This is a genomic window from Bradyrhizobium sp. CCBAU 51765, from assembly GCF_015291725.1.
In the GTDB taxonomy this organism is placed as follows: domain Bacteria; phylum Pseudomonadota; class Alphaproteobacteria; order Rhizobiales; family Xanthobacteraceae; genus Bradyrhizobium; species Bradyrhizobium liaoningense.
Window position 1 is genome coordinate 6,888,435 of record NZ_CP030038.1, and the last position, 230,686, is coordinate 7,119,120.

General features: G+C 58.3%; 133 protein-coding genes, 52 pseudogenes, 2 riboswitches and 1 other annotated feature (2 of these 188 only partly in view). Of the genes and pseudogenes, 91 read left to right on the plus strand and 94 right to left on the minus strand.

The features are described from left to right. The 4 genes in view from XH96_RS32290 to XH96_RS32305 are tightly spaced (at most 2 nt apart) and all read right to left on the minus strand, a layout consistent with a single transcriptional unit that may run on beyond the window. Positions 1-40: the beginning of a Wadjet anti-phage system protein JetD domain-containing protein gene (locus XH96_RS32290; RefSeq protein WP_092217742.1), read on the minus strand. The gene continues 1,130 nt to the left of window position 1, outside the view; only the first 40 of its 1,170 coding nucleotides appear in the window; its start codon is at positions 38-40; its stop codon lies off the left edge, out of view. Positions 41-42: 2 nt separating this feature from the next. Beyond that, complete coding sequence (locus tag XH96_RS32295; RefSeq protein WP_194389527.1) at positions 43-3,477, minus strand: SbcC/MukB-like Walker B domain-containing protein; 3,435 nt, start codon at positions 3,475-3,477, stop codon at positions 43-45. Then, positions 3,474-4,112, minus strand: a complete 639-nt coding sequence (locus XH96_RS32300; protein WP_194389528.1) for a DUF4194 domain-containing protein — start codon at positions 4,110-4,112, stop codon at positions 3,474-3,476. The genes XH96_RS32295 and XH96_RS32300 overlap by 4 nt, the downstream gene beginning before the upstream one ends. Continuing rightward, positions 4,102-5,631 (minus strand): Wadjet anti-phage system protein JetA family protein, encoded by a 1,530-nt coding sequence (locus XH96_RS32305; protein WP_194389529.1) that lies wholly within the window; start codon positions 5,629-5,631, stop codon positions 4,102-4,104. Before XH96_RS32305 ends, XH96_RS32300 begins: the two co-directional genes overlap by 11 nt. A 931-nt stretch (positions 5,632-6,562) precedes the next feature. On the opposite strand from XH96_RS32305, the gene XH96_RS32315 reads away from it, so the two are divergent. Next, complete coding sequence (locus tag XH96_RS32315) at positions 6,563-7,159, plus strand: hypothetical protein (RefSeq protein WP_194389531.1); 597 nt, start codon at positions 6,563-6,565, stop codon at positions 7,157-7,159. Here the strand turns inward: XH96_RS32315 and XH96_RS32320 are convergent, their stop codons facing one another. The 7 genes and pseudogenes from XH96_RS32320 to XH96_RS32350 all read right to left on the minus strand — a co-directional run bounded on the left by XH96_RS32320 (position 7,160) and on the right by XH96_RS32350 (position 13,614). Next, complete coding sequence (locus XH96_RS32320) at positions 7,160-7,450, minus strand: hypothetical protein (protein WP_194389532.1); 291 nt, start codon at positions 7,448-7,450, stop codon at positions 7,160-7,162. It lies immediately after the preceding gene. A gap of 486 nt (positions 7,451-7,936) precedes the next feature. Next, positions 7,937-8,185, minus strand: coding sequence for a HipA domain-containing protein (locus XH96_RS32325; RefSeq protein WP_194389533.1), 249 nt, complete (start codon positions 8,183-8,185; stop codon positions 7,937-7,939). Positions 8,186-8,251: 66 nt separating this feature from the next. After that, positions 8,252-8,416, minus strand: coding sequence for a hypothetical protein (locus XH96_RS32330; RefSeq protein ID WP_194389534.1), 165 nt, complete (start codon positions 8,414-8,416; stop codon positions 8,252-8,254). A 369-nt stretch (positions 8,417-8,785) separates the two neighbouring features. Next, entirely contained in the window at positions 8,786-9,010 is a 225-nt protein-coding gene (locus XH96_RS32335) for a hypothetical protein (RefSeq protein ID WP_194389535.1), read from the minus strand. After that, on the minus strand, positions 9,003-9,209 hold the full coding sequence (locus XH96_RS32340; protein WP_305853281.1) for a cold-shock protein: 207 nt from the start codon (positions 9,207-9,209) through the stop codon (positions 9,003-9,005). The genes XH96_RS32335 and XH96_RS32340 overlap by 8 nt, the downstream gene beginning before the upstream one ends. A gap of 771 nt (positions 9,210-9,980) precedes the next feature. Next, positions 9,981-11,845: pseudogene (locus XH96_RS32345) on the minus strand (trehalose-6-phosphate synthase). A gap of 1,556 nt (positions 11,846-13,401) precedes the next feature. Then, entirely contained in the window at positions 13,402-13,614 is a 213-nt protein-coding gene (locus tag XH96_RS32350; RefSeq protein WP_027562785.1) for a response regulator transcription factor, read from the minus strand. 594 nt (positions 13,615-14,208) lie between these two features. Between XH96_RS32350 and aepX the strand changes: the two genes are divergently transcribed. Beyond that, positions 14,209-15,066 (plus strand): phosphoenolpyruvate mutase, encoded by an 858-nt coding sequence (aepX, locus tag XH96_RS32355; RefSeq protein WP_194394347.1) that lies wholly within the window; start codon positions 14,209-14,211, stop codon positions 15,064-15,066. 1,246 nt (positions 15,067-16,312) lie between these two features. Here aepX and XH96_RS32360 read toward each other — a convergent pair. Next, positions 16,313-16,765: a DNA -binding domain-containing protein gene (locus tag XH96_RS32360; protein ID WP_246790207.1), complete on the minus strand. Its 453-nt coding sequence runs from the start codon at positions 16,763-16,765 to the stop codon at positions 16,313-16,315. A gap of 273 nt (positions 16,766-17,038) precedes the next feature. On the opposite strand from XH96_RS32360, the pseudogene XH96_RS32365 reads away from it, so the two are divergent. The 8 genes and pseudogenes from XH96_RS32365 (at position 17,039) to XH96_RS32400 (ending at position 24,910) form a co-directional block, all read left to right on the plus strand. Beyond that, positions 17,039-17,926, plus strand: a pseudogene (locus XH96_RS32365) (isocitrate lyase/phosphoenolpyruvate mutase family protein). A gap of 67 nt (positions 17,927-17,993) precedes the next feature. Continuing rightward, the gene (locus XH96_RS32370; RefSeq protein ID WP_246789826.1) at positions 17,994-19,166 is read left to right on the plus strand and encodes a pyridoxal phosphate-dependent aminotransferase; all 1,173 of its coding nucleotides are present in this window, start codon (positions 17,994-17,996) and stop codon (positions 19,164-19,166) included. A gap of 46 nt (positions 19,167-19,212) precedes the next feature. Then, positions 19,213-20,007, plus strand: coding sequence for a phosphocholine cytidylyltransferase family protein (locus tag XH96_RS32375; RefSeq protein WP_194389538.1), 795 nt, complete (start codon positions 19,213-19,215; stop codon positions 20,005-20,007). After that, positions 19,970-20,620: a CDP-alcohol phosphatidyltransferase family protein gene (locus XH96_RS32380; protein ID WP_246789827.1), complete on the plus strand. Its 651-nt coding sequence runs from the start codon at positions 19,970-19,972 to the stop codon at positions 20,618-20,620. The genes XH96_RS32375 and XH96_RS32380 overlap by 38 nt, the downstream gene beginning before the upstream one ends. A gap of 211 nt (positions 20,621-20,831) precedes the next feature. Then, complete coding sequence (locus XH96_RS32385; RefSeq protein ID WP_194389539.1) at positions 20,832-22,379, plus strand: hypothetical protein; 1,548 nt, start codon at positions 20,832-20,834, stop codon at positions 22,377-22,379. 37 nt (positions 22,380-22,416) lie between these two features. Further along, entirely contained in the window at positions 22,417-23,217 is an 801-nt protein-coding gene (locus XH96_RS32390) for an SDR family NAD(P)-dependent oxidoreductase (RefSeq protein ID WP_194389540.1), read from the plus strand. A 26-nt stretch (positions 23,218-23,243) separates the two neighbouring features. Then, positions 23,244-24,377, plus strand: coding sequence for an FAD-binding oxidoreductase (locus tag XH96_RS32395; protein WP_194389541.1), 1,134 nt, complete (start codon positions 23,244-23,246; stop codon positions 24,375-24,377). Positions 24,378-24,754: 377 nt separating this feature from the next. Next, the gene (locus tag XH96_RS32400) at positions 24,755-24,910 is read left to right on the plus strand and encodes a hypothetical protein (protein WP_194389542.1); all 156 of its coding nucleotides are present in this window, start codon (positions 24,755-24,757) and stop codon (positions 24,908-24,910) included. 60 nt (positions 24,911-24,970) lie between these two features. On the opposite strand, the gene XH96_RS32405 is transcribed toward XH96_RS32400, so the two are convergent. The 5 genes and pseudogenes from XH96_RS32405 to XH96_RS32425 form a co-directional block, all read right to left on the minus strand. Beyond that, positions 24,971-25,207: a hypothetical protein gene (locus XH96_RS32405; RefSeq protein WP_194389543.1), complete on the minus strand. Its 237-nt coding sequence runs from the start codon at positions 25,205-25,207 to the stop codon at positions 24,971-24,973. A 391-nt stretch (positions 25,208-25,598) separates the two neighbouring features. Next, complete coding sequence (locus tag XH96_RS32410) at positions 25,599-25,973, minus strand: hypothetical protein (RefSeq protein ID WP_194389544.1); 375 nt, start codon at positions 25,971-25,973, stop codon at positions 25,599-25,601. Positions 25,974-26,296: 323 nt separating this feature from the next. After that, a pseudogene (gene istB, locus XH96_RS32415) lies at positions 26,297-26,963 on the minus strand (IS21-like element helper ATPase IstB). A 65-nt stretch (positions 26,964-27,028) separates the two neighbouring features. Continuing rightward, positions 27,029-28,560 (minus strand): annotated as a pseudogene (gene istA / locus XH96_RS32420) (IS21 family transposase). Positions 28,561-28,912: 352 nt separating this feature from the next. After that, on the minus strand, positions 28,913-29,143 hold the full coding sequence (locus XH96_RS32425) for a hypothetical protein (RefSeq protein WP_194389545.1): 231 nt from the start codon (positions 29,141-29,143) through the stop codon (positions 28,913-28,915). Positions 29,144-29,251: 108 nt separating this feature from the next. Here XH96_RS32425 and XH96_RS32430 point away from each other — a divergent pair. Then, a pseudogene (locus XH96_RS32430) lies at positions 29,252-29,383 on the plus strand (transposase); the annotation flags it as partial. 500 nt (positions 29,384-29,883) lie between these two features. On the opposite strand, the gene XH96_RS32435 reads toward XH96_RS32430, so the two are convergent. Then, positions 29,884-31,005, minus strand: a complete 1,122-nt coding sequence (locus XH96_RS32435; protein WP_194389546.1) for a PLP-dependent aminotransferase family protein — start codon at positions 31,003-31,005, stop codon at positions 29,884-29,886. Positions 31,006-31,778: 773 nt separating this feature from the next. Here XH96_RS32435 and XH96_RS32440 point away from each other — a divergent pair. Beyond that, positions 31,779-32,603 carry a class I SAM-dependent methyltransferase gene (locus XH96_RS32440; RefSeq protein ID WP_194389547.1) on the plus strand — a complete coding sequence of 275 codons (825 nt, stop codon included), beginning with the start codon at positions 31,779-31,781 and terminating at the stop codon, positions 32,601-32,603. Between the two features lie 450 nt (positions 32,604-33,053). Here the strand turns inward: XH96_RS32440 and XH96_RS32445 are convergent, their stop codons facing one another. From XH96_RS32445 to XH96_RS32475, 7 genes are all read right to left on the minus strand, one after another. Next, the gene (locus XH96_RS32445; RefSeq protein WP_194389549.1) at positions 33,054-34,019 is read right to left on the minus strand and encodes a hypothetical protein; all 966 of its coding nucleotides are present in this window, start codon (positions 34,017-34,019) and stop codon (positions 33,054-33,056) included. Between the two features lie 126 nt (positions 34,020-34,145). After that, on the minus strand, positions 34,146-35,423 hold the full coding sequence (locus XH96_RS32450) for an extracellular solute-binding protein (RefSeq protein ID WP_194389550.1): 1,278 nt from the start codon (positions 35,421-35,423) through the stop codon (positions 34,146-34,148). A 108-nt stretch (positions 35,424-35,531) separates the two neighbouring features. Then, a complete protein-coding gene (locus XH96_RS32455; RefSeq protein ID WP_194389551.1) occupies positions 35,532-36,383 on the minus strand; it encodes a carbohydrate ABC transporter permease in 852 nt (283 codons plus the stop codon). Then, positions 36,380-37,192, minus strand: a complete 813-nt coding sequence (locus XH96_RS32460; RefSeq protein WP_371740185.1) for a carbohydrate ABC transporter permease — start codon at positions 37,190-37,192, stop codon at positions 36,380-36,382. Before XH96_RS32460 ends, XH96_RS32455 begins: the two co-directional genes overlap by 4 nt. Before the next feature lie 158 nt (positions 37,193-37,350). Further along, positions 37,351-38,529 (minus strand): ABC transporter ATP-binding protein, encoded by a 1,179-nt coding sequence (locus XH96_RS32465; RefSeq protein WP_194389553.1) that lies wholly within the window; start codon positions 38,527-38,529, stop codon positions 37,351-37,353. Positions 38,530-39,427: 898 nt separating this feature from the next. Then, the gene (locus XH96_RS32470) at positions 39,428-40,912 is read right to left on the minus strand and encodes an alkaline phosphatase family protein (protein WP_194389554.1); all 1,485 of its coding nucleotides are present in this window, start codon (positions 40,910-40,912) and stop codon (positions 39,428-39,430) included. Next, positions 40,912-42,054 (minus strand): PLP-dependent aminotransferase family protein, encoded by a 1,143-nt coding sequence (locus XH96_RS32475; RefSeq protein WP_194389555.1) that lies wholly within the window; start codon positions 42,052-42,054, stop codon positions 40,912-40,914. The genes XH96_RS32470 and XH96_RS32475 overlap by 1 nt, the downstream gene beginning before the upstream one ends. Positions 42,055-43,419: 1,365 nt before the next feature. Between XH96_RS32475 and XH96_RS32480 the strand changes: the two genes are divergently transcribed. Next, positions 43,420-44,619: a pyridoxal phosphate-dependent aminotransferase gene (locus tag XH96_RS32480; protein ID WP_210337796.1), complete on the plus strand. Its 1,200-nt coding sequence runs from the start codon at positions 43,420-43,422 to the stop codon at positions 44,617-44,619. A 68-nt stretch (positions 44,620-44,687) separates the two neighbouring features. Continuing rightward, a complete protein-coding gene (locus XH96_RS32485) occupies positions 44,688-45,503 on the plus strand; it encodes an isocitrate lyase/phosphoenolpyruvate mutase family protein (protein ID WP_246789829.1) in 816 nt (271 codons plus the stop codon). Positions 45,504-46,524: 1,021 nt separating this feature from the next. On the opposite strand, the gene XH96_RS32490 is transcribed toward XH96_RS32485, so the two are convergent. Further along, positions 46,525-47,724 carry an IS256 family transposase gene (locus XH96_RS32490; RefSeq protein WP_194389558.1) on the minus strand — a complete coding sequence of 400 codons (1,200 nt, stop codon included), beginning with the start codon at positions 47,722-47,724 and terminating at the stop codon, positions 46,525-46,527. Positions 47,725-48,318: 594 nt separating this feature from the next. After that, complete coding sequence (locus XH96_RS32495) at positions 48,319-49,821, minus strand: porin (RefSeq protein WP_246790210.1); 1,503 nt, start codon at positions 49,819-49,821, stop codon at positions 48,319-48,321. A gap of 905 nt (positions 49,822-50,726) precedes the next feature. Between XH96_RS32495 and XH96_RS32500 the strand changes: the two genes are divergently transcribed. Further along, positions 50,727-51,011: a helix-turn-helix domain-containing protein gene (locus XH96_RS32500; RefSeq protein ID WP_194389559.1), complete on the plus strand. Its 285-nt coding sequence runs from the start codon at positions 50,727-50,729 to the stop codon at positions 51,009-51,011. Positions 51,012-51,028: 17 nt separating this feature from the next. On the opposite strand, the pseudogene XH96_RS32505 reads toward XH96_RS32500, so the two are convergent. Further along, positions 51,029-51,224 (minus strand): annotated as a pseudogene (locus tag XH96_RS32505) (transposase); the annotation flags it as partial. A gap of 510 nt (positions 51,225-51,734) precedes the next feature. On the opposite strand from XH96_RS32505, the gene XH96_RS32510 reads away from it, so the two are divergent. Together XH96_RS32510 and XH96_RS39375 are read left to right on the plus strand one after the other, a co-directional pair. After that, positions 51,735-52,490 carry a toll/interleukin-1 receptor domain-containing protein gene (locus XH96_RS32510; protein WP_246790211.1) on the plus strand — a complete coding sequence of 252 codons (756 nt, stop codon included), beginning with the start codon at positions 51,735-51,737 and terminating at the stop codon, positions 52,488-52,490. Further along, the gene (locus XH96_RS39375) at positions 52,468-52,623 is read left to right on the plus strand and encodes a hypothetical protein (RefSeq protein ID WP_246789830.1); all 156 of its coding nucleotides are present in this window, start codon (positions 52,468-52,470) and stop codon (positions 52,621-52,623) included. Before XH96_RS32510 ends, XH96_RS39375 begins: the two co-directional genes overlap by 23 nt. Positions 52,624-52,653: 30 nt before the next feature. On the opposite strand, the gene XH96_RS39700 is transcribed toward XH96_RS39375, so the two are convergent. Beyond that, a complete protein-coding gene (locus XH96_RS39700; protein WP_256439324.1) occupies positions 52,654-52,779 on the minus strand; it encodes a hypothetical protein in 126 nt (41 codons plus the stop codon). 542 nt (positions 52,780-53,321) lie between these two features. Here XH96_RS39700 and istA (XH96_RS32515) point away from each other — a divergent pair. From istA (XH96_RS32515) to XH96_RS32545, 6 genes and pseudogenes are all read left to right on the plus strand, one after another. Further along, a pseudogene (gene istA, locus XH96_RS32515) lies at positions 53,322-54,848 on the plus strand (IS21 family transposase). Between the two features lie 11 nt (positions 54,849-54,859). Beyond that, positions 54,860-55,601 (plus strand): annotated as a pseudogene (gene istB, locus XH96_RS32520) (IS21-like element helper ATPase IstB). 2,078 nt (positions 55,602-57,679) lie between these two features. Further along, complete coding sequence (locus XH96_RS32525; RefSeq protein WP_194389560.1) at positions 57,680-57,913, plus strand: hypothetical protein; 234 nt, start codon at positions 57,680-57,682, stop codon at positions 57,911-57,913. A gap of 1,083 nt (positions 57,914-58,996) precedes the next feature. After that, positions 58,997-59,269, plus strand: a complete 273-nt coding sequence (locus tag XH96_RS32535) for a hypothetical protein (RefSeq protein WP_194389561.1) — start codon at positions 58,997-58,999, stop codon at positions 59,267-59,269. 52 nt (positions 59,270-59,321) lie between these two features. Then, positions 59,322-60,680, plus strand: a pseudogene (locus XH96_RS39920) (IS110 family transposase). A gap of 50 nt (positions 60,681-60,730) precedes the next feature. Continuing rightward, a pseudogene (locus XH96_RS32545) lies at positions 60,731-61,551 on the plus strand (IS3 family transposase); the annotation flags it as partial. Between the two features lie 61 nt (positions 61,552-61,612). Here XH96_RS32545 and XH96_RS32550 read toward each other — a convergent pair. After that, positions 61,613-62,305, minus strand: coding sequence for a hypothetical protein (locus XH96_RS32550; RefSeq protein WP_194389563.1), 693 nt, complete (start codon positions 62,303-62,305; stop codon positions 61,613-61,615). Positions 62,306-63,395: 1,090 nt separating this feature from the next. Here XH96_RS32550 and XH96_RS39925 point away from each other — a divergent pair. Beyond that, positions 63,396-63,656: pseudogene (locus XH96_RS39925) on the plus strand (SET domain-containing protein); the annotation flags it as partial. A gap of 63 nt (positions 63,657-63,719) precedes the next feature. Here XH96_RS39925 and XH96_RS39395 read toward each other — a convergent pair. Further along, entirely contained in the window at positions 63,720-63,896 is a 177-nt protein-coding gene (locus XH96_RS39395) for a hypothetical protein (RefSeq protein ID WP_246789834.1), read from the minus strand. A gap of 1,342 nt (positions 63,897-65,238) precedes the next feature. Continuing rightward, positions 65,239-65,489, minus strand: a pseudogene (locus XH96_RS32565) (transposase domain-containing protein); the annotation flags it as partial. Positions 65,490-65,721: 232 nt separating this feature from the next. On the opposite strand from XH96_RS32565, the pseudogene XH96_RS32570 reads away from it, so the two are divergent. Beyond that, positions 65,722-66,912, plus strand: a pseudogene (locus tag XH96_RS32570) (IS110 family transposase). Here the strand turns inward: XH96_RS32570 and XH96_RS32575 are convergent. Then, positions 66,912-67,525: pseudogene (locus XH96_RS32575) on the minus strand (transposase); the annotation flags it as partial. The pseudogenes XH96_RS32570 and XH96_RS32575 sit on opposite strands and share 1 nt — an antisense overlap. A gap of 275 nt (positions 67,526-67,800) precedes the next feature. Between XH96_RS32575 and XH96_RS39930 the strand changes: the two are divergent. Next, positions 67,801-67,914 (plus strand): annotated as a pseudogene (locus XH96_RS39930) (IS3 family transposase); the annotation flags it as partial. A 1,696-nt stretch (positions 67,915-69,610) separates the two neighbouring features. Here XH96_RS39930 and XH96_RS32580 read toward each other — a convergent pair. Then, positions 69,611-70,885, minus strand: coding sequence for an aminotransferase class III-fold pyridoxal phosphate-dependent enzyme (locus XH96_RS32580; protein WP_194389565.1), 1,275 nt, complete (start codon positions 70,883-70,885; stop codon positions 69,611-69,613). Positions 70,886-73,521: 2,636 nt separating this feature from the next. Here XH96_RS32580 and XH96_RS32585 point away from each other — a divergent pair. The 7 genes and pseudogenes from XH96_RS32585 to XH96_RS39415 form a co-directional block, all read left to right on the plus strand. Then, entirely contained in the window at positions 73,522-74,325 is an 804-nt protein-coding gene (locus XH96_RS32585) for a kinase (protein ID WP_194389566.1), read from the plus strand. Positions 74,326-74,334: 9 nt separating this feature from the next. Next, entirely contained in the window at positions 74,335-75,387 is a 1,053-nt protein-coding gene (locus XH96_RS32590; protein WP_194389567.1) for a pyridoxal-phosphate dependent enzyme, read from the plus strand. Then, positions 75,384-76,592, plus strand: a complete 1,209-nt coding sequence (locus tag XH96_RS32595) for an ATP-grasp domain-containing protein (RefSeq protein ID WP_194389568.1) — start codon at positions 75,384-75,386, stop codon at positions 76,590-76,592. Before XH96_RS32590 ends, XH96_RS32595 begins: the two co-directional genes overlap by 4 nt. Next, entirely contained in the window at positions 76,525-78,090 is a 1,566-nt protein-coding gene (locus tag XH96_RS32600) for a lyase family protein (protein ID WP_194389569.1), read from the plus strand. The genes XH96_RS32595 and XH96_RS32600 overlap by 68 nt, the downstream gene beginning before the upstream one ends. Before the next feature lie 1,299 nt (positions 78,091-79,389). Continuing rightward, positions 79,390-80,333: pseudogene (locus XH96_RS32605) on the plus strand (IS630 family transposase). Between the two features lie 921 nt (positions 80,334-81,254). Next, on the plus strand, positions 81,255-82,535 hold the full coding sequence (locus XH96_RS32610; protein ID WP_194389570.1) for an acetyl-CoA carboxylase biotin carboxylase subunit family protein: 1,281 nt from the start codon (positions 81,255-81,257) through the stop codon (positions 82,533-82,535). Between the two features lie 527 nt (positions 82,536-83,062). After that, positions 83,063-83,526 (plus strand): annotated as a pseudogene (locus XH96_RS39415) (ISL3 family transposase); the annotation flags it as partial. 780 nt (positions 83,527-84,306) lie between these two features. Here XH96_RS39415 and XH96_RS32615 read toward each other — a convergent pair. Both XH96_RS32615 and XH96_RS32620 read right to left on the minus strand, forming a co-directional pair. After that, complete coding sequence (locus XH96_RS32615) at positions 84,307-84,780, minus strand: DDE-type integrase/transposase/recombinase (RefSeq protein WP_194389571.1); 474 nt, start codon at positions 84,778-84,780, stop codon at positions 84,307-84,309. Beyond that, positions 84,764-85,231, minus strand: a complete 468-nt coding sequence (locus XH96_RS32620; RefSeq protein ID WP_194389572.1) for a hypothetical protein — start codon at positions 85,229-85,231, stop codon at positions 84,764-84,766. The genes XH96_RS32615 and XH96_RS32620 overlap by 17 nt, the downstream gene beginning before the upstream one ends. 121 nt (positions 85,232-85,352) lie before the next feature. Between XH96_RS32620 and XH96_RS39420 the strand changes: the two are divergent. After that, positions 85,353-86,236, plus strand: a pseudogene (locus tag XH96_RS39420) (hypothetical protein); the annotation flags it as partial. Here XH96_RS39420 and XH96_RS39425 read toward each other — a convergent pair. The 8 genes and pseudogenes from XH96_RS39425 to XH96_RS32650 form a co-directional block, all read right to left on the minus strand. Then, on the minus strand, positions 86,233-86,574 hold the full coding sequence (locus XH96_RS39425) for a M20/M25/M40 family metallo-hydrolase (protein ID WP_246789835.1): 342 nt from the start codon (positions 86,572-86,574) through the stop codon (positions 86,233-86,235). The pseudogene XH96_RS39420 and the gene XH96_RS39425 sit on opposite strands and share 4 nt — an antisense overlap. Before the next feature lie 21 nt (positions 86,575-86,595). Beyond that, positions 86,596-86,643: pseudogene (locus XH96_RS39935) on the minus strand (hypothetical protein); the annotation flags it as partial. Between the two features lie 7 nt (positions 86,644-86,650). Next, on the minus strand, positions 86,651-87,520 hold the full coding sequence (locus tag XH96_RS32625) for a M20/M25/M40 family metallo-hydrolase (protein WP_246789836.1): 870 nt from the start codon (positions 87,518-87,520) through the stop codon (positions 86,651-86,653). Positions 87,521-87,596: 76 nt separating this feature from the next. Continuing rightward, positions 87,597-88,742: an imidazolonepropionase gene (gene hutI / locus XH96_RS32630; protein ID WP_246789837.1), complete on the minus strand. Its 1,146-nt coding sequence runs from the start codon at positions 88,740-88,742 to the stop codon at positions 87,597-87,599. A 158-nt stretch (positions 88,743-88,900) separates the two neighbouring features. Next, positions 88,901-89,986, minus strand: coding sequence for an FAD-dependent monooxygenase (locus tag XH96_RS32635; protein ID WP_194389573.1), 1,086 nt, complete (start codon positions 89,984-89,986; stop codon positions 88,901-88,903). A gap of 356 nt (positions 89,987-90,342) precedes the next feature. Next, the gene (locus tag XH96_RS32640) at positions 90,343-91,161 is read right to left on the minus strand and encodes an ABC transporter permease (RefSeq protein WP_194389574.1); all 819 of its coding nucleotides are present in this window, start codon (positions 91,159-91,161) and stop codon (positions 90,343-90,345) included. Beyond that, positions 91,158-91,958 carry an ABC transporter ATP-binding protein gene (locus XH96_RS32645; protein ID WP_246790212.1) on the minus strand — a complete coding sequence of 267 codons (801 nt, stop codon included), beginning with the start codon at positions 91,956-91,958 and terminating at the stop codon, positions 91,158-91,160. The genes XH96_RS32640 and XH96_RS32645 overlap by 4 nt, the downstream gene beginning before the upstream one ends. A 1,022-nt stretch (positions 91,959-92,980) precedes the next feature. Continuing rightward, a pseudogene (locus tag XH96_RS32650) lies at positions 92,981-93,293 on the minus strand (transposase); the annotation flags it as partial. A gap of 205 nt (positions 93,294-93,498) precedes the next feature. Between XH96_RS32650 and XH96_RS32655 the strand changes: the two are divergent. From XH96_RS32655 to XH96_RS32670, 4 genes and pseudogenes are all read left to right on the plus strand, one after another. After that, positions 93,499-93,921, plus strand: a complete 423-nt coding sequence (locus XH96_RS32655; protein WP_194389576.1) for a transposase — start codon at positions 93,499-93,501, stop codon at positions 93,919-93,921. Next, positions 93,915-94,268, plus strand: coding sequence for an IS66 family insertion sequence element accessory protein TnpB (gene tnpB, locus XH96_RS32660; RefSeq protein ID WP_194389577.1), 354 nt, complete (start codon positions 93,915-93,917; stop codon positions 94,266-94,268). The genes XH96_RS32655 and tnpB (XH96_RS32660) overlap by 7 nt, the downstream gene beginning before the upstream one ends. A 55-nt stretch (positions 94,269-94,323) precedes the next feature. Continuing rightward, a pseudogene (locus tag XH96_RS32665) lies at positions 94,324-95,890 on the plus strand (IS66 family transposase). After that, complete coding sequence (locus tag XH96_RS32670) at positions 95,887-96,549, plus strand: plasmid pRiA4b ORF-3 family protein (RefSeq protein ID WP_194389578.1); 663 nt, start codon at positions 95,887-95,889, stop codon at positions 96,547-96,549. The pseudogene XH96_RS32665 and the gene XH96_RS32670 overlap by 4 nt, the downstream one beginning before the upstream one ends. Positions 96,550-97,416: 867 nt before the next feature. On the opposite strand, the gene XH96_RS32675 is transcribed toward XH96_RS32670, so the two are convergent. From XH96_RS32675 to XH96_RS32685, 3 genes are all read right to left on the minus strand, one after another. Continuing rightward, complete coding sequence (locus XH96_RS32675; protein ID WP_194389579.1) at positions 97,417-97,758, minus strand: hypothetical protein; 342 nt, start codon at positions 97,756-97,758, stop codon at positions 97,417-97,419. Between the two features lie 356 nt (positions 97,759-98,114). Further along, positions 98,115-99,365 carry an aminotransferase class III-fold pyridoxal phosphate-dependent enzyme gene (locus tag XH96_RS32680; protein WP_246789838.1) on the minus strand — a complete coding sequence of 417 codons (1,251 nt, stop codon included), beginning with the start codon at positions 99,363-99,365 and terminating at the stop codon, positions 98,115-98,117. A gap of 500 nt (positions 99,366-99,865) precedes the next feature. Next, positions 99,866-101,025, minus strand: a protein-coding gene (locus XH96_RS32685; protein WP_246790213.1) for an IS3 family transposase whose coding sequence is annotated in 2 segments (ribosomal slippage) — positions 99,866-100,743 and positions 100,743-101,025 — 1,161 coding nt in all. Because the reading frame shifts where the segments join, the coding sequence is not laid out codon by codon here. Between the two features lie 468 nt (positions 101,026-101,493). Here XH96_RS32685 and XH96_RS32690 point away from each other — a divergent pair. Together XH96_RS32690 and XH96_RS32695 are read left to right on the plus strand one after the other, a co-directional pair. Continuing rightward, a complete protein-coding gene (locus XH96_RS32690; protein WP_194389580.1) occupies positions 101,494-102,432 on the plus strand; it encodes an ATP-grasp domain-containing protein in 939 nt (312 codons plus the stop codon). A 142-nt stretch (positions 102,433-102,574) separates the two neighbouring features. After that, a complete protein-coding gene (locus tag XH96_RS32695) occupies positions 102,575-103,267 on the plus strand; it encodes a lyase family protein (RefSeq protein WP_371740187.1) in 693 nt (230 codons plus the stop codon). On the opposite strand, the pseudogene XH96_RS32700 reads toward XH96_RS32695, so the two are convergent. Further along, positions 103,256-104,213 (minus strand): annotated as a pseudogene (locus XH96_RS32700) (IS481 family transposase). The gene XH96_RS32695 and the pseudogene XH96_RS32700 sit on opposite strands and share 12 nt — an antisense overlap. 279 nt (positions 104,214-104,492) lie before the next feature. Between XH96_RS32700 and XH96_RS32705 the strand changes: the two are divergent. Next, positions 104,493-104,936: a hypothetical protein gene (locus tag XH96_RS32705; RefSeq protein WP_194389582.1), complete on the plus strand. Its 444-nt coding sequence runs from the start codon at positions 104,493-104,495 to the stop codon at positions 104,934-104,936. Positions 104,937-105,058: 122 nt separating this feature from the next. On the opposite strand, the pseudogene XH96_RS32710 reads toward XH96_RS32705, so the two are convergent. Continuing rightward, a pseudogene (locus XH96_RS32710) lies at positions 105,059-106,260 on the minus strand (IS256 family transposase). A 1,334-nt stretch (positions 106,261-107,594) separates the two neighbouring features. On the opposite strand from XH96_RS32710, the gene XH96_RS32715 reads away from it, so the two are divergent. The 6 genes and pseudogenes from XH96_RS32715 to XH96_RS32740 all read left to right on the plus strand — a co-directional run bounded on the left by XH96_RS32715 (position 107,595) and on the right by XH96_RS32740 (position 117,110). Next, complete coding sequence (locus XH96_RS32715; protein WP_061882735.1) at positions 107,595-108,701, plus strand: IS110 family transposase; 1,107 nt, start codon at positions 107,595-107,597, stop codon at positions 108,699-108,701. 598 nt (positions 108,702-109,299) lie between these two features. Then, a pseudogene (locus XH96_RS32720) lies at positions 109,300-109,842 on the plus strand (IS110 family transposase); the annotation flags it as partial. A gap of 1,682 nt (positions 109,843-111,524) precedes the next feature. Next, positions 111,525-112,812, plus strand: a pseudogene (locus tag XH96_RS32725) (IS256 family transposase); the annotation flags it as partial. 13 nt (positions 112,813-112,825) lie between these two features. Then, a pseudogene (locus XH96_RS32730) lies at positions 112,826-113,154 on the plus strand (IS3 family transposase); the annotation flags it as partial. Positions 113,155-114,276: 1,122 nt separating this feature from the next. After that, positions 114,277-115,317, plus strand: a complete 1,041-nt coding sequence (locus tag XH96_RS32735; RefSeq protein WP_246790214.1) for an ABC transporter ATP-binding protein — start codon at positions 114,277-114,279, stop codon at positions 115,315-115,317. A 20-nt stretch (positions 115,318-115,337) separates the two neighbouring features. Beyond that, positions 115,338-117,110, plus strand: coding sequence for an ABC transporter permease subunit (locus XH96_RS32740; protein WP_194389584.1), 1,773 nt, complete (start codon positions 115,338-115,340; stop codon positions 117,108-117,110). Between the two features lie 75 nt (positions 117,111-117,185). Here XH96_RS32740 and XH96_RS39705 read toward each other — a convergent pair whose 3' ends face one another. Further along, a complete protein-coding gene (locus XH96_RS39705; RefSeq protein WP_256439325.1) occupies positions 117,186-117,320 on the minus strand; it encodes a hypothetical protein in 135 nt (44 codons plus the stop codon). Between the two features lie 546 nt (positions 117,321-117,866). Beyond that, positions 117,867-118,971, minus strand: a pseudogene (locus tag XH96_RS32745) (IS630 family transposase). Between the two features lie 874 nt (positions 118,972-119,845). Between XH96_RS32745 and XH96_RS32750 the strand changes: the two are divergent. Both XH96_RS32750 and XH96_RS32755 read left to right on the plus strand, forming a co-directional pair. After that, entirely contained in the window at positions 119,846-120,952 is a 1,107-nt protein-coding gene (locus tag XH96_RS32750; RefSeq protein ID WP_194389585.1) for an ABC transporter substrate-binding protein, read from the plus strand. A 183-nt stretch (positions 120,953-121,135) separates the two neighbouring features. After that, complete coding sequence (locus XH96_RS32755; RefSeq protein WP_194389586.1) at positions 121,136-122,275, plus strand: serine hydrolase; 1,140 nt, start codon at positions 121,136-121,138, stop codon at positions 122,273-122,275. Positions 122,276-122,424: 149 nt separating this feature from the next. Here XH96_RS32755 and XH96_RS39430 read toward each other — a convergent pair. Next, positions 122,425-122,567, minus strand: a pseudogene (locus XH96_RS39430) (ATP-binding protein); the annotation flags it as partial. A 900-nt stretch (positions 122,568-123,467) separates the two neighbouring features. Between XH96_RS39430 and XH96_RS32760 the strand changes: the two are divergent. After that, a pseudogene (locus XH96_RS32760) lies at positions 123,468-123,832 on the plus strand (transposase); the annotation flags it as partial. Then, positions 123,743-123,849: a sequence feature (AL1L pseudoknot), on the plus strand. Its footprint overlaps the pseudogene before it by 90 nt. 206 nt (positions 123,850-124,055) lie before the next feature. Here XH96_RS32760 and XH96_RS32765 read toward each other — a convergent pair. Then, positions 124,056-124,961 (minus strand): annotated as a pseudogene (locus XH96_RS32765) (IS630 family transposase). A gap of 521 nt (positions 124,962-125,482) precedes the next feature. On the opposite strand from XH96_RS32765, the pseudogene XH96_RS32770 reads away from it, so the two are divergent. The 7 genes and pseudogenes from XH96_RS32770 to XH96_RS39950 form a co-directional block, all read left to right on the plus strand. Next, positions 125,483-126,507: pseudogene (locus XH96_RS32770) on the plus strand (IS110 family transposase). A gap of 280 nt (positions 126,508-126,787) precedes the next feature. Continuing rightward, the gene (gene istA, locus XH96_RS32775; RefSeq protein WP_194394351.1) at positions 126,788-128,260 is read left to right on the plus strand and encodes an IS21 family transposase; all 1,473 of its coding nucleotides are present in this window, start codon (positions 126,788-126,790) and stop codon (positions 128,258-128,260) included. Next, positions 128,257-129,069 carry an IS21-like element helper ATPase IstB gene (gene istB / locus XH96_RS32780; protein ID WP_210337802.1) on the plus strand — a complete coding sequence of 271 codons (813 nt, stop codon included), beginning with the start codon at positions 128,257-128,259 and terminating at the stop codon, positions 129,067-129,069. The genes istA (XH96_RS32775) and istB (XH96_RS32780) overlap by 4 nt, the downstream gene beginning before the upstream one ends. Before the next feature lie 109 nt (positions 129,070-129,178). Next, positions 129,179-130,173: pseudogene (locus XH96_RS32785) on the plus strand (IS3 family transposase); the annotation flags it as partial. A gap of 660 nt (positions 130,174-130,833) precedes the next feature. Next, positions 130,834-132,340: pseudogene (gene ltrA, locus XH96_RS39940) on the plus strand (group II intron reverse transcriptase/maturase). 67 nt (positions 132,341-132,407) lie between these two features. Next, positions 132,408-132,597: pseudogene (locus XH96_RS39945) on the plus strand (DDE-type integrase/transposase/recombinase); the annotation flags it as partial. Between the two features lie 119 nt (positions 132,598-132,716). Further along, a pseudogene (locus XH96_RS39950) lies at positions 132,717-132,875 on the plus strand (IS3 family transposase); the annotation flags it as partial. Positions 132,876-133,096: 221 nt separating this feature from the next. Here the strand turns inward: XH96_RS39950 and XH96_RS32800 are convergent. Both XH96_RS32800 and XH96_RS32805 read right to left on the minus strand, forming a co-directional pair. Continuing rightward, positions 133,097-134,179 (minus strand): D-alanine--D-alanine ligase, encoded by a 1,083-nt coding sequence (locus tag XH96_RS32800; RefSeq protein ID WP_194389589.1) that lies wholly within the window; start codon positions 134,177-134,179, stop codon positions 133,097-133,099. Between the two features lie 366 nt (positions 134,180-134,545). Then, positions 134,546-135,648 (minus strand): IS3 family transposase gene (locus XH96_RS32805; RefSeq protein WP_194389433.1). Its coding sequence is split into 2 segments (ribosomal slippage): positions 134,546-135,387 and positions 135,387-135,648, totalling 1,104 coding nucleotides; the frame shifts between segments, so codons are not numbered across the junction. Positions 135,649-135,724: 76 nt separating this feature from the next. Between XH96_RS32805 and XH96_RS32810 the strand changes: the two are divergent. After that, positions 135,725-135,994 (plus strand): annotated as a pseudogene (locus XH96_RS32810) (transposase); the annotation flags it as partial. Positions 135,995-136,004: 10 nt separating this feature from the next. Then, positions 136,005-136,287, plus strand: a pseudogene (locus XH96_RS39445) (thiamine pyrophosphate-binding protein); the annotation flags it as partial. Between the two features lie 257 nt (positions 136,288-136,544). Here XH96_RS39445 and XH96_RS32815 read toward each other — a convergent pair. Beyond that, positions 136,545-137,656 (minus strand): annotated as a pseudogene (locus XH96_RS32815) (IS110 family transposase). Between the two features lie 264 nt (positions 137,657-137,920). On the opposite strand from XH96_RS32815, the pseudogene XH96_RS32820 reads away from it, so the two are divergent. Beyond that, positions 137,921-138,633, plus strand: a pseudogene (locus XH96_RS32820) (IS630 family transposase); the annotation flags it as partial. Between the two features lie 126 nt (positions 138,634-138,759). On the opposite strand, the pseudogene XH96_RS32825 reads toward XH96_RS32820, so the two are convergent. Continuing rightward, positions 138,760-139,029, minus strand: a pseudogene (locus tag XH96_RS32825) (transposase); the annotation flags it as partial. Between the two features lie 80 nt (positions 139,030-139,109). On the opposite strand from XH96_RS32825, the pseudogene XH96_RS39450 reads away from it, so the two are divergent. Then, positions 139,110-139,462, plus strand: a pseudogene (locus XH96_RS39450) (transposase); the annotation flags it as partial. Between the two features lie 98 nt (positions 139,463-139,560). Here the strand turns inward: XH96_RS39450 and tnpB (XH96_RS39955) are convergent. The 5 genes from tnpB (XH96_RS39955) to ectB all read right to left on the minus strand — a co-directional run bounded on the left by tnpB (XH96_RS39955) (position 139,561) and on the right by ectB (position 146,832). Beyond that, entirely contained in the window at positions 139,561-139,815 is a 255-nt protein-coding gene (gene tnpB, locus XH96_RS39955) for an IS66 family insertion sequence element accessory protein TnpB (protein ID WP_194389591.1), read from the minus strand. 723 nt (positions 139,816-140,538) lie between these two features. Then, a complete protein-coding gene (locus XH96_RS32835; RefSeq protein WP_194389592.1) occupies positions 140,539-141,708 on the minus strand; it encodes a M20 aminoacylase family protein in 1,170 nt (389 codons plus the stop codon). 383 nt (positions 141,709-142,091) lie between these two features. After that, positions 142,092-143,315, minus strand: a complete 1,224-nt coding sequence (locus XH96_RS32840) for a Xaa-Pro peptidase family protein (RefSeq protein WP_194389593.1) — start codon at positions 143,313-143,315, stop codon at positions 142,092-142,094. 85 nt (positions 143,316-143,400) lie between these two features. Further along, a complete protein-coding gene (locus XH96_RS32845) occupies positions 143,401-144,339 on the minus strand; it encodes a D-aminoacyl-tRNA deacylase (RefSeq protein WP_194389594.1) in 939 nt (312 codons plus the stop codon). A gap of 1,200 nt (positions 144,340-145,539) precedes the next feature. After that, a complete protein-coding gene (gene ectB, locus XH96_RS32850; RefSeq protein WP_246789841.1) occupies positions 145,540-146,832 on the minus strand; it encodes a diaminobutyrate--2-oxoglutarate transaminase in 1,293 nt (430 codons plus the stop codon). Positions 146,833-147,239: 407 nt separating this feature from the next. Here ectB and XH96_RS39455 point away from each other — a divergent pair, with 407 nt between their 5' ends. From XH96_RS39455 to XH96_RS39475, 5 genes and pseudogenes are all read left to right on the plus strand, one after another. Further along, the gene (locus XH96_RS39455) at positions 147,240-147,680 is read left to right on the plus strand and encodes a hypothetical protein (protein ID WP_246789842.1); all 441 of its coding nucleotides are present in this window, start codon (positions 147,240-147,242) and stop codon (positions 147,678-147,680) included. A gap of 482 nt (positions 147,681-148,162) precedes the next feature. Then, positions 148,163-148,258 carry a hypothetical protein gene (locus XH96_RS39460; protein ID WP_246790215.1) on the plus strand — a complete coding sequence of 32 codons (96 nt, stop codon included), beginning with the start codon at positions 148,163-148,165 and terminating at the stop codon, positions 148,256-148,258. Between the two features lie 189 nt (positions 148,259-148,447). Next, positions 148,448-148,594 (plus strand): hypothetical protein, encoded by a 147-nt coding sequence (locus XH96_RS39465; RefSeq protein ID WP_246789843.1) that lies wholly within the window; start codon positions 148,448-148,450, stop codon positions 148,592-148,594. Between the two features lie 260 nt (positions 148,595-148,854). After that, on the plus strand, positions 148,855-149,079 hold the full coding sequence (locus tag XH96_RS39470; protein WP_246789844.1) for a hypothetical protein: 225 nt from the start codon (positions 148,855-148,857) through the stop codon (positions 149,077-149,079). Beyond that, positions 149,052-149,291: pseudogene (locus tag XH96_RS39475) on the plus strand (glycine cleavage T C-terminal barrel domain-containing protein); the annotation flags it as partial. The gene XH96_RS39470 and the pseudogene XH96_RS39475, both read left to right, overlap by 28 nt. Positions 149,292-149,355: 64 nt before the next feature. Here the strand turns inward: XH96_RS39475 and XH96_RS39480 are convergent. The 5 genes and pseudogenes from XH96_RS39480 to XH96_RS39495 form a co-directional block, all read right to left on the minus strand. After that, positions 149,356-149,523, minus strand: coding sequence for a hypothetical protein (locus XH96_RS39480; RefSeq protein WP_246790236.1), 168 nt, complete (start codon positions 149,521-149,523; stop codon positions 149,356-149,358). A gap of 34 nt (positions 149,524-149,557) precedes the next feature. Continuing rightward, positions 149,558-149,773 carry a transposase domain-containing protein gene (locus XH96_RS39960; protein WP_371740190.1) on the minus strand — a complete coding sequence of 72 codons (216 nt, stop codon included), beginning with the start codon at positions 149,771-149,773 and terminating at the stop codon, positions 149,558-149,560. 12 nt (positions 149,774-149,785) lie between these two features. Next, positions 149,786-150,222: pseudogene (locus XH96_RS39965) on the minus strand (transposase); the annotation flags it as partial. Further along, complete coding sequence (locus tag XH96_RS39490; protein ID WP_371739904.1) at positions 150,162-150,404, minus strand: transposase; 243 nt, start codon at positions 150,402-150,404, stop codon at positions 150,162-150,164. The pseudogene XH96_RS39965 and the gene XH96_RS39490, both read right to left, overlap by 61 nt. After that, entirely contained in the window at positions 150,358-150,750 is a 393-nt protein-coding gene (locus XH96_RS39495) for a transposase (protein ID WP_246789847.1), read from the minus strand. Before XH96_RS39495 ends, XH96_RS39490 begins: the two co-directional genes overlap by 47 nt. A 118-nt stretch (positions 150,751-150,868) precedes the next feature. Here XH96_RS39495 and XH96_RS32865 point away from each other — a divergent pair. After that, a pseudogene (locus tag XH96_RS32865) lies at positions 150,869-151,234 on the plus strand (formyltransferase family protein); the annotation flags it as partial. A gap of 344 nt (positions 151,235-151,578) precedes the next feature. On the opposite strand, the gene XH96_RS32870 reads toward XH96_RS32865, so the two are convergent. Further along, positions 151,579-152,712, minus strand: coding sequence for a M20 family metallopeptidase (locus tag XH96_RS32870; protein WP_246789848.1), 1,134 nt, complete (start codon positions 152,710-152,712; stop codon positions 151,579-151,581). 483 nt (positions 152,713-153,195) lie between these two features. Between XH96_RS32870 and XH96_RS32875 the strand changes: the two are divergent. Continuing rightward, positions 153,196-154,306: pseudogene (locus XH96_RS32875) on the plus strand (IS630 family transposase). Here XH96_RS32875 and XH96_RS32880 read toward each other — a convergent pair. The 3 genes from XH96_RS32880 to XH96_RS32890 all read right to left on the minus strand — a co-directional run bounded on the left by XH96_RS32880 (position 154,303) and on the right by XH96_RS32890 (position 159,211). Next, positions 154,303-155,676 (minus strand): CapA family protein, encoded by a 1,374-nt coding sequence (locus tag XH96_RS32880; RefSeq protein WP_194394353.1) that lies wholly within the window; start codon positions 155,674-155,676, stop codon positions 154,303-154,305. The pseudogene XH96_RS32875 and the gene XH96_RS32880 overlap by 4 nt on opposite strands. Before the next feature lie 622 nt (positions 155,677-156,298). Beyond that, a complete protein-coding gene (locus XH96_RS32885) occupies positions 156,299-157,687 on the minus strand; it encodes an aminotransferase (RefSeq protein ID WP_194389596.1) in 1,389 nt (462 codons plus the stop codon). Between the two features lie 9 nt (positions 157,688-157,696). Further along, positions 157,697-159,211: an NAD-dependent succinate-semialdehyde dehydrogenase gene (locus tag XH96_RS32890; protein ID WP_194389597.1), complete on the minus strand. Its 1,515-nt coding sequence runs from the start codon at positions 159,209-159,211 to the stop codon at positions 157,697-157,699. A gap of 812 nt (positions 159,212-160,023) precedes the next feature. Here XH96_RS32890 and XH96_RS32895 point away from each other — a divergent pair. Both XH96_RS32895 and XH96_RS32900 read left to right on the plus strand, forming a co-directional pair. Beyond that, complete coding sequence (locus XH96_RS32895) at positions 160,024-161,043, plus strand: IS110 family transposase (protein WP_194389599.1); 1,020 nt, start codon at positions 160,024-160,026, stop codon at positions 161,041-161,043. 201 nt (positions 161,044-161,244) lie between these two features. Next, positions 161,245-162,161 (plus strand): annotated as a pseudogene (locus XH96_RS32900) (IS3 family transposase); the annotation flags it as partial. A gap of 259 nt (positions 162,162-162,420) precedes the next feature. Here the strand turns inward: XH96_RS32900 and XH96_RS32905 are convergent. The 4 genes and pseudogenes from XH96_RS32905 to XH96_RS32920 all read right to left on the minus strand — a co-directional run. Further along, a pseudogene (locus tag XH96_RS32905) lies at positions 162,421-162,687 on the minus strand (transposase); the annotation flags it as partial. Between the two features lie 192 nt (positions 162,688-162,879). After that, positions 162,880-163,974: pseudogene (locus tag XH96_RS32910) on the minus strand (IS5 family transposase). Between the two features lie 353 nt (positions 163,975-164,327). After that, positions 164,328-165,439: pseudogene (locus XH96_RS32915) on the minus strand (IS110 family transposase). A gap of 85 nt (positions 165,440-165,524) precedes the next feature. Then, complete coding sequence (locus XH96_RS32920) at positions 165,525-166,307, minus strand: IS110 family transposase (protein WP_194389600.1); 783 nt, start codon at positions 166,305-166,307, stop codon at positions 165,525-165,527. Between the two features lie 80 nt (positions 166,308-166,387). Between XH96_RS32920 and XH96_RS32925 the strand changes: the two are divergent. After that, a pseudogene (locus tag XH96_RS32925) lies at positions 166,388-166,657 on the plus strand (transposase); the annotation flags it as partial. Positions 166,658-166,880: 223 nt separating this feature from the next. Here XH96_RS32925 and XH96_RS32930 read toward each other — a convergent pair. Next, a complete protein-coding gene (locus XH96_RS32930; RefSeq protein WP_194389601.1) occupies positions 166,881-167,918 on the minus strand; it encodes a RimK family alpha-L-glutamate ligase in 1,038 nt (345 codons plus the stop codon). 1,451 nt (positions 167,919-169,369) lie between these two features. Then, a pseudogene (locus XH96_RS32935) lies at positions 169,370-170,310 on the minus strand (IS630 family transposase). A gap of 361 nt (positions 170,311-170,671) precedes the next feature. Beyond that, positions 170,672-170,770, plus strand: a riboswitch (glycine riboswitch). Positions 170,771-170,773: 3 nt separating this feature from the next. Further along, a riboswitch (glycine riboswitch) is annotated at positions 170,774-170,861 on the plus strand. A 63-nt stretch (positions 170,862-170,924) separates the two neighbouring features. Between XH96_RS32935 and XH96_RS32940 the strand changes: the two are divergent. The 4 genes and pseudogenes from XH96_RS32940 (at position 170,925) to XH96_RS32955 (ending at position 177,243) form a co-directional block, all read left to right on the plus strand. Further along, positions 170,925-172,174, plus strand: a pseudogene (locus XH96_RS32940) (D-amino acid dehydrogenase). A gap of 708 nt (positions 172,175-172,882) precedes the next feature. Beyond that, the gene (locus XH96_RS32945) at positions 172,883-173,359 is read left to right on the plus strand and encodes an Lrp/AsnC family transcriptional regulator (RefSeq protein WP_194389602.1); all 477 of its coding nucleotides are present in this window, start codon (positions 172,883-172,885) and stop codon (positions 173,357-173,359) included. An 801-nt stretch (positions 173,360-174,160) separates the two neighbouring features. Continuing rightward, positions 174,161-175,840: an MFS transporter gene (locus XH96_RS32950; protein WP_194389604.1), complete on the plus strand. Its 1,680-nt coding sequence runs from the start codon at positions 174,161-174,163 to the stop codon at positions 175,838-175,840. Between the two features lie 173 nt (positions 175,841-176,013). After that, the gene (locus XH96_RS32955; protein ID WP_194389605.1) at positions 176,014-177,243 is read left to right on the plus strand and encodes a diaminopropionate ammonia-lyase; all 1,230 of its coding nucleotides are present in this window, start codon (positions 176,014-176,016) and stop codon (positions 177,241-177,243) included. 966 nt (positions 177,244-178,209) lie between these two features. Here XH96_RS32955 and XH96_RS32960 read toward each other — a convergent pair. Continuing rightward, a complete protein-coding gene (locus XH96_RS32960) occupies positions 178,210-184,659 on the minus strand; it encodes a non-ribosomal peptide synthetase (protein ID WP_194389607.1) in 6,450 nt (2,149 codons plus the stop codon). 4,439 nt (positions 184,660-189,098) lie between these two features. Between XH96_RS32960 and XH96_RS32965 the strand changes: the two genes are divergently transcribed. Beyond that, complete coding sequence (locus XH96_RS32965) at positions 189,099-189,380, plus strand: helix-turn-helix domain-containing protein (RefSeq protein WP_035730210.1); 282 nt, start codon at positions 189,099-189,101, stop codon at positions 189,378-189,380. A gap of 161 nt (positions 189,381-189,541) precedes the next feature. After that, the gene (locus XH96_RS32970; RefSeq protein ID WP_246789849.1) at positions 189,542-190,450 is read left to right on the plus strand and encodes a LysR family transcriptional regulator; all 909 of its coding nucleotides are present in this window, start codon (positions 189,542-189,544) and stop codon (positions 190,448-190,450) included. A gap of 242 nt (positions 190,451-190,692) precedes the next feature. Here the strand turns inward: XH96_RS32970 and XH96_RS32975 are convergent, their stop codons facing one another. From XH96_RS32975 to XH96_RS32980, 3 genes are all read right to left on the minus strand, one after another. Then, positions 190,693-191,229 (minus strand): DUF2285 domain-containing protein, encoded by a 537-nt coding sequence (locus tag XH96_RS32975; protein ID WP_194394354.1) that lies wholly within the window; start codon positions 191,227-191,229, stop codon positions 190,693-190,695. Positions 191,230-191,275: 46 nt separating this feature from the next. Then, a complete protein-coding gene (locus tag XH96_RS39500) occupies positions 191,276-191,470 on the minus strand; it encodes a transcriptional regulator domain-containing protein (RefSeq protein ID WP_092218206.1) in 195 nt (64 codons plus the stop codon). 163 nt (positions 191,471-191,633) lie between these two features. Further along, a complete protein-coding gene (locus XH96_RS32980; protein ID WP_347710921.1) occupies positions 191,634-191,822 on the minus strand; it encodes a DNA -binding domain-containing protein in 189 nt (62 codons plus the stop codon). A 706-nt stretch (positions 191,823-192,528) separates the two neighbouring features. Here XH96_RS32980 and XH96_RS32985 point away from each other — a divergent pair. Continuing rightward, complete coding sequence (locus XH96_RS32985; RefSeq protein ID WP_092218203.1) at positions 192,529-192,816, plus strand: helix-turn-helix domain-containing protein; 288 nt, start codon at positions 192,529-192,531, stop codon at positions 192,814-192,816. A gap of 1,128 nt (positions 192,817-193,944) precedes the next feature. Here the strand turns inward: XH96_RS32985 and XH96_RS32990 are convergent. Then, on the minus strand, positions 193,945-194,832 hold the full coding sequence (locus XH96_RS32990; protein WP_194389610.1) for a TauD/TfdA family dioxygenase: 888 nt from the start codon (positions 194,830-194,832) through the stop codon (positions 193,945-193,947). 957 nt (positions 194,833-195,789) lie between these two features. Between XH96_RS32990 and XH96_RS32995 the strand changes: the two genes are divergently transcribed. Continuing rightward, positions 195,790-196,323, plus strand: a complete 534-nt coding sequence (locus tag XH96_RS32995) for a hypothetical protein (protein ID WP_194389611.1) — start codon at positions 195,790-195,792, stop codon at positions 196,321-196,323. Positions 196,324-196,433: 110 nt separating this feature from the next. Here the strand turns inward: XH96_RS32995 and XH96_RS33000 are convergent, their stop codons facing one another. Next, positions 196,434-197,240: a hypothetical protein gene (locus XH96_RS33000; protein WP_194389612.1), complete on the minus strand. Its 807-nt coding sequence runs from the start codon at positions 197,238-197,240 to the stop codon at positions 196,434-196,436. Positions 197,241-198,108: 868 nt separating this feature from the next. Next, the gene (locus XH96_RS33005; RefSeq protein ID WP_246789850.1) at positions 198,109-199,188 is read right to left on the minus strand and encodes a Fic family protein; all 1,080 of its coding nucleotides are present in this window, start codon (positions 199,186-199,188) and stop codon (positions 198,109-198,111) included. 202 nt (positions 199,189-199,390) lie between these two features. Here XH96_RS33005 and XH96_RS33010 point away from each other — a divergent pair, with 202 nt between their 5' ends. Then, positions 199,391-199,615 carry a hypothetical protein gene (locus XH96_RS33010; protein WP_027564838.1) on the plus strand — a complete coding sequence of 75 codons (225 nt, stop codon included), beginning with the start codon at positions 199,391-199,393 and terminating at the stop codon, positions 199,613-199,615. Positions 199,616-199,898: 283 nt separating this feature from the next. Here XH96_RS33010 and XH96_RS33015 read toward each other — a convergent pair whose 3' ends face one another. From XH96_RS33015 to XH96_RS33030, 4 genes are all read right to left on the minus strand, one after another. Next, the gene (locus XH96_RS33015; protein ID WP_194389613.1) at positions 199,899-200,114 is read right to left on the minus strand and encodes a hypothetical protein; all 216 of its coding nucleotides are present in this window, start codon (positions 200,112-200,114) and stop codon (positions 199,899-199,901) included. A gap of 1,068 nt (positions 200,115-201,182) precedes the next feature. Beyond that, the gene (locus XH96_RS33020; protein WP_194389614.1) at positions 201,183-202,118 is read right to left on the minus strand and encodes a hypothetical protein; all 936 of its coding nucleotides are present in this window, start codon (positions 202,116-202,118) and stop codon (positions 201,183-201,185) included. Between the two features lie 131 nt (positions 202,119-202,249). After that, positions 202,250-203,038, minus strand: a complete 789-nt coding sequence (locus tag XH96_RS33025) for a hypothetical protein (RefSeq protein WP_194389615.1) — start codon at positions 203,036-203,038, stop codon at positions 202,250-202,252. Between the two features lie 1,508 nt (positions 203,039-204,546). After that, the gene (locus tag XH96_RS33030; protein WP_194389616.1) at positions 204,547-205,260 is read right to left on the minus strand and encodes a hypothetical protein; all 714 of its coding nucleotides are present in this window, start codon (positions 205,258-205,260) and stop codon (positions 204,547-204,549) included. A 684-nt stretch (positions 205,261-205,944) separates the two neighbouring features. Here XH96_RS33030 and XH96_RS33035 point away from each other — a divergent pair. Further along, the gene (locus XH96_RS33035; RefSeq protein ID WP_194389617.1) at positions 205,945-206,139 is read left to right on the plus strand and encodes a hypothetical protein; all 195 of its coding nucleotides are present in this window, start codon (positions 205,945-205,947) and stop codon (positions 206,137-206,139) included. A gap of 51 nt (positions 206,140-206,190) precedes the next feature. Here XH96_RS33035 and XH96_RS33040 read toward each other — a convergent pair whose 3' ends face one another. After that, positions 206,191-206,496 (minus strand): hypothetical protein, encoded by a 306-nt coding sequence (locus XH96_RS33040; RefSeq protein ID WP_027564842.1) that lies wholly within the window; start codon positions 206,494-206,496, stop codon positions 206,191-206,193. 1,111 nt (positions 206,497-207,607) lie between these two features. Here XH96_RS33040 and XH96_RS33045 point away from each other — a divergent pair. Together XH96_RS33045 and XH96_RS33050 are read left to right on the plus strand one after the other, a co-directional pair. After that, entirely contained in the window at positions 207,608-209,059 is a 1,452-nt protein-coding gene (locus XH96_RS33045) for a hypothetical protein (protein ID WP_194389618.1), read from the plus strand. Between the two features lie 17 nt (positions 209,060-209,076). After that, positions 209,077-209,397, plus strand: a complete 321-nt coding sequence (locus XH96_RS33050) for a hypothetical protein (RefSeq protein WP_194389619.1) — start codon at positions 209,077-209,079, stop codon at positions 209,395-209,397. Positions 209,398-210,052: 655 nt separating this feature from the next. Here the strand turns inward: XH96_RS33050 and XH96_RS33055 are convergent. Further along, on the minus strand, positions 210,053-210,235 hold the full coding sequence (locus XH96_RS33055) for a hypothetical protein (protein ID WP_194389620.1): 183 nt from the start codon (positions 210,233-210,235) through the stop codon (positions 210,053-210,055). 388 nt (positions 210,236-210,623) lie between these two features. On the opposite strand from XH96_RS33055, the gene XH96_RS33060 reads away from it, so the two are divergent. The 4 genes from XH96_RS33060 to XH96_RS33075 all read left to right on the plus strand — a co-directional run bounded on the left by XH96_RS33060 (position 210,624) and on the right by XH96_RS33075 (position 217,086). Beyond that, a complete protein-coding gene (locus XH96_RS33060) occupies positions 210,624-211,256 on the plus strand; it encodes a hypothetical protein (RefSeq protein ID WP_194389621.1) in 633 nt (210 codons plus the stop codon). Positions 211,257-211,949: 693 nt separating this feature from the next. After that, positions 211,950-213,587, plus strand: coding sequence for a protease pro-enzyme activation domain-containing protein (locus XH96_RS33065; RefSeq protein ID WP_194389622.1), 1,638 nt, complete (start codon positions 211,950-211,952; stop codon positions 213,585-213,587). Between the two features lie 568 nt (positions 213,588-214,155). Beyond that, entirely contained in the window at positions 214,156-215,709 is a 1,554-nt protein-coding gene (locus tag XH96_RS33070; RefSeq protein WP_194389623.1) for a metallophosphoesterase, read from the plus strand. 1,128 nt (positions 215,710-216,837) lie between these two features. Further along, the gene (locus tag XH96_RS33075; protein WP_194389624.1) at positions 216,838-217,086 is read left to right on the plus strand and encodes a hypothetical protein; all 249 of its coding nucleotides are present in this window, start codon (positions 216,838-216,840) and stop codon (positions 217,084-217,086) included. A gap of 178 nt (positions 217,087-217,264) precedes the next feature. Here XH96_RS33075 and XH96_RS39505 read toward each other — a convergent pair whose 3' ends face one another. The 4 genes from XH96_RS39505 to XH96_RS33090 form a co-directional block, all read right to left on the minus strand. Then, positions 217,265-217,723 (minus strand): DUF6527 family protein, encoded by a 459-nt coding sequence (locus XH96_RS39505; protein WP_246789851.1) that lies wholly within the window; start codon positions 217,721-217,723, stop codon positions 217,265-217,267. Next, positions 217,704-218,900, minus strand: coding sequence for a ThiF family adenylyltransferase (locus XH96_RS33080; RefSeq protein ID WP_194389626.1), 1,197 nt, complete (start codon positions 218,898-218,900; stop codon positions 217,704-217,706). The genes XH96_RS39505 and XH96_RS33080 overlap by 20 nt, the downstream gene beginning before the upstream one ends. Beyond that, the gene (locus tag XH96_RS33085) at positions 218,875-219,168 is read right to left on the minus strand and encodes a multiubiquitin domain-containing protein (RefSeq protein WP_194389627.1); all 294 of its coding nucleotides are present in this window, start codon (positions 219,166-219,168) and stop codon (positions 218,875-218,877) included. Before XH96_RS33085 ends, XH96_RS33080 begins: the two co-directional genes overlap by 26 nt. Positions 219,169-219,608: 440 nt before the next feature. Continuing rightward, complete coding sequence (locus XH96_RS33090) at positions 219,609-220,439, minus strand: hypothetical protein (protein ID WP_194389629.1); 831 nt, start codon at positions 220,437-220,439, stop codon at positions 219,609-219,611. Positions 220,440-221,301: 862 nt separating this feature from the next. Here XH96_RS33090 and XH96_RS33095 point away from each other — a divergent pair. From XH96_RS33095 to XH96_RS39510, 4 genes are all read left to right on the plus strand, one after another. Beyond that, positions 221,302-224,523, plus strand: a complete 3,222-nt coding sequence (locus XH96_RS33095) for a hypothetical protein (protein ID WP_246789852.1) — start codon at positions 221,302-221,304, stop codon at positions 224,521-224,523. A 178-nt stretch (positions 224,524-224,701) separates the two neighbouring features. Next, on the plus strand, positions 224,702-226,003 hold the full coding sequence (locus tag XH96_RS33100) for a hypothetical protein (protein ID WP_246789853.1): 1,302 nt from the start codon (positions 224,702-224,704) through the stop codon (positions 226,001-226,003). Positions 226,004-226,049: 46 nt separating this feature from the next. Continuing rightward, positions 226,050-228,332: a di-heme-cytochrome C peroxidase gene (locus XH96_RS33105; RefSeq protein ID WP_305853283.1), complete on the plus strand. Its 2,283-nt coding sequence runs from the start codon at positions 226,050-226,052 to the stop codon at positions 228,330-228,332. A gap of 1,434 nt (positions 228,333-229,766) precedes the next feature. Further along, positions 229,767-230,686: the start of a DUF4011 domain-containing protein gene (locus XH96_RS39510; protein WP_246789854.1), read on the plus strand. Its footprint extends 1,360 nt past the window's final position; 920 of the gene's 2,280 nt are visible here — the first part of the coding sequence; its start codon is at positions 229,767-229,769; the stop codon falls past the right edge of the window.

Consider the following 230,686-nt stretch of genomic DNA (forward strand, 5'->3'; position numbering starts at 1 on the left):
CGTTCAGCAGGCCGATCGCGTCCGTGAAACGTCGCGCCATGACTACTCGGCGGCCAGACGGGTGCCGAGCTCATCTTCGGACATCAGGTCCGGATCGATGGCCATTAGTTCGCGCTTGGCCTTCTCTTTCAGTTCCACCACAGTGGCCCTGGACTGTTCGCCGATGCGGTCCACCTCCACGATGGTGTCCATGTGCTCGAGCACGGCGACCCGCTTCTCGAACGGCGCCGCGATCACGAACTGGAGCCCCAGGTTCTTGTAGAAGCTCATCATCTGCCGCTGGTTCTTGCCGTCCATCTTGGAGAAGGCCTCGTCGAACATGGCGAGGGCGAAGCCGGAGGGCTTGCCCGTGCGACGCTCGGCGCTGCCGTAGACGGCGGCTAGCGAAGCGCCGATGGCGACGTAGATGGGCACCTGCTGTTCGGCGCCGGATCCGGTGCCGCGCCGCTGCTCCCAGCGGGTTGAACGGCCCGTAGCGACATCCTCCATGTGAATCTCGAAGGTGTAGAAGTTGCGGTAGTCCTCGAACTGGGTGAAGTCCTTATCTGGATCCTCGAGCAATGCCTCGAGCGCACGGATCGTATCTTTGTGCGGGAAGTCATCGGGCACGTCGCCCCGGAACAGCATATCCAGCGCCTCTGGAGAGGTTTTGGCAATTTCGATGATCTTCAGGATGGGCTGGAATTCCACGACCTGGGTGCGGTGGAATGAATAGCGCTCGTTGTGGAAGGGATGTGCGTAGAGACTGCGGTTCAACGACTGCAGCTCCCGCTCCATCTTGCCGATCCGGGCCGTGAGTGCGTTGATGAACTCGCCGCGCAGCAGGGTGGAGGCCTTTTCCGCCGCTTCCCGCGCCTGCCGTTCGTACTGGCGCAGCTCGTTGGATTCGATATCCGCGATGAGCTGGTCCATCCAGGGCTTCACCTCCCGCAGCGGCTCGCTCTCCGCGCCGACTTGCGAGCTCATTCCGAACTGGTCGAAATAATCGTAGAGGAGCTCGCGGACCCGCCGCTCGATGCGGGCGCGCTCTGCGTCCGAGGCGTCCGCATCCTTCAGCGCCCTGTCAGCGATGGCGCGGTGCTTCTCCGCGAACCCTTTCTGGGCCGCGGCATTGAGGCGCTCGCGGTACACGATCCTGCCCTTCGAGGCGGAGTAGAGCGGGAAGGTCTTGCGATAGATCGACCGAGCCACCCGCAGGTTAAGCTCGGAGCCGGGCACGTTTTCGCCTTCTCCGAGTCTCCTCTCTGCCGATCTGACCTCACCGTCATGCTCGCCGAACGCCTTCTGCTGGATCTTTCGTTCGTCGAGCCTCTTCTCCTTCAGCTTCTGCTGCGCTCGTTTCTTGTCGCGAAGTCCGCCGTCGCCCGCCCCGTCCAGCGCTTCGAGCCTCGCCTGGGCTTCGGCGATCTCGGTCTGCGCGGCTGCTAAGGCTGCCGCGCAAGCCTTCAGATCGTCACGTGCCTCGCAGATGTTCTTCAGAGCGGCAAAGGCCTGCTCTGCCGCCTGGGCCTCCTTGCTCTTTTCCGTTTGGAGCCGATCCAGTTCCTCGGCCTGATCCTGCAGCGAGCGCAGGGCGTTCGCCTGGGCCGCCTTTCCAATCTTATGCTGCGAGGCTTCGATCCAGCGATGGGTCCTTACGAGTCCGTCGTCGTATAAGCCGTCCTTCATGATAGCCCGACCGGGCCTGTTGAACTGGTCGAGCGTGTCCGCGAGGCGGACCGTGCCGTAGCGGCGCATGATGAAGGCCATCGCGTCCGGATCCTGGCTCCGGAAGATCGAGGGGAAAGTACCGCGCTCCGGCTTGGCCCTGAACTGCTCGAGTTTGTTTAGGCTCACGAGCGATGCATGGCGAAACTCGCGGCGACCTTCCTTGAAGATTGACGTGGCGGCGCTGATATCCGTTCTGTCGACGAACACGGCTTCCCGGTCGCGGCCGAGGAGCGCCTCGGCGGCTCCTACCCACTCGGGTTCGGCGACTTCGATGATGTCGCAGAGCACGCGCGGGACCATTCCGCTCTGCCGCAGCCTGCGGCAGAGGAGTTCAGTGTCGTCGCCGAGATAGGCCCGCGCCCCTCCGGCGGCGTGCTGTCGGATCCGTTCGAGCACCTCGTCGCGCCGGCCTCGGAGCCCGGAAAGCTCCGCGATGATCGTTTGACGCGCTTCGTCGATCTTCGGCAGCCATTTCGTGCCGCTTGCGGCGAAGGACTTCTCGGCCGCGGAGAGTTCGTCGGAGACGTGCCCGATGTCGGCCCCGGCGGTGGCAGTCAGAAGACGCTCAAGCGCAGGAACGAAGTCCTCGAAACCGTCCGCGCACATCGCGCGGAGCGGCTCCAGGCGACGGATGTTCTCCATACGAGCCTTGAAGTCCGCCGAGGCGCGGTGCGCCGCCTGCCCGGCCACATCGGCGGTCTGCTGCAGGGACTTTCTGCCCGTCTTGGCATCGTGCTCGGCGATTGCGGCCGTGAGGCGTTCGATCTCGTTATCGATGGCCTTGACGTCGTCGTCGATGAATTCGAGTTGTTTTGCTGCGGCGTCCCGGCGCGCCATCTCGGTACGCCGCTTGGTCTTGAAGTCCAGGTTTGTCGCGCGTGCCGCGAGCCAAGTCGCGCGTTTTGCGATCCACTCCTCCCTGAACTTGGTCTCGAGCGCTTCTTCAAGCGTGCCGAGGACGACCCGAAGCGCCCTCAGGGCTTCGAGCCTGAGGCGCATCTTTCTAATGGTTTCGCTGATGTTGCGGTATGTCTGGATCGACTCGCGCAGCTCCTTGATGCCGATCGGACTGTCCTCGAGGATGTAGTTCCGCACGAACTGTGTGGCCGTTTGGTTGTGGTCGAGCGTCATCGCGTTGACGATTGATTTCTGCAGGGCGCTGGCGTTCTGCTCGCCATAGGGCGAATGCGGCAGAAGATGGCGCATGTACTCGCGGACGTAGTCGCTCGCCCGGTCGCGATGATTGACGAAGTTGCCCTCGCCGACCGCCGCGACGATCCGGGCGCGCACGTCCTCCCACGGCGCCGGGAATTGCGACTTTCCTCGCTGCTCGATGAAGTCCTTGGAGCTCAAAACGGTCCCGACGGCGACGAACAGTGCCAGCACGGTCTCCCTGCTGTCGGACTTGCGCGCCTCAAGCGCCATGCCGATCGTGACTGGCGGTCGATCGCCTTCCTTGTCTTCGAACCCTAGCGCCACGTAGGTGCGCGCCTCGTCGCGCCGGCGCTGGTCTTCGCCGAGCGTCCCAAGGCAGTAATCGACGACGCTGCGCTTGGAGCCGCTGCGCGATTTTCCGCTGTCGCCGGCGACCGCGTTCAGGCGCAAGAACCGCCGGCTCCCGCCGGTGAGAACGACCTGTGCCATGTCGAGGATTGTCGATTTGCCGGACCGGTTCTCGCCCAAGACCCCGACGTGTCCTGTCACGTCGATGTCGGCCACGTCGAACAGGTGCCAGTTCACCATCGTCAGGTGGCGTAGCTCCATCATGCCTCGTCTCCTGCCGGCTGCGGAAACCGCGCCTCCTCACTACGGACGTAGCGCTCAAGCCGTTGGAGGGCATCGCCGCCACTGATCAGCTTGACCATCGGGCGGATCCTGATCTCGCAGTCCTGCTGCTCGTCGTCAAAATCACCGATCTCGACCAAACTGCGTTGGGCGGCCTCGCGCAGGATGTCGCGAAAGCGGGCGGCCGAGATCGCGCCGCCGCCGCCGTGTTGCGCCATCTCGCGGTAGCGATCGAACAGGTCGTTCAAAGTGGCCACTACCACGGCCCGGTCCTCGACCGCTCCGACGTTCACCTCCTGCTGCCAGTATGCCGCCAGCACCAGCACAACAATGGTTTCGTCGAGCTTCATTCGAGGCAGCGGCACGTCCTCATCCATGGCGACGATGCCGGCCCATTGCGCCTCCGGATCGCGATGGAGGCGGTATCCGCAACTATCGAAAAAGCCGTCGACCAGGTCGCGGAAGCGGCCATCCATGATCGTGTTGTAGACTGTCCCAGTCCGGGGATCTCCCGCGAACACGAACTGCCGCCGTAGCAGGAAGTGCAGCGCTTTGCGGAGGTCGGCTGCCTTTTCCGTGCCGAAGGAGCGCTCGACGTTTTCGAACTCACTGAGCACGGGCTGCCTCTGCTTTCCGGAAGTGGCCGGCTCGCCTGACCACGAAGTTCGCACACCGAAGCCATTCGCTGTCGTGGGGCGGCGTGTCTTGGCGCGGCTCCAGATCGAACCCCGCCGCGACCTGCGCCGGAACTTCGCCCGTCAACGCATATCGGCGGGCGCAATCGAAGGCGAGAAAGTCGTCCACGGTATCGATTTCCATGAAGCGGGCTTCCCTGGTTGCGAATGGCGGCACCTGGCCCTCGAGGAACCGTCTGACATCTTCGGGGCGGGGCGCGATACGAGCGATGTACTCGAGGCGGAGCTTCTTGCGCAGTTCGTACAGCGGGTCCGATGGCGGCTCGGCGAGCTCCCTTGCTTCGACCGGACGGCGCGGCTGCCTGGCCGGCGCCTGATGGTGCTCCGACCATGAGGACCGCAGCGGCTCGATGCTCCATTCGATAGTGGCCTTGTGGTGTCTGTCGTCCCGCAGTAGGGCATCCAGGCGCCGCACCAGGTCGCCGGCCCGGCCGACGAGTCCCTGCCCGCCCCGCTCCGCGTACTTAATGGTGTTGCGGACCCGGGCTTCGAGTTGCCTGCGGAAGGCCTCGATCCTATCGAACATCTCCCCGATCTGATCGAAGATGCTTTCGATAGCCAGCAGGTCGTCGGCCGCGGCCATTCGACCGTCCTCGATGTCGGCTGCCATGCTGGAAGCTGTGTACTCCTCGGCGAGGACCTGCATGGTTTCTGGGGTGTAGGATATCCTCCGTGCGAGATCGACAATGGCGTCTCGGAAGCGGTACGGATGGTTGACCGTGAGGATGGACTCGAAATCCTTCAGCAGGAGCTGCTCGACGAACTCCTCGAAAAAGGCTTCCAGCCGGGTGGCGATGGTTTTCGACTCCATGACTGTCCGTCGGACGCGCTTCAGGTCGGCGAGAATGGCTCGCAGGCTCCTCGTGAAATGGTCGGCCTGATTGCGCGCCTCGCGGACGGCGAGCGCGGCTTCGCGCTGCTTGCGGTCGGTGATCTCGGGCCTCAGTTTTTCGACGGCCTCCAGGTTGAGGCGTATTTGTACGATCAAGCCGCCGAATGTTTGCGAGAGATCCTTATTGAGGCTCGCGAGCCGCTGGATCACGAGCAGCGGTCCCATAGCCATGTCCACGGTAACGCGAAGCCCGTATTCCTCCTCTTCAAGCCATCCCCAGGCGAGCAGCCGGGCGTACAGTTGTCGGGCAAGACCGAGCGCCTTGTCGCCCTTCTCGGAAGTGAGCGCGACGTCGGCCTTCCGGATCCGGCGGCGTCCCGCGGAGATCATTTCCGGCAGGCTGCCGAAATCATCGCCTTCATTCCAGAGGGCGGGGTTGGCGCGCATGACGTCGTAGATGGCATGGACGACCTGCTGGGGGGTCGGAAACGACGGTGCGCCTGAAAAGAAGCGTTCATGGAGGTCGAGCAGACAGGCCGCGTACAGGTGCTTGTGATCGCGCGAGAAGGCTAAAAACGCGTCGTCATGCAAATGGCGGAACAAGGACAATCGCTATCACTCCCTGAATCGGCATCATCCAAAAAGGGATGCAGCTTGCCGCCCGCACTCAGAATCTGCCTAGGGGATACCTGGGTCGAGGTGTATCGAAAGGCTGCTGCAACTGGAAGGGTGCGTTCACTGTATGTTCGTGTATAGCTTGGCAAAGAGCTGTTGTCGAGCTGTAGCTCTCGCCATCACCAGTGCGAGATGGGGCGTCTTGGTCTCCCTGTTGTTCCTCAAGGGCTCGTCGATCGCGTCCGCAGCGCCTTGACAAGAAGCAAAAGAACGTGCAGGGCCACGACCGAAAGCACCATGGACTTCCTGCGTGACGTCCGCAGCCGCGTCATCGGCCAGGCTGAGATTTCAACGGACGGCTTCCATCCCCTACGGCGGAGCGATCCGCAATGCCTTCGGCCCGGACGCCTCTCATGGCGGGACCGTAAAGACCTACTCGGTAACGCATCTGGTGAAGGAGCGCAGGGCCGCCACTCGCCCGCCGCCGCAGTGGTGGTAAGCCGTGACGTAGTATCTGGCGATCCCGATCAGTACGTTTCGGCCAGCTATGTTGAGCGTCAGAGCCTTTCGCTGCGCATGGCTTCGCGCCGGTTCACCCTCCTCATCAACGGCTTTAGCGAGAAGCTGGACAACCACGTTGCGTGCGGTCGCGCTGTACGTCGCGCACTACAATCTGTGCCGCGTCCATGAGGCCCTGCGCACGACGCCAGCTAAGGCCCTAGGCGTGGCTGACAGGCGTGGAGAGTTACTCAGCTTGTTGACGCCGCACCCTCCGTGGCGCCTGCACTGCCCACTAAGACGCCGCCAGATCGTCGCCGGAAGTTCACGGTAATTCAGCGAGGGAGGCAGGGGTGAGTCACAATGACTCACTAAAAACCCTTGCTGAATCAATGATTCTGATACTCTGCCATCCAAGGAGATTCGGATGGCAGACCCAACTTACAATTTGAACGGCGGCTTTAAGCCGACAATGAAAAGGTTCGCTGATCTCAGCGGGCCTGATTTTTTCCCGACCCCACCGTGGGCAACGTTTGCTCTGATCGACAATGAAAAATTCACCGGCGAGATTTGGGAAAGCGCGTGTGGTGATGGAACGATGTCCCGGGTGCTAGAGCAGACCGGGCAGCCCGTTCGCAGTTCTGATTTATACGATCGCGGCTATGGCGAGATCGGCTTTGACTTTCTTGAGCCGAAATGGTCAGCCGACAACATCGTAACCAATCCGCCTTACAACTGCGCTGAGGGCTTTGTCGCCAGCGGCGTCAAGCATTCGAACCGTAAGTTCGCACTGCTGTTGCGGCTTGCCTTCTTAGAGGGCGCGAACCGCGCAAATACGATCTTCGCAAAGATACCGCCCGCTCGGGTCTGGGTTTTCAGTGAACGTATTACTTTCTATCCTAGCGGCGTGGAGCCCAAGGGCAGCGGAACGACGGCTTATGCATGGTTTGTTTGGGATAAAGAAGCGCCGGGCAGAACCGAACTGAATTGGTTCAAACCCGGCTATAAGGCGAAGTTCTCCTAGCTAGGCTGCAACCTCGCGCCCCGGCAGCGCCAAGCCGCCGGGGATGGCGACAAGCTTGCCCTCGTAGATGGCGTTTCCGGGCGACGCTTTATGCGAGGTGATGTTGCGCACCTGCTGCTCCCATAACGCCTCGCCTGGCCGCGTCGGTGATGGCGCTAGGTCTTCGGCTGAAAGCGTTAGGTAGTTCGAAATTTCTTCAATCAACTCTCTAATGGTCGCACGACCTGTAGCTCGATCGGTAAGAACTTTGATGGCCGCTTCGGCAACTTCAGCTTCCGTAACTCGGGACATATTCCCTAACTCCATTCTGGTGGAGTCCAGAGATAGGTTCGCGCAATGGTAGTTGGAGTCGGTATAACTACGGTAATTTCAGTGGCCTACTTTGAAATCCCGAGTGGCCTATTTCGGCCAGTATCCTAGCCCTGTGCCATGAGCCTTGAGCACGATGTGCAGCCATGTTTCAGGCGGTGAGGCAGGAAGGCTCGGCTTTCGTGCGACTTACGTCTATTGCTAGGGGCGATGGGGCTGCTGCGCCTTCTGGCGCAGGATCCGCTTGCTTCAGGTGCTCTAGCTAGCCGCGAGCGCGCGAAATCACCGCCTCGACCACGGTGTCCAGGACGAGATCGCCGCGGGCAGGCATGCCTTCGACCTCGGCCTTGGCCGACATTGCATGGTGCGTCACGGACCTGAGCAATCTCGGAGACGCGCCGGATCGTCTGCGCTGGAGAGAGCTTGCAGTCGATGGCGAAGCGTTCCTAGTGGTTGCGTCCGAGCTGGTCAGCCTGCTTCTGCCCGCCGATCTTCTGCGTCATGTTGGCGGGCGATCTTCGGATATGGCGCCGCACAGACGACGTCGTGACCTGGCGCCATGGCGGCGCGGCGCGCCGATAGCATCAGCGAGTAATTTTTGGCGTGAGAATCCGTGTTCCAAACCATCGGATTGAAGATCGCAAGATCGACGAAGCGGTCGGTCTGCTGTGCTGACATGTGGCGCTGGGTCACGCCGAGCATGTCCGCCTTGGTCACGTAGGTCGTCCAACCCGACATCACATGCTTGGATAGCCCCCATCCGAGTGCGGGTGCCCATAGACATTACGATATCCGCAGGAAATCACCAGTTGACAGCGGCCGGTATTTGGCTTTGGCGCCGACGGCGCCTGCATTGAAGCGGGCGCCATGATGAGTTGCGACCAGGTGATCTACTTGCTTGGCATTGGCATGGATGAGGTGCGCATAGTCTCTATCTCCGGTCAGCAAGGCCGATCCTCCGCTCGTGAGAGTCGCAAGGAGGTCAATCCGCTGTCGTTGAGATCAGAGAGCCGCGCACCGCCTCTTAACAATTCACCAAAAGCAAAACAGATGCTTGCGTTGGCGGGGCGTACGACCAGATTGCCCTTTTGGAGCAGCATATGTGCTAGACGCGGCACCAGGTCCAGCCGCTGATCCGGGACGATCCAAAGGCAGTCGAGCAGATGCGGGAGCATGAGCGCGCCATGAAGATGGTCCCAATCCCAATGCGAGAGCACTATCGGCGGCTTCTCTGCTCGATCGTCTTGCGTATTTCCAGCCCAGAGCATCGCGAAACACAAAGCCCGCCGAGATCCGGCCCGTGTTCTGCCAACGGCTTCATGCGCTCGAGGCCTGCGCGACGTGCCAGCTGTAACTGTGGCTGCAGCGATTGATCAACAGCTTCAGGCGATCGAGGCTCTCAAGCGGTTTGCGAGACAGGCCCATGCCTTGAAGGGACGGTCGAAAGGCCGAACGCCCGGCGCGCCGTGACAAGGCATCGCCGGACAGGTGCGAGAACACGCTTTCCAGAGAGAAGTTTCCGGAGTGGGTCAGATCAGCCAACCCTCAGATCCTCAGCTGACATCTTTCCCGAACGCCCGGACTTGAGCTGATAACTCACCCGGGCCCCCTCTTCGAGGGTGGTGTAACCGGCCTTTTCCACGGCACTGATATGCACGAAGACATCAGGACTTCCGTCCTCAGGTCTGATGAACCCATAGCCTTTTGCCGAGTTGAACCACTTCACAATACCCATTGCCACGGCGGCATCTCCATAGTGAACCATTGTGATCTAGCGAAGAGTCTCCCGGCCATCAAGACGGTCGGCAAGAGATGCCCAGCGTCGCTGCGCTGGTCACGTGCTCGTTTTTTTATCGCGTGGTCTAGCTGCGGCCGCATCACGCAACGACAAAAATCCTGACGTCGACGACATTTCGCTTCAACGCTTCAGCCCACAGATGACGTTTTGACCTTCTTCACTCGTCGCGCGCACCGGCTTACAGAACAGTTGCGGAGCCTCGACCCGCGCCCTGGGTCTTTGCTAGTGAAGATCAAAAAACGCTGGCGCTGTCTGGCAGGCGGCCTCAGACACTCTTTGATGTTCGCTCGCTTGGCAACCCAATGTCGGTAACCGAACATGGTCGTGCAGCCCCGAATGGCTGACACTTACGACCCTTTAGCCGGCACGCAGCTTGCATTGAACGGCCCGCGACATAGCGCAAGCCGCGCTATGTCATGCGCTTGCGTGCTTGCCGCCGCTTCTGCTTGACGCGCCAGGCCCCGCAAGCCTGGGCGGAGCGATCAACGGGCAGCACCGCGCCGAGTGGCGCCGCCATCACTCATCAGCCTCGGTTAGAGATAGAACATGAGTTGACTGTATCGCCCCATTCTGGTCTTGGCCCACTCGCATGATGTCTTGACTTCGTGCGGGGCCTGCGCCGCCCGCAAGAACCGCGTCAGCGCCAAAGACCTGGACTGCTCCTCTGTCCTGCTACAGAAGCCTGTCATCCGCCGTGCTATGCTTTTCGCCCGGTCAGTGCTCGCGGGCACCGAGCTCTTGTCCGCGATGACCATCGCTGGAAGCTGTCGCCACCGGCAGATCCCACAGTCTGTCCTGTGTATGCTTCAGTGGGGCCGCTAAAGCCTCAAAGGCCGACTTCACGTCTCCATAGGCAGCGTCCTTCAAAGCGGCATCAGCGGAATCGATCTCATCATAGGAGGTCAGCGCCGATGCATAATCTTGATAGAGCGGCATCTCGGCCTCGTTGGTCCAGCCGAGACCGAGATGGTGGAACTGATCAGCCGGAACGGTGATGCTGCCTTTGTCCAGCTCCCGGAGGTAGTCCGCCGACCAGTGGTGGATGGTATAGGATTCAATCTTATCCATCATCGATCGCCAGCGCTTGACACGCTCCTCAAGCGGCATGTTGGCCGCTTTCGAAATAGCGTCTGCAGTCTCTTCGGGATTGTTTGGGTCAATCAGCAGTGCCTCGTCTTCGTTGAAATCTTCAGCCGCCCCCGCAAACTTCGATAGTACAAGATCCCCGGGATTATTCGGGTCTTGGGCCGCGACATATTCTTTCGCCACGAGATTCATGCCATCACGCAGCGGCGTGACAAGACCTACATTTGCGGCGCGGTAAAGACGGGCGAGTGCAGCCTGGCTGAACGAGTCATTCGTGTAGTGGATCGCCTTCCACTCGTCCGTCCCATGCTCAGCATTGACTTGACTGATCGCATTCTCCACGTCCTCCTTGTACTTCTGATATTCGCCGACGTCCGCACGAGAGGACGGCGCGATCTGCAGCAACGACATGCTGCCAGGCTCCGCGGCTAAAAGGTGGTTGAACGCTTCGACCCTCTTATCGATACCCTTTGTGTAGTCGAGCCGGTCTACGCCGACCGCAAACTTGGTGCCTTCGAACTTCTGCAATAATGACGAGAGTTCTTTTTCCTCAGCGGGTGAAAGCTCTGCCGCAAGATACTCTGCAAACTGCTTGGGATCGATGCCGATCGGGAACTTTTGGAGCCGCGTCTGGCCACGCTCCGTTATCACGATGCCATCCTTGCTCTTCAGCCCGAAATATACCTGCAGGCAGGCGAGAAAATTGTTGAGATCTCGGTTTGTCTGAAAGCCGAGCAGATCGTACTCCAGCATCAACTTCATAAGTTCGCGATGGTGGGTACGCGCTCGATCATGTCGGGTGACGGCCATGGCGTGTGCAGAAAAAAGCCGGTCGGCCGGTCGATGCCGAGCCTATGCAGTTCAGCCGCGAGCGGAAGTAAATGATAATCATGGACCCAGAATGCGTCCCGATCCCGTACGTCGAAGGCTGCTCGCGCTATAAACGCGTTCACATTTCGATAGCTCTCATAATCGCCTTCGGAGCCCGACATCCGTTCAAGCAGGGAGTGCAGTGCCGGCCACAGGGTCGAATTCGAAAAACCTCGATAATAGCCGGCATAGTCCGCCTCTAGCAGGTCAAGCCTCGCCACGTCGCCTGCACCGGTCTTCACCAGCGGCAAGGGCTGGTCGGTACCATCTCCTTGGGTGTCCGAGGAACCCACCCAGAGTGCACCGGAATGTTGAACGACCGGTTCGAGGCCTGCCGCAAGCCCGCCGGTCTGGGGCTTGTTAGGGTCGAAGGGGGCAACCCGGTTCGAGATGACAACCAGCTTCATTTCGGGATTCTGGTTGACCGTATCGAAGCCGTCCTCCATGTCGGCCGAAACAACAGCATCGGAAGGACCTGCACCTCCTTGCTCCTGTTCCAACGGCATGTCGTGCAGCTGCAGGTCAAAGGCCGCTTGGCCTAAGGTTTCATCTTGCTGGGTCGCGCCTGATGTGCTGCTGGAAGCCAACGTTGCGGTGTCGATCGCGTCATGGATCCGAGCCATCTCGTAACTCCCTTTGACGATGCTTGCGTTTGATGCAGTCGCAGATCAGCCCCGAGATATCTCCGTTACGCACGATGGCAGGTCCAGCTTTCCGAAAGCTGACCACTCGACAAATGATCGGATTGCTGTATCCAACCGGGACTTCAAGTCGGTGGTGGCAGATGAGGCGTAAAAGCAAGATGACGTTTGGCTTCATTGAGTTGATGAGTGCAAGCAGAGCGTTGTCGTCGTTGCCGGCGACGTGTAATGAGGCTCGATGCGAGGGAGACCCTGGCGCTCTGGCGAGGTCACCGTCCTGATCGGCGCCATTTGAATGGCGCGAGCGCGCATTGAAAGTCTATGGAGTCGTCAATCGTCTGGCTGTCGGAGATCTTTTGCCAACATGGCCCGCGCGCTCCGGCACCCCGACGGTAGACGGGCATCATAGGGCTGCTGGCGCGGTCCCGCGCGGCGCCTCATCGGGCATCCGAACACGAGGTAGACACCTGCAGAGAAGCTTCCTTCAAGCTGCCGCGGCCCAGTACCCTGGCTCTATGAGATTGTGCCCCTACGCGGTGATACGATCCGCTTCCATGACATGGCCCTGTTCGTACCCTGAGGAGGATACCTCCGATGTAGTCGGCTTGATGCTCTGCCGGCGGCACAAACAATGCGGACTCCCCACTATGCGAGAGCAAACGAAATTGCAGCTCGAAGGCTTGACCAGGATGGCAGGAGCGTGCGTCGCGAACGGCCCCGTACTTGTCGTCCCCACCACGCGGAGAATGCTTATGAGCTCAACATTGCGCACCGATTCGTAGTCGCGTTGCACGCCTCGAATCCTCCTCAACGCCGTTCTCGGTACTGCCAAGTTTCCAAATCATGAATGACGCCCTCTAGTCGTGGCCCAACTCAGCAATCGACTTCGGAGGCGCCCGCCTGTCCGGAAAACACCGGGATCGCGCCGTCCGCCGCAAACAACTTCAGCTTATCTCGAATCCGCCACATCATCTGAAGAACGCAACAGTCGCACCGGGTGTCCGCGGAAAGGTCGTTCATCAAGCTAGCTACGCTTCGTGAGGATCGCGCGCACATCGTTGACCGCACAGAGCGCTAGAATATGATGAAACGTCTACCAGCAGCACGTTTTCGGAAATGGGTTCACGGACTATGAATGCCCTCTTCGTGTCCGGCCCAACCGGCTACGCCGCCTTTCCAAACGACCACGACTTCAGTACGTAAGCCGCTACGATCACCTCTCTTCAATTCGCGCCACGCATACGACCGCCGCAGCCGCTGCAGGGGGCCGGACCGATCACATCGTTAACATAGACATCCGACCGGCCGTCGAGCTTACAAGGGGGTCATGAGCCTGTGATCTGACCTCCCCTAATGGTCCACGCAGCCCCGTGACAATCGGCGACAAAATGAAAGCACGTCCCGGTTCATAGTAACAGCGCCTTTATTATGGCTCTACGGCCGCGGCCGCGTCATTCGCTTCGCATTCCGTTGGAGCAAGCCACAGTCGCCCCTTACATTTGGCTAGATCTGTATGAGCGGCAACAGAACCGCGACCGTTACTCAATAAGACGGTAACGTCGCGCCTTGACGACGCACTGAGTCCGGCTGGACGTTTCCAGCTTTCGCATCGCATTCTTGATATGAAAGTTGACGGTGTTCTCGCTCACTTTCAGAATGACGCCGATAGCCCAGGATGACTTCCCTTCCTCGACCCATCGCAAACACTGTCTTTCCCGTTCCGACAGCACAACCTCTTTCTCATCCGCCATGAATTTCTCCTGGACTCGAGAGAACAGGAGAGGCATCAGCAAGTGCCATGCCACTCAGTGGCGGCCAGCAACATGGGCGAGGCAGGACGGATCTTCTGCGATTGCCGCGACATTCGCGGGAAACCGCCATCCCACTACAGCCCTGTCGATGGGATTGCGACATGTGTCGTAAACACGACATCAGCATTACGACAACCGTGGCTGTCGATATAGTGTCCAACTCCATGTAAGGCGGATATCACCCTTTCGCTAAGCACTTGTCCCCGTCATGGAGTGGGAGAGTTCTCCCTGGGGGCTGTAGGACCAGGCTCGCGAACCCAGGTCATCCATTCGTACCAAGGCTCCTCTTTAAGGATCCCAATCAACCCATAGCGAAAAGCTTTGCGTTCGGCGCCATTCCTACGCAATTATGCAAATCTGCGCGTCTCAAAAAACTACCAATGCTGGTCATTGATCGGCATTCCCCCGAAAAGATATGAACGGTGACGTTGGCGCCAATCGAGGATCGGCTGGCAGGATCTAGGCATGCAGAATCATCCACAAGCTGTTCGGGCTACGGCAGGTCGTCAATGCGCACGGCCGTCGCCCGTCGAAATGCTTCGCGGCCAGGTCTGCTCGAATGATGAGCTCTCGTTTCTGATGGAAGCGCATGATGGCCTGTCTGCCACGATCGCCCAGCGCTCAGGATTCAAGGGGCTCTGGGCCTCTGGTTTGTCGATTGCCAGCTCGCTCGGCTACCGCGATGCCAATGAAGCCTCATGGACCCAGCTCGTCCAGAGCGTCGAACGCATCGTGGACTCGACAGAGCTTCCTGTGCTCGTTGACGGGGATGGCGGCTTCGGTAATTTCAACAATGCTCGGCTACTCGCACGCAAACTTCATCAGGCTGGCGCGGCGGGCGTCTCGCTTGAGGACAGCTGTTTCCCGAAGCTGAACTCGCTCATTGGTGAACGGCATCCGCTCGCCGATATCGATGAATTCTCAGGTCGTCTGCGGGCTGTGAAGGATACGGTGGCTGAACACCTTGTTCTCGTGGCCAGGATCGAAGCGCTGATCGCCGGGCGCGGACTGAACGAAGCTATCTTGCGTGCTCACGCTTATGCCGACGCGGGAGCCGATGCAATCTTGATTCACTCGCGAAAGAGCACCGCGGACGAGATACTTTCGTTCGTCACCGAGTGGCGGCACCGGCTCCCTGTCGTGATCGTTCCGACAACGTACTTTCGAGCGCCAGTCTCTGCCTACCGCGATGCGCGCATCTCCACGGTCATCTGGGCCAATCACTCCATGCGAGCTGCCGCAGCTGCAATGCGGCGGGTCTGTGATAGTATCGCAGCTCACGAGAGCGTTGCGAGCATTGAATCTCATATTGCCCCGGTCAGCGAGATCTTCGAGCTTCTGAGGTATGACGAACTTACATTGGCCGAAAAGCGATATCTGCAGCCCCGCTAATCTATGGTGACAGGTTGTCACCTAACGTTGCACTCTCGAAAGCCCGCGCGATGCGAATACCCCTCGCCTCTCGTCAGTATCGATGCTCAGGTGGCAGGGCTGATCGTACCGGCGCGCGATCAAAGCGGGGACGTGCCCTTCTTGAGAACGGACGCTCCAGGAACGACCTAACTCCGGTATTTCGCCGCATTCGAGGAAGAAGTCTCTTTAGTCAATCAATAAAAGACCGGCGAACGCCTAGAGGAGACCGGGACAAAGTGAAGTTTTTCGCAGCGATCGACGTCCTCCGTTGCGACACCGACTTCCTACTGGCCAAAAATAGGCCGTGCGTCGCGTTTGACCGTCAGCGCGCTCTGGCTACGCATTACCGCGGCTCTCCCATTTGCTAGAACTGATAGGAGAAACCGGTTCGCAATTGAAGTACCCTACACCAGCCCTACTTGGCACGACCTAATCGCAATAGCCTATGCGGGCCGCGACGAAGATGATCCTTGATGTCATTCCATCATGCGCAGTATAAGTCGCCTGTTGAGCCCCGTTCGCGTGATTCCGCCCCACGCATTGCTCTCGTTGGCCGAGATCGGGCCGGTAACTGGGCGGCCCGCGAACGACGCGGCGCCTTTGGCGGCTTGTTTATCAGCCGCACCCAAGCTCTGAGATATGCTCTCTTCGAGAACGGCAGCCATCCAGAGAGCATCATCGCGTTAACGCGCGCAAATTGAACTCGATTTTCGGACCGATCCATGAGCACCACAGCCCCGAATAGTAGGAAGCTCCGCTTCGTGATGCGCTCCGCTACGGGCGAACTCGTATAGTATTATCAGAAGAGGTTTCAGGACGCTCCTGATGCTTTGCTCCCGAACCGCTTCCGCACATGAGCACGATGTTGAGCTAAAGCGCAGATCGGCTTCGCCGGCTCAACTCCCGACCCGGAGATGCTCCGCTTTTCTCTTAGTGTCTCCTACCATTTCGGGCAATTGATCGAGATGACAGAGGCACATCATTTGTCGAGCGATGAACGTTGATTTATCGCCGGCGGCAGTCTGCACGGGCGCCTGTCCGGCGTGGTCTCGCGTTGCTGCCTCAGCACGCATCCGCACCGAACGCAAAAAACCCAATCGCCGATCTTTTGGCGATCAACTGCCACGGCCTTTGATCTTCTTCTATAGACTGTAGCCGCCGACGGGAGCAGCTTCACGACATGAGCCTTCATGGTACGGCAGGGCGACAGGGCAACATTGATCACTCAGCTGTCAGTCCATGCTTTACGATCCGACCCACTATTGATGTCGAGAGCTTGCTTCAACTTTGATTCGACTGAATCCATGTGCACGCGTGATGTGGGCGAGCGCTCATGATTTCGCGCGCTTGTCTTTGCTCTTGTAACGGAGCAACTCACGATAGCCGCTCGCATGAGGCGCAGCCACATCTTAACCAGGCGAATGGTCCGGCTGTGCAGATCATGTCGGTCCGGAATACGGGTCTCGCAAAAAAGGCCTTCCGCGATGTTGCGATAGCTGTTGCCTTCCAGCCACCCATCCACTGCACGCAAAGCGAGAATGCGCCGGTGTCTCCTTCCGATTGATCGACTAAGAGGGGACGATCCGGGACGTCTGTTCGAGTGCCAACCAGAAACGATGTGCAGCTTGTAAACGGATGGCGAAGTTGCGGTCGCTCTGAGGGACCTACACTTCCACATTCCCAAAGCGCGCCGAACGTCCGGTAGCGCAGAGGTCCAGAGCGCGCAAACGACACCATTGCGCACACATGCGGCGGCGGAAACATGCACCCTTAGTCTCAGCCCTGCGAATCCAGTCAACTACCAAATCACGTAATTGATTGACATGATAGATGGATGTCATCTTCGCTGCACGAACCTCGGCCGATTAAGCGAGGAATTGGCATGCAAGATCAATCCCAATCTGTTCTCGCCAATCGACCAGATCATTCCGCTAATTCTCCAGCTGCAGAAATGTTGCGGGTCGACGCCTGCTCCAGCAGCCAACTCTCGTTCCTTATGGAAGCACATGACGGGCTCTCCGCCGCGATCGCCGAGCGCGCAGGCTTCAAAGGGGTCTGGGCATCTGGTCTGCCGATCGCGCGCTCGCTCGGTTACCGCGACGCGAACGAAGCGTCTGGGAGCCAACTCCCCGACGTAGTCGAGCGGATCGTGGACTCGACCCGACTACCCGTTCTCGTCGACGGTGATGGCGGTTTTGGTAACTTAAATGGTCGTCTGCTGGCACGCACACTCCATCAACGGGACATAGCCGGTGTCGCGCTGGATGACGACTGCTTTCCCAAGATGAACTCGTTTGTTGGCGATCGACGTCCGCTCGCTGAAGTCAAGGAATTCTCCGGCCCTCTGCGCGCGGAAGGATGCAGCATTGGCCGAAGACGTCGTTCCTGAACCGGATCGAGGCACTGATTGGTGGTAAAGGGATGGACGAGGCAATTATGCGCGCTCACGCTTACGCGGACGCCGGACCCGACGCGATCCTCATCACTCGCGAAGGAGTGCCGCAGAGATCGTTGCGCTTGGACGCGCTTGGCAGAACAAGTTTCCTGTCATGATCGTTCCTGCGAAATATTATCGAACACCAGCCCCTGTGTATCGCAAAGCTTACATCTCCACAGTGATCTGGGCCGATCACTCGATGCGAGCGGCAATAGCGGCAATGCGGCAAGTCTGTCGACGTATTATGACCGAGATAACACTGCGAGCATTGAGCTTAGTATCGCGACGCTTGATGAGGTCTTTGAATTGCTAAGATATGACAAATTGGCGCGAGCGGAAGTTCGATATCTGACTGGTCAGCGATGCGGGGCTTTCATTCAGACGGCGGCATCGATTTTGTAGGGCGGCTGATGTGAAAGGTTCGCCTCGCAGCGCCATTCGTGACATGCGGGGTCAATGGAGAGCGCACATGCTGGCGGAGCGAACAGGCTTGTTCAAATACTCGGACACCGTTGCGGCATGGAGCGCCGCCAAAGCAGCAGCCGTGAGCGCCGAGCAGGTCATTGATCTGACCGCCGAAGAGATCCGGAGCGATCTAGCGCCGATGGCGCGCGAGGGCACAATCATCGCGATCAATCGTAGTGTCAACCGCAACACTGAGACAGGCGCCCCGACGAAGCTGCGAGAGGCGATCGCTCGCAGAATTTCCTCCGAGACTGGTCAACAATGGTCGATGGATGAAGTCGCAGTTACGAGCGGCTCCAAGCACGCTCTCTTCAACGCAGCTATGGTGCTTCTGAATCCGGGGGATGAGGTGCTCATCCCCGTTCCGCATTGGACTTTCCCCGCGCAGGTTCTCTTGGCAGGCGGAGTCCCGATTTTCATCGAGACAAGGGATAGCAATTACGTGCCGAAGCCTTCAGATCTAGCTGCGGCAGTTACGTCAAAGACTAAAGCCATCGTTGTCAACCCCCCGAACAATCCTACAGGTACGATTTACGACTGCGAGACTCTTACTGAAATTGCGCAGCTTGCGGCTCAGCGGGATCTCTGGATTGTGTTCGATGAATCCTATGGGACTTTCGCCCATGCTCCACACACCCATTATGCGATTGTGTCGGCCGCTCCTGCGGCTCGTCACCGCACTCTAATCGCTAATTCGTTCTCTAAATCCCTCGCGCTGACCGGCTGGCAGATTGGTTATCTCGCCGCCCCACAATCCGTTATAAACGCCGCGCTGGCGCTACAACGCGATACGGGATGCAATCCAGATGTCAATTCCCAGCATGCATTGCTTCATCATTTGGAGTCCAGTGATGATGTCTTCGAACAAACACTTCAACGTCATGTCAGCGAGGCGCAAACGCTTGGGCTCTCGATTCTTTCGACCCTGAAGTCGATCCCGAAACCTGCAGCTCAAGGCGGATTCCAACACTATCTAGATATCAAAGGATGGCGGCAAAGCACCAAGGGGCCACGCCCCGAATTCAACGCCGATGACGTCGTTAACGTATTGCTGATGGACGCGGGCTCGCGGCAGCTTCGGGCACGATCTTTGGCGATCCAGACGGGATCCGGCTCTCCTATGGGATTGACCTTGGCTCGCTCGACGGGCTTGCGGCTTTCAAACACATGGCACTGAAGGCCTGGTGGTTTCGGCATGCTTAGCGTTGCGGAAGGTTAGCACTATGACTGAAGTTCCTCGCCGCGCTATCGTGCTTGCAGCCGGCCTCGGCTCGCGCCTGCGGCCGCTGACGGATCTGCGGCCAAAAACACTGGTCGAGGTAAACGGCATGCCGATCCTGCACAACGCCCTGCGGAATCTGGAGGCAATCGGCGTCGGTGAGGTGACGGTTGTCGTGGGCTACCGCAAGGACGCCATCCAGTATGCCTGCGGCAGCCGCTTCGGGGGGGTTGATATCAACTATATCGAATCGACGGCTTTCGATCGCACCGGGAGCGCCTATTCCCTGTGGTTGGCGCGTGATGTACTGCTTTCGGGAGACTGCCTCCTCCTCGAGGGAGACGTGTTCTTCGAGCAAGATGCATTGCGCCGCCTGATCGGCCCAGCGAGCGATGTGGCAGCAGTCGCTCCCTTCGACAAATCGATGGAAGGCTCTGCAGCTCTTTTATCCGACGACGGCTTCATCACAGGTTTCCGCATGAAGCAAACGGCGGCCAACATTATCACAGCCGGCCCGCAGCTTTTCAAAACTATGAACCTGCTACGATTTTCGGGCTCGACTCTCAAGGCAACGATCGTTCCTGCACTGGACGATGTTATCGGGTCCGGAGCCAGGCAGGCCTACACCGAGGAGCTTCTTGGCTATCTGGTGGAGAGGCGTGGCCTGCAGCTTGCCGCCGCGCGATGCGATGGTCTCAAGTGGTGCGAAATCGATACCGCCGAAGATCTGCGTCTAGCAGAGCGCATTTTCTCACGAGCGCATGGCGCTCGCCAATCGTATGACCAGCGTGATCAGTGAGGTGCCAATGCTAAGATACCTTTGGGATCCCGCAAATGCCATCACTGCGGGGGGACTTGTTTTTTCTTCCGCTAGTCTATTCCTCGCTCTATCCGGAAAGCTTGAGCTATCGGTGGCAGTGGCTCTTTGGGCTGTCCTGGCAGATCACATCGACGGAATCGTGGCCAAATGGACGCCGAACCGTGACCCGGAAGTTGCAAAAATGGGCAAGAGCCTGGACGGATTCGGGGACATTATCTATGGAGCCGTCTTGCCTACCGCAATTGTGATTCAGCTCAGCCACGCCTCCATTCTTTCCCTCGCGACGGCCACTGCTCTGCTCGTGGCGGGAGCCATCAGGCTTAGCTATTTTGCAAATTTCGGCCGATCGTCCGACGGGCGCTTCTTGGGTGTGCCTTTGTCGTACGACGTGCCGCTAATGGCTCTCTTGATCCTTTTACAGCCGTTCATCGGAGCGGAACTATTTGAGTGGCTCATCAACGTCTGTTTCCTGCTGCTTGCCGCCGCTCACGTGGCGTCTATTCGCGTGCCATCACCCAGCCCGGCAATGTATGCGGCAATTAGCATCTTCGTCGTGGTGTGTTCGGCCGCCTTAGCCAGCCGTTCTCTTTGACAGCCATGGGCGGATTATCGAGCTATGTGCAGGCAGGCATGATCAGAGCAGCTGATAGGGTTCCTGGCCGTACGACCTGCTATATTCGGGTCCGTAGCCATTTGCCTGAACGTTGTATCTCTCTGAGCTCCGAAACAGCTCGGCACCACGTACTTGGTCGTGAGATACTTGTTGTCGGGGCGTTCATCGTACCTGCATCGAGGTGGCTGGCATGACCATCCGGCCTGAACTTTTGCAGCGTCCCGATCTGCGTCAACGAGAGCACGAGCGAGGCTGGATCTTTCGGGAAATCGGCGTCGAGCCGTTCATTCAATGCGCCGGTGTGCGCACATTATATGGAGCAAGCAATCCGAGTGACGAAGTCATGGCAGCAATGAACGCGGCTGCAGAGGCTTTCGTCGACATGGATGAATTGGCTGAGGCTGCAGGCCGACGGCTCGCTGAACTCACGGGCGCCGAATGGGGTGTGATTACCGCCGGCACTGCGGCGACACTGGCACTAGCCACAGCGGCATGCATCGCCGGAAACAATCCGGAATTGATGTTGCGATTGCCGCAAACATCGGGGCTACCCAACAAGGTCTTGATCCCCTCTGACCAACGGTTTTCCTATGAACAGGCAATCCGTATCGCGGGCGGCGAGATTGTGAGTGTTGCCACTGTAGAAGGGCTTGCGGAGGCATTGGACGGAAGCGCCGCGATGATCTGTCTGCTCGGCCGCATGGATTCAGCGTCCGTTTTGCCGTTGAGCGCAGTTGTCCCTCTCGCCCGTGCTAACGGCGTGCCCATTCTTGTCGAGGCTGCCGGGCTGTCGCCAGAAAAGCCTGATCGCTGGGTCAAATGCGGCGCCGACCTGGTGGTTTATGCCGGCGGCAAATACCTCCGGGCCCCACAATCCACTGCGATCGTGCTTGGTAGTCAACGGCTATGCAAGGCAATCTGGTGGAACGGAGCGCCTCACCAGGCCTTCGGCCGGGCAATGAAGTTGGGTAAAGAGGAGATTGTGGGTGCAGTCGTGGCACTCGACCGCTGGATCAATTTTCCAACTGCCAAACACGACCGTGACCAATGGCTTCCGCGCTTAAAGCTGATTGCGGCGGAGCTCAATACCCAGCCTGGCGTCAGAACTGAGGTGCTGTCCTGGCCTGGTTCTGTCACGGCAGTTCGCCTCAAGGTGAGCTGGGACGAGAAAGTCGTTCCATTCAGCGCGGAAGATCTACGGCTCGCGCTCTTACGGCAGCGCCCACGAATTCTCATCCACGATTTTTGGTCGACGCCGACCTCGATCGTGCTTGACCCCGTCAATCTCGGCGATGACGAGGCGGAGATCGTCGGACGTGCTTTGGGCCGCGCATTTCAAGAGCCCCGGTGCATTGCTGAACGACCGTCAACGCTTCATGCCGAAGCTGACGTCTCAGGAGGTTGGCGCCTCGAAATTCAATTTCTTCATGGCTCGGCGACACATCATCTCGATCTTGAGCAGAATGAGATGCTCATATCAGGATTCCATCACACCGGATCATCTTCCGGCAAGCTGTCCGGTGAGATTTACGGCGACCACATCCGCTTCGAGGCTGCACACGAGCAGATACCGATGTCCCTATTCTATGGCTTCGAGGGCAAAGTTGCCAAAGGGGGCACTATCAGTGGAACGGTCCAGCTCGGTGGTAGCGCAAAAGAACATCTCGGACCGGTTTTCAAGGGCCAATACGGTTCGGCGGAATTTCATGCATTGCAGAGTTCGCGCAACTCTAGATAGCTCCACCACTATCGCGCCGAATCCAAGAGAGATTCAAATGAACGTTCAAACGATCGAAGCAGTATCCCAGCATCCGATGAGCTTGCATGGCAAGGTCGCGTTGATCGTTGGCGGCTACGGGGCAATCGGCACAACAATCTCGGAAGTGCTGACCCTTGCGGGTGCGACCAGCATTATTGCGGGACGAACCGGCGACCAGGCGTTGGCTCTTGCCGCTGACCTGGCCGCGCAAGGCTTCTCTGCCCATGGTATTGAGCTAGACGCGTGCGACGCCAACGCTGTGCATGCGGTCTCTGCGTGCCTGAAACAACAACATGGTTCTATAGATATTTTGGTGAACTGCACTGGCTTCAACAAGGAGCAGATGCTGTTCGAGGTAACGCCGGAAGCCTTCGATGAGGTTTATTCCAGGACATTGCGTGCCGGAATGTTTCTCTCCCAGGCGGTCGCCGCTCAGCAATTATCTGCCGAAAGAGGCGGGAGTCATATTCATCTTCTTTCCGTGCGCTCATCGTTTGGCTTCCGAAACCGCGGCTATAGCGCCTTTTGCGCCGCCAAAGGCGGGCTCGCGGTATTGTTGAAGCAACTGGCAACGGAATTGGGGCCGTACGGCATCACCGTAAATGGTGTCGCGCCTGGGTTGGTACGGACGCAGAAGAACGAAACAGTTTTCGATGACCCGACCGCATTCAAGCGAGCCACCGCGAACATTCCGCTTGCGCGATTGGCTACGCCTGAGGATGTCGCGGGAGCTGTCCACTTCTTCGCGTCTTCGCTATCCCGTTTCGTGACGGGCCAGATTCTTCGCATCGATGGCGGGCTCACCGCCAGTACTTGAGCAGATTTTCCAGGAAGGAGAAGCCGATGAAAATCGGAGTCGTCGGGGCTGGTATCGTTGGCAGCTCCATTGCCTATCACCTCGGGAAGGCCGGTGCGCGAGTGACCGTTTTCGATATTGGCGAACCTGGAAACGGCGTCTCCTCCACATCATTTGCATGTCTTAATGCGTTTGGCCAAGCCGAAGCCGACCTGCCGTTTAGGCTCGACGCTATCAAGTACCACAGCGTGATCGCTCGCGACGTCGGAAGCGAGCGACACCTCCACACCACTGGAACGCTGCGGCTCGCTTCCTTAGGAAATGCTGCTGAAAAACTCGAACAGAATGCCAAGGCCCTTTCCAAGTACGGAAGTCAGCTGGAATTCATTTCAGCGGCCGCAGCAGGTCGCCTCGAGCCATCTATCGGGACTGGATCGGCCGCCGAAGTAGTGTTTGTCCCGGAAGAAGGATGGGTGAATGCGGGAGCGCTATGCCAGGCTCTGATCGAGCTCTCTACCAAACGGTTTGCGGTTCGTTATCGGCGGGAGCGAGTACAAGGTCTTGAGAGTCTGCAGTCAACGGCGCGCTTGCGCCTAACGACAGGAATTGAGGAATTCGACTCTCTCGTGCTGGCGGCCGGCAATGACACCAATGCACTGCTGACGTCTGCGGGGTTCATGCCACTTAGATTGACAGCAGCACCTGGCCCCCTTGTGGACCTCACTTGTTCGCTGGGCTCGCAAGGCGTGCGACGGGCTATCTACGCCGACAAGCTCCATATCAGGCCGGGGGACCACGGAGGATTTCTGGCTGGCGTCGCGGCGGCCGCTGGTGACGGCCCCGAGCATGAGCGAATGGAGGAGGAGCGCCGTTCTCTGATTAGCTCGGCAAGCCAATGGATCATGAATTTCGCCGAAATGGGACAAAGATGGGCTGTTGGTGTACGCCCGATGCCGGCGGATGGTCGGCCGATGATTGGCCCTATTGACGAAGACCGCACCGTATACGTAGCGGTCATGCACGGCGGAATAACCCTTGGCCCGTTAGCAGGACGCCTCGTCGCAACTGAAATAGTGCAAGAGAATGAGGCCGTCGAGCTAGGCGCCTATCGGCCCAGGCGATCAATTGCGCAAGATGCCGATTGGCGTGAGCCAACGCTGCCACCGGACCGTTCAACGTAGCTCGCAACGCGCCGGAACGGGATCACGGATACAAAGCTTAACTAAACGAGAGAGCTGGACGCGATGATAAACTGAGCAGATTGACTTATCGGCAGCTGTCGTCGCCAAAGGGGGCGGCAAAGCTTTCCACAGATTTTACCGAGCGAGCCGTCGATCGCCAGCTCGAACCGTCATTTGGTAGCACCTATTACTGCGGTTTCGTGGTCCCCAAAATAGCCGACGGGCAAGACAGCCGCTCGGTACGGACGGTTTCGATTCAGGGCATTTTCAGATTGAGGTTGCGGCCGTGAGTGTGACGGATGAGGGTTCATTCCACCCGAGCAATGCACGCGGCAGTCACGATGGATGATCCTGGGCGGACAGGCGCGACGGGTTGCATGCATGTCGTCGTCACGCGGCGCCCGCGGTTTCCGCGCCTGCACCTTGCAATGCGAGGAGCCGGCGCGGAGAACTTCGACGAACCGGATCCCGCTCTTCTCCGAGATTCAGATCATGCCGCGTTCGATACGATCAATCCGGCGAAGATCGATTAGGCCGGCCTGCAACAGCCACGACCGCCAACCTGAAAGATCTCATTGCTCGGCGTTACTTTGCTACAATGTTTGCTTCATCGGTGTGCCGGTCTTGCGGACTAGACAACGCAGCAGGGCAAGCTGGAACGCGCTCATATGGTCAAGCACGATTGCGCGTCGCTTTTCTATTGCGCCGCTGGGCACGTGGGTCCGGTCTTTGCCGCGATATTCGTCGCTCCATCTTCCTCTGCGGCGCACCGGGTTGGATACTCTTTGACCACCCCATTCTTGGTTCCGCAATGTATGATCTGCGGCCATGTAGGTTTCTCCTGAGCGATCTGATCCGCGACAATTTATCGGTGTGCTGCTCAGCAGACGCCAAGCCACCGCTAAACATGCTGACAGCGAAGATTAGGGCCGACTTAGAACGAATGAACAGGCTCTCTCCCTCAATGATACTGCAGATCAGAGTGGACGCACCTACTATGGGAACCGCCAAGGCAAAGGCCAACTTGCGCTTCGCGCGGCGGGTGCAGCAAGCGCCTTTTTCTTGGAACCCTGTTCGCCGACAATGCACCCCGCTGTTTGAGGCGTGATCCAATAGGAGAAGCCGAGGTGCAACGCTTTTTGAAGGACGGAAGACGCAATCTCGTAAGCATTCACGCTCCCGGTGATCGAGCCGCGCAATAACTGTATGTGCATCAAGCCGTCAATGGCATTCTTTTTTGACTGAGGTCGCAATTCCAGCGAGTGTGAGTTCGTTGACCATCCCGTCAAGCTTGATTCCACTGCCTTCGGCACAAAGGATAGTACCGTCATATTTGTAGACAACCGCAGTCTCTGATTCGAATATCCATAGTCCGAACTCCGCTGGACCAACAAAACCGCGCCGGATCTTTTCCCAATCGGCTTGGCTGATCATGTAGGTGTTGGCCTGCCCCGTGGGAGCCCCGCACATTTGGATGATCTTGAAACGGCAACCGCTTCTTTTCTTGGCTAATAGTGTGAGCTCCGAAACTTTCCAGCACGGCTCTGTCTTGATCGAGAGTACGGGCCTTACCTTCGCTGCATTGCAAACTGCCATCGGGCTTGCCTCCTACCAGCGAAGAAATTTCGTGACAGCAATCGCGGGCACGTAAGGCTGCGGATTCCAGGGATGGCGATCAGGTGTTCCAGGCGATCGTGATCACGGATTCCAGTGATCGCGATCGGTTCGGAGACGAACACGACTGACGGGCTTATGTGTGCTGGAAATTGTCTCCTGGTCAAGGCTGGCGGGTTGGTTCGAAGGTCGTTCCGGCGGTCCATGGGAGGGCCCCGTGCGCGGCGCGGAGTGCCCCCACGAGCGACGGAGCGACGCGCGCGGGAGGGGCCTGTGGGCCGGCGGGGCGATCGTGCGCGAGGTGCTCACGGCTTTTTCTTTTCGCCGGCTTGACGCCGCAGACTGTCGCCCTTGAGCTCGATGCGATGAGCATTGTGAATGATGCGATCCAATATCGCATCGCCGAGGGTGGGATCGGCAATGACATCATGCCATTGCGACACGGGCACCTGACTCGTGATCAACAACGATCCCTTGTCGTAGCGGTCGTCGACGATCTCAAGCAGATCACGGCGCTGGTCGGCGGTGAGCGGTTCGGGTCCCCAGTCGTCAAGGATGAGGAGATTGACGCGCTCGAGCGCGGTGATCAGGCGCGCCAGACGGCCTTCGCCGCGCGCCTGGGCGAGATCAGCGAACAGGCGGGATGCCCGCTTGTAGAGGACGGAAAAGCCGGCGCGGCAGGCCTTGTTGCCGAGCGCACAGGCAAGCCAGGACTTGCCGGTGCCGGTTGGACCGACGATGACCAGGTGGTTGGCATCGCGGATCCATTGGCAGGTGCCGAGGTTCTGGAAGAGCGAACGATCGAGACCACGGGCGGTACGATAGTCGACGTTCTCGATGGTGGCGGCTTGACGGAGCTTGGCGCTGGTCAAGCGACGCGTGATGCGACGGTTGTCTCAGGCCGAGCCAATCGGCGTGCGGCATCCCGGCTGCCTCGGGATTGTTCTGCAGTTCAGTGAGGCCATCGGCCATGGTGGCGAGGCCGAGGGCGCGCAAGCGATCGACGGTAGGGTGAAACGAGCATGCTGATCTCCTGATCAATTGTAGTAACTGCGGCCGCGAATGTTGGCGTGGAAGAGAATGGGCGTCTCATCGGCGGGCGGAGCGGTCCTGTCGGTGCCGTTCTTGAGGATGGCAGCGACCGATTTGTAGGAACGGGCGTTGAGCAGCAGGGCACGGGCGCAGGCGGCGTCGACGCGCTCCTGACCGTAGCGCTTGACCAGCCCGAGAATACCGATGGCGGAGCGGAAGCCCTGTTCCGGATGCGGCCGCGACCGCAGGATGACGTCGATCAGGGTGTCGGCGTCGGGGCCGACCTTGGCAGCTTCGGAACGAATACGCTCATGGGTCCAGTCGCGATAACGGCGATGCGAGCTCGGCATATGCTCGGCAATCGTCGTCGGGCGATGCGGCAGGGTGCTGCGCAGATGCGACGCCACCCGCTTGCCGCGCAGGAAAATCTCGACGGTCTTTTGGGTGACGCGGGTCTCGACCTCACGAGGTTGTGAGGGACGCTGTAGTAATGCTTGGCGATCTCGATGTGATAATCGAGGTTGACCCGGCAGCGCTTCCACTCGGCATACTGGTACGGTTCATCCGGCAAGGGAGTGAGCGCCGGACGATCGAGCTCTTCGAAGAGGTCACGCCGACTTCGCCCCCAGCTCCGGAGAGGTCGGTCGTTCAGCTCGACGAGGAGCGCGTGGATCGCCTCGTTGAGGGCGGCGAGCGAGAAGAAGCGGCGGTTGCGCAGGCGCGCCAGAATCCATCGCCCGACGATTTGGACCCCGACTTCGACCTTGGCTTTGTCGCGCGGACGATACGGTCGCGCCGGGACGATGGCGGTGCGGTAATGGCGGGCGAGATCGGCATAGGTCCGGTTGACCATCGGCTCGTGAAAGCAGGCCCGGGTGATGCCGGCCTTCAGATTATCGCTCACCGTCTGCTGGGCCACGCCGCCGAAATAGGCAAAGGCCCGAACGTGCGAGGCGATCCAGTCCGGCAGGCTCTGAGTGAGGCTGGCTTCGGCGTAGGTGTAGTTCGAGGCGCCGAGCACGGCGACGAAGATCTGCATGCTGCGCACCTCGCCGCTGAGCCCGTCAACCACCTCCATCGTGTGGCCGGAATAGTCGACGAACAGCTTCTCGCCGGCGACATGGACTTGGCGCAGGGTCGGCTTGAGGCGGCCGGCCCATTCCTTGTAACGCTCGCAGAACCAAGAATAGCTGAAGCTGTCGGCGCTTGCGTCGCAATACTCCTCCCACAACAACATCAGCGTGACGTTCGGGCGCGGCAGCTCGCGATGCACGAGCGTCCAATCGGGCTGCGGACGCTCGTCGCTGGGCCGATCGGAGGGTGGCGGATATAAGCGGTTCTCGAGCCGGACATCGTCATCCAGCTCCGGCGGCAACGGCCAGGTCAGGTCGGCGCGGCGGGTTCGGTTGAGGTACTTGCTGACCGTGCCTTGGGCCAAGCCAAGGCTGCGGGCAACAGCGCGTTGCGACATGCCGACGCTGTAGTGCAGGCGTAGAACTTCACGAATGTGGCGCATGGACAGTCTCTCGGTCGGCATCTCGATCCTCTGCGGTTCGGCAAAAGACCAAGCTACCCGGGTTGCAGACTGTCAGCGGTGTGCGTCTCCCCGTCCCCCCGATCACCATCGCTGGAAATAGCGATCACGATCGGCTGGAAACGGTGATCACGATGCTCTGGAATGGGTGATCACGATGACCTGGAATCGGTGATCACGATCGGCTGGAACGCGCACGTAAGGCACGCAAACCTGAGGGTTACCAAGGCGGACACGCCTCCTTGATGAGAGGCCGATCCGCATCAACAGCTTCCGTCATTCTTCTTGCCGACGTGCTTCTTCTGCCGCTCGCAACCATTGTTGTAAGTTTTTCCGTCACAACCGCAGACAGGGATCACCGATTTTGCACGCGATTGCCGACAAAACTTGCCGACCTTGACGCATACGCCTGAAGAATCAGCAAAGCCACATTGGCCTGGCGTTGGATCGCACCAAAGTCCGCGGTCGCATTTGATCCCGCCGAAGCCGCCGCACGCCTCACCGACTTTTGCAACTTGCGAGGAAGAGGGGCACCAAAAGCGACTGCGAGGAACAACATGAAGAAAGGTACTGCTTTGAGGGACATCTGCGACGCTCCATGGCAATGGATAGAAAAAACTCCGCCCACCCACTTATAAGTGGAGAGCGCTCACCAATTTGGCTGTTATGCGCGAGAAGATCAGAACAAGTTTCTGCGGTGCTGGTTATTGATGACAGCTCACTGCCTAAGCAGGGTGAGCGCTCGGTCGGTGTAGCGGCTCAATACGCGTCGGCTCTCGGTAAAACGGCAAATTGCCAAACCCTGGTGTCTTTAACGCTTGCGCGGCGAAGCTATGGGCACTGCTGAGTCGGCGGCCGAAGGATGAGATCGACGATGGCGTGACGTACGGGGGCATGGTTGGTTGTGCCAGTCGAACACCGAACGCCACGGTCCAAGCCGGAGACGAGACACGTCGCTTGTCCAACTGTCAGGCAGAAAGAGACGTAACGCGACCATGACGCGCGGTCCTAAAGCGATCTGCGGCGGGTGCACGCGGCCGGACACGAGACAGGATCGCCCCGTCGCAAACGCGGCCCACCAGGCTCAGCTCAGGCCATCCGTTCGGGTTCTCGTGCCAGCGGGCCCCCTGAACCGGACCGTTTCGTCTATCCTGGATGAGCACAGCATGGGCTTTCGTTTGATCGGCAGGCATTCTACATGTTGAATCAGATCGGAGCCCAGCGCTTTGTGCCGCATTTCAGGTCGAGGCAGAACTTTCCTGCTCATCGTTTGCGAGAGCGACCTGGATGCGCCGATCTCCGCAACAGTCTACACTTTAAGGAAGCCTATATATTCTCGTGCACAAGAGGCCTGAGCGCTGTCAAGGCTTCTCCAAGGCTGGCACGGGTTTCGGGGCTACCTAAGACGATGCGAATGCCCTCGGGGGAACTGTCTTCATCGACCGCGAACATGCTTCCGGACCGAACCAAGACACCGGCCTCAGCTGCCGCCGCGACAAAGCTCCGCTGCGTCCATCTGCGCGGGAGCGCCAACCACATGTGTAGTGATTCCGGCTTGGTCAGGTAGCTTGCATGAATGAACAACCTCGCGGCCATTTCCTGTCGCGCGACCGCCTCATTGCGTACAGCGAGCAGCACTCTCTCAGCGGTGCCATCGGCAATCCAACTTTGAGCGAGCAAAGCGGACAGGGGGGTGACATGCCAAGTCGAGATCGTGTGAAAGCGATCAAACGCGCTTGTGGCCGCCTGAGCGGAGGGCATCAACAGATAAGCAATCTTCAAACCAGGGCCAATACACTTGGCGAGGCCTGCGGCGTACCAGGTGACGTCAGGGGCCAACGCACTGATCGGGGGCGGAGCTTCCGGTGGAAGCAGCCCGTAAACATCGTCCTCAATAATCACAACGCCATATCGCCTCGCGACATCGGCGAGCGCGAGCCGTCGTTCATGCGACATCGTGATTGTGGTTGGGTTATGGAGTGTCGGCGTAAGGAATAGCGCTTTGGGACTGAGCTTTCTGCACGCGTGCTCGAACGCCTCCGGCGCCGCTCCGTCGTCATCCATCGCGATGCCCTTGACGGACATGTTCAAGAAGCTGGCAATCCGCCGCACCCCGTAATAGCTCAAGCTTTCTGTCAGCAGCACATTGCCGCTTCCAACCACGTTGACCAATGTGATTAGGAGGCCACTCTGAGTACCGTTCGTAACGATGATCCGGTCAATCGACGGCGCAGCCCCGAAGCGCTTGGCTAGCCAAGCCGCTCCAGCTTGACGATCAGAATCAGTTCCTTGAAAACGATGATATCTCAACAGCGTTGCGACGTCTCCTCGTTGAGATATCTCAAGCAGCGTTCTCGACAACGCCGCCCCCATCCATTCTGGGGTCGGCGGAGTGGTTCTTATAAGGCTGATTGGCTTTCCATGTCGATGACTGCCAGGGACATTCATTTTTGCCAGCTCCAGTTGAAGTAAGCAGTGCAATGAGACAACGCTATGCTCGCTAGTTCAGAGACATCGACGTTCGCGCCGGCGTGGCCGGGGCTCGCTGAAGAGCGCGACCATAGGATCTCTCGAAGGCGAGTATGGTCGAAGAGGCCTTCATGCCCCACCGAAGCGCTCAGTGGCCTCCTCTCGCCCGCTCACGGTCCCCACCCACGCTGCTCAGCAACACAAAGATCAATTTCTCCTCCTCTCCTCAAGAGCCCCCGCGGCGGCCGCCTTCCCTCAACCAGGTGTGACCCACTGCAAGACAGCGTTGATCCACCAAGATGATCGGATCGACAGGGTTGCCGGCCGAACGAGAGCGTCTTCTTGGACTTCGCCGGCGCGCTTGGTCGACACTCGAAATAAATGAAGCAGCTCGCGTTCAAATCAATGACCAACGTGGGTAGTTGATAAAAATGAGAGCGTGTGAACGATAGTGTCGACGAAAGGGTGGCCCTGCATTCGAATCAACTCTGCTGTCGCGTGATGCGCTTTTACAAAACCAGGACGCTCTTCAAGTGTAGCCCCCGGCGAGAACAAACAACTCTCCGTAGAGCGCTGATTCTAACGGCCGCCCTGCTTCGGCGAACGATGAATTTGCTGCGGCCCCCCGAGATCCGAGACAACCGGATCGGGCTCGTACATCCAAGTACCGTAGCCGTTCTAAACGCCGCCTAGGACATCCTCGCAGCCAAGCGGGCTTTTCTCGTTCCGCAACAAGCGATCGGAGGTGAGCGATGCGCAGTCAACCCGTAGATATGCACTCTGCCTACACTGGGCTTGCTGATGCGTATGACAGCTATCGGCCTAATTATCCGGATGAACTAGTGAGCTTCATTGCCGAGCGCGTGAGGCCCCCAGGACCTTGCGCTCTCTCTGTGCTTGATATCGGCAGTGGCACAGGACTTTTTACAAGGCAACTGGCGAGCCTGTTACCCCCTTCGGCTAGCATTACGGCCGTCGAGCCGAACGACGATATGCGCCAGAAAGCCATCTGCGGATCTGCGGGCATCTTGAATATCAAGCATATGCCAGGCAGCGCGGAACGGATTCCAGCTGAGAGCGGAACCATTTCTCTGGTGACAGCCGCGAGCGCGGCAACGTGGTTTGATCGACCCAAATTCTACACGGAGGCGAACCGGGTCCTGACCCCATCAGGTCTTATCGCGGTGCTCATGATTCGACGGGATCTGGACAGAAGCGCGATGCTTCGAGATTACGAGCGTTACCACGAGCAGTACATTCGTGGTTTCGTAATCGGCGGCTTTGAGGGCAGCGACGGACGCTACGCACCCGTCAATTTCGTGCATGAACTCAAATCATCGCCTCTGTTTCGCAAGGTCCGCCATTTTGCGCTGTATTGGGACGACTTTTTAACATGGGAGCAGTTCGAGGGCCTGAGTTTATCCCGTAGCGACACCAAGAAGATCATTGAGATCAACGGCCTGGAAGATACGATGAGGTGGCACCGCCTGCTCTTTGAGCGATATGCTGCAATGGATGGAACGGTCGAATTTCCCTGGTCAGCAGAGGTGACAATCGCCCTGCCCGTTGCTCAGTGACATCTCATGCGCATTGCGCATCCCAACAGCCGCAGAAATCGGAAAATTGCAGCGGACCGCTTGAATCTGCGCATTGCCGTGCCGCCTGCTCCCGCTTTGTCGCTCAAACACCCCCGATCTCTGCCATCATAGAAGCCACGGTTTCCACCATGCGAACGGAGCCCTGCTTTCGATCTTCGTATGACGCGCTCGGCAATAGTCCGTCATTCCGAATGCTAGCAAGCGCCTTAGGTCCATCATTGCCGCAAACGGATGTAGATTGACAAACACTGGTTATAGAGGTCAGCGTTAACCCACATGAGAGTACGCCGAAAGCAAAACCGCGCTGGCTGCTCGATGGCTCGCATCGACAGCAGCAACTGCGAATCGATATTGAGAGATTGCTCCCCCCGCTTCCGCTCGAACATTGTCGCGAAGGTCGAACGCGGGGGCCATGGCTCAAACTGATGTTTACGAGCAGCTTTTCAGTTCCGCCTCGACAGCGAGCGTTTCGGCATGGAGTGCAAGAATTGCCTGCGCAGCAGCTCGGGCTCCCTTCGCGCCTACGAAGAAGAAATGCCCGCCAACAGCCTCTCGCGACAAGCGCTTCGGCAGCGACTCGACGAGCGACCGGACCTTATTTAGAGCACTGGGAGCGAATGAGGCGGCGCGAGCCGCGATCACGTGGGCATTGAAGAATGACCAGTTGGCCTGATCCGTCAACAGGTGGTGCCTATCACTCGATGCAGTCGGAATGATGGCTGCGCACAGCGGAGCACCTTGGAATTCCATAGCCATCACATCCTTCGCCGCATCCCACAGCGAATGTTGCATCCGCCCATTGCGCCAGCGGAGACCTTCACCATGCAGATTCAACGGCGAGCCACCAACGAACTCTCTAAAGTATACCTCAGAAGGAATAATTGATCTCCCCTCCAGCTGATCCTGTTCCGATAGAGCAGCCAGCCAGGATCGGTTGAGCGGCATGAACGCCCCCTCGGATAGAGCAAGGAAGGATCGAAAGCCATGCGCCGAAAGGGGTGTTTCCTTGAGATTCACCGGCGAGAGGCCTGGAAGCGGAGGCGTTGCCGCAAGGCTTACGAACGCCTCTATGGCAATGTTTCTGCTGGAAGCCGTCGCTGCCAGACGTGAAATAAATCTACCGGCCATACTCCAGCCAACGACCAGGACACGCGGCTTTAGCTTCCATGCATGCAGCTTGGCCGCCACCAGATCGATCAAGACTTCTGACCAGGTTGTGACATCCAGTCCACAAACAGGAGAGTTGAACACCGGGTGTTCGATCGGAGGTGATGGCACAACCAAATTGTATCCCATCGAAGTTAGCCAATAGGCGAGAAAGTCTCTGGGATCGCCGTCAGGATAGCCATAAGAAATCCGCCCTAGATGACCACCGCCGGTCAAGAAAAGCACCAAGGCGCACTCTTTTCTCCCCGGGCGGCTCCATTCGATATATGGGATGGCGCAAGCTATCCCATATCTTTCGTCCGGATAAAGGCCTGCATAGACCATCGGTACTGTTCGCTTGCTAGCCTCAAACACTCATTTGACGCCGAGAAGCTTTCGCGCCTGCGACGCCATCGCTTGAAGTCCCACTTCAGGCGGCTTCTGGAGTGTGATGACAGAGCGCATAGCGTCCACGATGACCTTGGTGACTTTTGCCGCGTTCTCTCCTGGAAAAGCGTACCACGCGCGAAGAATGGGTAGCTGATCGAGGCTCGCCTTATAGTTGGCATTCTTTGCAAAGTGCCCGGAGAGCTCTGTTGAATCGTGAGTAGCGAAGTCGTTCGCCGGCAGCCATCCGGATTTGAGTGCTACAATTTTCTGTCCGGCTGGACCACTTGCAAACTTCATGAATTCCCAGGCGAGCTTCTGTTGCTCCGGTTTGGTCGCAAACATCATTGCGATCGATCCGGCCGCGGGAAGCGTCCCGTTCGCTGCCATCAGCGGAAACCTGCCGACCGCAAGCCTGAATTTATCCTTGCTATCCTCTTCGAAGCGCAGCTGATTTGAATTTGAGTCGAAGATTATCCCGATCTTCCCTGCGGCAAACAGAGACCGAGCCTGGTCTTTCGACATATCAACTGAAGCTTGTCCCGATTCTCCGATCCGTTTGATGATTTCCAACGCCTTCAGGCCTTCCGGGCCATCAAAAGCTATCTTGCTTTCATCAGAATTCATCATCGTCGCATTTTGACTAAAGAGCAGAGCGTCCCAAAAAAAATCCTCACTATTGTATTGAAAAATTAGTCCGACATTCCCTTCGCCCAGCTTGGTGATACTCGAACCAAGTCTGATGATCTCGTCCCATGTCGTCGGGAGGTGAGAAGGATCGCCGCCAACTCTGGCGAGCAGGTCTAGATTGTAGAAGACGACAGGCTCGGCGACGCCGAAGCCTAGGGCATAACTATCGCCCTTAGATGCTCCAATTTTTTCAACGGTTGGAGAAAGCGCTTTTCGGCTGTCACTCGTGTCCGTATTCAGGAATTGGCCGAGCGGAATGGCAAGGTTTCGATCCGTGTAGATTCGCAGACGATTGGCGCCCTGGAACGACACGTCCGGCAACGAACCTGTGAGCGACGCGCGCAGAGTTGCCTGGACGAGATCGTCGTAACCTCTGGTCGAATTATCCAGCTCAACTTTGACGCCGGGATGTTCGTTCTCGAAAGTTCTCGCGAGTTCGACCCACATCGCGTTAAGGTCTGAGGATGCTGCGGTTACTCTTAACGTCCTGCCGTCCTCTGCGTTCGCCGGACTCATGATGGCTCCAACAAGGGCAGTAGCGACGGAGACGACAATGATTTTCAAAGAGGGCCACATCTGGCTTTCTCCATTTTTAAAATATTCTGTATTTCTTGCCGCAGCGGATCCTATGGTCGCCCGCTAGGCTATGAGGTGTTGTCGGCGACTTCAGCCAGGTTTTTACTGCTACTTGATCGCCCCTTCCGCCAAGCCTTCGATGAACCAACGTTGTGCGGCCAGGAACGCGACGATAAGAGGCAGAACGACAAGCGTTGCTGCGGCCATGAGCGGGCCGTAGTCGGTGCCCGCCTCCTCGCTCTTGAAGACCATGATTCCGAGCGTCGGCGGCATCAGCGATTGATCGTGCACCGCGATCAGCGGCCAGAACAGATCGTTCCAATGCGAGACGATCGAGAAAATTGCGAAGGCGATCACGGCGGGCAACGCCGTTGGCACCATGATTTTCCACACGATTGCAGTTTCGGAGAGACCATCGAGCCGCGCCGCGTGAACGACGTCGTCTGGCATGCTCTTAAAGAACTGCCGGAATAGGAAGATGCCGAATGGCGAGACCACATAGGGAAAAACAAGCGCCGCATAGGTGTTGAGGATGCCGATCTGATAACCGAGAATGAAGAGCGGCAGCGAAAGTACTTGATGCGGCAGCAGGAGTCCGATCAGCACCAAGCCGAAGAGAGTATCACGGCCGGCAAAGCGGAGTTTGGCGAGTGCGTAGGCGCACGGGGCACAGACAAGCATTTGCAGCGCCAGGATCAATGCGCAGATCATGACGCCGTTGCCGAGATAGCGTGGCAACGGCGCCTGGGTCACTGCCTTTGTATAGTTCTCGACGCCGTAGAACTGGACGGGCCAGAACGAAAAGCTGGTCCGGAAAATCTCTCCGGGTGGCTTGATTGACAGCGACACCATCCAGACGAAAGGCACGAGGATGAGCGCGCCGGTGGCGAGCAGAACAGTATGCCGGAAGACCGCCGCCGGAGACAACAACTGGCAAGCGCGAAGCGCTCTGGTGCTCATTGGTAGTGCACTTTCCGATCCATGAGGTGGGCCTGAACGAGGGTGAGGGTCACGACGATGGCCAGAAAGACGACGGCGATCGCGGCGCCATATCCGGCGCGCAGATACTCGAAACTCTCTCGATAGAGCGTGTAGAGCAGCATTTCGGAGGCGTGGCCGGGGCCACCTTGGGTAAGCACTTTTACTGTGTCAAACGAAGCGAACACTCTCAGCGCGACAACGATGACAACGAACATCGAGACCGGGCCGAGCATCGGCAGCGTGACGGTACGCAGGCGGTCCAGCCACAGGTCGGCACCGTCGACATCGGCCGCGTCGTAGATGTCCTTAGGGATGCTCTTGAGGCCCGCGAGGAACAGCACCATCGCGAAGCCTAGATTCTGCCATATGCCTATTGCGGCGAGCGCCAGCAGAACGGTGTGCTCGTCGCGCAGCCAGTTGGCGGCCGGCATGCCGATCGCGGACAATGTCTGATTGACAAGGCCGATGGTCGGATGCAGCAGCGCCTCCCAGGCAATCGCCATGGCAGACATCGTCGCCATAAAGGGTAGAAAGTGAATCGCGCGGTAGAAGGAGCGGCAGGACTTGCCGCCTTCGATCAGGAGAGCGATCAAAAGTCCGAGGCTGACAGTGCCAGGAACGACGATCAGCAAGTAGATGGCTGTATTGCGAAGTGAGGACCTAAAGTCCTCGTCTGCAATGACCTCGCGGAAGTTGGCGAGGCCGACGAAGGAGAGCGTCGCCGCGCCGAACTGCCAGTTGGTGAATGCGATAACGAAAACGCCGATCACGGGCAGGCAGTAGAGCATGAGCAGAAAGAAGACTGACGGCCCGGCCAAGATCCAAGCCGCCAGGGCTTCGCGAAGACCTCGTCCGAGCGCCTTGGACGCGGCGGGACATCGAAAGGTCGACGCACCATCCCTCGAGGAAAGTTCGTGGCAGGCATCAGTACTCGCACGAGGCTCCCTCATCGAGCGGCCTCGCGAAGCGGCATGACCGATGCCCGGCTAAGTTCGACTTGCCCACGCAAACGCCGTCCATCGGGGGTAAAGAGAAGCACTCGCTCCGGCCTGATACCGACGTGCAAGGTCTGGCCGGGGGTGATACGAGGCCCGTACTCGGCCGGAAGTCTTGCGACCAGCGGCTGGTCGGGGCCCGCCAGATCCAGATGGACGAACAGATCCGAGCCCATATGCTCGATCATGCGAACCGAACCAGTCAGCGTGCTTTGCCCGCCCTGGTCGGCGAGATGAAGAGCCTCCGGGCGGATTCCGAGGCTCAGATGCATACCGGGGAGTGCAGCGGCATCGATCTTGAGTGTCGATCCGGCCACGTCGATGAGCCCGCGTTCGCGCATCACGCCGTCCAGTATGTTAATCTTTGGCGAGCCGATAAATTCTGCGACGCGCCGATCGCTAGGATCGCCATAGATGTCCTGCGGCGGAGCGACCTGCAGCAACTCGCCATCGAGCATCACCGCGACGCGGTCCGACAGCGTCATGGCCTCGGCCTGATCATGGGTGACGTAGACGAAGGTTCCCCCAAGACGCTGGTGCAGTTCCTTGATCTCCGCGCGCATCTGCACGCGCAGCTTGCTGTCCAGGTTGGACAGCGGCTCGTCCATCAGAAAGACAGCCGGATGGCGCACCATTGCCCGGCCGACTGCCACGCGCTGGCGTTGGCCGCCGGAGAGCTGTCCCGGTTTGCGGGGCAATAGATGGCCGATATCTAAGGACTTGGCGGTGCGGGTGACTTCCATATCGATTTCGGCAGCAATCCGCGCCCTTCCTGGAAGCAGACGGCCGACAAGGGGAAGCCTTTGGATTGCCGTGAGCCGCCGCATCCGGAGCGGCAGCGCAATGTTGGCGGCGACCGTCATATGCGGATAGAGGGCGTAAGACTGGAACACCATTGCCACGTCCCGCCGCTTCGGCCTGAGGCCATCGACCACCCGTCCGCCAATTGAAATCGAGCCGGCATCCTGCATCTCGAGCCCTGCCAGCACACGTAAGAGCGTTGACTTGCCACACCCGGAGGGGCCGAGCAGCGTCAGGAACTCACCATCCGCTATCGAGAGTGAGACATCACGCAAGACAGGCGTCGGGCCATAGTTCTTCACGATCCCGTCAATCGATACCGATGCCATCGCCGTTACTCCCACATCGTGAACGCGTTGCTGAGCACGGCACTGAGATCGTTTAATCCCGTTTGGGCGTGTCCGCTGTTGTGCCGCGACGTTAAAAGATCGAACTGCTACAGCCGGATGACGATGATCGAATAATTCGATGTGATCTTGTCCGAATACGATGACGTCCGATGCTCGGTAAGAGAATGTGTCGAAGAAGCAACGCGTGAAGCGCTGCAGGCCTTGCTGCGACCGCAATTGAGCAAGGCATGACATGCTCGTCAGGCCATAGCTCGCGATACTCGAAATTTATCTCGGCCAAATGCGGTTGAGACCCGGCAACAACAACGAATTGACCGCATATTGCGCGCGCGTCCGCGCGAGCAAACGCATGCAGCGCGCTGCCCCTGCGGAGCCTCAAGGCCCACGTCTAGGCGCACTTCGGACCTTCAGGTATTATGCGACAGGGCAAGATCCATTGATGTCCATACCCTCGATGCCGGCTCAGCGTCGGCATACCCCACCGATCGCCAACTTATCTTTTGGCACGCGCTTTTGGTCCTTCAAATATCGATTGTGATCAACCGGCCTGAGTCGACGCCACAACACTGCTGGCCTGGACTGACGGCGACGGCCGATCCGGCTGTCGACGGCGCATTGCAAACCAGACGTGCTCCCACCGGCCACACAGCACGAAGCTGACGAGACCCACAAGACATCGCGCGTTGCGACAATGAGACGGATACGCTGTACTTGATTAAGGCCCGAGGATCGCGTCTTGGCACCTCAAAGGCCGCCACCGTCGCGGTCCTGTTCCTGCTGATAGCATCGATCTTTTCTCAACGCATGAGCGGCATGATCTGACAGATGCACATGACCGCGATGGACGCTTGGCGTTAAACCTTTGCGGCCTCTCACTTCAATAGGAATTCCAACCGCCGGCAATGTAACAGGCGTGGCCGACATGCTCGCGCCGGAGCAACTGCCTATAGCCTCCGACGCGCGTCTCGAAGCTCTCCTCGCGGACAGGACTCTCGAAGGCTTCGGACGGCCGGAACAATTCATGGAGCACCCGTCCGCTCATCGTCGGGGGTGCTTCAATGCCAAGCAGATTTAGAATTGTCGGTGCGATGTCGCAAATACCTGACGCAACGAAAGATGCGCATCCGGCATTCGGAAACACTGATCCTGCGACGAGGCCGACCGCTGCGAGTTCCTTCGGATGGAGCCCGCCGTGAAGGCCGAGACCCGCTCGGCGGTCATTGTCATAGAAGGTGCCGCCTACGAGGCCGAACGGGTCGACGGTATCGTCGGCACGGAAGGAAAACGCGACGTCCGGGGCGCGGGAATGATCCGCAAAAATCAGGCGATTTGAGAGGCTCCCGGCAGCGATGCCGTTGACCTCATCCTTTGCACGCGTGAACAGCGGACCGCACCATGGCTCGGATGTCATAGCCGCAACCAGCCGCGCGACGTTTGCCTCCTCTGGATTGGCAAGATAGAGAGCACCAACCTGGCCAGGCACCACCACCACGTCAACATCGGCAGACGGCGCCGTCCCGGGGTTGAACCCTGCCGCGCGCAGACTATTGGCGACTGAGACCCGTGTATGGCCGGTGATATGGCCGTGGTCCGAGATCGCGAAAATCTGAACCCCAGCCTGCTTTCCCTCGGCCTGCCACCAGTCGAGCACGCGACCGAACTGGCGGTCGCAATGAGTGATGATGAAGCGCGTCGCCTCGGCAGCCGTGCCGTGGAAATGCGAGGTGACGTCCGGCTCACCATAGGAAAGGATCGTCACATCGGGACGATATTTCGGCCAAACGACGTCGAGAAAGGCGGATGTGATCCAGTCTTGTCCGCTGCGATCGGGCTCGGTTTTGGGTGGAGCTGGAGGCAAAGGGCCGACACGCCTTTCGATGCCGGTGAGCACATCATCTGGCGCACAGGCTTCGCGAAAATGACCGGACAGACGGATATGGCCGAAATCCTCGGCCTTGTGGTGGAACAGCCTGGTGGTACCCGCTGTGTTGGTGGCGAGGACAGCAAGGCTCCGCCCCGTCGTCGCCAAGATCTCGCCGAGCGATGGCGCCGAATAAAGCCGGCCATTGCTCTCGACATCGAGCCGGCGCAGCAGAACCGCATCGGACGTGTCGATATAGCGCGGCGGGGTCACGGCTCGATCGAGGTACTTGTTGCCGACCATGCCATGCCGGTCGGTCGTGGCGCCGGTGACAAGGCTCGGGAAAGCGGATCGGGTTTCGCTCGGATAGATGGTGCGATGCTTAGCAAGCGTCACCCCAGCCGCCTTCATGCGCCAAAGATGAGGTGTCAATTGCGGGCTAATGAGGTCGGGGCGCAAACCATCAAAGCTCGCGATAATAAAACGGTGATCGCGAGACATCAGCGAACGCCCGCCACAGCCCCCTTACGAGCCCCTTGGAGAACACCTCCCACCACAGCCATAGCCGCCTCCAACTCATCGCGGCTCTCGGGACTGCCGATGACAAGACGCACACGGTTTAGAGGCAACTTCGGATCAGTTGCAAAAATCCGCCCTGGCCGGATGGTGATATTTCTTGAAGCGCATTGCGCAACCAGTTCGTCCTGATCGATGATCCCCTCAAGATCGAGCCAGAGGAAAAGCGCATCCGGCCGGGTCCGAAATGAGATGCCAGCGAGCCATTGCGTGGCAATCCTCTGTCTGGCGACCGCCTCGTCTCTGACGCCGGCTACGATCTTTTGCATCGAACCGCTGGCGAGCCAGAGGTTCACCAGTTCGACAGAGAAAGGGGCCGCAAACCAAGTCGACATGCCATAGAAGCGGTCAAGCGTTGTTTGCGCCGCCTTGCCATGAGGCGCAACGAGGTAGCCAACCCGAACACCAGGGCCAACGCATTTGGCAAAACTTGTGATATGCCATGTCATCTCAGGCGCCAATGCGCCAAAGGGAGCTGGAACGCTCTCCGCGAGCACTCCATACACATCATCTTCGATGATGCTCACTCCATATTGCCTTGCGATCTGAACGACTCGTTGCCGCCGCTCGAGCGACATGACGATCGTGGTCGGGTTGTGGATAGTAGGCATCAGAAAGAGCGCCTTCGGCGCGAATTTGCGGCACGCCATCTCGAACGCCTGAGGTTCGGCGCCATCGTCATCCATCGCTATTGTTTCTGTCCGGATGCCCTGAAGATGCGCATGCTTGCGAAAGCCGTAATAGGTGAGCTCCTCCGTTAAGACGGTATCGCCCGGCGCAGCGACTGATGCGAGGGCAAGAACCATCGCGCTCTGGGCCCCATTGGTGAGGATGATCCGTTGCGGATCGACAGCCCGCTGGAAGCGCAAGCCTAGCCACTTCGCCGCATGAGCTTTGTCCGCTTCTGTTCCGGAAAACCGATGTTGTCTTACGCCGTTTTGGATCTCCGTTGAATCACTGAGTGCACGCAGGCCCTCTCTGACCGTCTCTTTCAGGTTCGGACAAGCCGGTGGGGTTGACCGTTCAAGGCTGATAGGCGCCCTTCGGGCCTGATGATCTTTAGACATGTGCTTGTTCCGCGGTTTGTGATAGGATCTGTGGTGACATGAGGCTCGAGAAGATCGCGCGGTGCAATGCATCCGAGATCGTGCTGGGAACGATTGCCGGCAAACATCAACGCCCCTTCCTACACGATTTGCAGATTAGTTCGCCCGCGGGTTCATGGCCCTGGAAGAGACGTACGAGCCGCGTAGTCGAACAGATGCTGCCGAAGAATTCAGGTTCCAATCGAGCCCCTTCCATATCGTTCCGAAAAATCGCGGCGAACGAGGACCATCCCACTTCTTTCGTCTCATCGGCCGCCGTTAGGAGCTTCAAAACCCGGTCCGCTACAGTTGGATGACAGTCAGCGAATAATTCGATGTAAACCAACCAAATATGCGATACACCCAAAGACGAGGTATCGAACGCGCTGCGGCTCGAAGCAACGTGTTCCTTTATGAGAGATTGGCCGCGAAAAGTACGCGCTTGCTGCGATGGCCGGAGCACGCTTATGCTCGTTAAGATCCAGCGCAGCGCCCCATCTCGTTCGAAGCCGATCACCCGCGCAGTCGCAACAATGCACTCCTACCTCCGTCAGCCCCTCGCCGGGTCGCCGTTGAGGCCCCGCAGACGCTCGTCAACTGCTGAGCGCTGGCTGCTTCGACAAAATGGATGCGAACTACTCACCCGTCGCGCCCCATTTACGATTGTTACCAATCCGAGGTTCGTTCAAGATCTTCAGCCGTTCCCGTCGAAGTTGGATAGGACTGCAAACCAACTCATCAGCTCACCATGCATGTAGACGACCACGCATCATTTCAAGCACAGGTCAATGCGAGCCTTTGCTGATGTCCTTCAGAGACCATTGGGGCATCTACGACCTAGCGGAATCTGATCTGCCTGGACGCAGCGCAATCGCCACCAGCCACTTTGCGTGCTGCTAGTGCGCTTTATCCGTCGGTCCCATTGTTCTAGCCGGGGGCGCCTTCCCACAGATCCGTCCTGAACATACAGAGCGGGGGAAACCGAGCTGGCGTGCGCCGGTGCAACAAGATCGATCACGTCGACTGATGACATTCAAGCCTCGATCGTCGCCTCGCAGACTGTTCACCCCGACACGCGCGGCGGTTCCTCGCCGTACGGAGACGCGTGGGGCTGACCGGCGCTATCGAGTGCCGAATCGAGGCGGCTGGTCGCGCAGTCTCAACGTCCGCGAGCCTTCCATCGGCGTCCGGACGGCCGCAGATGCGGCAGGTTCTGTGGAGACGGCAATTGAGCATCGCCACTTTCGATTGTTCCATGCAAAAAGCTGATTGTGCGATTGGTTAGACTGTTTGGAAGCGGGTAGGAACTGTAAAGAATTTTCCTTCCAAGTTCGCAGGTCCTCATCTTTGTCTCTCATTGCAGAGCGCCTCCGCGCCGTCCGCCCCTCTGAAACCAAAGCCATGACAGCGCGTGCCGCCGAACTGCGCGAGCAAGGCATCGATGTGATTACGCTCAGTCAGGGCGAACCGGATTTCGACACGCCAGCCGCTGTTTGCGAAGCTGGCATCCGGGCAATCCGCGGCGGCCGGACGAAGTACACTGCGGTCGCCGGGATCAAGCCGTTACGTCAAGCGATCCGCGAGAGCTTCAGCCGTGACCACGGGCTCGATTACGCTCTGGACCAGATCACGGTCGGCTGCGGTGCCAAGCAGGTTGTGTTCAACGCGCTCTTTGCCAGCCTCGATCCGGGCGACGAGGTTGTGATCCCGACACCGTGCTGGGTCTCCTATCCCGATATGGTGGCGCTGGCCGGCGGCAATCCGGTTCTTGTCGCCTGCGATGAGCTCGATGGTTTCAAGCTCCGTCCCGAGGCGCTGGAGGCTGCGATCACGCCGCGAACTAAGTGGTTGATGCTGAATTCGCCGTGCAACCCAACCGGTGCAGTCTACAGCCGAAGCGAGTTGCTTGCGCTCGCCGTGGTGCTGCGGCGGCATGCGCAAATTTATGTGCTGTCGGATGAGATTTATGAAAAGCTCACCTATGACGCCGAATCTGCGACCATGGCCGCCGTCGCGTCCGACCTCTATGGGCGCACTTTGACCGTCAACGGCGTGTCCAAGGCCGATGCAATGACTGGATGGCGTGTCGGTTACGGTGCGGGGCCCCTCCCATTGATTAAGGCCATGAACCTCATCCAAGGCCAGACGTCGTCGCACACCAGCTCGATTTCGCAATACGCCGCTATTGAGGCATTGTCCGGCGGACGGGACTATATCGATGAATTCGTGCGCGCCTTTCTGAAGCGCCGCGACCTCGTGATCAGCAAGCTGAATCAGGCCGAGGGCTTATCGTGCCGGGTGCCGGACGGAGCCTTTTACGCTTTTCCCTCCTGCGCGGGCGTCATTGGCAAGCGCACGCCCGGCGGCAAGGTGATCGAGAGCGACACCGATTTTGCCATGTATTTGCTCGACGCATTCGCCGTGGCCGTCGTGCCCGGCAGCGGCTTTATGGCCTCTCCCTATATCCGTATTTCATATGCCTCCTCACTCGAGGACCTCACCCGCGCCTGTGACCGCATCATCGCCGCCTGCGCGGCCCTGTCCTGAAAGATCTGCCGATGCCCCCGGCCAAATGCCTCCGTATGCGCCTATCCGAAACCAGCCTCCTCCACATCATGGCTGCCCATAGTCCCCTTTCAGCGATTCTCGCCGAAGAAGCGGGATTTGACGGCCTGTGGGCCTCCGGCTTCGAGCTGTCGGCACTTTACGGCCTGGCGGATATGAGCCTGATTTCGATGACGCAGCATCTTGATATGTTGCGGGCGATCGCCGGCCGCACGACGCTGCCAATCATCGCGGACATCGACACGGGCTACGGCAACGCCATCAATGTCATCCATGCTATCGGCGAATATGAGCGCGCCGGCGCCGGCGCCGTCGTCATCGAGGACAAGACCTTTCCAAAGGTCACGAGCCTTGCAGCCGATGGGCGCCAGGAGCTGCTGCGCGTTGAGGAGTTCCAGGGCAAGATCGAGGCTGCCGTCACGACGAGGCAGGACCCGGATTTCCTCGTGATCGCCCGCACTGAGGCCTTGATCGCAGGCCTCGGCGAAGCGGAAGCTCTGCAGCGCGCCCGCGCCTATGTGGACGCCGGCGCCGACATGATCCTGATCCACTCGAAAAAGCGGGATTCCTCCGAGATCGAAAGCTTTTCGCGCGCCTGGACCGGACCGGTGCCGCTCGTGATCGTGCCGAACGCCTATCCGGATCTCGACGCCGAAAGGGTTAAGGCGCTGGGCAATGTCCGTATGATGATCTATGGCAATTACGGCATCCGCGCTGCTGCAATCGCCATGCAGGAGACTTTCCGCCGGATCATTGCTGACGGTGGCGTCCAGAACGTCCACAAGGACATTCTGCCGGTGGAGGAGATTTTCAGGCTCCAGAAGATGCAGGAGGTCAAGTGCGCTGAAGCTCGCTTCCTTCGCTGAACGCTGTGTTTCGATGCCTCCTCATTTCACCCGACTTGAGGCAATACTTCGCGACCTTTTCTCTCGATGAACTGTCGATAGGCAGTACTCCGGCTGCACACATCGAAAAAATGTGATGGGGCATTCGTCTTTTCCTGGCAATGGCGCGCCAAAAGCGCAATTCGCGAAGTTCCCAGAAACGACCGGAGCAGATGATGGCTGCCGAACACGATGAAGTGCCCCTCAATGCAATCGGGGCGTTTGTGACCATTGCCCGCGAAGGAACGTGACACGCGCAGCCAGGACATCGGGAACGACACAGAGCTCGGTCAGCCGCTACCGGGCTGTGCTACAAGACTATCTCGGTACTGCCCTTGTGGATTGGTGTCCCCGCAGACGTCCTCCGACGATTTCGACATCTTCATTACCCGCGAGCTCGTCATTGAACCGGCAGACGACTGGTAATGAGACGATCGTATGCGTCGGCTCTCCAAATCACGTCGCGGGAAGAGCCGTCTCAATCGCGCTCAATGCCACTTCTCAACATCACGTTTCGGCCTGACATACTGCCGACATGGCTGAGGGCGATGAACCCGATATCAAGTCGGGTGCGCGATATGATCACAACTACCTTGCTCTGCCCGCGGTCTAATCGGCAATTGCCTTCTGGTGACGCCAGAGATTCTTGTCGGCGATCTCGTGCGCGGGGCGTCCTGCAGGTGATACTGGGATCGCGCACTCCCAGTGGCATGCAATATCAGGCCTTGCAGTCGATCGTAGTGGGCAATCCTGAAATTGCCCGCGCCTTTTGCCGGTGGCTCGCCGGCTCTGCAAGAAGGCCGGAGTTTTGGAAGCAGGCTAAAGTTGCAGGAGCTTATGACTGGGGCGGCGGCGTCACTTTCGACTGTGCGAAACCGCATCCAGCATCGGCGCGTTCACGCGACCTAGCGCGACATTGCCGCACGGGGCGCTCAGATCGTGTCCCCTGGCGTGGTGTAGCTGACGGCAGGTCACCGCCGATTTTCCGGCGGGTCGGAAGGCATCAGCCTGCCACGGCGGGCAAGCCGACGATGGGATCATCGCTCAACGGCGCGATGGTTTCCAGCGTCATGTAGCGGGCCCGCTGAACCGCCCACTCGTCGTTCTGCTCGAGCAGGATCGCGCCGACCAGGCGAACGATGGCGTCTTCATTTGGGAAGATGCCAACCACCTCGGTCCGCCGCTTGATCTCGCCGTTGAGGCGCTCGATCGGATTGGTCGAATGCAGCTTGGCACGGTGCTGAGGCGGGAAGCTCATATAGGCGAGCACGTCTGGCTCGGCCTCATCCATGAAGGCGGCGAGCTTTGGCAGTTTGGGACGGAGCCGGTCGGCGACCTTGCGCCACTGAGCCCTGGCCGCTTCGGCATCGTCCTGGGCAAAGGCGGTGGCGATGAAGGCGGAGACGACGCGTCTTCCGCTCTTGCCGGCATGGGCCAGGACGTTGCGCATGAAGTGCACGCGGCAGCGCTGCCAGGCGGTATTGAGCACCTTGCTGACGGCGGCCTTGATGCCCTCATGCGCATCGGAGATCACGAGCTTGACGCCACGAAGCCCGCGCCGAGCGAGCTTGCGCAAGAACGCGGTCCAGAACGTCTCGGCCTCCGAGGGACCGATGTCCATGCCGAGAACTTCACGCCGGCCGTCGCTATTGACGCCGACCGCGATGATCACCGCAACCGAGACGATCCGGCCATTCTGGCGCACCTTCACGTAGGTGGCGTCGATCCACAGATACAGCCAGTCACCCTCGATCGGGCGGGCGAGGAAGGCCTTCACCTTGTCGTCGATCTCGGCACACAGTCGGCTCACCTGGCTCCTGGAGATGCCAGTCATGCCCATGGCCTGGACCAGATCATCGACGGATCGGGTCGAGACGCCCTGCACATAGGCTTCCTGCACCACCGCGGTGAGCGCCTTTTCGGCCATCCGACGCGGCTCCAGGAAGCCCGGGAAGTAGCTTCCTTTGCGCAGCTTGGGAATGCGCAGCTCGACCGCGCCGGCGCGCGTCTCCCAGGTCCGGTCACGGTAGCCGTTACGCTGGGCCAGGCGCTCGGCATTCTTCTCGCCGTAGCCCGCTCCGGTCAGCCCGGCGACCTCCAGCTCCATCAATCGCTGGGCGGCAAAGCCAATCATCTCGCGAAGCAGATCGGCGTCAGGGGCCTTCTCCACGAGCGCGCGAAGGTTCATCATCTCGTCGGTCATCGGTGGTTCCTCGAATCAGGTTGGTGTCAGCAACCCGACCCTACCGGCGAATTGCCGGTGACCACCGCAAAGCCGTCCACCCGCTACGGCGCTATCTGAGGGCGCGCGTGCGGACGGCTTCGCTCTACCGAGCTACACCATCACTGGGGACACGACCGGCGCTCAGGTCCCGTCGATGTCCATCAGATACCAAGCGCGCGACCAATGCGATCGCCGCGCACGACCTGGTCCAACATCCGACGCGAGCGAAGTTGTGAGCATTCGGAGTCCCGGGCGAGCATCAATTCGATTGGATGTGCGCGGCATTGACGGTTTCACGCTGCGAAAGCTTTCGCGGCGCATGATAGCGACGCTGCATGCAACGGATGGCGAGAAGGTACTGTGACAACCTCGATTGGACCACGACACCTTCTGATCCGTTAGCTTGCGCGGCAACAATATGCTGAGTGGAGCTTGGTTATACGGAAGGCGACCGACGCGCGCGTCGGCCGCGGTCCCAATGATGTTAGTACGGAGCTAGCCGCCCGATCGAGGACGGCCGCCTCGAGCCTTGCGAACTCTTCTGGAGCATATTTCGCCCGCCGAAGCGACGACCTACCAATTGCGCTGGACGCGCAGGAGCATACTGAACGCGCTTTGGTTCTTGAGTTCATATACTGCGGCAGGTTTGGCGACTGCCGCGACTGCCGGCGCCGCCATAGTGCCAGAATATTTCTGATCGAGGAATGTGGCGAACAGATCCGCGGAGAACGTCAGGTTTCTGACCGGCGTCCAGCGCGTAACCGTGCCGACCGCAGCGATATTGAAATCGGGGTTGCAGACACCCGTCAACCCGAGTGCGGCCATACCAGCGCTGCCGCAAATCTGAGCCTTGGCCGCATCGGTGTAGCGAATAGCGGCCCACCCGCCATAAACCGCAGTGTTCCAATAGGGACCCCAGTTATGAATGTAACCACCGTTGAAGCCGTACGTCGTGGTCAGCTGAAAAGCCGTGCTAGTTGCCGCTGTCGAGCCGGAATAGATGACATCAGCAACGCCGGCGAAACCAAGGCTCTGATACGCACCGGCTCGGCTGGTGCCCCCGTACATCGCCCACGCGGTCGGGATGTTTTCCTGGATGCTAAAGCTGCTGGCACCCTTGGTGTAAGCGGCCTGCAAATTGATCGTGTCCCCGGCGCCGGTCGGAATATTCTTGATCGATAGCGCCAGCTGACCGGCCCAACCCCACTTATCGTCGGCGTGTCCTGTGACTTCGCTCGCACCATAGTACGCCGCATGGTTGTTGTGCGCCGCGGCCGATGCTTGGAAGAGCCCCCAAGCCTGGTCGATCCGCATCATGCCGACAATATCGGGAGCCACGGTGCCGCCGTAACTCTGCGATCCGTAAGCACCCGTCACGATGCCGGCGGCCGTGGCATTCGTCGTATTCCAGATATTGGTCTGGTAATAGGCCGTTGGATCCTGCGCAGAAACGGTCGCCGTAATCCCCTGACCGAAGTCAGCGGTATAGCTGAGCTGGTTAACACCCGAGGCATCGCCACCGCCGCCCGGCAGACCATCGAAGAAGTTGTTGGCCGGATAGTTGGTCCAAGGAGCGCTGAACTGGGAGACCGCCTTTCCCATCGTAAAGCCCGCGAATTGGATGAAGGCATACCAGATGCTAAGGGTCCCGAGCCCGAGGCCATCCCCTGAATACGCTGTTGCGCCCGATCCGGCCGCACTCGTCGAGCCCGTCTTCCAGGTAAAGTTCCCCTCAAAGAAGGTGCGGACCACGCCATATTCGCTTGCTGTGCGCGTGTCGATGCTGAGGTCTGCGCGAGACCGAGCGGTGTAGGCATTGCTTAGGCGATTGTGCGCAGCACCGACACTGGAAACCGGGTTCAGAACAAAACTATTGCTGCCCAGCATCACATCGGCGCGAAGGAAACCACCCAGCTTGATGCAGGTGTCCGTGCCTGGGATGTAATAGAATCCGGCACCATACGTGGAGCACACCTTCACGTACTCGATCGCTTTGGCTTTGACTGGAAAATCGGCCGCCTGCACCCCGCCCGAGGCGATCAGGCCTGCCGCTGAAGCCAGCACAACCTTCTTCACAATCGTGGTCGAATAGAGCGGGGGCTCCTCCGCGCTCGTATTAATCACGACAGAGGGTCGCTTGCTCTCGGCCACTCCGGTCAACAAGCCCCGACGCTCCTCGCGGCGGCGCTGCAACGACCGGAGGGGTATCATAGAATAGCGGGTTGGCCCAACCGATTTTAGTCCGAAGATGTCTTTCAGCACCGAAGTTCTCCACTCAAAGGTACGCAAACATAGACCCCTATGTTTCTCACGTAGGAAAAATACAAACCCGTCGATATCGGTGTTCGCCCTTGGCGTGCGCGACACCAAGCTAATGAGAAGCGAGCGCGCTACACATCAGGCGCTCGTGCTCGGCGCGACCGGACAACGCCAGCAACTCGCTGCGTGCAGGACATCCTCTGCGTGTTACAAAACGCTTGGCTCCAAACCTCAACTCAGCGCGCGCCACATACGCGGCAAGAAGAAGAACTCGGGGCGCACGTGAACTGATCTTGGGGTGAGTGCCAAGCAGGAGCGCACGACGCCCCATCGGAGCGCTCGCGATTCGATGAGGAAGAACAATGCCGGCCCTCCACTTGGCTTGCTCAAAGTCGCAAGGATGGATGCCAGCGAACTCAGTTGAAAATTCCACGCATCTGTCTCCAGGACCGTGCTCGTTTCGCCGAGGCACTATCGTGTGGACGCGATGATCAGGTGACAGGCATCAACTAATGCGATGGACAGCCCCTGAATTAGAGATGGGTTGTTCGGAGGGCTCTTGGAGCTCCTCAAGCGAGGCGATGCCGCCCTTTCCCCGACCAAATGTGTGCGACAGTCCAGCGCCAGCGCAGACTCCGCTCATCCGTATCAGGAACAAACGTGCTGTAATAATCGGGTTTTATCCCGTGTTTTAATAATCTAACAAATGCCTTTTTTGGCGCATGAGAGCTCGTGCGCTGGTAGCCTGGAATGTGCGCCGGATCCGCTTGGATCGCGGCATTCCGCAAGAGCAACTCGCTTACGATGCAGGCATCGACACCTCCTATATGAGCGGTCTGGAGCTCGGAAAGGCGAACCCGACGATTGATCTTCTCGAGCTTGTCGCCGAAACATTAGGCGTTCCCCTGTCTGACTTGCTTGTTCAGCCAGACAAGGGGGCGACAGTTCCGAAGACTTTGCCGTACGCGTCGGTTTCGCTGCTCGGCCAACCGTTGGCGACACGCTGAAGCATTAGGCTAAGCTACGCGAACGGATCGACGTTGTTTATTTTCGCGGCCTGCAGCAGGGTTGCGATGATCGCCCAGGTACGTCCGCCCCGTCGCTGCCCGTGAAGAGGCTATTCTTTCCTGTAGTTGTCTGTGGTCTGATGGCGCGCTCGACGATGTTGGAGTCGACTCAATGCGGCCATCGGCCAGGAAGCGTTCGAAGAGGGCACGGCGCACGCCCGCCCCAAAAGCTTATCATGCCCAAAAGGAAATCTCATTCGCTCAAGCATCTGCCGAACCGGTGCCGGCCCAATCGGCGCCGACGAGATGGCGAGACCTACGTCAGCACGTGGCGGAGACGCTCGCTGCCCACCTTTGCGCCAGCGGTGAACCCGGCTGATCGATCGTAAAAAATCATCGGACTTGAACTCGGCGTTTGTGCCTCCTATTTGAGGTCAATTCGATAATGACGTTGTTTTAAGGAGCTTGCAATGCCGCGGCCGATCACGTGGTCCTGTTTGACTTGCGGAAACCGCTTCAACTCCGAAGAGCTCACGCCCGACGAGGTCCAGGAAGCTAGGCGGCGGAGGCAGCCTTTGTCGAAGATACATTGCCCGAGGTGCAATCGGACGGACCTCAGGCGCGAGAGTTAGATGCTCGGCACTTTCCGAATCTGGAGTTGATAAATTCACCGTATTTTTCTCGTATTCCCACAGGGACGAAGACCTGCGGGACCGGCTGGAGATACATCTCTCCATGCTGAAGAAGCAAGGACTCATCGATGCCTGGCATGATAGGCGCATCAAGGCCGGCGACGAGGTTGATCACAGCATTGACTCCAACCTAAATGCAGCCGGCGTGATCCTTCTGTTGGTTTCACCCGATTTTCTGGCGTCCTCATACTGCTATGATGTCGAGATGCAACGCGCGATGGAGCGCCACCAGGCCGGCGAGGCCCGGGCGATCCCGGTCATTCTGCGACACAGCGATTGGCACTCCGCACCGTTCGGCAAGCTTCTGGCCACACCGACGGACGGGAAGCCGATCAAAGCATGGTCCGATATCGACGAGGCGTTTCTCGACGTCGTGAAGCAAATCCGAGCCGCCCTGCCCGCCAAGCTGGTCGCTAATTCGAAGGCGTCGAAAGCTTCTCCAGCTCGCACCTCGCCGCCCCTCTCGGACGCCAAATCGCGGTCCAGTAATCTGCGGCTGAAGAAAATGTTCACTGAAGCTGATCGAGACCGCTTCCTTCACGCAAGTTTCGACTTCATGGCTAATTTCTTCGAGGCCTCTTTGGTAGAGATGGCCGAGCGGAACGAAGGTATCGAAGGCAACTTCCGCCGCATCGATGCCGATCGCTTCACCGCGGCCGTGTACAGGTACGGAAAGGCAATCGCGCGCTGCAAGATCAGCGTCGGCGGGGCATTCGGGCGCGGCATTTTGTTTAGCGTACAACGATCAGGCAGGCGACGGGACTATGAACGAGAGCCTCTCAGTTGAGGCGGCGGACGACGCTCTCTTTCTGAAGGCTCTCGGCATGGCGTCGTATGGTTCGATGGAAGACCGCAAGCTCTCGCAGGAAGCGGCTGCCGAGTATTACTGGTCCCTGTTCATCGAACCGCTCCAGCGGTAACACGAGTTCAAGGAAATCCCCGCACCGGGCTTAGGCGCCGGCTCCGCTGCTTTTGGCGCCGAGGTCATCGGCGCGCCGGTGATCGACGATCGACATCCCTTCCTCATCGATCAGAACGAAGGCGCCCGCAGCCGCGATCGCTCCGGGGGAGGACAAGTCTTGCTCAGGCTTCTCGCCGGCTTCCTCTCCGTCGGCTCCACCATCTTCCTCCGAGGCTCGATCGGGATGAACACCGCAACCAAGGCACAAGCGGCACCGATGGCAAGCAGTGCCAAGCCTCCGGAGAGGCTCGAGGTTATTGCACGTAACCGGCGGTATACTGCCGCGCGATGCGTATGTGACGGCGTGGAGGGGACAACGGCGAACGCCCGAGGGTAGCAGGACCCGGATCTCCTCCGGGACCAGGGAGCGTTGGTCCGGCGGGCCGTGAAATGGGATGACCAGACCGAGTCGGTACTGGCCCCTGTCAAATCCATTATCCGCGCATCGATGATGACCCGTACCGCTCCGTCGGCTCCCGTGTATGTCTGTCTCGACGTGGCGCTCCAGGAAGACGAGATTGCCCGAGCCCCCGCAGTCGCCCCGCTGAGCCGTTATCCTCAGCCGCGCGAACCCGCCGCCGGCGAAGCCCACGTCTTGCTGGAGCTCTCGGTCAACCTGGTATCAGAGGACCCTGGATGTCGACGGAGAGGCTTGCGATGCGCCGTGTGCGCGATGTGATCAGGATGAAGGCCGCTGGGCTGCCGAGCCGCGAGATCGCTCGGCGGGTGGGCGCGGCGCCCTCGACAGTGCGGCTGACCATCCGGCGGTTCGAGGCCGCAGGCCTGAGCTGGCGTTGCCCGACGAACTCACGGACGCGGCCTGGAGGCCCGCCTGTTCGCCAGGACCGGCACCGGTAACCGGCAGGGCCATCGCCGCATCGCCAAGCGCGACTGGGCGGCGGTGCACCGCGAGCTCAAGCGCAAGCACGTGATGCTGTCGATCCTGCGGGAGGAGTAAGTCGGCGCCGAGCCCAGCGGATACCGGTACTCGCGCTTCTGCGAGCTTTACCGCGCCCGGGAGGGACGCCTGTCGGTGACGATGCGCCAAGCGCACGCGGCCGGCGACAAGCTGTTCGTCGGCTACGCGGGCGACGGCGTGCCGGTGGTGGTCGACCGCCTCACGGGCGAGGGAGGACGGCGCAGATCTTCGTCGCCGTGCTCGGCGCCTAGAGCTTCAGACGCGCAGGCGACGTGGACGCAGGGGCTCGCCGACTGGATCAGCGCCCATGTTGGCGCCTTCGCGGCGATCGGCGGCGTCCGGCGCTCTTGGTGCCTGACAACACCAAAGTCGCAGTCATCAAGGCGAGCCTCTACGACCCGCAGATCAATCGCACCTATGCGGAGATGGCCGCGCATTACGGCACGGCCGTCTTGCCGGCGCGACCTCGCAAGCCGCGCGACAAGGCCAAGGTCGAGCAGGCCGTCCTCATCATCGAGCGCTGGCTGCTCGGCCGCCTGCGCCACCGCGTCTTCTACAGCCTCGCCGAGGTCAACGCAGCGATCGGCGAGTTGCTCACCAGGCTCAACGAGGAGCGGCCGATCCGGCGGCTCGGCGTGACGCGCCGCCGGCTGCTCGAGGAGATCGACCGGCCGGCGCTCAAGCCGTTGCCGGCGAGCCCCTACGTGCTCGCCGAGTGGCGGATCCGCCGCGTCAGCCTCGACTACCACGTCGAGGTGGAGAAGCATTATTACAGCGTTCCGCATCGCTTCGCCCGTGCCGAGGTCGAGGTGCGGTTCACCGCCCGCACCGTCGAGATCTTCCACAAGGGCGAGCGGATTGCGGCGGATCAGCGCATGAGTGGCAATCACAAGCACACCACCGTGCCGGAGCACATGGCCTCCAGCCATCGGCGCTACGCCGGCTGGACTATCGGGCGTATCCGTCAGGACGCCGCCGCGATCGGGCCGGCAACCAGCGCATTGTGCGACCTCATTCTCGACGAGCGCTCGCACCCCGAACAAGGCTTCCGCGCCTGCCTCGGCATCCTCAGGCTCGCCGCCTCCTATGGGCGCGAACGGCTGGACGCGGCGGCTGCGCGGGCGATCGACATCGGCGCGCGCACCTATGGTTCGGTCAAGTCAATCCTCGCCAACAATCTCAATCGGCGTCCTGCTCACCAGCGCTCCGCGGACGATGCGCCGATCCTGCATGCCAACATCCGCGGACCGCGCTACTACAATTAGGAGACCATCCCTTGCTCACCCGTCCGACCCTCGACCGCCTCAACGCGCTCGGCCTCCACGGCATGGCCAAGGCCTTCGTCGACATCGAAGCTGCCGGTGAGGCTGGCAGCCTCGGTCACGCCGAATGGCTTGCTCTGCTGCTCGAACGTGAAGCCTCGCTGCGGCACGACAAACGGCTCGCCACTCGCCTGCGCTACGCCAAGCTGCGCCAGCAGGCGTGCGTCGAGGACATTGACTACCGCACCCGCGCGGCCTCTACCGCCCACTGTTTGCCAAGCATGTCGAGGGACGCTGGATCGACGACCATGCTAACCTGCTGATCTGCGGCCCGGCCGGCGTCGGCAAGAGCTGGATCGCCTCGGCGCTCGGCCAGAAGGTCTGCCGTGACAATCGCTCCGTGCTCTATCAACGTGTTCCGCGGCTGTTCGATGACCTCGCTCTCGCGCGCGGCGACGGCCGCCATCCACGCCTATTGCGCGGCCTCGGCCGTGTCGATCTGCTGATCCTCGATGATTGGGGGCTCGAGCCGCTCGATACCGGCGCCCGTCACGACCTCCTGGAAATCCTCGAAATCGCTACGGTCATCGCTCCACCATCGTTATCAGCCAGCTCCCCGTGGACGAGTGGCATCTGCTCATTGGAGATCCCACCTATGCCGACGCCGTGCTCGATCGCCTCGTCCACAATGCCTATCGGCTCGATCTCACCGGTGAGAGCCTCCGCCGAACTCGGCAATCCGCCCGAAAGGCCTGAGCCGTGACGCCGTGGACATGCCGCTGCGCTTGGACAACGCAATTGCGTTGCCCACATGCCCACAGTAACCGCAACAGAAACACAAGAGGTTCAAGCCGCGATTCCAGCTTGACCGCGCGGCTCGCCCAATGCCACAGAACGTACCGGCCAGAACGCCTCGCCGGGCGAGATCAAATCGAAAAGGTGGCCGACATCGTCTGGGAATCCCCGAGCGACTTCATATCGGTACACCCGGGCGACTTCGTCGGAATCCGCATGCTGCGGCACTTCCGGCGGTCCCGATCCCCCGTTTGGCACCGGTGAGCGCAGCCAATTTGCGGCCAATCGCTTCCGCCAATTCATTGATAATAACAAAGATTCGAGCCGACGCTTCCATTGCGGCGAGCAAAGATCGCGTTGGATTGTATCCGTCGTAGGAGGTACGCACGCCGGCGCAATTAATGATCTGTTCAGCGCCGAGATGGCGAAACAGTTGACCTGCGGCGGGGCCATCATGCGGCGCACCCTCGCAATTAGTATCCGAGCTCATGCAAGCACCTCTCGTAACGGCTTGGGGAGAAACCGAGGCGGCTCACATTGCTGACGTCACGGAGCCCAGACAAACCCTGGCGCGCAGAAACTCCGGACCTACTAGGAAGTACTCGCAGCCTGAAGAAAGCGGCTGGAGTTTGTCGTCGAAATCCGCTTTCCGAGCTCGACAAGGACGTTCCCATAGCGTCGGGGGCCGTGGACTTTGCCACGCCTACCATCAAACAGCATGCGATTGACGGAACTCCCGTCATGCCGCTTCCCTCCTCCGCGCAACCCCCAACGGTGACCCGAAACGTGGTCCCAGCGGGGCAATATCTGCCGCGCCGGCAGGAAGTGCATCAAACTCGTGCCACTTGGTTGATTGCGCAGGGCACTGCTTTTTTGCTCTCAATCGGTTCGGCTCCCCAACCACGTGTGAAACTCCTGTGTAGCGAACCCAACAAGCCTGACAAAGGATCGTATCCTTTCTCTCACCGTAACCGAGCTTTGCCAGTCTGATGATCTGAGCGTGAGCGCTTGATCTTGAAGCATAACAGCGTTGATGAGGTAGTTGGGTTCCTCCAGGGGCGCAAAGCAGTCCAGTAAGGCCACCGACGCGCTTCCGATTCCGCATACATTTTCCTAGTAGGGCCCGTCGATTGGCGCAGACTTGCTGGGATTTAGGTCGGAGATGAGGAGCAGCATTGCCCCTACAGCCCGCGGCGGCGCCGCACGATCTTCCCTTTGGCCGCCGATGTTGGCCTGACGGATGGCACCAACACCTGCTTGTTCGACCTAGGCCAGGAAGCTTTCGCCGGTGATCGGCCAATTTATCCAGGCGCGAAGGTCTCTCCCTCGGCCAAGCATGGGCGGCCGATGCCAATCATACGATGTTGGGTTCTCGACCCCGAGGCGTCATAGTTTTCGACGGCCGCGAATTGGGCGCTGCTAATGCTTCCAGACAGCTCCCGGATTAGGGTGCTCCAGTGGCTCGGACCTGACGGTAGAGGCCAGGCTCACCACACTGTGGATCCTACTTCCCGGCAGCGCTAAAGACATTCCGCTTCCCCGACAATACTCATGCCACGACTGAATTCATTCCGAAGCACGCTCGCCCCTCGGCATGGTGAAGCGAAAGCCGAGAAGGAAGAATCGGAAAGGATCGCATACCGAATACGGGAAGAATTGGATCGTCCGCGGATGGATCGTTCGATCCATTCCCGTCTGAGAGCGTCCAGATGCACGGTACGCCCGAGGCCCTTGGCATCGATCGCGTCGGTGGTCTGTAGCAGCGGCAGAGCAAAGCCTCAGGCATACTCCTTTGCTCGGGAATCATTGTTGATTCCAGAACTGGTAGGAGAACTCGGTTCAGGTCTGCTCTATTCCTTAGCGATGGCGACCAGAGCCAGAGCTTATTGGCGGCCGGCAGAGGAACGATATCTGACGCCACCGACGCCTTGGGAGCCATCATGCACGATAGCGTCACAATCTCGATCACCAGTTGGCAGCCAGCCATGGAAAATTGGCATCTCGACTGGTGAACCTAATCGCCAGGTCACGGATGATACATGATGCCTCAGATCTTGGAGCCCCCTTCGCGTGGCTCGGCTCCGCCGATTGTCTTTATTGGCAGGAGCCGACGCGGTAACTGGGTTGCGCGGGAACAAAGCGGCTCCTTTGGTGGTCTTTTTGTTAGCCGCGCGCAAGCCTTGAAATTCGCTCTCGTCGAGAATGGCCGCCATCCAGAGAGCATCATCGAGGTGACGCATGAAATCGAACTCGAAATTCGGACCAGAGGATGAATCACCTGCAAAGAGCGTAGGCTCATGAGTTTCCCATGACGGCAATCCCATCATTTGTGTGATGATGACCTCCCACGATGATCGATCTTAAGCTGTGGCGTTGTCCGACATTGGCCTGATAATACTCTGATGAGCAGCGGCCACTCAGGCCTTTTGTTCACGAAGCAACGAATGTTGACGGCTTTAGAGGTGAGCTTGCTAAAAGCCGGCCGGGTCCTTTTCTTCATGCTCTATCAAATCTATGAGCGTCTGCGCTCGACCTACGGCTAGCTTCGGCCAAAATGGGAGGGCAAATCGCACGCTAGCGGGCTTTATTCTCTCAGCAATGCCAGAAACCGAGGCACAGGCATCGGCACTGAGAAAAGTGAGGACCTGCGGCCGTAAGTATTACGGCTTGCCGTCCCTTCTGCCACTCGGCCGCGAATTGATGCTCCCCAGATTTGTCAAGTTGAAGCAAGCATCGGACGGGCCGCCTGGCGTCCGGCGTCGATAGCCATACCTCTCCGTACTGAACGCGCCCCGTCCAGGCATTACGAATCTCCTCAGTGCCAGGGGAGGCTAGCGCGGTCGCGCACGTTAGAAACCAAGCGCGTCATTCCTGCTGGTGGCAAAAGCAGGATAGTACCACCTTTCCCAGCGCCGCAACTTCCACCAGGACCGGCGGCACCGCTGACCTAACCTGGTTCGCCGCCCTCCTTGCAGTCGAACAGAGACGTTGTCCCTTCGTTGAGCTCGGACCAGCTTGACCTAAACGGAATCATCGAGTTTTGCCAGCCGTCATGCTTGAAGGAACGCAAGTCGCTCGTGCGACTAGAAAGTGAACCTCATCCGAATGAGTGGGCACCTGTCGTAGGCCCGGAGAGCCAGGAGGTGTCGAATAGAAGCACGTCAACGTCGGTCGTTCACGGCCGTTCACGGAGGATTACAAGCGCCAGACCATTGAGCTGGTGGTGTCGAGCGGTCGCTCCATCGCATCCGTGGCCAAGGAGCTCGGTCTGCGCGACTCGGTGTTGCGGCGCTGGGTAGATATTTCGGCAGGAGCCGACATCGGCGGCGTGGCGTCCCACCACGCAGGCGACGCCGATGTCGGCGGACCAGGCCTCGGAGATCGCCCGGCTGCGCCAGGAGAACGAACGGCTGCGCATGGAGCGCGACATTTCAAAAAAACCATCACCGGCCCAAGCCCGCCTGTGCGCGGTAGAAACGGCCAGCGCCGATGGTATCTTCTCGACCTGGAGGGTAGCGGCCATCACCTTATTGGAGGCACAGTCCCCGTTAAAAAACGTGGTCCATGGGTGCAATGCGGACTTGAGAATGGTGACGCTGTTCGGACGGCGATCCCGATTAGGAAGATGACGATTGGCATAACCCAGTCCCTCCAGCCCCATTACTGGACGGAGGAGTTGCAATGCCGAAGACGCTTGGCGGTGCCCTCCCGGAGTTAAAGCCGGTCAACATCGGAGCCGCCGTTATCGACATTCGGTCAAAAATGCACATGGCAGCGGTCGATCCAGGGCGCACCGATACGCCGGTGCGTGCTTTTGGCACATTCACGCAGGGCCTACACGAACTGACGGACTGGCTCAAAGCGTGCGGCATAATCAGTGTCGCGATGGAATCGACGGGGTCTATTGGATCCCCGTCTACGAGATTCTCGAGCCGCGAGGGTTCGACGTCATTCTGGTCAACGCACGTTACGCCAAGAACGTGCCTGGACGCAGAACTGATGTCAGTGACGCCGCTTGGCTGCGGCAGCTTCATTCCTACGGTTTGCTGCGCGGCAGCTTCCGGCCTGATGCCGATATCGCGACGCTACGCGCCTATCTCCGTCAGTGAGAGCGGCTAGTCGAATATGCAGCCGCTCATATCCAGCACATGCAGAAGGCCCTGATGGAGATGAACCTGCAACTTCATCACGTCGTCTCCGACATCACGGGCGCGACCGGGATGCGGATTATCCGAGCTATTGTCGCAGGCGAGCGGAATCCTGACGTGTTGGCGACCTACCGTGACGTGCGCTGCCATTCCGCCATCGAGACCATCCGCGCCGCATTGGTAGGCAACGATCGGGACGAACATGTCTTCGCACTGACCCAGTCGCTGGAGCTTTACGACACCTACCAGGCCAAGATGCTCGATTGTGACCGCAAGCTGGAATCCTTGATCACGGCGCTGACTGACAAAGGAGCCAAGCCAATCGGCAAGCTCTCCAGGCCGCGGGTAAAGACCAAGCAGGTTAACACACCGTGGACGTCAGGACCGCGCTATACGGCGTCCTCGGCGTTGATCTGACAGAGATCCATAGATTGGGTCCATCACTCGCGTTGAAGCTCATAGGCGAGTGCGGCACGGATCTGAAGGCTTGGCCGACCGCCAAGCATTTCACCTCCTGGCTCTGCCTCGCTCCAGGTAACAAGATCTCCGGTGGCAAGGTACTATCTTCGCGCACGCGACGATCGTCCAGTTGGGCAGCGGCACTGCTGCGGCTTGCAGCGACGACGGTTGCGCGGAGCGATACGGCGCTTGGCGCATTTTATCGACGGCTGGCTTTGCGCGCCGGCAAGGCAAAGGCGGTGACGGCGACCGCTCGCAAAATAGCAGTTCTGTTCTACAATACGCTCCGGCACGGCATGACCTACAGGGATCCGGGTGCTGATCACTACGAGGACAATATCGCGGCCGTGTCGTCGCCAATCTGAGGCGACGTGCCAAGTCACTCGGCTTCGTCCTGCAAGTGGACCCGGGCGGCCAATTGGCTGTTTCTTAGGAAGTCGATCGCGATCTTTGCCGAAACCCGGACATGAGCTTCCGCTTCATGAGGACCATCGCGACAGCTATCCGGTACGGCTGATGTGTGCCGTGCTCGAGGTCTCGCTGGCCGGTTATTACGCTTGGCGCGAGCGCCCAGAGAGCGCCCGTGCAACCTCCAATTCTGCGCTGCTGGCCGATATCCGGCAGGTCAATCGCGAAAGTGCCGAGCGCTACGGCAGTCCCCGGATCCACGCTGTCCTGCGGACGCAGGGACGTGGGGCCAGCCGAGGCCGGATCGAACGGCTGATGCGTCGGCATGGTATTCGCGCGATCGTGGCGCCGTCTCGTCGGGTTCGTACCACCGAAGCCGTCACAATCTGCCAATCGCACCGAACCTGATCGCGCGGGACTTCACCGCCGCGGCTCCGAACCGGGTCTGGCTCGCCGATATTACCTACATTCCAACGGCGGAGGGTTGGCTGTACCTCGCTGCCATCATGGACCTCTGCAGTCGCAAGATCGCCGGCTGGGCGATGCGGGATCACATGCGGGTAGAACTCGTCTCGTCCACGTTGACAATGGCGATCCAGCAGCAACGGCCGCGGGCCGGATTGATCCATCATTCCGACCGCGGCGTGCAGGCGTCACACGAATATCGGGCCGCCCTTGCAGGGGCCGACATCACCGCATCGATGAGCCGCAAGGCCGGCTGCTTCGACAACGCCCCGATGGAGAGCTTCTTCCACACCCTCAAGACCGAGCTCGTCCATCATCGACGGTACCAGACCCGCGCCCAGGCCCAGCGCGATATCTTCTTCATCGAGGCCTTCTACAATCGAACTCGGCTCCATTCCGCGATCGGATATATCGCTCCGATCGAAAGGGAGCTAAAGCCGCTTAAACCAGTCCACTTCTTCGGCGGAAGATCAAAGCTGACCTCCGCTCTTTTTAACGGATAACTGCATCATGCTGTTCGACGCGGCTGGCCAACTCCTCGCGGGTAAGCCAAATAAGGACGTACTCGCTAAGAATGTTCTGCTCCAGCATTCGTAAGCCGCCAGATTCGTGATGCGTATATCCGTATTCTGCGACCACACCCTTTTCCAGCAACCAGGGCGCTACAAGTGCGCATATGTAATCCGGAGCCCACATGGCAAACGACACACCAAATGCTACCCCTGCCATGATCTTAGGCATACCCTGCCCCCTGTAGTCGCTGCGCACCCAAGCGTCCCCATGATACGCTACTTTCCCGGCCAGCTGCCTCGCCGATTGTGCCAGGCAGGTATAAGTGGTGCGAGGATCTGCATGTACCGCCGGGTTCGCGTAATCCACCTTCATGGAGTCGATGTGTTCTGCAAGATTGCTTCTTGAAAGGTCAAACAATCGAACTGCCTGCAGAACCGCGATATTGTCGTTCCTGTCGACGCCCACCATCCAAAATCCGTCGCCAGATCTAATCGGTGAGTGATCCGGACGGAAGGCCGATCCAGTCTGCTCCTTTGTTGCAGTGGTTCCTGTTATCGAAACGTAAGCGCGAAAATCGAATCCTATGGAAAGCTTAATACCTTTTTTTGCAGCTTCTGAGTCATACAGGTGAAGGAAGCGTGAGATTTGCAACGGATTTGCCACAGTTGTCATTGCCGCAGTCTTCCATGATTATGCCCCCGTAAGCAGTTATGCAGAGCATGCTTATGATGATACAATGTCAAGGATGGATCGAGACCTACCTACTTTGGTGAACGATATTGCCCTCTTTGCGTAGCGCAATTTGCGGACGTGATGTCGCGTGATGCTTTACCACTCGTTTCGCTCGCCAGTTCACCAAGCCGCTTCAACGGCAGTGACGGCGTCAGCGCGTATGTCTGGCCGCGCGCAGCCCACAAGGGATGAACAGGGTTATAAGCCCTGCGGCGCATGCAAGTATTATGAGACAGCGGATGTGCTTTCAGGGAAATCGCCGGACAACATACATGCGGCAAGAGGACAAGCATTCAACTTGAAACAGGCGAGACATACCTCACTAGTAGGGCCTCCAGCACACTGCGGCGGGTACTAGGGACGCCCGTTTGAATTCTCCGACTACCTGCGTTTAGTAAGATATTGCGGTCGCTAGTCGACAGCCCGGCGTCGCGCGCTAACAGCCTCGGCGCGCGTTCTTGGGCGCTTTCGGCCGACGAACAATCGCCTGCAATCAACTCGTTCATGCTTTGTCAGCCTATACAGCAGGGGTAGTCGCGATCTCGAGAGGTGCACAGTACACGTCACCACCTTATGAGCAGGGCTCGCTTATTTTGCGGGACTGGAAGCTCTCGTCGAGCAGCAGCGAGGACCTCCCCAGCTGGGTCAACACTTCCGAGCACGACGGAAGACCGCGGCTCACTATCAAGCGGCTCAATCTGCCGCGCGCGGAGCGCAGCACAAGCCAAGCTACGGCGCTTTGAATAATCACGGAATGCCCCTCAACAATGCGACGTACGGGTGCTCGCGGTAACTAGGAAGTTGGCCTGCCCGTGTCAAACGTGCGGCGCGTTGGGCGATCCTTCGGTTTCCAGCCTCATCGGATAAATACGGTAGACCTACCGGTACCATCAGGAGCATCGATTATCAGAGTTGATAGGTTGATCGGATACGTACGTGGCTTAACTTTCGGGCTATGCCGATGGCAAACAGCGCGCAACGAACGGGCTGCTTGGCTACTCTACCGGCGCATGATCAAGAGAGGTCTCACATGAATGTCGACGACTATGCTAGTGACACGAACAGCTGCCTCGTAGTGGCACCATCGAAAGTCAACGGGCTTGGTCTGTTTTCGCGAGAAGAGATTTCGAAAGGCCATATCGTTGGACGATGCAATGGCCTCATCCTCTCAACTCCAAACAAACGCACCATACAGATCGAGCGGCGTCGCCATATTACGAGTCATTATATCGACTTCATTAATCATCAGTGTCGCCCAACCACGTGCGTCCGAGTCGAAGGCAACAGTATCGCTTTGTATGCCATCGAATATATTAGCGCCCGGAACGACGAAATAACAATCGACTACAACTGCTCAGAGTATTCTCTCGCCGAGAGCTTCTTTTGTCGCTGCTGTCGCCCCCAAAACCATATTTGCGGATACAGCCATTTGATAGAAACGAGTCAGACTGACTATTTGCGCCGAATAGAGCAGTTTGCGCTGCCCCATCTCTTGGAACTTGGCATCAATGCCAAAGGCGTCGACCGACACTCAGCTGATCGACCCTACTAGTCCAGGGACTCGGGATGGAATTGATATCGCGCATATCGGTGAGATCCAATACTGATGACGCGCACCTTGGAAGCCGCGAGCAGATCGATGCCGATTTGATCCTATTGATTCGGCCCTAGATGACACGTGGCAGCGACTTAGTGCACCATATTTTTTTCTCTCCCCAGGAGGTCACGCAGATGACTGCTAACGACTGCAACGAAAATGGCGTTGTCAGACGCGACGCGCACGAGTAGGGAGGGCTCCTACGCTTCGGCGCTGTCGAATTGCGGTGCCTACCACTTTAGTGCGGGATTGGCACGAAGCGCGCCCTGCCGCTGCCGACATTACGAAGAACAGCGCGCATACATCTGGTTCACTCGCGGCTCGAGGTGGGCCCTTACGGAAGTCAGCACGAGCTTTTGCTCCAGCTAGCTGACGATCCGATCATCCGAGATCATCAAGTTCCCGACCTCCCCCACATAGTTGTGGTCGTGCGTGGAAATGGCCGGCCGCAAGCCGACCTCTACAGCCTTGTGAGATCAGTCGCCATAGCAGCCGCTATCCTGTTTTCATACACGCCGATGCATTGGCACCGATGTTAGTTCTCGTTGATAAGCAATCCAAACAGCGAAATGTTATTTCGATTGATTTACCGCGGCCAATGTTCGGCGTATGCGACCGCAAGAAAGGGCACCCTCAATGATCCGCAACAGGCAACATCCTTCCTTGTAATGCTGTCGATGTCTTGGCTTCCGCGCTGATGCAAATGACTGCTGATGCTTTCGGCGAACCGTCCGGGAGCAAGTAGGGAGCTGGACTTGGATTGATCGCAGCACTCGATTTTTTTACGCGCTTGACCTTCTATTCCAATGACCGAATGTCGCAACGCGCATTTTATCCGAGACGTGTTTTGGCAGGGACGTACTCACTCACCTTGTTTCCGTAACTAGCAGCTTAGCGACGACAAAGGCTGTTACGTAAGCGGGGTCGACACCGTCGATCGCGAAAGGACCGAAGATTCGTAGCTTGTGTGGCGCCAGCTGGGTCCGTCGAGCAGGCAGGTATCCAACCGAGCTACGCCGCGGACAGGAGTTCACCTATCCCAGCGCTTGAGCAGCTCGGGGGCGTCCTTGTGCATCCTGATGAGCTCGGTCAGGTTCTCGATGCCGGAGTCGGTGAACGCCATTGCCGGTCGTCATCTATGCCGTAAACTCAGATGACCGCCATCCTCAGTGTCCATTCCGTTAGCCACGTCTCAGAGCCAGCCCTCGTCTTCGCCGAGGTCTTTTGCGACGCGAGCGATGGTGAAGACCGCGTGAACCTTTTTTGGCATGCATGGCTACGCCGCCTGGGCGGAGGACCTCGACGCAGGAAGCGTGCAGTTCCAGGGCAGCAACTCGTAGGTGGTTCTGCGGCATGTCGGCGATGCGCGCGAAGACGTCCGCAAGCCAGGCTTTCGGGTCGAGACGCGCCGTCATGAGAAGCGTGGCCATCACGGCAGCCCGCTCGGCGCCGCGATCAGGACCGGCGAACAGCCATGCCTTTTTTTCCCGGAGCAAAACCGCGCAACGCTCGCTCCGCTGCATTGTTAAAGGGCATGATGCTGTCGACGCCTCGTTTCCGGGTTAGCTTACCAAGGCCGGGATAGGGGCGTCTGGAGCATGAAACGGTGGCAGGCCGTCCTGTCTATGAGCTGCGAGCTCGCGTTGTTAGTTGGCCGCCCCCTACGACTTGCCCGGCTGCGCTGTGAGCGCGGATCCGTAGATGTCGTGCAAGCGACTGGCTCCGAAACAAAGGAGAACCAAGCATGAGAATCGTCGGAATGGACATCCACCGATCCTTCGCTCAGGTCGCTATTCTGGAGGACGATTTGATAACCCGACAACTCCCGCGTAGATCTTGTCCACGATAGACTTGTCGCGTTCGGCAAAACACTCAGCCGAGAGGATGAAGTGGTCATCGAGGTGACGGGCAACAGCGCGGCGGTCGAACGTCTTCTGCGCCCGCATGTTAAGCGCGTCGCGGTCGCCAACCCGAGGCTTGTTCGAGCGATCGCCTATGCGCGAATCAAAACGGATAAGATCGATGCTGAAACCCTGGCAAAGTTTCATGCTGCCGGTTTTTTGCCTGAGGTCTGGGTTGCCGACGAGGATAGCTACGGCCGCCGGCGCCAGATGGCGGAGCGCGCTGGCGTCTTGGCGCAGATCGTCAGAATTAAGGGACGCATGAAGGCAATCCTACATGCCAATCTCATACCGCCCTACAAAGGCCACCTCTTCGGCAAGTCCGGGCAACGTTGGCTCGAGAGTCTGCCGCTTCCACCGGAAGAATATGCGATGCTCCAGCGTCTGATCGCGGAACTCGAACGCGTGACAAAACAGCTGTTGGAGATCGACAAGGTCGTGGCGCAAGAGGGGTCTGGATGATCTACGGGCCCTCAAGCTGATGACGATTCCGGCGTGAGTTCGGTCGTTGCTTCGACTGTGCTGGCTTCGATCGGCGACATCGCACGCTTCCCGTCACCGGATAAGCTGAGCAGCTACTTCGGTTTGAGCCCTCGGATTCGACAATCGGGAGAGCGCCCGGCAAGACATGGTCGCATCTCGAAACAGGGTAAATCGTGACGCCCGCAAGATGCTGGTTGAAGCGACCTGGTCAGCCAAGACGGCGCCAGGGCCGCTGCGGGCCTTCTTCAACCGCATTCAGAGGAAGCATGGGCCTGGAGTCGCGGCCGTCGCAATGGCACGTAAGCTCGCAGTGATGATCTGGCACATCCTGACGAGCGGGAAAGATTATGCTTACGCGCGCCCAGCGTTTACAGCAATGAACTCCGGCAGGTGGCACTCAAGGCTGGAGCGCCCCGTGCCTATGGCAAGGCTGGCCCGGGTCGGGACTACTGGATCAAGGAACTCCGCGAGCGGGAAGCTGGCTACGTCGCACGCATCGAGCAGGCGTACGAGCGGATGGTGGGGCGGCCTGGAAGGAGAAGCCAAAAAAAGTTGTCATGAACTGACGGGAGAGCTTCTCAACACCATCCGTCGTCATGCAGATCCTTCCGTCGTGGACAAGGCCGGCAAAGCCCTCCCAACGGTTGAGCAGATAGTTGATCGGCTTAATCACATTGGACGAGCGTGAGTCAGATTCCGCTCGCAGCCAAGCGTCGAGATCAGCCAGCAGTGGCGCGCTTCTCTCCCGGCGGATCTGCAGCCGCTCCTCAGCGCTCAGCCCGTAGATGTCGCGCTTGATCTCGAACAATTTGTCAATCCGACCAGCCGCTTCCAGCGCAACGGGCGACATCGCGGTCGCGATCTTCCGCGGCGAGCGTTCTGAGCGATGTCGGCAAGTTCGAAGAACGCCCTCGGTCCATGCGCCCAACAGAAGGCGGGCGTGGCCGGCAGCGCTTTGCGTCCGGGATCGAAGAGAGCGTTGAACCCGATGTAGGCATCGGCCTGCAGAATGCCGGCGAAGTTCTGAAGATGCCGCGCGGGATGCTCGCCGCGCCGATCACGTGAGGCGTAGAACAGCGCCGCCGGTGGATCTCGCTCGCCGAATGGCCGATCGTCGCGAACATAGGTCCAAATCCGGCAGATATTTGCTTTCCCCTTCGCCAGGATCGGTATCTTGGGGTGAGTAGGCCGGAGGGATTTCACCTCCAGCCTCTCGCAGAACCGGGCGTGAGACTCTCGCCTCACCCGGCTCCCATCAGGCAAGCTTGCCGCCGTCGCCGAGTTGCCAATGCACAAAGAGCCTGCGGTTCTCACGCGCAATCTTCTCCAGGAAGTACGCGCGCGTCCCAAGCGGTGATGGAAGCGCTCGTACTTTCGCTTCAACCAGATAGCCAACGTCTGGTTGATGTAGCGCGCCAAAGGATAGAGCTCTGAACGCGTATATTACCCATAATAAGCGATCCACTTGGCGCAGATACTATAGCGAAGAACGGCCCCACGGCGCGATCGGCAATCGACCGCCGATTTTGCTGCACAACCACGTCGGCGCAACCAGCCCGCCAACGTGACAGAGGCGCAAAACTCTAGTTCTGGGTGGTCCACTCGCTACAAAAAGCCCGAGACTCTACCGCTGCCGGATGAAAAACTCAGTGGCAGGGCACAGTTCACCTACGGTGGAGTCGTCATGGGGCTTACCATCGCCAATAATATCCGAGCTCATGCAAGCAGCTACCGTCGTGCCTCCAAACCGACCAAATTGACGACGCCCAGGATAGAACCGAACGCGCCAGCGCGTCCCAACTCTGCATCTCTGGTGCGCCCGCGCTCACGGTCCCAAGACGGTGACGGAACCGGTCTGCAGACTCTTAGCCCGACCCGAATCTGCGCAACAAAGGCTGTTCAGGCCGCTCTAGAGAAGCCGCTTACTTTGGATCAAACCGAACGCCCCCAGTAGGTGCTGGAACAGCTTCTCTGGGCATCAGCGGCGTTGCGATCGGAGAGCGCGGCGAACTCGCGCTCCAGCGCTGCTATTCGCCACAGCGGCGAGTACGCTGTGACCCGACCTCCAAGTCAATGTATCGGCACCGCTCGGCCCGCTCAATTGTCCCGGCCGCGCACGCACCATCCACGAGCCCGGACGTAGCTGGAGCTTGCGCCCAGTATGGATTCAGCGACGGGCTAGATCAGAGCACGCATCGAACGATGGCGCCGCGAAAAGATGCTCACAGGGATGGTTCGCGTCACTTTCTAACTCTCGACCTGTTACCCACACGAGCCAATTATCCTCGGCAACATCCTCTTTCACCAGCCGCAAGATCGATCCCTCGGGTTCATGATGAGGGTAGTGCGGGAGTCCTTTATCCACTCGCCAGCGAGCCACAAGCGCGCATAAGAAATCGGGAGCCCACATAGCATACGACACGCGGTGCGTAACTCGGGCTATCATCCTCGGGACATCCTGTCCTCTGAGATCTCTGCGCACCCAGAGATCCCCATTGTAGGCTATTTTGCCGGTCATCTCCTCTGCCGTAGCGGCCCTGCAAACGCAACGATCATCAACATCTGCGTGCGCGGTCGGATCACTATAGAATGCCCTCAGCGACCGAAGATGTTCTGCAAAATTACTGCTGGAAAGGTCATACAGCCGAGTAGCGTTTGTAAGCACGACGCCGTTGTTCCGATCGAGACCAACGACCCAATATCCCTCGCCTGGGCGAATAGTTGATCGGTCAGGCCGAAAGTTTGGAAATGTTCGCCCTTTTGTCGGAGTTGTCTGAGTAATTGAGACATATTCATGAAAATCGAACCCCATTAACAGGTTGATATCTTTCTGAGCTGCCATGGCGTCGTATACTCGAATCGACCGTGAGACATGCAGAGGGATGCGTGCGCCCGTTACTGCCGCACTCTCGTCTACCATCATGAGAACCTCGCAGACTACAACCGATGAAGCATAATACGCTCTGGATAATGAATGGCGACCACCTATTCTCGTGGCGCTCTTCAGGGCGGGTCGTGGGATGCCACTCGTACGCGGCTGGCGGCGTTCACATTGACATTCTACCATTGGCGTAAGCCTCGCTTGCTTGCAGGCCCTTTCCAGTATCGCCTCTCCACTACCGCCGTGCAGCGCGCCCACGCCGTCCATCTCACCGCAAAAGACGACCCGCTGCGCAATCAGGACGTCCGCTGCTCTACCCCTACTTTGCCTGCTCGAATGGGGAGATGCAGTTCAGTGCCATGCCAGGTCATATCATCGTGTCTCTATTCCGGCTGGGATCTACGAAGTCCCTCTTTGATTCCTCTGCCAAGCGCTTCCTCGAATATTTCAAGCCCCTGATTGAGAGTCTCGCCGTCAATCGTGAGTGCCGGCAAGAATTGTATGACCTCACCGACCGAAGCGCATCGTTCAATAAACAGCCCCCTCGCGAAGGCGTTACGTGTGGTCGCTTCTGCAATTTCCGATGTCTGGCAATCAAACCCGAGCGCCAGTCCTTTCCCTCGAACAGAGAAGCTGCTCCCAGAGTAGGATGCAATGGCGCTAAGCCGGCGCCGCACAAGCTCTCCCATGCGCTGCACCTCCTCCGAGAGGATGCAGTCGCGCCAATAGATATTTATAGCAGCGCTTGCAGCTGCAAATGCAATGTCGTTCTTTTCCGTACCATCGTGCTCCACAGGCCAAGTGTGGTCGATCTCATCTTTAATTAACAGCATTGACATCGGCAGACCACAGCCGGTCAGAGAATTGGACATCAGAACGAGGTCCGGCGATAAGCCAGCGAACTCGAAACTAAAAAATTCGCCTGTACGGCCACAGCCCATTTGTCTATCGTCTAGTATCAGAACGGCGCCGGTCTCTTTCGCAATTGCCTGGATCGACCGCAGCCACTCTTTCCGAGCTACGTTCATCCCATTTTTTCGCTGTACAGCTTCGACTAGAATGGCAGCGGGAGGAGCAACGCCGCTGTACTGCTCAAGCAACAGCCTTCGCCAATAGTCGGTCGTCCTAACGACGGTCCCAAGATAGCCGTCGTACGGGACGAGAGTTAGTCCGCGTTGGGACACGTCAACGGCAGGACGGCGAAGCCCGTCAGCGCCTAGAGCAATGGACTCTGGACGCACACCACTATGTCCACGGGTGAATAAAACGACATTTTGACGTCCCGTGACCTTGCGTGAGAACTCTAGAGCGACGTCAATGGCATTGGCACCACTTGGTCCGGGGAATTCGAAACGATATTGCGGCAAGCTTCGTTCCCGAAGCACGACAGATCTGAACGTCTCCACAAACTTAAGCTTTGCGGAGGTAGCCATCTTAAAGCCGTTCACCACTGCATCCGACGCTAGATACTCGAGAATAACCTCCCTGATCTGATGATTGTTGTGGCCATAGTTTAGCGACCCACCTCCTGAGTAAAAGTCGATAATTTTCCGGCCATCGACCGTCAAAGCAATGGAACCGCGCGCTCGACCCAAAATAGCGGGAGAGGCCTTCGTATCAAAGCGGTCGTCCAATTCTAGCGATTTCAAATCGTGCATTTTACCCGGCTCGCTACCCAGCCTTTCGTGCACTGCGATCCTCCAATAGAGATGAGCCCATTGCGGGCTCTGCAGGACAGCATGTACTCCCGAAATAGTTTCACTCACTTACCGGAAACCCGGCCGGAACAAACCTATCTATCCTGGCAGGCAACATTAGAACCTACGCAGAAGCTCATCGAGCGACCTTGACTTGTTGTCCTGTTCCTGGATGACTGTTGGTGCAGCGGAATAGATGGGCCGCAGCCGAGGATCCGCGCCCTTGGCGTGATTCTCCTCTGCGCTTTTCGACCCGATATGGAGGTACTTCACGTACTCCGGATCGACCTCTAGTTCTTCAATCAATAACCAGTTCGGCAGATCATCTAAACAGCAAGCGGTCTCGAAAGATCTTTCCATTTTTGACTGGAATCTTGTTCTGATGATATCCCATCTAAATACGTTCATCATCGCGCAGATCAGTGGATCCTCCTGGAGAAGAGAACGTGAACTATCACAGCTTGTCCGAGTTCGACATGGGAAGGCCGGAGCTTTTGGAACTTGTCGTCGAGCACGTTGCCTCACTCTAGATCGACCTTGATGAGGTGGTGCAGGACGGGGTGCGTGTGCGGTCCGCTGCCGGAGCGAGTTCGTTGCGGCGCAAGAAGAAGCTGCACGGGAGTTGAGGCCAAGCGCCTGGTCGAGCACCTGCGGCAGGAAAAATGACGACAATCCCGACGCTAGGAATAGGCGAATCAACGCTGCGCAGGACCGCGCAGTGTCAGCGTGAGGCTCGTGTTGCGGCTGCGCTCGAGCCGCTTGCCGCGTTCGGAACGCATCGGGCGCGGCGTGGCCGCGAGAACCGGAACTACAAAAAGAAGGGAAGCAAGGGCTGCGAGCCGCGCGCTTCCACGACCGACCCTCGGGCCATGAAGATGGCTGATGGCGGCTTCCGCCCAGCCCGCAATTGCAAGGTCGTAAGCGTCGCAGACGGAGAGACTGCCATTGTCCCTGGTTGTGACCAACGTCGGTTCGGATCGAATGTGGCCGATGCACCAACGGCTTGCCGGCCTTGTATGGGTAGCGCTAAGCGCTATCTCGTCGGGAGCGGCTTTAACAACAGCCATGACATCGAAAGGGCCGCGGCGTAGCGAGGGCTAACCAGCGCAGCGCTTTGAGCACCTTTTTTCACGACCTCGAACCGTAAACTGCGGCAGGCCCAATTGCGGAAGCGAGCGTTGATGCACTTGCCTGGCGCCCGGCGCTTGTAGACGCCCCTGTCGAGCGGCTCTTCATGCGTCTGCGTCAAGCGGCCATGCCGAGGCCGTCATCGGGGCGCAATGCATATGGATCTCTCCGATGCTTGCTATTGGCAAGCGGCCCATGGATCTTACCGAACATAGGCTCCTGGTCCAAGCCGCATGACCAGCGTTACCAAAATTGAGGGCACCCTCTGAGTGCGCCACCACTGCCAGAGCAAATGGCGCTTAGAGGCAGTCTCTCAGCAACCCGGTCTGTACGTACTTGTGCTGAAGTCCACGCACCACGGTATTGTCATGCTCACCACTCGTGCCCAAAATGCCCGTACGAGCTCCTTAGCTGAGGGCTCCACAATATCTGTTAGCTGCTCGTAGTACCACTGTTGCCGATCTGCTCGCGGTAGAACTTTGGAGACCAAGCAAACCGATTGGCGAATTCTGAACTCACGCGAAGGGGGATTCGAACAGGGGCAATCGACCTGAATGACATTGGAAGGCGAATAATGAGAGCACTACTCACACCACATCTGAAGGAACACAAAAATGACTCCGCGTTATCCCCCGGGACCAACCATTTTGAAGAACTGCTCGCCTCCTCTGCTGTATGCTGCATCCGGCAGGCTCACCGAGCGTACCCGCCGCCTCTGCCAACCTTCCAAGTCAAGGTCGCGCGAGCGAATGACTGTAATAAAGACGTAACTGCATCGACAGACTTCGAGCGCAATCTGTTTTTCTCGAAGTTGAATATTGTGACGAGAGCGCCGCCAACGCCGGTGTTTACCGCATATCTCCTTAACTCCTGACGGCCGCTGACGTAACCAGCGCACTCCCACTGTTGGTAGGTGCGCACATCCGTCCGCCTCGCTAAACGTGGTGCTGCTAGTCCAGTAAGTCAGTCCGGCATGCTACTATGCAGAGCATGCGGTCACCGAAGCCCGACACGCTCATGGCGACAATCGTCAATTCAAGAGCATCATTCTACGGAGCGTGACGGATCGTAGTCTCCATCTACGCATGGTAACGAGAAGATAGTGATGGCCCTGGGCTGGCCTCAATAACGTTCTGTATAAATGGACATCACAGGATGAGAGACCGCTTTCATTGGCTTCTATGCGATCTTCAATTTGAGTCCCTTGCTTCGCGGTCGCGCGGCCGCGGCAGAGGACCGATATGACGGAGATGCTTACGAGAACACCAGGGGACGGCAGGATTACCAACTCCCACGCTCTCGCTAAGCCATGCGGAGTGGCAACCTGCCAGCCTCACTTCGGCGAGCTGCTCCAGGGAGCTTTCGCCATCGGCAAAGGGGCGAACCACCGCACTGTGCGCGCGCTCGTTTCAGTTCACATGCCGCACGCCGATGGGGCAGAAGCCCGCGCAACGTTGGAGCCGAGCCGCATGGGGAAGTTCGTGCCTCAAGTAGGGCGCACGGGCATCGAAGTGAGACCAAATCATTTCTACAAATGTGAGCTCGCCGCTCGGCTTACGCTCGATGCTTTTGGGATGCACAATATGGCGGCCACACTTGAAGTTAGGACTTTTGTTCCAGAAGGTGCCGGGATGGGCTCGTCTACGAGCGGCGTAGTGGCCTCCATCCGTGCGATCGCTAAGAGCGTCGCAGCCTGTCGGGGATCACGGGTGATTATGACGCCCCATCTCCAGGCGAAGCTTGCGGTGGCAGCCGAGCATGCGAGCGACTCCCTGATGTTCGACTGCACAAGCAGCACCGTTCTTTTCGCCCACCGGGTGGGCAGGGTTGTCCAATTTTTCAACGGTCCTCTCCCGCAAATGTACATTTTGGGGTTCGATACAGGCGCCGCCAACGGCGGCATTGGAACCGACCGCCTACCGCGAGCGCGCTACTCGCGTGATCAGATCGCCGCCTTCGGGTGCGCATTGGCTGTCTTGGAGCGTGCGATCGCAGAGCAGAGCGTCACACTTGCCGGCCGAGTAGCGACTTTCTCCGCGATACAGAGCGAGACCGCCCTGCAGAATCCGCTCAAGAAGCCGAAGTTTGACGAACTCCTCCGCATCAAGGAAGACACGGGATCTGCCGGTATTGTTGTTGCCCATAGCGGCACGGTCGCCGGCCTGATCTTTGACCCGAATTTAGCCGACCTTCGCAGCCGACTGGATGAGGCTAAATCCGCGATCGGTTGCCTTGGCTTCGATATCCTCTGCAGTTTCTCGACTCCCTATTGAGGACAGACAATGGGGCACACGCTCTCCGACACCATCGACGCCCATGCGCCTCTCAAGATCGTTTCACTGCGGCCTGAAAACCTGGCCGCGATCGATTTCAGGGTCATGAAGGTATTTCCTGCCTTCAACATCATCGAAACAGGCTTCCGTGATGGCACCTTCGGCCCCAACACGACGATTGTCGAAACGTCGAGCGGAACGATGGCTCTCGGTCTCGCGATCGTTTGCATGCAGTTCTCACTCAAATTACACATCTTCGGCGACCGCGCCATCGAACCCCCGCTTAAGCGCACGCTCGAGGAGTTGGGCGCTGAAGTTCACCTCGTCGAGGCGACAGCGTCCGACGCGAACGTCCAGCAGCTCCGTAAAAGGGCACTCCTCGACTTTATGGGTCGGACCGGAGCTACCTGGTCACGACAGTACGACAACCTCGGCAACCAACTTTCGTATGCGCGTCCAGCTGAGGAAGCCATCAGGCATTTCGGCAAGATCGACGTCCTGGTCGCAACTGTGGGCTCTGGAGGCTCATCCTGTGGCCTCGCCCGCTATTGCCGCGCATTCTTTCCCGAAATGAAACTCATCGGGATCGACACCTTTGGTAGCGTCTTATTCGGCCAAAGGGCGAGACGACGTGATTTGCGCGGCCTCGGCAATAGCATTCTCCCAGGCAACTTGTTTCACGAAGACTTCGATGAAATCCACTGGCTCGGCGCTAACGAAGCATATCAAGCTGCGCACCGACTCCACCGCGAGACTTCGTTAAGGCGTGGGCCTACGAGCGGGGCGGCCTATCTCGTCGCTAAGTGGTACGCCGAGCGCTTCACCAAAAGCAAGGTTCTCGCGGTCTTTCCCGACGATAGCAATCGCTACGAGCACAACGTTTACGATCCCACCTGGATGTACGCCAACGGCTATCAGGCCGCACTCGCCGCGACTGAGCCTGTCCTTGTCCGTCACCCGCTTCATGCTGATATCGGCTGGTGCCGATTCAACTGGCGCCGTCGCCCGTTGACCGAAGTAATGGGTGATCAACCTTCCCCCAACAGGGGCATACACAATTGATCAAGTCAGCTGCAATCTTCATCGAATCCAACACCACAGGCTCGGGCGCCGACTTCATTCTGCGCGCGCAAGCACTTGGGCTCGTTCCAATCTTTGTTACAGCCTCACCCGAACGTTATGCCTTTCTGAGTCGCATTTCGAACCTTGAGCTACGCACATGCGACACGTCTTCAGAAACCGATCTTAGAGCTGTAATCGATAGCGTCGCAGGAGACATGCGGATAGTGCTGCTAACGACTTCCAGTGATTTTTACCTTTACACAGCAGCGCTGGAAGCCAGGCGGCAGGGGCTTACCGGTCCGGATCCAAATGCAATCGCACTTTGTCAAGATAAGGATCGCCAGGCCGCCGCCCTGAGGGCGGCAGGTATCGGCGTGCCCTATAGCGCGACAGTGCGTGCGGAGTGCGATATCAGCCGCTCTATCAAGCAAATCGGTTTGCCGGCAGTAGCCAAGCCGATCAGCGGGACCGGCAGCATCGGTGTCACGTTCGTTGACACCCAAATAGACGCTACTGACGCCTTGCGCAAGCTACTCGGGACTACAAATGACGTGCGTGGCCGCCCTATCCAGCCTGGTGCTCTTCTTATGTCGTATGTCGCCGGCGAGGAGTATTCCGTCGAGCTTCTCGATAGCAAGATCATCGGCGTAACGCGGAAACACCTTGGACCTTTGCCGCATTTCGTTGAAATTGGACATGATATACCAGCACGTATCTCAACCGGGTTGCGCGTGAAAATCGAAAATAAGGCGCTTCGTGCCATCCAAGTTCTCGGGCACGTGAAAGGACCAGCTCATGTCGAACTCCGGGTCGACGAGGATTGTGTCACGATAATCGAGGTCAATCCACGCCTTGCTGGCGGTTCGATCCCCACCCTTTTTCGTTACACAACGGGTTTTGACCCGGTCCTCGCGGTCCTCCGTAGCCTGCTCGGAATGTCATCGCTTCCTTTGAGGGGAGGCGCTCACGGCTCAATACGATTCATCGTGCCAGAGCGTGAAGGCTCCTTTGCCCTCCCTCAATGCGAGCATCTCGTCGATCACTTCGAACTGGCGGAATTCGTACTGTACCATACTCCCCCACTACAGTTCAGGCGCTGCAACGATTTCCGCGATCGGATCGGTCACGTCATTGCGGTTGGCGACGACCCTGCTGTTGTTGCGCGGCGCGCCGAAGCTGCCGTCGCTTTCATCCTTGGCGCATAAGGAGATACCCTTGCAAAGCACAGGCCGCATCAAATCGACTCTTCATCCAGAAGCCAGCGCCATCGTTTTCGACAGTGATCTACAGCGTGCAGCGAAGGACGAGCTACCCTTCTACGCCGATATCGATCGAGCCCAGGCCATCATGCTTGAGCGAGTCGGATTAATCGACCGCGATCTAGCCCGAAAAGTGCTGACCGAGCTCGACGAACTGCAAGCTGAATACTTTCAGAGCGTTGCAACTCGCCCTGCCCCCCGTGGCTCCTATCTCGCCTATGAGGATCATCTCCGTTCAGTGATTGGCAACGAAGCCAGCAATCTACATCTTGGTCGGAGCCGGAACGATATCAATGCTACCGTCCTGAAGCTCAAGCTGAGAACGCCATATCAGGAACTCGCAGACGAACTAATAAAGCTTCTGCGACTGCTGTGCGGTCTGGCTCGCGAAAACCTAGACACCGTGTTCCCGCTACACACCCACCGTCAACCAGCATTGCCGTCCACTTTTGCGCATCACCTGACGGCCTTCGCTCGCGCGCTCGCGCGCGATCTGGATGCGCTTCTGGCCGTGCATCCGATCCTCAACCTTTCCTGCCTCGGGGCAGGCGCCGGCGGTGGCACAACCTTGCCCATCCTCCCGGAGTTGACAGCCAGTCTGCTCGGCTTCTCGAGCCCGCCACTTAACTCGATCGACAGTGTGGCCTCTCGGGATCTGATTCTTCGTCTACTGGCAGCTTGCGCGATCCTAGGATCATCTCTAAGCCGAATCGCTGAGACGCTGCTACTCTGGGTTGGCGATGATGGATTAGCCGCTCTACCGGACGAACTAGTTGGATCGAGCTCCGCGATGCCTCACAAGCGCAACCCTTTCCTTCTCGAGCAGGTCCAAGGAAAAGCAGGCGCGATCGTTGGCTGTTTCGTAGCTGCAGTGACTGCCATGCATAGCACCCCCTTCACGAACTGCGTCGCGGTCGGAACAGAGGCCACGCGCAATGTCTGGCCCGGGATAGACCATTCCATTGGGGCGGCACGCCTCATCCGGTTGTGTTTGTCAGGCTTGACCATCGCCAAAGACAAAGCATCGGCAATGCTCGACAGGTCCTTCGTGAATGCCATGGAAACGGCGACTCGCCTCACGCTCGGTGGCGATCTCGATTTTCGTTCCGCCCACAATGAAGTCGGGCAGCTGGTTACCATGGCGATCGACGGTGGCGCGCCGAGCCTCTTGGCGATCGGGCAACACGATCGGGTGCTCAACTCAGAGACCTCACCGCCCCCGGACGTCATCGCGCGAACGGCGCTGGCAGGGGGAGGACCTGCTCCGGGTGCCGTTGCGACATCGCTAAACGAACTGGAAAGCGGTATCGAACGAGCGGCCACCGTTTTGCATGATCTCGACGCGGGCTGGAACCGTGCACGGGAAGAACTTCGATCGGCAATCTCAAGCATTGACGAACCGACGCCTCAAAGGACCGGTCGGGGAGAAGGAGCACAGGGATGAGACCCGAGTTCCGGACTTCACAAGACTTTACCAACTCGCGAGCTGAGCAAATGGGCGCGCAAACAGAAACGGACCTAACGGCCTCTGGGCTCCAAGCGAAGTGGGGTAGCACAGTTGTAAAAGGATCGGGTCCGAAAAACCAACGCCTCGTGGCGAAGGACCAGTTATGAGGCCGCGGCCCCGCAGCGGAGGCGACAGCCCAGGCGCACGTTGCTGCAGCCGCGGGAGAGCGCGCCCAGCGGAAAAGCCACCGTCTATTTCATGATAATCTGTCTGTATGTGGCGCCTGAGCGACGGGTCGGCATGTGACGAGCATTTCCCCGCTAATCACGCTACCATTAGTTCGATCGTCAGAGAAATAGGCTATCGCCTACGAAAGGTGCGAGGGTCCCAGGCATAACTTCTGGCTACGATGGGCAGCGTAAGTAGTCCTCATAGGCCTTCCGACTCTCTCTAATTCGAACGTCCATGCATCGCTGCACACTCTCGTATTCCATTGGACTACCAGCGTCGTATGGATAAGAGGAAGCGCGATTTGTATTGCATCGCCAAGCAAAGAAGCCTGGAGAGGCCGCTCCGGCAATGATCAAGATATGCGATCCGATCTACCGCAAACAGTACGAAAGAGCGAACAAGTCGCCCGAAGCGACATGTCGCAGAGATCAAGTTCGGCATTTTGCGGGAACCACCGAATTTCAAATGGCCCGTGCCTTCGAAAAGACGAGGAAACACCGTCACAGGGCTGACGAAAACGTTGTGCCAATCGTAAGCACTCGGCTGTCGCGGGATATTTATCATAGAGCACGACTGCTGCCGCGTTTGCCGGCGAATCGTCCGTCCGCAGACGCATAGATCACTGAGCGTGACACACCACCCGGTTGCCCGGGATCGAGTATTTTCCTAGCTTGGCTGCCGGAATGATCAAACCTTTGTTTTCAGCTGTCATAGCTCAACCCTAAGGCCTAGAGTGCGCTCAAGCTGACGGCTGGGCTGAAATCCGGACGCGCGTTGCGCCGCCTCTGGCCTCTCATGTAAGAACCCATATGGTTCGGCCTGCATCATGGGAATGAGCCTCAACTCCATCTCTCTTGCGTTTACCAACGTCGCATAGGTTTCCAGCTACTACGAACTCTCGCAGCACATCTCTTATATCGCGAAGATCGCGCTCAGCGTCGTCTACGAGGAACGAATGTTCGCGCCGGTGCCTGGAGCGTGATTGTCTGCGGCTGAATCGATTGGGATTCCCAAATCAGGCGGGTTCTGATTCAAGATGCTGGCTAGGCTGGAGGCCAGCATCCCATGGGACGAGCCTATTCGCTTGATTTGCGCGAGCGGGTGGTTGCTGCGGTGGCAGCTGGGGAGAACTGCCGGTCAGTGACGGCAACCGTTAAGGTCAGCGTTTCCAGCGTAGTGAAATGGTCACAACGGCTTCGTGCGACTGGAAGCGCCGTGGCCCGGCCGATGGGCGGTCATCGTGCCTAGGTGCGTCTTGCGAGCGGGACTGGCTCTCAAGCGGCTTGCCGAGCAACCGGACATCACTTTGCGCGCGCTGCTTGCAGGGCTGGTGGAGCGTGGGGTTAGGGTCAGCTATTACGCGGTGTGGCACTTCTTCGAGCATGAAGGCATCAGCTTCAAAAAAACGCCTGCACGCCAGCGAGCAGGATCGCCCCGACGTGCACGGCGGCGGGCGCAATGGGAAAAAGTACCAAGGGCGGCTTGATCCCGCTCGCCTGGTCTTCATCGATGAGACTTGGGCCAAGCCCAACATGACGCGAACTCACGGTCGCGCGCGCCGCGGTGAGCGGCTGGTCGCTGAGGCACCTCACGGCCGGTGGCGGACCTTCACCTTCCTCGCGGTGCTACGCGACGACCGCATCAGCGCTCCCTGCGTGATCGACGGGCCGATTAATGGCGAAAGCTTCCTGTCCTATGTCGAACAGATGTTGGTGCCATCCCTCAAACCCGGCGACATTGTCATCATCGACAATCTCGGCAGCCACAAAGGAAAGACCCTGCGGCGCGCCATCCGCGCCGCCCGGCGCAAAGCTGTTCTTCCTGCCGCCTTACAGCCCCGACCTCAATCCGACCGAGCAAGTCTTCGCCAAGCTCAAGACCCTGCTCTGAAAGGCAGCCGAGCGAACTGTAGAGGCAACCTGGAAGCCATCGGCGCCTTGCTGGACTGCTTCACGCCAACTACCTCGTCAACGCCGGATACGCTTCATCATGACGCAATCACGCTTTAATGTCGCGCCTATAAGCCGATGTTGAGACTTCCGTCGGACCTCCAGCAGAGTCGGCAAGCCCCTCAAGTTCATCGTCTTGCTGTAAGGCACATCCTGCTAAGAGTTCGCACCTATGAACATGAGTAAAACTCTGTTCCCAGCCCGATTATACAGCTATCTGAGCAACTTATCTCGCCAATTATTGAGTCGTCGCCGCATGGACTGAATTTGCACCAACCTGTGTGCACAATTCTTCAGTCCTCGGGCAGGTCGCGATCATCGAAATAAGGATGTCTTGTACGCCGAGAGGATAGCTCTCGCAGCGAGATCAGACCAACAAGCCTATCTCGGACTTTCTCCTTATCCAATGAACGCGCCCTGCGGCGGCAGTCGCACAACGTGAATGCCGGGAGACCAATCGTGGCCGATGTGGAAACGCATTCTACTCCTGTTGGCATTCTGCTTAGAAGAGTGGACTCTGCCTCAAATTGCGCAGCTGAGCAGCTTCCTAACCGCACAATCAAGTGACCGCGCCTGCCAACGGTCGGCAAGGGCAGCGCGCCAGCACGCGAGTCAGTTCGCCACGCGAGTCCTCCGCATTTACGATCTCCGCAGGCGACTGGTCTCTTGTGAATCCGTGCTCGCCTGTTCAGCTGTGTCTGATTGAAGACACGTGTGTTCGGAATGCGCCCCACCAAGTATTCGACGGCGGTGCAAACATATGGTTTTTCCGCTCCCGCGCTCGCAATCTCTCGATGGCACGGCGACTGCATAGGACACGATGACACGCGCTCAGGGACGTCAACTTGCTCGAACGATCTAAGCCAAGGATGCGCGTGCCCGGCACACTTGATGGTAGCCTCACATAATCTGAGGTCAGGCACCTAAGATTTTAACTGATCACGCTCAGACCCAGAGCACGCAAGGAAAGGTCAACAGCTCATGACAAAAAGAGCGCTTATCCTGGTTGAAGGCAACATAAATAGTACTGGTCTGGAATACGTCCAAGCAGCCCAGCGTCTCGGTCTTCATCCGATCAACCTATCGACTGATCCAGATCAGTACGAATATCTTGCAGCGCACGGAATTGAGACAATCCGTATCGATACCAACAATCTCGACGCATTGATCAGTGAATGTTCACGGCTCCGCGCGACCTATGACATTGCCGGCATTACGGGCGCCAGAGAGGCTGTCTGTGCGACAGTTGGCAAGCTCTGTCGGAGTTTCAATCTACCGGGACCGAACCCAACATCCATTGAACGGTGCTGCGACAAATTCACTCAACGCCAGCTTCTCGCGCAGGCTGGCATCGCTATACCGGCCTATCGTTTGGCATTGGATTTGACGGAGGTGGAAAGCGCTGCCGCGGAGATCGGCCTTCCGGTGATTCTTAAGCCAGCGGTAGGCATCGGCAGCTATGGCGTGCGATTATGCCGCGACGTCGACGAGTTAGCCGAACATACGACTTACCTGTTGGGCGGACAGCACATATGGCACTCTTCACCGAGGATTCTTGTCGAAGAATTCGCACAAGGCCCCTACTACGGCACCGACATGATGGGAAACGAGATCATTCACATTGCCGCAGCAGATTTTGGTCCCCCACCGCATTTCCTCTTTCACGAGTACACCTTACCGGCTCCGCTGAGTGACGACGATCAAAAACGTATCAGCGATCTTTCGCGGGACTGTTTGCGAGCTCTCGACCTTGGCTGGGGACCAGCAGCTATTGAATTCCGATGGACGAAGCGTGGCCCAGTCGTCATTGAGGTCAATCCGCGTCTTGTGGGCGGGATTGGTCCTCGAACAATACAGCTAGCTTACGGCATCGATCTTATCACGGAACACATCAAGCTTGTCATTGGCGAGCAATGGGATGTGAGTAGAAGGTATACGCAGACTGCGGGCGCGCGGCTCTTATATGCTGATAGAGATGGAACCCTCGATTGGATTGATGGCGAAAGTCGCGCGGCTGCGTTACCTGGGGTCGCCGAGGTCAAATTCTATATTGAACCCAACACCCCGATCGTCAGGAAAGGCGATCACCGAGACCGCATCGGCCATGTCATCGCTGCTTCACCCAGTCTTGCTCAGACCGAGGCGATACTTCAGCGCGCAGCCGAGCTAATCCGCTGGTCGATCACACCGTCTACAGCTCCTGGCGGACAGAAGACATGTTCAACCTCGCCTCGGGCTACCAACCCAGGTGGCGCAAGGTAGGAGTCGAGCTTCAATATGCTCGAGCATTGGGGCACGGGCGAATTATGATCTCGAGGGCCGATTGGCGAAGCTATCGGCCGTATCTACCTATGCACATTCACCGCGGAATCAGATCGGATTGCGGCAGTGTCTGCGCTCCAACACGCGCGGGACGGGTGGCGCCCGAACGATTCAATTGCCTCAACGCCCATTGTAGTCGATGATCGGGACGCACCGCTTTTGCGTTCCTTTTCTTAATATCTGAGCAGGGCACGAGGGCTTGGGCCGCTCGCTGTCAATCGGCTTGCAAATTTGGCTCTGACTCAGTTTTGATGCAGTTCAAGGGATGTTTGGCGCATTGAGCCTGCGCGACAAACGCAAGGCCGGTCAGGCCGCCAGGAGGGTTACCGGAGAAAAATAGGATATTGTGCTGGCCAGCCGCTACGGGCTCTGCCCTCCGCAACTGGCCAGCACAATACAGCGCCGGGGTGGGTCAGAATTACTTCGACGACTTCCGCGAAGGTGGGTCAGATTTATGTCGGCGTTGACAGGTAGAGCTCCTGGTGATCACCCGCCGCTTCCGCTGTGATGCTGTCCTATGCGGGCGCCCAATCTTCACCGAGCGCTTCGCCGAAGGGGTACTGGCGCCATCGGGCGCGACGGACGGCAAGGCTGGACTCCATCGACGATTACCTTGGTCTGGTGCTGGGCGGTCGACCGGCAGCAGGTTTTACAAAGCGGCTAATGCTGCCGGTGAGCAAAGATACTTCTTCGGGTAGTTCGGCGCCGTAGCCGCCCCTCAGCGGACCCGCTCAGGGTTATCGGCATTGATGACTGGGCTTGGCGGCAATGACCGATACGCGAGCATCAGCTGCAACCTGGAAAGGCGCCGGGTGGTCGCCCTGCTCCGGATCGAGAACCAGCGACCGCTCAAGCTTGGCTCTCTGCTCGTCCTACCATCGCGATCATCGCTCGCGATCGTGGCGGGGATTATGGCGAAGCAGCAGCAAGGCCATGCCGCATGCGGTGCTGTCAAACGCCATCCGGAACTGCCCCCTCATATTGCCTCAGATGACAATGTTACCGAAGCGCACCCTAGTGTCTTTCTGGATCGGCTACCGCGAGGCGGAGCAAGCCGCTCGCGAAGCGCGCCCTCCAGAGCGCCGTAGCGAGCGAGCGGCTTGCGGTGCTTCGGCGAAAGAACCTGTCGGGATTAAATACAACGGCGCGAAGCTTGGACCAATAGTGTGATCTCTGTGCTGCTGATGAGCTGTCGAGCGGCCTTTGATCGCCAATTCTTTACCAATCGCTGCACCGTGCGCCGCTGATCGTCGCTGAACCGACCGGGCGCATGCGCTTCCAGCCGGGAGAGAAGATCCAGCGCGGACAAGTGCGGAGCCGCGGCGAGCCATTCCTCGATGATGGGAATGTAGGGGTCGAGCATCGATGGCCGACGTGGCGCCGCACATAGCGACGACGATGAATGCCCCGCTGCTCACCCTGTTTCCAACGATCGCCGAGCTCTCGGGCAAAGTCCGCTAAGCCGCTATGCCCCTGCGCGACAGTCATCGCTGGCTTTCCAGCCCGTTGATAGACGCGCTTACCCAGCTCATTCTGAGCGTCCCGCATCTGTGCCAGCAATGCCATCGGATCAAGCGTCCGGTAAATCTCCCGCAGCCGACAATTGAATGCCTCATTGAGCCTCGGGTGGACCAATGCTCTTTCGTACGGCGTAGCGGGAGGAAGGTAGCGCTTGATCATCTTGGCACCTTCGCGGTGTTTCTCCTTCAGCTTAAACGAGGGCTGGAAGAAATTGATGCAGCCTTGCCGCCGCAAACAGGCGAGCTAATGAGCGAGCGGCATCAATGCCTTCAAACCGCCCGTAGCCCACCAGGCGGCGAACGATAGCTCCGTTCTTTTGTTCAACGAATGCCTGATCGTTCTTCTTGTAGGCCCTGGAACGAGTGACTTCGACATCGTGAGAACGGCACCACCACACGACCGTGTCGTTCATGAAGGCGCTGTCGTTGTCAAAATCGAGCCCCCGAACGGGCCAGAAAAATAGGTTCTGCGCGCGCTCGAGAGCTTCGACCACAAGAGCTGCTTCACGCACGACGAGCGGAAAGCATTCGGGCCACCCCGTTGCGATATCCACGATTGTTAGCGTCTGAATGAACGCGCCGGATACCGACATGCCGCCGTGCGCAACCAGATCCGCTTCGCAGCACCCCGGCGGAGGTGATCCCCAGTCATTGAATGTACGCACCGGGACTCGCCGCCGTACGGCACTGGAAAAGCCCGCCCGCCGTCGGCGTCCTCCGGGCTGCGATCTTTACGTCGCTCAGCAGGCGATCGATCGTCGCCGCGCTCACCTTCAAAACCTTCGACCTCTCATCTGCAGAAAGCTTCAATCTGCCGTGCCGTTCAAGAGCCGGAAGCAAAAACGGGATCATCGCGACGAGCCGCTTACTGCAGAGCCGGTCAGAGGCGTCCCATAGCGCAATCAGTGCAACGCGAATGGAAGCTCCGTAGGTCCGACTCCGTCGCCGCGGCACGGCCGATCGCGATGCCCCGCCCACGGACAGTGCTCGGATCGCGTGCTTGCGATGCCATCCCGTAACGGCACACAGCTCGTCCAGGATCCGTGCCTTCTCGAGCCGTCCGCTCGCCCGATAACGCTCCACCAGAGCTGATGTGATCTCGCGCTTTGCGCGCATGCTAATCTTCCTGCCATACCCGCACCAAACTGATTCGGCAGCTCCGCCCCCGACACGAGGGAAGTTGCTCGGGTAACATTTTTACTGAGGCAATGCGGGGGGCAGTTTTCCATGGCGCGCGACAGTGCAGGTCGCCGATCGTTGGCATCTGATGGAGAACGCCAGTCGGGCCTTCCTCGATGTCGTGCGCAAATCGATGCGCCAGCTTCGCATGGTGATCGTTGCGACCACGACGATCCCAAGCTGCACACGGCCGCCGAGCGCCTCCAGTATGAGGGCTATCTTTTCCGAGAGGAGACCAACGTGGCTATCCTGGCTCTATCGAAGAATGGCATACCTATCAAAGATCGTGCGTCAGACCTGCCATAGTAGGAGGCTGGTGCGACGGATGGTCCGCGGCGAACGTCACGTCTTCCGAACCCGGCAAAGTTCGTCAGATCTGCACTGCCATGGCACGACGATGAATGGGCGTCCGGTTGCCGCAATGGAGCTGAACTTTGGCGCGGCTTAATAACGCGTGGTTTCCGAGGCTCTCTCCGTGTCATCGGCGAGTGGGCAACTCGCAGACGACGGGCTGAAAAGGCCGACGCGCGGATTCCGTCGGCCAGAACGATCGCGCGGCTAATGACAATCGACCGGGACTTGCTAACGAAAGCTGAGACCGTCACGGTAGCGGCAATCGAAGCTGGGGTACCAGCCATGGTCTAGGCACGCGAGATCATCGCTGAATTCCACTTGATGGTCCGGCGCAAGGTTCAGGTCTCGTCGCTTTGTTCGCCAATGGCGTCGCCAAGGAGGAGGCGGCAGTACGGGCGGCGATCACTTCGCCCTTCCGACGCGCAGACTGAGGGGCAGATCACGCGCCTCAAGCTCGTTAGGCGTCAAATGTACGGTCGCCGGGGACGCCGGCCGCCGAGCACGCCGAGCCGTGCCTCAAGCGGCTGCCCTCCGAAACCCTTCAAAGGAGATTTGTTTGGCAGCTGGCGCACTCGGAATTTCTGCTAAGGGTCACTGGACAGCCTTAAGTAGTCCCAAGCTGAGGTCGCATGCACGGTCAGGACGTGAAACAAGTCGTCGACTGTGACGAATTCGTCTGGGCGCCCCATGCTGGAAGGCGACGGACCGTAGACATAAGCCGGCACTCCGGCATATCGCCATAATCGTGCATCGGTGCCTCCAAGACTTATGATCGGCGGGGGCGTGACGCCGGATGTCAGATTAGCGTTGCGCTGTAGTATGCCAACCATCTCGTGGTCGGGATCGCAGAAATTCGGGGGATTTGCGTTTAGCTCTTCGACTTTAACTTCGGGATAGTCGGCCAGGACCCGCCTGATTTCTGTCATGACTCGATCCTTATCAAGACCGACGGGTAGCCGAACGTCGTAGTCAAAGGTGCAGGCGTCCGGAATCATATTGATTTTAAGCCCCCCCCGTTATTGTCCCGACATTGGTCGTCACTCCAGCCATAATATCGGTCGCCCCGCGGCCCAACCCCGCCTCGATGGCAGGCCGCCCACGCTCAATCGCCGCCGCCACGTTTCCAGGCATGTCCGGCCGGAGATCTCTGAGCTTCTCGAGTGAAACGATGAGCCGGGCCGCGAGCTTTGTCGCGCTTGCTCCGAGATGTGGATATGCGCTGTGTCCGCCTGATGTGTTCACGTGAAAGCGCAGCCAGATGAAGCCCTTTTCGCCGAAACGGATCGTATGGCGGCTGCTCGGCTCGGCGTTGAGGCAGCAATCTCCCAGCACCTCAGGGTGATTGGCAACCAAATAACGCGAGCCCCACTCCCCGAACGTTTCCTCATCAGAAACGACCGTCAATGTAAGCCGTCCGGCAAGTCGCTCTCTCAGCCGCGCAAGGTAGACATAGGAGAAGATCGAGGCGGTCGTGCCCGACTTCATGTCGCACGCACCACGCCCCCAAATACGCCCCTTGCTGACTTCCCCGCCCCAGCAATCTTTCGTCCAACCTTGGCGATCACCGACGGGAAAGACGTCGATATGGCCATTCAGGACGAGATGTCGACCAAGCCCCGCCTCACCATCGAAAGCTGCGATGATATTCGGCATCGTGGGCTCCGGATCGACAACGCGGTAATCAAGCCCCTGCTCGTCGAGAAATTTAGCGACAAATTCTCTCGCGGCTCGCGTGTCCCCCGGAGGATTCGGGCTGGCAATCCGTACAAAGTCCGCCACGAATCCAATGATGCGATCCCGATCCTCTTCAATCCAGGCAAGGATTTGGCGCTTGCCGTCGGCCGCCCTTCTCTTGGCTTCTGTGCGCTTCATGCGGCACCCTTTCGCGGCGACACCCAAGCCTGTCGGGACTTTGCTTCGTAAACAGGCTGCCCTCCCCTTATGACGCCTACGCAGTGGTTGGCCCCAGAAGGCAGGACAGGTCATCGGGATGCTCGATATCCCAAATTGAAAGATCGGCTACTTTGCCAACTTCCAGACTCCCGCGGTCTTTTTGCATGCCGAGCGCATGAGCTGCGTTGATCGTGAACCCGCGCAAGGCTTCCTCTGGAGTGATTCGGAAGCGGACGCACGCCAGATTCATGATCGCCGGCGGGGAATTCGTCGGTGAGCTCACCGGATTGCTATTCGTGGCGAACGCCATCCTGATTTGGTACTTCCGCAATAGATCAACAGGGGGAACGCGGCTCTCGCGAAGGAAAAAGTTCGCCCCGGGCAGCAGTCCTCCAACCGTTCCAGCCTTCGCCATCGCCTCAATGGATGGTTCCGAGGCATACTCAAGATGATCGGCCGTGAGGGCTCCATAACGGGCCGCCAAAGCGGCGGCTGAGGCGTCCGAGTACTGGTCGGCATGAAGCCGGACAGGGAGGTCATAAGCCCGCGCAGCATCAAATAGCCGACTGATTTGTGTATCGTTAAAGCCTATTGTGTCGGCAAAACCATCGACAGCGTCGACGAGGCCCTCGGAAACTGCAGCAGGCAGAATCTCATCAATTAGGAAAGTGATGTAATCGTCGGGTCGCCCCTTGAATTCTGGTCCTACTCCATGCGCGCCCAGGAACGTCGATACGACGGTCACTGGAAGCGCACGACCCAACTCCCGTGAAACGCGAAGCTGCTTGATCTCATTGTCAAGATCGAGACCAAATCCAGATTTACTTTCGATTGTGGTTACGCCGTTTGCGATGAACTCGCGAATGCGGCGCGAGGCTGTCGTGAACAGCTCCTCCTCGCTAGCCGCGCGCGTCGCTTTGACGGTGCCCGGCACACCGCCCCCAGAGCTATACACCTCATCGCGAGATGCTCCTTTGATTCGCATACGGAAATCGAGTCGGCCGTTTCCGCCATAGACGACGTGAGTGTGCGGTTCGATCAGACCCGGCATGATCCAGGCGCCAGACACGTCGTGGACGACCGCGGCGCATTCGTGCAACGGTCTGGGCAGCCCCTCACGCGCGCCAACCCAAACAATGTGACCATTCTGTGCGGCCACCGCGCCGTTCAAGACTTCACCATAGCCGTTTTCGCCGGTCATGGTCGCCAGATTACAATTCACCCAAATCGAATCCCACATATAGATCCTCTCAACAGTCGATCCACAATTCGGGCCAGACGTCCCGCAGCTACCTATGAGGTTCGTTGTCACCGGATTGAAGCTGTGTCGATCAGTACACTTGTGAAACGATGTCGCCCCTATGCGCCCATCGCCTCGATCTCGCGCTCGTAACGGACAGCTATCGGGTCAACTTTGTTCGCTCCGAGAAAGCTACCCTTTAGCGAACACTGCATAACGTAGTATGCCGCATCTCGGCGTAGGCGATCGTACTCATCAAGGGCCTGATCGATATCATTCGTCTTGGCGAAAGCATCCCTCAACACTTTGGAATCGATAAGCGCTTGACCCGCACCCTGCGCAAGATCCGGGATCGGGGGATGCGCGGCGTCTCCCAAAAGCGTAATGCGACCATGCGTCCACTTTGCCGGCAGCCCTTCGGCAACGTCCAGCGCACTCTGAATAATTGCCTCTCTGGGAGTGATGCGCAGCGCCTTCGGAATAGGAGTGCTCTTCCAAGAGCCGAAAAGCTCGATGAACTCACCGGTAGTGCTCGCCTTGGATGACGACCCGAACCAGTACGCTTTGCCGTTTCCGATGGGTAGAAATGCCACCCACCCCGCCGGATCGTAGTACCCGGTCTGCGCCCCAGGATCGATATCCAATTCGTCCAGGTCAAAAATCGCGCGCCAACGGAATGCGTGGTGCTCGCTTGGATGAAAATCAACACCGCCTATCAGTTTATCTCGAATGACCGAGTGGAGGCCATCCGCTGCGATGAGGGCGTCTCCTTCGTAACTGGTGCCGTTGCTGAAATGAGCGCGCGCTTTTTCGCTCGTGGTTTCAGCGGACACAACCTCATGGTCAAACCGAAGTGCGTCAGCCCCGAACGCCTCAGCAAGCATGGAACTCAACGTCCAACGGTTTACTGCGATGACGGGTGCCGCGTATTTCGCAGGCCAGTCGCTGGTATCTTTTTCGAAAAGAAGCTTCCCGCTCGAATCATAATTCCGAAAGCTGCCAATTTTGACGGCAATAGCGTCGAATTGGTCCCGAAGGCCAAGGCCATATATTGCCCTCACCCCGTTCGGCCAAAGCATCAAGCCAGCCCCCGTCGCTCTCAAAGCAGGAGACCTCTCGAATACCTCGACATCATGCCCCAGCGCCTTGAGGCCGATTCCAGCGGAGAGGCCTCCCACCCCGGCGCCACAAATTCCAATTCTCATGATTTACCTCCTTGCGAGGCACGCCACAACGTAGCTCATTGGTGCGACCCGCGACCAGATTGCGGCGCTAGGACTTGCTTTTTCTGACCAGCTACCTTCACGGTTCGGCGTCGCCAACCAATCGCAATGGACCGGCTGTGATTTGAAATCGAATACCGCGCGCCACGAGAAATCACGGGCCCTTCACAGCGCGATGCAAGATGTGCAGCTGTTGCGCAAGCGGAATGGTGCGTATGGCTAGTCGATCTCTCGCGAAATCGCTGATCTGAACTGTGGACAGAAGCTACCATTGCCCGAAACGTGGCTTGGTTATCCGCGTCATCAGGTCGCCCTTCGGGTTTATCCCCTTATCCATTCTATTCGCCGCTCGTCAGTAGCGAGCCGTGCTTCTTTGTGCTGCGCAAAAGGGCAAGGAATGCCCCGAAACTTGCACACAGCAATATCAGATTGATTGCCAGCGCGATCAGCATGAGGTCGGTGCGGAAGGTGTGCTCAATCAGCAGCGCCCGCATGCCTTCGAAGACGTAAGTCGGTGGCAGCACCCAGGCGACATATTGCAACCAGACCGGCAGCACACTGATGGGGTAGTAGATGCAGGCGAGCGGCATGATGGCGAACATCAAGGTCCAGACAATGCTCTCGGCGCCGAGCCCGTTTCGCAGCACCAGTCCCGACACGAAGACGCCAACTGCCCAGCTGGTGAAGATCAGATTCCAGAAGAAGGCGATCAGCGGCAGGCCGAGCGCATAGATGTTGAAGTGAAACAGCACGAGCGCGAGTAGAGTCATTGGAATGATGCCTATGGCGAGCCGGAGCAGGCTCATCACCGTGAGCGAGAGCAGAAACTCGACCGGCTTCAACGGGCTCATCATCAGGTTGGCGAGGTTGCGTGCCCATACCTCTTCTACGAACGAGATCGAGAAACCAAGCTGGCCGCGGAACAGGATGTCCCAGAGGATGACCGCGCCGATCAGCGTACCGCCGGCGTGCGCAAAGAAGCTGGCATTCTGCGCGATGTAGTACTGGACGAAGCCCCAGGTGATGACCTGGAGTGCCGGCCAATACAACAATTCGAGCAGCCGCGGCCATGACGACATCAGCAGATACCAGTAGCGCAAGATCATCGCGCCGATGCGGTGCGGGGAGATGCCTCGATGGAGAGACATGCCGCTCATCGCACCACCTCCTTCACGCCGTTCACCCGGCTGCGCGCGACGTCCAGGAACACCTCTTCCAGGGTGGTGCGGTTATAGCGGGCCATGATCGCATCAGGGGTGTCATCGTCCTCAATGCGGCCGTGCTTCATGATGATGACGCGGTCGCAGAGCCGTTCCACCTCGAGCATGTTGTGCGACGCCAATAGAATGGTGGCGTTGTTGTCCTTGCGGTAACGTTCCAGATGGCCCCGCACCCAATCGGCGGTATCAGGATCGAGCGAGGCGGTCGGCTCGTCCAGCAAGAGCAGCTCGGGCCGGTTGATCAGCGCCTTGGCCAGCGCGACGCGAGTTTTCTGCCCGGCCGAGAGCTTGCCATTAGCGCGGTCGAGGAAATCGGTCAGATCCAGATCCTCGGCGAGCTCGGCGATGCGGCCCGCGAGGTTCTTCACCCCATAGAGCCTGCCGAACACGGTGAGGTTCTGCCGCACCGTGAGCCGCATGGGCATGTCGACATATGGGCTTTCGAAATTCATCCGCCCCAGCACAGAGGCACTCTCTTCCGGTATCCTGTGGCCCAGCACATGCACGCGACCGGAGGTCGGCAGCACCAGGCCCATGATCAGCGCGATGGTGGTCGTCTTACCGGCGCCGTTGCCGCCGAGCAGCCCGGTGATGCTGCCCCGGGGCAGAGAAAAGGAGATACGATCGAGCGCGCGGGTCTGCTTGTAAACCTTAATGACCCGCTCGACTTCAATCGCCCCGGACGCGGAGCGGCCCGCGACCGGCCCCCGGTAAACTCCGTCATTGCCGATCATACGGGCCATTCTTTTTGATCCCTGGATGGACATTCTTTCGATGAGCAATCAATCGCCTGGCTTGGATGTGAGCCCAATGCTGAGCTGGCACAGTTGGTAGGACAGGGAACGATCGTCTGTCGCGATCCGCCGACCGGCCACAGCCGAACCAAGCCGACTTTTTCATCGTACATCGGATACGGCATCGAGCGCTCCGAGTCGGCAACGATTCACTCTCGGCGTCCTGGATGACTCCGGTTGCGAAAGACGGTTCAATTGCTCCTCGAACATTAAGATCTTAATCCGTCGAATTTGGCCGATTGCCTGAAGGCTGCTACTGCCAGTCAGCGTGTCGTTGCACGCACCTGTCCGTTCCGGCGAGCCCTGCAGTTTAGAAGGCTTCACTCCTGACACCAAAGTTTCGCGTCGCTTCGCCATACATATGAAACAGCTATGTTGCACCAGATTGAACTGATTGATTTGGCAGGTCTTCACTCTACGTACTTCGCACCTCTTGAAAATTAGCTCGATCTCAAGAAGTTGACCAGGACCAACGTTTGTTACTGGCAATTCCTAGGAAGATCGGCGTGGCAGATCGTTTTCAGCAAGCACCGTGCCATCTGCAACACCGCACCTTGATCGGCTGCGTACCACAGAGGATGCTGAAGATGTGGAAGCAGCGCGGACCGGAACGACTTTCGAATCGATACGTGCACCAGATGGTCGCGCAGATCAACGTCACGTTCACGCCATCAACTGGAATAAGTTGAACAAAAAGCGTCGGGTTGGCACCACTCGTATGCTGGCGCGCAACGTCGATTCCCACCCAGCGGAATGAAACGCGTCAAGCACTCCTCTGGTCTAACAACAGGGTCTTCTCTCACCTGGAGAGCTGCACAATCTCCAAATCGATTTGCGAAGGCGCGAATAGGCGAACATCCTTGCGAGATCATTCGCCATAGCAGCTGCTGTTTTCATACACGCCGATGCATTGGCACCAATGTTGGTTCTCGTTGATAAGCAATCCAAGCAGCGAAAAACTTGTTCGTCATGCAGATCCTTCCGTCGGCATTGGCAAGCCGGGCAGAGTCTCAACGTGAGCAGATAGTTGGTTCGCTCAATCACATTTGACGAGCGTGAGAGCCGGGCAGATTCCGCTCTTAGTCAAGCCTCGAGATCAGGCAGCAGCGCGCGCTCTCTCCCGGCGGATCCGCAGCCTCTCCTCAGCTCTGAGCCGATAGATGCCGCACTCAATCTCGAACAATTTGTCAATCCGACAACCGCTTCCAGCGCATCGGGCGAAATCGCGGTCGCCGATCTTCCGCAACGAGCGTTCTGAGGGATATCGGCAAGTTCGCGCCCATTCGGCGTAGGCCGCAGGGTTACCGCTGAGTAGTCGAGGGTTCTCTTTATAGATTTGATGAGCTCGATGAGGCTCTCCAACTGTTCACCTACGGCGAAGTCGTCATGAGCGTAAGCGTGGCGTTGAGTTCCTTGAGAATTTTTGTACTCAGTCCTTAGAGCACCGCTAGAAGAGTCATCTTTTGCAAGGGTGCTCACAATGGACGACCATTCGGACGACATAAGACGACCGTTGTCACCGCGTATCGAAGTGTACGCAGGCGCAGGTCGAAAGCGCTGGCCGGACGATTTGAAGGCACATATTGCCGCGGAAAGCCTCGAGCCGGGGGCGATTGTCACGGATGTCGCGCGTCGCCATGGGTGCCGGCCCCAGCAGGTGCACGACTGGCGGCGCCGGGCGCGTTTGGGCCAGTTGGTGCTGCCGGCGTCGGCGGACACGCTGTCGTTCGTGCCGGTGGTGTCGGAATCGGCGTTACCTGCGGCCGCAGAGCCCACTGGGTCGCTGGAAGCAGCCGTTGTTACGGTTGAGCTCCAGGGTGCACGAGTGGAGGTGCGGGGGACGCCTGGCCTTGCTGTGTTGAGTGATGTGTTCTTGGCGCTTCGACGGACCCGTTCATGCTGACGCCGCCCGCGAGCCTCATGATTTACGTGGCGACGCAACCTGTAGACTTCAGAAAAGGTGCGGAGGGCTTGGCGCTATTGGCGAAGGAGACGCTGGGCCATGACCCGATGAAGGGCGTGGCGGTGGTGTTCCGTGCGAAACGCGCCGATCGGGTGAAGATTGTCGTTTGGGATGGCAGCGGCCTTGTGATGTGTTGGAAGCGGCTCGATGGCAGCGGCTTCAAATGGCCTCCGATCGTGGCCGGTGTGATGCGGATGAATGCCGCGCAGCTGTCGGCGCTTCTGGCCGGCATGGATTGGACGCGGATGCACGCGCCTCGAATCCCGCAGCCGAAAGCGCTTGCGTAAAGATACAAATCTTCGCTGCATCGGGGCGCGAAGCATGGCAGACTTGGGCCCTCCAATGAGTGATTTGCCTGATGAGCTGCCGAGCGATCCAGCCGAACTGCGTGACTTTGCCGCGGCTCTGCTGGATCGCTGCGCCAGGCTCGAGCGGTTGCTCAAGCTTGCAAAAGATGCGCAGTTCGGTCGGTCCTCGGAAAAGCTGGACGCTGATCAGCTGCAGCTTGTTCTGGAGGATATCGATCAGGCCGTCGCGGCCCTCGAAGCAGCCGAAGATCGTGCCAATCCCAAAACATGCGAGAAGAGAGCTGCCGAGCGCAGAGCCAATCGTGGTCAGTTGCCGGAGCATTTGCCGCGCATCGTCGAAACCCTGATGCCGGCTGCAACCTGCTGTCCGTGCTGCGAAGGCGCCCTTTTTGAGATCGGTCACGATGAGAGCCAGAGGCTGGACGTGGTACCGGCGCAGTATCGCGTCATCGTCACCCGCCGGCCCAAACTGGCGTGCCGCGCCTGTCACGGAGTCGTCCTCCAGCACGCCGCTCCCGAGCGATTGATCAGGGGAGGATTGCCGACCGAGCGACTGGTCGCGCATGTGATCGATGCCAAGTATCATTAGCATTTGCCGCTTTACCGCCAGGCGCAGATGCTGGCGACGCACGGAATAGTGCTGGACCGTTCCACGCTCGCCTTCTGGGTCGGCTATGCCGCCCAGGAATTGAAGCCCCTATGGCATCGTCTGCGCGAGCTTCTGCTCACCTCCTCGAAGCTCTGTGTCGATGAGACCCCCGCACCGGTGTTGGATCCGGGACGCGGCAGGACCAAAACCGGTTACTTCTGGGCTCTCTCGCGCGATGACAGACCGTGGGCCGGACCTGACCCACCTTGCGTGGTCTATGCCTATGCACCGGGCCGTGGGGCCGTTCATGGCTTGCGCTTGCTCGAGGGCTATCGCGGCATCATCCACTGCGACGGCTACCAGGCTTACAAGACCATGACCCGAGAGTCGCGTGCGGACGCCCTGTCCGGGACGCTCGCCTTCTGCTGGTCGCATCTGAGGCGCCAGTTTGTGAAGATCGAGCGCGAGGCTGCTCCGGCGCCAGCTCCGGTTGCCGGCGAGGCTCTTGAGCGCATCGCCCGGCTTTACGCGGTCGAGAAAGTGCTCCGCGGCCGATCGGATACCGAGCGCCGTGCTGGCAGGCAGGCGCATGCCCGACCCTCTGGCTACAGCCTTGAAGCAGTGGTTTGAGGCCAAGCTTGATCACCTTGCGCAGAAGAGCGACACGGCGAAGGCTTTGCGCTATGCGCTGCGGCATTGGGAGGGCCTGACGCTCTACCTTGATGATGGGCGCATCGAGATGGACACCAATGCTGTCGAGCGTGCGATGCGCCCGATCAAGCTCAACGCCAAGAACTCTCTTTTTGCAGGTTGCGACGAAGGCGCCGAGAATTGCGCATTACTGGCTTCGCTCATTGAGACCTGTAAGCTCAATGGCGTCAGTGCCGAGTACTGGCTCGCTGACTTTCTCGCCAAGCTCGTCAATGGTTGGCCTGCGGCGCGACTGGACGAACTGCTCCCTTGGGCGTCGATCTACACGATGCATGCACACGATCCGAGGCTGGCGGCATGAGCCTGAACACGACCGCGGTCCGGATCAAGGTGACCCTCAAGGACGTGAAACCGGAGGTGATGCGGTGCCTTGTCGTGCCGCTCACGCTGCACCTTGATCGGCTGCATCTGACGCTTCAGGCGGCGTTTGGTTGGACGAATAGCCATCTCTTCGAGTTCCTGGCTGGCGACGGCCGTTGGGGTATCCCTGATCCGGATGGAGATTTTGGCCCTCAGCCCATCGATGCTCGCAAGACGCGGCTAACCAATATCGTTCAAGAGACCGGCGCGAAGACGATCCATTATCTCAACAACTTCGGCGACAGCCGGGATCAGGTGATCAAGCTCGAAAAGTGGTTCGACAACACGAAGACAACGGAGAGACTTCCCCTCTTGCTCGAGGCCACCGGCCGTTATCCTGCGGAAGATGTCGGCGGTGCGTCAGGCTATGCCGAATACCTCGACGCCATCAGCGACCCCACCCATCCGGAGCAAGAACAAAGGCGTCTCTGGGGCCCCGAGCAGTTCGATCCCAGCGTCGTCGACCGGAAGGCGCTCGAGGCCGCCGTCAACGCATTGTCGGAAATATGGAAGCCGCCTCGGCGCACCATACGTACGTCGAGCGCCAATCAAATGGGCCTCAGAGCTACGCTTACTCATGAGCCTTACCATCGCCGATAATATCGAGCTCATGCAAGCAGCTACCATCGCGCCTCCAAAACGACCAAATTGATGACGTCTAGGATAGAACCAACGTACCAGCCCGTCCTAACCCTGCATCTCTGGTAGGACCACGCTCTCGCTCCCAAGACAGTGACGGAACCAGTCGACGGGGCCGGTGAATCAGCGCAACAAAGGTTGTTCAGGTCGCTCTGCGAGGAGCCGCTCAATTTTCTTCAAACCGAACGCCCCACTAGGTCCTACAATAGCTTCGCAGGGCAACAGCGCTGTTGAGATCGGAGAGCGCGGCGAACTCGCGCTCCGGCGCTGCTATTCGCCACAGCGGCGAGTACGCTGTGACCCGACCTCCAAGTCAATGCATCGGTACTGCTCGGCCCGCTCAATTGTCCCGGCCGCGCACGCACCATCTGCGAGCCCCGACGTAGCTAGAGCTTGTGGCCGGTATGGATTCAACGACGGGCTGGATCAAACCACGCATCGAACGATGGCGCCGCCCCGAAAAGATGCTCACAGGGAGGGCTCGCTTCACTTTTTAGCTCTCGACCTGTTATCCACACGAGCCAATTATCCTCAGCAACATTCTCTTTCACCAGCCGCAAGATCGATCCCTCGGGTTCATGATGAGGGTAGTGCGGGAGTCCTTTATCCACTCGCCAGCGAGCCACAAGCGCGCATAAGAAATCGGGAGCCCACATAACATACGACAGGCGGTGTGTAACTCGGGCTATCATCCTCGGGACATCCTGTCCTCTGAGATCTCTGCGCACCCAGAGATCCCCATTGTAGGCTATTTTGCCGGTCATTTCCTCTGCCGTAGTGGCCATGCAAATGCAACGATCATCAACATGTGCGTGCGCGATCGGGTCACTATAGAAGGCCCTCAGCGACCGAAAGATGTTCTGCAAAATTCCCGCTGGAAAGACCATACAGCCGAGTAGCGTTTGTAAGCACAACGCCGTTGTTCCTGTCGAGACCAACCACCCAGTATCCCTCGCCTGAGCGAATAGTTGATCGGTCAGGCCGAAAATTTGGAAATGTTCGCCCTTTTGTCGGAGTTGTCTGGGTGATCGAGACATATTCATGAAAATCGAACCCCATTAACAGGTTGATATCTTTCTGAGCTGCCATGGCGTCGTATACTCGAATCGACCGTGAGACATGCAGAGGGATGCGTGCGCCCGTTACTGCCGCACTCTCGTCTACCATCATGAGAACCTCGCAGACTACAACCGATGAAGCATAATACGCTCTGGATAATGAATGGCAACCACCTCTTGTGGCGCTGGCGCTGTGCAGCCGGAGGTGGCATGCCACTCGTACGCGATACGCACCAGAACAACGAGGCTGGCGGCGTTCACATTGACATTCCACCATGAGCGCAACCCTCGCTTGCTTAGGCCCTTTCCAGTACGGCCTCTCCACTACCGCCGTGCAGCCCATCTCACCGCAAAAGACGACCGGCTGCGCAATCCGGACGTCCGTTGCTCTGGCCATACTTTGCTGGTGAGGATGGAGAGCTAAAGTTCAGTGCAGTTATATCACCATGTCTCTGTTCCCGCGGGGTTTTACGCCGAAGTCCCTCTTTGATTGCTCTGCCAAGGGCTTCCTCGAATATATATCAAGCCCCTGATTGAGAGTCTCGCTGTCGATCGTGAGTGCCGGCAAGAATTGTATGACCTTATCAACCGACGCGCATCGCTCAATAAACAGCCCCCCGCGAAGGCGTTACGTGTGGTCGCTTCTGCAATTTCCGACGTCTGGCAATCAAACCCGACCGCCAGCCCTCTTCCTCGAACAGAGGAGCTATTTCCCGAGTACGATGCAATGGCGTTAAGCCGGCGCCGCACAAGCTCTCCCATGCCCTGCACCTCCTCCGATAGGATGTAGTCACGCCAATAGATATTTATAGCAGCGCTTGCAGCTGCAAATGCAATGTCGTTATTTTCCGCACCCTCGTGCTGCACAGACGAAGTGTGGTCGATATCATCCTTAATTAAGAGCATTGAGAACGGCAGACCACAGCCGGTCAGAGAATTGGACAGCAGAACGAGGTCTGGCGACAAGCCAGCGAACTCGAAACTAAAAAATTCGCCTGTACGGCCACAGCTCATTTCTCTATCGTCTAGTATCAGAACGGCGCCAGTCTCTTTCGCAATTGCCTGGATCGACCGCAGCCACTCTTTCCGAGCTACGTTCATCCCATTTTTCCGCTGCACAGTTTCGACTAGAATGGCAGCAGGACGAGCAACGCCGCTGTACTGATCAAGCAACAGCTTTCGCAAATAGTCCGTTGTGCTAACGCCGGGCCCAAGACAGCCGTCGTAGGGAACGAGAGTTAGTCCGCGTTGGGACACGTCAGCGGCAGGACGGCGCAGCCCGTCAGCGCCTAGCGCAATGGATCCCGGACGCACACGGGTGAATAAAACGACATTTTGACGTCCCGTGACTTTGCGCGACAACTCTAGAGCGGCGTCAATGGCATTAGCATCACTTGGTCCGGGGAATTCGAAATGATATTGCTGCAAGCATCGGTCCCGAAGCACGACGGATCTGAAAGTATCCAGAAACTTAAGCTTCGCCGAGGTAGCCATCTTAAAGCCGTTCACCACTGCATCCGACGCTAGATACTCGAGAATAACCTCCCTGATCTGATGATTGTTGTGGCCACTGCTTAGCGACCCAGCTCCTGAGTAAAAGTTGATAATTCTCCTTCCATCGACCATCAAAGCAATGGAGCCGCGCGCTAGACTCACAATAGCGGGAGAAGTCTTCGCATCAAAGCGGTCGTCCAATTCTAGCGATTTCAAATCGTGCATTTTACCCGGCTCGCTACCGACCTTTCATGGCACGGCGATCCCCCCCATGACGATTAGCTCAGTGCGGGGCTCTGCAGGACAGCATGTACTCCCGAAATAGTTTACCGGAAACTGGGCCGGAACAAACCTATCTATCCTGGCAGTAAAAATTAGGACCTATACAGAAGTTGATTGAGCTATCTTGACTTGTTATGCCGTTCCTGGACGATTGTTGGTGCACCGGAACAGATGGTCCGCAGCCCCCTGGCAAGCTCCTCCTCTGCACTTTTCGACGCGATATGGAGGTACTTCACGTACTCCGGATCGACCTCTAGTTCGTCAATCGATCACGAGTTCGGCAGATCATCTAGACAGCAAGCGGTCTCGAAAGATCTCTCCATTTTAACTGGGGTGATGATATTCCATGTTAATTCGCCCATCACCACGCAGATCAGTGGATTGAGCTGGCCCCGGTTGTCTGAACAGCAATTCCGCGTCGATAAGTGGAGCTTCTGCCAGAGTTAGGCTGCCGCGCGGAACGGCAGCGGGCTGAAGTAAGCTTGATCCGGGGTGCCGCCGTCAAGGCTCGAGTGGGGACGCCGGCCATTGTAAAAGGCGAGGTATCGGCCGATCGAGGCGCGGGCGTCGGACACGGTGTCGTAGGCGCGCAGATAGACCTCTTCGTATTTGACGCTGCGCCACAGCCGCTCGACGAACACGTTGTCGCGCCAGGCGCCCCGGCCGTCCATGCTGATGGCGATGCCATGACTGGCGAGCACGCCGGTGAACGCGGCGCCCGTGAACTGCGAACCTTGGTCGGTGTTGAAGATGTCCGGCTTGCCGTGGCGAGCGAGAGCGTCCTCCAGCGTCTCGACGCAGAATGCGGCTTCCATCGTGATCGAGACGCGCCACGACAGCACCCGGCGGCTGAACCAGTCGAGCACCACCGCGAGATAGATGAAGCCGCGCGCCATCGGGATGTAGGTGATGTCCATCGCCCAGACCTGGTTCGGGCGTGTGATCTCCATCCCGCGCAGCAGATAGGGATAGATCTTGTGCCCGGGTTCGGGCTTGGTGGTACGCGGCCGGCGGTAGAGCGCCTCTATCCCCACCCGCCGCATCAGCGTTCTGACATGCCGGCGGCCGATCTTGCACCCCTCGGCAGCCAGCAGGTCTCGCAACATTCGCGAACCGGCGAAAGGAAACTCCAAATGCAGCCGGTCAAGCCGTTGCATGATCGCGAGGTCGGCGGGCGACACTGGACGTGGTAGATAATAGACACTGCCACGGCTGATCTTCAAAACTTCCGCCTGTTTCGTGATCGGCAGGTCGTGCTCACGGTCAATCATCGCTTTGCGCTCAGCAGGCCGGCTTTGCTGAGCGCGCCTTCTAAAAAATCGTTCTCAAGCGTCAGCTCCCCGATCTTGGCGTGCAGCGTTTTCACGTCGACCGCGGGCTCGCTCGTTCTGTTGCCACCGCCAGGACCAAATACCTCGGCCGCCGCTTCCTGAAGCTGGGACTTCCACTGCGTGATCTGGTTCGGGTGCACGTCGAAATGCTCAGCCAGCTGGGCCAGCGTCATCTCGCCCTTGATCGCCGCTAACGCCACCTTGGCCTTGAATGCCGGTGGGAGCGCTTCACCAAAAGCAAGGTGCTCACCGTCTTCCCCGACGACAGCAATCGCTACGAGCATAACGTTTACGATCCCAAGTGGATGTACGCCAACGGCTATCGGGCCGCACTCGCCGCGATCGAGCCTATGCTTGTCCATCACCCGCTTCATGCCGATAGAGGGTGGTGCCGTTTCAATTGGGATCGTCGCTCGCTAACCGAGGTATTGGGTAATCAACCTCTCCCCAACTGAAGTATACACAAAGTGACGAACTCAGCAGCGATCTTCATCGAATCCAACACCACAGGCTCGGGCGCGGACTTCATTCTGCGCGCGCAAGCACTTGGGCTCGTTCCAATCTTTGTTACAGCCTCACCCGAACGTTATGCCTTTCTGAGTCGCATTTCGAACCTTGAGCTACGCACATGCGACACGTCTTCAGAAACCGATGTTAGAGCTGTAATCGATAGCGTCGCAGGAGACATGCGGATAGTGCTGCTAACGACCTCCAGCGACTTCTAACTTTACACAGCAGCGATGGAGGCTAAGCGGCTAGGACTTCCCGGTCCGAATCCGAATGCAATCGCACTTTGTCGAGACAAGGACCGCCAGTCCGCAGCCCTGCGGGCGGCAGGTATCAGCGTGCCCTCTAGCGCGAAAGTGCGAACGGAATGCGATATTGGCGATGCGATCAAGAAAATCGGGTTACCGGCAGTAACCAAGCCGATCAGCGGGACCGGCAGCATCGGGGTCACCCTCGCGGACACCGAAACCGGCGCAAGTGATGCTTTGCGCAAGCTACTCCGGACCACGAATGACATGCGTGGCCGCCCTATTCAGCCTAGTGCCCTTCTTATGTCGTATGTCGCCGGCAAGGAGTATTCAGTCGAGATTCTCGATAGCAAGATCATCGGCGTAACGCGGAAACACCTTGGGCCTTTGCCGCATTTCGTTGAAATCGGACATGATATACCAGCGCCAATCTCGTCCAGGTTGCGCGTGAAGATCGAAAATGAGGCACTTCGTGCCATCCAAGTTCTCGGGCACTTGAAAGGACCAGCTCATGTCGAACTCCGGGTCTGCGACGATTGTGTCACGATAATCGAGGTCAATCCACGTCTTGCTGGCGGTTCGATCCCCACGCTTTTTCGTTACACAACGGGTTTTGACCCGGTCCTAGCGGTCCTCCGTAGCCTGCTCGGAATGTCCTTGGCCGCTTTGACCGAAGGCGCACACGGCTCGATACGATTCATTGTTCCGGAACGTGACGGCTCTTTCGCCCTTCCTCCGGATTGCGAGCAGCTCGTCGAGCGCGTCGGACTGACGGAGTTCGTACTGTACCAAACTCCCCCATTACAGTTCAGGCGCTGCAACGATTTTCGCGACCGGATCGGTCACGTAATTGCAGTTGGTGACGACCCTGCTACTGTTGCGCAGCGTGCCGAAGCTGCCATCGCTTTCATCCTTGGCCAATGAGGAGATACCCTTGCAAAGCACGGGTCGCATTAAATCGACTCTTCATCCTGAAGCCAGCGCCATCGTTTTCGACAGTGATCTACAGCGTGCAACGAAGGACGAGCTACCCTTCTACGCCGATATCGATCGAGCCCAGGCCGTCATGCTCGAGCGAGTCGGACTGATCAACCGCGCCCTCGCCCGTAAAATTCTGACCGAGCTCGATAAATTGCAAGCCGAGATCTTTCAGAGCATTGCGTGCCGTCCTGCGCCTCGGGGTTCCTGTCTCGCGTATGAGGATTATCTCCGCTCCAGAATCGGAAACGAAACTAGCAATCTCCATCTAGGCCGGAGCCGCAACGATATCAACGCGACCCTCGTAAAGCTCAAGTTGAGAGCGCCTTATCAGGAATTAGCAGCCGAGCTCCTAAAGCTTTTGCAAGTGTTGTGCGGTCTAGCTCGCGGTCATCTTGAGACCGTCTTCCCACTGCACACCCACCGCCAACCAGCATTGCCATCCACGTTTGCGCACCATCTGGCGGCCTTCGCCAGCGCGCTCGCGCGCGATCTAGATGCGCTTCTGGCCGTGCATCCAATTCTCAACCTTTCCTACCTCGGTGCTGGGGCCGGCGGCGGCACGACCTTGCCCATCCGTCCGGAGTTGACGGCCAGGCTGCTGGGCTTCTCGAGCCCGCCACTTAACTCGATTGACGGCGTTGCCTCTAGGGATCTGGTTCTTCGCCTACTGGCAGCTTGCGCGATCCTAGGATCATCTCTAAGCCGAATCGCTGAGACGCTGCTACTCTGGGTTGGCGATGATGGATTAGCCACTCTACCGGACGAACTAGGTGTTTAGTCCCGGCATTTGCTGGAGCGGGTTGAGTTTGAATCGTTCTGGCTGGGAAGTCCAGCATTTGCAAATGTATTCGTAGGGTGTGAGGCCATTCAGGGTCTTCAGCCGCCGAGCATAGTTGTAGGCGTTGATGAAGTCGACAAGGTGAGCTTCGAGCTGATCGTGTCGATCGTAGTAATAGCGTTGGACGGTCGCTTCCTTGATCGTGCGGTTCATGCGTTCGACCTGGCCATTGGTCCTTGATCTTAGTCAGCCGATGTTCGATCCCGTTCTCCCGGCAGCGCATGTCGAACATATGCGTCGCGTATCTTGCTGTCGGGCCGTCCGCATAGCGCGGTGGGAAGGTGAACTGGATCCCATTGTCGGTGAGAACCGTGTGGATCTTGTAGGGGACGGCCGCAATAAGAGCTTCGAGGAAGGCCGCGGCCGAGGTCCTTCCCGTCTTCCTGGCCAGTTGCACGAACGCGAACTTACTGGTGCGATCGATTGCGACGTAGAGGTAGAGCTTGCCTTCGGCGGTCTGGAGCTCGGCGATGTCGATGTGGAAGTAGCCGATCGGATAAGCCTTGAACTTCTTCTTCGAGGGCTTGCCACCGCCCACTTCCGGCAATCGGCTGATGCCGTGACGCTGGAGGCAGCGATGCAGGGATGACCGCGTCAGATGCGGGATGGTCGGCTGCAGCGCATAGAGGCAATCGTCGAGTGGCAGCAGCGTATGCTGCCGGAAAGCAACGATGATCGCCTCCTCCTCGATGGAAAGGACAGTCGACTTGGCTTCCTTGGGGCCAGTCGAACGATCGGTGACAGTCTCGCGCTGCTTCCACTTCGCGACAGTCTTCTGGTTGATCCCGTAGCGCTTGGCGAGACCTCTCAGGCTCTCTTGACTATTTTGTATTGCTCGACGGACTGCCTCCGTCGTGGTGGCGCAGCCGTGTAAAATCTGTCCCATAGCGCTTCCTTCGAATCGTGCGACAAGGATGCACCATCAAAGTCTGGGACTAAACACCTAGTTGGATCGAGCTCCGCGATGCCTCACAAGCGCAACCCTTCCTTCTCGAGCAGGTCCAAGGAAAAGCAGGCGCGATCGTTGGCTGTTTCGTGGCTGCAGTGACTGCCATGCATAGCACCCCCTTCACGAACTGCGTCGCGGTCGGAACAGAGGCCACGCGCAATGTCTGGCCCAGGATAGACCATTCCATTGGGTCTCATCCGGTTGTGTTTGTCAGGCTTGACCATCGCCAAAGACAAAGCATCGGCAATGCTCGACAGGTCCTTCGTGAATGCCATGGAAACGGCGACACGCCTCGCGCTCGGCAGCGATCTGGATTTTCGTTCCGCCCATAATGAAGTCGGGCAGTTGGTGACGACAGCGATCGAGATTGGTGTGGCGAGCCTCTTAAAGATCGGCCAACATGACCGAGTGCTCACCTCAGAGACGTCGCCAACTCCAGGGGTGATCGCGCGAGCGGCACGGGCAGGGGGAGGACCTGCTCCGGGTGCCGTTGCGACATCGCTGAAGGAACTGGAAAGCGGTATCGAACGAGTGGACACCTTTTTGCGTGATCTCGACGCAGGCTGGAACCGTGCACGAGAAGAACTTCGATCGGCAATCGCGAGCTTTGACGAATCGACGCCTCAACGAACAGGTAGGGGAGAAGGAGCGCAGCGATGAAACCACGCTCCGGATTTCACAAAGACTTCTAACTCGCGAGCTGAGCAATCGGGGCGATCGTGTCCCCGGGCGTGGTGTAGCTGGCGGTGGTTCACCGCGTTCGCCGGCCTGGGCCGGATCGGTCAGGTGGCGATTGCCGGGAAGCTGACGGTGGGATCATCGCCCAACTGGGCGATCGTTTCCAGTGTCATGTAGCGACCGCGCTGGACCGCCCACTCATCGTTCTGTTCGAGCAGGATGGCGCCAATCAGGCGGGTGATGGCGTCCTCATTGGGAAAGATGCCGACCACTTCGGTTCGGCGCTTGATCTCGCCGTTGAGGCGTTCGAGCGGATTGGTCGAGTGCAGCTTGGCGCGGTGCGCGGCCGGAAAGCTCATATAGGCGAGCACGTCTGTCTCGGCCTCATCGAGGAACGCGGCGAGCTTGGGCAGCTTGGGGCGGAGCTGGTCGGCGATGCGTCGCCATTGCGCCCGCGCCGCTTCCGCATCGTCCTGTGCGAAGGCGGTGGCAATGAAAGCGGAGACGACGCGCCGTCCGCTCTTGCCGGCATGCGCCAGCGCGTTGCGCATGAAGTGGGCACGCGGCAGCGTTGCCAGCTGGCGTTGAGAACCTTGCCGAAAGTGGCCTTGATCCCCTCATGGGCGTCGGAGACGACGAGCTTGACGCCGCGCAGGCCCCGCCGCGCCAGCTTGCGCAGGAACGCGGTCCAGAACGTCTCAGCCTCGGAGGGGCCGATGTCCATACCGAGCACCTCGCGCCGGCCATCGCTGTTGACGCCGACCGCGATGATCACCGCGACCGAGACGATGCGCCCGTTCTGGCGCACCTTCACGTAGGTGGCGTCGATCCACAGATAGGGCCAGTCGCCCTCGATCGGGCGATTGAGGAAGGCCTTCACCTTGTCGTCGATCTCGCCGCACAGCCGCGACACCTGGCTCTTGGATATCCCGCTCATGCCCATCGCCTGCACCAGATCGTCGACCGAGCGGGTGGAGACGCCCTGCACGTAGGCCTCCTGCACCACGGCGGTGAGCGCCTTCTCGGCCATCCGCCGCGGCTCGAGGAAGCCCGGGAAGTAGGAGCCCTTGCGCAGCTTGCGGATACGCAGCTCGACCGTGCCGGCGCGGGTCTCCCAGCTCCGATCGCGATAGCCATTGCGCTGGGCCTGGCGCTCCTGGCTCTTCTCGCCGTAAGCGGCCCCGGTCAGGCCCTCGACCTCCAGCTCCATCAGCCGGTGGGCGGCAAAGCCGATCATCTCGCGCAACAGATCGGCATCGGGGGTCTTCTCTACGAGCGCGCGCAGGTTCATCATGTCTTCGGTCATCGGTGGTTCCTCGAATCAGGTTGGTTGTCGCAATCCAAACCTTACCGACGAATCATCGGTGACCACCCGCAAAGCCGCTCGCTCGCTACGGCGCTATGTGGGGCGCGCGTCGCGAGCGGCTTCGCTACCAGCTACACCACTCCTTGGGACACGACCATCGGGGCGCGCAAACAGAACCGAATTAACAGCATCGCGGCTCGACGTGAAGTGTGGACAGCACACTTGTAAAAGGATCGGGTTCGTAAAACCAACGCCTCATGGCGAAGGACCCGTTATGAGGCCACGACGCTTGCTTCCGAGACGGGAACGCAGCGGAGGCGACCAGATAAGGCGCCACTTGCATCTGCGGTCATGGAGAGGGTTGCATATAACTCAATTTGCATGGACCGGCTTTTCCCTTCGCCCCGACACACAACGCGAACGCGAAATCATCCGACCACGCGAGCGAGTTTACTATGAATTCCATGGAGAGGCGGCGCTCCTCGATCTATTTGCCGCAACACAATGCCAAGACGGCACTTGCGCTGTGCTATTGCGTGGTGTGGCACTTCTTCGAGCACGAAAGCATTAGCTTTCAAAAAAGCTTGCACGCAGCGAGCAAGATCGCCCGACGTGGCACAGCGGCGGGCGCAATGAAAAACGTACCAAGGGCGGCTCGATCCCGCTTGGCTGGTCTTCATCGATAGCTTTGCGGATGTTCTCCAGCCCGGTTGCGTAAGTAGTAGAACAGGCCGCCGGCGGATCGGTGCCGCGAAACGGCCGGTCATCGCGAACATAGGTCTAGATCGGGCCGGTGACCGTTTTAAGCTTGGCCGTTACAGGCACCCTCGTATCGGTCGGCGTGGATGCGTTCGGCACTCATGACGTGCGGGTCGACGCGTTCGATCGGTAGATTGTCCGGCAGCAGACGTCGCGTCGGCTCCGGATTTTGCGCGCGCTGCTGTTTCGCAGCTTCCGATACTGCGAACTCGGCCTTGGTTTCCTGCTCCGCCTGGGTCCACCCGGCGCCAACGTCTCCGCCCGCAGCGCCTCAATGTCTTCCGGCGGCTTCTCGGGACAGTGACCCATGCACCGATGGAATCACAAAAGCCGCGATTTGGCGCGCGCTTTTTGCAATCTCACGGGATTATTGCGCAACCTATCCTGCGCTCTGCGGCCGCCAGCTGTGTTGAGGGTTACGCCAGTCGATGCCCTCGAGCATGTAAGCCATTTGAGCCGCCGAGATCGATATCGCGCCGTCCGACGCCGAGGGCCAGATGACATGGCCTTTTCCTGCCCGTGATCGCATCTTGGGCGTCGCCCGGATTGGACCCGGCAAAGAAGGAGAAAATGCGATGCAATCGGTTTGTGCCTTCGTTGGTCTCGACGTACACAAGGAGACAATTTCTGTCGCGGTAGCGGACGTTGGGCGAGCGGGTGAGGTTCGGCATGTCGGCACGATCAAGAACGATCCGACGGCAATCGGCAAACTCGCTCGGAGTCTGGCGCGTCGACATGGTGTCGTCGAGTTCGTCTACGAGGCTGGATCATGCGGCTACAACGTTCAACGTCAACTCTCGACAATGGGGATGATCTGCAGAGTGTGCGCGCCCTCGTTGACGCCACGCAAGCCGGGCGAGCGGATCAAGAATGACCGGCGCGACGCCATCATTTTGGCTCGTCTGCATCGGGCCGGTGAGCTCACCTATGTCTGGGTGCCGGACGCGCTTCATGAGGCACTACGCGACCTGGTACGGGCGCGGCACGCAGCTGGTCAGGATGTCCGCCGAGATCGCATTCGCATTCAGGCGTTCATGCTCCGTTGCGACTTACGCTTCGAGGGTAAGGCTTGGAGTCGCCGACACCGGATGTGGCTCTGCAACAGGACGTTCGCCCATCCGGCGCAACAGATTGCATTCCAGACCTATCTCAACGCACTTGAGCATGACGAGGCTCGCAAGGCTGGAGTAGAGGAGCAAATCCGCGAACTACTCGCGAGCTCCCCGTGGGCCAAACAGATGCAGGCTCTGCAAGCATTGAAGGGCGTCGGTCCGATCGTCGCCGCTACGATACTCGCCGAGGTCGGAGACTTCTCCCGCTTCGCTCATCCGCGGCAGCTCGTTGCCTACTTCGGCCTCGCCCCAGGCGAGCACAGCAGCGGCGGTACGGTAAGGCCGCGCGGCATCACCAAGGCGGGCAGTTCGATCGCGCGGGCCGTGCTGTGTGAAGCTGCCTGGAGCTATCGTACCACGCCGAAGGTCGGGCAATGGATGAAAGAGCGTTGCCCGCCAGTTTCACAAGATATCGCTGCTCTGGCCTGGAAAGCGCAGCTACGTCTGCACAAGACCTATCGGAAGCTTACCGCGCGCGGAAAACGCTCAGTCGTCGCTACCGCTGCAGTTGCGCGGGAACTGCTCGGCTTTATCTGGTCCATCGGCCAGCGCGTCCCGCTAGGCGCGTAATCGAAGACGTATCCTACGATCCGCATCAGCGAGGACGCCGAGCGCGGTAGAGGGAATCCTCGAGTTCATTTTGGACAGCGGAAACGCCGACGTCCGAGGCCAGAGCGAGGCAGCCCTCCGACGCACCGTCATCATGGGGTAGCCAATCCCCGCATAGGAGTCTGAGCGACCGTCGAGAACACTCGGCGTCCTCACCCATGCGGATCGTATGCATCAAATATCCACGTCCCAAAACGGGCGATCGGGAAGCTGTGTTCAAAACAGTTGACAAAGGCCATAGGAGATGAAGCGGCCACGGTCCAGCCGCTTGGCATGAGGTTCACTATGGCTCGTCCGCGTCCCAAACGATCTACGCCACGTCAACAGGAACGAGCACGAGATGCCGTATCGCCGCGCTGTGGATGAGACCGCGCGGGGCCTGCAAACTTTCCAGAGCGATCTTGAGCTTTTCATCAGTCCAGCGACGGCGACTGCCAGTCTCAACAGCCTCGAACCGTTCAATCCGAGCACTGAACTTATTGCTGATGGGGTGGACGCCCCCTCGCACCATCCTTGTGGCAAGGTGGCATCGTTCATCATCATTGAGACGGAGGTTTCTATGTCAGCAGTTAGCACGATTGGGCTGGATCTGGCGAAAAACGTATTTCAAGTCCACTGCTCGGATGTCTCAGGAACTGTGACTCTCCGCAAGAAGCTCCGGCGGGACCAGGTGCTTAAGTTTTTCGCTACGCAGCCGGCCTGCACCGTTGCCATGGAAGCCTGCGCTAGTAGCCATCATTGGGGGCGCGAGATCGCAAAATTTGGACATCGGATTCGCCTCATTGCACCGGCCTACGTCAAGCCGTTTGTTAAACGACAAAAGAACGACATGGCGGACGCCGAAGCCATCTGTGAAGCCGCACAGCGGCCGACCATGCGTTTCGTGGCCATGAAAACAGAAGAGCAACAAGGTGCGGCGATCGTATTTCGTGCTCGCGATCTTCTGGTCCGTCAGCGAACCCAAATTATTAATGCAATGCGAGGCCATTTGGCCGGGTTCGGGAGCATCGTCGCAAAGGGTCCCTGTCACATCGCCAAGCTCCTGGCTAAGATAGCGGACATTCCCGCGATTGCCCAACCGATCCTCCAATTGCTGGCCGATCGATTCGTCAAAGCTCGCGATTGCCGATCGAAGTTCTTCTCGTGCACGGTTCCAGCCTGCGTCGAGATCACGCAAAAAGGTGTCCACTCGTTCGATAGCGCTTTCCAGTTCCTTCAGCGATGTCGCAACGGCACCCGGAGCAGGTCCTCCCCCTGCCCGAGCCGCTCGCGCGATCACCCCTGGAGTTGGCCACGTCTCTGAGGTGAGCACTCGATCATGTTGGCCGATCTTTAAGAGGCTCGCCACACCAATCTCGATCGCTGTCGTCACCAACTGCCCGACTTCATTATGGGCGGAACGAAAATCCAGATCGCTGCCGAGCGCGAGGCGCGTCGCCGTTTCCATGGCATTCACGAATGACGTATCGAGCGTTGCCGACGCTGTGTCTTCGGCAATGACCAACCCTGAGAGACAGAAACGGACGAGGCGCGCCGCACCAATCGAATGATCGATCCCAGGCCAGACATTGCGCGTAGCCTCCGTTCCGGCTCGGTTAGGGAAAGGGTGAGGACGGCTCCAGTTGAAACGGCACCAGTCGCTACCGGCATGAAGCCGGCGTCGGAGTAGAGGGGATTCTGCAGGGCGGTCTCGCTCTGTATCGCGGAGAACGTCGCCACCCGACCGGCAAGTGTGACGCTCTGCTGTACGACCGCTTGCTTCGGAACGGCCAAGGCGCAGCCGAAGGTGGCGATCTGATCACGTGAATAGCCGCTCGCGGCAGGCGGTCGGTTCCAATGCTCCGTTGACCGGTCCGGTGTCAACCCCAAAATGTACATTTGCGGGAGAGGGCCGTTAGACAGTAGGACAACCTCGCCAATTCGTTGGGCGAAAAGAACCGTGCTGCTTGTGCAAACATCAGGGAGTCGCACGCATGCTCAGCGGCATCCGCCTGCGGATGGCGCGCCAGAAGCGCTCGCGATCCCCGATAGCCTGCGACGCAGTTAGTGATCGCAACGGATAGAGGCTCCACGCCGCTCGTCGACGAGCCCATGCCGGCGCCTTCCGGAACAAAAGTCCTGACTTCAATCGTAGCCGCCATATTCTAAAAGCATCGAGGGTAAGTCGAGCGGCGAGCTCACATTTATAGAAATCATTCGGTGTCTCTCGAATGCCGGTGCGGCCGACGTGAGCGCCATGCGGCTCGGCTCCAACGTCGTACGGACTTCCGCTCCATCGGCGTGCGGCATGTGAACTGGAACCAGCGCGCGCACCGTGCGGCGGTCCGCCCCTTTTTCGACGGCTAAAGCTCCCTGGAGCAGTTCGCCGAAGTGAGGGTGGCAGGATACCACGCCGCACGGCTTCGCGAGAGAGTGGGAGCTGGCAATCCTGTCCTCCGCTGCAGATCTCGTGAGCATCTCCATATCGCTGCACTACCGTGGCCGCGCAACCGAGGAGCAAGGGATTTGCCTTGAAGATGGCATAGAATACTATGACCGGTCTCTCATCCTGTGATCTCTGTCTATGAAGAACGCCATTGAAGCCAGTCTATGGCTCTGCAAAATGATGCGTTTGGATTGCCGAGTGTGCTATGAGGTGTCGGGGCCTTGGTGACCTCATACTTTGCGTCGTAGCATGCCGGACTGACTTATGTGGCGCTGTCTTCGAGCGAGCCGCCGAGTCCTGGAGCTATGACGGAAACTGGGTGATGACGACCTGAGAAAGGCGGCGTATCGAGGCGGGTGATGAAGCCTGCCAGCAACCTCCAAAGGAGCGATACGCCGTGAACGAGACTACGAATGTTTTTCCTCTGCGTCAGCCCGATCAGATTGCTGATCCACTGACGAATATTCTGCGTGCCGGAGCTCGCGAACTGATCGCCCGGGCTGTCGAGATTGAGTTCACTACATTCCTGGAAACGACGAAACATCTGATGCTGCCGGATGGTCGGGCGCGCGTGGTGCGGCATGGATATGGACCGACGCGCGAAATTGCCACCGGTATCGGCCCTGTTGTGATCGCCCGTCCGAAGGCCCGCGACCGTGGAGCAAGCGGGCCAGGCGACACGATCCGGTTTCATTCGACGATCCTGCCCGCTCTGGGCCCGCCGGGCGAAGAGCTTGGACGCGTTGATCCCCGTGCTCTATTTGCGGGGAATCTCGACCAGCGACTTTCAGGAGGCACTTTCGGCCTTGCTCGGCAAGGACGCGCCGAACTTGTCGCCCCCGCTCATCGCTGGCCTGAAGAAGGACTGGCAGGCTGAATACGAACGTTGGCAAAAGCGCGACCTGTCGGCGCGGCGGTACGTTTATATCTGGGCGGATGGCGTTTATCTGCAGGCTCGCATGGAGGACCATGCCGAATGCATCCTGATGTTGATAGGCGCCACGCCCGAGAAAGAAGGAATTGATCGGCTTCCAGGTCGGGGTACGCGAGAGCGCACAAAGTTGGCGAGAATTGCTGATCTATCTGCGCAAGCGCGGCTTGCAGATCGGGCCTCAGCATGCTGTCGGCGACGGCGCTCTCGGCTTCTGGCGGACGCTCGATGAAATCTTCCCCGGCACGCAACATCAGCGATGTTGGCTGCACAAGGTGAACAACGTGCTCGACAAGGTCGCCAAGTCCGTGCAGCCGGCAATAAAGAGTGATCTGCGTGACATCTACCTAGCGCCGAACCGGGCGGCCGCTGAAACAGCGATCGATATCTTCGTCGAGAAGTACGGCTTCAAATACAAGGCGGCCGTTGAATGCCTGATCAAGGATCGCTCGGCTATGTTGGCGTTTTATGACTTCCCTGCCGAGGCACTGGTAGCATCTGCGCACGTCGAATCCAATCGAGAGCGTCTTTGCCACGGTTAGGCACCGGACTGTGCGAACGAAGGGAGCCTTATCGCACACACAGCAAAGTTGATGGTCTTCAAGCTCGTCGGCGCCGCATCTAAAACCTGGCGACGGTTGAAGGGCACAAATCAGTTGCTGAAGGTGATATCCGGGGTAAAGTTTGCGGACGGAATCGAAGTCATTCCGACCGCTGAAGTCATAGCTCCGAGTCCTGTCGTGGCGATCTCAATCGGGATGGAAGCCGCATTCTGCGTCGAGACGCTGGAGGATGCTCTGGCTAGCCACGGCAAGCCGGACATTTTCAACACCGACCAGGGCTCGGAGTTCATGGGTGCCGCGTTCACCGGCGTGCTCGCCCGTCACGGGACCTCTATCAGCATGGATGGCTGAGACGCCTGGCGCGACTACGTGTTGGTCAAGCGGCTGTGGCGCAGCGTGAAAATATGAAGAGGTCTATCTGCGCGCTACCACGCGCGTCTCCGACGTCCCCCTCGATCGGCTGATAGTTCGACCCTTTACAATGGCCGGCGTCCCTAGTCGAGCCTTGACTGCGTCACGCCCGATCAAGTGAGTGGGGCAGCCGCGTTCGCAGACCGCAATTAAAGAACTCAACGGCATGTGAGAGGACGATACGCTGGCGCCCTGCAGTAACAGGCGTTCGCCATATCGGCTGTATGCCACAACAAACGAGCGAATTCTTATCCCAGTTTTGTGAGGGCGTGACTGTCCGCACTTATTAAGATGCCGGCGGAACGAACCACCAAAATTCACGTTCGCTTCAAGTGTGGCGACCAGCCCACCAACCGACGTGAGATCGGTGGTATGCAGCATCGCCGCAGTAGATAGACCCCTCGCGAAGTTCTCCTTCGCCGCTGGAGCTTCCGGATGGGGCAAAGCGTCGCGACCATGATGGTAACGGTTCTTCCGGCGTTCCAGGCAAACATCAAGCTTTCCCGCACAAGGCGATCGGCAGCTTCATGCGAACAACCCGCACGGCAGGAATTGCAAGAGCGGCCTAGTGTTTCGCCAGTTCGGCTTCACGCATCTTGTGATCGCTATCGTCGCCTGAATTCGGGAGCTCCTCCAGGCGAAGTCCGCACAAGTTGCGCTTCAAAACTGCGTTGCTAGGCTGAATTCGACGGATTTCCTCCTCGGGTCGCGGCTACGATTGAAATATAACATCGCCGTCCGGCGAACTGATTGAGCGCAAATTGGAGGGCCCGGCGGGTTCTTAGTTGACGGCGTGCGGTATCACCTAGTCGCGACCGCTGGTCTGCGGCAAACCGCACGAGACGGACCTTGAAATGATCAGGGTGCCAAGCACCGCTTCACCGCAATGAGCCCAATTGGTGAATCACTGCGGGATGCTGCGGAGGGCGCCTGCGTGTTGCTGCTCGTAGGCGAGTCAGGTGGTGTGGGAGTCGCGGCTGGCGAGGTTCGCTGTCGAGTGTGGCGGCCTCGCAGCCGCAGAGCGAAGCTATACCGGCCCTGGGGCAGGATGTCCTGGCGGCTTCTGATTGGTAGGAAGGGTAGCTGTCGATTGAACCTGCGAACTTCGTGGAACTCGCGATTGCTGCCGCTTAACGTTTTGGAGAGTCGATAATGAATGAACACGTCAAATCGGCGGCGCTTGCAGAGAGGAAGGTTTCGGCCAAGATGTCGGATTGTGTGGAAATTGAATTTCGAGCTGTCACGAAGCTCTATGGGGCGTTGGCTGCTGTCAAGGACCTCTCCCTGTCGGTACGTCGCGGTGAGTTTCTGACCATCCTTGGCCCAAGCGGGTCCGGCAAGACGACCGCCTTGATGCTGCTTGCCGGCTTCGTGGCTCCGACGAGCGGGGACATCGTGATTTCGGGACGTTCCGTCGCGTCCGTTCCGTCTTACCGGCGCGACCAAGGAATTGTGTTTCAGAGCTACGCGCTCTTCCCGCACCTTTCGGTTCGGCGTAATCTGGAATTCCCCCTCGAAATGCGCGGCGTGAAGGCGGCGAACAGGGCAAATCAGGTCGGCCGCATGCTCGATCGCGTGCATCTTGCCGATTATGCGGACCGGATGCCATCACAGCTGAGTGGAGGGCAGCAGCAGCGAGTGGCCTTGGCCCGCGCCCTTATCGCGGACCCGCCGTTCCTCCTTCTCGACGAGCCACTTGGAGCGCTGGATCGCAAGTTGCGCGAACAGATGCAGATCGAGATCAAGAGCATGCACAGGGAGTTCGGAAAGACGACGATCTGCGTGACGCATGATCAGGAAGAGGCGCTGTCTCTCTCTGACCGCATCGTAGTAATGCGCGCTGGCAGGATTGAACAGACAGATACTCCGGAGGCGCTCTATGATCGTCCCGCGACTCGCTTTGTCGCGACTTTTCTCGGAGAGGCAAACCTGTTCGAGCACTCCGAATTTGAGCTGCGGACCGATTTGGATCAACCGCCGAACACCGTCGCAATTATCCGTCCAGAGCGCGTGCGCATCGCGGCCCCCACAGCCCCGACCTGCCCAGACCAGCATCTGCGTCAGGCCGTTTCGGGCACCGTCGAAGATATGATCTATGCGGGTCCCCTGCGGCGATATCAGGTGCGGGTTGGGAGAAGCACAGTCGTGGTACGCGAACATGTCGCCTCCGGTCAAAAGATCTTCTATCCCGGTGAGGCGGTTCGTCTCGACTGGCTGAGATCTGACCTCCGTATCGTCGCGGAATGAGAGCTCGCAAGGATCAAGTCATGCTCCAAAAACTCACGCGCGCGCCATTTGGGCTCACGCTTCCCAGCTTCACCCTACTCTTGATGGTCTTCGGAGTGCCGATTACATCCCTGCTCTTTATGAGCCTAAACGCTCCGGACTGGTCGTTCGTCAACTACCAGCGCTTCCTGTCTCAGAGTGCAAACATCTATGTCCTGCTCCAAACTATCGAGATCAGCATAGGAGCGACCGCCATATGCTTGGTCATAGGCTATCCTACAGCATACCTGATTGTGACAGCGCCCGAGCGCCAGCGAACGGTGTTCATCGTGCTAGTGCTGATTCCCTGGCTGACCAGTGGGCTGGTGCGGACATACGCCTGGACCGTGATCCTTGGTGACCACGGCCTAATCAACAACGTTTTGGTCGCCTCGGGGCTGGCATCATCCCCGGTTCCGCTCATCTACAATCGGTTCGCGGTTTTCGTTGGCATGGTCCACATCATGCTTCCGATGATGATCCTCCCTCTCCTGAGCGTGATGTACAACATTGATAAATCGTTGGTGGCTGCAGCGCGTAGCATGGGTGCTCGGCCCTTCACCGCTTTCTGGCGGGTGTTCTTGCCGCTGAGTTTACCAGGGGTTCGAAGCGGCTCGCTTCTCGTATTCGTGGGCTGCCTCGGATTCTACATCACCCCGCAGGCTCTTGGCGGATTGCGCGAGACGATGCTGTCTAAGCTGATTGTCAATCAGCTTCTCGTGTCGGCAAACCTGGGTGCGACGGCGGCGACAGCCTTCGTATTGCTCGCCGTTACGGCAGTCGTGCTCTCGATATTCGGGCTGGATCTCTCAGGATCACGGGAACGCGTACGGGGCGCGGTCGGAACAAAACGCCGATCATGGTTGTCAGCGCAGGGCGCCATGGGCAGGTGGTTCAACGAGCTCGGGACTTCCTGGCGGGCGAGTCGCTGGCAGCGACAGTTGTACCGTGCAGCTGCGCAGGTCCGTTGGGTGGAATTTGCCGGCGCGGGTTTTATGACGGTTGTTATGGTCTATTTGCTCGTTCCAGGCCTCATCGTCATCATCATGTCGTTCAGTGCGGGAGATTTCATCGAGTTCCCTCCGTCTGCGTTCTCGTTGCGGTGGTACGTGGCGTTCTTTGAGGATTCGACTTGGACCACGAGTTTGTCGAACAGCGTCGAGGTGGCGATCGATGTGGCCCTCCTCGCCACGGCCACGGGCACGCTCGCCGCGTATGGCCTCGGCCGCATGTCGCCGCAGTCGCGAAGCATCCTGACAATGATGATCCTGATGCCGATCACGTTTCCAGTCGTGATCGTGGGCGTTGCTGCTTATTACGGATTGTTCCACCTGCATCTGATCGGCACGAAGACTGGACTTGTGCTCGCGCATAGCATCGGCGCAAATGCCTACGTCGTGGTGATCGTGGCGGCGACGCTGGCTAATTTCGACCGGCGGCTGGAGCAGGCAGCCATGAGTATGCGGGCGGGACCGCTTCGCACGTTCTGGAGGGTCACACTTCCCTTAATCCGTCCTGGTATCCTCGGAGGAGCAGTGTTCGCGTTCATCGCTTCCTTCGATGAAGCCGTGGTCACTTCAATGATCAGCGGCTACTCCATACGCACGCTCCCATTGAGGATGTTGGAAAACGTAACTCAGCAGATCGACCCCAGCATAGCCGCAGTGGGCTCGCTGCTGACACTTCTGCCGGTGCTTTGGCTCTTCGTCCTGTACGTCTTGTATTGGCGGTCGAGGGGTAAGCCGCAGCGCGCGCACGCCCAGGCGGAAGCATGAACCACAGTCAAAGGTGGGTGTTCGCGACAGACGTGGCCTTGGCTCATCGCCAAGCGTCTCCTAACCGAGCCCCGCTCAGTAGTCGCCCAGCACGACAGGCGCCACGCGGTCCTTCGCCTCGGCATCGACCCAGAGCCACCGTGAGCGACGCCGGGCCGCCAGCGCTGATGTGATCTCGCGCTTTGCGCGCACGCTGATCTTCCCTGCCATAGATGCCACCGAGCTGTTTCGGCAGCTCCGCCCCAGACACGATCAGGGGAGTTGGCCGGTAAATTTTTAGCGAGGCAATACGCGGGGCAGCTCAGGATGGCGTTTGACAGAGGGGCGGCATCCAGTTTTACGCCCAATGCGGGCGGCAACGATTCGGCCCGTTGCAAGCCGTTTGGGCGGCAATTAAACTCCTTATGAAAGTTACGAGGCTGCCGGCCGCGCACGGCGCCAGGTTGCATTCGAACAATCCGATCGGGTCTCCAAGCGAGATCAAGCGCCGACCCGAAGAGGTCGGCGTCTTCCCAAGAGGATATACAGTGCCATCCCTTGGGCAAAACAACCACTGGGTTATTCCGCCTGCCACATAACATTGGAAACCATCGCCCCCTTGCGCAACGATCCCGCTGTCAGCTTCCCGGCTAAAGGCACCTGACCATGTGGTCTAAGCCGGCGAACGCGGTCACCACTTAGGCTGATACTTCCAATTGTACGTTGATCAACCCGTGTCAAAAATCAATTAGGCCATGAGCAACTAGTCACGTGAATCTAAAGTTCGCCACATAAAGTCTGCTGGGCTTTGTGACAGAAGCGTTTGACGGAAGCTCAAAATCTGGTCTGCGGACTTGGTCCATTTGAAGGGCTTGGGATTTTTGTTGTGCAGGTCGATGAAGGTACGGATGTCGGCCTCGAGCTGCCTAACGGAGGTGTGAACTCCTCGCTGGATCTGCTTTCTGGTGAGCTCAGCGAACCAGCGCTCGACCTGATTGATCCATGACGCGGAAGTCGGCGTGAAGTGGATATGATAATGCGGCCGGCGGGCGAGCCACGCTTTGATCTTGAGTGTCTTGTGGGTGGCGTAATTGTCCATGACGATATGGACATCGAGCCCTTCAGGGACTTGAGCGTCGATCTCTTTGAGGAACTTCAAGAACTCGACCGCCCGGTGCCGCTTGTAGCATTTGCCGATGACAAACCCCGAGGCGACATCAAGTGCAGCAAACAGCGTGGTCGTGCCAGCCGCACATAGCTGTGCGACGTTCCGGTACGCCAGGCATCATCGGCAAGACCGGCTGCTCGCGATCGAGTGCCTGAATCTGACTTTTCTCATCGATGCTGAGGACAACGGCTCGGTTCGGCGGGGACAGATAAAGGCCGACGATGTCGCGTACCTTGTCGACGAACAGCGGATCGCTCGATAACTTGAATGTCTGGCTACGGTGCGGCTGCAAGCCGAACGCCGCCCACATTCGGCGGATCGTGGTGTGGGAAAAGCCGGTTTCCGCAGCCATCGAGCGGATCGACCAGTGCGTCGCATCGGCTGGCGTCGTCCGCAACGTCCGCTCGATCACCGCGGCAACCTGATCGTCGTTGATGGTTCGAGGGCGACCAGGGCGGCCTCGTCAAGCAGGCCGTCACAGCGATCCTTCAAAAATCGGCGACGCCACTTCCCAACGGTGTGTTCGTGGAGGCCGAGTTCGGCAGCCACAGACTTGCTTGGCAAGCCATCCGCACATCGCAGGATCGCGCGGCATCGCTCAGATAGCGACCGGGCAACACGATGACGACGAACTTGCCTCTCCAGGTACGTCCGCTCCTGCTGGCTCAGCACTAACGGCGCAATCGGCCGGCCTCTCATACCTGCATTCGCCACAAGCGCTCTCCTCTACAGAGATTCGAGCTATCAACTAATGCGACGAACTTGCGTTCCAGATGACTAGTTACATGTTCAGCGCCGTGATTTCAACTGTTTCCCCGCAAATCTGAAAGCCGCTCACACCGGTCGCTTACAATCACGTACGGGAAGTTGGCTGCTGGCATTTCATCGACGCAGGCAATTTCATCGACGCAAAACGCAATCTCATTCTGGTAGCGAGACCGACACGAAATTAGCAAACCATTGATCGCCATCTCTATCGTTTTCCGTCGGGCAACTGAATCGAGAAGGATTCGGTCATGTCATCAGCGAGACCTTCCGTTTTGCCGAGTGCGTGCGGAGCTCGCGGTGGATATGATCCGCATGTGGTGCGAAGACGCCTTTGTGTTGGCTCAGAGATCAATCTTGAAGTCGGCGGCATTCAGCATGGCTATGCCGCTGGTCTCATGCGCACCCCCTCAACTCACCCTGGCGTGTTTGATCGCGCAAGGAGAGGAAAGCTTAGATTAAGGCCAAGGATGCTCGACCTCCAGTTTGCTGTCGCATTACGACACCATACTTTGGTGGTGTAGGGCATGTCTGGGTGAGGGGCGGGAATCGGGTCAGGCCATTTCGCTGCCACGTAGCGCTTCGCCGGCTCGACCGTGCCACATTGAAGAGTAATCCCCGCTGCGTCGGAGGCATTCCGGACAGTCGTAGCCATGGCCTGCCACTTCGTGCAGGCACTCATCTTGGCGTTGTTCCGCGACACAACGTAAGAATCCGCAGGTATTCGGCGCATCGGCCCTGATTTTTGCGGCATTCAAACCTTTGCAGGGCGTACATTCGCCTTCAGCAATCAGGCATATAAGGTCTCAAGGAGGGGAAAAGCATGACCATTCGGTTAAACCGCAGGGCGTTTATGGCGGCGACATCTTCCGCCGTCGTTGCTCCCACGCTCATTTCCTGTGCCGGCCGAGCCTATGCGCAACGAGCTGGAGAACTGCGGATCGTTTCGCTCGGCGGAGGATTCGGTAAGGCGGTGACCGAAGCTTACCTCAAGCCCTTTCAGGCGGAAACGGGGATCAAGGTGGTACCGATTACCCAGGATCTCGATGTCGCCCAAGTAGGTCTCATGGTCCAGTCGAAGAACGTGCTCGTTGACGTCGGGCTCTCAAACCAAGCCTCTGCGCTGACGCTGGCTGCGAGTGGACACTTGGAGGAGGTGGACTACTCCATTTATAGCAAAGACGAATTGAGCGCTGTTGAAAGTTATTCGAAGCACAAGAACGCCTTCAGTAGTTACATTTACTCGACGAATATGGTGTACAACACCAAAAAATATCCCACGGGTAAGCCACGTCCCACAACGTGGGCTGAGTATTGGGATGTAGCTAAATTCCCTGGATCTCGGGCGCTACATACTGGCGAGTTCGGCAGCGAGGGGCCTTGGGAGGAGGCGTTGCTGGCGAATGGCGTTTCAAAGGACGCACTCTATCCGATCGACATCGACCGGGCATTCGCCAGTTTGGACCGGATCAAGCCACATGTTCGGAAGTGGTGGACCAACGGCTCAGAAGTGCTGCAGATCATGCGGGACAACGTCGCTGACATCGTGCAGTCCTATGATGGTCGCGCGCTTTCGCTGGTCGACGCCGGAGAGCCGTTGGAGATCAACCGAAATCAGGCGAAGCTGACTTGGGATTACTGGTATATCCTCAAAGGTAGCCCGAATGCCGGGAATGCGCAGAAGTTCATCGAATTTACGAGTCGTCCTGGCCCACAGGCCGAGTTCGCTCGTCTCTATGCACAGGCGCCGAGCAACCGCAACGCGTACAAACTGCTCACCGAGACTGTCGCTAAAAAGCTTGCAACATATCCTGACTATCTGGCGGGTAGCTTCCCGTTGAATGTGAGCTGGTACAATGAGGTCGGCAAAGACGGCCTTTCGAACAGGCAGCGGCTTGCCCAGAGGTGGAACGAATGGATCTTGCGCTAAAGGGCCGCATCCAGTTCTGCGCCCAATGCGTGCGTCCAGCAATACGGCCCGTTACAAGCCGTGCGGGCGGCACTTGCATTCAAGTTCAAGTTTAGTCCGAGCGCCCTAGACTTGTGAGGTTGCAAGGCCGCTGATGAACAGATCTGCCGACGAATATAGGTCGGCCGACGATGAGGTGAATTCATGACGACTCATGTGACAACTTCTGCTGTTGAGGCTCTTCCGCCGCGAGGCCCCGCGTATCGTTGGAATTCTGATCAGCAGATTGTTGGCTATCGTGAGAGAGCGAGGATCGAGCCGGTGCGCGTCGTCGCCCGCGGTCCTCAGACCCAGCCTCTGCCGGTTTCGGTGCGGGGAATTTCGCCGCGCTGGATGTGGAACGGCCAGGCGATGGACGTTGACCGCTACATGACAGAGGCGCGTGTTTCTGGGGTTGTGGTTCTCAAGGATCGGGAGATCCTCCTTGAACGCTATGGCCTGGGTCGAACGGAGAAGCACCGGTGGGACAGTCAGTCCGTGACGAAGTCGGTGACTGCCATTCTTGTTGGGGCGGCCATCCTGGACGGCTCTATTCGCTGCATGGACGATTTGGTCGTCGGTTACCTTCCCGAGCTACGTGGCAGTGCCTATGAGGGCGTGACTGTTCGCCATTTACTCACCATGAGCTCCGGCGTGAAATTCGACGGCGACTACGTCAACGCTGACGGCGATGGCTCTCGGCTTTGGGCGGAGCCCTTCGTCAACGGCCTCGACCCGATGCTCGCCTACATGCGTCGCCAGCCCAGGGTGGAGGCTCCGGGGGCCAGGTTCGCCTACAAGGACGCGGATACCGACTTGGCCGGGCTCCTCGTCTCCAGGGCGGTCGGTACATCCCTGTCCCACTATCTCTCGTGCAAGCTGTGGCAGCCCTACGGCATGGAGAAAGACGCGTATTGGATGGTCAACCCCGCCGGCAACGAACGCGCCAACTGCGGTCTCATCGTCGCACTTCGCGACTTGGCGCGCATTGGACAGTTCCTGGTGGAGGGCGGCAAGGCCGCCGGCCAGCACGTCGTCTCGCCAGAATGGCTCAAACACGCAACAAGCGAGCAGATTCCATTGCCTCCCGGGTCGTCACGTGAGGGGCTTACGGGATATGGATACTTCTGGTGGACCGGTCGGGAATATTACGCGGCTTTGGGCCACTCCGGGCAAGGCATTTTCGTCCATCCACGTGAGAGGGTCGTCATCGCGGTGAACTCGGTGTGGCCCGAACCGAACACGGACGCACACCGGCAGGCCATGGGCGCTTTCATCCACGCCTTGATCGAGGCGGCTGCTTGAGGCACGCCAGCCGAACAGCGCCGAACGCAGGGAGTTTTGGCCCTGCGTTGTACGCCACGAATTCGAAGCCTCAGTCGGGCGGCGCCTTCAAGTTTAGCGTCGTCCCAACTATGCTAGGTCCACTGCGGACTTCGGACGCAGTCACTGTGGATACAGTTTCTGGGGATGGCAATGGCCAGGTGGGGCTTTGCCTGTGCCGGTGCCACCAACAACTTCGACGTTGCGTTGTTGGACGATGACGCTGCCGCCAGCGAAATCAGATGAAAGTCTGATTGATCGGCATGCCGTCGAACTGAAGTCGGTGAGATGATGTCGACCAGTGGGGCGGGTTCACGTTGACGGGGCAGGATATTGAGAATGACATCGGCGAATGGACAACGCCGATCCCCCGGCTTAATGGGCAATATTGCAGACAATGATGTAATTGCGGTCGACGCCCGCGGCACGAAAGGTCCGCTATCTACAAGCCTTCTGCAATCTTACGAATCGGACGCGCTATAAGGCCTGGATGTCTCGTAGAAAGAAACATCAGTATGTGCGGTCGACGGGGTAGGTCAGGTCCTGTTCGAGGGAAAAGGCCAAGTCCCAGCCCGGGGCGCTCACGGCACTCATTCGCAAGCGAGCTCCACACGCCGAGCGGTTTGGTTGATGAGATTGGGCGATGGCGAGTTGGCTGTGGCATGAGCTTCGTAGGGTTGATCTTCCAGTGGTCTGTATCGGCGCTCGGCATGCGCTCGCGACTTTGTCAGTGCGCATGAACAAAAGCGACCAGAACGATGCTCGAGGTCTGGCGGACTGGCGGTTGGCTGGCATCGAGAAGTCAAGGTCAAGAGCGAGGAAAGCCTGCAGATCTGTGCGATACTCATGGCGAAATCCCGGCCCGTGGCCATTCGTCGAGATATCGAAGGCCCAGCCCACAGTCTCATCAAAGAGTACGGCTTGCTGCTCCCCCGTGCGATCGGGCTGCAATTCCGCAATCAAGTTCGTGAGCTATTGAGTGAGTCATCAGCTCGTCAGTGCGATCGCGCCGCTTCTGTCGATCCATGAACAGCGGCGCTGTAAGCAAAGCAACCAAGTCCGCCAGTCGACCGCTGCTGCAGCTTCATCTGCCGGTGCCGGGAAAGGCCTGCACCGGATCGGAGTGAACCGCCCCGGGTTTGCCGGAGGCTCCAACTCCTGAGAGGAGGGAGCCATGACAAGCAAGACGACGAACAAGTTTTCACCTGAGGTCCGCGATCGAGCGGTTCGGATGGTTCTGGATCACGCCGGCGAGCACCCGTCGCGGTGGGCGGCAGTGACGGCCAAGATCGGCTGCACCCCGCAGACGCTGCATGACTGGGCCAAGAAGGCCGAGGTCGACAGCGGGCAGCGGGCCGGTTTTCCAACCGGGATGGCCGAGAAGCTGAAGGCCCTGGAACGGGAGAACCGTGAGCTTCGGCAAGCCAACGAGATCTTGCGCAAGGCGAGCGCGTATTTTGCGATGGCGGAGCTCGACCGCCGGTCCAAGCCATGATCGGCGTCATTGACGAGCATCGCGGGGCGCATGGGGTCGAGCCCGCCAGTTCAAGGCGCCGAGGCCTAACGTCCTTTGGCTCTCCGACTTCACCTATGGTGCGCCTCGCCCCACATTTGGGGAAGTGAACCTCCTCTGAATTGATGGACGCCCGTAGTAGGCTCGAAGAGCCAGGAGGTGTCGGATGGAAGGACGTCAACGTCGCTCGTTTACCGATGACTACAAGCGGCAAGCGGTTGATCTCGTAGCGTCTAAAGCATGATGGCATTAGGTTCGATATCCTGAGTTTTTGAGGTAATTGGCGCATTCCTCGGAGCTGAAGGCATCGAGTGCGTAGCCGATTGCGGCGCAGACCGCGTCGACAGTTCGCGCGGCGGCCTTTCGGAGCAGATGCTTTAGCTTGGCAAAGACCTGTTCGATCGGGTTCAAGTCGGGCGAGTATTTCGGCAGGAAGAACAGTTTGGCGCCGACCGAACGGATGAGCTGACGAACTGCTTTGCTCCGGTGGCTGCCGAGGTTATCCAAGACGACGATATCGCCAGGTCGAAGGACGGGCAGAAGAACCTTCTCGATATAGGTGCGAAAGCTCACGCCATCGATCGGCCCTTCGATGAACCATGGCGCATCGATCCGGTCATGGCGCAGGGCCGCCAGGAAGGTCATGGTCTTCCAACGGGCGTGGGGAACCTTGGTGTGAAGTCTGTGTCCGCGCGGCGCCCATCCCCGCAAGGGGGCCATATCGGTCCTGGTCCAGGTCTCGTCGATGAAGACCAGCCGCTCAGCTTCGACGCGACCTTCGCCGCGCCACCTCGGGGCGATCGCGTTCGCCAGCCGCCACGCTTTTTTTTGAAGCTGAGCTTCTCGGCATGCACAAAGTCCCACACCGAGTGGTAGTCGACCTTCAGGCCGCGTCCGGCGAGCTCGGCAACGAGCCCGCGTATGGTGAAATCGCCGTCGCGACAGCCAGACCGCGTGGTCTCCCGAAACCGCCTTCGGCTTGTGACCGCCCATCTGGCCCGGCTCGACGCTGCCGGTCTCATCGACCCGCTTCATCCAGCCAATGGCCGTGCTGATCGCGACCCCAAACTGCTTGGCTGCCTGATTGCGGGACATCCCGCCCACGATCGCGGACACGACACGCTTACGGAGATCCAGAGAATAAGGCTTGCCCATCCATGCTGGCCTCCAACCCAGCCAGCATGGTGAATCAGAAACTCACTGATTTGGGAATCCCAAATCGATTCAACCTAACCCCATCCCGCTTTAGCGGTCGCGCGATCGGCTCGGTTGCGAAGGAACTTGGCTTGCGTGATTCCGTGCTAGGGCGGTGGGTGGAGCAGCGAGGGGCCCGGCTGGAGCCGACGGCGTGCTGCCGTCTGTCGCGCGGCGATCAGGATGGAAGGCAGCGTCAATCAAGGTGGGAGAGTTTCGCTGGGCTCGTGACGTAGGGAGGGCGTAGCCCGACCGGAGTTACGAGCCCAGCGTCGGCGCGATCCCGAGGAGGACCGCGCCGACTGGTGATCGCGGCCGGCGGGGTTATGCAAGTGGTTCTTCCGCCAAGAGGAATCACTCGCTTGCCCGGCCGACACATCACAGATCACCAGATGAGATGGGATGGTTGCCGCCCTCCCTCGATGGCATCGATATGTGCCAAAAACGTGTTGTTTGATCACAGCGAAGAGGACGGCAAATTGATGGATACGGTGATTGGGGTAGATCTGGCGAAGAATGTCTTCCAGCTCCACGGCGCATCAACAACTGGGCATCTCAAGTTTCGAAAGAAGCTGTCTCGGCCACAGTTCAGGAAGTTCATGGCGGAGCACCCAACGGCAATGGTGGTGATGGAAGCTTGCGGCAGCGCTCACTATTGGGCACGAGAGATGGTTAAGCTCGGCCATGAAGTTAGACTGATCGCGCCGCAATACGTGAAGCCTTTCGTGAAGCGCCAAAAAACGACGCGGCTGATGCCGAAGCAATAGTGATCGCTGCACAGCGCCCAGAGATGCGCTTCGTCGAGCCGAAATCGGAAGAGCAGCAGGCCAGAGCAATGTTATTTCGGACTCGGCAGCGGCTTGTTCGTCAGCGTACTGATTTAGTCAACGCATTACGTGCTGCTGTTTACGAATTTGGTCATACCGTCCCACAAGGCATCGAACAACTTAAACGCATTGCCGCAATCCTCAAGGAGCCGAACGTCGATCTGCCGGAACTAGTTCGGGAGGAATGCTGGAGTCTCATTGATCAAATTACCCAGAAGACGGAGCGGATTAATGCCAAGACAGAGCAACTCAAGAAGTTGGCGGCGCGGACGGGAGCGGCGCGCCGGCTGCAAACAATGCCAGGGGTCGGTCCGCTGACCGCGCTGGCGATCGAGGCTTTCGCGCCCGATATGACAACTTTCAAATGTGGTCGAGACTTCGCAGCTTGGCTCGGCTTAGTCCCGCGGCAACATTCCTCCGGAGGAAAGGAAAGGCTTGGGCGCGTTTCGAGAGAGGGACAAGCGGACATTCGCCAATTACTCATCGTTGGAGCTATGTCGCGATTGAACTGGCTGGGGCGCAAGTCGATCCCCGAAGGCTCATGGCTTGCGCAGATTCTCGTCAGGAAGCCACGCATGCTGGTGGCGATCGCCCTGGCGAACAAGATGGCTCGGGCGATTTGGGCCATGCTCATCCGGAAGGAGGACTATCGACATCCGACGCAGGTCGTGACGGCATGATTTCATGCAGCACTGAATAGCCTGGGTTGGTGAGGGGGTGTGAGAAGTCGACGACCCGAATGGGCGTAATGATCGAACAGATCTGGATCAGGGAAACCAGCTAGAGCCAAAGAGCCATTGTGCTCGGAGATGAGAATTGGACCTGACCCGCGGATCACCATACCGGCCAGCGGCTTCTGCAAGCGCCGCAATGAAAGGCCTGACAGAAGACCGCACTCGATCACACACCAAAGGGACAGAAACTTCTTGCATTACAGGCGGCAACCACAGAAGGCTCTACATGAAGTACCGTCAGACCGATAGCCCGCCAGTGGCGGCGGCCAAGGCGTCATTCAGTGCGTCGACCGCCTATCGGATCGAGAGCGACCCCCGACTTCCATCGCAAAGGAAGGCTCCCCGCGGCCGGCGCCGACCGGACCCGTTGAGCGACGTGTTCGAGACCGAGATCGTCCCAATCCTGAAGGCGGCACCTGGCTTACGCCCGGTGGCGGTCTTCGAGGAGATGCTACGACGTCATCCGGATCTGGGCACCGGTATCCGTCGTACCCTGGAACGTCGGATCCGTGCATGGCGGGCGATCCACGGCGCGGAGCAGGAGGTAATCTTCCGCCAAACCCACGAGCCTGGCCAGCTCGGCCTCTCCGAGTTCACCGACATGGGCGAGTTGGGTGTTACGATCGCGGGTGCTCCGTTGGATCATCGTCTCTATCACTTCCGTTTGGCCTATTGCGGGTTCGAGCACGCCCACGTCGTGCTTGGCGGCGAGAGCTTCGTTGCCCTGGCCGAGGGCCTGCAGAATGCCCTCTGGTCGCTCGGTGGGGCGCCGCGGGAGCATCGGACCGACAGTCTGTCGGCCGCATTCTGCAATCTCGATCGCGATGCACGGGACGATCTGACGCAGCGATACGAGGCCCTTTGTGCCCACTACGGCATGCGGCCTTCCCGCAACAATAGAGGCGTTGCTCACGAGAATGGTTCGATCGAAGGGCCTCACGGTCATCTCAAGCGAACAATCGCGGACGCCTTGCTGCTGCGCGGAACTGTCGATTTCGACGATCTTGCCACCTATCGCGGCTTCATCGACGAGATCGTCAGCCGCCGCAATGCCCGCAACGCCAAGCGGATCGATAGCGAGCGCGTGGTGTTGCAGGAGCTGCCCGATCGGCGCACCTCCGACTACGAAGAGGTGATCGTCCGCGTGACCTCGTCCGGCGGCTTCACCCTGCGCAAGGTGTTCTACACGGTGCCATCGCGCCTGATCGGTCACCGGCTGCGGGTGCGCCTTTACGACGATCGTCTCGACGTGTTCGTCGGCGGCACCCATCTCGTCACCCTGCCGCGTGGGCGGCCGCATCCCAATGGCAAGTACGACCAGGTCGTCGATTATCGGCACGTGATCCATTCCCTGCGGCGCAAGCCGATGGCGCTTCTCAATCTGGTCTACCGAGATCGGCTGTTCCCGCGGAATGCCTATCGGAAGACCTTCGATCGCTTGCGCGAACGCTTGCCGGACAAAAAAGCCTGCCGGATCATGGTCGATCTCCTCGCGCTCGCCCATGAACGCGGCTGCGAGGCCGAACTCGCCGATCAGCTCACCGCCGATCTCGAGGCCGGCCGACTGCCCGACCTCAACCGGCTACGTGCTCACTTCGCCCCCGATCCCGCCAACCTGCCGAACGTCGTGGTGCAGCTCGTGCCGCTTGCGACCTACGAATGCCTCATCGGTACCGCCGAGACCGGAGGTGCCGCATGAGCGTAACGAACACGGTTGATGCCGCGCGCCTCAATCTGTTGCTCAATGAGCTCCGGCTGCCTGCCAGCAAGGTGCTGTGGGCGCAATTTGCCGAACAGTCCGACAAGGAAGGCTGGCCGGCCGGCCGCTTCCTCGCGACCATCGCCGAGCACGAGATCGCCGAACGCGGCCGCCGTCGGATCGAACGACACCTTGTCGAAGCACGTTTACCCGCCGGAAAGACCTTCGACAGCTTCGACTTCGAAGCCGTGCCGATGATCTCGAAGGCGCAGGTGATGGCGCTCGCCGCCGGTGACAGCTGGCTGGGCAAGGGCGCCAATTTGCTGTTGTTCGGCCCGCCCGGCGGCGGAAAGAGCCACTTGGCGGCAGCGATTGGCCTGGCCCTCGTCGAGAACGGATGGCGCGTCCTCTTCACCCGCACCACCGATCTCGTGCAGAAGCTCCAGCTGGCGCGACGCGAGCTCAACCTCGAGGCGGCCATCAATCGTCTCGATCGCTTCGATCTCCTGATCCTTGATGATCTCGCTTACGTCACCAAGGATCAGGCCGAGACCAGCGTGCTGTTCGAGCTCATCAGTGCACGCTACGAGCGCCGCTCGATGCTGATCACCGCCAATCAGCCATTCGGCGAATGGAACAGGGTCTTCCCGGACCCCGCCATGACCCTCGCCGCCATCGATCGCCTCGTTCACCACGCCACCATCGTCGAGATGAACGTCGAGAGCTCTCGCAGACGGACCGCCCTCGAACGAAAACGCGGTCCAGGACGGCCGCCATCGCACGCGACACCCAAAACCGTCGCTGATTGACGCTGCGCGACAATCAGAGTTCAACAAAACTCTTGCGCGCGACAATCATCGCGGCAATCATCATCAGGCCGCGACACTGCCTCGCCATCCTGATTGCCGCGCACTTCCTACCCAGATTGCCGCGCTACAGCCGTCGGCGGACCACGCGGCGGAGATCGCTCGTCTGCAGCGCGAGAACGACCGGCTGCGCATGGAGCGGGATATTTTAAAAAAGTCCATTGCGATCTTTGCTGGAGTTCAGAAATGAGATTTCGCTTCATCGAAGATCGCCGCGCCGACTATCCAGTGACGATCATGTGCGACGTGCTTGGCATCTCGCCTGCTGGCTATTACGCCTGGCGAGCGCGCCCTGAGAGCCAGCGGGCCATTGCCAACCGTGAGCTCGTCGACGACATCAAGCGGGTTCATCGCGATACAAACGGCCGCTACGGCAGCCCGCGCATCCATGCCGAGCTGAGAGCCCAAGGCCGTGGAGCGAGCGGTGGTCGCATCGAGCGGTTGATGCGTCGTCACGGTATCAGAGCCATGATGGCGAGGCCGCGACGGGTGCGCACCACCGACAGCCGTCACGATTTCCCGATCGCGGCGAACTTGCTCGAGCGCAACTTCGTCGCCGCCGCGCCGAACCACATCTGGCTCGCCGACATCACCTATGTCCAAACTGATCAGGGCTGGCTCTATCTGGCCACGGTCATGGACCTCTACAGCCGCAAGATCGTCGGCTGGGCGATGGCGGATCATTTGCGCGCCGAGCTGCCTCTGGCGGCGTTGCGGATGGCAATCGCGGCCCAGCGGCCAAATGCCGGCCTGATCCACCATTCCGATCGCGGCGTTCAATATGCATCGGCGGATTATCGCAAGCTGATGCAAGCCACCGGCCTCAGGGCCTCGATGAGCCGCAAGGGCGACTGCTATGACAATGCTCCGACGGAGAGCTTCTTTCACACGCTCAAGACGGAGCTCGTTCACCACCGGCACTATGAAACGCGGGCAGAAGCCACACGGGATCTCTTTGCCTATATCGAGGGCTTCTACAATCGAGTTCGCCGTCACTCCGCCATCGGCTTTATCAGCCCGATCGAGATGGAGCTAAAAGCAGCTTAACCCTGTCCATTTTTTCGGTGGAAGATCAAAGCGCGTATGACTGGAATGCAAAAGCGAAAGGAGGAAGAAAAAAATGACTTGTCCCCTGCTGTGAGGGGACATGAGCCCAAGCGGCGGTGACCTGTCGTCAACTGGCAGGGTGACGTAGCCCGCAGGTAAAGGGGATTGAGGCGACGCCGTTAAGCCGAGATGGTCCCCGAGGCTGAAGTATTGGAAGGTTGAGGAACACGAACCGGTTCACCCGCATCTGAGGGCTGAAATGTCGCCTCCGCCTACACGGCTTAGCAGGTGGAATGCTGATGATGTCGCCGGACAGATACGACGGCCGGCATCCGAACGCGAGGGCCAGATGTAAGGACGCTCGCGAGGGGTCATGGGGAGAACGCAGCCAGACCATGGCATCGGCATCGACTTGCGGAAAGCAAGGGAAAAGACTGCGACCGGCAGCCTCACCAATACGATGACGTCCAGCATATGAACGAGGGAAGGCATGATGGAATACCCACGATGCTTTGTGTCGCAAGGGAGTTGCCCCTGACGTCCACCATGCTGGCGGAGTTTCCGTAGTAGTCCGCGGAAGGGAACGCCTGCCACATGGCGAAGGGGAACAGTTCAAACTGCTTGGAGTGCAAACTACCTGACCCAATGAGGTGAAGACCTTTGATAATCAGTGAAATGCAGCACAAGCTCGCGACATGGGCCGGGAGCGATCCGAACCGAAGGTTCGATCGCCTCCTTCGGCTGATTGCCAACCGGGAATGGCTTGCCGAGGCCGCTCGGATTGTTCTGGCGTCAAGTGGCGCACGAACACCGGGCATCGACGGCATAGATAGGCAACGACTGCAGGTCAGATTGGATCCGCATCTGGATGACCTGCGGAAAAGCCTGCTGGAGGAGAGTTATCGCCCCCAGCCGGTGAAGCGAATCCATATCCCGAAAACCAACGGCAAGCTACGCCCACTGGGTATTCCGACCCTGACGGATCGCATCGTCCAACGAGCCATGCTCATGGCCATGGAGCCAATCTGGGAAAGCGACTTCCATCGCCTATCCTATGGCTTCCGGCCTGAACGGACCGTGCACCATGCCGTCCGCACCGTGAAGATACAGCTCCAGGATGGAGCCGACATGACGAGGGGCGCTGGATCATCGAAGGTGATCTGGCAAGCTACTTCGACACGGTCCATCATCGGCTGCTTATCAGATGTGTGCGGCGACGAGTGCAGGACGGGCGGTTTGTTGATCTTCTGGCGGTTCCTGAAGGCAGGTCACATTGACCGTGACCTGTTTACAGCCTCCAGCGAGGGTGTTCCGCAAGGTGGCGTGCTGTCACCGCTCTTGTCCAACATCATGCTCCACGAGTTTGATGCGTGGCTGGAGGCGAATACCTGAGCGACAAGGCTCGCAAGGACTGGGCATGGAACGGCCGCCCGATCACGGTTCGAGAGAACCGCAATGGAAGCCGGCGGTTGCTTATTGCCGATACGCTGACGACTTTGTCGTCATCGTAAAAGGGACCAAAGCTCAAGCAGAGGAAATCCGCGAAGAATGCCGCGCCTTTCTGGAAGGCAAGCTGAAATTGACGCTGAACATGGAGAAAACCCATATCACTCACGTCAATGACGGCTTCGTCTTTCTGGGGCACAGGATCATTCGCAAGCGAGGGTCGCACGGGCGCATGTCCGTCGTCACAACGATACCCAAGGAAAAGGCGAAGGAGTTTGTTCGCAGGCTCACTGAAGCCCTTTCCGGCAATCATAGTGTCAGCACGGTCGACATGATCGCTGGCCTGAACCGTCAAGTGGCGGGATGGGCAGCGTTCTATAAGTTCACCGACTTCACCGCGCACGTATTCCGGCGCATCGACCATGTCGTATTCTGGAAAATGGCGCACTGGCTGGGGCACAAATACCGGTCTCGCATCAAACCTTTGATGCGGAAATGGTACCGCCCCCCGGAACCGGGCAAGGCGAAAACCTGGCTCGTGTTTGGTCGAAATGAACGCGGCGGGCCCCACGGAAAAGCACTTTACCGGCTTGTCTCAAGTCCGAAGGCGCAGTTCCGATGGCGCAATCCGGAGGAAAATCCCTACATCTTCCGAAAAGAAGCCCGCAGCACTGTCACCTCGCACTATCAGGATGTTGCTATGGCCATGGGCCAAGCTTGAACAGAGAGCCGTATGCGCTGAAAGGTGCACGTACGGTTCGGGGAGGAGAAGCGCGCTCGCGCTTCTTACTCCACTCCCGACCTGGGCCGGCTTCGTCTACGTTGCCTTCGTCATCCACGCCTATGCCCGCAGGATCGTGGGCTGGCGGGCCTCGCGCACGGCGCACGCCGGCTTCGTGCTCGATGCGTTTGGAGCAGGCCTTGCACCATCGAAGGCCGGTCCATCGCGGCGGTCTCGTGCACCACAGCGATAGGGGCAGCCAAGGCGGATTCAAACGGTCGTCGCAACACCAATTGTTTTCACTCATGACAGTAATTCGTCAAGCGCTTCTGCCGGCGTTTTCCAGCCCAGTGTCTTTCTCGGTCGGGCGTTGTGCGGGCCATGGCGTAGCTTCGAGGCCGTCGAGTTCGCGATCCTGGAATGGGTGGATTGATTCAACAACCGGCGGATGCTGAAGCCCATCGGCAACATTCCGCCGGCCGAAGCCGAGCAACGCTACTACGCCATGCTGGAACAGCCGGCCATGGCGGCATAACTAAAACCAAATGGCCTCCGGCAAACCCGCGGCGGTTCAGAGCCGAACTCTTTACCCTTCGCGCAGAACGTTCTTATCGACATCCATGTCGCGCCCGGCCGCCGCCACCGACACCCCTCGCTCCTAAGAGGTCGACCGCCTCGAACTTGGACTCGCGACTGAACTTCCGTCTCTTCTTCGTCCATCTCCGGCTTCAACGAAACTCCTAATCATGGTCTCCATCAAACCGGCGGCAGCTCAATCATAGGCTTACTATCTCGCTCGGAGCGCTTAATCGCGTCTTCAAGGAGCCTCTGTACTAACGTATTATACGGGATCCCGGACTCCTCCATCATCTTCGAAAACATGCTTGACGGAGTACGGCTGGGACTAGGGCCGACCTCGTTAATCAGTAGTTCCCCACTAGGTCGCATAAAAAAGTCCACGCGGGCCAATGCCTCACAGCCGAGCACCCTGAACGCTTCGCAAGCTAGCGCTCGCACTCGATCGGCGGCCGTTTCGTCTAGCTCTGCTTTCGTTTTGAATATTACTCCCTTCCCTTCCATTTTCGCCCGATACGTGAAAAAGGCGTGCTGATCAGTCAGGATGATCTCGCTTGGCCATGAACAAAGTAAGTTATTCGGCTGCAGAGGGTCCTGTAAAATAGCGCAGTGGAGTTCACGACCCTCGACGTCCTCCTCGACTAAGACCTTGTTGCCACAGCTAAACGCAAGATCGACAGCTGTCTTGAACTCCGATTCGCACGTGACCTTATTGACGCCAATAGAATCATGGAGGCTCGCCGGCTTCACAAATAGCGAACGGCTGCAGAGCACTTCTTGGGCAAACTTAAATTGAACCTCCTCTCGATCTATGAGAGCTAGAGACCGACTGGTGGGGAGGCCTGCGTCGCGCAATATTCGTTTGGTGATTTGCTTGTCCGCGCATAATGCCGGCGCAGGCATTCGGGACCCTACAAACGGCACCTGCGCGGTTTCCAGTACACCTTCCAAAATGCCATCTAGCAGGGTTGGGAACACTACGTCGACGTAACATATTCCATCGCCCTCGTTGGACCGATGAACGAGCGCCTTGCCGCCCCCTCCCGGCAGGAACATTATTTGCGCACCTGACGATTCCGAGTGTAACGGAAATTCCTTGATGTTCTCCTGTAACCACCACTTCCCGTCCCGCGCGACATCGACCAGTATCGGACTATATCGTTTCCGGTCCAAGGCTTCATAGATAGATCGAGCGTTTTTCCTTGACACATCGTGCCCGACAGAGCGGCCGCCGGCTATTAGTGCCACGTTTAGTGTGGTCATGATTAGCGTTTTCCTAAGTGGTTCGAGACGTGGCGAGCGGGAATAGGCCACAGCGTGAAGGAACCACCCGCAGCGGCGATCTGCAACTACAAAAAAAGGGGGTGGCAATCTTATGACCGCTGATTATTAATGCTGCTTAGAGTTGGAAAAGCAGCTAGGAGATAGTCGATGACGATGTCCCGTTGACTACGCTGAGCCGCCCAAGATCGCGCGCGTTTGCGGCATCCTATGGAAGTGACGACCGAAGGCCCTGCCTTGTGACGGTGACCTGCCCCTGCGTATTTCCTCCAGATGGAGTTAGAGTCCGGCCCGAAGTGCAGCGAGGCCGAACTTTGGACCATTCAGAACTAGAGTTTTTCGCCGTGATCACGTTGGCGAGCTGGATGCGCCGACGTGGTTTTGCAGCAAAATCGGCGGTCGATTGCCGATCGCGCCATGGGGCCGCTCTTCATTGTAGTATCTGCGCCAAGTCTCCACCTTTTGCTGGGCGTCCGCAAGGGACAGGAACCAGTGGGCGTTGAGGCATTCGGCCCTGAAGCGGCCGTTGAAGGCCTCAATGAACGCGTTGTCGGTTGGCTTACCGGGCCGCGAGAAGTCCAGGGTGACACCGCGCTGGTAGGCCCAGAGGTCAAGATCGCGGGACACGAACTCGCTGCCTTGATCGACGCGGATCGTTGCCGGGAATCCCACTTCCTTGCAGGCCCTTTCCAGCACCTCCACAACATCGGTGCCGCGGAAGGTGAACCGTGGCGCCAGCGCTGGCGAGAAGCGGGAGAAGGTATCGACAATCGTGAGCACGCGCAGCTTGTGTCCGGTCGCCAACTGGTCATGGACGAAGTCCATCGCCCAGGTCTCGTTCGATCGCGTCGCCGGCCTGCGATCATCGCGCAGCTTGGCCTTGACCCGGCGCTTGGGCGTTTTGCTGCGTAATTGCAGGCCCAATTCGCGATAGATGCGCCGCGTCTTGTTCTGGCCATGGCGCCAGCCTTCACGACGCAGCAGGACGTGAACACGACGATAACCGTAGCGAATACGAACATGGCAGATCTCCTTGATCTTCTGTTCGAGGGCAGCCTGGCCAGGGCGACGGGACTTGTAGTGGTAGGTCGAGCGGTCAAATTCGAGAGCGTCACAGGCCCGGCGGATCGAGACCTGCCATTCGCTGCGGACCGCGTCGACCAGCATGCGCTTCCGACCAGGCTTCATAGCTTTCGGCGGATCACGTCCTGCAGCATCTCCTTGTCGAGCGACAGGTCCGCGACCAGCTTCTTCAGCTTGCCGTTCTCCTCCTCGAGCTGCTTCAGCCGACGCATCTCGGTCGGCAACAGCCCGTCATACTTCTTCTTCCAATTGAAGTAGGTCGCCTGGCTGATCCCGGCCTTACGGCAGATCTCCGCCACCGCGACCCCGTCGTTGCCCTGTTTCAGGATGAACGCCTTCTGGGCGTCTGAAAACTTCGAGGCCTTCATGGTCCATCGCTCCTCCCAGCCGAAGGGTTCGGCAGCGAGAACTCTAGCCAAAAATGGTCCAGTTTGCCGGCCTCAGATCAAAGAAGGACGGACAGATGAAGCAGCAAGGTTCACGGAAGAGCAGATTATCGCGGTATTGAAGGAGCATGAGGCTGGAGCAAAGACGGCCGACCTGGCTCGCAAGCACGGGGTCTCGGAAGCAACGATCTACAATTGGAAGGCCAAATTCGGCGGCATGGACGTTTCAGAGGCGAAGCGGCTGAGGGCGCTGGAGGACGAGAACGCGAAGCTGAAGAAGCTTCTAGCCGAGCAGATGCTCGACGCCGCCGCCCTTCGCGAGCTGCTTGTCGCCAACAGTGGTTGCATATGAGGATGATGCCGGAGCAGAGCTAGTTTGTGATGTGCTCCTGGTTAATGGGCTCGATAGCTGTTTCGCAAACCTCGGGACCCCGGAAATGCAGTTCGTCGCTGCTCTGGATGGCAAGACGGACGTGCGCTGCTTGCTTGGCCTTTCCGAAGCCGTTGTGACGGGAGCGGCCGACGGCTAACGCGCTTATGGCGAACAGAGCGGCAGCAACGCTCCTTCATTGTGGGCCCGGACTAGCTAACAGCCTGTCTCTCATGTTTGCTGTCAAGCGATTCGATCAAGCGGAGCCGCTTCCGGCTGAGCGCCCGGACGCTGGACTTCGAAGGTGCCCACGGTAGGAGGCAGGGCCAAAGACGACGGTTGATCAAGCTCTCATTCGCGGGTTGGGTACCGCATGACCGTTGTTTCGTCTTGGGGCTGCCTCGGTCTAGGGGGCGAGCGTCGACAATGCCGGCTCATAACAGGCCACGAGGATTCCCCACCGCGCCCGCCTCCTGCCCTGGGCACCGATATGGTCGAGCAGCGCTCTTCAGGCGGCCGGCCCCAGTTGTACTTGACGAGTGATCGCCCACAGGAAGCCGACCATCTCGCGTGCAATGGCGGTGGTGACGATCACCTTGGGTTTGCCGGCCGCCGACAAGCGGCGATAGCGGGCGCACAGCCTGACCTGGGCCTTCCAGGCGATATCGCGGATAGCTTGTGGCAGGCGCTCGTTACGGTCATGGAGCTTGCGACTGACGCGGGCTTGCATGCGATAGGTCCATGCCCCCTCGATCAGAGCCCGCCTGGCCAGAGCGTTGCCGGCCTTGGTGATACCGCCGCGTCGGATGGTGGCGCCACTCGAATGCTCCGACGGCACGAGGCCGAGAAAGGCCATCAACTGGCGGGATTGTCGAAGCGAGAGAAGTCGCCGACCTCGGCAACCACGGTCACGGCAACGATGAAGGCGACGCCGCGCATGGCCTGCACGGCCTCAACGAATGGCGTCATCGACCATTGTGGCGCCAGCTCTTCGATCCGCTTGGTCAAGCAGTCCACACGGGCCTCAGCATCGGTCATGGCATGAATGTAGTCCTGCAGAACGATTTGGCTTGCTGGGTGATCGAAGCGCACCGTGGTGAGCCAGCGACGATAAGCCAGGGTCCACCCCTTCTTCCCGGCATAGATGCGCCCATGCCGCAGCAGAAAGCCTTGGAGATGTTGCCGCGCCTTGCCGAGCACACGCATCGCTGTGGCGCGGGCTCTCACCAAATCGCGCATGGCCTCATGCGCCGCATCCGGAACCCACACCGCTGTCAGCTCGCCGCTCCGGTGCAGCTTGGCCAGCATCGCCGCATCGCGCCGATCGGTTTTTACCCGATCCCCGGCCTTCAGCGGGATCAGCGAGGGGGCCACCACGATGCAGTTGTGCCCCAGTCCCGTCAGTTGTCGATGCAGGCCATATCCGCAGGGGCCGGCTTCGTAGCAAAAACTTACCTGCCGGTCACCCTTGCCAAGCTTCTTCGCCAGCTTGTCGATCTGATCGGCGCGATTGGGGATGATCCCGAAGTTACGAACTTCCCCGCCGCGCATCCCTTCGGCCACCGCAACCGAAATCGTCGCCTTGTGCACATCCAACCCCACGAAAATGCTATCGTTCATCAGGCCCGCTCCCCATGCTTGAGGCTCGGCGCCGGACCATCCGGCGCAACCCTCGATAGGAGCTTGCCGCGGGGCGGGCCGCCCGTCACCTCAGAGGGCGAACATAGGGTCTAGAGCGGTTCCCGACCGGATTGAATCGTTTGAGATTCCCAAATCAGGCCGGTTCTGATTCAAGGTGCCTGCTGGCGAAGGGGGCTGGCAGGTATGGTGCCAGATCTTTCGATTGATTTGCGCAAGCATGTGCTCGCCGCCGTCGCGGGCCGCATGTCGTGTCGAGAGGCTGCGGCGCACTTTCGAGTGGGCGTGTCGAGCGCTATCCGGTGGGTGGCGCAAGCTCGAAGGACAGGTGAGGTCACGCCGAAGCCACAGGGCGGCGATCGACGTTCGCGGGCGATCGAAGGGCAGGCTGAGCGCATCCTCGCACTGATAGCGACCAAGCCCGACAACACATTGGAGGAACTGAAGGCGGCGCTCGCCGCCGATGGACACACCCTTCAGCGTCTCCGCATTGTCACGCTTCTTCCAGCGTCGGAAGATCACGCTCAAAAAAAGACCGTATATGCCACCGAGCAAGAGCGGCCGGACGTCCTGAAGAAGCGAGAAGAGTGGAGCGACGGCCAGATTGGCCTCGATCCTGCCAGGCTCATCTTCATTGACGAGACATGGGCGTCGACCAACATGGCGCGCATGCGCGGGCGTGCGCCCCGCGGCCACCGCTGCGGGCCTCCATCCCGCACGGCCGTTGGAAGACGAACTACCTTCGTTGCAGGCCTGCGCCTGTCGGGCATGGTAGCGCCGATGGTTCTCGACGGGCCGATCAACGGGCTCGCCTTCCAGGCTTATGTGGACCAGGTGCTCGTTCCAGAATTGCGGGAAGGTGACGTTGTCGTCATGGATAATCTCGGCAGCCACAAGGGTGCAGGCGTCCGCGCAGCGATCGAGGCTACCGGCGCAAGCTCCTTTATCTCCCGCCCTACAGCCCCGATCTCAATCCGATCGAGAACGCCTTCTCCAAACTCAAAGCGCTGCTGCGCACCGCTGTAGAGCGAACCGTCGAAGGCTTATGGAGCGCAATCGGGCGCTGCTGACCTTGCCCCCAAGTTTTATCCAGTCCTGAGTTCGCCCTGGCTGTTGGATTTGCCCGGTTGGGCGGTGGTAGCGACGGGAGCTGGCGCGGAGTCCTCGGCATAGCGCAGCGCCAGATCCCGGCGCGGATGGCAGGTCAAGGCCAACTTGGACGGCGTCTCCCATCCGAGCCGCGAATGTGGTCGTGCATCGTTGTAATCGGCCCGCCAGCATCCAAACGTGACGCGGGCCTGGGCCAGCGACGTGAACAGCGTCTCGTTCAACAGTTCATCCCGCAGCCGGCCGTTGATGGGGAAGACGGCCCCGCTTCCTCGGCGCCGGCGATATACTGGCGATGGACGAACCCGGTAACAGGAGCAATTCACCAATGGAAGTCGCGACAATTGGGTTGGACATTTCGAAGCACGTATTTCACATCCATGCAGTTGATGGCCAAGGCCAAGTGGCCGGTCGCCAACGCCTCCGGCGAGGCGAGATCGTGTCGTCCTTCTCCTCGCTCGCGCCTTCGCATTGAGGCCTGCGCGACTGCTCACCACTGGGCGCGGGAGATTCGGCAGTTTGGACATGATGTGAGATTGATCCCGCCGGCCTATGTTAAATCCTACGTACGAAGAGGAGCCAAGAATGACGCCGCTGACGCGGCCGCGATCTGCGAAGCGGTTCACCCGTCCCAATATGCGGTTCGTTCCCATCAAGAGCGGCGAGAACCAGGGCTTCTTGAGATCCAGCGACCTGCGGGCGCCGCGCTCCTTCTAGGCGGACCAACCTCCAATCCAGCCCCTTGAACAATGCCGCGAACAGCGCCGGCGACATCCGCATCAAGCTGTCCGCGATCGCTGCCATACGAACTGGCGACCCTCAAGGCGCTTGTGAAGCAACACAAGGCCCGTTCGATCCGACACCAAAATCTTGATTCGGTTCGCTCGTTTCGATCGGAACACGAAGGCTGCCCCGCTGAACGGAGTGAGACGAAACATCTCCTGCACCTTCGCCGCAAGCCCATCGTGGCCACAGCGGAAGTCGATCGGCCGCGTTCCAACGTGAATCTTCAGATCAGCACCGGCCGCAATCATCGTGATGGTCGCACCGCACGGATCACATCCGTCCGCAGGACGACATCACCAATCGCGATCTCAAGCTTGATCCGCCGGAGCAGAAAGCTCCTCCAAAGCACGTTCCACGACGAGCGGAGCGAATATCGGCGGGGATGCCTCGCAAGGCGGCAACATGCCTCGCTGGTGAAACCCCCGTCGGCCATCGTAGATCTGCCAGCGCGTCGCTCCGTGCCTGCGCGCGACCTCGGACATCTGGCACCGGGCAACAGACGCTCGGCGACAATCCGAGCTCCCTCAGCTTCCGAACGCACGCGGCGCATGCTTAAAAATTCCAGCGGGCTAACCGGCCCTCCGGATGGGCCATCCAAATGGACGTCCTTTTTGCTGTCAATCCCATCCAAAACCTCCGTCCAAAGCCGGAGGTGTCTTCGCATAGCTATCCAGATCCCGAAGCGAGGGTTACGAGTGCTTACCGCTAATCTCGTTGGCCAGGAGTTCCAATATCGGTCATATCACTTCACCGCAGGATGCAGATCGCTCCTCCGGTATGGACCATCGTGGCGGGACCTTAAAGTCAGCGACGTGTAGAAATCGCGCGCGCCACCTGATTACGCTTTGGCGCTTTCGTCGATAAAGCGCAACTTGGTTAACTTACCAAGCCAGCCGCATTTTATCTGCCGCAGTTATTGCCCGCTCGCCAAGCCTTCGCTTGGCGAGATGAACTGACAAAAACCGGGCGATTTAGACAGCCAGCACTGTCTCGACCAAATTCACCCAATACCCGATACCATATGGCAACGCTTCATCGTTGAAGTCATATGCCGGGTTGTGCACACCGGCAGTCCGCCCGTTTCCAATGAAAATCATTGCGCCTGGCCGCGCCTCGAGCATGTAGGCAAAGTCCTCGGCCCCCATACGCGGTTTGATGTTCTCGTTCACATATGCGGCGCCGACCAGACTGCGTGCTGCCCTCATCGCCAGATTGGTCTCCTCGGTGTGGTTGAAGGTCACCGGGACCGATCGACGGTATTTAAACTTGATATCCGCGCCAAATCCGCGCGCGATGCCTTGGGCCGCTGTCATGATCTGGCGTTCGGCAAAGTCTCGCAGCTCCGGAATATGAGTTCTGACAGTGCCGGCCATTTCGACTTGATCGGCAATGACGTTGTAGGCGTTGGCGGCATTCAACTTCGTCACTGAGATCACAAGCGAGTTGATCGGATTCGTGTTGCGCGAGACCAACGTTTGCAAGCCGACGATGATCTGTGCGGCAATGACGACTGGATCAATGGTCTCATGCGGCTTGGCCGCATGGCCGCCCCGACCCTTCACGACAATGTCAAAATCGTCTTGCGAGGCCATGATCGGTCCATCGCAAATGCTGAACTTGCCGAGCTCGGTGCCTGGCGCGTTGTGCATCCCGAAGACTTTGGAGATGCTGAAACGGTCCATGATTCCTTCCTGGACCATTTTTAGGCCGCCGGACGGAAGTTCCACTTCTTCTGCCGGCTGAAAGATCAAGGCGACGCAGCCTTTGAAATTCCGCGTCCTAGCAAGATACTTCGCAGCGCCCAACAACATCGCCGTATGACCATCGTGCCCGCATGCGTGCATTTTACCCGGCACTTTCGAGGACCACGGCTTGCTTGAGGCCTCAAGAATCGGCAGCGCGTCCATGTCGGCCCTCAACCCGATGGTGGGACCGTCTCCACCCTTCCCCTGAATCAATGCGACGATACCGGTTTCAGCTATCCCCGTTTCGATGTGATTGATACCAAACGAGGCGAGCTTCTCGGCGACGAAACTCGCCGTGTTGTGTACCTGAAAGCCGAGCTCTGGATTTTCGTGAAGATAGCGGCGCCACGCGGTTACCTCTCCTTGCAAATCACGAAACTGATCAACACTATGCATGTCAGACCTTCAAATCCATCCATTGTCGATACAGCACCGCTCGAGCGTGCAGCGGGCTCTCGGTGAGCAGCGTGAACCGGCGCCGCGCAATTTTTGCTGCAGTCCCTCGCATTCTGACTTTTTTCAATGGAGTACGCCGTAAGCAAAATGTAGAGATGTCATGGCAGGACGTCGCATCTATTTGGCCAGACCTTGTCGGCTTCTGCACTCTGCTCGAAAGCTCCAACTTGCCATAGTCTCTTAGGCCGCCTTGCTCGATATCCCACAATTTCGTGCGGCCATTGAGACACAGGCCTAGAACGCCAATGAAACGTCATGGCCTTTCAGACTTACGGCGAGAGCTCGGCATGCACTTCCTTTCTGCTACGTTCGTCTTCCTATTGTTATATGGCCACCGCTGGCATTTTTCGCGGAGCACGAGAAGTGAGCAATTGCGAGCCAGTTTCGGTCACGACCACAACCTCTTCATGCAGCATCAGCTTCGGTGATCCATCGAAATATGAGGGATATGAGGTGCTCGGTTCAATATTAATGATCATGCCTGGCTTTAGTATTGTCTTGTCGTCGGGTTGCACCGACGGTAACTCCGGCATCCATAAGCCCATGGAGTGTCCCATTCGGCCGATGTTGGTGGCTGTACCGCGATTGTTTGAGCCATTTAGTACGGCTGACATTACGCTCCAGACATCACAGATCGGAATGCCGGGTTTAGCGGCGGCAATTCCCGCTTCAGCGGCATCCCAAACGACCTGATAGGCATCCTGGGTGTGCGGATCAGCTGCACCGAAAGCAAAGTGTCGATCGAAATCGCTCCAATAAAAGTCGAACAGGCAGCCGGCATCAATAAACAGCACGTCTCCATCCGACAGAACTTTGTCGGTCGGAACACCGTAAGGACGCGTATATCCCCCGCGGCCAGAAACACCCACTATCTTGCTTGTCTTCTCGACCCCGCGACTGAAACATTCGAATTCGAACTGTCGACAGGCCTCGCGTTCCGTCATACCCAGACGCAGTTTTGATGCCAAATTTTCGAATGCTTCCGAGACAAGCCCGCATACAGTTCGAATTCTGTCAATCTCTAGCGGAGACTTGACCATTCGCAGGGGCGTGAAAACCGGATCCGATGCGTCGACGAACGTTCGAGGCTTGATGGCGTCCGCTACACGCAAGAAATCTCCCGCGGGGAAACCAAGCCTACTCTCCGCGCCAAGCTCTACGCCGATTCTAGCGTGCTCCGGCAGTAATTCACACACCGCCCGTGCGAGAGCGGAAACACCCTCATCTTTCGGATTTGGGCTAGGCCAGCTCCGGCACTCTTTTAGCCAGGTCGTGTCTTTATAAAACTGGTCGATCCCCTCTGGGACGACGGCAACGGGGTCAGCTGAGGAAAGAATGAGAAGAAATCGCGGCCGAGTCGTCTGCTGAGGGGTCGTGCTAGGCTCACCAATGAAATATCGCAAATTGTGTTCGGAAGTCGCCAGAAGCGCGTCAATGGCATGCTCTGTCATCAAACGCCGCGCGCGCTCGACGCGGCCCTCGTATTCGATCCGTGGAAACGGATCATACTGAATGGTCCTAATCGAACCAATCCCCATACCGTTCATCGCTCTTCTCCAGAGAAACACGTCAATCGCAGGACGACCGACAATTTAGATGCCGGTTCGACAGCAGATGGCCGCCTTCGCGCGCTCATTCGACAATATCCTTCGGAAGAGCTGCGCGCAGTTTTTTATGCGAAAGCATCGGAACACCGAGCTCCTCCGCGAGCAGACGAGCAACTCCCTTGAAAGGCGCTTTCAGCTTGTCGTGATACACGATGCTTTGGATCCCGCCTACAATGGAATGCACGCAAGCTCGCAGGTCGATCAAACGACTTTCCTGGCCATAGCCTTCCGACGCGAGCCAGTGGTTTGGCAAGACATGACTTGCCGCGATTGGTCGGCCATCGCGCGACTGCAATATCGCGTTCGTGAAACTCGGCTCGAAGTGGACGCCTCCAATGCAGAGCACGGAGTGTACCGGCGCCTCGATATGATCGAAAATTCGGAGTAGCGATCGCGCCAGCACTCGGGCCGCAAAAGGATTTGCCCAATCTTCGGGCGAGCTTCCGATCTCGATATCGATAGTCGACGGCCGTAGGTCAGCGAGACGGGTACCAGCATAACCAGCCTTGACGCCCGACCAGTGTGTCGCTTCCAGATACGTGCGATAGGAGTCGAGACCGGAAATGATCCGCTGGGCTTCAATCACTAGCAGAAGCCCCCGCGTAATCCGTGGGTCGACAGCACTGAAGGTTCCCGTGCCCAGATCGCCGGTCGTTTGAACCGAGAAAATTGCGTTTGGCGCATTGGCGCCCTCGTGCCAATTCACGATGCCAATAACAGCGGCATCACCAAAGCGCTCATTCAACATTGGCGCGTAGCGCGCATAGTCGTTACTTACGACCTCGTTCGTTGCCACGATGGAAATCCTGGCACCCTGCAAGCCAGCGACCTCGAGCACTGAGTACCCGTCGAGTTCGGAATTTGTTGGAACAAGAGTACACTCGGCTTTGAGAGCATTGAGAACATGCCCTGCGACGGGGTCCTTTTCTCGATCGACGCAGAAGACAAAGACGGCATGTTTCATCGAGGTCCTCCGGCGAGTTCAAAGCAGATCGCGAGCGCGATCTTCAACTTGGCGCCTTCCTTTCGACGTTCTCCGAAAAGATCCTGCCCTTTGAACCGAATTCCGAGCTCGCATACCGAGAACTGGCGCGCGGCAGGCGATTAACTCGAGCCCGAATAGCGCGACAGCGGCGCCACTCGCGAACTGAGTCCTTTTATGGACTGGCCTCTTTGGCTGAGCAGCAAGCGAGGATCGCGCAAATTGACAATCGCGACAGCGGATCCGCGAACCAGCAGCGCACTCAGCCTGGTTGCACGACGAACAAGAACAAATCCTGCCGCCATATGCGGGAGACGGCGAGGCAATTGGGGCGAAGAGCCCCTCATCCAGGAGAGCGATCGACTCTGGCGTGCAGGCCTCTGTTTTGGCTCGATTTCGAAAGAAATGCGTCAAAGACACAGCTTTGTAGGGTCCTACACCACCGCGTATTTATTATAGCGTTGCCACGCCAACATCGTGCGTTCTTTTGAAGATCCCGCAGTATTTCTGCGCCGATCACTAATAGTTCGCTTGAAACCATTGGCGCGCTGGAAAGGCAATCATCAGAAGCGATAGCAGCATGGTATTCGGCAACAAACCACCTGCTAATCTGGGGTGGGCGCGTCCTGCTTGCGGGCCAATTTTGAAGTCGGGCGGTTCATTATGGCTTGACATGTAGTGAGTACGTCTGAGAACGTTATCGTTCTGATGATGGTGTACGGGAGAGCGCGATAAGCCTGCAAAGGCGTATCACCACCGTGCAGCACACGATGGGCACGATCGTTGTTATTAGATCTGGTATTACCAGAGTTACGACGGCCTATGCGCTAGCCTCTCGCGGCCATTCCAACTTTTTGACCGGCAGCGGTATCTCACGACAATCGTTTGCGAACGGCGGTCAAGTCTCTGGAGCAAAAGCGCCTCCGGTTGAGGCAGCATATCTCGCAAGGTGGCCAGAGCGAAAGAGATCATCTGCACAGATTGCGACCGGTCGCACCGACGCGGTTCACTCAGGATGGGTCGCGAGTAGCGCGCATAGCCCACGAGTTCATAATTAGTATAAGCACACCCTTCGCCGACGCGCCCGACGTAGAACAAATATTCAAGCCGACGACAGAAGCCGTGCAAGCGTCGCATGTGTCAACGTATGAGAGGGCGACGATGTCGTCGGCAGGATCGACTTTAGCTTGCGGGAGCCCTCACCTCGTGCAGTGTTTCGATCAACGCTCGCTCGAACAGATCTAGGCCTTCGTCCATTGTCTCCAGATCAATCGTGAGTGCAGGCATAAACTTTACGACCTGATCAACGGATCCGCATCGTTCGACCATCAGGCCCTTCTCGAACGCCTTTCGCGTAGCCACCGCGGCAAGTTCGGCTATTTGGCAATCAAACCCTATGGCCATGCCGCGGCCTCGAACATTAAAGCGGTTTCCGTGCTTCGATGCAACGAACTCGAGCCGCTGTCGCATAACATCCGCCTTCCGCCGAACCAGCTGCGAGAACGTTGAACCGCGCCAATATGTGTTTATTGCGGCGGTTGCAGACACAAGTGCAAGATTATTCCCTCGGAAGGTGCCAGTGTGCTCCCCTGGCTGCCAAGCGTCGCACTCCTCTCTGATCAGTAACATCGAAAGCGGGAGACCGTACCCACTTAGCGACTTTGACATCGCAACAATGTCAGGCGCCAATTCGGCAAACTCGAAGCTAAAAAAGTCTCCCGTCCGACCGCATCCCATCTGGATATCATCGACCACGAACAGGGCGCCAACGTCATGCGCAATGGTTTGCACTGATCTCAACCATTTCTCACTGGCTACGTTTATGCCGCCTTCACCTTGCACCGTTTCCACGACAATGGCTGCTGGCTGATCCAGGCCACTGCTCTCGTCGATCAATAGCTTTCGGAGGTAGTTAGCGGTATCGACGGTTGGACCAAAATATCCATCAAAAGGCATGAAGGTCGTCCCGCACAATGAGACGCCACTGGCTGCGCGATAAAACCGATTACCGCTTGCGGCGGTCGCCCCTAAGCTCATGCCATGATAGCCCTGCGTAAATGAAATGACGTTTTGACGCCTAGTCACTTTGCGTGCGAGCTTTAGAGCGGCCTCGATGGCATTCGCACCTGTTGGCCCGGTGAATTGGAAACGATACTTCAAACCTCGTTCCCGAAGTATGGCACGTGTGAACGTTCGCATAAAGTCAAGCCTTGCGGGAGTGGCCATATCAAGACCGTGGACAATAGCGTCCGATGCGAGATACTCGGCGATAGTCTCCCTGATTGCATGGTTGTTGTGGCCGTAGTTTAGCGCTCCGGCACCAGAGAAGAAATCAATGATCTTTCGGCCATCTTCAGTTATCATGATTGACCCGCTCGCACGGCTGAAAATAGCGGGAAACGAACGCGAGTACGATCGAACGTTGGACTCGAGAGTTTCGAACTCGTTCATCTCGCTCGATTGTCTGATTACCATGGTCTCTCCTCGACGTCGATTCCACGAACAAGCGTGTGAGGATTTTAGCGATCGCCGTCCTGCAAGAAGCGGTTTTCCATGACTGGGTCTTGTCCATTGAGGATTCCTAGCTCCGATCAGTTACCTGAGAAGTACGCACCGGCAAAGCAACTAGGATAGGTAGTATTCCCGCGATAACCGAAGGCTGATAAGCGTAGCTATCGGTATCTGGCCCCTCGGTTTCGATCGCCGCGCTGGGCAGCGGGGCGTATTGCAGCGGTCATTCGTGGGGAACTCGATGAGCGTGCAGGTATCCTGTGCGTTTTTTTTCGACGGGCTGATGGCCGAGCACAATGCGATTACGGGGCAGGCAGCGCCGGCCTCCAGCGGTTTAATGACAGAGCATCAGCGGGCGCGACGAGAATTCCATGATCGGCGGTGGCCTTCTCTCCGAAACCCCAACGATTGTCGGCGTGTCCGCAGTCGGATTCGCCCGCCGAGGAGTTGCGGAGCTCGGAAGTCTACGCAATGTGCATCTCCTTTCGCGCGCCACGGCGTGTGGCTGGTATGATTGCAACGTCTTCGGCGCCGTCGATGGGGTCCAGAAGCACGTCTGCGATCTGCGTGCCGAGGTTCCGGTCGAGCGGCTGCGGCGCATCGTCGCAAAACAGGCAATTCTCGCCGCCGGCGCCGAGGAGCGTCCGCTGCTCTTCCGCGGCAATGATCTCCCTGGCGTGATGATGGCCGGTGCTATGCGCACCTATCGCGTGGCGCCCGGGCAGGTCAGCGGCTGTCGTCACCAAACGACAGCGGCTACACGTTGGCCCGCGATCTCGAACAAGGGTTGTGCGGCTTGTGCCGATCGTTGATGGCCGCGCTGGCTCGACAGCAGGGGTCTATAAAGGCTCGGCCTTTATCACAAATGGCGGTTTGGTGCCCGATGCCGAAGGCGGCAAGGCCCACTCCGCCATCACAATCTTGCAGTGCAGGAGAAGCTCGCCGTAGACTCGCTCGCCATGTCCGGCGGCTTTAGCCCAGTCACTCATCTCGCTTACCATCGCGGTGGCAGGCCGGAATGATCGGTTGCCGAAGCCGCTTTCCTAGAGTCCGAGGATCACAAGGGAACTTTCGCTTGCCGGGGCCGCCGCCAAGTCAAGCGCTCTCGCGGCTGCCTGGTGGCGGGAGCCAGGAGGGCCGCCGCGCTGCTAGATAAGCTCGAGATAAGGGCGGAGCCGCGACGTACGGCGGGGTCGAAGGAGAGATCGTCACGTACCTGCAAGCCGCCTCGATCATTCCCGGTACAAGGAGCAAGGCCTTCACCGATTTCCAGAACGACGTCCATCACCAGGATATCGGCCTTGCGGTTCGCGAAGGGTATGCTCACGTAGAGCTTGCCAAGGGCTACACCAGCAACGGGATGGCGACGGGACCAAGGCAAGCTCCCTAACGTCAACGCGGTCGAACTTCTCGCCGAGGTCGGGACGTATCACCCGGCGAGGCTGGCACTACGACCTTCCGTCCACTCTATGCCCCGGTTTCCTTTGGGGCGCTCGCCGGCACTTCGCACGGCAAGCATTTTCAGCCGGCACGCAAGTCCCCGCTGCATAATTGGGCAGCGAAAAACGGCGCGACCTTCGTGGAGACAGATCTTTGGTATCGTTCCGCCTGGTTTTCGCTTGCCGGCGAGAAGGCCTGGCGCGAAAGCGTCGACCGAGAAGCGCGGAACGTACGAATCAACGCGGGCCTATGCGACGTCTCGACTCTGGGCAATATCGAAGGCTAAGATGCTGCTGAATTCCTAGATCGCGTTTTTTGCAACGCCTTCAAAAAACTAACCATCGGCAAGACTCGTCATGGCCTGATCGTCCGCGAGGATGATCGCGGTCGCGGGGCCGAAGGCGCAACTTATCCTGCAGAAAATTGTCGACGAATATATTCCAATGAAGCGTTCACCTTTCTTGCCGCCAAAGAAGGCTTGCTATTCGGCGGCAGGCTTTCCGGCAGGTTCTTCCGGATTCCTTCTCTGGCGAACTGGCCTACGACTTGGCGGTTCCCGCCAACGACGGCGAGGCCATGGCCGATGCGCTGATGGAAGCCGGCAAGGAGCACGGAATCTGCGCGTATGGCGTCGCGACGCTGTCGGTGCTGCGAATCGAGAAGGAGCACGTCACTCATAACGAGATCAACGGTACGGTCGTCCCGGTTGATCTCGGCTACGGCAAGATGGTCTCAGTCGCCGAATGCTCGACCGCGAGGATCCGCGCGTGACGACCGGCATCAGCTCGGCGGCGGTGTGCCGCTGGATTTCAGGACTTCCTTCCGCAGCGGTTCACACCATCTCGAAAATCGGTGCCGCAGCTACGCGCGAGAACGACCAGGGCTATGTGAGCTCTAGCTGTTACTCACCGCACGTCGGATCCATCATCGGCCCAGCACTCGTAAGGCGCAGCTCGTCACGCCATGGCGAAGAAGTGCAAGTGTGGAACGGTATTCCCAACGAATGCACGCCAGGCCGCCTTTGCCATCCCTTATTCGTCGATTCCGTCAACGAAACGCTGAAAGTCCGAGCGCGGCGGACGCGAGGCCTTCGCTGTCCAGGGCGCTTCGTCCGGTCAGTGCTTTGTGGTCGGCGAGGAACCTATGTCGATGGCGGCCTTCGCCGACGTTGAGCGGAAACTGAGGCCGCATGCTGTCGTCGTTGATCAGAGGCACGGCCGTATCCGTATGTAAGCGCTTAGCCGTCACCCTATTGATGCGGGCTTGACGCTTTGCGGAATCGCCACGGCATGAGGTCTTCGATCCTGCTGTGGGGATGGCCGTCGATGATCGCCTCGAGTGTTTCGGCGATGTAGGCAGCAGGGTTTACGTCGTTGAGTTTGCAGGTGGCGACGATCGAGGCGAGCAAAGCCCAGTTTTCCGCCCCGATTTCATGTCCAGCGAAGAGCGCGTTTTTCCTGGTCAAGCAGATCGGCCGGATGGCGTTCTCGACCGGGTTGGTGTCGAGCTCGAGACGCCCGTCTTCGAGGAAGCGGGTAAGCCCCTGCCAATGATTGAGCGCATAGCGGATATCCTCGACGAGCGTCGAACCGCTGGAGATCATCGACAGCTGTTTCTCGAACCAGGACTTCAACGCGGCGACCATGGGCAGCGAGTGCTCCTTGCGCGCGGCCAGCCGGATGTCCGGCGATGCGCCGCGCACCATGGCTTCGATGGCGTAAAGCTGGGCGATGTGCCGAATGGCGGCCTCGGCGATCGGCGACTTGCTGTTGCGGGCCAATCTCACAAAGCGCGGCGCAAATGGCTCCAGCAATGCACGAGCCTCCAAGGCCCTTGCGGTCGAACGACTTCGGTCAGCCGGTCATATCCGTCATAGGCATCGCATTGCAGGAAGCTTCCGCCAAAGCCGTCCAGGAACTGCTCCGCGAAGGCGCCGCTGCGACCGGGGGCATATCGGACAACACGATCGGTGGACTTGGACCGCTGTGGCCACGGTCGTCTGACGCGATCGCCCAGAAGTAGCCTTTCTTCGTTTGACCTCGCCCCGGATCAAGCACCGGTGCCGTGGTCTCGTCCATAAACAGGCGATCCGCCATCCATGGCCAGGTGGCGGCGCATGTGGTCCGCGATGGGCTGAAGATGGAAGCAGGTGCGGCCGGACCAGTTGCCCAGAGTCGCCCGATCAAGCCGAATGCCTTGACGCGCATAGATTTCGGCCTGTCGATAAAACGGCGTGTGGTCGCCAAACTTGGAGACGATCACATGAGCGATAGCCGCTTCGGTCGGCAGCCCGCCGGGCACGACGTGTTCCGGTGCGTGCGCCTGCGCGACAGGGCCCGAGCAGCGGCGACAGATGTATTTCGGGCGGCGCGTGACCAGCACGCGCCATTGCGCCGGGATCACGTCGAGGCGTTTGCTGACGTCCTCGCCGATCTTCGTCATGGCGCCGCAACCGCAGGGACAGAGCGTGCTCGCAGGCTCGATGATCCGTTCCACTCGCGGCAAATGGGCAGGCAGACAGCCGCGATTGCGATGGGAGCCTCGATCCGTGGCTCGGTAGATGCAGGTTTTGTCGGACTAGCTTTGTGCAAAGATGCTGGGTAAGATCATTAATATCCACCATTCCTTCCTGCCGAGCTTCAAGGGAGCAGTACAAGCAGGCCAAAAGCGGGGCGTGAAGCTAATCGGCGCGATGGCGCATTACGTCACCACCGAGCTCGACGAAGGTCCAATCATCGAACAGGATACCGCACGCATTACTCACGCCGGTGGAGGATTACGTTTCGATTGGTCGCGACGTGGAAAGCCAAGTTCTAACTCGGGCCATCCATGCGCATATTTGACTACCGTACCCTTCCTCAACGGCAACAGAACCGTGGTCTTCCCGGCGAGCCCCGGCAGCTATGCATCCGAAAGGATGGGGTGAGCGATCGCGGGAGTAATTATCGGGAAGCAGATCGCCGCATCCGTACAAGAATGTCGTTGGTACCTTCCGATGCCCCGGAACAGTGTCAAGCCCCCGTCCCACTAACATGTTCGCTACTACTACCGTGCAACTCACATTGCATATGAGCGGTAGTTGCCTAACCAAAAGATTTTAGTCTGCGGAACGAGCCATTCTCGCTATTTTTTGGTAGGCAGCGCGATAGCGCCCCTTCTTCAACAGCGATTGTGACGACTCTGGTAGCGTGAACACTAATACGCTGGGCCAGTTCGGCGCCGCACCGAGCTCGGAGAATCATGGGACGCAGTGGTTTGACTAAGCCAGCCTCAGTTGCTTAGCAGGTGAAAGAGGTATCTAATAGTTAGTTCTGTCGTAGGGGTGACAACGTCATCGGGCGCGCCGAACGTGGGTGTATGTAGTGGCGACTCATTGCCAGGTGCTCGACTGCCGAACATGAAGTATATCGAGGGTACGGTAGCCGAATAGAAACCAAAGTCGTCGCTACCTGATGGCCGGTGAATCACGTCAAGGAGAGCGTTCCCGCCGACGGTCTCATGAACAAGTTGCCGAAACCGCTTCACCATTTCTGTGTCGTTGATCACAGGGGGTTCGCCAGTGCGGATGACACAGCAGGCGTGGCCGCGGTGCAGAGCGGCAACGCCTTCGGCCACCTCGCGCACTCGCTGGCAAAGCAGCGCTCGACGCTCCAAGCTGCTGGTTCTGATCGTCCCTTCCATAACGACCGACGGACAGATGATATTGGTCGCCTCACCGCCGTGGATGGTACCGATCGTGATGATTGCGCCGTCCCCCACTGGGATTTCTCTCGAAATCACCTTCTGCACCTCGTTGATGAAGGCGGCAGCAATAGCGATCGCGTCGATGCCTTTGTGCGGCGACGCACCATGGGCCATCTTCCCAGTGATCGTGAGCTTGAATTGATCGCCCGACTGGGTAACCGGCCCCTCCTGCGCCCAAAACATGCCGGCGGGTGTCTCAGGACTGACGTGAAAGCCGACCGCTCGGTCAAATCCATCGAGCAACCTTTCCTCCACCACTGTGCGTCCGCCGAGCGGTTCCGCCTCCTCGGCTGGCTGGAAGAACACGCGCACTTTTCCGGCGAAATCGTTGCGTAGCCGGTGGAAAGCGAGTGCAGTGCCCAGCGCGATCGAGGCGTGCAAGTCGTGACCGCAGGCATGCATGACACCATCGACCTGCGAGTGATACGGCAGATCTCCGCGGGCCTCATGGATTGGCAACGCGTCTATGTCTCCGCGCACCGCAATCGAGCGCGTCGGTCCCGGAGCGGTGCCTTCAATGTCCACATACAGGCCGGTTTTGTGGAAAGGCTTGGCACCGTTCAGCCCGAAGCGCTGCAAGAGGTCTCGGATCCGCCGCTGCGTTTTCCATTCGGAATTCGACAACTCAGGCTCGCGATGCATGGCATAGCGCAGCTCCATTATCGCTTCCCGTTCGTCAATTGACAGAAGGTTGTTGCTGCGCCCGCTCACCGTTCTAACCTTCTCACCTGGGAAACCCGATTTCCTTGTAGCGAACGTTGTCTATCGTCGATAGGAAGAAGAAAGACAGCAAATACCAACACAGGAGCGCGTAAAACGAGCCCATGTGGTTAGTCTCCGAATAAATTCTTCATCGACTAAGGAGATCGCTGAATGAGACCCCAACGTGTCCAATGGAGTGTGAACCTTTCATTGGAGCTACGCGCGCGCCTTTCACGCGACCGGCGCTGGGGTGCGGTCCGTTTAAATGCGCGCACAATTCCGCAGCTCCGAAACTCCGCTGCCAGGTTCCGAGGACGAGCGACTGTGTGTCCACAAGGTCACCGCCCTAGTGTCCCGAGTCACAAGTTCGCAATCGTAGATTCGCATTAGATACGCGTCGCTGTGCCAGAGATGGCGGCTGCAACAGCGACGGAGGATCTGATGGCGGCCCAGCGACTTGCGCCCTTGGTATTGAGCGATGATGAGCGTGCTGAACTTCAGTCGCTGACAATGCGGCGAAAGACGGCGCAGGCGTTGGCTCTGAGAGCCCGGATCGTGCTGGCCTGCGCGGAAGGCGGTCAGAACAAGGAAGTGGCGGCTAAGCTAGGCCTGGAGCGGGGGACGGTAGGCAAATGGCGGCGGCGCTTTGTAGAGCAGCGCGTGGCTGGGCTGCACGATGAGCCGCGCTCGGGAGCACCGCGCACCATTGACGATGGCCGCATCGAAGCCGTGATCGTGCGGACGCTGGAAAGCTGCCCCGAGAACGCCACTCATTGGAGTTCTCGGGGCATGGCGAAGGCCAGCGCCTGTCGGTGTCGACGGTGCAACGCATCTGGCGGGCCTTCGGGTTCCAGCCGCACCGGCTGGAGACATTCAAGCTCTCCACCGATCCGAGCTTCGTCGCCAAGGTGCGCGACGTCGTCGGCCTCTACGTCTCGCCGCCGGCACATGCCATCGTTCTGTGTGTAGACGAAAAATCCCAAATCCAGGCGCTGGACCGCAGTCAGCCGATGCTGCCGATGCGTCCCGGTCAGCCGGCTCGAAGGAGCCATGACTACAAAAGGCACGGCACCACATCGCTGTTCGCCGCCCTCGACATTGCGACAGGACGGGTCATCGGCAAATGCTACGGACGCCACCGAGCCGCCGAGTTCCGCAAGTTCCTCGACGAGATCGAGGCCGCCGTACCGGGCGAACTCGACGTCCATCTCGTCAACTATGCAACGCACAAGACGCCGCTGATCCGGAAATGGCTGGCCAAAAGGCCGCGTTGGCATGTGCACCTGACCCCGACCAGGTCGTCATGGCTCAACCAGGTCGAGCGCTTCTTCGCGCTTCTTACCGATAAAAAGATCAGGCGCGGTGTCTATCGCAGCGTAGCCGCCCTTCGGGCGGATATCGCTCGTTCATCGAACGACATAACGCAGATCCCAAGCCGTTCCGGTGGACCAAGTCAGCCGATGACATCCTTGCATCCATCGAACGCTTCTGCCGTTACAATGCCCCGGTACAACACGACGCGATGTTGCGAACTTCTGGTTCAGGACACTAGCTCGGCTGCAGCTTGATAACTCCTGTGTCATTCTGGATCGCGATATCGGTCCCAAATGGTCTCGAGAGCTCTTGTAGACGCCCCAGTATACCTTCTGCCCGCAGCCCGGAAGCGAGCCGCGGAACCCCTCGGTTGGCGAGCCTCTTGGTATGACCGAGCTCGATCGGATAAAGCCGTAGCTCAGCAAGTCGGCTATGCTTGAACCGGCTCACAGCAATAATACTCTCATAAAAGATTGGATCGGAGAACCCTGGGTCCGTTACGTACCCGCCCGCCATCTCTGCTGCCGTCACCTCGGCATCAGTGTTTGTCCTTGGATCCTTTTCGTAACCGGCGAACATATCAGCTCCCACAGGGGTGCGGAGGTCGTCCATAATGAAGTTTCCCAAACTATAGAAGATTGGGCGGCCCTTGTAGAGCTCGATCCCACGCAGCTGGTGGGGCCCGTGCCCCACATATGCATCAGCACCAGCGTCAATGAGTTCACGCGCGAACGATTGCTCGTAACTGGGCGGCACTTGGCTCCAATTTCCTGGCTCATGCCCGTGGTTAGTGACTATGCAGAAGTCGGTGAACTGCTTGCCCTGGCGAACATTTCGGCGAATGCCGGCCACGTCTCCTGGATCAGCTATATACTTGAAGCCAGCCTTGTCAGCGGCTTCGTATACTACTCCAGCAAGCACAACACGGCTTGCCCCCCCACAATCGCATCTGAAACCAGGCAACGAATCCCGCACTCGTCTCAAACTTTCGAGCATCTCTGGTGGGACCAGGATTGTCCGCGTCAAACGGAGCGAGTTGAGTCCCGGCCGACCAGACGCCTCGCCAGCTGGATCGCATGCCCGGGACATCGGCGTGAACGTTGAAGCACACGACAGCAGTGCCACGCGCCCCCTTGTGGTCTCTAGAAAACGAGCGGCGCCGGCTTGTGCAAGGTTTTCGCCCACACCTGCATGAACCAAGCCGTTCAAATCGAGCGCCCGGCTTGTCTCACGCATCCCTTCGACACCCCAGTCAAACGAATGGTTATTGGCGCGGCTTACAGCATTGAATCCCATGTTCTTCAAGTCCGGCCCGAGCTCAGGCACACTGACATGATATGCACCCCCGTACTCAGCCTGAGGGCTTCCTTTGAACGATCGTATATCGAATATATTGGTTTCCAGGTTGCCGAACGTAACGTCAGCATCACGAAGAATCTTGATAATGGTTCCGAAGCCGGCGTCCTGAGCTTTGGTTAGCGGTCTCGTCACGATGAGGTCGCCGACTGCTACGAGGGTGAAGCCGTCCGCTACGTTTGTTGCAATCGAACCAACGGTATCATAGTGGTCGGCCCTCTGGCCTTGGTTCTCGTCAGAATGTCTCACCATAGGCTCCTCAACAGATTGATCGCTTGAAAGCGAATGCGGCCGCCTACCTCTACTTATACCATCGCTGTCAGCCACGCTCTGCCCGGCTATTTCCGTAAACGCGATCCAGACGGTGGTCACACCCCACATGTAAAGGAGCGAGAGGTTACATTACCAGTCGGCTCGTGCATGTGTGACAGGGACTAGCGGATCTTGAAAGTCGTAGAGGTATCGCTCTCAACCTGACACACGCATACCCACCGTGATGGAACACCGCATATCCCACTACGCTCCCGCAGATCAGAAGTGTGAGGTCATTTTGTCAATCGGATCTCAGGGACCATCAAGCGTCTCGGCCTCATTCGCAGTATTCACAGACACGTCAGCTCTGTCATGACCTTTCCCTCATGTTTAATCCGAATGTCTATTCGTAGGTGTTTTCCAGCGCATCGGATCGAGCGCTCTTTGATGCAGTATATTGGGACTGTCTTAGGCACCATTCAATGGCTCCTCCAGAGGATCGGGCCAAGAATTGAGCGCCGAGACAAGCTGGGCGGATATATCCGAAGATGGAGCGCGCACATGGCAACTGACGACTCGTCCGTCTGACATGGACACCAAAGGCGGCACCTCACGAGAGCGTCTACCTAGTCGTCAGTTCATCCATCACCTGTTTGGTTGCCTGATAAGCTACCTCAACGATTTCGTCGATCTCAGCTTCGGAAACAACTAGAGGCGGTGCAAAGCCAAGAATGTCTCCATGCGGCATTGCTCGTGCAATAAGTCCCCGATCGCGAGCCGCCTTCGAAATGCGGGCACCGACCTTCAGCTCCGGATCAAATCGCCGCTTCGTGCGGCGATCGGCAACATACTCAATTGCGCCCAGCAGGCCCACGCCTCGCACTTCTCCGACGATTTCAAGCTGTGCAAACCGCTCATTGAGCCGCTTTTGAAAGTGGGCGCCGACAGTTCGGGCTCGATCGCCTAGTCGCTCATTCTCGACGATATCGAGGACCGCGTTGGCGGCTGCTGCGGCGATTGGATGGCCGCAGTAGGTATATCCATGGGAGAATGCGCCGACGCGATCAGCGGCTTCCTCCATGACCTTGTAAACCTTCTCGCCGACGATAGCTCCCGAGAGCGGCATGTAGCCAGATGTTAGCCCTTTGGCGACTGTAACAAGATCTGGTTCGATCCCGTAGAGCGTGCTCCCGAACGCCTCGCCGGTACGACCGAATCCACAGATGACCTCATCGGCAATCAAGAGGACGTCGTATCGTCTTAGCACCAGTTGGATTTCACGCCAGTAACCCTCAGGGGGCGGCGTGATGCCACCGGTGCCGAGTACCGGCTCAGCGATGAAAGCACCGACCGTCTCGGGCCCCTCTCGCACGATCAACTGCTCGAGCTCGGCCGCTCGTCGGCGAGAAAAGTCCTCTTCCGTCTCACCCGGTTCAGCTCCCCAATAGTGATGAGGCGCGCCTGTATGGAGAACCCCCGGGAACGGAAGGTCCATATAATGGTGATAAAATGACATGCCGGTCATCGAACCGGAGATCACCGAGCAACCATGATACCCGCGGTCACGCGAGATAATCTTCTTCTTTTTGGGCTGTCCACGCAGATTATTGTAGTACCAGACGAGTTTTGCCTGAGTCTCGTTGGCATCCGATCCCGAGAGCCCGTAGAACACTTTGCTTGCCCTGCCGGGCGCCATGCGCACGAGGCGATCGGAAAGCGTGGCCAGCTCTTCGGACGTGTGCGCTGCATAGGTGTGGTAGTACGCCAGGCTGTAGGCTTGACGCGCGATGGCTTGGGCCACTTCGGTGCGGCCGTAGCCAACGTTTACACAGTAAAGCCCAGCAAAGCCGTCGATATAAGTGCGCCCCTCTGCGTCCTTGATATGGATTCCCCTTCCGCCGGTGATGATTGTCGGGTTACCCATTTTGCCGGTGGCGAAATCCTTGAGCTGGGTGAAAGGATGCAGAACGCTCGAACGATCCCGTTCAGCAATGGTCTTGATATCGATCATATAACTCTCCTAACCCGCCAGGTCGCCGAAGCAGACGTATTTCAGTTCCATAAATTCCGCCAATCCGTGTCGTGACCCTTCGCGGCCGACACCGGACTGCTTCCATCCCCCGAACGGAATTGGCGGGCCGGTGAATGAAGCTGTATTGATGCCCAGCATGCCGCACTCCATCCGCTCTGACAGTCGCATCGCTCGACGTAGATTGTTCGTGTAGACGTAACCAGCGAGACCCATTTCACTAGCGTTTGCCCGGGCGATCACCTCCTCTTCCGAATCGAAGGGAAGCACGGCAGCCACGGGCCCGAATGTTTCCTCGCTAGCGATGAGCATGTTTTCGGTGACGTCGCAAAGTAAGGTCGGAGGAACGAAATTAAGATTCAGGCTGGCCCCCTGCTGCCGCGAGACAACGCGCGCGCCCTTTTTCCCCGCATCATCGATTTGCGACCGACATTTTTCGGCGACTGATAACTTGGTCATTGGCCCTATATCTGTTGTCGGCTCCAGGCCATGCCCAACTTTCAGTTGAGCTATCGCGGTAGCAAAGGCTTCCACGAAGGCGCTATAAATGTTTCTTTGCACGTAGATGCGGTTAGCAGCCAAACAGTCCTGACCAGAAGTAGCAAATTTCGCCGCCATCGCACCCTTGACGGCTTTCTCAAGATCAACATCGTCAAACACCAGAAAAGGAGCATGCCCTCCCAACTCGAGCGACACCTTTTTGACGCTCTCGGCTGCCCCCTCAAGAAGCAAACGGCCAACTTCCGTAGAACCCGTAAACGAAAGAGCCCGTATTCTCGCGTCGCTCAACAGGGGCTTCGAAAGTTCGATCGGATTGCCGACGAGCACCTGAAACACGCCCCGTGGGAGCCCGGCTTGCTCAGCTAGCCTGGCCAGCGCCAGCGCCGAAAGCGGAGTCTCGGGAGCAGGCTTTACAATGGTTGGACATCCAGCAGCGAGGGCGGCGCCCGCCTTCCGTGTGATCATCGCTACAGGAAAATTCCACGGGGTTATCGCCGCGGCGACACCTACTGGCTGCATTCGCACGTGAAGCAGGCTTCCAAGCTTATGGCTCGGGATCGTGTCCCCGTATGCCCGCTCCCCCTCAGCTGCGAACCAGTCAAGAAAACCAGCACCGTACGCTATTTCCTGACGCGCTTCCGCAAGCGGCTTACCTTGCTCGCTGGTCACGAGCATCGCAAGTTCCTCCTCGTGCTGAAGCATCAATAAGGCCCAACTGCGCAGAATCGCCCCTCTCCTCGTCGGCAGCAATTCTCGCCATACGTAAAAAGCGCGCTGGGCCGCAGCTATCGCCGCCTCCATCTCTTCTGCGCCGCAACGGGCAACGTCCGCGATCACCTCGCCCGTGGCGGGATCGGTCACATGGTCTCGCTCGTGGCCGGAGACCCATTGCCCATCAACGAGCGCCGCTCCCGACAGAAAATCACGACGGCGCAGAGTTCGGAAACACCTGCTAGCCAGGCCGATTAACTGCGGAGGTTTGTGCCGGGTACCTTGAATCGCCATTCGAGGGCCACGCTGTCATTTTACTGAAATTGCCTGTGCAATCAGGATACCGACAATGCACAGAGATTTGCGTCTCATTTCCGCCTCGCTCGGAGGATTTCCAGCAACGCACATGTACTTTCAGACGAAATACACCTGAAGGCTGAAGCTAACCATGCAATAGGATCGGATAGAGGCCCGCATCCTGGAGATCGTCCAGAAAATAAACCGGCTTGTGTCCGAGGTCGCTGGCGAAATGGCTGGGCTCTGCTCCAGCATGTCTTCGCCATTTGAAGTGCCTCCGGCGAGCGCGTCACAGTGCGCGCACGGCCGACGGCATTCCGCAAGAGCGGTGGGATGGCCCATCCTTTGCTTCCCGCTTTTGCGCCGTTCCTTGCGGGTGCCGTGGGATGATCACCTGGGCTTCTTTTTGGTATTGAGGTGCATTTGGCAGCGTCGGCGGAGTCGTTGGTCAATCGTTGGCGGCCTATCAGATGGTCGGATACGGCACGATTACACCGGCTCCTCGCACGAGGCCGACGCAAGGATCGGCTAGCTGCGCCTCTCCTGTGCATCGGGACCGTCTTCTATGTTTTTGATGCAATCACCGCCATTGCGACCGGCGCCTTATCGTCTTAGACAAAGCCATCTGACCTTGCCCCCTCGACTTAATCCAGATTGAAGTTCGCTCTGGCCCATATGAGGACCCGAGCATGAAGCGCAGCCGATTTACGGAAGAGATGGGGTATTCGGTCCCGATCGCCTGACCTATTTGCTGCGCGGCACGTTTTGACTGACGATCATGGACCAACTCTATCCGAAGGAGAAACGTCATGATCTACGTCGGCCTCGATGTTTCGCTGAATTCCGTTGCGGTATGTGCGGTGGACGAGACCGGAAAGCTTATCCGGGAGGGAACGACGTTGGCGGACGCGCCATCGATTGTGCAGTACCTCGAACCATGGGCTGGTCAAGTTGAACGGGTGGGCCTTGAGGCAGGACCGACGTCAGAATGGCTGACCGCAAATCTAATCGAACTGGGGCTGCCGGCCGTCAGTTTGGAAGCCCGCCAAGATAAGGCGGCGCTTTCGGCCATGCCGGTGAAGACCGATCGGAATGACGCCCGTGGGATCGCGCAGGTGGTGAGAACGGGATGGTTCAAGCCTGTTCACGTCAAGAGCATCGGCAGCCAAAGGGCGCGGACGCTGGCCGCGGCTCGCAAGCATATCGTCCGCTCCATCGCTGCCACAGAGCAAGTCATCCGCGGACTTCTGCGTCCGCTCGGTCTCAAAGTCGGAATCGTCTCGCGGACTCTGTTCGCGACGCGAGTTCGTGAGTTGGTCGGCGATGACGCCTTGCTGGTGGCGATCATGAATCCGCTGCTTGCCGGACGCGAAGCGCTGATGCGGGAGTACGCCCGACTGCATCGTCTGGTTCTGAAGGCCGTGCGCAGTGACCCGGCTTGTCGGCTCTTGATGACGATGCCAGGGATCGGCCCGGTCTCTGCGTTGACCTTCCGCTCCACTGTGGACGATCCCAGGCGATTCCTGCATTCCCAATCTGTCGGCGCCTATCTCGGGTTGACGCCCCGGCGATACCAATCTGGCGAGGTTGATCGGGTGGGACGGATCACAAAAGTCGGAGATGGAGAGACGCGCACAGCCCTGTTCGAAGCTGCCAACGTCGTTCTCAGGCCATCAACCCGATGGTCTCCGATGAAGGCCTGGGCGGTGCGTGTTGCCCACCGGCAAGGAAGCAAGCGTGCGAAGGTCGCGCTGGCCAGAAAGATGGCTGTCGTCCTTCACCGAATGTGGGTTGATGGAACCGAATTCCGATGGACGGCGGTGGCGTAAGGACGCCATCGTCATCCCAAGAGACGCCCATCGCGGGGCGTGGGGATGGTCGAGTTCGTATGATCTGTCGTGGCGTCCGCCCTCCAGGTCGGGTGACTACGCCGAAGAGCTTGAACCGACCATTCAACCGAATCCCATCGTGTGGCGGCTTTGCCGACCACGAACAGAAGCAAGGTACCCGCGGCACGCGCTCTTAAGGGATTGACAGAAGCAGACCGAATACAGAAGCAGATCATCGGGATTTTGAAGGAGCACGAGGCTGGCGTGTCGGTCGCCGATCTGTGCCGGAAGCACGGCGTCAGCGATGCCAGTATCTACAAATGGAAAGCCAAATTTGGTGGGATGGAGGTCTCGGAGGCCAAGCGGCTGAGAACGCTGGAGGACGAGAACACGCGGCTAAAGCGGCTTTTGGCCGACGCCATGCTGGACAATGCGGCGTTGAAGGACCTCCTGTGAAAGAAATGGTGACGCCTGCGGGAAAGCGGAAAGCTGTCGCGCATCTCGTGGAGGCCCACGGGATGAGTGAACGGCGGGCGTGTAAAGCCATCGGCTGTTGCCGCATGACCATGAGATACCGAACGACCCGGGCGGACGAAGCCGGCCTTCGCCAGCGCATGAGGGCGATCGCCCAGGAGCGCCGTCGCTTCGGCTATCGGCGCTGCACGTTCTGCTCAAGCGGGAGGGCTGTGATCAACCACAAGAAGCTGTTCCGGCTCTACCGGGAAGAGAGGCTTGCGGTGCGCCGCCGTGGCGGCCGCAACCGGGCGATCGGGACCCGGGCGCCGATGACGGTGGCGATGGCGCCGAACGACCGCTGGTCGCTTGACTTCGTGTCGGATCAGCTCACCGTTGGCCGCCGCTTCCGTATCCTCACCGTCGTCGATGATTGCACCCGCGAGTGCCTGGCGCTGGTAGCCGACACCTCGCTCTCCGGCACCCGCGTGGCGCGGGAGCTGGACCGGCTGATGATGGAACGCGGCAGGCCGAAGATGGTGGTCAGCGACAACGGCAGCGAGCTCACCAGCAACGCCATCCTGACCTGGGCCGATCAGAGCCGTGTCGCATGGCACTACATCGCGCCGGGCAAGCCCATGCAGAATGCCTTCATCGAGAGCTTCATGTATAGACGGCCCCGCGGATGCAAGGGATTTCAGCAGCACTTTGGTTACCGGTCGGGTGCGTTCATGTATACGGCCTGTTAGTGCGGCCGATGCCATGGCCGCTGGCCCTGATGGAGATCGCGGATCGAGGCCTCATCAACGGGTCGCGCTTGTTGCGCTTAAAACTCTTCGGGCTTTCTCGATCCCCAGCTCCGCCGGTTTCCATCACGCTGTCATCTGCCCTCACACCTTAGGGTGGCCAAAAAAGCGCGGCAGCTCAGGCCGCGAGCTTAGGCGGATAGAACTCACCGGTCGTCATCATTGCCCAGATGATCCGAGCCAACTTGTTGGCGACAGCGACGGCAACAACCATGGGCCGACGCCGTTCAAGAAGGGCTTCGATCCAGCCAGCTCCGACCCGGGACCGGGCCTTTGGATACCGAACGACGTTGCGTGCCCCGATGACAAGCAAGTGCCTGAGATAGGAATCGCCCTGCTTTGTTATGCGGCCGAGCCTGTCCTTCCCGCCGGTGGAATTCTGTTTAGCAGGCTGTCGAAGAAGTAGCCGATCGGCGGGCGATGAAGGGAATGTCGTCGCCGCCTTCGAGGCATATCTCACCTTCAAGCGAGCCATCGGCGAGCTCTTCTGCCCAACCACGGCCTCTTGCGGGCTCAGAGCCCGCCCCAGCCATGTCGTGATCGGGCGTTTCCACGACACGCCATTTGCCCCGCACGCTCATGGCTGCACCACCAGCAGCTTGGGCAGACGGATCAGATTGTAGGCCGCGAGCGCCAACGTAAAGGCGGCGTCCACGCGCTCGCGCCCCCGTAGCTTCACCTTGGCGAGACCGGCGGAACTCTTGATCCACCCGAACACCTCCTCAATCCGTTTACGGCAGCGTTGGCTGATCTCGTAGCCGGCGTGGCGGGTGGTGCGGGCGTCGATCGCTGTCCTGCGGGGGGTACCGGTCTTGCTGAGGTGTCCGTCGACTGCGATGTGCGGCGTCACCGATCGTTCTCTCAAGTCGTGCACGAACTGCGTGACGTCATAGGCCTTGTCTGCGCCGAGCGTGATCCGCCGGCCTGTGCGATCACGACTATCGATCAACGCCAGCGCCGTCTCTCGTTCGGCCGTGCCGGTAGCCTGGCTGACGGCACGCCGACCGCCAGACCATGGCGGTTCTCCATCAGAGCATGCCCCATGTAGCAGAGCTTGGCCGGCCGCCCATCCCCCTTCTTGTACAGCCGGGCCTCCGGGTCGGTCGTACTTTGGTGCGTCTCGTTTGAACGCTTCTCCTTGTGGAAGCTACGCTCAGCGTTGCGTCCCGGCCCCTCGCTGTCGTTGTCGTCTCCGTCCTTTCTGCGGAAGCTCTTGATCGAAGCCCACGCCTCAATCAGCGTGCCGTCGACCGAGAAGTGATCGCTCGACAACAGCCGCTTCACCTTCGGCTGAGCCAGCACCGCCGAAAGGAACTTAACGGCGATCTCACCTTCTAACAGCCGGTCGCGGTTCTTAGAGAAGGTCGAGTGGTCCCACACCGGATCGTCCACGCCCAGACCGACAAACCAGCGGAATAGCAGGTCAAATTCCAGCCGCTCCATCAGTTGTCGTTGCCGTAGAAGGCCTGCAGCAGCATCGCCCGAAGCAGCCTCTCCGGTGCAATCGAGGGCCGGCCAAAGTCCGTGTAAAGCCCCGCAAACGCCTTCGATAGATCGCCAGCGCAGCGTTCACAATCTCCCGGATCGTCCTTAAGGGATGGTCCGGACGAACCCGCGCTTCAAGATCCACGTAACTGAACAGCGATCCAGACCGCTCGTCCGATCCTCGCATCCCGCCCTCCCGATTCAATCATCGAGAGAATCACGTCCAATTCCGTCCCGCCAGTGACTTCTTCAACAGCCTGTTCTCATGTTTGCTGTCAAGCGATTCGATCAAGCGGAGCCGCTTCCGGCTGAGCGCCCGGACGCTGGACTTCGAAGGTGCCCACGGTAGGAGGCAGGGCCAAAGACGACGGTTGATCAAGCTCTCATTCGCGGGTTGGGTACCGCATGACCGTTGTTTCGTCTTGGGGCTGCCTCGGTCTAGGGGGCGAGCGTCGACAATGCCGGCTCATAACAGGCCACGAGGATTCCCCACCGCGCCCGCCTCCTGCCCTGGGCACCGATATGGTCGAGCAGCGCTCTTCAGGCGGCCGGCCCCAGTTGTACTTGACGAGTGATCGCCCACAGGAAGCCGACCATCTCGCGTGCAATGGCGGTGGTGACGATCACCTTGGGTTTGCCGGCCGCCGACAAGCGGCGATAGCGGGCGCACAGCCTGACCTGGGCCTTCCAGGCGATATCGCGGATAGCTTGTGGCAGGCGCTCGTTACGGTCATGGAGCTTGCGACTGACGCGGGCTTGCATGCGATAGGTCCATGCCCCCTCGATCAGAGCCCGCCTGGCCAGAGCGTTGCCGGCCTTGGTGATACCGCCGCGTCGGATGGTGGCGCCACTCGAATGCTCCGACGGCACGAGGCCGAGAAAGGCCATCAACTGGCGGGATTGTCGAAGCGAGAGAAGTCGCCGACCTCGGCAACCACGGTCACGGCAACGATGAAGGCGACGCCGCGCATGGCCTGCACGGCCTCAACGAATGGCGTCATCGACCATTGTGGCGCCAGCTCTTCGATCCGCTTGGTCAAGCAGTCCACACGGGCCTCAGCATCGGTCATGGCATGAATGTAGTCCTGCAGAACGATTTGGCTTGCTGGGTGATCGAAGCGCACCGTGGTGAGCCAGCGACGATAAGCCAGGGTCCACCCCTTCTTCCCGGCATAGATGCGCCCATGCCGCAGCAGAAAGCCTTGGAGATGTTGCCGCGCCTTGCCGAGCACACGCATCGCTGTGGCGCGGGCTCTCACCAAATCGCGCATGGCCTCATGCGCCGCATCCGGAACCCACACCGCTGTCAGCTCGCCGCTCCGGTGCAGCTTGGCCAGCATCGCCGCATCGCGCCGATCGGTTTTTACCCGATCCCCGGCCTTCAGCGGGATCAGCGAGGGGGCCACCACGATGCAGTTGTGCCCCAGTCCCGTCAGTTGTCGATGCAGGCCATATCCGCAGGGGCCGGCTTCGTAGCAAAAACTTACCTGCCGGTCACCCTTGCCAAGCTTCTTCGCCAGCTTGTCGATCTGATCGGCGCGATTGGGGATGATCCCGAAGTTACGAACTTCCCCGCCGCGCATCCCTTCGGCCACCGCAACCGAAATCGTCGCCTTGTGCACATCCAACCCCACGAAAATGCTATCGTTCATCAGGCCCGCTCCCCATGCTTGAGGCTCGGCGCCGGACCATCCGGCGCAACCCTCGATAGGAGCTTGCCGCGGGGCGGGCCGCCCGTCACCTCAGAGGGCGAACATAGGGTCTAGGCGTCAGGCCAAGCCAGGCCGCGAACTCCCGCCCGGAGCGGAAAATTGTCGCGTCCGGTACGGTCGCGGCGAGAGCTGTGGCCGTTATGGGACCGATCCCGGGGATCGAGGACAGCAACTTCGCCATCGGATTTACGCGCTGGATCTGAGCCAGCTCGCGCTCGATAGCCTCGACCTGCCGGTCCAATTCCTTCAGTTGGTTCACAAGGACGGCTAGTGCGATCCGGGCGTGGGCCGGTAGCGTCAGTTCCTCGTCATCCAACACGTCCACCAGACCATCCACCCGTTGCCGGCCTTGCCCGACGATGATTCCGAACTCAGCAAAGTGAGCCCGAATGGCGCAGGCTGTCATGGTTCGTTGGCGGACCAATAAGCCTCTTGCACGATGAAGCATCAAGAAGCCCTGGTTCTCGCCGCTCTGATGGGAACGAACCGCATATTGGAACGGGTGAACCGCTTCGCAGATCGCGGCCGCGTCAGCGGCGTCATTCTTGGCTCCTCTTCGTACGTAGGGTTTAACATAGGCCGGCGGGATCAATCTCACATCATGTCCAAACTGCCGAAACTCCCGCGCCCAGTGGTGAGCAGTCGCGCAGGCCTCAATGCCGACTAGACAAGGCGCGAGCGAGGAGAAGAACGACACGATCTCGCCTCGCCGGAGGCGTTGGCGACCGGCCACTTGGCCTTGGCCATCAACTGCATGGATGTGAAATACGTGCTTCGAAATGTCCAACCCAATTGTCGCGGCTTCCATTGGTGAATTGCTCCTGTTACCGGGTTCGTCCATCGCCAGTATATCGCCGGCGCCGAGGAAGCGGGGCCGTCTTCCCCATCAACGGCCGGCTGCGGGATGAACTGTTGAACGAGACGCTGTTCACGTCGCTGGCCCAGGCCCGCGTCACGTTTGGATGCTGGCGGGCCGATTACAACGATGCACGACCACATTCGCGGCTCGGATGGGAGACGCCGTCCAAGTTGGCCTTGACCTGCCATCCGCGCCGGGATCTGGCGCTGCGCTATGCCGAGGACTCCGCGCCAGCTCCCGTCGCTACCACCGCCCAACCGGGCAAATCCAACAGCCGGGGCGAACTCAGGACTGGATAAAACTTGGGGACAAGGTCACATCTTCAGAGTTGACGTTTGCCCGCAGTAACTAAGGAACCGGCGTACGCTCCGCAGCGACACGCGGCCCGACACCACCAAGCAATTTCGGGCGCATCCATTCATATAGAGTCAAAGCTGGAAAGCGCGAACCATTGCGTTCACATGCAACCCTCCATGAGGGGTTGCATGTGTTGAGCGATAAAGTTGACCCGGCAATCGCGAGTCAAGGATTTTGAAAGCGAGAAATGATTAACTGTGCGACTTGGTCTGAGCGATCTATGCCCGTCGCAAGCTTTGCATCGTATAGCCCACCCGGGTTTGTCAGATTAATTTCCACTATGTAAGGGTAAGCCATGTCAATACCGACAAAGTTGACCCTATGCTCCATCAACCTCCGACCGATCAACTCGGCAAGCGCTATTTCAGCGGAGTCCAAGTCTACCGCGGTCGGCTTTGCTCCTTGCGCGATATTGGATCTGTGATCGTCTGAAGCCGCTGCCCGTCCGTGCCACGCAATCGCCTGTCCGCAGGCAACAACGACACGCTTTTCGCCTTGCTTCACCTCCGGGATGAAATGCTGAAGAATTGCGTACTCAGCTTTAAAGCCTCCCAGCCCGTAAACAGTCGGGGTTTGTGTGACGAGAGAGTCGCGTTCTGCGAGGCCGCCGAACAGGCTCTGCGCGTTAGCATTTCCGGTGAGGCATTGGAGAATCGTTCGAACATTTGGCCCGTCGGGAGGAAGCAAGAAGACGTTTTGTCCGCAATAACCGTTTGGCGGTTTCGCCACCCAACACATATCGGGGTTTTGCCGATAACGCTCCAAAAGCAGAGAAAAGTCGTTCGATGCATATGCAACACACCTGTTCTCCTTCGGAACAAAGTGGCCCAGTGCATGTTTTGTTTCCAGAAACAGGGTGCCTTCAACGCTGTTAACAAAGCTGGTATGCTGGGAAACTACCCACAGGATTTGCCAGACATCCCTAGCTATGCTCGGCGGTCCACCCAAACTGTTGTTCCAGACAAGCTGGCATTCATCAAAGAAATATGTGCCCCGGACCCCCTGCGCCGCAGACCCGAGATGATGCGGCTCCCCATCTACATGAGACAGAACTCCACGTATGAAATATCGGTAGTTGTCCCAACCGATTCCTGTGACCTCGCCAAAAACGACTTCCCAGCCATGGCGGCGGAACGCATTCCCGATTGGTACATCGTTTTCGCCCAAGCAATCAACGTTGGCTGTTAATATGAGCAATCTCATAGTGTTCTCCTGCAAGAGTGCACGAGCATTTTGATGCCGGCATATCAAGGATTGTCGCGACATGGAGCTAACCATCCACCATGGTCTGAGGGCCCGCGAACAGAGTCAGACGAGACTGGGGCGTTGCTCACGACCTTTCCCCTTCTCTAACAAGCAACCAATATGCCAAGCGTCTAATCGACTGTAACAGCATGTTTTTGGATTACGTGCTGAAGAAGCCCTCATGCAGCTTCAATCTTATGAACATGCGCCGTTGTAACAAAGCAGACAACGATCAAAACAAAACTCTCAACGCCTCTCTTCCCTCCCCTGGAGAGCGAGATTCTTTGCTTGCGCCAGCCGCAATCGTCCTAGAGCACCCATGACGCTCATGGCCGGCGTGCGTTGCAACGAGACGGCGCTTACTGAGGGTATGCAACAACCTCAACACATGGCGACGGCGACCGACGCCGAGCGCGATAGCTGGCCCCGCTGCTCGCACAGCCAGGTTTCCAGCGCCGTCAGCAGCGGCGCGCCTTAGTCCCTGCGGATTCGAAGCCGCACGCCGGCGGCAAATAGAAGAGGTGGCCGTTGTCTGCTTCCCGCGCTGGCATTTCCCTCGACCTCCATAAGAGATTGCGTTCTGGCGAGGCTCAACACAGCGCTGATGTGACGCCCCCCCGAAAGCGAGACGCCTCGGAGAGCTCATTGTATGCGTCACAGGCCTCGGCATGCAGAATGCCGAGGAGCACCGGAGGGGATGTTCGCGCCGACGGTCCTGAGAGGCGCAATGGAGCGCTGCCGGCGACGCACGGCCGCCGAACGGACGGCCGGCGCCCACATATTGAGACGAAACCGGAGGTTGATTCAAAATTGGCGCGTAGCGCGCATAGCACGACTTCGTTCGTGGGCGCGATCGAAATTCTGGCGTCACGCAAACTAGCGACTTCGAGCACGGATGCACATCCACCACGAAACTCGCTGAACCAGAGCGCATTCGGCGGTTAGAGCATCCAGAATGTGCCCCGCGATCGGATCTTTTTGTCGATCGACGCAGAGCGGGCATCGCGCTCCTCGGCCGAGTTCAAAGCAGATGGAGAGCATCGTGCTCCTATCTTCGTCTTGACGCCGCTTCTTTTCGAGCCTGTCGGTAAACGCCACGTCCTTTAAGCGAAATCCGAGCCTGCGAGGCGAGACCGGTCACATGTAGGCGATCAACTCGAACAGCGCTACAACGGGGCCACTCGCGAGCTGAAATCGCGCGAGCTAAAAATCGCAGCAGCGGATCGCCGAATTAGCACCGAACTTAACCTGGTTGCGCGACGAACAAGAGCGGATGCTGCCGCCATAATCGCGTCGAGGCAAGTCAACCGCCTTGCAAGCCTCCATTTTAGCTTGACTTCGGAAGAGATCATGAAAGGCACTAGGGCCCTACACCAACCGCGTAGCTATTAGCTTAGAGCATGATGTTTTTATACGGAAACATAACCTGAGTTTTTTGAAGTAGTTGGTGCACTCCTCCTCGGAAAAGAGATCGAGGAGTTCACCGACCTTTCTCCAGGTTGCCTCCACGTCACGGGGCTCGGCAGCTCGCATGAGATGTTTGAGTTTGGCGAAGACCTGCTCGATCGGATTGAGGTCCAGGCTATAGGGCGGTAGGAAGATGCGGTGGGCGCCTCTGGCTCGGATGGCTTGGCGAGCCGTCTTGCCTTGTGGCTGCCAAGATTGTCGAGAACGACGATCTCGCCCGGTGCGAGGGTGGGTGCCAACACCTTCTCGACGTACAGGGTGAAGAGCTCACCATTGATGGGACCATCAATCACCCAAGGCGCCCTGATCCGATCGTAAGCAGCGCCGCGATGAAGGTCATGGTCTTCCAATGGCCGAAAGGTGCAGAGGCTTGGAGGCGCTGCCCACAAGGCCCCCAGCCGCGCAGCGGTGCCATATTAGTTTTGTTCCACGTCTCGTCGATAAACACCAACCGCGCGACGTCGATCCTGCCTTGATGTGCTTTCCAGCGGGCGCGCTTACGGGCGACGTCGGGACGATCCTGCTCGGCTGGTAGAATCGTTTTTTTGAAGCTGAGCCCCGCGGCGTGAACAAAAGTCCACACCGCCCATACGTCTGTCTTGATCCCGCGTGCGGCCAGTTCCTGCGTCAGCTTGCGCAAGGTGCATGGCCCCGAGCGAATGCGTTTGCGCAGCCAGTCGGCGTTGGCATCCGACAGAACCCGTTTCTTGTGGCCGCCGATTTGGCCAGGTGACAGGCCTTCGGTATCCCGTCTCAGATTCTTCCACTTCGTCACGCAGGAGGGGCTGATCTGGAGCGCCTCGGCAATCGAACGAACTGTTTCCCCCGCATCAGCTCGCGCCAAAGCCCGTTCCCGGATGTCTTCCGAATAGGGTCGCGTCATCCATGCTGGCCTCCGCCCTCCAGCATGGATGTTGAATCAGAAATCGCTCCCGGTGGGAATCCCGATTCCAGTCAAAAACGACATACTCTAGAGGGTCACCACGCCAAAATTGCGCATTCTTCGACGTTCCCGCCGCAATCCTGCGCTAGGCAGCGGTAGCTCGCTCGAAGCCACTGGGACGCTCAGAAAATGCAATGATCAGAAGCGAGAACGGAATATTATTCGGCGAACGATCCACCTGCTAATCTGGATGCGGGCCAGCGCAAAACATCTCGTCGTCGGTTGGGCGCAGTTTTGAGGTCGGGCGAGTCATCGCGGCTTGACAGGTAGTGAGTGCGTCTGAGAGTGTTATCGTGTCTGATGATGGTGTGTGGGAGAGCGCGATAAGCCTGCAAAGGCGTATCACCGCCGACGGAGCAACCCCCAAGGAAACTCTCAGGCCCAGGACTGCACACCGAGGACGATCTGGAGGGAGGTGCCGGTCAGCACCCACCGAAGGGGACCGTGAGCCACGAGGATTGCGGAGAAAGCTCTCAGGTGCACGGACAGATTTGGGGACGGAGACATGGCAAAAGCCATTTCACCGTTCGTTCAACCCTGTCTTGGAGCACATGATGAGCACGATCGTCATTATTGGATCGGGGTATCACCGGAGTTACAACGGCCTATGCCATGGCCTGTCGCGGTTATTCGGTTACAGTCTTTGATCGCCAGCGCTATCCGGCGATGGACACATCGTTTGCGAACGGCGGCCAATTATCGGCAAGCAATGCCGAGGTCTGGAACAACGTCGCAACGATCGTAAAAGGCTTGAGGTGGATGCTGCGCAAAGATGCACCATTGTTGCTGAACCCAAGCCCCAGTTTTCATAAATATACTTGGCTGGCAGAGTTCGTAAACCAGATTCGAAACTACCGCCACAACACGATCGAAACGACGAAGCTCGCCATAGCCGCTCGCAAGCATCTTTTTGAGCTAGCCGATCGGGAGAGCATCGATTTCGACTTGGAGCGGCGAGGAGTTTTGCACGTTTATTCGAGCAAGCCCGACTTCGATGCAGCCTCACGCGTGAATCAGTTGCTGCTCAAGGGCGGATTGGATCGCCGTCCCGTGACGCCCTCTGAAATGCTTACAATAGAGCCAGCTCTGCGCGATCAGTATTGTGGCGGATTCTTTACCCCGTCTGATTCAACCGGCGACATTCACAAGTTCACGCGCGGCCTCGCTGCGGCTTGCGAGCGAGGGGGGGGTACGCTTCGTCTTTGATGCAGAGATCTGCGGCATTCGGTCCGACCGAGACGGTGTGGTCGTACACTGGAAACGAGGTTCGCTGAAGGAAGAACTCAATGCCGAACGCGCAGTGGTTTGCGCGGGGGTTGGCAGCCGCCGCATTGCTTCAATGCTGGGAGACAACACAAACATTTATCCCGTCAAGGGGTACTCCATCACGGTAGAGCTGGGAGACGAGACGAGCCAAAAGGCTGCGCCTCGTGTCAGCCTTCTGGACGAGGCCACCAAGATCGTGACCAGCCGGTTAGGAGAAGATCGCTTCCGGGTTGCCGGGACCGCCGAGTTTAATGGCGAAAACCGCGACATCCGCTGGGACCGAATTAAGCCCCTGATACGGTGGGTGGAGCGATCGTTTCCGGATGTGTCCACCGCGCAGGTGGTGCCATGGGCGGGCTTACGTCCTATGACACCTAGCATGATGCCGCGGGTTGGCCGAGGCAAACTTCCGAATGTCTTCTACAACACCGGCCATGGCCATCTCGGCTGGACATTATCCGCTGTCACAGCTGAAATGGTCGCTGATGTCATTATGACAGACCGCAGCAACACTCGGTTGAGCGCATCCGTGCCCTGATCCTGTTGAGTGGGTCCTGGTCCATGCTCCCGCCGATATCGGGCGGGAGCATGTTGATTTACAGCGCCGAAGCGGATTTTGCAGTCGCTCTCGAAGGATGATGCGACCTTCAGTGCCGGGCGACGTGCTTCCCGCAATTCATTGTTAAAGTAAGCCCCTGTGGACCACTTGGCACGTTGCTTCCGAAAGCCTTCCAATGACGCAGTTGTTGCGACCGTTCCCGAATTGACGCCGACCAGATGGGGCCGCATGAACGACCTCGTTTCTTAGCAAGGCGCACGCAGTACACACCGTGAAGTGCCGTGGCATTTAACGGCAGGACGCAGCTTTGCGCGGAGCGGATTAAGCGCACCAAGGCGTTTCCGCCCCGCTCACCCGAGCGTAAAACCGACCCGATCCAACGACACCTCGTCCCGAAACACCGATGCATCGCCAAGCTCAAGTCTCGTCGCCTCCCGTACTGCTGCCGAGCGACGCCAACTGCTGTGCGCCCAGCTGACGCTCATCTTAGAGAAGTCTGCATTACAGGACGAAGGGCGTTTCGAATGGCATTTTGCACGCCATGCAGCATATTTCTTGTAATTGCCGTTAGATCGACGATACTGATGTCATAAAGAGTGTTTTCGACGACATTTGTCTGATCTGAGATGTTTTTCTGCGGAAGCGAGCGGTCTTTTGCAGAATTTCCTCTTTAGCCTGGAGCCTGTTATGAGGTACGACCGAATCGACGCTCACATCCTGGAGATCGTGCAAAAGAATAACCGTCTCACATCCGAGACGATTGGCGAACTGGCTGGGCTTTCCGCTACCGCCTGTCAACGCAGGCTAAAGAGGCTTCGCTCGGATGGCATTATCGAGGCGGACGTTTCGATCGTTTCTGCCAAGGCTGTCGGAAGACCTATTCAGATGCTCGTGCTGGTGACATTGGAGCGGGAGCGCTCGGACATAATCGATAGGTTCAAAAAGGCGATCAAATCATCTTCTGAAGTCGTCAATGGGTTTTACGTCACGGGCGATGCTGACTTTGTCCTATACATCACCGCACGCACCATGGACGACTATGAGCAGTTCACGCGGCGATTTTTCCGTGAGAACCCCGATATCAAGGGCTTCAAGACAATGGTGGTCATGGACCGGGTAAAAGCCGGATTTGCTATTCCGATTGAGGCTCCGTCCGAGGATTGAGTGTCTCACCAACCAGACCCTGCCTACCTGCTTCATCACCAAGCCGGACGAGGTAATTGCGGTACCGGTTATGAAACGAGCGCAGCTCTTCGCGCATTGGCACGCGCAACTTTCGACTGAGTGGCGTCACCTCCAGGTTACCAACACCAACCGCTCATCGTGGGCGCTTCGTGGCGCGAGCGGGCTGGATGACTCGGTCCGATGAACTTGCAAACGCTCACCAACGAGAGATATCGGCTTGGCCAGCACGCCTCGCTAGCGCCCTTTTTCGTCGCGCAGTGCGAGTAAAACGCTGCAAGTTTCCTTCGATTTTGTGCTCTAAGCCACTACGCGCGATTAAATATTCACACCGCTTCAGAGTATGGCCTCACCTATATGCGTTCACATCGCCGCTGACTTTAGGGCATATCTAAGAAGATCGGCTGCGCTTCAGTTGCGCGCCAGGCGCCGCGGCTTGCTCCGGCGGCGCCTGCCACGAGGAAATCAACTTTTTGAATCAATACAAGGCGCCGAAAGGATAAGGACTCTGGCTCAGTTGAGTGGCATCTTGCCTTTGCCGGCGACATCTCCCAGGGAGTGACCACGGAATGGGCCGTGTCGAGAAAGCGCGCACTTGCAGGGCAAGAGCAAGGTTGACTCGTCAGGATCAGGATCGTGCGGGGCGGAACCCTTGGCGTGAAGCTGACTGTTTTGAGGTTTCTCTTACATCTAAGCAGCGCAAGTCGAATGACGCCGGACTTCCCGTTTGCCCCCCTCTTTATCCGCATTCGTCGAACCATCCGGGGTAAGGCAGCAAGCTAGATGACTCCTCTCAAGCCTCGAACAATTAGCACTGAAGGTATCACAGCGCCCTTTCGTCACCTCACCTTTCGGCGCATCTGGCTCGCGAGTCTGCTTACCAACCTGGGCGCCCTGATCCGGAGCGTCGGCGCAGCGTGGGCCATGACACAGATGACAACGTCGGCGGATAAAGTTGCGCTCGTTCAGACCGCGCTTTTGCTGCCGGTTATGCTGATTTCGATGCCCGCAGGCGCAATTGCGGATATGTATGACCGGCGGATCGTAATGCTTGTCGCGCTCAGCATGTCGCTAGCTGGTGCGACCGCGTTGACGGCACTTACCTGGCTAGGGATGGTCACGCCAGACTTGTTGCTGATCCTGTGTTTTGTAATTGGTAGCGGTGTGGCTCTGATGGATCCTGCCTGGCAATCCTCAGTTAGCGAGCAAGTGCCGGCGGAAGCACTTCCAGCTGCGGTCGCGCTGAACAGTATCAGCTACAACATCGCGCGCAGCGTGGGACCGGCGATCGGGGGCATGGTGGTTGCGGCAGCCGGCGCAGTCGCTTCGTTTGCCCTAAATGCATTGCTATATCTGCCACTGCTTGTTGCACTGTTCTTGTGGAAGCGAATTTCCGAACCGTCATATCTTCCGCCCGAAAAGCTAAACCGCGCGATCGTTTCGGGGATCCGCTACATCGCTAACTCGCCCTCGATCAAAATCGTGCTGATTCGCTCCATGATCACCGGCGTGATCGGAGGCGCCATCATCGCGCTAATGCCGCTGGTCGCCCGTGATCTCCTTGGAGGCGGTGCCCGGATCTATGGGATAACTCTCAGCGCATTCGGACTTGGCGCGGTAATTGGAGCACTATATGTACCCGAAGTACGAAAGCGCCTGAGCGGTGAAGCCGCAATTCGCGCCTGCGCACTATCAATGAGTGGGGCGCTTCTCGCAGTGGCGTTGAGCCACGAGCTGGTTCTAACATCGGCGGCTCTTGTCCTAGCTGGGGCCGTGTGGATGATCTCCTGGGCCCTCTTCAACATTGGTGTGCAGCTGTCGGCCCCGCGCTGGGTCGCAGGACGCTCGCTCGCAGCCTACCAAGCCGCAAGCTCGGGAGGCATTGCTGTCGGTAGCTGGGGCTGGGGTCATTTGACCGATGCCGCAGGTGTCGACACAGCGCTTTTGATATCAGCAGTGCTGATGTTAATTTCTCCACTATTGGGGCTTTGGCTCCGTATGCCTCGCATAAACCCGCGAAGCGAGGATGCTGGAGCGCTCGCGCACCCTGAAGTTCGGCTAGCGCTAACGCATCGCAGTGGACCGGTTGTGATTGAAATCGAATACCGCGTGGCACAAGAGAATGCGCGGGCCTTTCATAACGTCATGCAAGATGTACAGTTGTTCCGAAAGCGGAATGGTGCGTATGGCTGGTCGATTGCTCGCGATATAGCTGATCCTGAACTGTGGACAGAACGCTACCATTGCCCCACGTGGCTTGATTATCTGCGTCAACGCAATCGCTCGACGCATTCAGAACGGGCGCTAGATCGTCAAGCTGCGTCCTTTCACATGGGTCCGGAGCCCGTGCGTATCCGGCGCATGCTAGAGCGTCCGTTTGGCTCCGTTCGGTGGAAGGACGATGTACCCGACCATACCGCGAACGAGGCCTTGCTCGGTGACTATAACCGGAATCGGACGTAGTAACTGTCAGGAATAGCCCAGCTTGACGTCGCGCATGGAGCATCGCGCAGGCTCACCGACAGCAGAAGCCGGAGCGATCCACTCTTGCATAAGTGGCCGCAGAATGCATGGATGTTATTGTCGTAAATGAGGTTCCTGATGAAGCGTCAGCAGAGATGCAAGAGAGTCGAACCATGTTGCTTCTCAACCGGCACACCGATTATTGCGCGCCACTGGAAGCTTCGGATGCCAAGATGCTCAGTGTCGAAGGAGCGCGCGGAGTAGAGCGCTTCCTTGCGCATAGAGACGATTACAAGGCAACGCCGCTCGTCTCGCTGCCGGGCCTTGCTCGTGAGATCGGCGTTGCCTCGATCCACCTGAAGGACGAAGGCCATCGGCTCGGGCTTGGTAGCTTCAAAGGTTTGGGTGGTTCCTATGCCGTGATCCGCCTCGTGCTCGAGGAAGCAGGTCGGAGGCTCGGCCGGGTCCTTGACGCGGCCGAGCTCCAATTGCCCGAGGTAATTGCCGTAGCGCGAGGGATGACGGTATCGTGCGCCACCGATGGCAATCACGGCAAATCAGTCGCGCATGGTGCCCAGCTGGTTGGCGCGAAGTGCGTCATATTCGTTCACTCGGGCGTCAGCGGCGAGCGGATCTCGGCTATCGCTCGCTTTGGCGCGCGGACGATCCGCGTCAGCGGCAACTATGATGACTCCGTCGCCGAAGCGTCTCGAGTTGCCGCAGATAACGGGTGGATCATAGTATCTGACACGTCCTGGCCGGGCTACGAGCGTATCCCCGGCATAGTGATGCAGGGATACACCGCTCTCGTGAGCGAAGCGCTGCGTCAGTTATCCGAACCTCCGACCCACGTGTTCGTTCAAGCCGGCGTGGGTGGGGTCGCTGCTGCAATTGCAGGACATTTCTGGGTTCTGGCTGGTGACAACAGGCCATTCTTCACCGTTGTCGAGCCTTCGCGCGCGGCGTGCCTGTTTGAAAGCGCTCGAGCTGGCCATCCCGTCAAGGTGGAGCATGGGGTGCCAACAGTAATGGCGATGCTTGAATGCTACGATCCGTCACTCGTCGCATGGCGCATCCTTTCGCGCGCGGCCGATGCCTTCATGACGGTCGACGACGAGGATGCCATCGGCGTCATGAAGCTCTTGGCAAACCCCGTGGATGGCGATCACGCTGTCGTTGCTGGGGAAAGTGGCGGCGCGGGTCTGGCAGGACTGCTGAAAGTTGCCTCCAACCAGACATCGCGGTCCATGACCGGACTTGGACAGAATGCACGAGTCTTCCTGATCAACACCGAGGGCGCGACTGATCCTCATCTGTATGAAGAACTTGTTGGTGTGACGCCGGCGCAAGTGACTGGGAGAAATATTGTACCGACTTGGGACGAGAAGACGTCGGAGTCATGAGCCTCCGGGGCGCCTTCAGGCCCGGACCGGTTTCGCCGCGATAAACGCGGCCTGCTCTTTCTTCTCGAATTGGCAGCCCGCAGCCTGCTCATTTGGACCTGTTCAAGGTCTTCCGAGGATGTCGGCCAGGAGAAGACTATCCTACCCGACCACGATGCAGCGCATTCATTTCCGCAAAAGGGGCGGGACCACCGTGCCCGGCCTCTTGGGAACGGGCGCTCGGCGCTCTGATTGTGCAGGTAGGCAAGGCCGTGCCTGGACAGTGATAGGCGCAGTGTCCAAGTTGAATTCTTATACTGAACAATGTTTCGACGATCCGGCGAACTCGACGTGAACTCTAGCTTAAGCATCCCGCAGAACTAGCCAACCTCGGTCCCGCCTATGAGGGCAACGACTTCGACAACCAGCTCGGAACCGACGACGGCTGGCTGCCCGCGAGGAATGCTTTTTCCGGAGATGCCTAATCAAGTCAGGGAGCTCTCTCGATTGCTGGCTGAATGTGCCCGTCCACCTCGCCTGAGCTCGGCGAACTGGCGCAAGATGACGAACAGCGCGATCATTCCAGCGCCCAGCTCAGCGATGGCTTGGCTGGCCAAAACCCCACTGAAGCCTGATACGACAGGAAATAAAAGTACCGCCGGTATGAAGAGATTACCAGCCCCAAGATGACGAGATATGAAGGAGGCAGTACCCACACCGACCCCTCTCCCACGGCCGCGAGCACGACAATGAGCGGCATCGTCATGCTGACAGCTGCAATAGCCTGCGCGCCGAGTGAGCCAACAAACATCGCGTTCAGGAGCTGCTGTAATGCGTTGATCGACGAGCCGATAACAGATGGAATGGCGAGCCGCAGGAGAAGGCTTGGGAGATTCTGGTCCGATAAATCGAGATGTGCCGGTTTTTCTTCGGCATCGCATCGCGATTGCTTTTGACGAGGAGCTCCGCATTGCGCTTATCCATGATTCACGCCGTCTTCAGCTCTACGAATTCATTGATCGTCTGCATCAGCTCCTGTTGCAAAACCGCGCAAAGATGACGGGTCGCCTCATAATCGACCATGCTCGGATCATACGTGGTGTCAATCTGTAGATGGCCCGATTGATATCCGACCTCGAACCAGAAGAGGTGGATTGCTGCTGCTTGATGCATGTGTTCGCCGATCGAAAGCGGACAAGGGTCTGTGTCCAGAAAACGACGTGGGAAATGGCGCTGCAAACCGGCGCGATAATTCACCCCAATTCTGGGAAGTGGCAGGCGATCGAGCCGACACCGCAAGGCTGGATCTCGGTTTAGGAATTTCAGGGCCCGAAAGCCTATTCCCCCACGCGGCAGCGCATTGCGCTGCCGGTATATTAGACGAGCCCGGTCGGAACGCGTCTCTCTTCCGGTGACCTTCAATGGAAGCGGAACGAGCTCGCTGATAAGGCCAATGACCTGAGATGGATCAAAATCGTCAAACCGCGGACCTCGAGTCGAGGCCAGGCTATCAATCCAGAGCGAATAGTTGCCGAACAGGGCTCCACACGCACCGGACAGGGCAGCAAGGAACACATCAAAGTCCTGACAATGCGCTGATCTGGCTCCAATACTGAGGAGACCCGCTGTCGCTTCCCTGTCGATCTCAAGATGGTACTTGGCCTGATCTACCCAAAGCGAACGGCCGTTCGCATCCTCCCGATGACCTCCGAGACTTGCATCGTGACGCTCTCTCGCGCTTCCTTCGGCAACACTCGTGCCGCGCGATGACGCGTCGCTGAGGCGCAGGTTGAACTGATCGTAGTCGATATCCTCCCAGTACTTGAGTTCGTCTGGTGCTTCGCTGTCCGCGTAGTGCTCGAGGCGCTTCAACCAGGGAGAAAGCCTTTGTACGGTCTGCGGACCATTCACATCATGGCCTGCAGCAAGAGCGTTGTATACGTGCTCCATTGCTTCCAGGAATAGCCGATAACCCATCCCATCCGCTACGAAATGATGCATCAGCACCAGCAGATAGTAATCGCCGCTTTCCGAAGTACGGAAGGCCGCGACGTGAACAAGAGGCGTGTAGCCGTCAAACCGAAACATGTGTTGACGTTTTGCCGAGACGCTCTCGATTGTCCTGCGCTGGTCTGGGCCGGTCATCCGGACGAGATCAATCTCCTCCACGATGCGCTCGGCCGGAGAAGGACCAATCCCCAGCCGTAGTCCAGCTTGGGTTCTGGCAACGCGGAGCCTGAGCCCTTCGTGCCTCTCGATGACATGGGCGAGAGCGCCGTCCAGAATCTTGATGTTCAGGATGCCGCCGCGCAAGAAGAACAGATCGCCGATGTTAAAATGCTCGTCAAAACCAAGAAGAGAATTCCAAAACGATATTATGGGGGGCACAGGCAGCAAGCTATCCGCGGAAGCGACGGGTACCGCCTCCGCTTCCCCGGCCGCCAAGTCCCTGATGGTCGGTGTTCGATAAAGTTGGTTGACGGTGAGATTCAGTCCGGCTTTGCGCGCCAGCGTGACGCAACGTACGCTCAGAAGAGAATCGCCGCCGATATCAAAGAAACTGCTGTCGATTCCCACCCCCTTGGCGCCTAATAGATCCTCCCAGATCCGAGCCAGAATCCGCTCGTTCCTGGTGCGGGGCTCAGCTGATGGACTGGTTTCTATCTCACGGTAAGGAACGGAGGATAGGCGAGCACGGTCTATCTTTCCGCTCGTTGTCAGTGGAACATTGTCAACCAACCTGAAGGCTGCCGGAATCATAGAAGATGGCAATCTGTGGCGCAGGTGGGCGAGAATCTCTTCAGAGCTGAGACTTTCGCGAGCGGGCACCACGCTCGCCGTCAAGCGGCGATCGTCATCGATGCCTTCTGCGAAGACCGCGGCCTTTGCGATTGCCGGATGCGACTCAAGGGCCTCTTCGACCTCCTCCGGCTCGATGCGGAAGCCCCTCACCTTGATCTGGTTATCCGATCGGCCGCAAATCTCAAGAAGGCCGCTGGTTGAGATGCGTGCGATGTCCCCAGTTCGATAAAGCACGTTGTATTGTCCGCCATCATACGGATTCGGCAAGAAACAGCGGTCAGTCCGATCTTGATCCTGCCAATACCCAGCGCTTAGACAGCGGCCTGCGATGCACAGTTCGCCAGGGGCTCCAACAGGCACTCTCTTCAATCGTGAATCGAGTACGTAGAGTTTCACGTTGTCGATTGGCCTCCCCACCGGGACAAGCGCCGAGTTGTCATCAGCATCCGATGTTTCGTGCACGGCTGCATTTGACGCACATTCCGTCGCACCATAGAAGTTCCACAACGGCACGCCCGGAAAAGCCTCACGCCAGCGAGCGGGCAGCGAGGACGGCATCGGTTCGGCGCTGCTTGTGACCAGTCTCAAGGCGGCCCTTTGCGGTTGCCGTTCCTGGGATCCGATGAGACCGGACAGAAGTGGCGGAGAGGCAAAAAACCGTGTCACGCGACGTTTTGCCAAACTGCAGAACAACAGATCCGGATCTAGCACCTGCTCTTGGGTGAGGATCAGCGTGGGCACACCTCTCAGAAGTCCACCAAAATACTCCCAAGCGGACGCAACAAGGCAGGCGGACTTCTGGACAACCATGACGTCGGTGCCATCGAAGGGAAAGCACCGCCACATCCAGTTCAGCCGGTTGAGAATGGCCGCTTCCGGTATAAGAACCCCCTTCGCCCGGCCTGTGGAGGAGGACGTGTATATGAGGTTCGCAATTCGGTGATCTGACGGTGTGTCGCTAGGCGCGAAATCATCCGTCGACACGCCGCTCGTTTCTAAGGGCAACAGACAAATCGAAGGTATCTCAAAGCCGGGCTCCCTGGTATTCGCGTGAACCAAGAGCTTTGCCTGACTATCTCGCAGGATATGTTGGATCCGATCACGCGGATAATCCGGCGCTATCGGCACAACAACAGCATCCAAGCCTCGCGCCGCAAGCATCACAGCGGCAACGTCCGGCGACCGGTCAACAAGCATGGCGACCAGATCGCCGGCCCTCACCTTCATATCCCGCAGTAACGAGCGGATAGCTGCTACGCGCTCACGCAGCTGGCCAAACGTGACCTCCCCGAACTCGCCAAAATATGCTACTTTGCCGTGATTAGGGACGCTGATCTGCTCGAACGTTTCAACAAGAGGACATTCAGATTCATGGATCGACCCATCCAGCGAATGCAGTATAGTGAGGTCTGAGGCGCTAAGGCAGCTTAGTTCCTCAATGGGCACAAGTGGTTTATCAAGGCAGGCGGCAATCAGACAGCGCAGATTGTTGGCCATGCGGACAGCCAAATCACCTGAGATTATGTCTTCCGCATACGCCAGCTGGAGCGCAATCTCATCGCCGTGATCTTGCGCGTACAGTGTTAAGTCGAATTTGACATAGCCTGTGTCGTACTCGCGGAATGTCAGAGCCACCTCGTCTTGACCAAGTGGCTCGGCGGCTTCGGAGTACATGTTGAACATGACTTGGAAGATCGGTGATCGACCCGGTTCGCGACATAACCTGGTGTCCCTGACCATCCATCCCAATGGATAGGCCGAATGTGCGATGGCATCGCTGACCAGGCTCTGGATGCGCCTGGCATGAGCAGCGAAGGACTGACCGACATCGATCGCGGCTCGGATCGGCAGCATATTCAGGAAAAAGCCAATGATGTCGGCGCTGCCAGGCTGATCCCGTACAGCGTGTGGCATGCCGACGACAATATCGTCCTGACCGCTATACATCCGTAGCAGCAGCTGGAAGCACGCCAGCAGCGTTGTCGACGTGGTACAGCTATTTTGGCGCGCGAATTCTCTTACCCGACTGGAGAGATCGCCGCCAAGCAGCACTGGATGCGAGCCGCCGCGGTATGAATTTGTTTGCGGGCGCGCCCTTCCAAGCGAACGCACCGGCGGATCATCACCAATCTGACGACGCCAGTAGTGACGTTGGTTCTCCAGCGCCTCTGGAGAAACGTGTTGTTTTTCCCACGCCGCGTAGGCCGAGAGTGAAGCACGCTTCTCTGGCCAAGGCGCCACGGCATCTAGATATCTCTGCTGAAGATCTCTGAGCAGAACAGAAATCGACCAGGCATCGAGGATGATTTCGTGAGCGGTGATCAATATGAGATGATTGTCAGGAGCAAGCCGGGCGATGCGCGCGCGAAACAAGTGGCCCTGTCTGAGATCGAAATTGTCTTTCAGCTCCGTTCGCCGAAACTCTGCGATGAGCTCCTCCGTCTCGGAAGAGGTGAGATGAGATACATCGATCAATTCAAGATTGGTGCATGGCGGAGCATCAAAGCATTGAACCGGACCGTCTTCGTCGATGAAGCGCGCCGAAAGTGCCTGGTGGGAATGAATGACCTCGGTCCAGGCGCGATTGAGCCGAGCCAAATCGATGTTTCCCTTAATCCGCAGCCCGCCCTGAATGATGTAGTTCCGCGCAGATGGATCGAGCTGTGCCAGAAACCAAAGGTGCTCCTGGAGGTGCGTCGGAGGTGATCGGTTTAGCTTTCGGCCCGTCAAAGCCGTGCATGGATTGCGCTCAGTCCGAGCCTCGATCGAAGCGGCAAGAGATCGAATTGTGCCATTCAGGACCAGTCTGAAATCCGCTCTCACGCCGAGCAAGGTCTGCAACTGCCCCAATATAAGCATCGCGCGGAGCGAGTCTCCGCCGAGGCTTATGAATTGGTCATTCACACCTATGTTCTCGATACGCAAAATGCCGGACCAAATTTGACGTAGCCGGACTTCGAGGTCTGATTGCGGCTCCTCGAAGGGCGTTGACAATGCCGGCCGAACGCTCCCCGGGTCAGGCAATGCTGCAAAGGCGACCTTTCCGTTCCTGGTCAGTGGAATAGCGCTGACGTGGATGATTCTTTCCGGAAGCATGTAGCTGGGGAGTGCCTCAGCAAGACAATTCTGAAGGTCGCTTTCCGCCAGTTCAGCTGGAGCCGACACATACGCAACCAGCCGCCGCGATTCGGCTTGCGGCTCCGACCCAGCTATATCTCGCGCCGTAAGCTTTACACCTGCGCAGACAGATGCGACCGCGACGGCGCCATGCACCAAGGGATGAGCGGACAAACGAGCCTCAATTTCTCCAAGCTCGATTCTGTGCCCGCGAATCTTGACCTGACGATCCCGTCGACCGAGACATTCCAAGAGGCCGTCGGAACGGAGGCGCCCAAGATCACCTGTCCGATATAGGCGCCGCAAGGACAGGTCGCTTGAGAACGGGTTTGGCCCAAACGCATCCTCGGTACGGAGATGGTCATTGACGTAACCGGCAGCGACACCGACGCCGCTAACACAGATTTCGCCGACTTCTCCTACATTACAGAGCCGTGATCCGTCCGCGACATAAACTTCAACGTTTTGAATTGGCCTGCCGATCGGCACATAAGGCTCAGCCAGCGCAGGCGGCACCGAAACCAGATGATGCGTCACGCCGTCGGCGCACTCTGTCGGCCCGTAATGATTGAGAATGGAAACGCGGGGATACAAGGCAAGCCACGCACGCGCCAATCCGGGCGTCAGAGGTTCTCCGACCGTAGAAATAATCCGCAAGCCGTCCATGGCTCGCCCTGCCGCGGCACGCGATTGCAGATATTCAACAAACACTGCCAACATCGACGGAACGAATTGGATAACCGTGGCGCCGCATCGTTGAATTGCTTGAAGGAGCGATGACGGCGATCTCAGTGTCGCATCATCGATGATTGATACAGAGGCCCCGACGCAAAGCCCAGAGAGAAGCTGCCAACGCGAGATATCAAAGCAGTGCGATGCCGTTTGCGCGACGCAATCCGTCCGAGTGAGACTTAGGGCATCGATCTTTGCCGCCAAATGATTGTTTAGGCCGGCGCGCTCGATCATTGCGCCCTTAGGCTGGCCCGTCGAACCAGACGTAAACAGAATATAGGCAAGTCCATCCACGTGCGGCGATGGCACGACAGCCGAGGTCTGGACCTGGCGCAGGGCCGCCTCTATAGCTACGAATGGAGGAGCTGCTTTGCTGCTCTCCTGCAAGAGGCTGAGCGATTCCGGCCGGTCTCGGCCCATCAACAAAGCGCAGCGGCTCTGCTCGATCATGAATGATGTACGGGAAATCGGCAGCGATGGATCGAGCGGTAGGTACGTTGATCCAGCTTTCAAAATTGCGATGACCGCCGTCGCCCAGTCGAGGTCCCGCCCTCCCCAATAGCCGACAACCGCGCCGCGAGCACCCTGCCCTCGTAAGGTCCTTGCAAGGGCATCCGATCTTGATCGGAGGGCCTCATATGTGAGTTCGTCTGCGCCGTGCCTCAGCGCAACTCTCTTCGGATCCGAATCTGCAAGCCGATTGATCGCCGTGATCGCGTCAACCGGTTGACGTTCCGCAGACAGCTTCTTGCCGGATTGCTTTTCCGTAGGCACGCGCCCCACCATTCGTCGCCTTCTTCGTCGCCCAAATCGGAACGCCGGAGCTCGTCATCGAGGTGCGCATGCGCAGCCACCCTGATTCCGCACGTCGTAAGGTTTTATCCGTATGACCTTCTCGCTGTTCGCTTCTGGCTCGATGATCGGCAGAGGGACAGGAGGACGCTAGGACCGCGCGTCCAATTTGGCACCTGCCTACTCTCGTAGTGGACCTGCCATCGTCTGCACGGCACCCGCAACCAACGCGCCCACAGGCTCGTTGCGGCTTGTGGTGAGCGTAATTATCCGATTTCCCGGCACTTGAGCCGGCACCACCAACCCATCGAGAACGTGTTGGCCAGCCCGGCGATACAGCTTGTACGGACGAAAGGCTTCTTACCGTAACCACCGCCGGACCGATGGTATTCAAGCCGGTGATCGCCGCAACAAGAACGCGGGGCGCCTCAACATTACAACGAGTTATCGAAGCTTGCAGCAGCAGTCCCAAGCAAGGCCTTGAGGTCATCCAAGTGCTGGCACCGACAAACAAAGCGCCCGATCACCTCGTCACCTAAATCCGAATAGCTCCGCTTATTTGGCCGCCAGTCAACGGAGAACGATTTATGGCTATAGATAACGCGAGCTGGAAACTGAGACGTCGTGTCATCGCGTAGCGCCCCGGGGGCGAGCACAAACCGCTGTGGATAGGCGCCGAGGGCATATTTACCGAGCGGCGCATGGTTGAACGGCTGGCCGTCCGCAGGACGAATGGCTCACGGAGACTTCGATCGACAGAGACGCATCCTGCCCACGGACTTGCGCGTGAGGATAATCCATCGCAATGCGCTCGCCAGACTTGCTTCGCTGAGCTCTCGACCACCCTCCACTGCTTTTGCGGTCTCGGGTGCGGACATTCCTTTCCGCTTAAGAATATCTAGTAAAATGCGAGCGTCCCGTCCTTGCTCCCGATCGGCAGACTTTACAAAAATGAAACAATCCGATTATGGTGCTCTCCGCTCAGCTGATTCGCGCCCGTCGACTTCAACGATGCTGGACTGCATGAGCAGCATCATCCACGCCACAAATCTCAGCCTGCTGATGCTGCGAACGGCGAGCACTAGTTTCGGCTTATTCGGTCTGCTCACGTATTTCCGGGCGCTGTTGTGTGCGCCCCCAGGCAGTCCGCCGGTACTAGATGTGTCTGCGACCTTAATGGGCTGGGGGAGACTTGAGACGTTTGGCGTTAGGCTGAGATTTTGGTCCACCAGCCAACGCGCAACCTGGGGGCAGGTTTGGTGGGGCAGTGCCAGCGCTCGCATGAAAGGCGGCCGATGTCACGAGGCCTAAATGCCGCAGCGGGATCTCTCCTGGTCGATCGTGACTGCGTCAAGGCCCAACATCACGTCGCGATTGATACCGAAATGGAGGCGATAGAGCCACCAGATTGCGCAGCAGCGGTCGACATCGGAGAGTGCCCGAGCGCGCTTTATTGCGGCTGCGACGCGCGCTATTGGGTTCATGACACCTCTCATCTGGCGACCTGAACGTCTCGGGACCGGTGCTCTACATTTTGTGAGTACTTGGTCGGTGACGGTCCGCTGTCGCGCGCCTGCGTCGGCAAAGGATTGGGAGCTGAGGTTCATGTTTGCCATGGAATTGCGCGTCTCGAATCTTGATAGGAACACATATGTGTCCGACCTGTCCGTAACCTTACGATGCAAGTACTGCTTCCCAAACACCCAGATCTGGTAGTGCCAATTGACAGCACTCTTATGCGATAGTTACGCGGTGGCGCGCGTTAGTTCGCAGACCCGATGCTGGCGCCTCGAACCGATAGGAGTCGATGGCGTTGGCTGCACCTCGAAAACACGGCGCAGCGCAGGTCCGGAGCCATGATATCGCCTCGACTTGTCGATGGCCGGTGGCCCATCCTGAGCTTTATTTGCGCCTGATGAACCCGCTCCTCGCGACTGGCCGTTAATTGGAGACGGTGATTCACGGCGACTTCCTGCCGCTGTGGGGATGCGGTCAACGAATGTGTATTCGTCTTTTGAAACGACTCGCCGGCCGACCAGCTAGCCGATTGGACACGCGATATAGCCAGGGCAGCAAAGCGGCCCGCCCACAACACGGGTCCGGTACGGTCGACAGCGCGTTGCGCGGCCTGTTGCGGCTTTCACAAATATTGAGACCAAGCGAATACGAATTTGGCGCGCACCTGCCACTCTCTGGGGACCATCCTTCAACTGAGCAGACAATGCATTATCATGCTGTGCGCACACGCATGCTCTAAGACCAATTTCCTGGTCGCGATGACCGGGGTCGTTGAAGTCTGTACTTGCCACGCCTATACCGCAGAGAAGATCCTTTGTGCCAGCCTTGGGACCGACCGGTTTCATTTTTGGGTGCGCGCGCTGTTCGGGCGGTCAGCGGCCGCCAGTGAGCATGGTCCACAATCGGCCACGACAGCTGCTGTTCTTTTGTGAATTGTCGCACAGGTTTCGTCAGCTTTTGGAAAGCTAGCGAGAGTACAGAGGCGCTAGGGTTAGCGAGGCGTGGTAGAGACAGCGCCATTACCAGAATGGGACAGCGCCGAGTCACGTTCCTGCTAACCTCAATCTGCAGCGCAGGCGCGGCAGGGACAGCCCCCGATCCAGTCCCAACCAACCGGCGCCGAGTCGCGCCCGCGCTGCTTCCGGTGTCGGAGAAACGAGCCGCACTGTCATGCTTTTTCAAGCACGGACACCCGTCGCTTGTGCCGAGGGAGATCGACGACGTTAAATTTAGCGGCGCGCGTGGTCTTTCAAGCGATCGCTTCCACACCTCCCGTCTTATCCCGCCAACATTTCCCGGGCTCTGACATGAGCGGCAGCGTGTAAGCCTTTTTTCACGCAGCGGAGCGGCTTAGTATGCTGGGCACCTCCAATCTCTCCGTGAGGTAGCGGATCAGCCTAGAAAGTAGCGGACTATCCAACCAATTCAGGTAGGTGATTGGCAGTCGTTCTCAGTCTACAACTTGGCAGCACCCTACAGGGGGGCACAGTGTCAGGCTGGATCCCGAATCGGGCAAGGCCGGCACTAAAGTTAGCGGCGCGTGGCAGGGACAGCGCTTTGCAGGGATTGAGCGCCGAGTCACGTCGCCGTTAACCTTTTTCGTCCCTGGCACCCTAGGGACAGCGTCGTCTTCGCAGAGTTGCCCACTAGTCCAGCCAGGTGCCCTGCGGTACTTCTCAAAAATACGACTTGGTAGCGCCGTGAGGGGCTTGCCCCTCACGGGAGCAAAGGTGGCCAGCTTTGGCTGACCACCGAGGCTTGCGGCATCTGCCAGGCACAGCGCTTTCACCGTTTCACTACCCGATGGCCGAGCCACCGGCTAGTTCTCGCCAGCATGCCGGCTAGCAGGAGCAGCATCGGATTTTTTCATGGCGCCAGTCGCGTCTGCGCTGCTCTCCGTGTTCTGCAACAACTCTTTCCTGACACCCTCGTCGCTCTTGGCACCGCTCGGCAAATCGAAGTCTCTCAGCTGAGTGACCTTGGGATATGCCGGCCCGCGGCGTTCGAATGGCCCGGACAACGCCCAAGCCGAAACCTCTCAGCTAGCCTCAACCGCGCGCCGACTCCTAATTCGTTCGGGCTCAGACATCATGAGCAATGATACGCGTGGCCATCTGTTTGATTGATAGTGGCCGATCCAATTCGCGACGTCTCACCGCTTGCCCTCGCACTATCTCCTGCCCGTTCCAAGTCAACACTGCGGGATTTCGTTTGGCCGCCACTCTTGTGCGACCGATGGCTTCTGCCAAAGTGGGTTACACTTGCCGTGCCGCGTTTGATTCGAACGGGTCGTTATTCTTGATAACCGACCGCCGCGCGTTCCTTGACCTTCAGCTAAGAGAGTTCGCCGTCGTGCCCTTAGGCGGACGAGAGAACCTAAAACTCCGTATCATGGCTGATGGCGGCCTCCGTAACGTCAACAAAGATGTTGTACCGGTAGACGAAATCTCAGACTTCATGGAATGAACGAGATTAGGGTCGCTGAAACGCGCTGTCTGCGCTGATCCAGGGATAAAGACCACTATAACCTTGGCTGAACGGCTGTCGCTGCGATCGCGGTAGTTTGCGCTGGCGCATGTAATCGGAGCTGCAACTCCATTTCGTTGAATGGAGGACCATCGCCTCAGCCAGCATCTTTGCTCGCCTCGAGGCCGTTCGTACGAGTTGGCAGCGGAATCGAACCCGAGGCAGCAGTTCGGGTGAGCGCCGGTCATCCCCCCGCAAAACCTAGGCCGCCGCGAATTGATAGACCGTCGACATACCAGCGCTTGTGCGGGCCCTCCCAGTAGCGTCCAGGAAAGCCGACACGGTGGCACGCATGGGATAATTCGATCCTAAAACCTTCTAATTTCGGGATGTTTTTAGGTAGGTTATAGCCAGTGGTTTGATGACCATCGAAATGGCTGCTTTCGCGCATGAGAGCTCGTGCGCTTGTGGCTTACAATGTGCGCCGGATCCGCGTCCAGCGCGGTATTCCGCAAGAGCAATTGGCTTACGATGCGGGAATTGATCGCTCCTACATGAGCGGACTTGAGCGCCAACAAGCGAACCCGACAATCGATCTTCTCGATCGCCTTGCCGAGACCCTCGGCGTAGCTGTCTCCGAGCTGTTTGTTCGGCCATCCAAGGGCGCGCCGCCACCTGCAACCTTACCTAAAGGTCGCAAGCCGAAGCCGGCGCGCGGCAAAAGGACTTAGCCCCAGACAAACACCAGCTGGGACGCAGATCGTGTCGCGGTACCGGCGCCGGTATGACGCTTCCACGAGGATTTCATGCGTTGCCGACCCATGATACGCAGCGACCCGGCTATGGGCATCGAATAATGTGATGGATGTTCATTTTGGTGCCGGAGGGGACAATGGCGGCTCAAGACGATGAAGTTCCATTAAATGCCATCCGCGCATTTGTGACGGTCGCCCGCGAAGGCAGCGTCACGCGCGCGGCGACCACTTTGGGAACAACGCAAAGTTCTGTCAGCCGGTATTTGGCTGTGCTGCGGGATTATCTGGGTGCTGATCTCATCGAGCGGCGTGGACGGCGCAGCGATTTGACCGAATTCGGGAGGCTATTCGCAAACGCAGTGTCTGAACCGCTCGAAACTGTAAGCTTCACCGCGAAGAGAATGCGACGCCGTGCAGGCGTAGGAACGAATCGTATTGTGGTTCGCACGTCACTATCGACCTTTGCGTTCTCTCTTCTTATTCCAAATCTGCAGGCTTTCTCTTCTGAAGCGGGTGGCGTTATTGTGGACATCGTCAGCTCGCTGGCGCCGCCGACATCTGCGGATGATTTCGATATTTTGATTACACGGGATCTTTCCGTCATCGAATCCGCCGACAGTTGGGAAATCTACAAAGAGGAGCTGGTGTGCGTCGGCCCGCCAAATCTCGTCGGGGGTAAAGAGCTCTCGATTGTCCGCTCAACCCCTATACTGAACATCACATCCCGCCCCGACATCCTGCCGACATGGCTGAGGGCCATGAACCTGTCTTCCAGCGACATACGAGCGGGGGCGCGGTATGATCACAACTATCTTGCTTTGCCGGCGGTCATGACAGGAAAATGCCTTCTTGTCGCGCCGGAAATCATCGTCAGTGACCTCGTGCGAGGGGGCGCTTTGCAAATCGTCCCTGGCACCCGCGCTCCAAGTGGCATGCAATATCGCGCCTATGCCGTAGATCGCAGCGCGCACCCCGAGCTCGCACGTTCTTTTTGCCGATGGCTGGCTCGTCTCTGCAAAAAGGTCGCACCTGCGCAGGCCGCCTGAGGTCTAGCGGTGTCCTCAATTCGGCACAGCAGGAGATCAATGCTCAAGTCTAGGCGCTCAACTTAAGAAGACATTCAGCGCAGTCGTCAAAGCCTAACGGAGATGGCGCCGCTCTAGTGCAGAAATTGAACACGCCAACAATGAGAGATCGTAGCGCAAAGATTCTATCCTGGCCGCCATCGTGCCATGGCAGAAGAATTGGCAGGCAAATGGAGGGAGGCCGTTTATCGCGCCGCAACCCTTTACTTGTCATCCCTGCCCCTGCGTTTGGTGAGTAATGCTCGCCAGCGAAGGCGGATGAGACGCCGCCCCAGCTTAACTAGTCGGATGGTTCGGCTGCGCAAATCGTCTGTTTTCCAGGCGCGCTCGGCAATACGACGGCTTCCAAACAGGCCTTGCGCGATTTGGCGGTAGCTATTTCCTTCCTGCCATCCATCCACTGCGCGCAGCGCAAGAATTAGCCGATGCTGCTTCAAAGCAGGCAAAGCAAGAGGAGGCATTCCGAGCGCCCGACGCTCAAGGGCGAGCCAAAATCGACGTGCGGCCCCCAGGCGAAGCTCGAAATCGGCATCGAGCGGCAGATCAACGACGACGGCATATCCGCTTGCCGGAAGCTCTCTTAGCCAGAGGCGATGCTTCGTGCCCCCGAGCGGCACGATCGCATGCCAACCATCCGCCGCACGGCGAAGCTCGCTGCCCGGCAAATTGTCGAAATCGAGCTGATAGGTTTTGGGCGCAAGGCAGTTGGCCGCCCGCACAGAAAGTACGGTCGGCAGCACCTCGGGTGCCCAGAAGACTGCTTGCTTGTCGAAGGTCTTTTGCGGATCAGCAGGAAAACGAGAGTCCCCACTTGCGTCGGAACTCGCCCGCCGCTGCGCTTGAACGTTCGCGGCGAGATAGCCGCTTATAATCCTCTTGGTAGTCGCGATCCCGGCGCAGCCACTCCCAGGCCAGGTCGGCAGCATCCGCCTTCTTCAGGCCGCTGTACGCTTCCTCAGATCTCCAGTCAGTATTTGGCATCGCACCTTTCCCGCGCAATCTTTTGGCGCGGGGAATGCAGCCGATGATTGTGGCGCTTTCCGGCTGCTTGCTTACCGTGTGCACGCCTTGAACGCACTTAATCGATGGAATGATCAATTTTTACGATCACGACGCATTCTGGCGCGCCTGATGTCCGCGCCGATCATTGTTTTGGCCAACCGCTACGTAGCAGGTCGCGATAGCCGTGGCCCGCTAGCCACTTGGCCCGAGTCAGATGACTTTCGAATGTGCGTCGCGCTCGATCCGGCTCAACGGTGGGGTCAAGCCCAAGCACAATTCGCGCGATCTCGCGCCAATCTGCCTTGTCAGCGTCCGCATCAAGCAGTCGCATGTAGGCAACGGCGTGCTCCCTGTCATATGACGTGAGCTCGTCGACGCTGGGCGCCAATTCTGCGACCTTCGGCTCGGCTGGCACTGCCTGAAACTCCTACCCAGCTGAAAAATCTACCGAAATCAGAGCAACGATAACTAATCTGAGTTCGTTTTGGTACCCGTCCAATAGTCGCACGCCGAATTCCTTTTCGCGCTGAGATGGCAATCGCATATCGGCTCACACTGACCTGGTGGCTCCGTCCTGCGCTTTCGCTTGTTCATTGCCAGTCCATACTGCAAGCGATTGCAGATGTGCCCTGTGACTGGCCGCCCTTGCTGTTCTGTTCCTGGCGGAAGACATGGTGCTCCGTGGTGACGGCCCGGTCGTACTCGTGAAAGGCAATCACCAGAACCGGCCAACTGGAGAATATTCGTTTGCCTTTCGACCCGCAGGTGAACATTCGTCCTATCTAGTTGCGGCGCTCGGAAAAACGCCGCCGGCACCTCTGAGCGGAGTTTCTTTGCTGCTCATCGCAAGCTGTTGCCCCGCGAGAACGCTTGTGATGGTCAATGAGATGACGGGCACGCGCTAGCTGCACCTGCATCTCACCGTTGGCTGATCCCTCGAAGCAATTGGGGAGGACAGCCACTGCTGGTGCGAGCTTATCGTAATAGTCTGGCTATAACCAGTGGTTTGATAATCATCGGAATGGCTGCCTCTGCGCATGAACGCTCGTGCGCTTGTGGCCTGGAATGTGCGCCGGATCCGCGTAGAGCGCGGCATTCCGCAAGACCAATTGGCCTATGATGCCGGGATCGACCGCTCATACATGGGGCGCATTGAGCAGAAGAAAGAGAACCCGACGATTGATCTCCTGGAACGCATCGCCGCGACTTTGGGTATTCACTTGTCCGAATTATTCACACAGCCGGCTAAAGGTGCAATGCCGCCCAAGCCGATGTCCAGAGGGCGCAAGCCGGCACGGCTTGGCCGAAAAAGACGTAATTATTGAGAGAGCCATGTTTCGGCTAACGCTTGGGCGGAATCGAGCCAGAATGTCATGGCCCATGTGGGTTGTCCTGATCGCCGGATCGACCGGGCTGCATTAGTGCTTTTCGCCCTTCGAACCGTTACATCACACCCGAATCCCGTAGTGATCTCGCTTGCGCCGTGAGAGCGGCCGGTTCCTTGTAGGGTTGGTTCCTGGCCATCATTGCCCATGCCATCCTGGCGAATTTGTTGGCGAGCGCGATCGCGGCAACCTTGGTGGGACGCCGCGCTAACAAGGGTGGAAGCCAGCCGGTCCACCTGCTTCATGAATCTACAGCCGGCGCTTCCGATCTCGTTCGAGCCGATGTGGCCCGGGCAGGCTTCCGCTTAGCGCTCCATCGGAGCGGCCTGTTCTAAGGCCGAGCATCTTCGAAATGAGGTTGCGCCGCTCGCCTAAACCTACCGACGACCGCTTGAACCCGATATTATCGAAGAGCCTGTTTGGGGTCGACGGTGCAGTTCGAGTGATGGCAGCGCCCCAACCGGGAGTCCGCGAGGGTATGGAGGGACTTTGCTATCCTGCTGCGCAAGAGCATGAGAGCAGATCCGTTCTCCAGAGCTTCGGGCGGAGAATCAAGCCGGTGTCCGCCTCGAGGATGGGACCTTTGCGCTCGATGAAGATCGGGAAAGTGTGGCGCCCATGCAGTGGCGAAATTGAGGGGCTGCTGGAAAGGCTCCACTGACGGTTTGTTTATGGGACACGTAAGACGCAGGCACCATCTCGAGCGGGATAGTTTCAGCCGACGCAGGCGCTGTGAATCAAGTTCATCCAACGGTGGCGAGTATGCTCTGAATTGGGTGTGAGCTACGCCGGCCTGACTATCCCGATAAGATGAAGGGGATGCTGCTCGCCGAGCGAGAGCCAACGGATGGATCAGATCATCAAAATGCAGCGTCATCGGTTTGACCGGCGAGCAGAGACGATGCCTGAAGATTGATGCTATTGGGCCTGGAAGAAGCCTAGCAGGTGGCAGCTGCGCCCCTTAGCCGGTCCTCGCGCATAAGACCGGCCGCTCCGCTCGACATTGCAGGGCCGCAACTTAGTCTTGGGTCTGCAGACGTTGACGCGATCCGGGAGGTGCCGACAATGTCAGGCAGCCTTTGCCGCCCTTGATCTTGGCCTCTTCACGTGCGGTACGCGGGCGTCAGTCGCAAGCTGGTCGATCATCCAGTGAGGGCTGCTGGATTTGCTAACAGGATACGGCTCCGTCGCGCGATTGTCCCAGATGACGACGTCGCCTGATTTCCAGTGCCAGCACAGGGTGTTCCGGCGCGCAATAAGATAGGATTGCAGCCGTTCAAACAGTTTTTGGCTAGGATAGCGCTGCAGGCCGACGAAGTTGTTCACAGAACGACCGAGCGATAGCATGCGTTCACCGGTCTCGGGATGAACACGAACAATCGGATGTGTCGTTTCGTAGATCGTTCCAGTGGATACGCCCCACCAAGGCCGCTTGTTGGCTTCGGTGGCCCGCTCTGTCGCAGTGAGATCAGATGCGACGAAGCTCACAGCCCAGAGGTTATCTGCGAGCATCCGCAGGGGATGGGGAAGATCAAGATAAGCGGCCGCCCTGCTCGACCAAGCCATGTCGCCTCCAAGAGGCGGGACCGCTGCGAGCCGCAGCACCGAAATGGCGGTGCGGACCCGCTCATCGTTCATCTGGTTGAGATGACTGCAGGCGGGATCAGACAGCTCCTGCCGGATCGTTAAACCGCCCATTGTGTCCGCCATTGTGGGATTCGATATCAGCGAGCCGAGCCTGAGCACAAAACGCTGCTGTTGTGCATCGTCGAGATGTCCCTGGTCACGGAAGAAGATGACCTTATGCTCTAGCAGAAGCCGCTTGAATGCTAAGATGACATCGTCAGCCAAATCGTCCGACAGCGCAATGTTCTTGATTTCGGCACCAAGCCTCTCCGCGTGCTTGACGATGTCTGCTCGCGGAATGACATTTTCGACAGCCATTGTTTCACTCATGACGGTGCCTCTTTCTGTGGATGTCTAAACAGGCTCAGTGGCGGTCGGGTCTGGCGACAAACCCGGCAAAACCATCTTGACGCTACACACCCGAATTGTCCGAGCGTGGGTCACGCGCCGCTCAATTAGGCGGCTGAATTCTGATACACACCACCAGCATCTAAGAATCCGACTCCCTTGCGTAGCGACATGCCTCGTGCCGTTCTCATCGAAGGACACTCGCATATGAGGCCAGCAGATCGATTTGCAGCCTGATCAACAGTGCAGATCATAGACGCAATCCATGTCCAGTCCATGAAACGAAACCAGCTTTCTTTTTGAGCTCGCGCGACGTTCGCGTCGCCTCAGAACTCATGCGTGGAAAATCCTCGAACAACGAGTGCGTCGTGCCTCCATCCTGCACGGCCGCATGCGCACGACAAAGATTGGAACTGGTTCGCGGCATGCACTCGCGAAGCCCATAGGACGTAAGCAAGATCTACCTGAAGATGTAACTCATATAATTCACCACTTCAACGGGCTCGCAATAATATTTTCGCGACTTGGAGTTGTTCAACGCGCGACGCGTTTCATCAGCTTGACAACCCACTGTCATGCACTAGCGGCAGAAGCGCAAAAGAAGGAGGCTGCAACTTCCGATGCAGCTTAACAACGGACTTAATCCCTCGATTTTCTCGAAATCTGCACGTGGCACGAATGCATTCCCCGCCCTGACCTGCCTTTGGTTCTGCCCGGAGACGTAGATATTCGTTACTGAGTGCAGGCCATTTGGCTTTGTAGCTCTCTCACAAACGATCACGCGGAACGCGTCGCCGCCACAACGAACGAGGAATCCACGCCGATGGCGTAGACGGAGGGCGATCTGATCTCTCATCAAGAAGATGCGGGAGAGTACTACCTTCTGCCCGAAGAGGCGATGTAATACCCCCCGAGGAATGGAGAGATCATGTCCAGGCGATGGCGGATGATGGGCGCGTCATCCTCAAGTCCGTCGACCACGAGCTGTCACAGCTTATCAGGGTCTTGAACTCGTTTGCCGCCGTGGTGGCTTTGAAGCATGTGCAGAAGCGGCTATCTGCCTACAAATTCGAATTGAAAATGGAGGCTTTCCTCGAGCTTGAGATGCTTACGACAGTAATCGTAGTCACCTACGTACGCTTGCAACAAGGCGGCAGCGGCTTTTCGCGCGACAGCATCCCGGAACAACTGCGCAGCATTCACGATCGGGTGGTCGGTTTGAGAAACAAGCGTTTCGCGCACAACGACGAACACGATACGGTTTCCAATGCGCTGGAGGTCTGGTTCGAGGACAATCGTTTTGAACTCAAATTTGGACTGTCGCTCGGATACGATATCGGAGGCCGCCAAGGAGTGGCCGGACCTCGTGAGCGCCGTCGAGACCCTATATCTCGAGAGGATCGAGAAGCTACTCGCGCGAATGAAGCAGAAGACCAGCCACGAATGGGCCCTCCAAAGCGGTCCGGCGCCTGAGGAGTGACCAAATATCCGCGGGGTGGCGTACGTAAAGACGAACCCCCGTCATTGATCGGGTAAGGAGGCAGCCTAACTAGACACGTTCCCTCGGTAAACGCAGGGTCATATCAATAGTTGTCAAGCCGCTTGTCCGCATTCAGTTTGTCAAGGGACGACCCGAAGACGGCGGGGCGCGTCATCGTAACTCCTCCGAAGCTCGCCGTGACCTGACCCGATGCCAGTTGTCCGCTCGGGTCCATTGCGGCGGCGACAAAGTAGGTTCGCTTGTTTTTCTCGGAGAGCCACGTCTGCTCGACGACACCCGTGGTCCAGACTTCGATCTCCGGCCCGTACGAGCGATAGGTACAAGAGCAGTCGGCATCCGTCATCGTGGCCGTCGCGGACATCCTGAACTTGCCGACGTCGAGGCCCATCGTCGTGAAGAACCGGGCGAGGCGGTACGCGAGAGCCAGGTTGCCGTCGCCATCGAACTTCAATGTCGTCACCGAGTCGTCACGGCCATCGGGCTTTCCGTCGACTATGTGCAGCGGGCCGGCCCAGATCATCTGATCTGTCTTGTGGGTCTTTCGATCGAACCAAGCCTGCGCGACCGGCCAAGAAGCGTCCACGAAGACGCCGGCAACCCGCTTGCCGACGGTCGAAGCGGCGCCCGCCAGCAAGCCGCCGATGATGGGCTTGGAGAGCTTGCCTCGCTCTTCCGGTACGAAATCTTCGACCCGGGCGCCAACGCTCGAAAGCTTTTGCTCAACGGCAGCGCGACCGCCGGCGAAGAAACCTTCGCTCACGGGGATCGCAGTGACCGCCAGCAGGCCTAAAAGGGCAACGGCGGCGGTCGCTCGCCAACGGCTGTGCCTCGGAGCCGGCTGCTCAAATACCCGCGAAGCTTCGGCCAAGTGGAGAGCGGATGAAGTCATCTCTAAGTCCAAGGTTGGGTCGAACCGGGAATACTCGGCGGAGCGGCACGACCGAGCGCCGCCCCAAAACAATCGCATGGGCTATCGAGCCGAGGGACACGCTCCCTCGGCCCGGCCGTGTTCAACAGTCGGCCTTAACCTCAGTGACCATGTTCACCTCCTCTATCGAATTGGGCGTCGCGTCCAGAAGACATTGGGCCGGGCCAGACGGCGGTCAATCCTTCTCACTGGATGGATTTTTTGATGGGCGCGGAACTGTCCCCTCTTGAAATTGGTCAGTCACCCACTAACGTCCGGGTCGCGAAGGCGACCTTCTGCGGCGGCCGCTAGCGACAACGTAGCGAAGCGACGTCGACGAACGCGGAAGAGCATCCGTAGCTCCTACCTAGGAGAGCATCGGCGTACTCGCAACTTGCTGAAAAGTCCGAGCGGCTTCGACCAGGATCGCCGCTCGATCTGACGACCGCATCCGAAAAGAAGGTTCGACGCGTGGCCTCCTGTGGCTCGCCGCCGACACCATCGGCTGGTTCAAGGCGATCGGCTCGTTCTACGATGTTCTCAAACACCGCTCCTACGCGTCCGGATCTCCGCCAGCGCTCGATTTCACGGACGCAGTCGTCGGCATGATCGACGAGCGCACAAAGGATCTGCCGGCCGAGCGCCCCCGCGAGCGCAGGAAAGGATTCGAAGCACTATTCTCGAACGGCACGGTTTCGAAAGAGCGTACCTCACCGCGTTCACTCGCTTCTCGTAGCGGCCCGGGCGCGGTTGACCTATTCTGTGTAGAACCTTGCGCGGAATCGGCGGTGCAGCAGTCAGCTCATCGCATGTGGTGTCGGTCACGGTCCGTAGGGGCCGTCGAATCATCCTATTCTGGAAGAACAGGCTCTTCACCGAAGGGACGATTGATCACTGCGAGCACTTCAGGAGCGGAGTAAACTCGGTTGCGTGCGTATCCGGTCCGCTCGTGCAGAATGCCGGCTTCCTCCAACTGCGCAATGCCCTGATTAATCTGTGCGGGGGTGACATCGAGTAGGTCGCCAAGCCGCTTTGCCGTCACCACCGGATAATTGTGAAGTTTGTCGAGCGCTCTCATGGCCGCAGATCCCCTTCGGAATTTTCGGCGGCCCCTCCATCGCTCGGATAGTTCCGACAGCGCTGTGCGCGTCCGGATGAGCTCTTCGACGGTACCGGTCACGGCGTCGGCCATGAAGGTGACGACGGGCTCCCATTCGAGCCGTTGTTGTGCATCCTTGAGCGAGGCGTAGTACGTGCCCTTTTTGCTTTCGATGTAAGGTGAAAGGTACAGGGGCACATGCTTCTCCGCAGCCATCATGAGCGGAAGCAGAAGGCGACCGACACGACCGTTGCCGTCCCGGAAGGGGTGCACCGCCTCAAAATGAGCGTGAGCAATCGCCATGCGCGTAATGAACCCTTGCGTCATCTGCTGCAGCCCCTCATTCCGGAGGTAGTCGACCGTTTGCGCGAGGCAGTCAGGAACATCGGCAGGAGGCGGAGGATTCCAACTTGAATATGCGATGTCTTTACTCCCGCCGCCCCACACGACCCGCGCTCGAAGGTCGCCGGGAACGTCCTGGTAATCCGGATCGTCCTTCATCACGGCCCGATGGAGATCCCTGATCAGGTCCATCGTGAATACGCCGTAGCCTTCCTTGGCGGCTCTCGGGATGAATCGGTCCAAGGCGACAGCGTAGTTGCGGACTTGGCGCGTTTCGTCCCGGGCACTATTGTCGCCGGTCTCCTCGACGGAAAGCAATTCGTCGAGAGTGGTCTGAATGCCTTCGATCGACGAGGAACTGACCGCCTCGCGTCTGGTCAGGACCCGGCTGACGATGTAGGGGTCCTTCATTTCGGCCGCGATGGCGTCGACCTTGCCGAAGGCCGCCTGAGCGGCTTCGAGGGCCTTCGTCGCTCCGGGAGCGAACACGCCGTTTAGAAGTGGCGGTGTCCACTCGACCTTACGTTCTATTTTCCAATCGAGAGACGGTCTTGCCTTAGTTTGGATTATTATCGCCTGGCGGTGTCCAAATACCGTAAGGAACTCAAGAATAAACCTATTGTTGACATACGATTCAAGATTATCTCCAGTAGACAACCAGAGAGAGTATGCCGCTTAGGCCGGTGACATCATGTCCCACTTCTTCCATGAAATCGCGACCCCCCGCGTGAGCTTCAATGAAGGCTTCAAGGCCTTTTTTGGCTTCGCCGTGCTCGCTATTGTCTTGGTTGGTGCAATCATAGGCTTCATTAGCGAATCGAGGCTATCATTCGGTCTCGGTGTCATCAGCGGCGTAGTTGGCGGGGCTACCGGTTTTGTCGTGGCAAACTTTCTCGTGGGTCGTTCCAAGAGATGAGGATAGCGTCTTTGTCTTTATAGGCGCCGTTCTCATTCTGTATGTAATTTTCGCTTACCTCTTAGATCTTCTCAGAAAACCTCAAACTACCGACGCGAATAAAGCGATCTTTGATCGCTGTTTCAACGCGGGTACGTTCGCAAGCTCCTTGATCCTGCTAATTGGCGTCTTCGTCCCGGACACCCTCAAGGCGATCGGAAATTTAAAGCCATTTCTGTTGTTCGCCGGAGTAGCTGGCGGAGCCTATAGTTTTAGGGCTCTTCTCCTTGGATAAGAGCCCCCGTCAGTTGGCGGCCTCGACCGCAGCTCGCTTCTTATAAGGCCCGCGCTTCTTCGGCGGGTCTTCGCGCTGATCGATTAGCATCACGATGTCGTTCATTTTCAGCGGAGAGGAGACAAGGCCGGCGGCTATCGCGGGCGTCATCCGAAGCGTCTTATGCTGCTTGATGAAGTTGTACCAGACGAAATAGAGCGAGAGTGTGTGATAGCGGTTCTCCACTTTCCTTTGAGAAGGCATTGGTGAGCCGAGTAAAGCGGCGCATCGACATGCGCATGGTGAGATTCTGGCGCTCCACGTAGGACGTCGAAATGTGCGCGACGTCAGGCGAACCAAGGATCAGGTCCTTATCGATGCCGATCAGCTTTGCGGGGCTGTAACGCTTCTGCGGTTGCGGGTCGCTGTAGGATACCACGGCTCCAGCCGCATCGGCGGCCTAGTCAAGTCGGCCAAATTTCAAACTCAGGCACGACCCGAGAGACGGCTTCCGAAAGACCCGCGAGCTGGCGCACGCCGACCTCAAAGCAGACGGAAAGATGGCCGGCGCCGGCGGCAGGGATGCACCCAACGCACGCCAGACAGGCGCGGCGGACCCGATGCCGGCCGAATATTGGGATGCCGTCCTCAAGGACGCCGGCGCCGACGCTGACAGACCGGTCTCCCTATCCAGCTATCCAGTCGCGGAGGCTTTCGGAGATCGACCAGCACGTGCTGCGGGTCTCCTGCAGTCGATGCGGCCGCATCGTCGAAATCCAGAAAACCGATGCCTACCGGCTATACGGTCCGGATGCGGGCTGGAATGACGTCGAGCAACGGCTTCTCGACGCCACCGCCACCCGTCAGTGGCGGCGACCGAGCGACTATTGGCGGGGGTCGAACGGCGCCGCATTCAAGCGAGCGCATGATCCAGCCTGATCCACGCTCCCTCGTCCCTTCCATTTACGTAAACACGCGCGGCTTTTGCTTCATCGTGTTCGAAGGCCACTCAGCGCCGTTCGACTGGGGAATCCGCGAGACCCGCGGCCCTCATAAATGCAAGGTGTGTTTACCGCCGCATTGCGCTCTTAGATCAATGCGCCCGACGTGCTCGTCATCCAGGATACCTCCGAACGGGAAGCACGCTCTGCCCGAAATGATTGCGAAATATAGTGCCGCCGCCACGCAAACCGTGGATGAGCGAAGATCATCGAATGGGGTTCTTCGATGCCGCGCGGCACCGGCGCTGACATACTTTCGACGAAAGCGGCTAGACGAGTGCACGAGATAGGCGCTGCAGCAGTGCTGCTTCCGTCAATGTCGTGGCGGCCCGAGAGGTCCTTCAATGGTTATTGCTCGCTCAGGCATCCTGCCCTGCAAGACGAAAAACGTGGGTAGGGTTCGGTTCAGTATATGAAGCGCATAGCCCAACGGAACGTTTGCCTCATGCGCGGCGTGCTTCACCTGATCTAGCGGCACAAGGGAAGACGCCGGTGGTTCGGCTGCCCTGACTTCCAATCTTAGCTTTTGAATTTCAAGCTCCCTCTTTAAGCTTTCCAGGTCGAGAAGACTGCGCTCCTTTTCTATCTTTTGGGTTTCCTGGCCTACCTTCTTGGTTTCGGCCACGGTGCGACGCCAGTTCAGAACAGTCTCAATCGCGCCTGCGGCCGCAAGTATGCGGCCACCTGCATAGACGGGGAGAAGAACCGGCGCGGAAATGATGCCTGCACCGCAGGCCGCCACAACCATTAATCCAAAACCCAACAGACCCGGTCCAGCAAGTGCGAACGAAACGGATCCCGCACTGACCTGGGCATGAGGCATCGCTGTTGACACCCCAAATGGCCGATTAGCAGCCATGAGGACAATCATCAATTGGCTCAAAGCAACTGCATCGGCAGCGAGTTCGCCAAGAGGTATCCCATTATCATCAGGGGGCGACGGCGAAGAAAACCGTACGTTGAACGCTGTGGCAACTCCTTCGGATACGGCATGGCCGGCTTTCAAGTCTCCTTGATTCACCAGAGCAGCGACGTCATCATCGGACGGGTCTATCCATCTGAGGATCAAGGGAGCGAGATTGCTACGATTGTTTTGCACCCATGCTTCACCTTCCGGAACGCTTCCATACCCATCCTTCTTAAGGACCGATGGCCGCGTATCGGACACACCCGCGGCACGCATGAGTTCCTGCTTCTCGAGTTCAGGAAGTTGGCTGAACAGGCGATAGAGCGTGGTTTCGTCGGCCATGCTGCCCCTCCCTTGGATCCCTGATCTGTTCAGTTGGGACTTAGGCGTAAAGAGAGTCAGAAACTACTCGTCGGCGTCCCCAGGATGGTTATTACCAAACGAATGAGTTCGGAAATGGCGCCTTTCCCTAATCAGGATCTGGCGTGCAGTGCCGACTCCACAGCGCTTGTCCCGTGTGCAGCGACTGGCCGCTTCCGGCGATTGTCGGGAATGCGCAGACCATCCTCTCGCTTCCGGTGTTCGCTGCGATGGCCGACGCGATCTTCACGTGCAAAACGGGCGCTCTTAGCGAGCGAACCAAATTGCTCGCTTACAACTCCCTTCTTCTTCGTGATCACATAGCCGCCTCTTGTCATGCTGAATGGCTTTCGGAGCAGCCCAAGATGGTCAAATTTGGTGCCGGGCGGGTGCTTGAACGGCTCAAACCAGGCCGGATGTACGAAGTTCGACATCGGAATGCCGTCGACCAGAAAAGTATCTTCCTCGACTGGGTCGCTCATTTCATAAGCGTACTCGGTGCCGTCTGCCGCTTCCGCCCAAAGGTTTGCGAGCGGGTCGATCACCATTTCAAACAGTTCGTGCGACGCAGTGACGCTGACCAATTGGTGGTCCGCTAACGTGGTTCTGACGAACACTTTGGAAACGGGCTGTCCGCCTTTTGTGAGGTCGTGATAGCCGAGCGCACCAGCCGCGTCGGCATCGTTGAAATAAACGAATTGCCAATCAGAGGGCTTCGCAGCGTCGGTATTGTATAGCTTAACGGGGTAGCCCCACACTGGGAGAAAGTAGGTGTCATAGCACTTCTGAAGCGCTCGCGTCAGCTTTTCAAAAGGTACACCCAGATCGACGGTTGCCTTATTGATACAGGCAATGGTGACCTGGCCGCCCTGTCCAGCCTGAGCTGCACGAATCACTTTCATGATTGTCCTCCCTAAGCCGCGTCCCAGTCACCCACATCCTACCGCTTTCCTGATGCCGTAGAGTGAACTGGATCACAGGTTAAGATGATAAACGCGGGTGAGTGAGCGGACCGGCGATCATGGGACCCGAGCCCGTAATCCACCCGAATGGCTCCTCCACAGTCGGGAAAGTCTCGCAGTTCATGAAGCGTCGATAGGTGCAATGATTTGCACTGCTTGTGCGATCTCAGGAAGGTTACTCAACGCATCTGACTTCGCCGCGACACGCGTTGTCGCGTTCGTCGCCAAACCTCTCGCAGATGAACGAGCGGTCACGAACGAACGTAAATAAATGAGCGGGGAATTTAGTCCCCGCTGAGGGCTGGAGCCCGTATTCAGAAATGAGCAGCTCCGATTTCATTCCAAATGCGGCTGATTCTGAATCTTCATGATGGCTCGGTGCTTTTCTCGCAGCGTCAATCACCTGGGCAAGATCAAGGTTTTGAACGATCAACAACCCCGTAGCCGCCGGCAAAGTAGTTACCGGTCCGATCGGCCCCTTGGGGCCTTGAGGACCAGTGGCTTCCCCGTGTCCTCCTCCACAGCTCAAGCTCCCATGTCCTCCGTCCCCACCTTGCTAACCCAGCCCTCCGTCTCCGACGGCCCCGTTAGCGCCTGCGGGAGCGGAGAAGGAATACGCGCTCATGGGCAACGGGTTCTTTCCAACATTGATTAATTCTAGCGTTCTTCCGTGCCACCCGCGCCTCCTGCACCACCCGGGGTGCCCTGGATTCCTCTTATTCCGTCAACGCTGTTACCTTCGCTTTGCGTGTACAGTGCCGCCCTCTCGGGGGGGACGATAGGTGGTCCGGAAGTCGCACTCTTAAACTTAGTCGCGGCGCGGCGGACCGCGGCCTTCCTGTGAACTAGCTCACAACCATTCAGCGAATTGGCTGTTATGTTACCGTAATTGTATTACGCCGCTCTCCTGAGCGTCGGGGGTCATTCCTGGACTGGATTCGCATACGAAAGCCTTCGAGAGGCGACACGACCTATTTGCCGGCACAGCAGGGAATTGGGAGCCATTTGTGATTGGAAATGCGCCGTCGCTAAGCAGATTTGTGGTTCGAATGGGAAGTCTAGGCTGGATGGTTTACGATCGAGAGCGCAAGGGGCCTGCGCTGATTGGAAGCGAGTGGGCAGCCAATTTGACGAAGGAGCAGGCAGAGCGTGCGCTCCACATCCTCTCCCTTTCAGCAGGAAAACAAACGGGCTAACCTCTGCCCAGACAGGCGTCTTGCAATCATAGCCCTGCGACAGGCCCGATCGCCTCCGTCTTCTGCGGAGACGATGGGGCCAACTGGAGCGGCCCACCAGCCTCCGCGAAGGTCCGGTCCTACCCGCTCAGCTCGGGCAAGCTGCAGTTGAACTGACCTTGTCGGCTCGCCCACGCCTTTTTGTTTGGTTTCCAACCTGGTGAGTGGACGGCCAAAATGTATGGCATACCTTTTCGTCGCAAGCGTGCATCCCTATCGCGTCGAGATTAAGCCGCTTGCTGTCGCAACTATCCAACGATTGCCCCATCGCACGATCGAGTCGACCCGCCCGATGCCGGGGATCACGTCGCCCCGTGCAGCCATTCGAATCCCATCGGGCCCTTCAAGCACCGCCGTTCCGCCGCGAACGTCGAGGACTGCCCAGCCGACCACAGTCGTCGGCGGTGTCTCGGGGACCGACACAAGCGGCGTCGTAGGCCGGACCGCCCCCGTCACAGACATGTCCGGCTCGACAGCATCTCCCAATTGCGCCCCACTCGACGCTTTAGTCAGAGACTTCGGAGCAAGGTTCGCGGTGACTGTGGCGGGCTGACTTAGACGAGGCGGTGTTCGCCAGCTTGATTCTGATGCTAGCTTTCGGGCGCTTTCGACCTTACCGCTCAGTTTTGTGTCCGGCATGCGGCGCGAAGCCGTTTCTATCTGAGCAATTCGATAGACAGCTGAGACAGCTGCTGGGGCATACCAAGCACCAGCCCAACCAAATCCAAAGCCTCCAACCAATGCGACCGCGACGACCCAAATAGCGGATTTTGAATGGCCGCTTGGCGCTAACAGCGCCTGGATCTCATCACGATTGCAGGTCGAGAAATCCAGTTGGTCGAGCGTGACGGGCCACGCGACCTCGCCATGTCCGCGATCGGCGACCGCCTCAATCCTTTCCAAGGTATTCGCATGGCGAAATTGCATGCTCGGGTCCCTTGTGGTCCCCAATGATCATGCCGGGAACTAAACCAACTCTTAACAGCCGTGCCCCGCAGCACGAATAAGTCAGCGACAGGTCGCGCAAGAAACCAAAAGTGAGATCTCTGGCGACGGGCAGCAGCTCGTCTCCACGACCGTTTGCGGCCTTGTGCGGCTGGCACGGCGCTGTATTCGGACCGCGATCTCGGTACGAGCACCGCTCTGATGTCGGCGAGCCTCATCGCCGAGCACATGCCGCCCGCCCACGTTCTCGGTGTCGAGCCAAGATCAATTCGATGTTGCGCCACTTCTAGCGGCCGCGCAGGCCAAGGATACGCTGACTGGGTCCGAAGCTCCGACTAGGCCGATCGACGTGCTTATGCTCATTGCAGAGCCCGCAACGAGGCGCCGAGCCGGACGGCAACTTGGCTGGGCGTATTTTTGATGATGCTGGGAATGCTATCTTAAGCTCGAGCCGCTCGCTTCGGCACGCGTTCAGATTGCACCCTGTGGCGCACTGCACCGGGCCTGTATTACCGCAGGCGCCGTCGGGATCGAAGAGCCCGGACGCCGGTCTAGCCGAAATGCCATGCGTACAAACGTTCCTCGCGCCAGCGCTTGCTTTAGCACTGCCTTAAACGAACCTATCGACTGCGATGGCGGCCCCCCCTAGAGGACGGGACTTCCATTATGCGGTACAAAGTGTTCGTGGTGGACAGCAACAGGCACGTGATTTGCGCTGCAAAGCTCGACTGCATCGACGAGCAGGCGGCGGGGCGTCGAGCCGAACAAATCTATAGCGAGCACGACGTTGAGCTTTGGGACCGCGATCGGCTCGTCGCCGTGTTTCGAGGTGCAGCGTCGAATATCCAGGCGATGGGCTAGCACCGTCAGAGTAGCCTCCCACAGGTCAGCGTCAGCCACTCGCAATCGCGGTTAATGGTCGTCTTGGTCTAACTCTCGCAACAGTCGACGAAGGAAGTCGCTGGCGTGGTTGTATTGTGCGGCGCCGTCCAGGATCTGATGAGCGAGTGGTGACATTATGTTGCCAATAGCGTCCGAGCCAATCAGCTCGGTCCGAGATGACCACAACTCCAACAGCCCGTCGGGGATGTGTTCGCTCGATCCGAATAGTTTGAGGAGCCGGCCCTCGGCGATACCGTTGTGATCATGGTGGGCCTTGGCCGCATAAAAGGCGAACAAGCCTCGAAAGGCGTCACGGGAAACGGCAGGCTTAGCCATCGCGTGTCCCCACAGAAGTTCAAATGAATTTGCGAAATCCGGAACTGAACGCCTATTCCCTCGAATCCTCGCATGAAGAAGATTCTACAGCAGACCGGGAAAAAGCGGCAAGCCCTTTTATTTACGTTAGATGTGCCAACTGCCTGGGCGTGTCCAAACCCCGCTTTTATGAGCTCTCTTCTAGGTTGCGTTATCCGCTGATTCGAGGTCCGTCGCCCTGGGTCCGGGTGAGAGCGATAACGCGGCTCGCGCTCACGCGGCGCCGGCCGTTCATACGGATCGATGCTGATCTTAGCTTACAACTCGACAAGGTCGGTCGTCCGCCTGAGCTAGTTGCGGCGAGATGAGGTTCAACGGCCTCTTCAGCAAAGAGACAACCGGTGGCGCTAAGTGACCAATCTCTCGCAATCACAGCGAAGGGTGGCCTCTACGCGAGGCGCATGCCACGGCCGCGATCGTCCATCCAAGCATGAGTCAACGCATCACTTCTGTGCAGCTCGTCAGCGACGCAAAACAGGAAGAGCCCAACACTCCGCGCACTATTCAGCCGCTTGGACGTCTCGATCACGGAGAGGACACGTCGCGCACCTGTGGCTCAAGCCATTCCGAGTGCCTTAAGTCGCCATCAGCTGACCACTTCCTTCCGAGTCATCGCTTAGGTCCGCTGGGGTTGGGGCCGTCGCCACCGCTGTTACGTGTCAGCTGACATCCAATTGACAGCAGATTTCAACGTTCGGTTTCTAATGCCGACAAATGTCAAAAAGCCTGTCGTATTGCTCTAAGCGTAGTCCTTCAGGCCACGCTGCATCGCTGCGAGTTGAATTGCTGGACAGCAAGAGAGACGCGACGATCGCAGAACGAAACACTTCCGCCCCGACAAAATTGCAATTGAAAATTGCGGCACAACCACGTAACAATCCTATTGTCAATATTCCTGATCGTTACCAGCATCGTGTCACTTCTTCCGTTGTTTAATCTTCTGTTGTTTAATCGCGCCCACTCGACGGCGTCGACGCTCGGTCCGATAGCGACTGCCTCTAATTCCGACGTCTCCCTCTAGACCTGACTTCGATATTCCGATTTTTTGTTTCAACCTCGCGGAGGGAATTCCGTGGCTCATAATCCGTCTCTGTTTTTCTATCTTCGGATCAGCGTCCTGTTCATCGTGGGTGTCTTGCTGCCTCGTGCGGGATACGCAGAATGCGTCGCCGATCCTCAGTGGTTACCGAAAACCCCAACTCCGACGTTTGATCGGCCGCCCCCCCATCCGGAGCCTGACTGCGTCTTCTACAAGCCAGCCTGGCAGAACTTTTTGTTCGCAGCCCAGCCCACGAATGGAAGTCCGGCCTTCTTGTCTTATCCGACCATCGGCGACGTCTTCGGGCCTGCCGTCGCACCAACGTTCGCGGCTAAAAGGCTGAACTTGCTGGCCTTGGCACCGCGCGCGCTAAAAGGATCGAACGATCCTACGACCGACACGCCGCGGCTTCCGGGACCGAACAGCGCAACGTCGATAAACGCGGGCGTGCGCCAGGCGGGTTTCGCCGGGCTTCTAATCGATCAAGTCGGCCAACCGATTTTCTACGCGGTTCATATGAACCAGACCTTCGCTGACTTTGTCCGGTCGAAGCAGTTGACCACCAAGGCCGCCGTCGAGAACGCCGACGCAAACCTCGAACTCCCCAAAGGAGCGGTCGAGCTGAAATCGGCTTGGCGGGTCGTCTCAAAGGGAAACGTTCCCTCGAACTACATCACGGTCGAGGCGAGTGTCCCAACGTTGAAGCGCAACGGACAGCTCCTAGAAGTCGACGAATCTGCCCCGCTCCGGAGCGAGACCGTCGCGCTGCTCGCCCTTCACGTGGTCTTTATACCAGAGGGCCATCCGGAATTCGTTTGGGCGACGTTCGAGCACGTCGACGCGAACGGCACGCGCGACCTCGCACCAGCCGCCGCTTCCCAACCATCTCCCGATAACGGACTGCCCGGCGGCGTGGATGGCCCGGTCAAGGCGCAAGACTTCGTTTTATACAAGGGTGGCACTCTTGCTTCGGCGGCAAATCAGTTCTTGACGGACGCCATAATGGCATCGTCGTTCGACGAGAGGAGCCAGACGTTTCTCAGCGGCGGCAACCCGCTACAAACGTCGATTTATCGCATGTTTCCTGGATCGAAATCCGTTGGCGCCGGGACGGATGAGGACGAAGATATCGTGGATCTCAACAAGTCCATGGCGTCGCTTTTCGCGCAGAATGCGCCGAACGATCCGCGCCGCAATTACCGACTCGTCGGTGCAATCTGGATGGACAAGCCCGAGCGCTTCGCGCCCGGCATGAAGATTGAAAATCCGGCAGGCATGACCACGGACGATCCTGCGGCGATCGTCGCCGGTGAAGACGGCCTCTCCAGCATGGCGATGGAGTCCTTCACTCAGAACAGTTTCGTGAACTGTTTCAGTTGTCACGATACCCGCGTCGTAAAGGATCTGAACGGCAACGTCGTCCTGAAGGCGAAGAAACTGAACGTCAGTCACATATTCTCAAAGTTCGTCATCGATTCAAAGTAGCCGCGAGGGAAGGGAAAATGGGTTTTGGGCGAGTGAAGGAAATTCTCGATCAAGGTATGGCGACGTGGCAGCAAGCCAACGGGGAAGCCGATCTCAGTGGCCACGGTGCCAGTTTCAAATGGGATACGAAGGCAAACCTCCTCGCAGCGATTGGGCACGGAAAGCGCCTAATCCAACCTGAGCTGATCGGGCACGATGGAGCGAGTACGAATCTGGTCGTGGATCTGCGAACGGGTATCAGCAGCCCCGCGCTTCGGATGCCCAAGGGCGGTCCCTTCATACCCGACCCTCAAGTCCTCGAGATCGTCGACTGGATCAATCAAGGATGCCCCGATTGAATGTAGCGCATCGCGCCCGTTGCCGGGGTCCGACTGGGGATAAACGATGGAGGTCACGCGCCGCAGGACGATATTGATGTATGCTGCAGCACGTGGCTCGCCCGAGATATTGGTCGGAGCGGCCACACGAACTCAGACCGGTACCGTGCGGATATGCCAGACATCCAATTCAAGCCTGATATCGCTGCCGAGCCAAGTGGCGTCTAATGACCTCGTCCATTACCCGGCCCGCTTGGCGATAAGCAAGGGCGAGAACGGTGCATGCGCCCTGTCCTGCAGCGGACGCCAGACTGCCCCGAGCATCGTCAGCTCAAAGGCCACAGGCTTGTCAGCTGAGCAACCCTCCCAAATGAGTTCGAACTTCTGCAGCGCTCGCTTCTCACGTAGATGATCATCCCTGCCATATATTGCGGAAAACAATTATGCTCATTCTTGATCGAACCAATCGTTCGCCCCGCGAACCACCCGTGCTCCACATGGGGTTAGCCAAGAGCAGCGAACAGCAGGTGAAACAAAGCGGCAAGACGGAGCACTAGGGCATCGCGTTCTAGGGCTATTTGCCCGCACCTCCTAACGCCAGCACACTATTCTTCGCTATTGCAATTTTGGCGTGATTGCTATCTGTTGATGCTTTAACAACTTTACATTGCCGGGCTCATTTTTTAGGGGGTGCTTTGATGAAAAGGCCGTCAAAGAGCGGTTCTCGCGGAAAGAAAGCAGCTGCCAAAAGGCGTATATTTAAAGCGGCTCGCAAAAAAAAGGTCGCCACACGAAAAACCGCAGCGAAGAAGAAGGCTGCAACCACAGCGCAGGTACGCGCGGCAATACCAGAGCGCATGGGAGCGCTCGGTTGCTGCACGATCAAGCCTCCGGGCGAGGCAGACTTTCATATTCCTCATCTCACAAAGAAAGACTGCTGCGAGCGGGCGAGAGCCTTGGGCGCGGTGTGCCACTGGAGACCGGGTGAGTGCGCTTAGGGTTAGTGCGATAAACGCACTTGCAACTAATTGTTGGGGGGCAAGCGATTGCATTACGCGCACCGATTTCCTCTAATCCTCATCTTACTTGGCGCGTGCTCCGGCTGTGCCGTTCCCCGTTACGACGTTCCTTATGACAAGGCAGGCCAGCCAACGGTTGCGTCGATCGTAGCTCGAGTTCAATGCGAGATTCGGGATATGGTTCGGGATGATCGACCTACTGATCCCGTGACGTTCAGTCGAAATTTCTTGCTGGATGGTGACTACGATGTAGAGGTGTCGTTATCACTCGATGTAAATGACACCGGCGGCCTTACACCTAGCCTTTCTTATGCAACCCCGCTAGCTGCTGCTGCCACTACGCTGACCGTTGCTGGCAGCGCCAATTTGAGCGAATCGCGCGAGCACAATTTCACCGAAAACATTCAGCTTTCGACTCGGAAGATTTTCCTGGACTGGAAGAACGGCGTCGATCCTCATGAATGCCCGCTTGTTGCGGACACCCCCCTCGCCGGAACGCTTGGCATTATCGACATGGTCGCAATGGCCAACAGCACCGCAGATTTGGATGAAAGTCGCAAGCTGACAGACGCGGGAGTTTTCGGCGGCTCAATCCAATTCGTGGTCACAAAGAAGATTACCGCGACAGGACCGACGTGGACGCTTGTGAGATTCAACAACATCTCTGCACTAGCAGATTTTTCTCAGGTGAACACGGACAAAATCACTCTCGCCTTTGCACTTGGTCCCAACGTCGGAAAGCCGATGCGTGTAGCGAGAGCGCGTAACCGCTACAATCCTTACGCACATGATTTCTTACAGCAGCTTCTAACAAGCTCAATCAATACTCAACTCACTAGGTTGCAGAACACGCTTCGCTGATTCTACAAGGCCATTAGGAAGCTGCGATGATGCCGTTTGTTACAGTCGCAGAAATCGAAGAAGCGGCAAGAGGCAAGAACCATACACGAGGCGTACGATGGTCATTTGCATCCGGATCAATTTCGACCGGCCATAACAGATAGAGTCATAAAGAAGACGATGCTCGGCCTTAAGTTCGCGCCGGGGGGTCATCAATGAGGCGATCGATCTTTTTAGCGCGACGTTTGCGGGATGAATTTCAGCAACGATCGCCTGAGAGACTAGCAAGGATGTGACTTCGGCCATCTTTTGTCCAACTGCCAGATTGCAAGATCGTGGGAAGGCACTTCTTCTCGCCGTACCGCTACAAAGTCGAAAGCTGTTTGTGCAACTCAAACGCGCTCATGCGCTTTTGGCAAACGTTATTATCTGCCGTGGGCAGTATCATGCCGAGATCCTTGCTCCCGGAGCAATCAAGTTTGGGCGAGGTCATTTGACTCCAGTAACGAAAATGGGTCATTGAATCTCAACCGTCGCTCACGGCGCCCAACAGCCTCTTGCGTCTGGCGTTCGCGAGATTTTTCGCGAATGTGAACCAAGCCACAAAGGCCCGCACCTCAAAACGATAAAGATGCGAAACTACCAGTTGTAGCGCACGGCTCTTGAACCCAGCCGCGGACGATCATTCCACCAAGTGATTGAGGGAGAATGTCCATGAGCGATCGCAAGGTCTTTACAGATAGCGTCACCGAATTGCCCACCCAGCCCGGAGTGACCAAGAGTGGCTTAATGGTGGCTCACGCAAGGAGCGACACCCGCAATGAGACGATGGAATTGCTCTTTTCACTCGAGATGCCTGACAAGGACGATCTGGAAAAGCGTGTTGCTGAGGGCGAGGTACTATCTGCCGAGCAATTGAGTCAGAAGTACCGACCCAAAAAGGCCGACGTTGACGCGCTCAAATCTTGGTTGACTGAACAAGGTTTCACCGTCGTCGGCGAGAGCCCGGGCGACAGCGGAATATACGCCAAGGCCACTGTCGGTCAGATCGAACAAAGCCTGGGCGTCCAAATGGTGAAGGTTACGAAACAAGGAATAACCTACACCGCCGCACAGAATGCGCCGAGCCTCCCCATATCCGTCGGCGCACCCGTCCATGCTATCATCGGCCTGCAACCATTCCGTCACGCTCACAAGCACATGGCGCGCAAGCTTGTGCACGGCAATCGCGTCACTCTGGATCGGCACGGGCTCCCCTCGCCAAATATCGCCAATTCTCCACCATATCTTGTTGCCGAGATTCTCCATGCGTACAATGCGAACGCGTTGGGCGTCACCGGCGCAGGCCAGACGATTGCGATATTGATAGACACTTTCCCAAATGATCACGACATTGCTGAGTTTTGGAAAGCAAACGGGATCGCCGTCGACCTGACAAGGATCGGCAAGATCAAGGTGGGCGCTGGCCATCTGCCCGCCCCCGAGGGAGAGGAGACGCTGGATGTCTCGTGGACCAGCGGAATCGCGCCTGGAGCGAAGATTAAAATCTACGCGACCGGTTCACTTCAGTTTGTGGCGCTCGATCGGGCCCTCGATCGGATCATTGCGGACGCATCGAACGATCCGAGCCTCAGACAGTTGTCAATAAGCCTTGGACTGGGTGAAACTTTCATGGGAGGCTCGAACGGCGAAGTGGCCACCCAGCATCAGAAATTCCTCAGACTCGCTGCATTGGGTGTAAATGTCTTCGTGTCGAGCGGCGACGCCGGCTCCAATCCGAACAGCGACGGGCAAACCCCAAACGGCCCGCTTCAGGCGGAATATGCAGCCTCGGATACGGCAGTCGTTGCGGTCGGCGGGACCAGCTTGAGGCTCGCACCAGGGGACGGGTCCGTTGCTCAAGAGGATGGCTGGCCGGGCAGTGGGGGCGGTGACAGCATCTTCTTCACCCGCCCAATCTGGCAAACAGGCAAAGGCGTACCGACCGGAAGTAAAAGGTCGGTACCTGATGTGAGTGCGGCCGCCGATCCGAATGAAGGAGCGTTTCTGGTCTTGCACGGACAGCCCACCGGAATTGGTGGAACAAGCTGGGCTGCGCCAGTTTGGGCGGGTTTTTGCGCTCTCATCAATGAGTCACGCCAAAAAGCCGGGCTACCCTCGCTTCCGTATTTGAATCCGCTTGTTTATCCACTCAATGGCACTGGTTGCTTCCGGGACATTACAGCCGGCAGCAATGGCGAATTCAGGGGCGGGACTGGCTATGACCGCGTCACCGGTTTGGGGGCGCCGGACGTCAAGCAATTGATCGCTGCGTTGACGCAAGCACCAGTGCAGGCATCCGTCGCAGCGTAGAAGCTACACGACGGAGCAAGCTACGGCTCACACCTGCCAATACGCGAGACCGATGCAGAGCTGGCTTTAAGCGACCAGCCCTGCATCGTTTCCTAACCCGACTCTAAAGCAGCAGCAAACAATTCTGTACCACGCAGTTTCGTGACACCATGGCAGGCTTGATAATCTGTCTAGCTTGGCAGAAAAGGGCACCAAGCTCGCAGGTTTTATCGTCTCTGTCATCGCGGTACGCTTAGTCATACTTCCGTTCTTTGCTTGCCTCTTTCCCATTGAAGGTCACGGCCGGCGAGAACCGACGTCGCATCTAGACGGTAGGGGTGCCTAAGAGACCAAAACAGCAGCCTCGTGCGGGCGTAGTTCGACGGTTAGAACGGCAGCTTCCCAATCTTTTGAAGCCTCTCCACCGTTCCACATGGTGTCCGTAAACTCCTGTTTCGCAGTGGTTTCTGCGACTCGACCCTCGTATACTTCGGCATGGTTACCACTCGCAACTCAACGCGTGTTCGTTGATCACTATCGCGAATTCTGCTCACGCCAGCCCCGCTAGATCATCATAAGGATGGTAGACATGGGTGCGATTTTTCATTTGGAGCACACAAACTTTATTTCGTATCTGATCTCGAAGGAAACAAAGGCTGCGGAGTCGAGGAGACCAGCGCCCCGCACTGACGTGCGAACGTTGCGTAGTTTCCTCGAGCTGTTTTCCTACGAGAACGGCTACGATCGAAATACGATTTCGAACGACAAGGATTGGCAAGAAACTCTCGGTATCGCCGCTAGAAGCGCATTGTCTCAGCTTCCCATGGATGACACGCAGATAATGCGTTCTTCGGCGGTAGCGAACGCCTTGAACCCACTCGCCCCATTCTTTACGGGGTACAAGCTCTACGTGTTGATTGTCCCGCCCTACGACACAATCGAAGTCGCGGAAGCAAAGGAAGCAAGGAGTTCTGCATTCGAAGAATTCGCCGCTGCACCTGGTACTTTGGTGCTCATGCCATCCGAAGGTGGCGCGTTCGTAAATGTAATTGACCCGTTTCCGGGGCTGAGGGAACTCGCCTGGTCTCCGGTGGCACCACCAGCAACGGTATTCTGGACGCGGAACGGCACAAGTCTCGCACTCAACCTACCGGCGGGTCTCCAATTCTTTAGAGAAACGCTTGCCCCGATTCTTCCTAACGACTCCGTCGATAAAATAGACAACGAGCTTGCGGCCCGTGCGGAGCTACGCACCATCCTTCGCATTCTCCACATCAGCGATGTACACTTCGGGCATGCGCAGGCAGATGAGCGCCGACTCTATCTTGAACAGCATTTGGCGAGCGTCATTAAATCGGTGGACCACGTAGTCCTCTCTGGCGATCTGTTTCACAGCCCTTCTGCGAAGCTGAAGGCTAGTTTTATGGCATTTCGTCACACCCTAGAGAATTGGACAAAACGCCCCATCATCCTCGTCCCTGGCAACCACGACGTCAGATGGTGGGGCAACGCGATTGGTCGGTGGCTACGGAACAGAAGTTACGTCTACGACCTCGGATTTACGCCACTAATCATCCATCATGAGACGCGCTTGGTGTTCTTCTCTTTCGATTCGTGCGAAGTCGGCGATTGGGCAAGAGGAGGCGTAAGCCAGGCTCAGCGCCTACGAATTGCTGTCGAATTCGATCAAGCGAAGAGAAAGAACAGCGATGTTGAGAAGTACGAGCGAATTGCAATCGTACACCATCATCCCTACGAATATGACGCTCAGCCGACCGCTTTGTATGAACGTCTACTAGATAAAATCTTTGGGAACTCAGTAAACTTTCTCACATTCGAAAACGCGGATCAATTCGTCAATTGGTGCGGAATGAGGAAAGTATCGCTCATCTTGCATGGACATAAGCATATTCCACACTGCGTGTTGGCAAGTGTCGATATCCGCAACCAGTCTCGGGACCTAATTGTGGTCGGTTGCGGGTCAAGTACGGGCGTTGATGAAAAGCCGATGTGCTACAACATCGTCGCATTTGATCCCGAGTCCAAGCAATGGGCAGTGTCGTTTTTCCATGACCCAGATGGTGATGGAAGCGGTTTTGACGTTCAAAACGTCGCCCTCGACCTAAGAACCGCGTTGCCATAAGCTGTTGAACCGCCATCGTGCGGTTCTGGCAAGAACTGCGACTCTCCAGGGCGCATTCGTCACGCCTCTTTGCTTCCGACTGTGGCACCTAGTCTGCCTATCGGACGGATTCGCCGGACGAACGGATTTCTGAGGTTCGCCAGAACCCAAAAAGTCAGGCTGGGAATGGTGTCGACCGCGGAGTGGCGAAATCGTTGGCTTCGCTGGCAATTCCGAGCTTCCGCCCGCCGAACAGAGGTGCCGAGACGGTAGAGGGGTTGTGTCAGGGGACGAGTCGACGGCAAAAGGACGTTCCGGCTATGAGTTGCCTGTAAGAGTGACCGACGCGGTAGTCTCATCGTCTCATCGATTGCCGCTGTCGTTGAGGTCGAACTCTCAACGGGCGGCGCATTTTCGATGTAGGAACCGTTCGGTTGTACTGGTAGTCCGCTATCTCAAGATCACCGCTCCGAGCGTCATAGAGATATTGGCCCGTCGAGTGCAACCATGTGAAGCCTTCGCGCGCAGGGATGGGCGCGCCAAACTTATCGAAATTGGAATCGATCTTTGGATCTCCAGGATATGATGTGATCGTAGCCATCAGTGAAGTATATTTAGTGCCAATGATGCGAACGAGCTGCAAATCCAGCCGGGGCCGGCTCTACCGCGACGTTGGCAACCGCTTCAGTGTCCACCGGCGCACTGTCTGAAGTGTCCGTCGGAGTTGTTGTACCAGCTGGCGATTGCTCAATCGCAGTGGAGGATGCGGCGCCCGACGCCAAGGATGCGCGAGTGGTGCCGGACGTGTCGGCTGAAAAGAATAAAAGACCAGAGGACACGTCAGACATTATCAAAACAAGAAAATGAATTATGAACCACGACGATAGGCAAATCGTATTGAGCTGCGCGAACCTTTTGGAAAGCGCCGCTACCCCGAAGCGAGAAGAGATCATCAGAAGCTGCACTAAGAAGCTTCGATCGATATAGGGCTTACCGGGCCAAGTTCTCGCTGCACTCGGGCTACACTTTCGTCAACCTTGGTTCTGAGCTTGTCGGCATTCATTCCGATTTGTGCGACTTTATCGAGCAGAAGGGCCCCGAGGTTTCGCCAAATCTTCGAAGAATTGCTGGTCAAGCCAGAAGATTTGCGTGAACCAAATTACGACGCCTGACGGATATTACCTCGCCCCCACGTTCCCTCCAGAAATTAAGGGCGAGGTAGTTTCGGCGTCGCAATGCATCGTCCACTCGCTTGTCGAATGCGGGATCGAGCTTGATGAATTCTTTAACGCCGCCGGCCCGCTTGTCACTGCCAATGACGGCACCCATGGTCTTTGCATGTTGCTTGCCGAGATACCTCTCCAATTTATGAGCGGCCTCATCCGGCTCGTAAAATGACTTTCCAGCCTTTTTCGATTCAGTGAGAACGGTCTTAAACGAAATCCGATGCCAAACTAGGGTTTGATGTCCTCGATATTGCCGCCATGCGAGAACGTCAACCCGAACTGAGCATAAGCATCTTTCAGATCGTCCTTGCCGTCGCTCATTGGCCGTCAGTTCAGCGCGTGCTTCGCTTCTATCTCCAAAGCGACCGTAACCACTCGACTACACTCATTATAAACTTGCGGATCGCTGCTGCTAACCAACCTTCCTGACGTGGTCGCGGCGGCAGCTTTACCTCACCCGTGTAAACCCGGCTTGCGTACTGGTCCGCTTGCTGCGCGTAAGCGGTCTGGTCGTCCGTCATATTGGTGTACCAGTCTATTCGCGACTGACGTATCCAATAATGAGAACGGCACGGGAGGGTGCCCAAACCGATAGAAGGGTCAAGCGAGACGGTCGCGCCCTGGACAGTGAGTCGCCACTTCACCGGGTTGAGCGGAGTAACGACTTTCTGGCCGCAGCCGCAGCAACACAGATGAGATGCAGTCTTGAACCGCTGCGACACGTAGATAACACCCTCGTCTAGTTCTTTCGGGATGAACTCGACGAATTTGGGTTCAATGTGATGCCGTCTAGCCAAACTGTTCCTCATTACACAGTTCACCCGTTGCGATCTGATAGCTCGAGAAACATTCCTTGCCGGCGTCGCGATAGAAGCCAAGGAAACGCTTCCATCGGATAACCGCAAATGCGGCGTTCAAGGCATTGAGCTCCGCAATCTGGATGTTCGTCTCGTACTCGTTTTCTTCTTCCGCCCCGTCGCCGAACGACATCCGGCGATCGATATGGTCGCGCTTTTGAGCCGTGCTGGAAACGAGCTGCACAATGCCTTGCAATCCGTTCGGCCCTCGAATGATGCCGAGACCCACGTCAATGAAGGAGATACCATGCGCAACCAGCCAATCCACGGTGGCCCGCTTTGGCTTTCCTGCATCAAGGCAGAGAAACACGAAGTTCACTCCTTCCAGCAAGTGAAGATTGTCCGGTCCCAGCGGGACCGAATGCTTCACTAAGCCCTTCCGCCGCAGCTTGCTGTAGATGTCGAAGAGGTTGTCGACCTTAGATTTCTTCTGCTCGAGCTCACCGAGCGACCACGCACCCGGCGCACGGAAAGCGTTGTGCGGATCGAAGGTGTCGCCGTCGAATAGCCGGATCTCTGCGACTCGTGTCTTTGCGACGAGATCGAGTACATAAGATCCGGTTCCGCCCACGCCGACAATTGCGACGCGATGGCCTTCCAGCTTTTCATTGTCGGCCGCGATATGAACTCGACTTGCGGCGGTGTCGATGTAGTGGAACACATCGTCATCGTCTTCGTCGGTCGCGTAGACCGGGAACGTCTCGGCCTTCACCTCGGGTCGAAGCTTTTGGGCTTCGCCGACGATCCAGCCGAGATAGGCTCGCATTTTGTGCCAGTAGTCGCGGTAGTCCGCCTTGGCGGAGAACGTAAAAGTCGATTTAAGTCCGCCGCCAAGGTCTTCAGGCCCGCTGGGGTTTTCGAAGCTCCGAATCTTATCGCCGTTGGCATGGCAAGGGTGCTCGCCTATCCAATAGGCAACATGCTTCGTAGGTTTTGCAGCCACCTCGTGGCCATTGGCCACGGTGGTTTCCAGTTGCGATACGAGGACTCCATCCTCGCGCACCACGCCGGCAGATGTCACATAGGGAATGTCCCTGATGTGCAAATAGCCGTTAAGGATTCCGAGGTGGAGCCCTTCGTTTCGTAACTTCAGGAGATCGCTACTATGAGCGATTAGCCGGTGTGACATCGAACTCCATGTCCTTCTTCACTTGCACCGATTCACCTTCAAGCAGCGTCCCAGTCGGCTTGCCCGTGCCTTTGCTGTACACGACTGAGTATCGCTTCCCCTCGGGCAGAGGCGGGGCTCCGATCAGCTGAAGTAACTCCTCATAGGAAATCTTCTCTTTCGGCACTTCATAAGCCGTACCGTTCACGTAGATCGGGACCGGTGCGGGACGGCCGCCATGATCGGGAATTCCACCATAGTGGCCGGGATTCTCGTTAGGGTTTGGCATTGCGTAGTTGTCCTTGTGATGCGCCGCCTGAAAACAGGCTGTGGGCAGGCTATTTATGAAGACAAGTTGTTCATGCGCTTGCGCTCGTCTTTAAATCGAAAGATCAAGCGCAGCCCTCGTGTCGCTTGACATGAGTCGCGAACAAAATGTGTATGAGCAGCGAAGGAGCGCCCGAAGACGCTACAAACGGTAGATCAGGCTATTATGAGCCTCGGAACGTACAGAAGGGTTGCAGCCCCAAAGTACCCGCCGAAGCATGGATCTAAACTCATAGTCGACCTACCAATCTCCGCTCTAGCAACGACATCGCCGGTATGCACCCGATCAGGTGACGGCCTCGGACAATCCGAGGCTTTAACTTTTTGGCGGAAACAACGACGGTTCGTCTGGTAGACGGAACCAGCGGTTGCCCCGCAATTTTAGCTTCTTGCCGCGATCCTTTATCCACTCTCGATCCGGAGATGCCGAGGCTTGCAGCGCTCGCCAATCCCCACCGGTTTTCCGACGGTGCCACGATAAACGTGCGGAGAGGCTGATCCTGTAATGGTCGTGGTGAATGTCAATGTATCTGCAAAAATCGTCGCGCTCGTTTTGTCAGGCGACAAATTCTTGATTTCATTGACCTCAAAGAAGGTCGAAACCAGTTCGTCGATGCCGATCTTTGCTGCGATCGGGTAAGTGTAGTTGGATGATTTGTAGTCGTAGCTCGGCCCACACTCCAGCTGGCCATTCTCCAAGAGATCTTCGGCTGTCTCACCCACAACGAAATGTCTGAGATTCTCGCGCCTGAAATCGCCGCTTGCCGACAGGCCGAGTCCTGCGGCCCCATTGATGAACAACTTGACGGGATCGAGGACGCCGGAAGCGCCGTTGTCCTCAGTAATGTCGAAGGAAAAATCACAAGCTATGCCACTCCGGATGTATCGATCGTAAATGACCTGCTCGATCCCGTTTAGACGAGTCCTGAGGTTCGACGGCCACTGTCTTCCGCGGAGAGCGCTGAGCTCATCAATCAAAGGGTTCGCCAGATCCTCCTTCCGGAAGAGTGCAATCGCCTTGTCCTGGATTGCCAGCCGGCTTTCGCAACGAATGTATTGCACAAGCTCAGACGTGCGCACCCCGGTAACATCCTGTTGGACAGGATGGAGCGAACAGCCCGCAAGAAAGACCGTTGCGATGCAGGCCAACGGCGGCTGCCATAGCCTTTCACCCCATGCTTGGCTTAAGATCTTCGTGCGAATGTCGGGGTGCTTAGACCGCCTTTGCAGCATGATTATTCTCAAAGCAACTTGTTGAAACAAAGTACGAATACACAACAAGCAACGAATGCCATTCCCGCCGGATCGCGGCCGGCGGAAATGGCATGATGCAGTGTTTAAATCGCCGACCACCTTACGGCAGCCACGCGCAGGAATAAACGAGATACGAGTATGCGCGCTACAAATTCTCCGCTTGTGATCCAATCGTTTCATCTGCGAGGAAGGCTTGAGTACGTGAGGCCGACGGCGAGTCGCAGGAGCCCGCTCTCGATTCCAGTTAGTATCGCTTCTGGACTGTTGTCAGCCATGCCCTCGGCAGGGCGCGCAACACACCAGGCTCTCAAGCTTCTTAGCCGCACAGACTAGAGCAGCGGCGGCGCCGTTTTTTTGCGTTTCCAACCCAAGTTAGGCTGAACAAAAGCGCGGGACATTGCTTTAAAGCCGCAAGATGTCGCTCCCGAAGACATCCGATCGCAGCTTGTCGCGGGCCATCTCGCACCCTCTGCCTAGCCAGTGCGTATTCTTCCGATAGGCGGCCGTACCAAGCGTTTGCGATCAGGCTTTGCCAGCCACATCAAGGGGAGTCATACGTCGGCAACCGATTTGCGCGACGACGCGGAAGTCGCGGCCATTCGGAGGAAAACTCTGCCGTCGCCGCGTAGAAGATATCGACATTCCCGGACCACTCCTGTACGGAAGTGCACAATGTTAAACGCGCTACCTACGAGCGTGACCGTAATTCAATCTGTTTCGAGTCGCCCCTATGCTTGGGGCTCAATGCTTTCAATGTGAGCTGGCGCGAATGCTTGGTACCCGAGCCCACTCCTGTGGTGGCTTGCCAGCGACCTCCATTAATATGTGAGGAGAGGACGCGATGACTGTGCGCGAGCAGCTGTTTACTTTGTTGCGCAACCTTCGATGGATAATTGTTCTGTCGGTAGCTATCTCGGTGTTGCTTTACCTGCCGGATCAAATTCAGGAGCTCTACCGGATAGCCGCCGACGACCTTGGTTGGGTGACGTTCAAGGAGTTCACTGCCTTGGGCGTGATTGCGATAGCGATTTGGGCAAGCGCGTTTCAGCTCACGACTGCATCCCTACCGCAAATCCCCCAGCCTTCCGCGCGCCTGGCTTTCTATATAAGACTTGCTCCCGTGCTGATTGGAGCACTGCCGATCATCGCCGCCACAGCAGGTCAATTCGCCTCGCGGCCGGCGCGAAAGGTTGGCGAGGTCGAGGAAGTCGGAAGTATCTTCCGCATTCAAGACCAGGCGCTCGCGTTTGAGAGGAACGTGCTGTTCATCCTTGCGATTACCATGCTAATCATGCTCGTCTGTTTCGTGGCATTTACTTGGCGAATGGGATCAAGAGATCGTTCGATTGATCTAGCGAGCCGCGCTAATAACGCTTACTTCATCCGTTACAGGTTTCTCGCGCTCTCGATCGGCGGCATCGTGCTGTTGACAGCAGCATTCCTTATGGTGCCTGATAGGCTCGCACAATTTGTCGGAGCGTTCGGCGTGATCGCTCTCTTCGCGATTTGCGTCCTTGGTCTTACGGTCCATTTCGCTCTCTTGACGATCAGATTTGCGTTTCCGTTTATTCCTGTTGTGTTTGGCGGGTTGTTTCTGCTTGCCTCCTTGTTGGGAGGTGACGACCACGAACTGCGTAACGTCTCTGAAGCAAACAGCTCCCCGGAAAAAGCGCGCATGTCCGCAGCCGCCGGATTCCGCGAGTGGCTTTTACAAAAACCGCGGGTAGAGGAAGCCAAGAGGCTCGGCGAATATCCCGTCTTCATTGTGGCGGCTCAAGGCGGAGGAATCTATGCCGCCAATAATGCGGCGCGGTTTCTTGCGCGGATGCAGGATCTCTGTCCGGCATTTCGCCAACATCTGTTTGCGATAAGCGGTGTGTCCGGGGGCAGCGTCGGTTCGGCAATCTTCGCCGCTGCGCTCCACGCCGAAAATGCGTCCCTTGATCCGAATACCGTCGACGCAAAAACATGCCCCAAAATCGCGGATTTCCTGGCAGGGGTTGGACGGGTCCAAGATATTGACGCTCCTGGGCCGGTTGAGCAGCGCGTAGCAAGCGTCCTGACAACAGATTTTCTGTCGCCTTTGGTTGCCGGCTTTCTGTTTACTGACTTCACTCAGATGTTTTCACCGCTCGCGATCCCGGCCTTCGATCGCGCGCGCTTCCTCGAATACACGTTGGAGAACGCCGCTGACAGGGTCCTCCGCAGCAACAAGGGCGGCCGCAATCAATCCAATCTGCTAAGGGCTGACTTCCAGTCCCATTGGACGCCCGATAACAACATGCCGGCCCTGTTGTTCAACACGACAGATGCCGGCAGCGGCAAACGAGCCGTCATCTCTCCCTTTGATTTCGATCCGCTGCAGCCCAAAGACACGGACCTGTGTGTTCTTGCCGCGCTTGAACGTGCGGGCACTGGGGAGGACCAAACGGTCAAGAGCCATTCGCTGCATATTCCGCTCAGCACGGCCGCTTTCACGAGCGCACGTTTTCCGTGGGTGACGCCAGCGGCGACCGTCTCAGTCAAAAATGACTGCATAACCTCGCATCCGCAGGCGCGCCTGGTGGACGGCGGATATGTGGAGAACTCTGGGATTGAGACCGCGCTCGACCTGATTGAGAAGCTTAACGCCATCAAGGGCACCTCCGATGCGCCGAAATTCAGGATTTACCTGCTGTCCCTGGTCAGCGGGCAGTTCGGCGATCATGGTTCATTCATGTTCGGAGAGCTCATGGAGCCGGTGCGCGCGCTTCTAAGCACGCGGACCTCCCGTACCTATGTGGCCCTCAATCATGCAACCAGCATCGACCGTCGGCCGGACGCCGAAATGACGTCCAGTGTTCAGCGCTTTCCAACATTCGGCCGGACAGACATAACAGGTTTGTTTTATAGCCTTCCACTCGGCTGGACACTGTCCCAGAAGACCGAAGATATCATCTCATTGAGCAGCGGTCGCTTTTGGGACTGCGTGCCGAAGGACGACTTCGATCAGTCCCGCGAAAGGCAGAGCAATGCAGATTGCCTGCAGGTGAAGTTGTTCCATCTTCTGAATGGATCGGTCGCGGCCGCATTTGAAACGCTGAAGGATGCCAAACTTGCACGGGCTGCCTACGCCGACGAGCTAGCGAAGGAATATCAACCAACTCCAAAGATCAAGCCGCAGCCATTACTTGCGTGTTATGAGAGCAATTGGTTGCAACAGCGCGGTTATGAGGAATACCAGGAAAAAGTCGCCGCCTACGAGCACCAGCTGAGTCAATCGCGCAAAGATCATTCGCCGGCCCCTCCACCCGTTCCGCCATATCGCAAGAGCTATATGGCCTATTATCAGGCCGAGCAGGTCAAAGCCTTGTTGCAGGAATGGGATCGTGTCGAGGAAACGGATCCCCGTATCCTTGCCTATATTCTAGGATCCGTCTCATACGACAGCGCCGATTTTACTCGCAGCAGCGAGAACTTTTCTTACAGCGCGGTTTCTCAACTTCCGCAGAAATGGCGCGATCGCATTGACAAGAACAACTCAAGGCTCCTGGCCGCAAACAAGCCAGCGGTCGACGTGAACTCTTTGCTGAATCATCCCAAGGAACTGGCCAATTTCGTGCTCGCTTACGATGACAACGATTTTGGCAACCAGCCCGGAACGGACGACGGCTGGCTGTTTCGCCCGAGAGGAATGTATCAATTGGTCGGCCGTGAGCAGTATCAGGAAGCGCAGGATCAGATGGTGCAGCTACGCGAGCTACAAGGACTTGATCTGCTAACGCTACCCGACGCGCTATTTGATGCGAGGATCTCGGCTAAGGTTACCTTCGCTCACTTCCGACTGCACCGGTATAAGGACGGCCGGTTATCTCCGCCGAACAACCGCCGAACGCTGTTCGAATTGCTCAACGATCGTGCGAACGACTGGACAACGGTGCGCGCGTTGCAAACGGATATGACGCATCCAGCCGATCACGCGCGGGTCAATGCACGCAGTGAGATGTTCCTCGGCTGTATCGAGGAGGCGTTGCATCCGACGAAACTCAAGACCTTGCAAAGCCAATTCTACGGTGAGGAATGAAGGGTTTGATCCGGTCGCCCGCATAGCCTTGGGAGGCGCGTAGCGGCGAGATATAGTTGTTCGACAGCTGATGTTTGAATTTTTGCTCTTACAGGGGGATTTTCCAATGATCGCGAGGGGTCAAATCAACGGATCTCTGCTTCCGCGACGGCTCGCAAGCTTGTTAGCGGCGGGGTTGATGTTCGTCGCAGCTTTGGACGTAGGAACGGCTCCGGCGCAAGCCGCGTCGAGGCCGCTTGCGCCCAATGATGTATCCATTCTCTTTCCTCCGCCGAAGTCGGCGGCCGACCTCGCCAATCTGATCGCCGTATCCGATCTTGCGGGCCCTTCGGGATCGCCGCAGCGGCTGTTTTCCGACGCGGATTTCGCGCATTTTATCGCCAACGCCGAAAATCCGGAGCATCCGGGCGTGCCGGATTCGGGTGCACGGCACATTCAGTTTCCCGATGCCGTGAAAAAGATCGGCGCCTGGTTTGTGGCCGGGATCCGCATCGATCCGGGCGCGCCGGGATTGTCGCCGGAGATCATCGCGCAGTTTGGCCGACAACCACAGATCCGGCTCATCATTCAGCCGGTGACCAACGGGCCGGACGGCTTCAAGGTTCATGACACTGCAGGCCACCTTATCTTCAGCTTCACTCTCGCCCCGGACCCGCCTCTGGACGGTTGCGCGCCCTTCCCGCGATTCAAACCGGACGACGAAGCATTCAAGGCGATCCTTCGTGACGTCGCGACCTTGCGCGATCAGCTTGGGGCCGGACAGTTTGGCAATGTCAAAGTCTCGACTGCGGGTGATCTGAATGTGCATCCGGGTCTTGTAGGAGCATCGGCAAAGGCGTTCCGCGATGCCCTCAAGGCTTTGATTGAGAAGCACCTCTCGCCGCAGCGCCTCAATACCATGGCCGTGATGGGCATCGCCCCGCCCGAACCCTGGATTTTCGTGTCGATGTTAAGGGTCCCGCAAGCAGGCCTAATCCCAGTACCCGGCCCTACGCTTGATGGCATGCACGTGGCACAGATGTTCAGCGCCGTCGGCGGAAAGCACGTGGTCCCGGAACCGGCCGCGAACAATCAAAACCCGGTCACCTGTCGACACGCGGCGTTGCAAAATCCGCCCTTGCCCCAAGGTAATCGTAAGGGTGTTTCGACCTCCGAGTTCATCGATGGTAACGTGCCCAACAGCCGCATCATCGAGATCGTCAATACCATTGCCGATACGAAGAAGAGCCACTTCTTCAATACCGATTGCGTGAGCTGTCACACCGAGACGGCACAGCCAGTCGCCAGGAAAATTCCAAATTTCGTAGCGCTGGGCGTCAACCGCGCGGTGTGGCCGAAAGAAGACTGGAATGTTCGCAACTTCGGTTGGTTTCCATCCTTTTTGCGCGGCGGCCCGGCAGCGGCGACGATAACCAGGCGCGCGGCAGCCGAGACGTCCGACGTGGTCGCCTTCATCAATAGCCAATTGTTGAACAAGTAACAGACGCCGTCGCCGTTTCCGGTAGCCTGCCGGGTCGGCTGGACGCATGAAAACGATGGATGGAGTCCTCGCTATGGGCAGACCTTCTTTTGGCTCTCGTCTTTATTCCCGGTTGATGCGCTGGCCTCATATCACCAGCCTGTTATTAGCAGCCGTCGTTGTCGTGATCGTGGCAGCCGGCCTGGTGTATTTCGCCCCGGAGAAAGTTCGCGACGCAGCCCTTAAGATCAAGAACGATGCCAATCTCGTCGCTCAATTACTGCCTGCAACCCTGCCCGAGCCATCAAAAATTGAAAGCGCTTATTGGCTCCCGCAAAATTGGAGCGCCCGCCAGCGTTACTGGTTTCACCACACATCGCAGGGAACAGCGACCATCCCTGTCCCTTATCAGTGGTTTTTGGCCCTGGAACGCCCGGAGCTGTCCTTCTCTTACACGAGCTTAACGGACGAGAACTACCTGCGCCGCCTCGGCTTCATTCCCAGTCCTGGCTCAAAGGACTTCGCGGGTATGGCGCCCGCATACGGTTATCACGACGATGCGCCGAATGGGGACATAGCCAACCCCGGTTGGACTCCAAGCGCGCCCGCGAACCCGAATGCTTTGCCGGTCGGCTTTGCCATCCTCAAGGGCGGTGTCGATCCGGCTACTGGCGTCCCGTATGAAGATCAGATCGGGCTAACCTGCGCCGCCTGTCATACGGGCCATCTCGAATACAAGAATGTCAGCATACGGTTCGACGGCGGGCCGGCGATGGTCAATCTTGGCGAGGTTGAAAGAGCCGTCGGGCTGTCTATCGGCTACACGCTGATCTTGCCATGGCGTTTCGAGCGTTTCGCCAGCAAGCTGGAGCAGATCAAAGGGCAGAGCGTCGATCGAAGTCAGCTTCGAAGCGATCTTGAGCTAGCACTCCAAAAGATCAAGAAGCAAAAGGCGGAGACCGACAGACTTTTGACGGGACAGGGAGTGGCGGATCTCGATGAAGGGTTCGGTCGACTTGATGCGCTGAACCGGATCGGGAACCAGGTTTTCTATAGCAATCTACTCGATCCCTTGACCGGCGAACTGTCCGAGCCACTCCTCAAGCGCAACTTCGCGCGCCACGATGCCCCCGTGAGCTTTCCACCGATCTGGGACACGCCGTATTTCCTTTGGGCACAGTATGACGCATCTGTTCTCAACGAACTCGTTCGCAATGCAGGCGAAGCGCTCGGTGTCAGCGCAAAAATCAATATGACCGCTGCCGCGCCCGGAAGGCCGCTCTTTGCCTCATCCATACGTCTCTCCGACATCGCGCGGTTCGAAGAGCTTCTGCGCGGCACGGATCCCTTTTCGTCCGAAGATGCAGGAGGCAGAAAATTCACCGGGCTCGTGGCTCCCCGATGGAAGGACGCGCAGGAGAAATTCCGCGGTGACCCGGCCTGGGCGATCGATGAAAAGCTCGTTGAACAGGGTCGCGATCTTTATCGTGCTCACTGCTTTGAATGCCACCGAGGCCCGGTGAACGATGCTGCCTTCGACAAAAAGTGGCCGGAAGACTCATTCTGGCGCGCAGAGAACCCCGATCGCTCAGCCAAGAGCGAGAAGAATTGGGTAGAGGTCGGCGGACGGCATTATTTTAACGTCGTCCAGATGCCGGTCTCGGCGATCGGCACTGACCGCCAACAATCTAACGTCCTCACGACGCGGCGCGTTCACCTACCCGAGTCACTCGGATTAAATCCTGAAGATGACCTCAACAAAGCCGGAGGTTGTGGCCTTCTGGCAGATAAAGGCGTAGATCCTCTGTTTGTACTCGCGCTCATGGACGTGGTCGGCAAAACGATCGATCAATGGGTCATTGCGAACGGCACTTCTGAAGAGACCAAGCGGCAAATGTGGGGGCCTCGGAAGAACTGCCAAAACCAGCGGGTCTATGTCGGGGCGCGTGCGAGCCACAACGGCAAGGACGAGACAGTACTCGCCCTTGAGCCTCAGTACCGGGCTCGCCCATTGGACGGTGTTTGGGCAACGGCTCCTTATCTTCACAATGGGTCTGTTCCGACACTGAGAGACATGTTGGTGCCGCAAGCCGAGCGGCCGAGGTCGTTTTGCGTCGGCAGTCGTGCGTTCGACCCGGTCAAGGTCGGGCTTGTTACAAAAGCAAAGGCGGTCGAGAGCTGTGCGGCCGGCCTTACGAACTTTGATGTGTCGCTGCTTGGCAACAGCAATCGCGGACATTCGTTCGAGGGCAAGGAAACCGACTTAACGAAGCTGCCGCCTGGCGTCATCGGACCAGAATTGACCGAAGCCGAGCGCCGAGCGCTTGTTGAGTATCTCAAGACTTTATGAGCGATGGGTTGCCCGTCGGCCTGTGTGTCGGCGCCGCCACCTTCGACTTTCCGCCGACGTCGCGCGCGCCTCGTCAGCGCGCGTGCCACTCGGGATGCGATCGAAACCTTGATCCCAAGGGGATCAAGGACAAATCTGGCTGACCCCGTGTAGCAGGCTCCCAGAGCAGGTTGCTGAGTCCCCTGCTATGGCCGAATACCGAGCGCCGTGAGGAAGGCGGGACCGCGAGCCGCTTGCCATCGCGCTCGATTACCACGACAAAAGACGCAGCGGACGGCGCTCCATGGCTCGTATCGACCTGATGTGCCGTCGTGAGAGCAAAATCCCAGCCACGATACCTTGCCATCAGTGCCGTCTTCGGCGTTAGCGACGTTAACCAACGGCACAGCTTAGAATAAGCGCCCAAGCGCGTGTTCAGTCACCTAGACGCCACGCGGTCCGCCGCGAGGTCATGGATAATCCGAATTGGTCGCACGGATGATCCGTGCCGTAAATCAGATCAGTTATTAGTCGCCATGTTGGTCCGAGGAGGAAGCGATCAGTCCGGATGGACTGTCCGCCACGATTAACGGACCACTTGCACTCGTCCGCTAGCTGCGCTTGATTGCGCCTTTTGGGGCTCTTTTGATGACAGCAGCTACCAACCGCATAGGAAGCGGCAGAATTGCACCGACCTTTCGGCTTGAGGTCTGCGTACAGTGAGCGACTTTTTGCTTGGCTTGAACCGGTCGCTCTGGGCGCCTTAGGAGCGGTCATTGGCTGGATTACTGCGGAGTTTGTCGGCAAACCTGTTCGCGCGTTCTTCGATCTAAAGAAGGAATGCATAGAGACCCTCATACATTTCGGCAATGTAAGCGCACTACCTGTTGAGTTACGCTCAAATATGTTCAGGCCACGAGACCCACAGGTCGAGGCGATAAAAAAAAGACTGGCCGATGCCAGGGAGGCTTTTAGAAAGTGCGGCAGCAGATTACAGGCATTCGCAGAGACCGAAACTTTAGCGGTCGTCGCGTTGGGTGCGATAGGATACAAGCCACGTGAGGCCGGGCGGGGGTTCATTGGGTTATCTGCCTCAATTGGCGATGAGGGGGCGACCCTGCACGGAAATCGGGTATTGATCGAACACGCATTGAGAATGGATCATTAGCCGCTTGCGACACGGCCACCGTTGCGACTTCGTTGTATTAAGAAGCGCATCCCCAGTGAACTCGGGCGCTCGCAATCACAATGGCAATGGCCGATATTGATCGTGTGGCCCGACTGCGAGACTTTTGACTAGCCCTGGGGATTTCCCTAGGTTCTTTAGCGCATCCGAAGGACTTACTTTACACCTGCGCCAAAGGAGTAGAAGACGCCGGGAGGCAATAGGGCGATTCTTTGGGCGGCCACCATTATGTCAAGCCCAGTTCAAGTCTAGCTTGCGCATGATTGTTCTTGGCCGAACATGGTCTGCAGTTGCCGAATTTTCTTTTGGGGGCGCACAATATGGCGGAGCGGGCTGAAATCAAGGAACCAGCTGGCGGACTGAAAATCAATTGCACGGCTGCGGACAACGTCAACATCGCCTTCTATCAAAACGCTGTCCCAATAGTCCGCGAATTGGCAATCGAGAACGGCACGGGGCGCGATCTTTCAGAACTCTCCGTACATCTCACAGCGGAGCCTCCGTTTCTGACACCCGCGGTGTCACAGATCCAATACGTTGCCGATCGCGCCATTCATCATATCCGCAGCCCAGACCTGAAGCTGGATCCCGCGTTCCTGGCCGGCGTAACCGCCTCCAGGCGAGCACAGTTGCGCATTCGCGTAGAATCCGCGGGTGAAACGCTTATCGAGAGCGCAGTCGAGCTCAATCTGCTCCCTCCCTCGCACTGGGGCGGCGTCAACGCCGCGCCCGAGCTGTTGGCCGCTTTCGTTAGACCGACGGATCCCACCATCGATGTCATCCTTCGGGAAGCCTCGGGTAAGCTGGCGGCAGCAGGCCGTCATGATGCGATAGATGGCTATCACAAGCAGACCAAGGCCCGGGCCTGGGAGATAGCCGATGCCGTCTGGGCAGCTCTGGTTTCACACTCAATCGCCTACGTCCTCCCCCCGAAAAGCTTTGAACGGTCGGGCCAGCAGATCCGAGGCCCCAGCGAAATCCTGTCTCGTAAGGTCGGAACCTGTCTGGATCTTACTCTCCTCTATGCGTCCTGCCTTGAGCAGGCAGGCCTCAATCCTGTGCTTGTCCTAACTGAAGGTCACGCTTTCGTTGGCGTGTGGCTTGTTGACGAGGACTTCTCAAGCCTTGTAATCGATGACCCGCAGATGTTGCGCAAGCGCGTGCAGCTCGATGAGATGGTCCTGGTGGA

Coding starts and splice junctions, on each gene's coding strand:
- XH96_RS32295 (WP_194389527.1), bottom strand. CDS start 3,477: ATGATGGAGCTACGCCACCTGACGATGGTGAACTGGCACCTGTTCGAC.
- XH96_RS32315 (WP_194389531.1), top strand. CDS start 6,563: ATGGCAGACCCAACTTACAATTTGAACGGCGGCTTTAAGCCGACAATG.
- XH96_RS32320 (WP_194389532.1), bottom strand. CDS start 7,450: ATGTCCCGAGTTACGGAAGCTGAAGTTGCCGAAGCGGCCATCAAAGTT.
- XH96_RS32350 (WP_027562785.1), bottom strand. CDS start 13,614: ATGGCGGATGAGAAAGAGGTTGTGCTGTCGGAACGGGAAAGACAGTGT.
- aepX (WP_194394347.1), top strand. CDS start 14,209: ATGCTTCGCGGCCAGGTCTGCTCGAATGATGAGCTCTCGTTTCTGATG.
- XH96_RS32360 (WP_246790207.1), bottom strand. CDS start 16,765: ATGTGGAAGTGTAGGTCCCTCAGAGCGACCGCAACTTCGCCATCCGTT.
- XH96_RS32370 (WP_246789826.1), top strand. CDS start 17,994: ATGCTGGCGGAGCGAACAGGCTTGTTCAAATACTCGGACACCGTTGCG.
- XH96_RS32375 (WP_194389538.1), top strand. CDS start 19,213: ATGACTGAAGTTCCTCGCCGCGCTATCGTGCTTGCAGCCGGCCTCGGC.
- XH96_RS32380 (WP_246789827.1), top strand. CDS start 19,970: ATGGCGCTCGCCAATCGTATGACCAGCGTGATCAGTGAGGTGCCAATG.
- XH96_RS32385 (WP_194389539.1), top strand. CDS start 20,832: ATGACCATCCGGCCTGAACTTTTGCAGCGTCCCGATCTGCGTCAACGA.
- XH96_RS32390 (WP_194389540.1), top strand. CDS start 22,417: ATGAACGTTCAAACGATCGAAGCAGTATCCCAGCATCCGATGAGCTTG.
- XH96_RS32395 (WP_194389541.1), top strand. CDS start 23,244: ATGAAAATCGGAGTCGTCGGGGCTGGTATCGTTGGCAGCTCCATTGCC.
- XH96_RS32400 (WP_194389542.1), top strand. CDS start 24,755: ATGCATGTCGTCGTCACGCGGCGCCCGCGGTTTCCGCGCCTGCACCTT.
- XH96_RS32405 (WP_194389543.1), bottom strand. CDS start 25,207: ATGGCCGCAGATCATACATTGCGGAACCAAGAATGGGGTGGTCAAAGA.
- XH96_RS32410 (WP_194389544.1), bottom strand. CDS start 25,973: ATGGCAGTTTGCAATGCAGCGAAGGTAAGGCCCGTACTCTCGATCAAG.
- XH96_RS32425 (WP_194389545.1), bottom strand. CDS start 29,143: ATGTCCCTCAAAGCAGTACCTTTCTTCATGTTGTTCCTCGCAGTCGCT.
- XH96_RS32435 (WP_194389546.1), bottom strand. CDS start 31,005: ATGAATGTCCCTGGCAGTCATCGACATGGAAAGCCAATCAGCCTTATA.
- XH96_RS32440 (WP_194389547.1), top strand. CDS start 31,779: ATGCGCAGTCAACCCGTAGATATGCACTCTGCCTACACTGGGCTTGCT.
- XH96_RS32450 (WP_194389550.1), bottom strand. CDS start 35,423: ATGTGGCCCTCTTTGAAAATCATTGTCGTCTCCGTCGCTACTGCCCTT.
- XH96_RS32455 (WP_194389551.1), bottom strand. CDS start 36,383: ATGAGCACCAGAGCGCTTCGCGCTTGCCAGTTGTTGTCTCCGGCGGCG.
- XH96_RS32460 (WP_371740185.1), bottom strand. CDS start 37,192: ATGCTCTACTGCCTGCCCGTGATCGGCGTTTTCGTTATCGCATTCACC.
- XH96_RS32465 (WP_194389553.1), bottom strand. CDS start 38,529: ATGGCATCGGTATCGATTGACGGGATCGTGAAGAACTATGGCCCGACG.
- XH96_RS32470 (WP_194389554.1), bottom strand. CDS start 40,912: ATGTCTCGCGATCACCGTTTTATTATCGCGAGCTTTGATGGTTTGCGC.
- XH96_RS32475 (WP_194389555.1), bottom strand. CDS start 42,054: ATGTCTAAAGATCATCAGGCCCGAAGGGCGCCTATCAGCCTTGAACGG.
- XH96_RS32485 (WP_246789829.1), top strand. CDS start 44,688: ATGGCTGCCCATAGTCCCCTTTCAGCGATTCTCGCCGAAGAAGCGGGA.
- XH96_RS32490 (WP_194389558.1), bottom strand. CDS start 47,724: ATGACCGACGAGATGATGAACCTTCGCGCGCTCGTGGAGAAGGCCCCT.
- XH96_RS32500 (WP_194389559.1), top strand. CDS start 50,727: ATGAGAGCTCGTGCGCTGGTAGCCTGGAATGTGCGCCGGATCCGCTTG.
- XH96_RS39375 (WP_246789830.1), top strand. CDS start 52,468: ATGAACGAGAGCCTCTCAGTTGAGGCGGCGGACGACGCTCTCTTTCTG.
- XH96_RS32525 (WP_194389560.1), top strand. CDS start 57,680: ATGATGCCTCAGATCTTGGAGCCCCCTTCGCGTGGCTCGGCTCCGCCG.
- XH96_RS32535 (WP_194389561.1), top strand. CDS start 58,997: ATGTCGGCGGACCAGGCCTCGGAGATCGCCCGGCTGCGCCAGGAGAAC.
- XH96_RS32550 (WP_194389563.1), bottom strand. CDS start 62,305: ATGACAACTGTGGCAAATCCGTTGCAAATCTCACGCTTCCTTCACCTG.
- XH96_RS32580 (WP_194389565.1), bottom strand. CDS start 70,885: ATGCACGATTTGAAATCGCTAGAATTGGACGACCGCTTTGATACGAAG.
- XH96_RS32585 (WP_194389566.1), top strand. CDS start 73,522: ATGGGGAAGTTCGTGCCTCAAGTAGGGCGCACGGGCATCGAAGTGAGA.
- XH96_RS32590 (WP_194389567.1), top strand. CDS start 74,335: ATGGGGCACACGCTCTCCGACACCATCGACGCCCATGCGCCTCTCAAG.
- XH96_RS32610 (WP_194389570.1), top strand. CDS start 81,255: ATGACAAAAAGAGCGCTTATCCTGGTTGAAGGCAACATAAATAGTACT.
- XH96_RS32620 (WP_194389572.1), bottom strand. CDS start 85,231: ATGCGCGCAAAGCGCGAGATCACATCAGCTCTGGTGGAGCGTTATCGG.
- XH96_RS39425 (WP_246789835.1), bottom strand. CDS start 86,574: ATGACAGAAATCAGGCGGGTCCTGGCCGACTATCCCGAAGTTAAAGTC.
- XH96_RS32625 (WP_246789836.1), bottom strand. CDS start 87,520: ATGAAGCGCACAGAAGCCAAGAGAAGGGCGGCCGACGGCAAGCGCCAA.
- hutI (WP_246789837.1), bottom strand. CDS start 88,742: ATGACCGGCGAAAACGGCTATGGTGAAGTCTTGAACGGCGCGGTGGCC.
- XH96_RS32635 (WP_194389573.1), bottom strand. CDS start 89,986: ATGAGAATTGGAATTTGTGGCGCCGGGGTGGGAGGCCTCTCCGCTGGA.
- XH96_RS32640 (WP_194389574.1), bottom strand. CDS start 91,161: ATGAGCGGCATGTCTCTCCATCGAGGCATCTCCCCGCACCGCATCGGC.
- XH96_RS32645 (WP_246790212.1), bottom strand. CDS start 91,958: ATGATCGGCAATGACGGAGTTTACCGGGGGCCGGTCGCGGGCCGCTCC.
- XH96_RS32655 (WP_194389576.1), top strand. CDS start 93,499: ATGGACGACCATTCGGACGACATAAGACGACCGTTGTCACCGCGTATC.
- tnpB (WP_194389577.1), top strand. CDS start 93,915: ATGCTGACGCCGCCCGCGAGCCTCATGATTTACGTGGCGACGCAACCT.
- XH96_RS32670 (WP_194389578.1), top strand. CDS start 95,887: ATGAGCCTGAACACGACCGCGGTCCGGATCAAGGTGACCCTCAAGGAC.
- XH96_RS32675 (WP_194389579.1), bottom strand. CDS start 97,758: ATGATGGTAGACGAGAGTGCGGCAGTAACGGGCGCACGCATCCCTCTG.
- XH96_RS32680 (WP_246789838.1), bottom strand. CDS start 99,365: ATGCACGATTTGAAATCGCTAGAATTGGACGACCGCTTTGATGCGAAG.
- XH96_RS32690 (WP_194389580.1), top strand. CDS start 101,494: ATGGAGGCTAAGCGGCTAGGACTTCCCGGTCCGAATCCGAATGCAATC.
- XH96_RS32695 (WP_371740187.1), top strand. CDS start 102,575: ATGCTCGAGCGAGTCGGACTGATCAACCGCGCCCTCGCCCGTAAAATT.
- XH96_RS32715 (WP_061882735.1), top strand. CDS start 107,595: ATGCAATCGGTTTGTGCCTTCGTTGGTCTCGACGTACACAAGGAGACA.
- XH96_RS32735 (WP_246790214.1), top strand. CDS start 114,277: ATGTCGGATTGTGTGGAAATTGAATTTCGAGCTGTCACGAAGCTCTAT.
- XH96_RS32740 (WP_194389584.1), top strand. CDS start 115,338: ATGCTCCAAAAACTCACGCGCGCGCCATTTGGGCTCACGCTTCCCAGC.
- XH96_RS39705 (WP_256439325.1), bottom strand. CDS start 117,320: ATGGCAGGGAAGATCAGCGTGCGCGCAAAGCGCGAGATCACATCAGCG.
- XH96_RS32750 (WP_194389585.1), top strand. CDS start 119,846: ATGACCATTCGGTTAAACCGCAGGGCGTTTATGGCGGCGACATCTTCC.
- XH96_RS32755 (WP_194389586.1), top strand. CDS start 121,136: ATGACGACTCATGTGACAACTTCTGCTGTTGAGGCTCTTCCGCCGCGA.
- istA (WP_194394351.1), top strand. CDS start 126,788: ATGAAGTACCGTCAGACCGATAGCCCGCCAGTGGCGGCGGCCAAGGCG.
- istB (WP_210337802.1), top strand. CDS start 128,257: ATGAGCGTAACGAACACGGTTGATGCCGCGCGCCTCAATCTGTTGCTC.
- XH96_RS32800 (WP_194389589.1), bottom strand. CDS start 134,179: ATGACCACACTAAACGTGGCACTAATAGCCGGCGGCCGCTCTGTCGGG.
- tnpB (WP_194389591.1), bottom strand. CDS start 139,815: ATGATTGCGGCCGGTGCTGATCTGAAGATTCACGTTGGAACGCGGCCG.
- XH96_RS32835 (WP_194389592.1), bottom strand. CDS start 141,708: ATGCATAGTGTTGATCAGTTTCGTGATTTGCAAGGAGAGGTAACCGCG.
- XH96_RS32840 (WP_194389593.1), bottom strand. CDS start 143,315: ATGAACGGTATGGGGATTGGTTCGATTAGGACCATTCAGTATGATCCG.
- XH96_RS32845 (WP_194389594.1), bottom strand. CDS start 144,339: ATGAAACATGCCGTCTTTGTCTTCTGCGTCGATCGAGAAAAGGACCCC.
- ectB (WP_246789841.1), bottom strand. CDS start 146,832: ATGGTAATCAGACAATCGAGCGAGATGAACGAGTTCGAAACTCTCGAG.
- XH96_RS39455 (WP_246789842.1), top strand. CDS start 147,240: ATGATCGGCGGTGGCCTTCTCTCCGAAACCCCAACGATTGTCGGCGTG.
- XH96_RS39490 (WP_371739904.1), bottom strand. CDS start 150,404: ATGGCGGATCGCCTGTTTATGGACGAGACCACGGCACCGGTGCTTGAT.
- XH96_RS39495 (WP_246789847.1), bottom strand. CDS start 150,750: ATGACGAAGATCGGCGAGGACGTCAGCAAACGCCTCGACGTGATCCCG.
- XH96_RS32870 (WP_246789848.1), bottom strand. CDS start 152,712: ATGGAGCTGCGCTATGCCATGCATCGCGAGCCTGAGTTGTCGAATTCC.
- XH96_RS32880 (WP_194394353.1), bottom strand. CDS start 155,676: ATGGTGAGACATTCTGACGAGAACCAAGGCCAGAGGGCCGACCACTAT.
- XH96_RS32885 (WP_194389596.1), bottom strand. CDS start 157,687: ATGATCGATATCAAGACCATTGCTGAACGGGATCGTTCGAGCGTTCTG.
- XH96_RS32890 (WP_194389597.1), bottom strand. CDS start 159,211: ATGGCGATTCAAGGTACCCGGCACAAACCTCCGCAGTTAATCGGCCTG.
- XH96_RS32895 (WP_194389599.1), top strand. CDS start 160,024: ATGATCTACGTCGGCCTCGATGTTTCGCTGAATTCCGTTGCGGTATGT.
- XH96_RS32920 (WP_194389600.1), bottom strand. CDS start 166,307: ATGGAAGCCGCGACAATTGGGTTGGACATTTCGAAGCACGTATTTCAC.
- XH96_RS32930 (WP_194389601.1), bottom strand. CDS start 167,918: ATGAGATTGCTCATATTAACAGCCAACGTTGATTGCTTGGGCGAAAAC.
- XH96_RS32945 (WP_194389602.1), top strand. CDS start 172,883: ATGAGGTACGACCGAATCGACGCTCACATCCTGGAGATCGTGCAAAAG.
- XH96_RS32950 (WP_194389604.1), top strand. CDS start 174,161: ATGACTCCTCTCAAGCCTCGAACAATTAGCACTGAAGGTATCACAGCG.
- XH96_RS32955 (WP_194389605.1), top strand. CDS start 176,014: ATGTTGCTTCTCAACCGGCACACCGATTATTGCGCGCCACTGGAAGCT.
- XH96_RS32960 (WP_194389607.1), bottom strand. CDS start 184,659: ATGGTGGGGCGCGTGCCTACGGAAAAGCAATCCGGCAAGAAGCTGTCT.
- XH96_RS32965 (WP_035730210.1), top strand. CDS start 189,099: ATGAGAGCTCGTGCGCTTGTGGCTTACAATGTGCGCCGGATCCGCGTC.
- XH96_RS32970 (WP_246789849.1), top strand. CDS start 189,542: ATGGCGGCTCAAGACGATGAAGTTCCATTAAATGCCATCCGCGCATTT.
- XH96_RS39500 (WP_092218206.1), bottom strand. CDS start 191,470: ATGCCAAATACTGACTGGAGATCTGAGGAAGCGTACAGCGGCCTGAAG.
- XH96_RS32980 (WP_347710921.1), bottom strand. CDS start 191,822: ATGCGACTGCTTGATGCGGACGCTGACAAGGCAGATTGGCGCGAGATC.
- XH96_RS32985 (WP_092218203.1), top strand. CDS start 192,529: ATGAACGCTCGTGCGCTTGTGGCCTGGAATGTGCGCCGGATCCGCGTA.
- XH96_RS32990 (WP_194389610.1), bottom strand. CDS start 194,832: ATGAGTGAAACAATGGCTGTCGAAAATGTCATTCCGCGAGCAGACATC.
- XH96_RS32995 (WP_194389611.1), top strand. CDS start 195,790: ATGGCGGATGATGGGCGCGTCATCCTCAAGTCCGTCGACCACGAGCTG.
- XH96_RS33000 (WP_194389612.1), bottom strand. CDS start 197,240: ATGACTTCATCCGCTCTCCACTTGGCCGAAGCTTCGCGGGTATTTGAG.
- XH96_RS33010 (WP_027564838.1), top strand. CDS start 199,391: ATGTCCCACTTCTTCCATGAAATCGCGACCCCCCGCGTGAGCTTCAAT.
- XH96_RS33020 (WP_194389614.1), bottom strand. CDS start 202,118: ATGGCCGACGAAACCACGCTCTATCGCCTGTTCAGCCAACTTCCTGAA.
- XH96_RS33025 (WP_194389615.1), bottom strand. CDS start 203,038: ATGAAAGTGATTCGTGCAGCTCAGGCTGGACAGGGCGGCCAGGTCACC.
- XH96_RS33030 (WP_194389616.1), bottom strand. CDS start 205,260: ATGCAATTTCGCCATGCGAATACCTTGGAAAGGATTGAGGCGGTCGCC.
- XH96_RS33035 (WP_194389617.1), top strand. CDS start 205,945: ATGCGGTACAAAGTGTTCGTGGTGGACAGCAACAGGCACGTGATTTGC.
- XH96_RS33040 (WP_027564842.1), bottom strand. CDS start 206,496: ATGGCTAAGCCTGCCGTTTCCCGTGACGCCTTTCGAGGCTTGTTCGCC.
- XH96_RS33050 (WP_194389619.1), top strand. CDS start 209,077: ATGGGTTTTGGGCGAGTGAAGGAAATTCTCGATCAAGGTATGGCGACG.
- XH96_RS33055 (WP_194389620.1), bottom strand. CDS start 210,235: ATGCGCTCTGGTATTGCCGCGCGTACCTGCGCTGTGGTTGCAGCCTTC.
- XH96_RS33065 (WP_194389622.1), top strand. CDS start 211,950: ATGAGCGATCGCAAGGTCTTTACAGATAGCGTCACCGAATTGCCCACC.
- XH96_RS33070 (WP_194389623.1), top strand. CDS start 214,156: ATGGGTGCGATTTTTCATTTGGAGCACACAAACTTTATTTCGTATCTG.
- XH96_RS39505 (WP_246789851.1), bottom strand. CDS start 217,723: ATGAGGAACAGTTTGGCTAGACGGCATCACATTGAACCCAAATTCGTC.
- XH96_RS33080 (WP_194389626.1), bottom strand. CDS start 218,900: ATGTCACACCGGCTAATCGCTCATAGTAGCGATCTCCTGAAGTTACGA.
- XH96_RS33085 (WP_194389627.1), bottom strand. CDS start 219,168: ATGCCAAACCCTAACGAGAATCCCGGCCACTATGGTGGAATTCCCGAT.
- XH96_RS33090 (WP_194389629.1), bottom strand. CDS start 220,439: ATGCTGCAAAGGCGGTCTAAGCACCCCGACATTCGCACGAAGATCTTA.
- XH96_RS33095 (WP_246789852.1), top strand. CDS start 221,302: ATGACTGTGCGCGAGCAGCTGTTTACTTTGTTGCGCAACCTTCGATGG.
- XH96_RS33100 (WP_246789853.1), top strand. CDS start 224,702: ATGTTCGTCGCAGCTTTGGACGTAGGAACGGCTCCGGCGCAAGCCGCG.
- XH96_RS33105 (WP_305853283.1), top strand. CDS start 226,050: ATGAAAACGATGGATGGAGTCCTCGCTATGGGCAGACCTTCTTTTGGC.